Below are 164,429 nucleotides of genomic sequence, written 5' to 3'. Positions count from 1 at the left end.
CGGGACTGGAAAACCGCCAAAGGTCGCTATAACTGCAATCATGCGAAAACTTATCGTCCTCGCCAACGCGCTCCTGCGCGACAACCGAAAATGGAACCAAAAAGCCACTTGATCAAAACGGATACTCCAGGTGCAACGCCAAGCGCAAAGACAAGCGCAGTTTTCAAAACAATGTTCTTCATGGGGATCATCTCCTCAGAATGTGAGCTCTGAGAGCGGCGACACTCTCCAACTGGCCGGAGAGCGAACTGGGATCGGTACTACCTACGCTCTCCGGGTAGCCCGCTAGCCACGATGATTCACGGGACGGCAGACCTGACAGGCAAACGTCATCGGGGTTGCAGCGTTCCGGTTTTGGGCTTCGGTCCGAAAGAGCCTTGGACTTTAGACCCTCTCCAAGATCGGTCTTAAGTCTGAATGGCGCGCAGCAAAGGTCTGAAACGCTCGTGCGGGTACTCACCCCGCGGAACAAACCCTGTGTGCCACGACTTCTGGTAGCCGAAGGGAAAGATTCTACAAGGGAGAGTAAGCATGAGACGTATTCTGTTCGCCATGGCCATGATGATGGCGGCCTCAGGAAGCGCTTTCGCGCAAGACGCGGTTGTGATTGAGGTACCGCAGCCGGCCCGTGACTATGTCATCGCGCACCCCACCGATCCTGTGGTCATCGAGGGCGATGTCGCTGTGGGCACGACTGTTCCCGCGGACGTCAAGCTGGTGCCGATCCCTGACAGTCCAGACTACGGCTATGTCTATGTCGACAAGCAGCCGGTCATCGTGACGATGAAGGACCGCAAGGTGGTTTATATGTCGAAGTGATGACCTCGAATGAGCCAAACGGAATAGGCTGACAACTTTGCTGCAGCCTCGGCTTGGCCGCTAAGACGGGGGCGGCCAAGCCAAACTCTTCGACCCCTATGCGCCATGTAACGAAGCTTGCCTTCCGCGCGTCGATCTAGTCATTGCGCGGCGATCAACTGGAACGGAGCACCGTCGTGTCGAAAAAGGATGAGTTGAGAATCCTCCATGCGTTTGAAATGCCGGTCGTGAAGGACAATCGAACTCAAATGGTCATTGTCAGCTCTGAGGAACTGGGCGGCGTATATCTCCGTTTGCTGAAGAGATCGACCGATCCGCGTTACGACATTTTCCAAGTAAATATCGTAATTAAAGGCATCGAATACGAAACCGAACAGAGCACAAGAGTTGCAGCCGGGGCCTTGGCTCGTGCGATTGCTGACCTGGCAATTATCAGTCCCTATGATGACGACTAGATCATTAGCGCACATCATTGCGCTCCAGTCCTCTAAGCCGCTAGAATATGGCTTGTTCAGATCGGACCCAAGCTACGCTGCACCGGTTAGGTCCAGAGGGTCCGGAGCTCTCGCCGGTCGGCGGCTTGGCCCGCCCCAGGCTTAAATCTACAGGAGGCGCGATGCTTGCCCATGTCAAGGTGGTTCCCGTTCTTTGCAGCGCGGTCTTGGCGCTGGCCCTGGTAGCGGCGCCTTATAAAGTTACGTTCGGCCATCACTTCCTTGAACTGAACGTCCAGACGGCGTGGGGAAAAGATGGCGGCAACGGCGGAGGCGGTGCTGGCGGCAACAATGGCAGCGGTGGTGGCAATAACGGCAGCAAGGGTGGAGGCAATGCCGGCGGTAACAACGGGAACGATGGCAATGGTGGCGGCAAGAATGATGGCGGCAAGGCCGGCAGTGATAGCGGAGGCAGAGGCGGCAAAAGCAACAGTGCTGGCAACACCGGCAATGCTCAGGGCGGGAACGTCAATCAGTCTACCCCTGCCGAGAATGTCGCGATCGACGGTGCCACAATGGAGGTTCGGCACTGGAACGGAATGAGTGAAAGAATTAAAGATGGACGCTACGTTATGAAGGACGCGAAAGGCCGCACAATCATCAATCGAACCGCGACAACATCTGATCAATCAAGATTGCAATCGTTCAACCGCTAAAGCGGGCACCTTTTCCCGCCAACAGATTTCATGACCGGCGTCGCGCAATGCCATAGCAGCTTCGGTCCGGTTTGTGAGGTTGAGTTTGGCAAGGATGCGTCCCATATGGTGTTTCACCGTCTTTTCGTGCAGGTCAAGCTTCAGCGCAATGCGCTTGTTGCTTAATCCTGCCGCAACAAGGTTCAATACTTCATGCTCGCGGGCGGTCAGTCCGGCGATCGAGTGATTTTTGCCAGGCGCACCGGACATCGATGATGCGTCCGAGAGCAACCGGGCCGATAGGGAAGGAGAAACATAGCCCTCACCGGAGGCCACGGCGAGAACTATACCCGCGAGTGCCCGGGAACCGACGCCTTTCAGGACATATCCTTTCGCGCCGCTGTTCAAGGCAATGGTCACATCGTCGCTCGTCTCGGAGACAGTCAGCATAATGATCTTCTGATCGGGAACGCGGGCCAGTATCGGCGAGATCGCGTCCAGACCTCCACCGGGCATTGAAACGTCGAGCAAAATGACATCTGGAAGGTACTCGAGTGCAATCCGAATTGCGTCCTCCTTCGTGCTTCCTTCTGCCACGATTTCGAGGCCGCTGATTTCACCAAGACTGCGTTTAACGCCCTCTCTGAACAGGGGATGATCGTCGATGACTGCTATTCGGATTTCCCCCATCATGTATGCTCCATACCGTACGTACGCTGGACGGTCTGATCCCCGAAAATAACCGGCTTCTCCTAATCGCTGCCCCCGCCGGCAGAGGGTCAGGCACTGGTCTCTCTTAAATGATCTCACCATCATAATGTCCGCCGGATGATAAGGGAACGGAGAGTTGCGGCCGTGCGTTTATCGGCATGCGCGAACTACGACCAACCTCGGTAAGACGAAAGACATCGAGTCCGTTGGCGTAGCAGCGCTGTGGCTTGTTGCGCATTGGCCTGTGCAAACGGGAGACAAATACCAAGCTGCTCGGCAAGCATGTTTGGAGGCTTGGGGTGAAAAAGTCACTTGTACCGCCTGCCGGGACGCCTTCATTGAAGCTGCCAAAGAGGCAGGCATTTACGTCACCCACCAGCGACTATAGTTCTGTTTTGATTGGTAGCACTAAGACTTTGGTCCGATGGCGTTTTTCGCGGATGAGAGCTATTCTTCCAGCGCGAGCTCGCGTCGGCAAGACGGCGGGCCAGTCATGGGGCAAACAATAGAAAGGCCAGGGCAATGGCCAACAAACGCAACGATTGGGGTGACAATTCAGGCAACTATTTCGACGAGATGCAATCCCATCCGAATACGCTCAGTGAGCAACTCTTTTTAGAGGCGGTGCATGGCAGGTTCGGGCGTGTGATCTCATTCACAATGATCGCGTTCATAGCGGTGGCCACCATTCTGTTCGTTACCATTTTCAGCATTGTTGAAGCGATGGTACCTAGCTTGGCTGAACAGCGGAAGCGCAGTGAGCGCATGCGCGACGATGAGGTCTAGCGCTTTGTTTGTTCGATCTCCGCCTGCTCTAGACGCTCGAGCTTTGTTGAATCGATCGCCATGAGTATGACCTTGAAGTGACTGCGAAATGCCACCTGCATGTCGTCCTGGCGCATTCGGCCGTACGGACACTCGTAGGCCTGTGCCGGCAGAAGATCCAGTTCGACACCCAAGACGATGACTACCCGCATGGCTGTAAGCTGCGCGGGCGTATCAAGCAATATATCGTACACATGCAGTATCCATTAATGTACAGGCAAAGCAGAACTAAAAATCATCGTTCGAATAGTGGAGATCCCAGGATGAAGATTGATTTAGGCGAAGTGCTTGATCCATTTCGCAGGCACGTCATCGACATCAAAGATGCGCTTGCTCATGCCCGTTATCGCTACGATGGGCTCGATTTGATCTTGGAGACGGTCTCCAACTCCAAGGTCCGCGGTGCCTCACAGGAGATTTTCGCCGTGGCGGGTGAAAAGATGAATGTCGTTGACGATATGCTAGACGAACTCTATCGGCAGCTATCTGACGCCGATCGGATGCTCGAAGCTTACGAGTCAAAACGAGAGTGACGCCTGTTTCGGAGCTGCCCCGATGACCCGACGGAATTCCGGCGGGCCCACGGCCAAGGACTTCCCGGGGCGGCTATGATCTTGTTGCCATGTCCGATTGCCTGCTTGATATGGCGATCCCGTCGGGGCTGGTCGGCATGTAAAGGAGCATCTGGCGAAAGAAGGAACCTGGCTGATCGTCGAACCGTCGGCGCATGACACACTCAACGATAATCTCAACCCCGTCGCACGTTTGCTACGGCGCTTCCGCTATGATGTGCACACCGGCCCCTTTTCGCAGGAAGTCGTGGACTGGGAGTTAGGGCGGAGAATTACGGCTGCGTAAAGTTGCCCCCGATGCTGGATTAATCCGGTTTCGAGCGTGCTCTCGAATTCAGGTCGAGGCAATTGAGCGCAAGAGCCACATCACGCCAAGTTTAGGCTCCAATTCAGTACAGAAGCCAAGCAATGACGATTGCCACCACGACCCCAATCAGGAATACCGTGCTAAAGGTTATGGGACCGGCATTGACGCCAAGTTTCTTCAGTCGCGCGTCGCGTTTGTCCGACATGGACCTTTGTCTCCTCGCGTCGATTGCTGGCACCGTGCACGATAGCTGATCCGCTCCGCATGTGTACCGACTGCGAAGATCCACTTCGCAGGCGGCGGCGATTGCATATTCGTGGTAAAGCCGCATCACTACGGCAATTGGTGTGAGCCCTTTTTCCGTTAATGGCTGTCCGACAACGGGAATACTGTCATGTTGGGCAATGCTTCGCAACGTGTGTGGTGGCGGTCGAAGCGCGATTTTGGAGAATTGGCAGCTAGCGGCGGCCATTCGTCCTTTGCCGGACTGATCGGAGCGCCTTGGCAGCGACGAACGGGATCCCGCCGCCACCAGCGGTGTCAAAGCGTGCGAGTCAGATAAAACTCGTCCCCAGGGCTTTGCTTCGTAGAAGCCGAGTTTTTCGATCCAACTCTCGAGCGGTGGCCCGAGGCAACAACATCGAAATGCCGCCTCAGGTCCGATTGCCGCTGGCTCAACCCTGATCGATTGGCAACGCGACGAATCTTGATTGGTCCTTGGACTGCACCTGGAGGAGTACAGCCTTGCGACCCGACTTGGCCGCATCTGCAAAGGCGGTCTCGATTTCCATGCCCGTATTCACTGGCTGGTTGTTAACCGATACGATGATGTCGCCGGGCGTGAGCCCCTTGTCGGCGGCATCGCCATCCTGTTCGACGTTCGTCACCACCAGTCCCTTGCCATCATCCGATGGCATGACCGTCAGTCCAAAGTCTTCGAGCGCAGACGGCTTTGCATCGTGTGGTGAGGCGGCCGCCCCCTTGTCGTCGCCGGGCATCGCCTTGATGGCGACGTCGACCGCCTTGGCCTTGCCGTCACGCCATACCGTCAGCTCGACGTCCTCGCCAGCCTCGACCGCGGCGATCTTCTTGGCAAGGTCACGCGGATCGGCAACGGTGTTGCCGTTGACGGCGGTGATGACGTCACCAGCGGTGATGCCCGCCTTGGCGGCGGGGCCACCAGGCTGCGGTTGGGCCACGAGCGCTCCTTCGTCTTTCGCCAGGCCGAGCGAATCCGCGATCTCCTTGCTTACCGGCTGTATCTGAACGCCGATCCAGCCGCGGGATACGGAGCCCGTCTTGATCAGTTGGTCGACGACGAGCTTTGCAGTCTGCGCGGGGATCGCGAATCCGATGCCGACGCTGCCGCCAGAAGGTGAGAAGATGGCCGTGTTGACGCCGACGACGTCACCATTGAGGTTGAAGGCCGGGCCGCCCGAGTTGCCCTTGTTGACGGCTGCGTCGATCTGGATGAAATCGTCATAGGGGCCGGCACCGATGTCGCGGCCGCTGGCGGAGACGATGCCTGCGGTCACAGTGCCGCCGAGGCCGAAAGGATTGCCCACCGCAACGACCCACTCGCCTACACGGACCTTGTTGTCATCGCCGAAACCGACATAGGTGAACTTGCGGTTGTCGTCGACTTTCAGCACAGCAAGATCGGTTCGCTTGTCCTTGCCGACGAGTTTGGCGTCGAGCTCGGTGCCGTCATTGAGCACGACCGTATAGGCGCTGCCGTCTTCGACAACATGATTGTTGGTGACGAGATAGCCGTCCTGCGAGATGAAGAAGCCCGAACCTTGCGCGGTCGGACGGATGCGCTCCGGCCTGTGCTGGTTGCGGGGGGCCTTGCGCGGTTCCATGCCCCGCTGGCCGAAGAAGCGCTGCATGCCCTCGGGAAGCTGGTCTAGACCCGGCATATCCGAATTGTCGTTGTCGGCCTGTGAGGGCACGCCCTTGACGCGGACGCTGACGACTGCGGGGCTGACTTTTTCGACGATGTCCGCAAATCCGGATTCTGCAGGACCGGAAACATGGACCGCCTCAGCCTGAGCAGGCACGATGGCAGCCAGCGGGCCAGTAGCCAGCAGGCCACCGACGAGCGCCGACGACACCAACGCGGCAGCCACACGGGCCCGGTAAGTGAATGGTTTATGGTCATTTGACATACATGGTATCTCCTTGGGATGACGGCGATGTGCCGCCTTTAATATCAGACGGTTTACGCAATCCGGGGTTACGGCGACATTTCCGCGGAATGAACGATTTGTAACGGACAGCACCGGCCGTTGATTGAATTCTTCAGGGCCAGGGGCGTTTGCCGACCACCTCTTTCCTTGGCGGCGGTATGCAATCCATCCAACAGCCGGTTTCCAGCCGGCCTGTTTCGGAATGCTTGCGACCTTCCCGCGTACTCAGCTCAGGTTGGAAGCTTTGCGGGTCAGCATTCGAATTCCGAGAAACGCCGCCACGATCGTCAACATCGGGCTGGCAATGTTGAAGACAGCGTAGGGAGAATAGCTGAATGTGGAGACGCCGAGCGTGGCCGTCATATACGCGCCGCAACTGTTCCATGGTATGAGCGCGGATGTCGGTGTCGCCGATGCGCCGATGGAGCGGGAAAGCGCCACAGGTGACATGCCGCGGGCGGCAAATTCGTTCTTGAACATCCGCCCTGGCAGAACAACTGCAAGGTACTGATCAGCAGTCGCGACGTTGGTTGCGACCACGGCGGCGACGAGGGCGGCAATCAGGCTCCCGGCGGTTTTTGCCACACCGATGATCGGAGCGATCAATCTTGCCAAAATACCTGTCTTCTCGACAACCCCACCGAAGGCGAAAGCCGTAATCACCAGCCAGATCGTGTCGAGCATGCTGCTCATGCCGCCGCGCGTTGCGAGCATGTCGATGGCCGGATCGCCGGATGTCGACACATAGCCACTGGCAAGGGCGAGCCATACACCCTTGACCAGGCCAAGCCATCCCGGCACCGAATCGTCGGCGTTGGCAAAGGCGATGACCCTGTCCGGCGCAACAATCACCGCAAGCACGCCGCCAGCAAGGGCTCCAATAAAAATTGTGGTAAAGGGGGGAATTTTTAGAAGTGCCAGACCCACGACGAGGATCAGCGGCGCAAACAATGCGGGGGATATATGGAACGCTTTGTTGATCGCAGCCATTTTGGCGCTGGCGTCAAAGCTTGCTGTGCCGCTGAAAAACCAGAACACCCCAAGCGAAAGCAGAAGCGCCAGAATCGAAATCAACGAGGTTTCGCGGATGTGGTCATAGAGATCGGCGTTGGCGGCACCCGCGGCAAGGTTCGCTGAATCAGACAATGGCGATGTCGTATCTCCGAAATAAGCGCCGGAAATGATTGCGGCGGCCGTGATCGCCGGATCCAGCCCCATGTTGCTGGATATGCCCATAAGGCCGATGCCGATCGTTCCCACGACGGTCCATGAACTGCCTATCCCGAACGAAACCAGGGCGCAGATTGCCGCGGTGGTGACATAGAAATAGTTCGGATTGAGCAGCTGCAAACCGTAGTAAACCATCGCGGAAAGCGTTCCACTCAACGCCCAGGTACCAATCAGCGCTCCTACAGCAAAGAGAATGAAGATTGCACCGATGCCCGTGCTCACGCTGGCAATCGCGGCGTTGCGCAGCTCGTCAAGTGTGTACCCGTGACGCCGGGTTACCACCACGGCAACCATCGTGGCGATGACCAAAGCGACCTGATTGGGTCCTGACGTCCCCCCGTCACCAAACAGGTGGTAGGAAAGGGCGACAAGCAGGATGAGGGTTGCGACAGGTATTATCGCTTCGATCAACGCCAGGGGCGGATGGGATTGTTCCGGCATGGGTCAAAGCCTCTTACGTGGTATAGCGCGAATGACGGTTGCTACAGTAGGTGTGAAGGCGATTCCCCAGTGCGTCTCCCGCGATGGTGCGCATGTCAACGCCAGGGTACCATCCATCTTGATTGCATCTGTTGGCACCGCGAAACAACCTGCGTCAGCCATGAAGTTTGCGCAGGAGCAGGCCGAACCTCTCCTCGGGTACCGCATCGGTAAGCGCAAGAGTTGGCCTACTACGTGGCCCAGTCCAAATTCCGGTCTTAAGCTCGGTTGGAGTATACCCGAACTCGTGTTTGAACGCGCGGCTGAACTCCGACCCGTTGCCGAATCCACTCTGCTTAGCAACCTCAGTGACACGGCGATGATCATTCGGATCAGTCAGCGCCGAGTGGGCTTCAAGAAGTCGACGCCGCTGAATATAGCGTAGGACACCGCCGAACTGCTCGAAAAGGCGGTAGAGGTGCGTGCGAGAAATGCCGAGTTCATCGCGTAGTCTGTCGGCACCGAAGCTGGGGTCGGACAGATTCCTTTGCACGCAACAACGCGCCCTCTCGAGCATGATCGTGCCGGTTTGCCCCTTCGCATCCCGCAGCTGTTCGCCGGACGGCATTGCACAGGCCAATATCATTGCTCGCGTCGCCGCCGCGAGGCCTGGAACACCTGCGGCATTGACCATAGATAGTCGCTTTGCCAGAGCTAAGAGGTAGTCAGAGAATAATCGGCCCATCCCGGTATTGATTGTGGAGAACTCTGATGCGGCGAGCACCTGTGTCACCTCGGCGGAGAAATCGCGAGGGATGTACAGAGTGAGCATTTCACTTTTTGTCGACCATCCTTCAAACGGCCGGCACAGCGAGTGGATTTGCACCTCCCCCGCTTGACCTTCAAAGGACCCGTGCGGTGTAACTGTACCCATGCGCCCATAGAGCAATGATGTCATGGTCCAGTGATCGGGCGGAGCTCTTCGTGCACGGCCGCCCTCGCTCGCGAATGTCATCGCGTCGGTTTCGATTTGCGAGAAGGCTAGGCAACCGAGATCCCAGATCACCTGTTTTCCCCTGAAACCAATCGAGCTGTCATCAGGTTTGGTAAGTGTGAGTATTGGCGAGAAACTCTTGCGCCAGGCCTCAAATTGAGATTCTGCTGGTAACTCTCGCGTATCAAACGTGAAGCTGGGAACGCACCATATTCCTGGGAGGCGACCCGCGCCAACAATCTCCGGCAGCATCGCAAACCGGCTCCTTCTTTCCTGCGTCACCGGCACCCATGACAGCCGTGCCCCGAGAAGATCGCGAATTTCAGTAATCAACCGAATCGCGGACGATCGGACATGTCATGCAATGGCCGCCGCCCCGGCCACGGCCAAGCTCCGCGCCGGTGATGGTGATGACCTCGATGCCCTCCTTGCGCAACAGGGTATTGGTGTAGGTGTTGCGGTCATAGGCATAAACGACACCCGGCGCAGCACAGACGAGATTCGCACCGCTGTCCCACTGCGTGCGCTCACGCACATAATCGTTGCCGCCGGTTTCGACCACACGCATCTCCTTGAGGCCGAGTGCATCGCGGACCGTTTCGACGAATGTGCCCTTGTCCTTATGCAGTTCGACCGTACCCTCCTTGTCTCCAGGCCGATATGAGAAAGCGTCAATATTGTTGACGATGTCAGGATAGAGGAGCACGCAATCGCGGTCGGCGAAGGTGAACACCGTGTCAAGGTGCATGGCGGCACGCAACTTGGGCATAGCGGCAACGATCACGCGCTCGGCTGCTCCCCGTTCGAACAACTTCAATGCCAGCTGGCTGATTGCCTGGCGCGAGGTACGCTCACTCATGCCGATAAGGACATTGCCCTTGCCAATCGGCATGACGTCACCGCCTTCGAGCGTAGCAAGCCCCCAATCCTCAGTGGGGTCGCCCCACCAGACATTGACCTTTCCGGCAAAGCTCGGATGGAACTTGTATATGGAGGTGGTCAGGATCGTCTCCTCATGGCGCGCCGGCCAATAAAGCGGGTTCAACGTGACCCCGCCATAGATCCAGCATGTCGTATCGCGTGTATAGAGCGTATTGGGAAGCGGTGGCAGCAGGTATTCGTTGACCCCCGCAGCGTCTCTGACGAGTTTCAGCATTTCACCGCCATGCGTTTCGGGAAACTCATAGGTTGAGAGGCCGCCGATCAGCGTTTCTGCAAGCTCCCGGTTGGGCAATCCCTCCAGATAGCTGCGAATTTCATCCACCAAGCCAAGGCCGACCTGGTTGACGACAACCTGATTGTCGAGAATCCACTTCTTCCCTTCAGGAACGGCCACAGTGTCGGCAAGGAGGTTATGCATCTCCAGCACCTCGATACCGCGATCACGCATCTTGGTGATGAAGTCGAAGTGGTCACGCTTGGCATTGTCGACCCACAACACATCGTCGAAAAGCAGGTCGTCGCAATTGCTGGGTGTAAGCCGTTGATGCGCCCGGCCCGGCGCGCACACCATGACTTTCCGTAGCTGGCCAACTTCGGAATGAACGCCAAAGTCGCTGGTTTCAGTGTTTGGAGAAGCTGACATGTTGGACCTCCCGAGATGAACTAGATTGTGATGTAGCCGGTTGCGAGCCCGACGACTGCTGCGATGCAGCCGATTGCTGCCGCGGCGAAGATGATCCAGTCGACCCAGGTGTTGAAGACTGGCTTGCCCTGCTCGCGCCGCGCCCAGACGTAGAGCAAGGTGCCGGGTGCATAGAGAAGCGCGGAGAGCAGAACGAATTTCAGCCCGCCTGCCAGGATCATAAAGAGCGTGTAGATAGCGGCGACGCTGGCGATGATGAGATCGCGGTTCGGTTGCTGGGGCTCGGTGTCGTATGTCTCGGCGCGCCTGGCGAGCAGGACGCCGAAAGCCGCCACGAACAGGTAAGGGATCAGCGACATCGCGCTGGTCAGGTTCAGCATCAATGCAAATGCGTCCTGGGACCAATACGTGCTGATGACGAACAGCTGCACGATAATGTTCGTGAGCCACAGAGCTGCGGCGGGAACCTTGTTCTGGTTCTCGGTTGCGAACAATTTTGGCATGTCGTTGGTTCTGGCAGCGATAAACAGGACTTCAGCGCAGACCAGCGACCAAGCCAGGTATGCGCCGAGCACCGAAACGATCACGCCAATGCTGATGAAGACCGCACCCCAGTGACCGACGGCGGCTTCGAGCACTCCGGCCATGGAGGGCTGACTCATGGCGGCTATCTCAGCACGCGGCATGACCGCGTATGGCAGAAGGGTTACCAGGACCATCAGGGTGGTCACGCCGACAAAGCCGAGAATGGTCGCCGTGCCCACGTCGGAACGCTTCGTGGCATAGCGCGAATAATTGCTCGCACCTTCGATACCGATGAAGACGAAGACCGTAGCCAGCATGGTTGCACGAACTTGTTCGAACAGACTTGCGTCCGGCATGCCAACACCACCCCAGAAATTGGCGCTGAACATGTCCGCCTTGAAGAACAGAAACAAGATGAGGATAAAGAGAAGAATGGGGACAACCTTCGCAACAGTCACAACCGAGTTGATGAAAGCGGCCTGCTGGATACCCCTCAAGATCATGAAATGGAACAGCCAGATGCCTACTGAGGCGACGACGATGGCGACAACCGTGTTGCCGTCGCCGAACACCGGGAAAAACAATCCGAGCGTTGATTTGATCAGTACCCAGTAGGAAACGTTGCCGATGCAGCTGCCGATCCAGTAGCCGAACGCCGAAAGAAAGCCCGGATAGTCGCCGAAGCCTTCCTTCGCGTAGGCGAACACGCCGGCGTCGAGTTCAGGTTTGCGTTCGGCGAGAGACTGGAACACGCGGGCTAGCATGTACATGCCACCGCCGGCGATGCACCAGGCGATGATCGCCCCGAAAGGTCCCGTCGCGTTGCCGAAAGTGCGCGGAAGCGAAAATATACCGGCACCAACCATTGAACCCACGACCATGGCGGTGAGCGCGAACAGGGAAAATTTCTGAGTAGCACCTGAGGCCATGATACACCCCGAGAGTTGATCAGGTTGCTGACGTAGCAAAAGGTAAAATCCAGATACGAACTATAGCGCTATTGAATGTCGAGGAGATCAGCACAGAGTCCCAAATTTGGGCGCAGCATTTCTAATTGTGCGGTCCCCATGTCCGAGGCAAATATGCCTGCATCGCAAAACCGCTTTGGCGGTGGAGCGGTTTCACGCGCTTCTATGGCCGCGACAAAAACTCTACTGCTGCCGCTGCCGCACGAAATATTGTTTCAATCGTGCGATCTTCCCGATAGTCCATGCCTTCCGTTCCAAAACAACGAGCCACGCGTCAATATAGTGCTCGGGCGCGAACACATGCCCGTAGCCCACGGGCGTGCTAGTGGCGACTGCCATGTCGAAAGCAAGCTGGAGCCCTGTCACCACAGGATACCAACGAAACTCAGGCGACACGTCCGGTCCACGCGGCGCGTCCAGCCAGTCGGGGCGGCGGTAAAAATCGCGGTAATCGAAGAATGTCACCGGGTCGCTTGCATATTGGAGATAGACGATCCGCGCCGGTCCCCATGGCTGGTTAGTCTGGCTCATGTCGCCTCTCTGATTCATGAATCTGACAAAAGATCCGCTCCGGAATTGCGGAAGCCAGGCTGGCGATCCCGGGTTGCGACGTTCCATGACACTCCGCCAGAAACCGCTCTGGAATGGAGGGCCGCTCCACAGCGCGCCCTGAATTGGATCGCCGAGCATTTCATAAAGTTCGAATGAATTTTCGGAGTTCAGCGCGCCGAGACTGAGGCCATGGAGGTACAGCTTCGGCCGCGTTTCCGGCGGCAGTGTCGTCCAATACTCATAGACGGTGCGAAGCAATGCCTGCGACGTCTCCTTGCCGTATTCCGGGTCCATCAACAACGAAAGCGGGCTGGAAAGATAGGAATACTGGACCGCGACGCTCGCGACATCCCCGTCGCACAAATATTCAAGAGTGTCGATCGCGGCAGGGTCGATCCAGCCTGTGCCAGTGGGTGTGACCACAACAAGGGCGGACCGCCTGAACGCGTCGGTGCGCTTGAGTTCGTCAAGCGCCAGGTGCGCTCGTCGTTCAGGTGTTTCCGCGGCCGCGAGCCCGATATAGACCCTGATGGGCTCGAGCGCGGGGCCATCCCCAAGCGCGCTGATTTCTGAAGCTGTCGGTCCGCTGGCGACAAACGCTCGGCCCGTACGCCCGAGGTCTTCCCACCCAACCGACGAGGCGGCACTTCCGGACCTAAGCGGAGATATGGGCGGGGTCTTATCCGCCTCGAAGTACTGGTCGAACGACGCGAACGATGCGTCAGCGACATGCAGCATGTATCGAATGAGCACACCATTGGCGATGGCCCAGACGGACACTATCGTTAGGGCGTAACCGATAACCCGTGCCACCCTCCACGGAAGAAGATGCCTCATACGCATTGCGATTGCATGCGAGACAAGGCTCAAGCCTCGGGCCAGCGCAATGAGCAACAGGAAAATGATGAGCGTGATGGCGCAGACCTCGAGAGGCTGTGCGCTTGGCAGCGGTTCCATCTCCATCAGTTTTCGTATTGAATTCTGCCACCCTGCCGACAACCATAGCACCGTCGCGGCGAGGATGAGGAAAACTGCCGCCGAGATCCGTTTGATGACGCGCGACGATCGTTCGACCGGCAGGGGCAGCTCCATGTAACCCCACAACAGCCTGCACAGGACACCGATGCCGTATCCGACGGCAAAGCACCATCCGGAAATTACCCCCTGGATCAGATAGGATCTAGGCGTAAGCGTCGGCGTCATCGAGGCAACAAAAAATGCGGTGCCGACAAGCAGTCCGCTGGTGGAAAACGAGCGCCAGAACCGCGCAATCCAGCTATTCGTCAAACTGGGGGAACTCCGTTGAAGGCATCAGCGTCCGGAAAAGCAGCCAAAGACCAAGCGACAACACCAGCACTTCGACGAACGTCGTCAGGATAACGACGGCAAGGCCGAGGATGTCTCCCGCAGAGACCCAACTGGCCCTCTCGCCGGTCACCTGCACAACCGGGATACCGGCCTGCGGGGCGCGGAGAAAATACAAGAACAGCTGAGCAGTCTCGAACAGCATTATCAACATCGAGAGGATCAGGCCGATGATGGTGCAGACCACGCCGATCCAGACGACGCGCTTGACGGCGGAGATCTGAGGGCGGCGCGAAGGAACCTCGATCCGTTCCGCCAACCCGACATAGCGATACGACCACGCTGTCGTGAAGGCCAGTATCAGCAGGCTCAATATCGTAAGATATTCTGTGAGCGCCAGCCCGCCACGGGTGCCAAGGCCGCCCCCTTGCCGCCCTAACGTAAAAGCATAAATTGCCAGCGATATTGATATGACCCCGATCACAACTTGTGCCCAAAAGCCAATCTTGCCGACGCGCCGGAAGCTCCCGGCGAGACTGTTGCGGGGTGAAAATCCAACCATCTGCCCTAAACCTTTCGGTTCCGATTGTGAATTCTGAGCGCGAAGATTCGCTTGCGCCCGCGGGTGAACCTGCATGTTCGTACAATTCCGCCTCGTGGATCGAGCTCTCCGTGGAGGTATGCTTTGCGGCGGGTCAAGCCACTCGCGGCAATACCGATGACAATGAGGAACGCCCCGATGCAAGCGCTCGCAGCTCCATCACTCCTGCGGAGATCAGGTCTCTTGTGAAGTGGTCTGCGCAAGATGGCTTCACCCAGGAATTCGCCCTCCGAAGCCCGAACCGCCGCCTTAACGATGGACAGTCTACTTTGGCGGAGGAAAGACCATCGACGGTTGCTCCGACTTTTCCCCGGTGCCGGCCAACGTGTTCACAACGCCGCCGGCACATTGCAAAAATGCCTGCCTACGCGGAAACCTTCTGCAAGGCGTCGCGCAGTACCTGTTCCTTGGTTTCGTCCAATGATGTCTTGAGCACCACGCCACCGAAAGCGGAGATGTCCTTCAAGACCTTATCTGCCGTCATCGAGTGAACGAGCGTGAATAGAACCGCATTGCCAGGCTCAATGTTTGCGGTGAGATCCTTCATGAAGGAATCGTTGATTCCGACATCGGTCAGTGCCCCACCCAACGCACCCGAGGCGGCACCCACCGCCACCCCGATCAGCGGATTGAGAAAGAGAATGCCGATCAGCAAGCCCCAGAAGCTGCCCGAAACAGCACCTGCCGCGGTCGTGTTGACCATCTGGTTGAGCTTGATTTTGCCCGAGTCCGTTTTTGTGGCGATGACGACATCGCCGAGAGTGACCAAGTAATCCTTCTGCAGTTCAAAAAGGCGCTGGCGCACCTCCTCCGCCTTTTCTTCGGTGGGATAAACGATTGCAATCAGGTCAGACATGGTACCTCCTTTTGACAAGTTTTCGTGCTTGCATTGGGTCGACGGTCAACATGGCGCGATGTAGATCGTGCCATCACTGCGTCGATAGCGGCAGTGGTTTCGGTCCTGGCTGGGCGTCGACGCGGTTCCGACAACGGCCCCCAACAGCGCGCCGGCGGCCGCGCCGCCTACGGTAGCTCGCGTGCTGCGGCCGATCGCCTGACCGGCCACAGCACCCAATCCGCCGCCTACCAAAGCGCCTGTTCCGGCCCGCCGGTCCTGTTCGTTCGTTGCGCAACCGGAAATAGATATCGTCACAACAGTGATGGCAACTGCGATGTTAAAAGCCCTCATGCCATAGCTCCCTCTTCTAATTCTGGAATTCAAACAGGCCGGGTTCCGCCGCCCCTCATTTGATGCTCAGGTCGACTTTAGATCGCGAGGTTCACCACCGATAGCTCGCACTCATCGCGTAAGGAATGCCAGCAGCGTCAGCCCAGCCATTTGGGCGCGGAAGCACTGCAGCGTCACCAACATACTATAGCGCCACTGGGCTCCCCAATGATCGGCTGAGAATCCCAACAATACGCCGAGCATCCCAATCTTTGGCAAACATAGCAAAATCGGTTGAGACAGGCCCGTTCGTGGCTGTAACGTACTGTACCAGCTGTTCTGTCCGTGCTGACCTGCTTCATCGACAGACCGTTACGGCTTTCGAGATTCAATGCTCCCACCGCCAATCGTCATGGAGGAAAGCTTGAAAAAGAATTTCTTTGTCACGCTCCGGCAAGCCGACAAGCACCGGTTTGGCCCCGACCATATCGCGCAAATCTGGGCCAAGCTGATGAAGCGGCTCGGTTACACGCGCTACGTTGCGCAGGGTGGCGATTGCGGCTCCCCAGTCTCAAACGCGATGGCGCGCCAGGCACCTGAAGGTTTGCCCGGCATCCACATCAAACTGCCGGCGATCGTACCGCCCGATATTGCCGCGGTGCTAGCGGCTGCGCCAGCGGGATTGACCGAGAAGGAGCGCGCGACGTTCGATGCGCTCAGCGCTGGCGCCAAGATGGGAAACAGGTCATATGCGTTGATGACGGGAACGCGGCCGCAGACGATCGGCGATGCGCTTGCCGATTCGCCTGTCGGCCTTGCCGCGTGGATGCTCGGGCATCCCGGTTTCTCGACGTGGACGTACAATAGCGACGATCCGGAAACGTCACCTGACGAGGTGCTTGACGATGTCACGCTTTACTGGCTGACGACCAGCGGCACTTCATCGGCGCGGCTTTATTGGGAGACCGGTGGCCGCAGCGCTGCATTTGCGGGTCCGGAGATGACGTCCGAAATTTCGCTCCCGGTCGCCATCACCGTTTTTCCGGGCGAGAGCTATCGCGCGCCGGAGACCCCTTGCGCGGCGCGGCTATCGCAACCCGATCTATTCCACGAGGTCGACAGGGGTGGTCACTTTGCCGCTTGGGAACAACCGAAAATTTTCGCCCAAGAATTAAGAGCGGCGTCCGGATCGTTGCGACAACCAATCTGATGGGGAGAACAACACCCCCCTCAAGGCCCGGCGTTCCATTCGATGCTCGCATCTCGCACTCGGTGAGACGTTCGTTCAATACCAAGGAGAGAATTCATGACCAATGCAGGAGCAGACATGAAACTCGAGGTGGCCGTTATCCCTGTTTCGGATATCGATCGCGCCATGCGCTTTTACGACAGCCTGGGCTGGAGGCTTGATGCCGACTTCGTCAGAAAAGACGGGTCTCGCGCCGTCCAGTTCACGCCCCCTGGCTCACACTGTTCGATCCATTTGGGGAGCGCAACGGGCCTTTTTCTCGTCGTGCCCGACGTCGAAGCGGCGCGCGCGGAGCTCGCCGGGCGCGGTGTCGAAGTCAGCGAGGTGTTCCATAGTGGCGACGGACCCGGCCGAGTCCAGGGCGTGGATCCGGAGCGGCGCAGTTACGCCTCATTCGCCTCCTTCAGCGATCCAGACAACAACAGCTGGCTGCTGCAGGAGGTAACCGCGCGGTTGCCTGGACGCGTCGACAACGACAACACGATATTCAACTCGTCTGCGGAGCTTGCATCAGCACTGCGCCGCGCAGCGGCTGCGCACGGCGAGCACGAGAAACGCACTGGCGGTCAGCATGATGAAAATTGGCCGGATTGGTACGCCGAATACATCGTCCGGGAACAGGCCGGCGAGGAGCTGCCGTCATAACTGAAGACTCGCCGGCAAGCTTATTGCAGCATTGTCGATCGTTATGGGCACCGCACCGATCAAGGAGAGGCGGCATGAAGATATTGATGGTACTGACGTCGCACGATCAGCTTGGCAATACCGGCAAGCCAACCGGCTTCTGGCTGGAGGAGTTCGCCGCCCCTTACTACGTGTTCAAGGATTTGGACGCCACCATTACCTTGGCCTCGCCAAAGGGCGGCCAGCCACCGATCGATCCCAAGAGCGACGAACCTGGCAACCAGACCGACGCTATGGCGCGGTTCAAGAGTGATCCGGCCGCCCGGAAGGAATTGGCGAATACTGCGAGGCTTAGCAGCATTCTAGCGGAGGACTATGACACGGTCTTCTATCCGGGCGGTCATGGACCGATGTGGGACCTTGCCGATGATCCAACGTCGATCGCGTTGATCGAAGCCTTCTACAATTCCGGCAAGCCGGTCGCTGCTGTCTGTCATGCTCCGGCGGCTCTGCACAAGGTCAGCTATCAGGGACAGCCCATTGTGAAGGGCAAGCGGGTTACGGGCTTTGCCAACTCCGAGGAGGAAGCCGTGCAATTGACCAGGGTCGTGCCGTTCCTCGTGGAAGATGAGCTGAAACGATTGGGCGGCCTGTACGAAAAGGCGGACGACTGGGTGGATTTTTCCATCGTCGACGGGAGGCTGATCACCGGGCAGAATCCGGCCTCGTCCGCCTCTGCTGCAAAGAAACTGGTCACGTTATTGCGGACGTAGCGGCGCGAGTCGCCGGAAGCAACCCTCGAGACCGCAATGTTCGAAGATAAAGTTGGCAAGAGCCACATCGATATATTGAGGACCAAGAAGCAGGCGGTCACGCCCGTCCTTGCCCAGATGGTCGGCAGCAATCTCAAGATCGGAGCAACTATGCAAAGGTGGTTCTGCGTCGCGGGCGACACGGATAAATCCATCGATCCCAACAGAGTTTTCGGAAACCCAGAAAACGCTGTCCGTTCGCGATCTACTCGAAACGGGCCGTCGTGAACTCTTTCAAAGCACGACAAGCTCATCAAGGTGCGAGACATCATTCTTTTGTCGGCGCTTTACAGGGGCAAGCGACGCGCGGACCGTGCATTCAACACCATCGACGAGTGGTCTCGTAGGACACGACAATACCGCACTCAAGCAGCACTTCCTCAACGTCGCGCAGGGTCAGATTGAAGCGAAATTACAGCCAGATATGCCGATGTCACAGTCGAACCGAATAAAGCATGAAACGGGCGGGCTATGGTGGATTGTAGCACGAAGTTCTTTGCGACAGGCCCGAATCCTCACCGCGGTTTCCCGCTGGCATCATTGGCAATAAAGGCGTGCAATGCTGCCGCTACGGGTGTGCCAAAGACGGCGAGATCTCGTACCGTGCTCATGTGATCCCCATCAGCAACGTGTGATGCTCGCACTTCAAGCCCTTGGGCGGCAAGAACGTCCCTAAAGGCATTTGCCTGGATTTTGAAGGGGTTAGTTTCCAGTTCGCCCGTCATGATAGCGACGCGCGTTGCAGGGTCGTGCTCGCGACGCATCGGCGTAAACCGTCGCACCTCCTCGTCGCTCAAGGCGATCTCGTCACGCAGGAAAGACGTCTGCAAGGGTGCGAGGTCGTATAGCCCGCCAAGCAGGAAAGCAGAAATTACACCCGACGGCGCTAAGGAGCGATTAAAGAGAAAGGTCGCAAGATGTGCACCAGCCGAGTGGCCGCTGACGGAAAATCTGCTGGGCGTGGCACCAAAGCGATCGGCATGCGTCAGCAGGAAAGTCTTGGCTTTCAGGACCTGTGCGATCAGGACCTCCATCCTCGCCGTCGGCATCAACGAATAATCGACGATGGCGGCGACCGCGCCGGCGCGGGTGACGGTCTCAGCGACGCAGGAATAGTCCTCCTTGGAGAACATGCGCCAATAGCCGCCATGGATGAACATGTGGATCGGCATGCCCGAGCCGGCAGCATTTGGCAGGAAAATGTCAAGCGTCTCGCCCGTCTCACGACCGTAGGCGACGTTGGCCTCCATGGCGACGGTGCGGCGCGTGGCGATGCTGCGGGTACGGATATCGTCGACAATGTCGTCGAAACTTGCGACATGGTCACGAATGCGGAACGGATCGGCGGCCACAGGTCCCTCCTTCATAAACTTGTCGCGATGTACTTGGCTTCCATGAACTCGGCGAGACCATAACGCTGGCCTCCCTCACGTCCAAGCCCGCTCTGCTTCACACCGCCAAAGGGGGCGGCGGGATCGGAGACCAGTCCACGATTGAGCGCGATCATGCCTGCCTCCATCTTCGAGGCGACGCGCATGCCACGGCCCATGTCGCGGGTATAGATGTAAGCGGCAAGGCCATACTCCGTATCGTTGGCGGCGGCGACGACCTCTGCCTCGCTCTCAAAACGGTAGAGCGGAGCCACGGGACCGAAAATCTCCTCGCAGCCCATGTCGGAGGTCGGGGAAACATTCACAAGCACCGTCGGCGGATAGAAGAAGCCGCACCCTGCCATGGCCCGCCCGCCGCAAAGGACGCGCGCGCCCCGCGAAATGGCGTCCACAACGAGCCGGTCGAGCTTCTCCACCGCCTTGCGTGTGATCATCGGACCGCATTCCGTATCCGAATGCACACCCGGACCGACCCTGAGGGCGGCCATGCGCTGGGTGAAGTTTTCCGCGAAGGCATCGTGGATTGCGGACTGGACATAAATGCGGTTTGCGGCCGTGCATGCCTCGCCCGCATTGCGCATTTTCGCCACCATCAGGCCCTCGATCGCCGCGTCGAGGTCCGCATCATCGAAAACGATGAACGGCGCGTTGCCGCCGAGTTCCATAGAGCAGGAGATGACATTCTTCGCCGCTTGTGCCAGAAGCGTGCGGCCAACGCCCGTCGAGCCTGTGAAGGAGAGTTTTCGCACGCGCGGGTCGGCCAGCATGGCGGCGGTGACGGACCCGGGCGTCGACGTTGTCAGCACATTGACGACGCCGGGCGGCACACCAGCATCCTTGTAGAGGGCCGCAAGCGCATAGGCCGTTAACGGCGTCTCGCTCGCGGGCTTCAGGATGACGGTGCAACCTGCGGCTAGCGCTGGCGCGATCTTGCGGGTCGCCATCGCAGCCGGGAAGTTCCACGGCGTGATGAGAACGCAGATGCCGATAGGCTGGTAATCGACGACGATCCGGTTCGCACCGGACGGGGCAATGCCGAACTCGCCGGAGATGCGCACCGCCTCCTCCGCGTTCCACCGGAAGAATTCCGCCGCATAGGCCACTTCGCCGCGCGCGTCGCGCAGGGCCTTGCCGTTCTCAAGCGAAATAAGCGTGGCAAGCGTTTCGGAGCGTTCCATCATAAGTTCGAAGCAGCGGCGCAGAATCTCGGAACGCTTTCGCGGTGGCGTCTCGCGCCAGCCTTCCGCCGCACCTGCAGCAGCCTCGACGGCCGCCGCCGCATCCGCGACAGTCGCATCGGGCACGGCGGCAATGACGGCCTCGGTCGAGGGATCGATCACCTGAATGCGCCCCTCACCCGCGGCTGGCCGCCAAGCGCCGCCAATATAGAGGCCGTCGGGGACCGAGCGGAACCCGAAGCGATCGTGGTCGGGATGCGGAGGATGCTGGTTGACGTTCATGATGTTTCTCAAGGTCAGAGGGCGGAAGCGGCCAGGTCGCCGTCATAGGCGGCGCGCACGAGGCCGCGCATGGCGGCCGAATCGAAGGAACGCGGATTGTTCTTGATCAGCCGGCCGATGCCGAGCGCCTGCTCGGCGGTCCAGTCGAGCCGGTCTTCCGGCAGGCCGAGCCCGGCGAGCGTCGGCGAGATGCCGATCGCGGCGAAGAGGCGGCTCACCTCGCCGATCGCCGCATCGGCAAGGGCCTCCTCGTCCTCCACCCCGGCGGGATCGAGGCCGAGCGCCCTGCCGACAACAGCGATTTCCGCAGCGGCGGCGCGGCGATTATAGGTCATCACATAGGGCAGCATGGTCGCGACCCCGAGACCGTGCGCCGTATGGGTCACGGCACCGACCGGATATTGCACCGCATGGGCCGCGGCGGTGCCTGCCGTGCCGAAGGCGCAGCCTGCCGCGAGCGCGCCCATCATAACATCGGCACGCGCATCGATGTCCGAGCCGTCGGCAACGGCCCTTTCCAGACTCCGGCTGAGGAGCCGGATTGCATGCAGTGCGAACTGGTCGGAGAGATCGCTCTTACCGACGAAGACATGCTGCTGCGGGAGTTCCGGATCGCCGGGGCGGCGTATGGCCGTGAAGGCTTCGATCGCATGCGTCAGCGCATCCGCACCGGTAGTCGCCGTGAGACCCGGCGGGCAGGAGACCGTGAGTTCCGGGTCGCAGATCGCCGCTGCTGCAACGAGATAGGGGCTCGAAATGCCGACCTTCAGCGTGCATTCGGGATCGGAGACAACCGCGACAGGAGTGACCTCGGAGCCCGTACCCGCCGTCGTCGGCACGGCAATGACCGGCAGGACGGGTCCTGGTACCTTGAACTCCCCGTAGTAATCGCCGAGCCCGCCGCCATGGGCGAGCAGCAGCGAGGCGCATTTCGCCATGTCGAGGCAACTGCCGCCGCCGATGCCGATCACCATGTCGGACGCAAAGCCGCGCGCCGCCTCCACGCAACCCGCGACCGTATCGCGCGGCACGTCCGGCAGCGTCTGGTCATGCACCAGCACGGTGATGCCGGCGGCTTGAAGCGCGGCGATCATTTCCGCGAATACGGGTGTCGCGGCAAAGCGCGTATCCGTACAGACGAGTGCGCGCCGGCCGGTCCTGCCGGCGACACTCGCGAGCGCATGACGCTGGCCGACGCCAAAAAGGATTTCGCGCGGCAGCCTCAGGACGGCAAACAGGCTCATGATCTTTGTCCTTCGAAGGCCAGAATACGGGAGCGGGAAAGCGCGTTGAGGTCTTCCCAGAGGCGCTGGTCGATATCGAATCCGTCGCGGCCCGCCGTTTCCCTCCGCCGGCGGGCACGATCGCCCGGAACGAGCACCGGCTCGCCGGCCTTGGCGGGCGGTGAGGCGCGCACTGCATCGAGATAGGCCGACAGCCGTGCCGGCAATCCCGGCGTCAGACTGGGCTCGATCAATATGAAGACGTCACCCTTGTTGCATGGCGAGTGGCTGTCCAGTGTGCCGCGCACATCAGGTGCAAGCGCCGAGCCCGCAAGGGCTGCCACCAGCAACTCCATGGCGATGCCGAGGCCGTAGCCCTTCGCGCCGCCGAACGGCGCAATCGCGCCAGCCTTGGCACGAACCGGATCGGTCGTCGGGTGGCGCTCCGCATCGCGTGCCCATCCTTCCCGAATGGGCCTGCCGGTCGCCGCGTGATGATTTATCCTACCCATGGGCACGAGGCTGGTCGCGAGATCGAGCACGAGCGGCTCCTCGGCGGTCGGCACGGCGACCGCAACGGGGTTTGTGCCAAGCATGGCCCGCGTACCGCCGAAAGGATGGACCTGCGACTCGCTCGACGAGAGCGCAATGCCGATGAAACCCATCGCGGCGATGGCCTCCACATAATGCGCGAGCATGCCGAGATGGTTCGCATTGCGCACGGCGACGAGACCGATGCCCAGATCGGGAATGTGGGGCGCGAGCCGCTCGATCGCGGCCATGGCGACGACAGGGCCGAACCCCGACGAACCCTCCACCTCAATCACGGCATCCGCCCGCCAGCGCTGCGTGCCCTTCGTCCCGGGGTCAATGACACCGCGCTCGATCCGTTCGACCAGTTGCGCAAGGCGGCGCAGGCCGTGCGCGGGGTGCCCCTTCATCTCTGCGGTCACCAGGACGCGAGCCTGCAGGACCGCATGGTCACGCGGCGCGCCGTGCGTTTCCAGCAGGCGGGTGGCGAGCGCAAGCGCTGCTACTTCGGATATCCGCATATTTTGCCCCTATATTAATCGTATAGGATATAGGATTGTATTATCCGCAGCATCGTGCTAGCGATTGAACCTGTCAAGGGGCAATACAGCAGATGATTTTGACGAGACCTAAACAACCATCAGCGGGCACGACCCAGATACCGCGCGCCAACAGCCTGGCCGGCGACGTCTACGAAGTGATCTTCAACCAGCTCATGTCGTTGAAGATCGCGCCGGGCGCGCGCATCACGGTCGACGACCTGGTCAAGGAATTCAACGTCTCCCACACGCCGATCCGCGAAGCGCTCGGTCGGCTTGAAGGCGAAGGTCTCGTCGTCAAGCAGCATCTCGTCGGCTTTCGTGCCGCACCCCAGATCACGCGCCACCGCTTCGACGAACTCTATGAACTCCGCTTGCTGCTGGAGCCCGCCGGCGCTGCCAAGGCGGCCCAGTCGATGGACGACGAAAGGCTCGCTATCCTGACGGAGGCCGCAGGCGTGATGACGCGCAGCGACAACAGGGACGAGCGGGCGAACTATTCGGCTTTCGCCCGAAAGGACGCCATCTTCCACGACCGTATCATGGAATTTGCCGGCAACGAGCTGATCCGCGAGACGCTGACATTCCAGCACACGCATTTCCACATCTTCCGCCTGATGTTCCATCGCCGCGTGACCGAGGAGGCGCTCGGCGAACACCAGACGCTGCTCGATGCCTTCGCGGCTCACGACCCCGACGCTGCGGCGAACGCAATGCGCATCCATATCGAACATTCGCGCGACCGGCTGCTGCCGGCATTCGACGCGTTCTGAGTAACCCGGCGGGCCCAATTAAGTGCCTGCCCGACAACGAGGAGGAGAACCCATGCCAGGCAAGAAAATCCTGATGCTCACCGGCGATTTCACCGAGGAGTACGAAATCTTCGTCTACCAGCAGGCCATGGAGGCCGTCGGCCATACGGTGCACATCGTCTGCCCGGACAAGAAGGCCGGCGACATTCTCAGAACGTCGCTGCACGATTTCGAGGGTGACCAGACCTACACCGAAAAACTCGGGCACAACGTCACCATCAACAAGACGTTTTCCGAAGCCGAGGAACAGCTTGACCAGTATCACGCCGTCTACTGCGCCGGCGGGCGCGGGCCGGAATATATCCGCACCGACAAGCGGGTGCAGGCGATGGTGCGCCATTTCCACGACCAGAAGAAGCCGATCTTTACCATCTGCCACGGGGTCCAGATCCTGATCGCGGTCGAAGGCGTCGTTCGCGGCAAGAAGGTGGGCGCACTTGGGGCCTGCGAACCCGAAGTCACCCTGGCAGGCGGCACCTACATCGACCTCACTCCGACCGAGGCCTATGTCGATGGCACGATGGTTTCCGCCAAGGGCTGGACGGCGCTCGCCGCCTTCATCCGCGAATGCCTGAAGGTGCTGGGAACGGAAATCCGCCACGCCTGAACCATTGGCGCAAAAGACCCGGTTCCCGAAGGACGCCGGGTCTTCGAAAGCCGATCGACTAAGGGCTGCCGCGATTCCAGCCGCGGCCGCGGTCGCCGAACATCTCATAACCGGCATCCGTGATGGCGAGCGTATCCTCCAGCTTGATGAAACCGCGCTTCGGGTGAAGCATCGTCGTTTCGACCGAGATTACCATGCCGGCTTCCAACGGCCGGTGGGCATCGATGCCCTCATAGGCGACGGGGTGGTTCGTCATGAGGAACGGCGCTTCGTGGCTGACGAGGCCCATGCCGTGGCAGAAGAAGTCGGTGAAAGCCGCCGACGGCGAGGCCCTGAGCACGGCCTCCGCTGCCTCGATCATCTCACTGCCCGCAGGCCCTGCCCTCACCCTGGCGAAAGCCGCCTGCTGGATGGACGCCACCTCGGCCAGAAGGTCCTCAAGCTCCGCATCCGGCTCACCGAGGACGCCCATGCGGCAGAGGTCACCGATATAGCCGTGATAGTTACCCCCCGAATCGATCGACAGCACCTCGCCCTCGGCCCAGGCCTGCGGCGAGGCTGCGCGGTTGTGGCTGGATCCCAGCGTAAGCAGGCAGTACTCGAAATGCAGGCCGCGGTTCGTTTCCTCCCGCCGCAGCTGCTCGATGATCTGCGTCTTCGTCGAGCCCGCCTGGACCGCCGCGATCGTCGCCAGCATCGAGTCGGTGATCAGTTCGGAGGCGCGCCTCAGCTTTGCCAGTTCATCCGGGGTCTTTACGGCCCTCAGCCGCTCCAACGCATGCGTGGCATCGGCGAACCGCGCGCCCTCCAGCCGCGAGGCAAGAAGGTCGCGGGCATCTGAGGGCAGGAAGGCCGGCTCGATGCCGATGCGCCCGCCGGCCTTGCCGATCTTCTTCAGGTGCTCGACGGCCAGCCCGGCGGCATCCTGCGTGCCCCAAGTCGCCGTATGCACGGCGGGCGTCCAGAACGGATTGTTCTGGTGCTCTGCGCCCTCCATGCGGTTGCCCACATAGGCCGAGTGGTCCGGCGCGCCCTTTTCGTAGATCACCATTGGCAGGTATCGGCTATGGCCGATCGCATCCATGGCCGCGAAGAAGATGAACTTGTAGCCGCCCATCAGATATTGCGTGTTGTGCTTGGAGGTGGCGACGATGACGTCGATACCTGCCTCCTCCATGAGCCGGTCGAGCTTGGCCGTATCGAACGGCGGCACCGCGGGCCTTTCCCCTGGATTGATGTTCAACGTTTTTCCTCCCAGAAAATGTGTAACCCCGGCTTCACGAGCCCGGCGGCAGCAGGCGGAAGTCCGGCAGCTGGCGAAGCGCAAGCTCCGGCCCCGCCGGCGAATAGACGACGAAGAGCTGCATAGGCGCCGCGCCGGTATTCTTCGTCGAATGGAAGCGGCTTTCCGGAACATAGATCGTGCAGCCGGGCCCAACCTTCGTCGTGATCGGATTGCCGTTCTCGTCCTCAACCATCTGCTCGCCCTCGCCTGAGATGACGAAGATGATCTCCTCCGCACCCGGATGATTGTGGCGGGCATGGCCCTCGCCACTCGGCAGGTCCACGACACCACCGGAAAAGCAGCTGGCGCCGTTAACCTCTGGCGCCACCGTCAGCGTCAGCTTGCCCCAGTCAAAACCGAAGGCACTCACATCCTGTGGATAGATGAAGTACTTGTCCTTTGCCATAAAGAGGCCTCCTCCCCGTGTCCTTCCTCAGACGACCGCGCCGATGGCGAGCGCCTTGAAATCTTCCGTCTGCTTGCGAATCGCCGCCTCTGCTGGCAGGCGCTCCATCGAGCTTGCGCCGTAAAAGCCGTGGCAGCCAGGGCAACGCTCGAGGATGTAGCGCGCATCCTCCGGCATCGAGATCGGGCCGCCGTGGCAGAGCACGATGACATCGCCTCGCACGGAGCGCGCGGCCTCGGCGATCGCCGTGATCTCACCGACGCAGTCATCGAGCGACCTGCCGGAGGTGGCGCCGATCGTGCCGCCGGTCGTCACCCCCATATGCGCCACGACGATGTCGGCGCCGGCGACGGTCATGTCGATCGCCTCGCTTTCGTTGAAGACATAGGGCGTCGTCAGCAGGTCGAGCCCGTGGGCGGTGGCAATCATTTCGACCTCCAGACCGTAGCCCATGCCCGTCTCCTCAAAACTCTGCCGCATCCGGCCGTCAAAGAGGCCGATCGTGGGGAAATTCTGCACGCCGGAAAAGCCCATTGTCTTCAGGTCGGCGAGGAAGCGCGGCATCAGCACGAAAGGGTCCGTGCCGTTGACGCCGGCAAGCACCGGCGTCTTTTTCACGACGGGCAGCACCTCCAGCGCCATGTCCTTCACGATCTCGTTGGCATTGCCATAGGCGAGCAGGCCGGCCGCCGAGCCGCGGCCCGCCATGCGGTAGCGCCCCGAATTGTAGATGATAATGAGGTCGATGCCGCCAGCCTCCTCGGCCTTGGCGGATATGCCCGTGCCGGCGCCGCCGCCGACAATCGGCACGCCGGCCGCGATCATGCCGTGGAATTTTTCGAGGATGGTCTTGCGAGGTATGGCTGGCATCGATCTTGTCTCTCATGGGTTGGCGATGTCACGGTAGGCCGCGACGGCGGCCTCTGCGAATTGCGGGTCGTTGATATGGAGCGGCAGGCGGACGATGCGTCGCGCCGCCGTCGGCTTCACGGTCGCCTCCAGCGCGGCAAAGAGCGCGGCGGCGGCTTGCGGGTCGAAGAATGCACCACCTTCGATGTCGAGAGCCGAGACGCCCTTCTCGGGAATGAGGAAGCGGACGGGTCCGTGGCAAAGATTGAGCCTATCGCCGATCCAGCGCCCAATCTGCGCACATTCGGCCGGCGTCGTGCGCATCAGGGTGACGTTCGGGTTGTGGCGGTAGAAAAGCCGGCCGGCATAGCGCTCGGGCACTGTCTCCGGCGCCCAGAAATTCACCATGTCGAGCGCACCGACGGAGCCGACATAGGGCAAGCCTGTGCGAGCGATCGCGCCGAAACGGTCGGGGGTTGCAGGCAGGACGCCGCCGAGAAGCAGATCGCAGACCTCGGTGGTCGTGATGTCGAGCACGCCCGAGATGAGCCTGCTATCGGCAAGCTTCTCCATCGCGCGCCCGCCTGTGCCGGTGGCGTGAAAGACCAGGCAATCGTAGTCGGCCCTGAGGCGCTCGATCATGGCAGCTACGGCAGGTGTCGTCACCCCGAACATTGTAAGCCCGATGGCTGGTTTCGATGCCGTCACCTCAGCGGGCCGGCTGGCCATGGCCGTTATTGCCTGGGCCGCATTGTGCAAGATGACGCGGCTCAGCCGGTTCAGGCCCGCCATGTCGGTGACCGAGGGCATCATTACGATGTCGGAAACATCGACATAGGGAGCGACATCGCCGGACGCGAGCGTCGAGACCATGATCTTTGGCAAGCCGAGCCGCAATTGGCGCATGCCTGCGGTGATGATCGAGGTGCCCCCGCCTCCGCCGATACCGATGACGCCGGCAACGTCCTGGCGTTCGGCGAGGAAGCGCGAAAAGGCAATGCCCATCGCCTCGACCGCCTTGCCGCGGTCCGCGCAGGCAAGGACGGCTCCAACGCCCTCTGGATGATAGGCGGCGACCGTTTCGGCTTTTACGTCGATGGCGGTCGCCGGCTCACGTGTGCCGACATCAACACGCACAACAGCCCCGCCTGCCGTCTCAATGCAAGCGGCCAGATAGGCAAGCTCCTCGCCCTTCGTGTCCGCTGTGCCAACCACGTAGATGTGCTGCATTTGCTCTCCGCGACCGGGAGGATCCCACCCGGCCATATCCCACTTTTACGCCACTCGATCGGCCCTTGCAAATTTGTGAGACCGGAGTATCATAAAGACATGAGTGTCTCACGTCAACAGAAGGAAACCGCCAGTACCGCCGAGCGAGGCCCACGTGCCCGCACGCGGAAACTGATGCTCGAAACCGCAACCCGGCTCATGCAATCCGGCATCACTCCGTCGGTAAGCGAAGTCGCCGAGGCCGCCGAAGTGTCGCGCGCAACGGCCTACCGTTACTTTCCAAGCCAGGCCGCGTTGGTGCATGCTGTAGTGGACGAGGCTCTGGGGCCCATACTCGACTGGTCGTCCGACAGTCCGAATGCACGTACCCGCGTTGCCGACCTGCTGGCGACCGCGATGCCGCGCATCGACGAGTTCGAGGCGACCTTCAAGGCGGCACTAAAGCTTTCGTTGGACCAGTGGGCGCAGCGCCAGGCGGGCACGCTTGGCAACGAGCCGCTGTTCAAGCGCGGCCACCGCATCGATCTCCTGGAGTGCGTGACTGCACCCCTGCAGGGCACAGTGCCGCGCGAATCTAGGGAACGCCTTGCACAGGCGCTCTCCCTTGTGTTCGGCATCGAGGTGCTGATCGTGTTAAAGGATATCTGGGGACTGACCTCCGAGGGCGCGCAGTCTGTTGCCGAATGGGCGGCCAAGGCGCTCGTCGACGCCGCGATACGGCAGGCGGAGAGCAAGGCATGACATCGGCGATCCTCCGGCTTGACGCGAAAACTGGTTCGACCAGTTTAGTTCGTTTCTGTATGTCTCGTTGACCAGAATCGGCCATCGCGAATCCGAAGGTGTGACGCGAGCTGGCGTCAAGGCCCTTGTTGGAGGCGATATAGAAACTTTGACGATGAGTCCTGGCCGAAGCCCGTCAAAAGTTGCTCTTGACGATACTGGTGTTTGGTACTACCAGATTAAGCAAACACTCTGCAGGCTTGAGATCTGAGACGAAGCAAAGGTTCGGGGAAGACCCTCAGCGCGACCACACCCAGGAGGATCGGCAGGCCGGATCGAAAGACCCGCAACGAAGCGGAAGCGTGCATAAATGGGAGGAAACGTTATGCGCAAAACTCTGACCGGCTTTTTGGCCGGTGTAGGCTTGATGCTCGCCAGCGGCCAGTCCGCTCTGGCACAGGAACTGACGATCTTCTGGGCCGAGTGGGACCCGGCCAACTATCTCCAGGAACTCGTGAATGAATACGAGGCTCAAACGGGCGTGAAGGTCACTGTCGAGACCACGCCGTGGGCCGATTTTCAGACCAAGGCCTTCACCGAATTCAACGCCAAGGGTTCGGCCTATGACATGGTCGTCGGCGACAGCCAGTGGATCGGCGCTGCGTCCGAGGCCGGGCACTATGTCGATCTCACCGACTTCTTCAACAAGCACAAGCTGAACGAAGTCATGGCGCCGGCGACGGTGAAATATTACTCCGAATATCCTGCGAACTCCGGAAAGTACTGGTCGATCCCTGCTGAAGGCGACGCCGTCGGTTGGTCCTACCGGAAGGACTGGTTCGAGGACCCCAAGGAGATGGAAGCCTTCAAGGCAAAATACGGCTACGATCTTGCCCCGCCAAAGACATGGGCCGAGATGCGTGACATTGCCGAATTCTTCCACCGTCCAGACCAAAAGCGCTACGGCATCGCCATCTACACCGACAACTCCTATGATGGTCTCGTCATGGGTGTCGAAAACGCGATCTTTTCCTATGGAGGAGAACTGGGCGACTATCAGAGCTACAAGGTCGACGGCATCATCAATTCGGAGAAGAACGTCAAGGCGCTCGAAATGTATCGTGAGCTCTATGGCTTCACACCTCCTGGCTGGGCCAAAACCTTCTTCGTCGAGAACAATCAGGCGATCACCGAGAACCTGGCGGCGATGAGCATGAACTACTTCGCCTTCTTCCCGGCTCTGGTGAACGAGGCGTCCAACCCGAACGCCAAGGTTACCGGCTTTTTTGCCAACCCGGCGGGTCCGGGGGGTGAGCAGTTTGCAGCGCTCGGCGGTCAGGGTATCTCGGTTGTCTCCTACTCGGAGAACCAGGAAGAGGCGATGAAATTCCTCGAATGGTTTATCAAGGACGAGACCCAGAAGCGCTGGGCCGAACTCGGCGGCTACACGGCAAGCGCAAAGGTGCTTGAATCGCCGGAATTCCAGAATGCGACACCCTATAACAAGGCCTTCTACGAGACCATGTTCAAGGTGAAGGACTTCTGGGCGACACCTGAATATGCCGAACTGTTGATTCAGATGAACCAGCGCATCTATCCCTTCGTCACCGCCGGTGAAGGAACGGCGAAGAAAGCGCTCGACTCTCTGGCAGCCGACTGGAACGCTACCTTCGAGAAATATGGACGACACAAATAGCAGACGCGTTACGTGGAGGGGCCTGCCCCTCCCTTTTCATTTTGCATCTCCGCGCCAAAGGGGCGTGGTTCGAGCGGGCGCGGCGCCCGGCATTAACTTCGCGCATCGTGATGCTCGTTGCGGCATCCGGCGCCGAACTCTCGGAGGAGGAGAGTATTGGCCACCGCAGTCATGACATCGCTGGACACGAAATCGCGTGCCGCATCCCGCGGCATGAGCGACATCCGGATCCGCAACCTCTTCATCATTCCGACGATTCTGTTCCTGATCGTCTTCAACATCTTTCCGCTGATCTATTCGCTCGGCTATTCCTTTACCGACTTCCGCGCCTCGTCGAACGCGCCGGCCAATTTCGTCGGCCTGCAGAACTACCGCGAGCTGCTGAACGACCCCTTCATCTGGTCTAACTTTGCCATCACCGCCAAATATGTGATCGTCTCTGTGACGGGGCAGGTGATCGTCGGCTTCGGCACTGCAATGCTGCTCAACCGCGACATTCCGCTGAAGGGTCTGCTGACGACGCTGCTCCTGCTGCCGATGATGCTCTCGATGGCGGTGGTCGGCCTTTTCTGGAAGCTGCTCTACGATCCGTCCTTCGGCATCATCAACTATTCACTCGGCCTCGGTTCCTTCGAGTGGCTGTCTAATCCAGACATGGCGCTCTATGCGGTCGCAATCACGGACATCTGGATGTGGTCGCCTTTCGTGATGCTGCTATCGCTCGCGGGGCTTTCGGCCGTGCCGAAGCACCTCTACGAGGCAGCGGCAATCGACCGGGCGGGGCCGTTCTACACCTTCTTCCGCATCACGCTGCCGCTGGTGGCGCCAATCCTGATGATCGCAATCATCTTCCGGACCATGGAAGCCTTCAAGACCTTCGACCTAGCCTACATCCTGACCAGCCAACCGACGACCGAAGTGATCTCGATCCGGCTCTACAAGATGGCCTTCCAGGAGTGGCAGACGGGGCGCTCCTGTGCACTCGCCTACATCGTGCTCATCATGGTGCTTGCCATCACCAACATCTACGTCAAGTACCTCAACAAGGTGAAGGAGCGCTGAGATGGCTGCCGTTCAAACCCGCTCCGAACGCGCGCTGAACCGGGTGGCGATCGTTGCCGTGCTGGTCATCACCCTTATCTTCCTGGCGCCGATCTACTGGATCACCTCGACGGCCTTCAAGCCGCGCAACCTCGCCACCACCATTCCGCCGACTGTGCTCTTCGAGCCGGAAATCTCGCCCTTCGTGAAGCTCTTCACCAAGCGCTCCCAACTGCGCGAAGCGCCGAGTCCTGAAGAATATGCCGCCGCCCCCTGGTGGGAGCGCATGGTGTTCGACGGCGGTGAGAAGATCGTCCGCTCCGGCCGCGGCGAAATCCAGCCGTCCGGCTATCCGAACCGCTTCATGAACTCGCTGATCGTCGCTATCACGTCCACAGTGCTGGCCGTGGGCATGGGAACCTTCACGGCCTATGGCTTCTCGCGCTTCAGCGTGAAAGGGGAAGCTGACCTTCTCTTCTTCATTCTGTCGACGCGCATGCTGCCGCCGGTCGTCGTGGCGATCCCGATGTTCCTCATGTACCGCGCCGTCGGCCTCAACGACACGCACTGGGGCCTGATCATACTCTACACCGCCTTCAACCTTTCCTTCTCCGTCTGGCTGATGAAGGGCTTCATCGACGAGATCCCGAAGGAATACGAGGAGGCCGCACTCGTCGATGGCTACACCCGCATGCAGGCCTTCTTCAAGATCGTCATCCCGGAAGCCGCCACCGGCATTGCCGCCACCGCTGTCTTCTGCTTCATCACGGCCTGGAACGAATATGCCTTTGCGCTGATCATGACGAACCGGCGGGCGCAGACCGCACCGCCCTTCATTCCGAGCCAGGTCGGCTCCGGCCTGCCGGACTGGACGGTGATTGCCGCTGGCACGTTCCTGTTCCTGCTGCCGGTCGCCATCTTCACCTTCCTGCTCAGGAACCATCTCCTGCGCGGCATGAGCTTTGGAGCGATCCGCAAATGACGTTCCGCGCCCTGAACCAGAAATATCTCGAACCCGGTTCGCAGTACATGATGATCCTCGGCATCATCGCGCTCTGCCAGCCCTGGAACCCGTTTCTCCACCGTTACGGTCTGACGGTGACACTCGTCGGGCTGATTGCCTTCATGGTGACGACAAAGATCCCGCGGGACGAGCAACGAGACGAAGGCAGCCATTCATGACGCAGATCGAACTTCGTGGCATCCAGAAATATTTCGGTGCCGTCCAGGTCATCAAGGACCTTAATCTGGCCATCTTAGACAACGAATTCATCGTGCTCCTTGGCCAATCTGGCTGCGGCAAGACGACGACGCTGCGCGCCGTCGCGGGCCTGGAGACCATCGACGAAGGCGACATCCTGATCGACGGTCAGCCGGTGCAGCATATCAAGGCATCCGACCGGGACATCGCCATGGTGTTCCAGTCCTTCTCGCTCTATCCTCATATGACGGTCTACGAGAATATCGCCTTTCCGCTCCGCGCCACCCGAATGAGCCGGAATGATGTCGATACGTCGGTCCGCGAGATCGCGGACGTGCTGCGCATCACGGGCCTGCTCGGCCGCAAGCCTTCGGCGCTATCAGGCGGCGACATGCAGCGTGTTGCGATCGGCCGCGCGCTCGTGCGACGCCCGAAGGCCATGCTGATGGACGAGCCAATAGGTGCGCTGGACGCGAAGTTGCGCGAGGAGATGCGGGCGGAAATCAAGCGTTTGCATATCAAGCAGGGTTCGACGACCATCTACGTGACCCACGATCAGGTGGAGGCCATGTCGCTCGCCGACCGCATCGTCATCATGCACGAGGGCATCCTCCAGCAGATCGGCTCGCCGCAAGAGGTCTACGCCCGGCCCGCCAACATGTTCGTCGCCCAGTTTGTCGGAAGCCCCGTCATGAACATGGCGCAGGCGACCGTCAGCGAAACGGGCGGCCATGCCAGCGTGCAGGTCAGCGGTGGGGCAAGGGGCTTCGAGTTCCCCGCCGCTCTTGCCAACTGCCTTTCGGACGCGAAGGCCGAAAACGGCAAGCTGACGCTCGGCGTCCGGCCAGAGGGCGTGCTCATCTCGCGTGAGGCCCGCGAGGGCTTTATGCCGGTCGTAGCGCATATCATCGAACCGCTCGGCTCGCACGACATCGTCGATCTGAAGGTCGGCGACCAGATGATAAGGGCCCGCACCAAGAGCGGATTCGTGCCCGGACCGGGCGAAGCCGTCTGGGCACGAATCGACCCCGCCCAGGCGCATTTCTTCAACACGGCGACCGGCTCGTCGCTCGGGATCAGACTCTGATGGCGCATATCGAACTCAAGGGTATCACCAAGGTTTTCGGCAACCACGCGGCGCTGAAAAACATGAACATCGACATCGCTGACGGCGAGTTCTTCGTGCTGCTCGGCCAGACCGGCGCCGGCAAGACGACGACGCTGCGCCTGATCGCCGGTCTCGAAAAGCCGACGGCAGGGCAGATATTCATCGACGGGCAGGATGTCGCCGACTGGGGGGCCGCCGAGCGTGACGTGGCCCTGGTGCTCCAGCAATATTCGCTCTATCCGCGCTATACCGTGCGGGAGAATCTGGAATTTCCACTGAAATCCCGCATCCGCCGCGTCGAACCCGCGGAGATCAAGGAGCGCGTCGACCGGGTTGCGAAGACCCTGCGCATCGAGCACCTGCTCGACCGCAAGACCGACCGGCTATCTGGCGGCGAGATGCAGCGCGTCTCGATCGGCCGGGCCATCGTGCGCAAGCCCCGCGTCTTTCTGATGGACGAACCGCTTTCGGCACTCGACGCAAAACTGCGCGAGGCGCTGCGCACCGAGTTGAAAAACCTGCAGATGAACCTGGGCGCCACCTTCCTCTTCGTCACCCACGACCAGATTGAAGCCATGTCGATGGGCGACAAGATCGGCGTGCTGAACCACGGCCATCTCGTGCAGACGGGCACGCCGCAGGAGATCTACCAAAACCCGGTCAACACCTTCGTAGCAAGGGCAGTAGGCTCGCCGCCGATGAATCTGATCGCCGGCACCCTTGCCGGAGGCGAGGCCGTCGCCAGCGAGGGCTGCCGGCTGCCGCTCGGCAACGGACCCGCGACTGCGACCGACGGTCGCCCGCTCTTTTTCGGCATCCGCCCCGAGGACCTCTACCTCGACAGCGGCGCGCCGGGCGAAGCGCGGGTGCACGACGTGGAGAACCACGGCGTCGAGAAGATCGTGACGCTGCGCACCAGCAACAGGGAGCTGTTGCAGGCAACCGTGCCGGCCCGCACCGAGCTCGAGATTGACGAGCCCGTGCGCTTCTCTTGGAACCCTGAAAAGGTTGTGCTTTTCGACGGCAACAGCGGTATGAGCCTGCGGCACATGGGCTGACCTGACAGATCCGAAGATTCCAACGGCCTCCGTGACACCGCAGGGGCGTTAGCGTTTGGGAATGTCGCGAAGGAGCTCCAAGCTATGCCGGAAAGCGCCGGCGGTAGTGTTCGACCGCCTCGGAATTGCGCAGATTGACGGGCAGTTCGCCCTTCATGACGCGCAGCGCTTCGCTTGCCGCGCCCGTTCCCATGCGCATCATGCTCTCATCCGTAAGACCGGCGAGATGCGGAGTGACGATGACATTGTCGAAGCCGAAATAGGGATGGTCGAGCGGCAGGGGTTGGGTTGCGAAGACGTCGAGCGCGGCGCCGCCGATGCGGCCATCGCGCAGCGCCTCGATCAGCGCCGCGTCATCGATCACCGGGCCGCGCGAGACGTTGACCAGAATGGTATCGCACTTCATCCGGCCAATGCGCTCGGCATTGAGCAACCCGCTCGTCTCCGGCGTCAGCGGGCAGCAGAGCACGACGATGTCGGCCGTCGCGACCAGTTCGTCGACCGGCAGGAAGCGCGCACCAACCGGTACGCTTTCCGGCGACCGGCTCGTGGCGACCACATCCAGGCCGAAACCGAACTTCGCGATCCGGAAGATCGCCTTCCCGACATTGCCCATGCCGACGATGCCGATGATGCGGCCGCCGAGGTCCGCAGCCGCGTCCGACTGGCCGCGCCCCGCCGCCCAGCCCTTCTGCCGCAATTCCCGGTCCATCAGGCGGAAGCGCCGAAGCAGGGCCAGCGTCACGAGGAAGACGTGCTCGGCGACCGTCGGCGCATTGACGGCCGGCACGTTGGCGACAAGGACGCCGGCGCGGGTCGCCGCATCCATCGGCACCATGTCAAGCCCGGCGCCATGGCGGATCGCAGCGCGAAGCGCCGGCGCATCCTCGAAGAAGGCCGGCGGGATCGGTGCGCGCACGACGACGATGGCCGCGCCCCGCCCTTCCCGCAGCAAGGTTTCGGGATCGGGGGCGGAGGCGACTCGCAGATCGCTGGAGGCCTTAAGCATAGCCTCGGCCGCGGGATGCAGGGGGTGCGTGGAAAAGATGAAGCTCATCGGCCCTGCCCGCCGGCTACGCCTATCCGGCGGCCGTCGAAGGCCCCGCCGATGAGACCCTTCCAATAGCTTTCCGCACCTTGGAGGTGGGCGTTCATCAGCGCCTGGGCGAGATTGCCGTCGCGGGCAAGCAGCGCCTCGTAGATGCGGATATGTTCCTCATGCGAGCGCCGGCTGCGGGCGGCGTCACTAAAATAGATCGGCAGGCGCTGTTCGCCCATCATGTAGTAGACGCTGCACACGCGATAGAAGACGCTATTCTTGGTGGCCCGGACGATCTCCAGATGGAAATCCCGATCCTCGCGCGCCAGCCCCTCGCCAGCGGCAAGCTTCGCCTCGGACGCGGCGAGGATATCGCGCAGGCGCTGGTAATTCTCTTCCGTCGCCCGTATGCAGGCGAGTTCCGCGGCCCTGATCTCATGGATCTTGCGAAGCTCCACGGTCTCATAGATCAGGATCGGATCAAGCGGCACGCCGGCGCGGGCAAAAAGTGCCATGGCCTCTACGCTCGCCTCCGTGGTTGTCAGATAGATGCCCGACTTGGCGCGGCGCTCGACGATACGCATCGCCTCCAGGACGGCCAGCGCCTCGCGGATCTGGCCGCGGCTGACGCCGAAATGCTCCGCAAGCTCCCGCTCCGAAGGCGTGCGGCCGTTGCCGCTCGAATTCGAGAAAAGATATCCCGCGAGATCGGAGAGGAGGGAGTTTTCTTTCATCGTCACCGTCTTTGCGCGTGAGCCTTCAGGACCCGCTGATTGATCGTGAAGCCCAGGCCGGGTCTGTCGGGAATCTCTATCATACCGTCCTTCACCGACACAGTTTCCTCGACAAGATCATGGATCATCGGATTCGCGCCGAGCGAATATTCGATGACGAAGCTTGCCGGGGAAGCCGCGCACAGGTGCAGGCCCGAGAAGAAACAGGGCGCACCGGCCCACAAATGCGGTGAGAAACGGAGGTTGAAGGCGCTGGCGAGCGAACTGATGCGCATCGACTCCGTTATGCCGCCGCAGAAGGCCGGATCGGGCTGGAATATATCGGCGGCGTGCAGCATAGCAAGATCGCGGAAGGCAAAACGTGTCGCCTCGCTCTCGCCCGCGGCGATCGGCACGTTACCCGCCGCGCGCACCTCCGCCATGCCCGGCTTGTCGTCGGCGATCACCGGTTCCTCGAACCAGGCGAGGTCGCAATCCGCCACCATCTGGATGAAGCGCTTGGCGTCTGCGACGGTGTAGGTGCCGTGCGCATCGGCCATAAGGTCGACGTCGGGGCCGATCGCCTCGCGGGCCGCCCGCACCCGCGACGCCGAGACATGCGGCGCACGGTCCATCGCGCCGACCCGCATCTTGACCGACTTGAAGCCGCCGGCCGCTATATAGGACTGGAGCTGCTCGCCGATCCGGTCCGCGCTCTCCCAGCCGCCCGAGGCATAGGCGGGCAACCTGTCCGCCTTGCGGCCACCCAGCAGCTTCCAGACGGGGACGCCGAGTGACTTGCCAAGAATGTCCCACAGCGCCATATCGATCGCGCTGATCGCCGCGACGGACAGGCCGCGCCGCGCGATCTCGGGCATGGCGTGACCCGAAATCGCCGCCATCTCATGGCGTACGCCGTTGTAAAGCGTCTCCCATATGGCGGAGATGTCGGCGGGGTCACGGCCGACGATCTTCGGCCCCACCTCGTGGTTCAGCATATACACCAGCGTGCCGTAGGTGCCTGCACTGCCGGCGGCATTCTTCCCTTCTCCCCAGCCAACGATGCCGTCGTTCGTCTCGATACGCAGGATCGCGGCGTCGAAGGTCGTCAGCCGGCCGAAGTCGCTGCGGTGTTGGCGGGTCGTCTCGATGGGAATCTTCACCCACCAGGCTTCTACGGTCTTGATACGCATGTGTCGGATCCCCTTTCACGGCCCGCAGGCCGCAGGGCATATGCCTTTCCGTTCTTACTTGATCAGCGGCAGGATGGTCTCGGCGGTGATCCGCATCTGATCGTCGTAGAACTTCTCGGTGAGAAGGCTTGAGCCGTGGTCCTGGATGAACTTCAACTGCTCCGGCGGAATGTCAACGGGGTTGCGCTCCACCATGTCCGGATATTTGGCGGCCGGCGTGCGGTCAACAGGCGCGACAAACTCGTTCGTCACCGCGCCGTCGTAACCGATCTCCTTCAGCGCACCGATGATCTTTGGCCAGTCGAGTTGGCCGAGGCCGGCAGCGAAGCGATTGTTGTCGGCAACATGGAAGTCGAAAAGCCGCTTTCCGGCGAGACGGATCGCCTCATACATGTCTTCCTCCTCAATGTTCAGGTGGAAGGCATCGAGGCAGACGCCGCATTGGGGGCTGACGGCATCGGCGAGCGCCAGCGCCTGGGCGGCACGATTGAAGAAATAGGTTTCGAAACGGTTGAGCGGCTCGACGGCAATGCGCACGCCCTTCTTTTGGGCATGGGCAAAACACTCTTTGGTGGCATCCACCACCCACCTCCACTCTTCCTCCTCGGTCCCATCCGGAACCACCTTGCCGACTGTCGCCGGGACGAGGGTGACGATTTCGCCCTCAAGTTCGCTGACCATGGAGATGACGCTCTTGACGTAGTCCACTGACCTGGCGCGCTGGCCTTCGTCCCTGGCGGCAAGGTTGCGTTCGCCGAGCGTCAGCGTGACGGCGCCCCAGCAGCGGATGCCGTGTTCCTTCAATAGTGCGCGCGTCTCCTTGACGTCGTACTGTGTCGGCTCACCGGATATCTCGATGCTCTCGTAGCCATATTTCTTGATGCGCTTTAGCGTAACGGCGAGCGGTTCCGCCCGCATCCAGTTGTGTGTCGAAAGATGCATGGGGTCCTCCCAGACTGTTGCAGCTCACTCGACCGCCGAGGGTGGCGGCAAAACGGTGACCTTCTCGTCGGCCAGTCCCGTCGCCTTCGGCAATCTGGTTTGGCCAATCGTTGGTTAGTTAAAAGCTCTACCGGAATTTCTCACCCTCTGCAAGACGGAACGACAAATGGAGATATATCTTATTATACCTATATTTAATGTTGTATTTTGGATTTTGCGCTAAACCTGCAGACTAGCGAAGCGGAGAATTGACTTGACCGAAATTTCAGTTTTGGTATTACCAGATTACGAAACTTGATATTGAACACTGCGCGGTGACCGACGGGGGCCAGAGGGAGGGGACATGAAGATCGGCATGTGCATGTTCCTCTGGACCACGAGTGTCGCCCGCAAGCACGAAGGACTGTTGCGCGACATCAAGGACACGGGGTTTGATGGCGTCGAGATTCCAATCTTTTCGGGCACGCCCGACGACTACCGCCGGCTGGGGGCCCTGCTCGACCGGGTCGGCCTGGAACGGACCGCCGTTTCCGCCATGGGCGACCCCTCGATGAACCTGATCGCCCCCGACCCCACGACCCGCAGACGCGGCATCGACTACATGAAATGGGCAATCGATTGCAGCGATGCGCTCGGCGCCACGATTTTGAGCGGGCCGCTGCATTCGACGCTCGGCAAATTTTCCGGAAGCGGGCCGAGCGCGGCGGAACTCAAGCGCTCGGTCTCCTCGCAACGCGCGATCGGCGATCATGCGGCAAAGCACGGCGTCACGATCGGGCTTGAGGCGCTGAACCGATTCGAATGCTACCTGTTTAACACGATGGACGCCCTTGCGGCCCATGTCGACGCGGTCGGGCATCCGAATATTCGCGCCATGTACGACACGTTCCACAGCAATATCGAAGAGTCCGATCCCATCGGCGCCTTCACGCGAAACAGTAACCGCATCATCCATGTCCACATTTCGGAGAACGACCGCGGCGTGCCGGGGCGCGGAAACATTCCTTGGGCGGAGACATTCAGGGCGCTGCGCGCGAGCGGCTACGACGGCTGGCTGACGATTGAGGCCTTCGGCCGCGCGCTCAAGGATCTTGCCGCCGCGACAAAGGTCTGGCGCGATTTTTCCGAGACGCCGGAAGCGGTCTATCGCGAAGGCTACCGCCATATCCGCGATGGATGGCACGCGGCAGGGTGAACGCCACGAACCCTCACTTTAACCCAGCGGATCATGGTTGACAAACTGGGGATCTCATTCACGAGAGCACAGATGACGGAAACCATCAGGCGTTTTCCGGGACTGGCTGAAGGGGCGTCAAGGTCGACGTGGTCGCCAAGGCGCGACCAATTGCACGCTCGAACTCGACACCGGCGTGCGGCTCGCCGATCCCGACGCCAGCCCTTACGTCCGCGGATGAAGCTGCTGAAAGCCTTTGTTATCTTGCCCTGAACTTCATCGCCGAGAATCCTGCAGGATCATCTCTGCCGCCTTCTCGGCGATCATGATCACCGGAGAATTGGTATTGCCGGAGACGATGGTGGGCATGATCGAGGCGTCGACCACGCGCAAATCACCAAGTCCGTGAACGCGCAGGCGAGAATCGACGACGGCCATCGTATCGGAGCCCATTTTGCAGGTGCCGACCGGGTGGAAGATCGTGGTCGCGATGTCGCCCGCTTTCTGGATGAGTTCGCCATGACCGGCGAACTGCGGGCCCGGCAGCATCTCTTCCGGCGCGAAACGAGCGATCGCCCTGGTTTTCATCAAACGCCGAGCATGCTCGATCGACGCGACCGCGACGGAACGATCTCCCTCGGTGGAAAGATAATTTGGCCGGATTTTCGTTGCCGCGCGCGGATCCGCGGATTCCATGTGTACAGTGCCACGGCTCTGCGGACGCAGGTTGCATACCGAGACCGTTACTGCGGGAAAGCGGTGCAGTGGTTCGCCGAGTCTGTCAGTGCTCAGCGGTTGCACGTGGTATTCAAGATCCGGCGTTTCATGGCGCGGGTCGCTCCTGGCAAAGATGCCGAGCTGGCTGGGCGCCATCGACAACGGTCCGCTGCGCCGGAGCGCATATTCGACGATCATCGCTGCGCGGCTGAACGGATTGTGAAAGCGCTGGTTGAGCGTCGCGGCATTGGCGACCTTGAACACCGTTCTGATTTGCAGATGATCTTGCAGATTTTCACCCACGCCTGGCAAGGGATGGCGCATATCAATGCCAAGAGGCGAGAGCAGGTCTGCCCGCCCGACGCCAGAAAGCTCCAGAATCTTCGGCGAGTTGATTGCGCCTGCTGCGAGGATTGTCTCGCGAGCGGCCACACGATGCAAACCGTCGGCCCGACGAAAGACCACGCCCCTGACGCGGCGACCGTCAAAGTCGAGCGTTTCGGTTTCCGCGCCAGTGACAATCCGCAGGTTCTTGCGTCTCGATATCCCGCGCAGAAAAGCCTTGGACGTATTCCAGCGCACGCCCTCCTTCTGGTTGACCTCGAAATAGCCAGAGCCTTCGTTGGTACCTCCGTTGAAGTCATCGGTTCGCGGAATACCGAGTTCTTCGGCCGCTGCACGGAATGCATCGAGAATGGGCCACGACAGGCGCTGCCGTTCGACACGCCATTCACCCCCGCTGCCATGCAAGGCGTCGCTGCCGCCATGGTAATTTTCCGACTTGCGGAAGAAGGACAGCACGTCCTCCCATCCCCAACCAACATTGCCGGCCTGCCTCCAACCATCATAATCTGCGGCCTGCCCACGCATGTAGATCATGCCGTTGATCGATGAGCAGCCGCCAAGAATTTTTCCGCGTGGATAGTTGAGACTGCGCCCGTTGAGTGCAGCTTCCGGCTCGGTCTTCATCAGCCAGTCGGTGCGCGAGTTGCCCATACAGTAGAGATAGCCAATCGGTATGTTGACCCAGTGGTAACGGTCGCTGCCGCCGGCCTCAAGCAACAGCACGCGGGTGCGCGGATCGGCGGAGAGCCGGTTGGCGAGCACGCAGCCGGCCGACCCGGCGCCAACGATGACGTAGTCATATTCGCCGAATGACGCGGGATAAGCTTCAGTCACTGTGCGGCCGCCGCGCTGGCCATGCGATCCCACATCGGAATCATGGTCTGGCTGAGTTCACTAAAGAGGCGATAGCGCCGGGCATAGGAGGGAGCAATCGCGCTGTCCGGCATGTAGCGCCTTGCGGCGGAGGTCATCGCCGCAGCACCGGCGCCGAAGTCGGCGAATGCTCCGACACCTGTTGCGGCCGCGATGGCCGCACCGAGCGCTCCGGTCTCCCGGCTGCGCGCTACGGTGACAGGCACACCGAGCACGTCAGCAAAGATTTGCGGCCAGATGGAGCTGCGCGCGCCGCCACCTGAAAGGACCACCTCGTCGAACTTGGCGCCCGCCCTGTAAAGGGTCTCGACGTGACGCTTGTGTTCGAAGGCGACGCCCTCGAACAAGGCGCGCAGCATATGTGCCCGTGTGTGCCAGCCAGCAATCCCGTAAAAGCCGGCGCGCGCATGGCCGTTCTGCTGTGAACCATAAAGGAACGGGTGGTAGATCGGAATGTCTCCTTCGGGGTCGGCAGCAGCGACAAGCTCGCTGCACAACTCGAACGGCGATTTATCTGCCTCGATCGCATGCTCGACGAACTCGCGAACGATCCATTCGAGGTTGGCTGCCGAGGTGGCACTGGACTCGATCGCCAGATAACGCTGCGGATCGAAGGTCGAGAGCATGAAGATCGAAGGGTCACGGATGGGCTCATCGGTGATAACCTGGTTGATACTCCAGGTGCCAGCGATAATCGAGGCCGCCCCGGTGCGCGTCACGCCGGAGCCGATGGCGCTGGCAACCACGTCGAACAGGCCCGCCACCACGGGCGTCCCGGCGCGCAAGCCGGTCAAAGCGGCCACGTCAGAGGTGACATGCCCGGCGATCTCTGCCGCCTCCCGGACCGGCGGCAAAAGTCTCATGCAATGATCCAGACCATAGGCGGTGAGCAGATCGGGTTCGTAGCGCCGCTCCGGCAGCCGCAGCAGACCGCACCCTGACATGTCGGAGGTGTCGGTGGAACGCGCACCTGTCAGCCGGTTCACCACAAAATCCTTGCACAGCAACACCGTACCGATTTTCGCAAAAAGCGCCGGCTCGAAACGCTTGAGCCAAGCGAGCAAGGTCGGTGTTTGCGCTGCCCAGGGCTGCTGCAGGCAATACGCATACGTACGGTCGCCAACATTGTCCTTCGCCCATTCAGCAACAATAGCAGCCCCTCGGGTGTCTATCGACTGGATGCCGATGAGCGGCTCGCCATCGTCGTCCAATGCATAAAGGCCGTTGCCGTGTCCGGCGCAGCCTATGGCAATGATGTCACCAGCATCGATCCCGGCCTGGTCGAGGCACTGTCCGATGACTGCGACGGCATTGCGCCAGAGTTCGTTGAGATCGCGTTCGACATGGCCCGGCTTGGGCATGTACGAGCGGCCGTCGCGAGCCGCAAGCGCAAGTTCGCGCCCCGCCATATCGAAGATGATGGCCTTGATGACGGTATTACCCGCATCCAGACCGAGAATGTAACCCCCCATTTGATCCTCCCGAGTCCGCTGTTGTTATGCCTGCTTGTATAGGTCCCAGGCGGTGGCCCCATCCGCATTATCGTGGATGATTGCCATCAGTCCCCGCACCACGGCACTTGGATTGGCATGCTGGTAGATATTGCGCCCGTAAACCATGCCGAGAGCGCCTTGAGCCATCAGCGCGGCCGACTTATCGAACACGACGCGCAGGTCCTCCTTGCCACCGCCACGCACAAGGACCGGGCAACGCGCAGCCTCCACAACCCGATGGAAGTCCGCGGGATCGCTCGTCGGATCGGCCTTGATGATATCAGCGCCCATTTCCCGGGCCAGACGCGTCAAGGTGACGATCTTTTCTGCATCTCCGTCAACCATGTAGCCGCCATGCTCATTCACCGGAAGCATCGCCAAAGGCTCGATCATCAGCGGCAGGCCGTATTTGTCGCAGTCGGCACGAACGCGAGCAATGTTCTGGACGCATTGCCGGAACAGATCCGGTTCATCGGGCAGCATGAACAGGTTCACAACGACACAGGCGGCATCCATTTCGATAGCGCCAAGCAGCGGCTCGGTCTCATTCTGCAGCACCGCCCACATCGCGCGGTGGCGGATCTTGTTGTAGGGATTTCCCATGTCTATTCGCATGACGAGGGCCGGCTTGTCTTTGCCCGGCACGGACTGCAGCAAGTCTGCCTGGCCGTAGTTCATCTGGATGGCGTCGGGTCCGGCTTTGACCAGTTGGGTGACAACACCCGCCATGTCTTCCAACCCGGCGAGGAAGCTCGGTTCGTTGCACACGCCGTGATCGACTGCGACATCGAGACAGCGTCCTGCGCCAAACAACCGGTTCATACGCACTTTCTTGTTCACGCGCATAGGGCGCTCCTTTTATCATGAATGCGGGAGAGGTTCGAAAGGTCGATGCCGTGCCGATATTCCAGCAACGATAAGAAGTCCAAGCGCTCGGCGCTCGCCTTGGTGGCGTCCCAGCCCTTCTGGAGGGCCATGATATTGCTAACTTCGTCGATCAAATCCAGGCTGAGGCCGCCAGCGATAGCAATCGTCGTGCGGCGCAGGAAAAGATCAGCCAGACACTCAACATGCTCCCGCTCGATGATGAAACGAATTTCATTGGCCGAGTAACCGCACTGCGTTAGCATCGCCTCTGGTGTTCGGGCGCAATAGCCCGCGACATCCTCAGCCCAAGTGCCGTAACGTTCCAGGAGCGTCGATGCACGCTCTGGAGTCACTCCGTGCCGTGCGGCAAATGAGAGGCACCATTGTGTACAATCCGCAGGAAAGTCGCAGCCGCCGCCAATGGCAAGCTCTTCGGTACTGACGCTGCGTGCCAATCCGAGACGTTTCAACGCCATATCAGCCGCCAATGCCCCGAATGAGCGGAAGGTCGTCCACTTGCCACCAATCATGCAAAGGATAGGCGGCAAATGTCCGGGTCCTTCGATGAATTCACAAAAGTGGTCACGCGGTATGCGTCCGGTGAAGCTATCCTCGCTGGCGGGCAGCGGTCTGACACCGGAAAAGCGAAACATGATCTCCTCGTCGCTGATTGCTATGGATGGAAATACGAAGGAGAGCGACTGGAGGATGTAGCGGCGCTCATCGTCTTCGCAACGCACCTGTTCGGGGTCATCGACGCGGATATCGGTCGAGCCGACCAACACGTTGCCGAGATAGGGGAACAGGATGCAAATGCGGCCATCCTCGTTCTCATAGTAGATCATGTGGCCGTCAAGGGCGTTGAAAAGTTCGCCGTTGTTGATGATCAGGTGCGAACCCTTGGTGCCACCCATCATCGGCGGCGCAAATGCCCCGATTGCCGTGTTGGTCAGGTCGATCCAGCCGCCTGTGGCATTGATGACAAGGCGCGGGCGAAGCGGCAACGCGGCGTTTGACAAGGCATCGGTGAGGACAAGCCCCTCCTCGCTTGACGACACCCGCACATAGTTCAAAGCCCGCGCGGAGGATCCGGCTGCCATGGCGTCGTGCAGCATTTCGAAGCCAAGCCGCTCGGGCCGGCTCACCCAAGCGTCGTAGTAGGTGGCTGAGCTTCGGATCGCAGGGTTAATCGCCGGCCATGTCTTCAACGTCTCGGCGCGGCGCCTGAACCGGTGTTTGGGCAACAATCGCCTCGCCGCCGTGAACAGATCGTACATGATAAGCCCAGCTTTGATCACCAGCGCACCGCGGCGGCTCGGTCGACGCGTCAGTCCGAAAAAGCGCACAACGCCGTTAGCGATTCCGGAAAACGTGTCGAATACCGGAACAGTCGTCGGTAGCGGCATCACGTAATGTGGGGCATTTTTCAACAACCGGTCGCGCTCGAGGAGCGACTCCCGCACCAGCTTGAACTCGCCATTCTCCAGATAGCGTAAGCCGCCATGGACCATGCGCGAAAGCGCTGCACTCGCGCCACAGCAATAGTCGCCTTTCTCCGCCAGGACGACATCGACACCCTGCAGGGCCAGCTCGCGAAACACGCTTATACCATTGATGCCGCCCCCAATGACGAGCACCGCCACCTCGGGCTGATCGCGGAGAGCGGCAATAATTTCACTGCGATTCATCCTGGCAGTGCCTCTCCGATCAGGCATCCATTGCCACCAGAAGCGTAGCGACAGCCAAATCAATGGCGGCAACTTCGCTGGCAGCGAGCGCGATTGTCCCGGCCCGCGCATTGTCGATCGCCTGCTCCGGGTTCCGCGCACCACACAGGGCGAAGGTGATGCCTGGCTGAGCGAGGGTCCATGCGATGGCGATCTGGGCCATTGTTGCATCGTGCTGCGCGGCAATTGGTGTAATCGCTTCCTTCAGGAGTGCTACTTTCTGCCGGTTGGCCTTTGAAAAGCGGGGGTTATCCTTGCGCTGGTCGTCGCCCGCGAACTTGCGTTCGGGATCAATGGCGCCGGTAAGAAGGCCGAGGCCAAGGGAGGAATAGCTGAGCGTTGCAATTTTGTTGCGACGGGCGATTGGAAGAAGGCTTCCCTCGATCTCCCGGTCAATCATTGAGTAGCGTTCCTGGATAGCGTCGAGCTGACCCGAGCCGACGTACTGGTCGAGATCCCCAGAGCTGAGATTGCTGGCTCCAATGGCGCGGATCTTGCCGGCAGCTTGAACTCGTTCAAGCGCGGCCATAGTTTCAACGATAGGCGCGGTCGGATCTTGCCAGTGCGTGATATAAAGGTCGATATGGTCGGTGCCCAGCCGGCGCAGACTTTGCTCGATTTCGTGCGCAATTCCATCAGCGCCGAGGTAGCGATTGACGGCTTTGCCGTCCTGATCGAAGAAATGGTTGCCCTTGCCCGAGTGCCAGTTAAGCCCGCATTTGGTGGCGATCACCACCTTATCACGCTTGCCCCTGATGGCCTTGCCGACGATTTCCTCGCTGCGGCCAAGACCGTAGGCCGGGGCGGTGTCGATCAGGCTGACGCCGGCATCAATGGACGCTTCGATAGCACGCGTCGACATCTGCTCGTCGGTGCCGCCCCACATCCAACCGCCGATCGCCCAGGTACCCAGGCCCACGGCCGATGCGGAAATGCCGGACCTGCCGATCTGGCGTAGAGTTTGTGGGGAGCTCATGCTGCCTCCGGGTTGGCGAGGTCAAGTATCTGGAGGGCTGTTGCCTCATCCGTAACGATCGTGTCGAGATGGTTGCCGCGCATTGCGCTGAGGATTGGAGCTACCTTGCTTGCGCCACTCGCGATCCCGATCGAACGGGGGATGGTCGCGAATTCATCCAGCGTCAGCGAAACCAGCGAGCGGTTGAGTGTGTAGTCACAGACCCGGCCGTCACGGTCGATGAGATGCGCGAGCAACTCGCCGGCAGCGCCCGACTTTTCGATGGCGCTTCGGTCCGCGCTCGAGGATGGATGCAAGTCGTAATAGCTCGAATCATCAGTCAGAATGGAGCCGATTCCGACCACTGCAACATCAGCTTCGCGGGCCTTGCGAAAAACGTCGGCTACCGAGCGCACGCCCATCAACATCTCGCGCTGTTGCGGCGTATCAGCAAAGAGCGGTGCATGCATCTGATAGGCGCGGCCACCGAGCCTGTCGGCCATCAACGAAGCGACATGATTAACGTCAGTATAGTGTTTGCCCTGCACCAGGCCCGTGGCCGGAATGACTTCGACATCATAATTTCGGCCCGGCTTCAGCCCTGCGACGAGCGCGCTCACCCCTTTGCCGCCGGTGATCGAGATCTTGTCGCCGTTCTTTATCGTATCAAGGAGCAATCGTGCTGCTGCCTCGCCGACGCGCTGGAGGGCGGTCTGGGGATTGTCCGACACTGACGGCACAACGACGGCATTGTCGATCCCGCCAAGTGCCACCAGCCGCGCCTCGATCTCGAGTAGATGATCGATCGGAGACTTAATCTTGATTTCGACGAGACCAAGCTGATGGCCGCGCTTGATAAGCCGGTTGACGGTGGCGTGCGAGATACCGAGCTCCTTGGCGATCTCCGCCTGCGTCTTGCCTTCGACATAATGAAGAACCAGCGCCTGGTGCAACTGGCGGATGGTGGAAATATCATCGCGTGTGCTCAATGGGGCCATAATTTATCTCGTCGCCTCGAAATGGATTAAAATTTCCTGCTGTGCAGGAAATGGTCGATCGATACCGCCGCGAGCAGAATACAGCCCTTGATCATGTCCTGCCAGTAAACCGACACGTCGAGCAGGATCAGCGAACTGGTCACGACAGAAAGGAGCGCCATGCCAAGGATTGCCCCGAAAATAGTGCCAGAGCCACCATTGAGCGAAGCACCGCCGATAACCGCCGCAGCGATGATGTTAAGCTCCATACCGGCGCCAAAGGTGGGCGTGGCGGCACCAAAGCGCGCCATGTAGATGACGCCTGCCAGGCCCGCAAGGGTTGAGCAGAGAACCGTGACCCAGAACTTCACATGACTGGTCTTTATACCCGAATATTGGGCGGCTTTCTCGTTGGAGCCGGTATAGAAGACCTTGCGGAAGGCTGTTGCACGCCGCAGCAGGAAGTCGAAGATGGCCACAACCATGACGAAGATCAAAATCACATAGGGGATGTCGCGAAAGCTGCCTTGGCCCAGCGCCTTGAATTCAGGAGGCAGGGTAAAGAGCGACAGCGGCGTGCCCTTGGTGACGACCAAACACATGCCGCGGACAATCACCATGGCAGCTAACGACGTTATGAAGTGGTTCAGACCGACCACGGTGACAAAAAAGCCCATGACTGCACCGATAAGTGCGCTGGCTGCGATGCCGATGAGGCTGGCCGTCCACGGGTCGAGCCCGGAAAGAAACAGTGCACCCGAAACCACCATCGAGAAACAGACGACGGAACCCACCGAAAGATCGATGCCACCGACGATGAGAAGAATGGTCATGCCAACGACGACGATGCCTTCGATCGAGAAACTCATCATCATCGCGCGCAGATTACCCCAGGTGAGGAAATGCGGCGACGCGAAGCTCATGGCGATGCAGAGCGCCAAAATAATAGCGATCAGACCGGCTTCGCGCAGCGTGGCCATGCGGGCGATATTGCCTCTGCGCCCTGCCGGCTTGATCTCGACCGCCATAGTCGTTTCTCCCGCTTGCCTAAGCGACATTTTTGGCTTCCTCTTGCTGTGTTGACGTCTGTTGCACGCCCGAGGCAAGCAGGATGATCGCTTCCTCGCTGAGTTCGTCCGCGCCGAGTTCGCCAGCAATCTTGCCTTCACGTACAACCATCACCCGATCACACAGCCCAATGAGTTCGGGCAGTTCTGACGAGATTACGATGATGCCGACACCCTGACTTGCGAGCTGGCGCAGCAAGCGATGAATCTCCACCTTTGCCCCGACATCAATACCGCGGGTCGGCTCGTCCATGATGATGACCTTAGGGCTGATGGACAGCTGTTTGGCGATCGCCACCTTCTGCTGATTGCCGCCGCTCAGTGTCGAGACTGCCGCTTCGACCCCGGCCATGCGCACGCCGAGCCTTCTGGTTAAACAGCTGGCCTGCTGGGCCTCCGCACGTCGGTCGAGCAATCCAAGCCGGCCCGTCAGCCTGCCGAGGTCCAGTGCAGCGATATTGGCGGCGATCGGCATATCGAGAAACAAACCTGATCCCTTGCGGTCCTCAGACAGGTAGACGAGGCCAGCGTCTACCGCGTCGCGATAGTGGCGAATGTTAAGCGGCGAACCATTGAGTGCGATGGTTCCGGCCACGGCGGCCCGGATACCACAAATGGTTTGGGCGATCTCGCTGCGGCCGGCGCCTATGAGGCCGCCAACGCCGAGTATTTCGCCCTCGCGCACTTCGATATCCACATCGGCAAAACGCTTGCCGTCGGCAAGGCCCTCGACGCAGAGGATCGCGCGCCCGGGTTTCTCCTGTGGCAAGAGCTTGTCAGGATAGAGCTGGGTGATCTCGCGCCCCACCATCTTGCGGACCACATCATCGGGTGAAACCGCCTCGATCGGGTCGGTCGCAACGTAACGCCCATCGCGGAAAATGGTTATGCGGTCGCACAGCGAAAATATCTCCGCCATGCGATGACTGATATAAACAATCGATATGCCGCGCTGCTTGAGCCCGCGCACGATGGCGAACAGCCGCCGCGCCTCACTTTCGGTCAGCGCCGCCGTCGGCTCGTCGAGCATCAGGACCTTGCAATCGAGCGTCAGCGCTTTTGCGATTTCCACCAGTTGCTGATTGGAGATAGACAGATCGGCAACCCTCGTTCGCACTGGAATGGGGGCGAGCAGATCCATCACTCTTTGTGCGTCGCAGTAAAGCTTTTGGTAGTTCATCAGGGGCATGCGCCGCCGGTTGATTGCCGCCATGTAGATATTTTCTGCCACGGTGGCATCCTGGCATAGGGCAATTTCCTGATGGACGAGCGCGATCCCCAGTGACTGAGCCGCAGCCGGTGATGCAATGGAGACGCGCTGCCCATCCACAACGATTTCGCCATCATCTGGCTGCAGAAGCCCCGCGATCATATTCATAAGTGTCGACTTGCCCGCGCCATTTTCACCGCACAGCGCGTGTATCTCACCGCGAAACAGTTCGAATTTGACCTCGCTCAATGCCAGGACGGGACCGAATGTCTTTGTGAGGTTGCGGATTTCAAGGATTGGTGCTTCGGTCACGATAGCTCCTGGGATCGACCCGTGTGAGGGATGGAAAGGGGCGCTGATACCCCTTCCCGTAATCCAGACGTTGTGCTGGCCAATCGAACACAATGGGTGTTGTTATTCCTCAATGCCCTTTGTGCCGCGCCGCTGAAGATATTTGTCCCAGTAGAAATCGTCAGCGTTCTCGGCTGTCACAATGGAAAAGCCATTATCGACAAAGGGCACGCTCATGGCATTGAAGCCTGACCGCTTGGCATCGTTCATAGGATCGATCAGGTCTGGATGCTTGGCCAGCCAAAGCAGCATGAAGCCCATATAGCCCTGCATGCCCTGGTTCGGGTTCACCGAACCGAATATCTCACCGGCCTTGATCATGTCGAGAATTTTGGCATTGACGTCGGCAAGCATCACACGAACCTTGCCGCCACCCTCCTTCGCAGCTTGGGCCGCTCCAATCGCGGAATTGGCTTCCGGCATAAACACAGCGCCGAGATCAGGATGGGCTTGCGTCAGACTCAACACCGCCTGGTAAGCCTTCGTGGGATCCTGATTGGAAGCGGCTCTGCCCGCAAGCTTCATGTCGGGCCACTTTTTTTCCATCCGAGCAATGAAGGCAGCGACACGTTTGTCGTGATTATCCTGACCAGGATTCTCCAGGACGGCATATTCACCCTTGCCGCCCATGGCCTTGGCCACTGCATCTGCTGCATAAGTCCCTTCGGCCACATTGTCGGAAGTGATGTAGGAGACGCGCTTTGAATTGGGTGAATCGGCTGCGAAAGTCACCACGGCAGTGCCCTGTTCGATGGCGCGATTAATTGGCTCGATAAACGGATCGGAGTTCATCGGGTGCACCAGGACGCCAGCCGGCTTTTGCGCCAGGGCTTGGTCAAAGGTAGCGATCTGTTTGTTTACGTCATATTCGGGCGTGCCCGTATACTCGGTCTTGCAGCCAAACTGCTGCGCGGCCTGTTTGAACATCTCGTAGACCGGGAACCAATATTCTACCCCCGAGACCATGACGTTCATGACGTATTTTTCGTCCGGTTTGCACCGGAACGGATTGGCGGCCTCGGCAAGGGCATGGGCCGAACCCAAAAAGGTCGACGCCGCCGCGGCAATGGCGATTGTGCTCAGAAAATTGCGCAAGATTCCTCCCCTGGCCGAAGCCATCCTCAATAACGATCGCGAGCGCTCAAGCGCTTCACTGCATGGATTGACGCCGACCTTCCTCCCGAAGCCCGACCCTTGGATCATTTCAGTTTTGTGGCATTGTGTCAATATAATTCATATACTGAAATATATTTCACACATGCTACTCACAGCAAACCACTCGCACGCTCCAAGCGCGCCCTGGCCAAACCTTAGAAGCGCGTGGAGTTGAACTGCTGGTCGGCTGGAGACGGGTTATGACACCATCGATCTATTGTAAGGCCCGTCGCATCGCACGTGACAGGCCCCGGAATTCACGACCGTTAACCGGCAGATTTAACGTAGCTGCGCGCAGCGTAACAACAATCTCGACGTTGTTTGCCACGCGTTGCGCAACCTGACATTGTGAGGCCGCGTTTGGGCCCGCTCGGGACAAAATAAGATCGCCGGAACTGTCTCCCCGCTTCCGGCCGGGACGAGGAGCGGTCGGGAAGCAACAATTTGCATAAAACTTTCAGGATAGTTCGGCCGGAACCTTAAATCCTGTTCACTAAAACGCTCTCCAGAACAATAATATCGGAGGCTACTGACATGAAGTTTTCTATCGGGAATCGGAATTGTTTGAAATGGATAACGACAGCGGCCGTTGGAGTTGCCGTTTCCGCGGCTCTCAGCGCAAGCGCACAAGCCGGGGAAAACCGCAAACCAAAAGAAGAGATCCGAACCGTCTACCTCGTCAAATATCGGGTCAATAACGAAATTCGTTATGCCAAGAAGTCTGCTGGCAAGGTGGTGAAAGTTTCGGCCACGCAATATATGAACAGCAATTCTTATGTTTGCACGCCGAGCGGCTTTGGGCAAAAAGCGCGTTGCTTTACCCCAAGCATTTTTAAGCGGCCGAACGTATAGCGCGCAATTTCGTCGTACAAGAGCTGCCGCGCATGATCCGCCCTGGCAGCTCTTGGCGGAGTTTATCGACGAATGGCCTTGAGCTGGGCCGCTTCTTTGCTCACCCGATCGCCTTTGACCAGCTTGAGCGCTTCATCCCCTTCCTGAACGGGGTTATGCCGGAAGACATACCAGCTGCCACCCAAGCTTGGCTTTTGGTAAATGACGCCGTCCTTTTCGCGATGCAGGAAACAAGTGACTGCGCCGCCTCTTTCCATCTTGCTCGACCACAGAGCCTGCAAGCAGAGTTTTCCACCCTTGGCCGCATACCAACGCCCCTCGGCGTAAGACCAGGCTGCCCCCTTGCGCGTCCATGCGGAAAACTGGTTTCGGTCGGCGGAAAAGAACCCGCCCCCGTCCTTCCATTTCCATGTGCGACCGGCATAGAGCTTTTCAAGCGCCACGGGCTTCATCGGCGGCGCGGCGGCGGCAAGCTTTGCTGTCGCATCATCGACTTGTGCCCTGGATGCAGCGCTGGCGTTACCAGCCAGCAAGAGTGCGGACAGCGCCGTACTGACGATAATTGAACGGATCGGATACATTTTTTTCACTCCTGACTAATAAGGCAGTTCCAGCGACAATGCGTTGGGGCTCTTGCTTTGGAACAGCATAGAACAAAGGGATGGAGCGGGTCGCGAACTTGTGCAAAGTCGAACCGCTCAGTTAAAAGCCGGGGATCACTCCAGCGGATGGTTGGCGACGCGCCAATCAGGTCGGCCGACATCCCTCGGCCACGGATAGACTTCACGATCGTTGAAGTAGACAACCGCAGTCAGTGCAGGGAACTCGGTATGTGGCTTGTTTGCTTCTGCCGCCCAGTTGCGAACGTAATCGTCGTTGCCTTCATAGCCAAGCTCGGCAATAGCGATTGGTTTGCCGAAGCGGGTTACACGATCGTATCCGGGTTTTGTCCGCTCAACAAACGTCGTGTCGTGACCGACCTCCAGTTTGTCATAGGGCTGGTAGGCAAAGACGGACAGACCAATGATGTCGACATATTCATCCCCCGGATAGTAGGCTTCCAGCCCCTCCTCTCCTTTCGGCGACCACATATATTGGGCCGACGGAAATTGCTTGCGGCATACATCGATTACATGTCGATAGGCCTTCACATAACCTTCCGGCTTCCAGAAGGCCCACGTGAACTGCCCGTCATTATCTTCCATTTCCTGCGCCCAGCGGATCGTGACCGGGCTTTGCAGCTTTGCTCCGGCGGAGCAGACCGCCGACATGTTGGAATCGTACCGTCCGGCCAGGATCCCATTGAGCAGATCGTCCGGGCTGATGCGCCACTCTCGCGCCCAGGACCACGGTTCGATGGTGATCAAGAGGGATCGTCCACGCTCGCGCGCATAGGCGTCCGCAGCACTGAGTGTGGTCAGATCCACATCCTCCCACGGCAGGAACAGGTGTTCGATCTTGGAATTGGAATCGTTGGTATAATCCCCGTGCGGATCATAGGCGCCGGGTGTCACGGCGTCAGCCGTGATGATGGGCCGCTTATCCTGAAACTTGTTGCGGCCGTCAATACTCGCTCCTGACACACCGCTGGCCGCATATACGCCACCGGAAACGAATGCACCGCAAAGCAAAGCTGCGGTTAGTTTATAGAGACTTTTCATCGCCCCCTCCTTTTCTTATTGTTCGGGCAACTGGGCCGCGCCAAGCGCGGTTTTGATGCTGTCGCGTTGTTGAGAAACCAGATCGGTGAATACCAGCTTGTGGGCCTCGTCGTCTTCGCGTGCTTTGGCGTGGCGAAAGACGTACCACTCACCATCGGGCTCGCGCTTTTGATAGATGGTTCCATTGCCGATACGATGGGAGAAACAGGTCTTGGCTGGAAAAGCGCCCTGCCCGGAATGCCATGTCGCATTGAGACACAACCCGCCTGTCCCGGTGATGACCCAGCGACCTTCTGCCCAGGATTTGCCTTTCTCTCCATCGGCCCAGGCCGTGAATTGCCGCCCGGCATCCATCATATGCCCCGCGCCGTTGTCCCACTGCCAGCTCTTGTCCTTGTACAGTGCGTAGATTTCGAAAGGCGTCATGGCGCGGGTTCCTGCCGGCTGGTCAGGCGCTTTCGACGCCGCGGCGAGAGCCGGTGCGGCAATGCAGCATACGGCGCAAGCAACTGTCGTTATCATCCGGGCGCCCCGCAGGAACCCAGCCCTTTCAGATTTAGAGATTGTCATTGGAACCTCCCGCTGTCTCGAAATGAGCGCCCTGCGCTCTTGGTCCTGGCTGGACTCGCTCGGCCATGTGAGGCAGCGCGGTCGAGCTACTCCCATCATACCGAGCCGTCGTTGATCGGCCGATGGCCGAAACACGAAAGCCGATTTCTTCCGCAACACCCTGCTCAAAGGCATTTCTGAGATCGATCAACACCGCCTGGCGCATGGTCTTCTTCAGGCGCGCAAGATCGAGTTTGCGAATGCTGTCCCATTCCGTAATGACGACAGCAGCATCGGCGTTGTGCGCGCATTCATAGGGATCGTCAAAAAACTCGACACCCGAGAGGATGCGGCCGGCATTCTCCATACCCACGGGGTCATGGGCGCGGATAATGGCGCCGAAACGCTGCAGGGTTTCGATGAGGGGAACGGAAGGTGCATCGCGCATGTCATCAGTATCAGGTTTGAAAGTGAGACCCAGAACGGCAATCGTCCGGCCCTCCACATCACCTTCTAAGGCATCCATGACTTTCAAAGCCATGCGGCGCTTGCGCGCTTCATTGGCGGTCACAGTTTCTTCGACGATCCGCACCGACACGCCGTAGTCCTGGGCTGTGCGCAACAGCGCCATCGTATCTTTCGGGAAGCACGAGCCGCCGTAACCGGGACCAGCATTGAGGAAACTCGTGCCGATGCGCTTGTCGAGACCCATTCCCAGGGCCAGTTCACTTACATTGCTGCCAACCTGCTCGCAAAGATCGGCCAATTCATTGATGAAGGTAATCTTGGTCGCCAGAAATGCGTTGGCGGCATATTTGATCAGTTCCGACGTCCGGCGCTGGGTGACCACGATGGGCGTCTTGTGCGCTTGCAAAGCCACACCGTAGAGTTCCATGAGAACCTTGCGCGCGCGCTCATCCTCGACGCCGATCACAACGCGATCAGGCTCCAGGAAATCGCGTATAGCAACGCCTTCCCGCAGGAATTCGGGGTTGGACGCAACCGAGAAAGCGCCGGTTTTACGCACCGATCCGATGATCTTCTGCACGATATCGCCTGTGCCCACCGGAACCGTGGACTTCACCACCACAATGGCATCGTCTTCAAGCAGCGGCGCCAGTTCCCGGGCGGCCATGTAAACGAACGACAGATCAGCATCCCCTTGACCGGCACGCGGCGGGGTTCCAACCGCGATGAACACGACCAATGCGCCCTTCACTGCTTCGGTCAGATTGCAGGTAAAGCGCAAGCGGCCTGCCGCTGAATTGCGTTCCACCAGTTCATCCAGACCGGGCTCGTAAATCGGCACAACGCCGCGTTTGAGGCCATCTATTTTCTGAGCGTTCTTGTCGACGCATATAACCTCGTGGCCCCAGGCGGCGAAACAGGTCCCGCTGACCAATCCGACATAGCCCGTTCCTATGACTGCGATCTTCATGTGTTTGATTGCCTTTTACTACTGCGTTGAAATGGTGGGGGCGTTTGTGCGCCAGCGCGGATTGAATATGGTTTTGTGAACATCGCGACCTCCGACGCCTGCGCCAGCAACCGAAAAGCGGTCCTCGAACAAGGAAAAGCTTTGGGTTCCCCATGCGAGCGCCTCAATGCCGTCGCGGCCCCGTTCGGCGGTTGCAAAGGTCGGCAGAGCCACAAGAGCAAGCAAGCTGGCGGCAAGCGCTGGGCGATAAACCCGCGTGCGGTAGCGAACCGTGTTTTCACGAGCGTGCTGGAGAACGATAACGAACAGGAGGAGCGCATAAATCACGGCGTTGACGATGGCAAAGACATAGAAGCCACGGCTGTTGTCACTGGCGTCCGGGATAAGCAGCACCGGCAGGATCGAGAGAATCGCCAGGAAACCGTAGGGTGCGAGCACACGGAACGGCAGGGGATCCACTTCTGACGCCCCCTTCGGCGTGACGCGGAAATCCACGAAGGAACCCGTTGCCCAATCGCGCAGCGCAGCCAGCGTCCCAGCCATCGCCCATGGCCAGCGCGCGAACAGAAACAGGGTCATTTCGACGCTCAGTATTTTCGCATCATGCGAGCGGAATGTGCCGGAAGCGCGCCAGCGATAGGCCAACACAATCAACATGATCGCCTGGGGCAGAAAATGGCTCAGGAAATCGGGATAGGTAACGGCAACGAAGTTTTCTCCCAACACGAGCGCAAAGATCGGCAAGACAAACATCAGCGCCATGAAGAGAGAAAAAAGCGGATACCAGAACTGCGAGAACAGAAACTGGAATTTCAGTCGCAGCGGCAAATGACCAACAAGCCTGGGCGAATACTGCAGCAGGATCATCACCAGACTGCGCGACCATTGAAACTCCTGCGTGATAAGATCGGCAAATGTCCGCGGTCCGTCGCCATGTGCGATGGCGTCGAGCGCATGAACGCCGCGCCAGCCATGGGCATTCATCATCAAAGTGGTGGAATGATCTTCCGCCAATTCCGGTCCAAGGCCGCCGATTTCCTTCAATGCCGCGGTGCGAACCGCATAGTGCGACCCGATGCAAAGCGGGGCGAGACCGTTGTTGTAACCGGCCTGCAAAGATCCATGCATACTCGCTTCGGCATAGAGACGTCCGCGCGCGGACCAGCTTTCTTGTGCATTGCGGTCGCAAATGCTGGGTGCGGAGACATACCCCACAGCCGGATCAGCGAAGGGACGCAGCATCTGAAACAAATAGTCTGAATCCGGTACATGGTCCGCATCAAGCTGCACCACAAAATCGTAGGCGTCGTAGCCGTAATGGTCATAGAAAAAGGCGAGATTGCCTTCCTTGCAGCGCGTGCGTCGTGGCCACGTCTTGCGGTGATAGTCCGCGCGTCCCTTGCGCGTGGAGACGAAGACGCCATGTTTCTCGCACCAGGCGAGCGTTGCCGCAGAAGGGTCCTCATCGGCAAGCCATGTGTCGTGCGCCACATCCTGGGTCAGCATGGCACGCAATGTCTCGGCCACCACCTCGAAAGGTTCAGACGGCGCCTTTGTCACCACCATAGCGATGCGGCTTCCTGCCGGAAGTCTCAACGTGCCACTTGGACGGCGCGCACGGAAAAACAGGACAATGAAATAGGCCGGCAACAACGTCACCCAAGCCAGGATAGCCGTAACCAGAATCGAGCCCGCAAGATTCACATGGTTGGCAGGTTCAAGCCACCAGCGCCAAAAGTAGACAAGCGCCGCGGCCCACAACGCTGCGCCGAGCAGATATTCCACGCGCCGCCAGCCGGTAAAAACCGGAATCAACAAGGGTTCGTCTTGGGCAGATTCCCCTATGACACGGCGTGTGTTCATGTCCGCACCTCCAGCCCAAAGAAGGGAGCCGCCGTGCGAATGATCGTATCGAGATCGGAATAAAGTGCCTGAAAGCCAAGCTTTTCCGCTGCAAGCGCCGGATCAGCATAAAGCACCGGAGGGTCGCCGGCACGGCGATCGCGCATTTCAACCGGCACGTTACGGCCTGTCAGGCGCCCGATCGCATCGAGAATTTCTTTGATTGAGGTGCCACGCCCGGTACCCAGGTTGACGGCCATATTGTCCCCGCCGTTGACGAGATGTTCGACTGCCAGCACATGCGCGCGTGCCAGATCGGCGACATGGATGTAATCGCGGATGCAGGTGCCGTCCGGCGTATCGTAATCGTTGCCGTAGATTTCGAGAAAGTCGATGCTGCCTGCGGCAGCCATCATGGCCCGCGGAATGAGATGCGTTTCAGGATCGTGGGCTTCGCCGATTTCGCCGTCGATATCCGCTCCGGATGCATTGAAATAACGCAGCGCCACATAGCCCAGATCATAAGCAACCGAATAATCGGCAAGCATCTGCTCCGCGATCAGCTTGGTGCGACCGTATGGGTTTATCGGGCGCTGCGCCTCGCCTTCGCGGATCGGCAGTTGATCCGGAACGCCATAGGTTGCACAGCTTGACGAAAAGATGACATTGCGTGCGCCGGCGAGCCGGCAAGCTTCCAACAGCGACTGCGTCCCACTGACATTGTTGCGGTAATACTTAGCCGGGTGCTCGACAGATTCACCGACATAGGCCGAGGCGGCGAAATGGATCACCGCGATCGGATCGTGATCCTCGACCACCGCAATGAGCCGCTGCGTGTCGAGAATGTCGCCTTCAACGAAAGTTCCCCAACGCACGGATGCGCGATGCCCCGTCGAGAGATTGTCATAGACGACAGGCTTGTAACCCTGTCTCGACAAGAGCTTGGCGGTATGACTTCCAATAAAGCCCGCGCCGCCGACAACCAGTACGTTCTGCCCACTCATCATGCCACCTCTGCGAGTTCCCCATTGGGCCTGACCAGCTGGCGTTCGAAATAGGCTATCGTCGACTTCAGGCCGTCTGTCAGCGCAATGCTCGGTGCCCAACCGAGCTCCCGCTCTGCGAGCGCAATATCGGGCCGGCGTTGGCGCGGATCATCTGTAGGCAGAGGGTGATAGACGATTTTCGATGGCGAGCCGGTCATGGCGACAATCTGCTCGGCCAGTTCACGCACGGTGAATTCACTCGGATTGCCGATATTGACCGGCGTGTGAATGGCCCGAGGACTGTACATGAGCCGGTGAAAACCTTCGATCAGATCATCGACATAACAGAAGGAGCGAGTCTGCGATCCGTCGCCGTAAACGGTGATATCCTCGCCCTTGAGTGCCTGTACGATGAAGTTGGAGACGACCCTGCCGTCGTCTGGACGCATGCGCGGACCATAGGTGTTGAATATGCGCACGATACGAATGTCGACGCCGTATTGCTTGTGGAAGTCATAGAAAAGTGTTTCGGCGGAACGCTTGCCTTCGTCATAGCAGGACCGCGGACCGAACGAATTGACATTGCCCCAATAGCTTTCAGGCTGAGGATGCACGTGCGGATCGCCGTAGACCTCCGAGGTGGAAGCCTGGAAAATGCGCGCCTGATAATGTGCGGCCAGCTCGAGAAGATTAAGTGAACCGATGACGTTGGTCTTCATCGTATGGATCGGATCGGCCTGATAGTGCGGCGGCGACGCCGGGCAGGCGAGATTGTAGATCTCGTCCACAGGCAGATCGATCGGATCAACGATGTCGTGACGTACATAGCTGAACGTGTCAAAGCGCAGCAGGTGGCGCAAATTTTCCATCCGTCCCGTAGAAAAATTGTCGACGCACACGACGGTCCGGCCTTCGCGCAAAAGAAATTCACAAAGATGAGATCCTAGAAACCCCGCGCCACCCGCAACAAGAACGCGTCGTTTCGAGGCGCGATCAGAACGAAAGTTAGACGAATTGAAGACAATGCTCACAGAACTCTCCCAACTATAACAACGATATTTGCGTTAATGCTTGCGAAGGAAGAAGACATGTGAAAATCACTGAAAACTAACAGAGCTTTTCCGGTTTTTTCCTGAAGCGAATTTCGTCATTTCTAATATCGTCCCCCTTACTGAGTTGCGATATCAGGGAATCCGGAAACTATTCAATTCGTCCATTTTTGGATATCAGCAGGCCTGAATGGTCCGCCTTGGCGCAGAACGCTGTGAATTGGTCGAACCTGTCCGCACCGAACAGCACTTCTTTGCCGCAGCATCATCACACACTGGCTGGACGGGTGTTCGTTTCGAGATGTGTGGCGAACTGGGACCATCGCAAGCCCGCGACGGTCAGCCCTCACAATCCGCCCGCAACTCTTAAAATGTAAAGTCCTGAGGGCGGCGCGCCGCAGCCAGTTATTCGGGCCGCCGCGGACACAAGCACTCACGCGCCTAAGTCCGGAAACGAATGGAACTGGAGGACCTCCTCCAGGACGCTCATTCACGTGTGGTTCAGGATCGCGTAGATAACTGGAAAGCACACCGTTGATTTGGGGCGACACCTTGAATCGTTATGAAGGAGAGAGTTTTCGGTGCCTATCGCTCGGATCTGGGCCTAGTAATAAATGAGAACTTCAAAGTAAAACGGGGTGGACATGCTACTGCTAGATTTCCTGGCCCTTGACATCGTATTATTTTTGAACTCCTTAACTATCTGCGAGACAGGTTCGGCGGTTGGCGCGATCCATGGCGATTGCGTACCTTCGTACATTCGGCAAGCGAGCAGAGACGGCTATACGATGCTAACAATGCACGACGTTTTCGTCATTCCGGATTTTGGCTGGGGGCAATGATGTCGGATGATCGTGAGGATGAGCCGCATCTAGAGCCGGTATCCATAGAACGTCGTCGCTGGCCGCGCGTCTCACAAGATCCCCTTGGTGACGATGAGGTGAAAAACACCCTCTTGAATCCGCTGCGTTTTGAGACGGAAAGCCTTGCCCCACACAAGCAGTTTCTTGCCTGGCAGGAGCATATGGCGGTGTTGTCAGACACGCGTTTGCCGGACAATGTTGGTCCCGAGGATGGATTCGTCGTCCGGCAAGCTGTCTGGAATTTGGGCGGCATGCTGTTGCTGCAACAAACCGCTCCGGCTTTCCGTTATGAACGCTCGCCAGACCAGGTGCGGTTCAGTCCAATTGACCATTGGCAGATAACGTTCCTCCGTGTCGGTCGCACTTGGACCGGCATTGATGGACGGGTTGCGCAAAATGAACCAGGTATGATTGAAGTTCGCTCACTCGGTCATCCGTTCAGCGGGCGGGCATTGGCAACGGATTCGGTCAGCTTGATCGTTCCGGTTGACCTGTATGCCGATCGAGGTGGCTTGACGACCGCAAGCAAAAACGTCGTTTTAGGTGGATACCGAGCGAAATTGCTTATCGATTTTCTGTCGAGCATTGAAGGAAATCTCAATCGACTAACGCACGACGATCTTCCGGGCGTCAAGGACCGCTTGCGGGAAATGATTTTTGACACGATTACGCCCTTGGTGGACCGTGAAGGCAGTAATGATCAGATTTCGCAGATAGGATTGATGACGCGGGCGAGACGCTTCATACTGAGCAACCTTGCCTCGCCCGACCTGACACCGGATGCTCTCGGCCGGGAACTGGCGATCTCGAGGACGCGCCTCTACGAACTCTTCGAAACCTCCGGCGGCGTTGCGAACTATATTCGCCGACGGCGCCTGTCCGCAGCGCATGCGATGTTGGCCGATCCTTCAGACCCCCGAAAGATAGCCCAAGTTGGTTTGGCAATCGGTTTCGATTCAGCAGCCAACTTTAGTCGCGCTTTCACGCAACAGTTCGGATATAGCCCCAGCAACATACACAAGCGCGGGGACGATACGCGCCCGGACTGGCAGACCGATAACACGAAGGTTACATTTGAAAGCCTCCTGCGAACACTCTTGCTCTTCTGAAGCGCACATTCCAGGACCTGGTTCCGGCACATTTGTTATAAATGGAGGACGATGATTTTGCAGGACGGAAGTGGAAAAACTCGACTCCAAACTCGAATGCCCGCGTTGCAGACCATCCATCTAACTCTTTCCCAAAGCATGACGAGCACAACTGCAGACTGAGCTTAATTAGCGTTAGATCGCAACCCTAAAATGTCAATGATGAGAATTGCTTAGCGAAATTGGAGTATTCTTCTGTAATTTTAGAGTCATGCCAAACCCGGCGCTGTACAAAAATATATATCGACCGCTCATATCTTGTTCAACCCATCCAAAAAGCGGACAGCAACGGTGCGGCCTAGGTCCTGTTGACAAAATGTGGCAGCCAAATCCTTGCCGCGGCTAAAGCTAGGAAGGCTTCGAAGGATTTTCGGGTCTTGTCGTAACGTGTAGCAATGCGTCGGAATTGTTTAAGTCTATTGAACATCCGCTCGATACGATTGCGATCCTTGTAGGCTTTGAAATCGCACGATGGCGGGTTTTTGCGGTTCGCTTTGGGTGGAATGACTGGCTTTATGCCGTGAATTAAAAGCTCTTCGCGAATGGCGTCACCATCATAGCCTTTATCGGCCAGAAACAGTCTTGGTTTGCCGACTGGCATTGCCAGCAAGTCAGGCGCAGCGGCGAAATCTGAGGTTTCGCCGCCCGTCAGGACGAAGCCAAGAGGGCGTCCTTGACCGTCCGCGCGGGCATGGATTTTTGTCGTAAAGCCGCCGCGTGATCGACCAAAAGCCTCCCTATAAGTCCCCCTTTAGCGCCCGCTGCCTGTGAATGGCCTCGAACCGTCGTGCTGTCGATCATATGCTGCCAGTCATCGGTCAGCCCCAATTCCACGAGCGTCTCCAGCAGGGCGTCCCACACGCCTTGCTCAGCCCAGCGACGGAAACGCACATAGATCGAGTTCCACTTGCCGTACCGCTCATGCATGTCGCGCCATGGACAACCGACGCGCAAGACATAAAGCATCCCGTTCAAAAAGCGGCGGTTATCGTGGGATGGACGCGACTTACGCCCGCGTTCTGTCGGTAAGAGCGGCTCGACGATCCGCCATTCTGGGTCGCTCAAATCGCCTCGTGCCAAAACCGCCTCCTAAAAAGCAGTCTTGAATCATTTCCCGCCTGATTTGGGAAGGTACTTTGTTAACATAACCTAGCTCGGACGTGTTCGGCACGATACATCGCCTCGATGTACTGATTGCACCACGGCCATTTCCAGAATGCCCTTCGGCGCGCGGCGGGCGTACTGTCGGGAGCAAACAATACCTGCCACGATTGCGCCGTGTCGATTATTCTACCCGACAGTGACCGATAGGGATGTACCAGCGGCCGACCGGTTCCGACGACCTTGGCCATGCGCTGCCTTGCCGCCGGGCTGATATGGAGCGTCTGCAATGAGGTAAGGTCGCTTTTCTTCCATCCACGCCGCATTCGGTAAGCTGCGAGAAGTTGAGCCCGATGGTTCGCGATCGTGCGGCAGCTTCTGTTGAAGATCAGCGCCGCCTTCGACTTGAATCGGGGATAAAAGCCCCATTATTCGGCCCCGCTTCGCTCACGATGCCGGCGAGTTCCGTGGCGGCAATGCCGTCGGCTCGGAACTTCTGCGCTGCAATCCCCACCATGCCGCATCTGTAGCTGTCCTTTCGGCCCTTTTCGTAATGCATCCTCACTCTTTGCAATTTTCGCCATTGCATTATGACTGTAATGTGTCTAAGTGATCGTACTGCAATGGTGCGCCACTGGTAAAAACTCAGCGGTTTGGAGACAGTAATGACCTTAAATTCCAAAAAGACCGCGCTTGTAACGGGAGCCTCATCCGGTATCGGTCGCGCGAGTGCCGAGGCCTTGGCACGAGCCGGCTTCACAGTCTTCGGCACGAGCCGCAAGCCGAGTAGCGAGAGCTCGGGCCAGATCTCGATGCTGGCTTGTGACGTGACCGATGAAGACTCTGTGGCGTCGCTCGTTTCGACGGTGCTCTCAAGCACCGGACGTATCGACGTTCTCGTCAACAACGCCGGCCTGGGGATGTTTGGTGGGGCTGAAGAGTCCTCCATCGCTCAGGTTCAGAGCCTGTTCGACGTCAACCTGTTCGGTGTCATGCGGATGACCAACGCCGTGCTGCCTTCAATGCGGCGTCGCGGAGAGGGGCGCATCGTCAACCTCAGTTCGGCGCTGGGGTTCGTACCGGCACCGTACTCGGCGCATTACGCCGCGAGCAAGTATGCCCTCGAAGGCTATTCGGAGTCGCTCGACCACGAAATCCGCGGTTTCAACGTCCGCGTTTCGTTGATCGAGCCGGGCACCGTCCAGGGCAGTTTCGACCACAGCTCGCCGGAACCGGATGCCAAGATGGCGGAGTATGACGCCGGGCGCGCCTGGGTGCATGACTTTTACGAGAAGTCGAAGCTCACGGCTGATACGCCCGAGGACGTGGCGAGCGCAGTGGTTCTGGCGGCCGCGGCCAAGCGCCATCGCCAACGTTATACCGTCGGCAAGGTCGCGTGGCAGGTCAGCCTGCTGCGACGCCTCTTGCCCGCGACGGTGTTCGACAAGGCCTTGCGGCAGCAGTTCGGCATGCCGGGAAAATAATCATCATGTTTACAACCGTTGATCAAAGCGAGGTAATTACTGTGTCCGACCGTCCATCTGTTCTCATCACCGGCGCATCGACCGGTATCGGCGAAGTCTATGCGGAGCGGTTTGCGCGCCGCGGACATGATCTCGTTCTCGTGGCCCGTAACAAGACCCGCCTCGATGCCGTTGCGACGCGTCTTCGCCAAGAAACCGGCGTCGCGATCGACATCATTCAGGCCGACCTCACCGAGATCGCCGACCTCGAGACGGTGGAGACCCGCCTGCGCGAGGATCACACTATTGGCGTTCTCATCAACAACGCTGGCGGCAATCTACGCGGCGGCTTCCTCGATCAGAAAACCGAAGACGTAGCCCGTCTCGTGGCGCTGAATACCACCGCTGTCGTTCGCCTCGCAAATGCGGTCGCACCGCGGTTTGCGGAGGCAGGGACGGGCTCCATCATCAACATCTCGTCGGTCGTCGGTATCGCGCCCGAGTTCGCCATGTCCGTTTATGGCGCGACCAAAGCCTTCGTCACCTTCCTGTCGCAGGGCCTCGGCCTCGAACTCGGTCCAAAGGGCGTCTACGTCCAGGCCGTTCTTCCCGCCGCGACGCGGACAGAAATCTGGGAGCACTCCGGCATCGACGTTAACACGATGACGGGCGTCATGGAGGTCGGCGACCTCGTGGATGCGGCCCTCGTCGGCTATGATCGCCGCGAGGCGGTGACGATCCCGCCGCTTCCCGACCCAACGCAGTGGGATGCGTATCAGGCGGCCCGGCAGGCCATGCTTCCCAACACCCGTCAGCAGCATGCCGCCGAACGCTATCGCGTCGCCAGATAATCTGCATCGCCACACCCTCAATTCGATAGGAAGAAGACAATGACGTTCAAAGCTTTGCTCGCCTCCAAGGATGGCGATACGCTCTCCACGACGATCGTAGACCTGACCGAGGCCGATCTGATGGACGGCGACGTGACAGTCGCCGTGGATTACTCGACCGTGAACTACAAGGACGGGATAGCCGTAACCGGACGACTGCCGGTGATCCAGACGTTTCCGCTCGTTCCTGGCATCGACCTCGCCGGAACGGTGGAAGCGTCCTCCCATCCTGATTTCAAGGTTGGCGACCGGGTGGTTGCCAACGGATGGGGGCTGAGCCAGACCCATCACGGCGGATATGCGCAGAAGGCCCGGCTGAGCGGCGACTGGCTCGTCAAGCTCCCCGAATCGCTCTCCACGAAGGATGCGATGGCCATCGGCACTGCTGGCTACACGGCCATGCTGTCCGTGCTGGCACTTGAGCATGGCGGGATCACGCCCGATCAGGGCGACATCCTCGTGACGGGAGCCAATGGCGGCGTCGGATCCATCGCCATCGCGCTGCTCTCGGGGCTCGGATACCGCGTCATAGCCTCCACGGGCCGACTTGAGGAAACAGCCTATCTGCGGGAGCTCGGAGCGGCAGAGATCATCGATCGGAACACACTGTCGGAACCGGGAGCTCCCGTTGCGGCCGAACGCTGGGCAGGCGCAATCGACAGCGTCGGCAGTCATACGCTGGCAAACGTCCTGGCACAGACTAAGTATCGTGGCGTCGTGACCAGCTGCGGCCTTGCCCAGGGCCGCGACCTTCCTGCCACGGTGCTCCCTTTCATCCTGCGCAATATTACCCTTGCCGGCATAGACTCGGTCAATGCCCCGCAGGCGGTGCGTTTGGAGGCCTGGGCGCGCCTCGCCCGCGATCTGGATCTCGCGAAGCTCGCGCGCACGACGACAGCCATCGGTCTGGCGCAGGTCGCCGGCGTCGCGGAGAGCATTCTGGGAGGGCACATCCAGGGCCGCACGGTCGTCGATGTCAATCTTTAGGGTTGTCAGGGGAAAGCGGAGCTTCGTTTTCCCGAAATGACACGCGATCACTAAAGAAGCAGGAGTCTGCCCGGCTAAACGCCAACCGGGCAGACTCCAAGCGGTTTTGCAGCCGCTCCGCGCGCGACGTGTGCACCCGCAGCTGTGCCAGGAGAGCAGTTGCATTATGCCCACCTCATGATGTTATGGTCATAATTCAATAGAAATTTGAAGGGCACCTCATGCGATACGAAAAAGGCCGAAAAGACACGTCACGCCGGAAGATCATCGATGTCGCTATCGAGCGGTTTCGCACGGATGGAATTGCGGGCTCGGGTCTTGCGACGATCATGAAGGATGCCGGCCTAACCAATGGCGCCTTCTATCCCCACTTTCCCTCGAAAGCCGATCTCGTCCGGGAAACGTTGTCTGATGCCCTGAGCAAACAAGCAGTATGGCTGCGCGCGGTGTTGGACGAAGGGGGGCTCGACGGCGTGATCGACTTCTACCTCTCGCCAGAACACCGGGACAATCCGGGACTGGGCTGCACCTCCGCAGCTCTGCTGCCGGAGCTCGCGCGGCAGCCGGAGGAGACGCGCGGCATGTATGCCGAACAGTCCCGCATCCTTGTGCTCCTGCTTGCCGAAGCGCTTCCAGCAGATGTCGAAGCGAGGGAGGACGTGGCATACGCATTTTTTGCGACACTGATCGGGACGCTCCAACTGGCACGGGCGGTCAATAATGAAGTGTCGGACCGCATTCTGCAGGCTGGAAAGAACGCCTTACGCGCCTTGGCGGGTCTTACGCACTCACAGGCCTCTTGAGCCTGAAATCCATACAAGAGCGCGCGCTCTATAAGTGTTCGGACGGGGTCACACTTGGCATCATTGCCTCCGACAATACCTGAACTTTGCCGCTGCGCGGCGAATCAAAACCTTGCCAGCAACGAACCAACAGACCGGAGATTTCCAGTGAAAGCTTATGTCGTCGACAAGTACAAGAAGAAGGGCGCGCTGCGCCTTGCCGAACTGCCGGATCCGCAGGTTCAAAATGGCGACGTCCTCGTTCGCGTCCATGCCACATCCGTCAACCCGCTCGATTCCAAGGTCAGGGACGGCGCTTTCAAGATCTTCCTGCCTTACCGTCCGCCCTTCGTGCTTGGCCATGATGTCGCTGGGACTGTCGTCAAGGTCGGCTCCGGTGTCAACCGCTTCAAGGTCGGCGACGAGATCTATGCGCGGCCGAGGGACCACCGCGTCGGCACGTTTGCGGAATTGATCGCCATCCACGAAGATGATGCAGCACTGAAACCCCGTACGCTGGATATGGAAGAAGCGTCGTCCATCCCACTGGTCGCGCTGACGGCGTGGCAGGCCCTCGTCGATATCGCGAAGGTGAAGCCGGGCCAGAAAGTCTTCATTCAGGCGGGTTCGGGCGGCGTCGGTACGATCGCGATCCAACTCGCCAAGCATCTGGGCGCAACGGTCGCGACGACGACGAGTGCGAAAAATGCCGCTCTTGTCAAAAGCCTCGGCGCCGATGTGGTGATTGACTACAAGAGCCAGGACTTCGAGAAAGTTCTCTCCGGCTATGACGTGGTCCTGAACAGCCAGGATCCGAAGACGCTTGCGAAGTCACTCAACGTCCTGAAGCCGGGCGGCCATTTAGTCTCCATTTCGGGCCCGCCGGACCCGGCGTTCGCCAAAGATCTTGGTCTGAACGCGCTCTTGAAGCTTGTCGTCCGGCTGTTGAGCCGCAGCGTGCGCAAGAAGGCGAAGAGCCGTAGTGTTCAGTATTCTTTCCTGTTCATGCGGGCCAATGGTCGGCAACTCGAACAGATCGCCGAGTTGATCGACAGTGGGGCCTTGCGCCCCGTCGTGGACAAGATTTTCCCCTTCAACCAAACGCCCGAGGCTTTGGCCTATGTCGAGACGGGTCGTGTGAAGGGCAAGGTTGTGATCAAGGTCCAGTAGTGTCGCTTTGACGGTAGTACAGAGGCAGCAATCCTGCCGCGGGTACGCGGGTCGGGATTTCCTTCCACGCTCCGCAGATAACGGCGTCTCAATTATGCGCCACTCTGAATCGTAAGCACCCGATTGGCGCCGCCTGCCGGATAGCGCCTTGATGGCCTAAGACACGTCATTAACGACGTCGTTAGCGACGTATCTTAGGCGAGGTATGGGATGCGTGTCGAAATTCTTGGTCAGGAACGTCGTCGGCGTTGGGGTGCGTCTTCACTTTCAATTCGCCAACTCCACTCGATCATGACTGTGCAGTCGCCCCGTGAATTTCCGACAGACCCGTCGCGCCTCACTCAGGGAGACAAGTGGCCAAACTCCAAGAAGATCGCCGAGCCGTGACCTCGCCAGATCGCTGACAACGGTTGCGATATGAGCGCGGATCGGTATTTCTCGAAAATTGCTGAAGACGGTGGCAACGCATCCCCCAAATGCTTGGGGCTCAAAACTTCTTCATGATGGAAAACTTTGTCAACAGGGCCTAGTTGACGCGCTTGCTCTAGCGGCGTCGCATATTCATCAATACGGGTGCGGGTGGATAAATCTGGCCCGTGATAAATGAGAATCTTCAGCCCTTCTTATCCTCGAAATTCGCTGCCATATGTGCCGGCGTCCAATCATTGATGCCGGGGGCATTTACTGGTGCACCATGACCAGGGAGGATCGTGAATACGTCATACTTGTCCGGTTGCTTCCTCTCGAGCGGGCATGCAGAACTGTGTATCCCTCATTGTCTCTACACGCGAGATCGACATTGCGATCCAACATCCGCACGATCGCACTTCGTGACCCACTGTCAATGGCATTCCTTATCCAATGGCGTTCAAATATCCGTCGATTTTGTTGGGAAATTCCTCGACAAGTTGTTGCGCACATGAGTTTCGTTTGCTCCGATTGGGTCGAGCCACGTTTGCGCGTTATTTTGGCTGATTGCTCGGATCGGTTGTTTGAATGGGGGGCCTGAAACAAACAGGATCGCCTTTGTCCACGGGTAAACACGTCCAGTCAGGAGCAAAACCATGGTTGGTCTTTTCTGCCAGTCCCGGATGCATTGTTCCAATATACAGAATGCCGACAAGCAGAACGACGATAATGAGGATCCCAAATATATCACCGCGTGTTATCACATAGCGCCAGTACATCATCTCCCCTAACTCTCACTCTTTAATGAACCGACGAAACTGGAATCTCGGCTAAGCGCTGCGAACTTACTCGCGCGCCTGAAATCCGCAACACCGCAACTGACATAAACAGTTTTGCGGACCCTTTGCAGATCCGTAGGTTGCCGAACCATAACGGTGGATCGTCCCCAAATTTTGTACAATTAGTTTAGGCCAGAGGGTGTTAGCTTTGGGTGCTATTCGTCTTCGCTTCCATCGCCCTCGATCGCGACCGGCTGCCACGAATGGGGCGAGATCTTCGTCTGCTTATTCGAAGTGGGGTACCAGCCAGCATCGCTTTTGCGCGGTTCGGACAAATGCATGGCGCTGGGCGCCTGCGTGCGAATTTGCCTGGATAGATCGCTGCCACTGTGAAGGATATGCCTCCCCATCGGACTTTCGCACCAGATCCTGATGGTTTGGGCAGTGCCGCCCTCCTGTCGGGTATGTTATGCCGTCTGCAGGGCTACAAGGCCGATGCACGACTTCGGGCACTGCATGACCGTGTATTATTCCTGCAGGCGCAAAAGCTTGGCCTTACGATTCTCACCAGGAATGTCAGTGATTTCGATTATATCCTGCAGCTCGTCCCAGCCGGTCGCGTGATGCTATATCGACCGATATGAGATTCAACGACCCTTTTGTCCTCCGCAGAATTGCGAAGCGCATTCCAAAACGCGCAGGATTGGCGACGTGGCCCTCGATTATCCCGCGGCTCGGTGATTCCCAGCAACGAGCCTGGATAGCCTTTCCTTCCATGTTCGTCCATTCGCAGGCCGAACGTTGTATCCACGCGGAAAGCGTGGCGTTATGAACAGCGCCGCCGTGTCTGCGGACAAGAAGTCCACGCTGCTCGAGCAAGTCCAAATCCCGGCGGATTGTATCGCGCGATTTATCGAACAGCGCCACGAGTTCGGCAACCGCGACCTGTCCATGCTCCTGAATAAGTTCGATCAAGCGGTTCTGACGCATGGCTGGCAATGTGCTGCTGTTCGTCTCGCAAGGGTACGGGAACCACTGTATGCGATGGCAAATAGTTTACAGCTTTGGCTTGATAACGCCACCCACCGGGCGTTCTCGCTGGCGTTTGCGGTCATGATGTCCAGGAAGGGAAGTGCGCTATTGTTACGCTATAATTCAGCATCTGTGATGGCGAGAACATGCGCAAATTCGGTATTCTGCTGCATGGCTTGAGCAACATGATCAAGAACGCAACATGGAGACCAGGCTCTCTTTCGAAGTATCCATCGAGAACATCGGGGGCTGTTTACGCGATGACCGGCGAGGCCAAGCATTCGTTTCAAGATGCTAATGAGGGCCGTCGCTCTGAGCCTATGGTTTTGTCGCCACAGGCGTGGTGTGCGGCTTAAGCAGGGTGACAAAAAGCAGGCCAACAACGATGAGCGCCGCGCCTTTGAAATGATAGGATTGCAGGTGCTCGCCAAGGAAAAAATAGGCGAGTACGGCGACAAAGATTGTCTGGAGATAGAGGAGCATGCCCGCCCGCGCTGCACCGAGCGCTTCGACGCTCCAATTGAAAAGATAATACATCAGCGCTCCGCCGGGGATCGCCACATAGGCCAGCGCGATGAGCCCGCTGCCATCGAGCGTTGAGCGTTCGTCTAAAGCAAGCTCCCCGAGATAGAAGGGCAGTGCAGTCAGCGCTGCAGCGCCGAGCAGCACTACCAGGAGCGGGAGACGCTCCAGCTCGAATTTCGCGCGGCGGAGCAAAACAGCATAGAGACCGAAGCAGACAGCGCCGGCGACGACCCAAAGTTCCCCGGAATTCACGTCGAGACGCATCAACGCCGCCGGGCTGCCCTTGATAATGATGACGACGATCCCGAGGAAGGCAATGACCGATCCAATCACCTGCCAGGTTCCCATCGGCTCGCCCAGGATGAAACGGGCGAGGATCATGGTGATGATCGGGATCAGGGCCACAATGATGCCGGCCGTGGTGGCGTCGGCATATTCAAGCCCGATGAACACCATGCCCTGACAGATCGCGAGCCCGATGCCGCCGACGAGGAGCAGTTCGAGGGGCCGTGCCCGCATCAGCGCGGCAATAGAACCGAAATGGCCACGCACCAGCGGCAGCAGGATTGCCCAGGCGATCAGCACGCGCCAGAAGCAGAGTGCCCAGGGTGGCATCTCGGAGGAGACCCATTTTGCGGCGATATAGACGCCGGCCGACAAGAGCCAGCAGAGCACCGCCACGGAATAGCCGACTGCAGCCGAACTGCCCGCCGCCTGTTCCGTCCTGACCGCGCCGCTGTCGACTGCCAAGACATGTATCGCCATCACTTAGTTATGCCATAGTTCCAGCAACCTGCACAGATGATGGTGCCAGCCCGCCCCCGCCCTCCAAGCATGGATCATTGCTTTGCCAGCGACACCGGCATGATTGGCGCTGGTTCTGGCCTTTCATGTCGTTCTTCGCAAAGACGGGTCAACGTCCCCCGACCGTCACGGCGGATTGGTTGCTCAGATTTTGATAGCGTTTGCAAATTTGCCGTAAGCCTCGCGACGACCTCACGGCTGGCACGGCTCTGTGGTCGTTGATGGGCCTGTCATCAAGTTGACATGGCGCGTGACGTAGGGCTTGCGGATAATGCTGAAGCTGGTAGAGCGGGAAGAAGCCTTATCGGCTCCGCGAATATCACGAGGGCCAGCATGCAGGATGTAAACATTGGGTTGTGGGATTTTGCGCGGCGCCTCTACAAGGCTCCGGGCGTCGCCGATGCATGTCTTGTTTTGCAGGAGCGGCACGGTGTGGATGTGCCGGTTTTGCTTTTCGCCGCCTGGCTCAACCAAGGATCGATTGCTCTTTCACCGGCAAAGACACAGCATATCATTGAGCTGGTGAGAGAATGGCGCGAGGAAGTCGTCGCACCTTTGCGCACCGTTCGCAAGCGGCTGAAAACCGGACCGAGACCCGCGCCTGACAATCAATCCGAGGTCCTGCGTGACGCTGTTAAGGCCGCAGAACTGTCGGCCGAGCGGATCGAACTCGCCGTGCTGGAAACCGAAGGGCTGTTGCTGGCGATGATTTCAGATGACGGCAACCATGGTAACGGCCAGAACCTGGCACTCGTCGTGCGACACTATCATGGCTCAGATCTGGACGAAGCCGCGCGTCGTGACATTGCCGTCATTGAGCAGGCATTGGCCGGCCTATGAGGCCGGTTGACCCGGTTCATCTTCCTTCCAGCGTTTGACAACCGGCAGATCGATGTCGAACAGATCAAGCGCGCGGCCAACTGTCTGGTTGACCATGTCATCGATCGTTTGCGGTTTGCTGTAAAAGGCTGGAACCGGCGGCATGACGATCGCGCCGTTTCGCGTGGCCTGATCCATCAAGGCGATATGACCGGCGTGCAGCGGCGTTTCGCGAAACAGCAACACCACACGGCGGCGTTCTTTAAGGCTGACGTCCGCGGCGCGGACGATCAGCTCGTCATTGTATGAGTTGGCGATCCCGCTGAGCGTCTTTACCGAACATGGCGCAATCAGCATGCCGGCCGTGCGGAAGGAACCGGAAGAAATGGCAGCACCAATGTCCCGGTAATTATAAAGTTTGTCGCCGAGGCCGCGGATCTCCTCGGCGCTCATATCGATTTCGTCAGTTGCAGTGCGCAGCGCTGCCGGCGAAATTATCGCGTGGGTCTCGACATCGGCAATGTCACGTAGAAGTTGCAATGCGCGCACGCCATAGATGACTCCGGAGGCCCCCGTTATCGCGATAATGATGCGACGCATGGCTAGTTGGCCGGTTCGTCAGCATGAAGCGCCGAGCGGGCGGAATGAGCGACATGCTCCTCGGCAGCCGCTTTGGCAGCGGCCTTGTCACGTTTATCGATGGCGCTGACAATCTTCTCGATCTCGGCAATGCTTTGACTTCGCCGTTGCGTGCGCACCACTGACCGGCGGCGCAACGGCGACGTCAGCACAGTCAGCTTGCTGAGAACGCCGAACGCGATGGGATTGCGGGCGCCGGTGCAAATGCGGTCGTAGAAATCGCGTTTGTTGGCGACGATTTCTTCGGCATTTCCATGCAGATAGGCTTCCCGCAATTGGGCAAAATGGGCTTTGAGCGCCTGAACCTCCGCTTCGGACGCATTCTCGATAAACTGCTCAACAATCAGCTGCTCCAGCACACCGCGGATACGATAGATATTCTCTGCGTCCTCGGTTGTGACGGTGACCACCGCCAGGCCGCGATTGTTGAAATCGGTAAGGATGCCTTCCGACTGCAGTTGACGCAATGCTTCGCGCAGCGACGTGCGGCTGACATTGAGCTGTTGGCACAGGTCCTTTTCCACCAGCCGGGTTCCTGGCTCCAGCACACCGGTCTCAATTGCCCGCCGCAGCGACCTCATGATTTTGTTTCTCAGCGGCGCAGATTCATGTGTAATCGGACCGAATGGTTCAGTCACTGGATTGTTCATTTTGCTCCTCGCAATGCTTCTGCTTGCGTTGTTGACATGGGCGGGGTACCGGATTTCCAGGATGCCTCCATATCCATGAATCGGGCGATAGTCGCCTGATTATGCTTTCTTTTCAATATCTCGCGCCGGCCGCACCGAGCATGTTGCACGTTGCGATATAGGCGTCGATTTCATTGGCGAGGAAGGTGGCTACGGCGGCATCGACGATCTCAGGCTTTGCCTCGCGGAAGCTGTCGCTGAACCAGCGGGTATTTTGAAACCCAACGAGTGCCTTCAACCCCTCATTTCTGGCCCTATCGGCGCGTTCAGCCCAAGCTTAGCGTGCGTTTTCACCATACCATGCCGAACTTCTGCGGCACCGGCAAGCGCGGCGACCGTCGGCTCCCAAAAATGCTTGTCCATGGCCAGCGAGTGAATGAGGATGCAGCGGCCCGCCCCCTGTCCGGCAAAATACGATAGGACAGCCGGATCCCGTCCCCGGTCTGCGCAAAGCCTGTCGTTTGAGTGGATTTCAATTCACTCATGGCATCCCTTCCCTGATCAAGGCGTGGAAGTGCAGCAAGGCTGCCACAAGCCTGTCGTATTGTATGACGGTCTTAACACATCCGTCAAGCGTTGCTCAGTGGCTCGGCAAAGCGGTGCGGACCGCACGCCCAATATGTTTGGGCGACGTCGAGCGCGGCAGCTACCGCTGCAAGGCCTGCGTCAGCCAGGCGGCCGTCAGATCTGAGTTCGCCGAGCGTTTGGCATTGAGCGGGACCAGAATATTGTGTCGGCCTTCTGCTTCCAGTTCCATGTCGCCAACTTTGACCAGGCTTCCGTCTGAAAGGAATGTCGCAATCAGGGTATCCCACCCCAATGCGACTCCTTGACCGGATCGAGCTGCGGAGATTGTTTCTGTGTAATGACTAAGTCGAAGCGTGGATCGCACAGCACCTTTCTTCCTTCCCACGCGCGCAAACCAATCGGCCCACCTGTACCAGCTTCTGTTCGGGACGTCCGTCTCAATGAGCTCGTACTCGCCGTCAGGAAAGGTCATGAGATCGTGGCTCCGTGCGTATTCGGGGGAGCACACTGGAAAGATCCTGTCGCCACATGATGCGATGACCGTCCCGTCATTGAATGGCGGAATGCCGTATCGTACGCCAATGTCCATGCCGCCGCTTTCAAGGTCGAGCTTGGCGTCCTGAGAAACCACACGAATTTGGATGCTGGGATTAAGCTCCCGCAGTTCCGCTATTTTTGGCAAAAGCCAGAAGGACGAGAAGGCGATCGTTGCGCCGATGGTGACAACGTCCGTCGAGCTGGCCCGCACTGCTTCCACGCTGTCGGCAATATTCGCGAAGCTTTCCGCCAGGGTACTGCCAAGAATGAGACAAGCTGGCGTTGGCTCTATCGAGCGATGCCGGCGATCAAACAGGGGTCTGCCGATATTCTCTTCGAGCGAAGCGATCTGACGGCTCACGGCTGCCTGAGTGACACCGAGTTCCTTTGCTGCAGCTGTAAAGCTTCGATGGCGGATAGACGCCTCAAGCGCCACCAGTGCCGTCAGCGAGGGCAATCTCTTTCGTAAATGCATGTCGCCTCGTCCTCATACATAATATTTTATTATGCATTCCAAAACTATTTGTGCCGTTGAAAACTAAAGCTTTTCGCCCCATTCTGGCAATATATAATCATAAGAGGATGTCATGCTGAGCACGTTTTCGTCTTCCATCTCCGCACTCCTCGACGCGCGTGCCGAGGGCTACACCCTTCCCGCGGGCCTCTATACGCGCGAGGACGTCTTTGGGGCAGATCTCGACGTCTTCTACCGCAATCACTGGATCTATATCGGACTTGAGTGCGATGTCCCGGAACCGGGTGACGCAACAGTCATCGACATTGGATCAACAAGTCTTATTGTGCTGCGTGACGATGATGACAACATCCAAGTGGTGCACAACGTCTGTCGCCACCGCGGATCGCGTTTGCTCGATGCTGGGCCAACGGTGATCTCCAAGCTCGTTTGTCCCTATCACCAATGGACGTATGAGTTGTCCGGAGAACTCGTCTATGCGCCTCACATGGGCACGAACTTTGACAAATCGTGCCGCAACCTGAAGACCGTCAATTTCAAGTCGATTGGCGGGCTCATCTATGTCTGTCTCTCGGACACGCCACCGCAGGATATCGCCAATCTTGAGGCGGTGATGGAAGAGCGCCTTGCTCCCTACGATATTCGCAATGCCAAGGTCGCCTATCAAACGGATGTCATTGAAAAGGGCAATTGGAAGCTCACGATCGAAAACAATCGTGAATGCTATCATTGCGCTGCAAACCATCCGGAACTTTGCGTATCCTTCGTTGAGCAGGATTTTGGATATGATGCTGACACGCTCAGCCAGGAGGATCGCGCTGAGGCAGAGGAATATCAACGGCTTTACGAACAACGAATCAAAGCTTGGGAAGCGGGCGGATATCCTTCGGCGCCGGTCGAACAGCTTGCTGGCCATGCGACGAACTTCCGCACCCAGCGCTTGATCATTTCGGGTAAGGGCGAGTCACAGACTGCGGACACTACGGCAGCCTCAGCAAAGCTGCTCGGCAAAATGAGCCGGAAAGATCTCGGGGACACGCATCTGTGGGGTCACAATAGCTGGAACCACTTCATGGGAGACCATGCGGTAACGTCCATGGTAATCCCTCTGTCGGCAAATCGTACCCTGGTTCGTACAAAATGGCTTGTGCACAAAGACGCCATTGAAGGGGTCGACTATGAGTTGGCCAAGCTGACGAGCGTGTGGATCGCGACAACCGACCAGGATGGCGAACTCGTTGGCCGGTCCCACCTGGGCGTGGAAGATCCCGCCTACGAGCCCGGCCCGTACTCACCTTTCACAGAGGGTCAGCTCGACAACTTCGCCACCTGGTATGTCGAAAGGATGCGCGCCCATGGGTATTAATATCACCCGCCCGGCGCACGACGCCCGAACAGTTGAATACTGGGATCCGCAGGTGGACAATGAGCTTGTATGCATTGATGTGCACGCGGAAACGCACGATGTAAAAACATTTACTTTCGCCGCGTGCGACGGAAAGCATGTTCGTTTTTCGGCCGGCCAGTACTTTGCTTTCGAAACCGACCTGGAAGGTGAAACGGAGACGCGATGCTACAGCATCTCCTCCTCACCCTTGCGGACAAACGCGTTCTCCATCACGGTCAAGCGCGTAGCGGGCGGAAGGATCTCAAACTGGCTTCATGACAACCTGATCCCGGGCACTATTGTCCGGACGAACGGCCCACTCGGCCAGTTTATCCGTCCGGCCGGCAAAGACAGAAAGTTCCTATTTCTTAGCGGCGGCTCTGGTATAACGCCGGTCATGTCGATGGTGCGAGAACTCGCGGATGCAACAACGCCGGTGGATGTTGTTTTCCTGCACGCAGCACGTACGCCGGCCGATTTCGTTTTTCGATCCGAGCTCACCAACATTGCCAATCGTCTGAAGGGGTTGCGACTGTACCTTTTGCCGGAGGATCTGTCTGGAGAACAGTCGTGGCCGGGACTTAGTGGTCGCATCTCCAAAGAGCTTTTGCAGCTGACCGTCCCAGACATCGCGGCGCGCACCGTTATGTGCTGCGGTCCAGCGCCATTCATGGCAGCTGCACGAAAAATTACCGCCCAACTCGGCGTGCCACCCGAACGGTACATTGAAGAGAGTTTCGACGCGGTGGTCGAGGACGTCCGGGCCACTTTGCCGGACACTGTAGAAGACAAGGTTTTCAAGGTCGCGTTCTCAAAACAGGGCAAGTCGATCCAGGTTTCGACGCAGCAGACCGTGCTTTCCGCCGCGAAAAAATCGGGCGTTAGAATTCCTTCGTCCTGTTCAAACGGGCTCTGCGGTACCTGCAAGTCGAAGCTTACCAGCGGCTTCGTCGATATGAAGCCCAACGGAGGAAAGGTTTCTTCCTGCCGTGTTGTTCCAAACCGTTGAGTGATCTCGTCATCGACCGCTGAGACCTTATCTGGCGGTGACCCCAAATAGCGGTGAGCCGTCCAGTGGCGCTGGTTCCTCCTTCGGCGCAGTCGTTAGCGGCCGACCGAACCGACATAGCGCCATCTCTTGCTAAATTTAGACGATGATGCATCGTCTGGTGGTCTTTGCTGACCAATACCGCAAATTTTTGAGGGGAGCACCCGGCCGCGACGGCATCCGTTGTTCGGCAGGAGCGGCCAGGATCCCGGCGCGTGTTTTGACGCTTCCCTCGTCATTGAACGCGCGACGCGATTAGCCGCCCGTGACGTGCTGCCCGTGCAGTTATCGCTTAACTCACTGTTGTTGGCGGCCGGCCGCTTCACCTTTCATGGGTGGCAATGGCGCACAAGATTGCCTTGGAGCGGAAAGGATTTCACTTGATAATTGGCTGACACCGAGCAACCCTTGAGAGGAACAAGTTACCTCGCTTTCGATCCAGGCGCGGCACTTCTTCAGTCGCAAAAATAGTGCCAGACAATGGAGGCGAACCACCATGGATGCTGCCGAATTGCGTGCCATTCAAGCGCCGCTCAAGGAGCGTTACAAGGCCAACCCGGCGGATGCTTGTATCACGCTGAAGGCGCGCGGAACGCTCGACGATCAAGCCATCGCTTGCAAAGTGGAGACTGGACACCTTCTCGCCATCGCAGGCCTGCATCCAGCGACGGGGGGAACCGGCATCGAACTTTGTTCCGGCGACATGCTGCTCGACGCGCTTGTCGCCTGCGCTGGCGTTACCTTGAAGGCGGTGGCGACGGCACTGGAGATCCCGGTCAAGTCCGCTGCCGTGTCGGCCGAGGGTGACCTCGATTTCCGAGGCACCCTCGGTGTCGCCAAGGATGCGCCTGTCGGCTTTGCGCAGATCCGCTTATTCTTCGCTGTTGAAACGGACGCACCACAAGACAAGCTTGATCAGCTCCTCAAGCTCACCGAGCGCTACTGCGTCGTCTACCAAACCATTCGCAGTGGCCCGCCCGTAACGGTGACGCTGCAACGTTCGTGATGCCCAAAGGCACTTGTCGGAAAGACCCGATTGAGGTCGAGCGCCAGACAGCGGCGTAGCGAGGCCGATTCACTTTGTACAATGTTGAGATACAGGCGAGCAGGAGCTCCACAACAAGCACGTTGTCGACCGTTGAGTGAATATCCTTCACGATTCTGTGCAAACCAAGAACAGGCGCCAAAGCTGTGCGGTGGCAGTAAGTTGCAATCACCCGCACGATGCAGTTCTGCTGCGACTGGGCGACCGTATAGGCCGATTGGTCGCTTCGCCTCGGCGCTCGCGCGGCACGGGGCAAGTGCCTCGATCAGACGCCGTCTTTCCGCCATCAGAAAACCGGCACTACACAGCACAGCAGGTTGCGGGCCGATGGCAGCCCAGGTGTCCTATCTGTTGCATTGCCAGCCAGGCGAACAGAGCCCTATCAGATGAAACTCGGAGCGTGTGGGTGGCTCGCGCAGCCACAAAGGTTCGCACCATCAACAGGCTCGCATTCACAAATACGCCTGCGTCCGCTCGCGCCAGGTAACTTTGCGCCCCAGTTGCATGGTCCCCTGCGGTGACGGCGGACCTTGGCTGAGAATCTCATCACAAGATTTCGATTTTACTCCGATCCTTGCCCGCCATACGCTCATCTGGTGGTTAGATCTGCACCAGGGAGAGACGCTATGAAACACTGGCCTGCACTTGTCGCGGCCGCTTTGGCCTGTTCGGTCGTGGTGGCCAACGCCCAGGAAACCACCATGAGCTTCTTCGTCACCAGCGCAAATCCTGGAAAGGGCGGAGATCTTGGCGGCCTTGCGAGCGCGGACGCGTATTGCAGCACGCTCGCCACGGCCAGCGGCTCGACGGGCAAGACGTGGAAGGCCTACCTTTCCACTGACGCCGAAAATGCCAAAGACCGCATCGGCCAGGGACCTTGGTACAACGCCAAGGGCGAAAGGATAGCCGACGATGTCGCCTCGCTCCATGGCGACAAAAACAACCTGACCAAGCAGACGGCCCTCAACGAAAAAGGCGAAGTCATCAACGGCCGCGGTGACACACCGAACCGCCACGACATTCTGACCGGGTCAAAGGCCGATGGCACCGCAGCACCCGAAACATGCGGCAACTGGACGATGGGAGGCGCGGAGGGGGCGGCGATTGTCGGCCACAGTGACCGCACGGGCCTGGATGACTCTGCCGAGGCCAAATCCTGGAATTCCTCCCATCCCACGCGCGGCGGCTGCACGCAGGAGGCTTTCAAGGGTACCGGTGGGGATGGTCTTTTCTACTGCTTCGCAGCAAACTGATCGAAAGGCGATGCAGGATCACGCAGCGCCGCCCCGTCTCTGAATCCATTTTGCCGCTTGCCTGCGGGAATCGACATGCCGATGCCGCCGATAGACACGAGCCAGTTAGGGCTATGGCAATTTCGGCACGAACCGCTGCTCGCAACAAATCGCGTCGCGTTGCAGTTGAGAACGTGCCTTTTATTTGAGATTTTCGATCCTGAGCTCTGCCGGGGAATTGAGAGACCAACAAAGTTGATGGCACTCACAATGATTTCGGTGGAACGTAAAGGCAAATCGATTGTCTCGCCGTGGGAACTGCGGCAGCTGTGCAGCGATGAAAGAATTGATCCTTCGATCGCTTGATGCGCTTGTCACCGTAGGCGATCAATTCACCGGTGAGGACAACACGGTAGCCGGTGCGCGTTTCTTCGATGGCGCCATCTTTCTCCTGCCAGCAGTCTCTCATGCTGCAACATTCGGCACCGTAGGCCCAGCCAAACGGAGCGTCATGCGCAAATGCCGGCGCCGCAAAGAGCAAGGCGATGAGAAGGATCTTGTGTCGCATGGCTCACGTCTCCTAGCCCGTGTCGCTCACGGAAACCTCCATCGTTTGGAAAGTACGGGTGAGCTTCGATGATACACCTCTTTGCATTTACGCACATCAACACGGTGGCAATCGGCGCCAAATCCCCACAAGCAACGCCCCGGTGGTGGCGTTGCTTGCGTTCGAAAGGAGGGGCAAATCAGCGCGATCCGGCCGGGCCAGGCAGATGAATCTGGGTCTGTTCTCCTCGACTTGCGAGGGATGCGTTGGAGCCATCTTAAAAATCCAGGCAGCCTGCAACAAAAGGTCATCTATCAGTCGTGGCTGATCAACAGGGCAATTTCCTGCGCAAATACGCTTCTATTGCACTGTTATTTGGCTTGGGTTGCCGCCGCTGCCTTGAAGAACTCGCCAATTTCCATCGGAAAGGGAAATACGATCGTCGAGGTTTTCTCATTGGCAATAACATTCAGCGTACTGAGGTAACGTAGCTGCATCGCTTCTGGCCGTTGCCCCAGAATATGAGCAGCCTCCAGTAGCTTTTGCGCAGCCTGCTGCTCGCCCTCGGCATTGATGACTTTGGCTCGCCGTTCGCGTTCGGCCTCGGCTTGACGGGCAATGGCGCGTATCATGGTTTCGTTGAGATCGACATGCTTTATCTCGACATTCGCGACCTTGATGCCCCAGGCGTCAGTCTGTGCGTCAAGAATTTCCTGAATATCAATGTTAAGCCTGTCGCGCTCGGCCAGCATCTCGTCGAGATCGTGTTTGCCAAGGACGGAGCGTAATGTCGTCTGGGCCAGTTGACTCGTTGCCATCAAGAAGTCCTCGACCTGGATCATCGCCCGCTCGGGGTCGATGACACGAAAATAAAGCACCGCGTTGACACGTACCGAGACATTGTCCTTCGAGATCACGTCCTGGCTCGGCACATCGTGCACCACAGTCCGCAGATCCACACGCATCATTTGCTGGACAAAGGGGATGAGGATGATCAGCCCCGGCCCCTTAACGCCGGTAAAACGGCCGAGTGTGAACACCACGCCGCGCTGATATTCTCGCAATATTTTGATGGCGGCGGCCAAGAGCATCAGTAGGATGATGATCGGGACAATAATGGTGATAAGCATTGAAATATCCTCCATTTAGAGCCCTTTCAGTCCATATTGGCCCTGTTCTGTCACGCGCCAAGCGAGACATTCCATGCACAAACGCGTGGGGCTGATGTGCTCCACCGAACCAAGCTGCCTGACAATTGGGCATTCACCGGCCGGAAATGCCACGGCGCGGGACCGGTGTCTTATATCGGCGGACAGTGTTCTTGATCTTGTCACAATGTGCTCCGTCAAAATCATCCTATGGTCGAAAGCGGCTCCTAGCTGCTCTCAGGCTGATCGAGTTCAACCTTGAGGACAACACCATTGATATCGGCTATACGGACCTGCTGTCCCTTTGTCAGCGGTGCCTCAGATACTGCTGCCCACCGTTCGCCATGGGCAAGGACGTGCCCGCGGCCTCCACACCAGTCCAAGACCTCGCCATGGGCCCTCACCATCTCCTCGCTGCCCGTCACGACCGGACGCTTTTGCGAAGAAAAGACCAGGCGCATCACGATCAACGAAAGCGCCAGACTGGCAAGGGCAACCGCGCCGGTTACCGGCCAGGAAATGCGCAAGGCCGGGATGTCGGTGTCAATCAATATCGTGGCGCCCGATATGAAAGCTATGACACCGCCAATACCCAGAACGCCGAAGGATGTTATGAAGGCTTCCGACGCCATCAACGCAAGGCCAAGAACGATAAGTCCGAGGCCGGCAAAATTCACGGGAAGCACAGCGAGTGCGTACAAGCCGATCAGCAGGCAGATCGCGCCGATGGTTGCTGGAAAATACGAACCCGGCGCCATGAACTCGAAGATAAGTCCGTAGATGCCGATCATCATCAGGACCAGAGCAACATTCGGGTTTGTGATCACCATCAGCAGTTGAGTGCGCCAGTCCTGCTGGATCCGCTCAAGCGTGATAGCGCTAGTATCAAGCGTGATATTGTTTCCACCCGCTTTGACGCTGCGGCCATTGATCTGCACGAGAAGTTCATCAACATTCGTTGCGAGGATATCGATCACATTTCCCTTCAGTGCTGCGCTGGCGGAAAGGCTTGCTGCCTCGCGCACGGCTTTTTCAGCCCAGTCCACATTGCGTCCGCGCAATTCGGCGAGCGAGCGGATATAGGCACTAGCGTCGTTGATCGCCTTCGCCTCCATCGGCGTGTGCGGCGTCGGCGGAGCAGTGGCGTTGTCGCCTTGTTTCTTGGCCTTGGTGTCCTCTTCCTTGTCCTTTTTTGCCTCGTCACCACCTGGAAAAGGCAAATCGCTGATCTGGATGGGTGTCGCAGCGCCAAGATTTGTGCCCGGTGCCATCGCCGCTATGTGGCTGGCGTAGAGAATATAGGTGCCGGCGCTTGCTGCGCGCGCGCCGCTCGGACTGACATACGTGGCCACGGGCACCGGCGAGGCGAGAATGCCGCGAATGATTTCGCGCATCGACGTATCCAGACCGCCCGGGGTGTCCATTTGCACAATAACAAGAGAAGCATTGCGCTCACCCGCCGTTCGCAAGCCGCGCAATATATAATCAGACAGGGCCGGACCAACGATCCCCTCGAGCTGTAATACAAGCGCGCTTTTGACGGCCTGAGGTTCCTGTGCATGGTTCGGCAGAGCAGACAACAGGATGCCGAGCAATGCTATGGAAACGGAAACTGCAGCACGACTGTATCCGAACCATTTCCCGATGATTTTCCTCATCAGTTCCATGGTTTAGCTTACATCAGAGCAATTGTTTCTACCATGTGTATCTTGCCCATGGATGGAAGGGAAAGGGGTGGGGTGGATGCGATCATATGAAACGCCTCGCCCATCAACGACAAACGCCCGACGCTTGGTGGCGCGCGAGATCGGAGCATCTGGGGAAACTGCAGCTGTCGCCATGGCCCGATCTTCACCACCATCTGGGGCTGGGGCTCGATCCCGTTTTGATTGGCGCCGATGAATGCCTGGGTTGACCGCCGCGGTTTCGATAGGATCGACACCACCCATGCCGTCGCGTGAGCACCACCTATCATGAACCTAACGACGTCCAACCGCGACGGCGGCCTCCCAGCGAACATCGTGGCAGCACCTTTGTCATATATAGATGACATTATCTTACATAAGGTTACTTTTAAATGACAGTCATTGACAGCCAAGCGATCATAGTTTATGTCACTTATAAATGACACAAGGAGGACTTGCGTCGTCTATAGGTGACAAAATGAGTAAAAACGCCCTTATTATGCCCGGAGAAGTCCATGATGCTGCAGTGACACTGGGCCGGCAGCTCCGTACAGCCAGACTGCGCCGCAACTTCAAGCTGGAAGACGTCGCTTCGCGCATTGGCGTTCACCGAGTAACAGTCTCGCGGCTCGAAAAGGGCGATCCGACAGTCTCGGTCGGCGTGCTCATTACGGCCTTGTGGGTTTACGGACTGTTGCCGGACCTGGTGTTGATCGCCGATCCGTTGAACGACAGGGTGGGTATCGCGCTTGAAGCGTCAGCATCGAGACAGCGCGCCAAGACAGGCACCGGAGGTATGGACGATGACTTCTAGGGCCGATCCACGAGCCAACACCACATTCGTGTACATCACTTTACCCGGCACAACTGAAATGGTCGTCGCTGGACGCCTGGAGACGGTTGTTGAGACATCTGGTATCGAGGTCGGCCGTTTCGTCTACGGCCGTTCGTACCTCGATCGCCGGAACGCCGTGCCGCTCGATCCGGTCGAAATCAACGTCGTGGCGCGTCAGCGGTTTGATCACGTCGGCGACAAGGGCATGTTTGGTGCGATCCGCGATGCCTCCCCCGATTATTGGGGCAGGTTCATCATTGACCGGGCACTCGGCGCAGGGCCGACTGAAATCGGCTATCTGTTGAATTCACCTGACGACCGGATTGGCGCGCTGGGCTTTGGATTGAGTCCAACGCCGCCAGCGCCGTTGCGCAAGTTCAACAGGACACTGGATCTTGGACTGCTGATGGCAACCGCCGATGCCGTCCAGGCTGGCCGCGATCTTCCCGACCATGCCGATACCGCTCAAGCCGCCCACCTCTTGCAACATGGAACTTCAATGGGCGGTGCGCGCCCGAAAGCAGTGGTGGAAGATGGCGGCGCGCTATGGCTGGCAAAATTCACCAGGCCCGACGATAATTATGATCTTGTCCACATTGAACACGCGACGCTGAAATTGGCCGCCGAGTGCGGCATAGAAACCGCCTTCACCCGTACCATATCGATAGCTGGCCGCCCGGTGCTGCTGGTGAAAAGGTTCGACCGTGATCTGACGGACGGCGGCTGGCTGCGTCATCGAATGGTCAGCGCACTTACTGTGCTTCAAGGGTCGGAGAACGACAGGTCAAACTGGAGCTATTTGCGTCTGGCTGACCGCATCCGCCAGTTTGGGAAAGTCGAAGGCGAAGATCGGATTCAGCTGTTCCGTCGCATAGCCTTCAACATCCTGGTCAACAATGATGATGATCATCCGCGCAACACCGCGCTCACCTCGAATGCGGGTGGCTGGCGGCTGTCCCCGGCCTACGACCTCGTGCCAAAACCTGTCCTTTCTCAACAGCGCTTTCTCGCCATGGAAATTGGCACGGGCGGACGCAGTGCGACGCGCGAGAACTTATTGTCCCAAAGCCCGCGTTTCGCTCTTGATGTCCAAAGGGCCGCGGCGATCATTAATGAGATCCAATCGACCATCGCTCAAAGATGGTACCCGGTATTTCGGGAGGCAGGGGTAACAGCTGCCGATTGCGAGAGCGTGAGAGCAGCGATGCTCAATCCGGGATTTGAGTGGCGGAGCTGAGATAGCCGATGGCCTCTATTGTCATATCAGCAGGCAAGACGCATTGCAGCCTCAGCGTCCAAACTTTCGTTTCTGGTGGGTTTGGCAGCGCAACATTGGGACGTGGTGCAAGGTCTCCCCTGGACCATGAGGCGATAACTTGCCTGGTATTCGAGGATCGGATGCAACGAAACTGCGTTACATCCCTTGGCTCGCAAGAACAAGGGGAGCGGCTTTCGTCACTCGGCCCCGCCCGAAATGGTCAGTCGATGCTGCTGTGCGCGGCAGCAATGGCCCGCTTCAGATCTTCAATGGCAGACGCAGCGGGCAGTTTCTCGCCTTCAAGCTCCGGCGGCATTTTCCAGCCGGGGTCAATCCCCTGCATATTGGGAAGTTCATGGGCGATGCCTTTATGGCAATCGATGCAGGTTGCCGAGCCTGATAGGAGATAACGCGTATGGATTTCGGCGGCTCGCTGTGTCTGCTTGGAAAGGTCCATTGCCACTGACGAATGACAATTGCGGCATTCCAGACTGTCATTGGCCTTCAAGCGTGCCCACTCATGCTGCGCCAGCTCAAGTCTGTGATCCAGAAATTTTTTGCGGGTGTTGATTGTGCCAAATATCTTTCCCCACACCTCTTTCGAGGCCTGCATCTTGCGGGCAATCTTGACTGTCCATTCGTGCGGCACGTGGCAATCGGGACAGGTTGCTCGAACGCCCGAGCGGTTTGAGAAATGGATGGTGCGTGTCAGCTCTTGATAAACATTGTCCCTCATTTCATGGCAGGACGTACAGAAAGCTTCAGTGTTTGTCAGTTCCAAAGCGGTATTGAAAGCCCCCCAGAACATGACACCGCCGACGAAACCTCCCAATGTCAGGAATGCGAGGCTCAGTGTCGCCGCAGGGGTGCTGAGGACTTTCCAAACCCAGGCCAAGATTTTTTTCACCCGCTCCATCACGCGCTACTCGCTCCCGGCCGGTTTAAAGCCCAACTCGCTCATATCCTTGAACTTGTTGTCGACGAGGGGCCGCACGTCTGCCTGTGGCACATGACATGCAGTGCAGAAATACCGGCGAGGCGACACGTCGGCCAGCATCTGGCCTTCGCGGGTCATGTAGTGGGTAACGCTGATCATCGGAGCGCCGGACCCTTGCGTGAACTCCCGCTTGTGGCACGACAGGCAGCGGTTGGTGTTCACGGACAGCTGATAACCTTCGATCGAATGCGGGATGACAGGCGGCTGATCCGGATAAGCGCGCATTTTGCGGATATCATCGACGATCCATTTTGGCATCGGCGCTGCGGGAATCTCTCCCATCGCCTGGTTAGGGCCGGACAGAGCGGGAACCATCTGGGCGATGGCAGCGGGTGCCACGAACAGAGCCAGTGTAAAAATTATCAGCACCGACCGTGGTCGAAGGGCTATGCGACCGAGACAATCTTGACAGCGCATTTCTTGAAATCCGTCTGTTTGGAAATGGGATCCGTTGCATCCAGGGTGACCTTGTTGATGAGCTGGCTGGCATCGAACCACGGCACGAAGATCACGCCCGCCGGCATGCGATCACGTCCCCGGGTTTCGACACGGGAGCGGATTTCTCCGCGCCTGGAGATGATTCTGACCTCGCCCCCCTGGTTGATGCCGCGCTTGCGGGCGTCATCCGCGTTCATGAAACATAGAGCGCCGGGGAATGCCTTGTAGAGTTCCGGTACGCGCATGGTCATCGAGCCGGAGTGCCAGTGCTCAAGCACGCGCCCCGTCACCAGCCAGATATCGAATTCGTCGTCGGGAGATTCGGCCGGAGGCTCGTAGGGGACGGCGAGAATGACAGCCCTGCCATCCGGCCGGCCGTAGAATTTGACGCCCTCACCTTGCTTGACGTAAGGATCATAACCCTCGCGATAACGCCATCTTGTCTCTTGCCCGTTGACAACAGGCCAGCGCAGTCCGCGTTCTTCGTGGTAGCGATCATAGGGCGCAAGGTCGTGCCCGTGCCCGCGCCCGAAGGTTGCATACTCCTCGAACAGTCCCTTTTGAATGTAAAAGCCGAATGCCTTCGCCTCGTTGTTGTCGTAATCCGGATTGATTTCACGCGCGGCGAAACTGTCGACCACACCATTGCTGAAAAGCACGTCGTAAAGCGTCTTGCCGCGGTAATTCGCATTGGCATCCAGGATCTCCGCAGGCCAGACCTCATCCGTCGTGAATCGTTTTGAGAACTCGACCAGTTGCCATAGATCCGAGCGTGCCTCGCCGGGTGCCTGCACCAGCTGGTGCCAGACATGGGTACGCCGCTCGGCATTGCCATAGGCCCCCTCTTTCTCCACCCACATGGCCGCCGGCAGGATGAGATCCGCGCTCATCGCCGTGATGGTCGGATAGGCGTCTGAGACCACGATGAAGTTATCAGGGTTGCGGTAACCCAGATAGGTTTCATTGCTGGTATTGGGGGCGGCCTGCACGTTGTTGTTGACCTGCACCCAATAGAAATTGAGCTTGCCGTCCTTAAGCATCCGGTCCTGCTCGACGGCGTGATAGCCGGGCTTATCCGGGATGATGCCGTGGGGCACATGCCAGATCTCCTCGGCATGCTTGCGGTGCTCCGGATTGGTGACCACCATATCCGCGGGCAAGCGGTGAGCGAAAGTGCCCACTTCACGTGCCGTGCCGCAGGCCGAAGGCTGGCCGGTCAAGGAGAAGGGGCTGTTGCCCGGCTCGGAAATTTTGCCCGTCAGCAGGTGGATGTTGTAGACCATTTGGTTCGCCCACACGCCGCGCACATGCTGATTGAAGCCCATGGTCCAAAGCGACATCACCTTGCGCCCGGGGTCAGCATAGAGCTCGGCAAGCTCTTCCAGGAACGCTGAATCAGCGCCGGTCAGATCCGCCACCATCTCGAGCGTATACTTCGAGACGAAAGTCTTGAACTCCGCAAAGTCCATTGCCTCCATTTTTGCCGGATCGGCGGCATTGGTGGCCTTAACCTCGAGAGGATTGTCGGCGCGCAAGCCGTAACCAATATCGGTCACGCCGCGCATGAACGTCGTATGCTGCTTGACGAACTCTTCGTTTACCCGTCCGGTCTGGATAATGTGATTGGCAATGTAGTTAAGGATCGCAAGATCTGTTCCCGGTTTGAACAGGATCGGCACATCGGCAAGATCCATGCTGCGGTGGGTGAAGGTGGAAAGAACCGCGACCTTGACGTGTTCATGGCCGAGCCGCCGGTCGGCGATCCGCGTCCAGAGGATCGGATGCATCTCCGCCATGTTCGAGCCCCACAGCACGAAGGCGTCGGCGTGCTCGAAATCATCGTAACAGCCCATCGGCTCATCCATGCCGAACGTGCGCATGAAGGCATAGGCTGCAGAGGCCATGCAGTGCCGCGCGTTCGGGTCGAGGTTATTGGAGCGGAAGCCGGCCCGCATCAGCTTGGTGGCCGCGTATCCTTCAAAGATGGTCCATTGTCCGGAGCCAAACATTCCCACAGCTGTGGGGCCTTTTTCGTTCAGCACCTTCTTGCACTGCTGTGCCATGACGTCGAAGGCTTCGTCCCAGCTAACGGGCTCGAACTCACCATCCTTGCTATAGACGCCACCGCTCTTGCGTAACAGCGGCGTCGTGAGGCGATCCGCGCCATACATGATCTTCGAGAGGAAATAGCCCTTGATACAGTTCAGACCGCGATTGACCTCCGCCTGCATGTCGCCATGCGTTGCAACTACCTGGCCCTCCTTGACCCCCACCATGACGCCACAGCCTGTTCCGCAGAAGCGACAGGGTGCCTTCGACCACTTGATTTCGAGTGCACTCACTCCGCCCGGCACCGGCTGCGCCAACGCAGGCAATGTGATACCGGCGGTGGCGGCCGCGACTGCAGCCGCATGCGCCCTGAGAACTTCACGCCGCGTCAGTTTGGTCATTGCTTGGCGTCTCCTCCGTTTCGACGTGCTCGAAAACCATGTTCGCCGCCATGACCCCGTCAAGGGCGGAGATCTGCGACAGACAGTTGCCGAGAATGCCCGTGCTTGTGCCCTCGATCACGGCGACGATCTTGTTGCCCTGGTGCGCATGGACCTCGACATTCGCCATTGCGTGGAGCCGTGCGAGCACGGTTTCGTGCATGGCAGGGAGCGTCATGATGATGGCGCTGGAAATGTGGTACGTGCCCGCCCTGTCACGCATGTGCCGCCTCCTGCGATAGCTCGCGAACCTTTATTGCAGCCACGGGACAGACGTTGATGCAGGCGCCGCATCCGTTGCAAACCTGGTTGTCGAGCACAGGAAAAAAAGGTCCCCCGGCTTGAGGGCGAAAATGGATCGCCTGCTCGGGACAGGCGTCGCGGCATGACTGGCACTCGACCCTGTTTTGGGCCAGACAGATGTCGGTTATCAGGGCAATATGCGCGAAGCGATGCTGGAGTGCGCTCTGGAAAACCTGCTCTGGACAGGCGTTCGCGCACTCACCGCAGAAGGTGCATTGGCCAGCGGAAAAGTCGAGGGACGGCAAATTGCCGACAAGGCTGACGATATGGGTCGGACAGGCATCCACGCAATTGCCGCAGCTGCTGCAGGCGAGCAGACTTTCCTTCGTCGCACCGGGCGGAAGGATGCGGGTCAACCCGGGTACTTGTCCTGCACCAAAGAAAGCTCGTCGGGAAATGTTCCTTGCCATTATGCTGCCTCTCAATGAGAGGGAGGGCCCGGCGGCCCGAAAATGAGTTGCAGCATCCAGACAAGGAAGCCGTAGCCGCCGACCACACCCACGGCAACCACCGGCCAAATGCCGAACGCGAGCACCAGAAACGTAAGGATTTCCGCCCGCCGCCGCGACCGGCGCGTCTCTTTGGATACGGGGGATCCGGAAAATTTGGACATCAACGCCTCTTACACAACGCGCCGAACCTTTCGATTCCCGCTGAAGTCAGCGTGATCCGATGTGAGGATCAATGCCGCTTTAGCTTCGTTTATGCGGCGCGAGACGCAACGGTGAAAGTACGTTACAGTAACGAAACAGCGTAAATTGCCGGTCGCGTGCCGCATACCGAGCTCCGCGATTGCGTAACATCGAGGATTGGCCCCAAGTCGATTGAGGCATCAGCCCCATTTCAACGTACTACAGATCAGAAAGCATCGACTGGCTGCTCTGCGCAAACGATTGCGTGGCGATCCGTTCTATTCAAGAACCGCGTTTTCGAAGGTCCATGATTCTGCGGTCTTACGAGCTTGGCCTGTCGATCGGGAAGAAATGGCGGCAGAACGCGGATTGAGCTTTGACCCTTCCATTGGTGCATCGCCGGGCTATCGACTTCTTTCCAAGGTTGTTGGAGCACTTTGATCTGCGCAAGCGCTGCGCTTCTGCAAAGTGGCATCCGGATGAGAGCTACATCAAGGTTTCGCGGCACTTGGATAGCGGTCGTTGGGGCCAACGCGCCGCTGTGAGTGTGGTAGCAACGAATGGTTGGCGTTTTTGCTGAGGAATTGCCGATGGGGTAGCGGTGACATCGAAGGATCTCCGGCAATTGTCCTCCAATGGACATTTAATTTGACACACTCGGACATCGGGCGCATCGTTGCGGGGTCGCCGGCAAAATTCGGCTGCTGGTGCTTGAGAGATGGAACGTGCTCCCGCCAAACATGAGTGGAAGGAGCACTCTATGTTTGTTTCCAGCTTTGATCGCATGTATTCCCCGGCTGAGTGGCGCATTTTGGAGCTGGCCCATCGCAGGGCCTGCACCATGCTTGACCGCGATCCGCAATTTCATCCCCTTGCCGAACGGGTTGCCTGCGCCATCATATTCTTCTTTGAGCGCGGCGAGCGAGACTTTGGCCGGCTCGCCAGCATGGCTGTAAGGCGCGAACAAAGCTTGCTGAAAACCAACAGCGGTTCGACGGCAATCATCCAACCATCAAGCGTTCGCCTCGGATGTGACCCGCCGCGATACCTGCATTGAATGGCGATGAACAGGTGCTGATCTCCCCTCCGGATCAGCAGAGGCTCGGCCTCCCCCTGCACAATGTGCCCTGCACGGGGAAGGCCGAGCCTCACAATGGGTCTTTCTCTTTGGTCTGGGAATACGCGGCCGAGCCGGCAATGGAAACTGAACCGCGCCGAATACTAAAAGGCGGCAATCCGGTGAGCTTATTAGAACATGAGACCACGAACGCGCAGCGATGTGATCCGGCTGACTGGGTTGAGGGAATGGTCATATCAAATTACGACATCGGGCCAATGGTGCTATTTGCCGATGACACCCGAGAAGTCATTGCCTGGGCATCAGGCAGGATTTGCCGTGCTAAAAAATCCCTCGTATGAAGGGGTTGTGCGCGCGGCCATGACCTTGCTCCTTGTAATTAACGCGCTGTCTGCCTCCGCCGCTCGGCCCGGAGCGTTACATTTTGTAAGCTTCTACGAGCGCCTGCTCAATCAGGGCCAAAGGATGCTGCATCTGCATTTTGAGTATCTGAACGAACCCACGATGGGTACCTGTTGACCGATGAGCACCAGTTGATGTTTGAAGCCATCAAGTCGAAGGACGTTGAGCGCATATGAGTTGGCTCATGCCCATACGCGGCAGTTCCGTGACAATTTCATCGACTTCATGCGGGAGCACTATACGACCGATGTCGCATTGGGTTGACACAGGCTGCTGAATAAGTCGCCTTTATGCTGCTGGGACCGGGCGCGCATCAAAACATGGCCTGCATGCGATCCAGTCTACGAGCTTCACGATACCACTAAGGGTCGCTCAAAGTCGGCTCTTCACCGCCCAAACCAATCCTCATTGTTGAGACGAACATGCCAGGGCCGTCTAACCGGCCCCTCGTTAGACACGCCAATTCGCCGGTTGTTCAAAACCGGCAGGTGAGGATACCCGTTTGAAAATGCCAAATGATTCCGCGGTGTGTGCTATGGACGTTCGGTTCTGCCCTCCGGAATTGTTGGTTGTGGCATCTCCTCTTTTTCATCGCGATTCCATGGCGGCATTAAGAGAAGCCGACGTGCCTCGTCTCACATCGCTGGTGGCTGTGCATTCATTTCGGGGAAAAACCTCATCATACCGTGCTGTGCGCCGAACATCATGTCGTATTGCAGCAGGCGAAAATTTCCAATCCACGGGTTTATATGCGGGGCTGCCGCCCAATTTTCCTTGGCCTCGTCGTTGGACGACCAAAGAATGTGCCGGTCGATGACTTTGTAGTGGTCGCGCACTGAACCGAGAAAACCCGTGTAATAGGGGTGAACAATGCCGGCAAGCTCGAGCACATGCAGGGGAAGGAATACGGGGCTGACCGTGCCGACACCAAAATCCGTCCCGGTGCGGTTCGACCAGATGACCAGAGGCGTCTCATGCTGTTTGAGCATGTCTGAAAGTGGCGCCCGCCGATCAGCGACGTGCATTCTCATATAGCCGGTTGCGACGTAAGCCTCTCCAAGCGGAGGCAGATGATCGCCAAAGAAAACGAGAATCGTGGGACGGCTGCGCCTATTGGCCCAATTCATCAAATACCTGAGGCTGCTATCGGCATCCGATACACCTTCGGCGAAGGTGCGAATTGTCGCGCGTGCGGCTTCGCCGGCCGGTGTCGACACATCGATCGACGGATCCTTGTACCGGTTCGCTTCGTAGGGGCCATGGCCTTGCAACGTGACGGCGAAGAAGAAAAACGGCTGTTCTATCTGGTCGGCTTGCCTGATGATCTCTTCAGTCAGGGCCTGATCGGAAACAAGCGGGCCGCGTTCGGCAAGCTTTGGCAGATTTTCCTCAGACATGAAGGTGTCGAAACCCAGGGCCGCATAAACGTTGCGGCGATTCCAGAACCATTGGCGAAAAGGATGGATTGCCTTGGTCACATAGCCAGCGCTTTTCAAGAATGCCGCGAGCGAGGGCAATGGCCGTCGCACATATTGCTGGTATGGAATGCTGCCATAGGGCAGGAACGCATTGGAGAAGCCCGTAAGCGCCTCGAATTCCACATTGGCGGTCATTCCGCCAAATTCCGGCGAAAAGATCGCACCAGTCTGGTTGGCGCGCACAGCAGGAATGGGATCGCGGTTGAAATTCACTTCGGGCAACCGGGTCGGATCCCAGAACGATTCGCTCATGATCATGATGATGTCGGGCTGATCCGAGGCGGTCAAATGCGCAGGTGACGGCGCTCCAATCGCCTCGATTACCTGCTGCGAATAACCTTCTGGTGCCGTAACATTGGCCATTGGAACGTTGAGCGCGAAAGCCATCGTAAAGCCGTTATATGCATAGTTTTCTTTTTGGTCCCACATGATGGGCAGGACGCGCAGACGGTCCCGCGTCCAGGAAAACATGGAATGATCCATCGCAGCAACAAAAACGGCCAGCAAGGGCATGGTGATCCCAAGTCGCCAGAGCCTTGCCTTGACGTTCAAAGGCAGTGCGCGGCAGCGTAAGCTGCGCCAGAGGACGACAAGCAGAAGCGGGGTGATGACAGCAGCCATGACGATACAAACTGCCGTCCAAGGCCGCTCGCGGGCAAGAAGGGGAAACAGGTCAACGAGCTGACGCGAATAGAGAAAATCAGACGGATAAATCGGGTCGCCAAGATAGAGCACTTTCTGCCGCCCGATCCATGCGAACAGCAAGGCAAGGGGGGCGATCAAAAGCAGCCCGTGGTACGAGCGTCCCAAAACCGCATCAAGAGCAATGACGATGCTCGCATAGATGCCGACAGTCGTCCATGCCGGTCGATTTGTCTGCTCAAAGAACGCAATTGTGTCCACAAGAGAAGCGCGCGCGATGATTTCAATCAGGAAGACCAGGATCGTTGACAGCACGCATGTTGCGATAAGATAGTCGGCAACATGCAATGATCGCGTGAGCGCGCGCGACAGGACGGAGATTTTTTCCGGTCGCTCAATGCCCTCCGTTTCCAGTTTGATCTGCCGTACTCTCTCGGCCAATAGCTGTCTCCCGCTGCTGGCGACGAAGGTCGTTACTCAATCGTTATCAAATGGTCATATAACAGCGTGGCCAATGTTAAAACGAGGAATGCCATCACTTCGGCAAGAACCCGATCACGAATGCACAGACGCTGTCACATAGGCTTTCAATAGCGTGACCCGTTGTTCGGCTGGGTCAAGCGAAGGCCAAATGTCATGAGACGTGCAATTCTTTGCCGCGTGGCAGTTCCCAGGGCTACCGATACAGCACAAGGCAAGCCGGATCCGCCGCAATCCAAGGCATCTGAAGACCCCGCTGCCGGGGATTTGCGCTAGCGAGCTTAATGTGTGCCGGTTTATAGCGCCTCCACAAAGGCGATGACATCGGCAACCATGCGCTCGTCCCAAATATCATTGTGACCAGAATCGTCGTAGATCAGCATCTGCTTTGGCTCCGAAGCGGTCCGATATAATGCCTCGCCCGAGGACAGCGGGATGATGTCGTCACGCCGGCCGTGGATGAAAAGTTTCGGTTGCCTCACCTTCGCAATTTTGAGATCCGAGTGAAAAGGGTCCTTGATCAGCAGCGCAACCGGAAAGAACGGGTAATGCGTCTGGGCGAGCGACAGAACCGACAGATAGGCCGACACAAGGATGACAGCGACAGCCGGCCTTTGTCCTGCCGTGTTGACGGCGACGCCGCTGCCCAGCGACTGGCCGAGCACGACGATCTCGCCTTGGGAGCGAACCGAAAGCCAGTCGAACGCAGCAATGCCGTCGGTCAGTAGTCCGATCTCGCTCGGCGAGCCGGTCGATCCCGGATAGCCGCGATAGGAGATCGCCAGCAGGCCAATGCCGCGCTCGGCCAGCCCCTTTGCGAGGAAGCCGTAGTTGCTGACGCGGTCAGCATTGCCGAGAAAGAACAGCACCGAAGGCCTGCTAGGTTCGCCCTGGGCGTGGAGTGCATGAAGCGTCTCTCCGTCGGGCGTCCTGATGGAAACGTTTTCACCCCAGCTCGCGTGCTGTGGAGCAGGTGTGGGGCTGGCGCCGGGATAAAGGAGGCTGCGCTGTGAAAAATACACCAGGCCGACTAGCAACGCATAGGCAAAAGCCACCAGCAGCGGCAAGCTCAGCAGGAGTTTTGTAGTGCTCACGACAACCTATCCACCCGCAGGTCAGTCAAATGTCAAGAACCTTGTCAGCCGCAACTCGATCCGGCCCGAGTACGGCGGGCTTGGCGCCTGAAAACTGGAACGGCTCAGATATACGGCGTTTCAATAAAAGCAGCCAGAACTTCACCGCACGAAAGTTCAACGATGGCTATCCATTCGCCTGTTTGGTGCCTCGCGAAAAATTCAGAACGACCGCAATCAAGACCGTGCCGACAATGAAAACGAAGGCTGCGGCCGCGATTGCAGGGCTGATGTTTTCCCGAATTGTCGAGAACATTTGCCGTGCGAGCGTGCGCTGGTTTGGGCCGGCCACAAACAGTGTGAGCACGACTTCGTCCAACGACGTTGCAAAGGCGAAAACAGCTCCCGAGACGATGCCAGGCAGCGCCAGCGGCAAGGTGACTTGTTTGAGCACCGTGACGGGTGCTGCGCCGAGGCTGGCTGCGGCCTGCTCCAGTCGGCGATCGATCCCCTGCAGGACGGCCAGGACGTTGACGACGACAAAGGGCACGGCCACCACGGTGTGGGCGATGATCACCCCAAGATAGGTGTTGGTCAGACCGTAGCGCGCAAACATGAGCTGCATGCCGACGCCGAGCACCACCGCCGGCACCACCATTGGCAGCAGAAAAATCGTCTTGATGGTCGCGAGCGCCAGCGAAAGCTGCCTGTCGCGAAGTCCGAGGGCACCCACGGTCCCCAGAACCGTGGCGAGCACGGTGGTGCCGCAGCCGATGATGAGGCTGTTGATGATCGAGCGCTGCCACACGCCAGCGGTGAACAGCTCTTCGAACCAGCGGGTCGAATAACCCGGAATGGGGTAATTGAGAAAGACGCTGTCGGTGAAGGCGAGCGGCAGGATCGCAATCAGCGGTGCTATGAGAAAGAACACGGTCGCAGAACCGAAGACGAGTTTGGAAAAACGCAACACGTTCACGCCCGCGCCTCCCGTTCTGACGAGAGCCGCAGATAGACCGCGTAGAGGATCAACGTGGCCGAAAGAAGAACCAGTCCAAGCGCCCCAGCCATGCCCCAGTTGGCGGCGCCCGTCGCATAGTAGGCAATCACCGAACTGATCATCTGGTCCTTGGCACCACCAATCAGCGCGGGCGTTATGTAGTATCCGAGGGCGCTCATGAATACCAAAAGCGAACCGGACACGACGCCGCGCAGTGACAGAGGCAGCAAGACAGCCCAGAATGCCCGCACGGGATGGGCTCCCAAGGAGGCCGCGGCCGGCATCAGATTCTTCGGGATGCCGATCAGCACACTGAAGATGGGAAGCACCATGAAGGGAAGCAGGACGTGAGTCATGGCAATGATGACGCCGGTCCGGTTGAAGATCAGCGGCACGGGGCCGGACGTTAAGCCCAATTGCATCAGGGCCGAATTGATCAGGCCCGTGTCCTGCAACAGGATGAACCAGGCGGCGGTCCGCACCAGGAGTGACGTCCACAAAGGCAACAGCACTGCACCCAGCAACAACTGCCGCTTCCAGCCGTCGAGCGAAGCTGCGATCATGGCAAAGGGAAGTCCGATGAGGACGCACGCCACTGTCACCGTCAAAGCCATCACAAACGTCCGCAGCATGATGGTCTTGTTCGCCGAAGCATCGGCCGCAAGAGCGGTTATTGCACCGGACGCGTCCCGTTGCAGGTCAACCGCTGCCAGAAGGTTGCGGTCTGTAATGCTTGACGACGCTGCAACGCTAACGGCCTGCCAATAGGAAGGATCAGCCCATCGTTTGTCCAGAGCGATCAGATCAATGGTTCCAGCGGCGTTTGAAGCGGCCGCACGTGTTTTCGTCATTAACGTGCGAAAGCCGGATTTTGCGCTGTTCAATCGCCGTACAAGGTCCCCAAACAATTGGTCGTCATTGATCTGGCGTATGTCGGCAACAAAGGCAGTCTTCATGGCTTCGGTTGGAGGGCTGACGCGATCCCATCCCGCAACCGCACGGGCGGTGGCAGGAAGCGCGCGCGCGGCCACCGGATCGGATACCGCGGACTTCATCATCGTAACGAGGGGAAAGGCGAAAAAGACAACAAGAAACAGCAACAGCGGCGCGACGAGCACCAGGGAAATCACCTGTTTGCTCAGTCTTGGCGCATTCATGGGCGCACCACCCAGCAATCGGACGGCAGGAAGGAAAGTTGCACTTCCTCGCCAATCGAAAGCGTCGGCTGGCTGCGGTCGGTTTTGACGACAAGCCCCTGGCCGTCGCTCCGGGCAAGCAGCCGCAAATGATCCCCGTGATAGACGACATCAAAGATGGCCGCGGTAATATTGTTGCCCGCAGCCTCACGTCGTCCCACCTTTATTCGCTCGGGCCTTATCGACAGGCAAACGCTGCCGTTTGGGCGAAGGTCCGTTGCTGCTGCAACGAAAACCACCTGCCCGCCGGGCAATTGGACACGGGCGGTACCGCCTTCGATCGTTTGTACGCAGCCTCGTACCAGGTTTGTCTCACCGATAAACTCCGCCACGAATTGCGTGCTTGGATGGTCATAGATGTCGGAGGGTTTGCCGATCTGTTCAATTTTTCCGCGATTGAAGATCGCGATGCGATCCGACATCGTCAGCGCCTCCGACTGGTCGTGGGTCACAAAGACGATTGTCAGCTCGAGCCGTCGATGCAGATCGCGGATGTCCAATTGCATCTGTTCGCGCAGCTGCTTGTCCAGCGCGCCGAGCGGTTCGTCCATCAAGACCACTTCTGGCTCGAAGATCAGGGCACGCGCCAGGGCAACCCGTTGCTGTTGACCACCCGAGAGCTGCGAGGGACGCCGCTCGGCGAGTGAACCAAGCTGCACCATATCGAGCGCCTTTTCGACACGCTCCTTTATGAGCGCACGCGGGAGGCCGCGCATTTTCAAGGGGAAGGCAACGTTCTCCGACACCGTCATGTGCGGAAAGAGGGCATAATTCTGGAAGACGACACCCATGTTGCGTCTGTGCGGCGGCAAACTGTCAATGCGTTTGCCGCCCGCCCAGATTGCGCCGCTTGTCGGATTCTCGAACCCTGCAAGCATCATGAGTATCGTGGTCTTGCCCGAGCCGGACGGGCCCAGCAGGCTGATGAACTCCCCCTTGCCGATCTCGAGATTCAATCCCTCAACAACGGTGAGGAGACCGAAGGATTTGCTGACCTCCTCCAAGCGAATGAATGGATTGCTCAATGTCGATCACCTCGGCTCTCATGAAACAATGCGCAACGGTGACGGGTCCGACAAGCCGCGAACCTGTCCGTCACGACGGCGAATGCAAGGGCGCTGATGTCTCAGCGCCCTTGCAGACCAACGTCACTGCGCGAGCCAGGCATTGAAACGCTGCGTCAGAGCCTCGGAATTGTCGGTCCAGAAATCGACATCCAGGGCAATCGCTCCCTTGAGGTTTTCCGGCGAGGTCGGAAGCTCGGCCTGGAATTTTGCAGGCACGAGCTTGCCCGCCTCGGTGTTGGTCAGTCCGTAGGCGATGTATTCGGGCAATTTGGACTGGTTGTCCGCTTTGCTGGCATAAGCGAGGAAATCCATCGCCGCGTCCTTGTTCGGACTGTCCTTCAGGATCACCCAACTGTCGATCGCATAGACGCTGCCGGGAAACACAAAGCCGAAGTGCTTGCCTTCGGACCTGTTCAGACCGCTTATGCGTCCGTTATAGGCCGTCGTCATGACCACTTCTCCTGAAGAGAGCAATTGCAGCGGCTGGGCTCCGGCCTCCCACCAGACAATGTTCGGCTTCAGCTCATCGAGTTTTTTGAAGGCCCTGTCGACGCCTTCCGGCGTGGCAAGAACCGCGTAAACTTCATCGGCGGCCACGCCGTCTGCCATCAAGGCGAATTCAAGCGCGTATTTGGCTCCTTTACGCAGGCCGCGCTTGCCGGGAATCTTCGTCGTGTCCCAAAAGTCGGCCCAAGAGGCCGGCGCTTGCTTGAGCTTGTCGCCGTCGTAGGAAATTCCGGTTGACCAAACGATCGCGCCGACGCCGCAATCGCTGACGGCAGCGGGCAGGAACGCGGACTTGCCGCCGAACTTGTCCCAGTCGATCTTTTCGTAAATGCCATCCGCGCAGCCAAGCGCAAGTTCCTCCGCCTCGACCTGGACCGCGTCCCAGTTTGGAATGCCCGCTTTCACCTTGGCTTGGAGGACACCGTAGCCGCCGTCCCAACTCTCATCCAGCACCGGCTTTCCGCTCTGCTTTGCAAAGGGTTCGAAGTAGATTTTGCGCTGCGCGTCCTGGTAGTTGCCTCCCCAGGACACGACCGTCAGATCACGGGCTTCAGCGGTCATTGTTCCGATGGTGGCCAGCGCGCATGCCATCAACGCTGCGTTCAGAATTTTCATCGTCATTCCCCTTGTTTTTCTATGACAAAGGCTAACAAATCACAGTTTCACTTGATTGAAAGCCCGATTAAGCAAAGCGGTGATTAAATTCACCGATTGCAACCCCTCTCGTCAATATGTCGGTGGGGTTATTGCGCTCAAGATCTCGCTTTTCTCCTCGCTGGCATTGCGAAAGCGATGGGGAAGCCGGCTGTCGAAATAATACCCATCGCCCTTTTTGAGGATTTTTTTCTGCCCCCCGACCGTCACTTCAACTGCGCCGCTAATGACCATTCCCGCCTCCTGGGCAGCATGGGCGAACGCTTCCCCCGTATCAGCACCAACCGCATAGGTTTCGTGCAGCATGAGAAGTTGCCTGTTGGGGTGATTGAGGCCAATGACACGGTAGGATATCGTTTCGACCTTGCCGATCTCCACCAATTCGTCTGATCCATAAAACGGCGTGTATGGCAGGCTCGACTGAAGATCGCTGAAGAACCCCGGCAGCGTCGTTCCAAGAGCATCAAGGACCGCACTCAACGTGTCGATCGACGGACTCATCCTGTCGCGTTCTATCAAGGAAATGGTGGAATGGGAGATGCCGGACCGTGCCGCCAGTTCACGCACGCCCAAATCGCGCCTGCGCCGCATTTCCCGCAATTTGACGCCGATCTTTGGCATGGAATCCTTCCCCGTGGAGTGCCGTGTCGCGATCAAGCTGCCCCCAAGGTTAGACCGCTCATCTGTGGTGAATATACTGAACGGCTGCCCCGGGAGCAATTGCAGTCAACCCGCAGGTGCACGATTGTGACGACAGACCTCGCGAAGCAAGCAAATTAGAGATTAGAGATGCCAAACCGCTTCAACCCACTCGACGACAAAATCAAACATCTCAAGACGCCAAACCGTTCTTCGGGATCGGATACGGCCGCAATCGAGGCCACCGTCAAGCACATCATTGCAAATGTGCGCGCACAAGGGGACGCTGCCCTGCGGCAATACTCCCGCACGTACGACAGCGTGGATATTGAGGCTTTCGAAGTGAGCCTGGATGACCGCCTGGAAGCGGTTGCCAGCCTCGATCCTCAAACCCGCAAAGACACGGAGTTCGCCATTGAGCGGGTCAAGGCGTTCGCCGAGGCGCAACTTCGAACCATACTTCCCCTCGAATTCGATGCGCTTCCCGGATTGCACCTGGGACACCGGATCATTCCGGTCGAGTTTGTTGGAGCCTACGTGCCCGGGGGCCGATATCCGATCCTGTCTGCCCCCGTCATGACAATCGTTCCTGCGAAGGTCGCCGGCTGCGATCAGGTGATCGCCTGCCTGCCACCCAATGCCCATCCGGCCATGATTGCCGGTTGCCATTTGTCCGGTGCTGACAGGATTTTCAAGGTGGGCGGCGCGCAGGCCATTGCCGCGATGGCGTTCGGCACCGAAACCATTCCCGCCGTCGACAAGATCGTCGGGCCGGGCAACGCCTACGTCAATGAAGCCAAGCGGCAGGTGTTCGGCCAGGTGGGCATCGACCAATTGGCCGGCCCAAGCGAAATTTACATCGTTGCCGACGAAACCGGCGAAGCGAAGATGATCGCCACCGATCTTCTTGCGCAAGCCGAGCACGATGTCAGGACCCGTGTCGGCCTCATCACCACCGACCAAAAACTGGCCGAGGAAACACTGGTGGAGGTCGAGCGGCAACTTGAAACGTTGCCCACAGCCGATGTCGCCGGCCTCGCGTGGCGTGACTATGGTGAAATCACGGTTTGTGCTGATGAAACCGCGATGATCGCCTATTCGGACCATATCGCGGCGGAACACCTTGAGGTTCACACGCGCGATGCCCATTCCACTGCAGGAAAATTGCGCAATTATGGTTCTCTGTTCATCGGGAAACTTGCAAGCGTCGTGTACTCCGACAAGTGCTGCGGGACAAACCACACGCTTCCGACCATGGCTGCAGGACGCTACACCGGAGGTCTGTGGGTGGGATCCTACGTGAAGGTGTGCACCCACCAATGGCTCGACGAGCGCGGTGTGGCCGCAGTCGCTCCCCCGTCGGTACGGCAAAGTCGAACGGAGGGGATGGAGGGCCATCGCCGAGCCGCAGCGCTTCGACTGGATCAGCAGTAACTGCCATTCTTGAGGAACCGCCAGAGGGAATGGCCCATCAATGCCCTGCGCACGAAAGGTCAATGCGACCGTCGGGGGACCTTTCATCACTGTAACCGGTCTGTGTCAGCTTTTGCGCAGGCATAACCGAAGCCGCTTGCGAGGTTCAAATTCACGTTTCTGTCACGGGCCGGTTGTACACCTTGTGAAAAGATTTGACGGTTACGGAGCCCAGGATGTTCGAAAGCCTCAGCAAATTGCCAACCATCATGACGATCTTGATGATGGTTGTTATCTCCCCCGCCCTCGCGCAAACTGCTGATACCGGTCGCACGATCAGTGAAACGATCAAGACCTTGGACAGGGGAACGGTCTGGAAACGGGTCGGACAAATCCCATTATCGTTTCCAGCGTTTCATCCGCAGGGAATGGTGAAGATTGGCGATTTTTTCTACATCACGTCGGTGGAGATCACCACGCCCACCAAGAAATACGACAAGCCGCAGGACGGTTACGATCGTGATAAGGGCAAAGGCGTGGGGCATCTTTTCAAGGTCGATTCAAAGGGCAATCTCGTTGAGGACGTCATCCTCGGCGACGGCTCGATCTATCATCCGGGCGGTATTGACTTCGACGGCGAAGCGATTTTCGTGCCGGTTGCTGAATACAGGCCGAACAGCGCATCCATCATCTATAAAGTCGATCCTCAGACAATGAGGCCGCAGGAAGTTTTTCGCTACCACGATCATCTTGGCGGCGTCATCCATGACCGCGAGAAACGGACGTTGAATGCAGTCAGTTGGGGATCGCGGCGCTTCTACGCATTTACACTTGGCGACAATGGGCAAGTGACCAACGCCGGCGTTGACCCTGGGCAATTGGCCAAGCTCAATCCATCCCACTACATCGATTATCAGGATTGCAAATATCTTGGCCACAGCGAAATGCTCTGCGGTGGCCTGACCAGCTACCAGATCAAAAAGGATGGCCCGAAATTCGCCCTTGGCGGTCTCGAGATCGTCAATCTTGCCTCGGGTCTGCCTGTCTACCAAATGCCGGTTCAGCTCTGGACGCAGTCCGGGCTTCCAATGACGCAAAACCCGTTCTGGATTGAAACGACGGATAACGGTCTCATGGCCTATTTCGCACCTGAAGACGATCAATCGACCATCTATATTTACGAAGTGCAGGGAAAATAGCGCGCGCCCTCGCCCAACGTCGTCAGCATCTTGCTCGATAGGCCACGCCGGAACTGTCTTCATGCACGTGCGATTCTCCGGACCCGGCGACGGAATGTCATCGCCGCTTGGGTGGTGCGCGGTTGCTATCACACGCGTCCGACAACGGCCGGACCAGGCTCCAAGAGCGGTGGGGGATGGGCCGGGCGCACCGGCCTTCGGGCATAAGTCCCTATCCGGAAACCGCGATTCATGAGAAAATAAACAGGATGGGTCATTTGTTGGGAGGAACGCGCAGATGACAACAAGCACTCTAAAGACCCTGGCGTCCGCAATTGCTGCAATCGGTCTTCTGGTCGGATCAGCCGCAGCGCTGGAGGTGGCCAGTTCTGCAACCGTCGCGGGCAATCCGGATGCGGTGTGGAAGAAGATCGGCGACTTCTGCGCCATTGGGACCTGGCATCCCGCTGTATCGAAGTGCGTGCAGAGTGATGAAGGCGGTGCAACCTATCGCACGCTCACGACCACAGACGGCGGCACAATCAAGGAGAAACTCGTCGAGCAAACGGATACCAGCTACACCTATGCCATCATCGACTCTCCGCTTCCCGTTGCGAATTATCGCGCCACGATCAGCGTCTCGGCACAAGGAGATGGGACCCGGGTGGACTGGAAAAGCAGCTTTGATGCCAAGGGCAAATCCGATGACGAGGCCAAGGGCGTGATCAGCAGTATTTATAAGGCCGGCCTCGACAAGATCGCCGAAATGAGCGGAAACTGATCCGTCGGGCAGGCAAAGCGGGAAGGATCGGATTGAGCAAGGCGCGGCTGCCGTTGCCGGCTTTGAAACCAATTGGTGGGCCGGTCCGTGGGCCGAACCCCTATATCGAGGCGTGGCGTCGCCTCGCCAAGGCGGGATTCATTGCGCTTGCTTCCTTCGCGACACCCTTGCGCGGAGCAGGCCCTGTTTTATCGCTTGGCGTCCCTGTCAGTCTTCTCGACCTCTGCGCCGTCCATGCCTTGCGGGACCTTATCAGATAGCGAGTCTGGCCTGCGTGCTAACGAGCCAACCGCGAATGCCTCCCTCCTGGATCTTACAATATCCATCCGCATATATTCGGCAGCGCATGATCGCCGATAAACCTTTGGATAGCCAGAGATGCCGAACGCCTGATCGGAATGCGAGAGCACTGTCGAATTACCGGCGTGTTCTACCCGATTTTACCGTGACGTGGTTTGCCGTTGAGGTGGTTATAGTCGCCGCGCCTGATGCGATTAATCGCCGACTGATCGTCAGCAGGATTGTAACCAAGCAACAACCGGATACCGGTCTCGTCCTCAGCCAATCACATTTGCAGCCAATGCGCGCAAGTTCCAGCTGGATGCGGGGCGGGTGTTAGAATGCGACTATCGTAGTTTGGCAAGAAGACTACGGGCCCGCAAAAGATCGGGCGTATCAAACCCCCGTCTGAACCAGTCATAGATCGGCGCGAGAATATCAAAAGCCTCCTTCATGCGATTGTGCTCGGCCCAGAGCTGGGCCAGCGCAGCGCTGGCCCGCAGTTGAAGCATTTTCGCGCCCTGATCGGCGGCAATATCGATCGCCCGCTTGAAGGCGGCTTCGGCCGCCTTGCTGGCGTCGTTGGAAGGATCGAGCAGCAGCAGTTCGCCGCGCTCGCGTTCGAGTTCGGCATTGCACCAGGTCTCCAACGTTGTTTCAGCGATCTCAGTCGCTTCAGCGACGATTTTGAGCCCGGCGGCACGCCGTCCTGCCTTACGCTGGATGGCGGCGAGCAGGCAAAGGTAGTGGGGCATCCGCAGCCCGGCGCCAGTTTCTGCGAATTCCTTCAGCGCTGCATCATAGGCTGCGAGCCCCTGCTGGAGCGGGCCTTGTTCTGCAATGGCCCAGGCCCGCACCAGCGCGCTCCATGCTCCGTAATAATCGAACCGATATTCCCGGCAAAGGCTCCGGGCTTCCTCAGCGATCGTGAGTGCTGCCTCGGGATCACGTCGAAACTGATGCAGCATCGCGAGGTAATCGAGCGCGAGCGCAATACTAAAGGGGCGCGCGCTTTCCCGCGCGAGCGCAAGCCCGTCCTCGGCGGTCTGCAGAGCACGGTCGGGTTGACCAAGATGCCAATCGCAGTGGGCGATATAGACGCGGGAAAATGCGCCCATATTGATACCGTAGACCTCTGAATGGAAATGGCGGTGATTGGCGCCGGCCTCCAGGCTTTGCTGATGCCAATCGCGGGCGGCCCGGAATTTGCCGAGATGGAACGTCAGTGCCCCGGCAAAATGGTAGGCCTCGGCGAGAAACGCCGGGGCGCCAATCCGATGCGCGAGCTCGACCGTTTCGTCAGTGAGCGGCGTCGCTTCACGAAGGTTGGCACGCACATGATAAACATATCCAAGTCCTCTTATCGCTGTGAAAAGATCCGCATCGTTGCCAAGCTCCCGGCACAGCTCCCGGGCGCGCTTGTAGACCGCTTCCGCCTCGCGCGACGCGTATCCCTTGGTGAACAGGAGCGGAGCGCCAAGCGCCAGCAGCAGGGACAACTCCAACCGCGAACGAGCTTCGCCGGGGGAACACGCTGCGAGGCTGGCGAGCCCCGATCGAAGATGCGCAATTGCTTCAACATTGGCCGAGCGGCCGGCGGCCAACAGGCCGGCCTGTAGCCAGTATCCAACCGCTTTGTCGAAGTGCCCGGCCTCGTCGAAATGCGAGGCAACCAGTTCAGGCTGCGCTTCGAGCGTTTGGGGAAAGTCTGTCTCAAGGGCTGTGGCGATCTTCGCATGCAACTCCTGACGACGCTTTCGCAGCAGGCTCTGATAGGCCGCATCACGCACCAATGCATGCTTGAACATGTATGTGGCCGCCGGCGGCGTGCCACGACGAAAGACAAGCTCCGCGGCGACCAGTCGTTCTAGCGCCGCCGCAAGATCGCTGTCGGGCAACGGAACGACGGCCGCAAGCAGCGCGTGGTCGAACTCGCGGCCGATGCATGCGCCGATCTGTGCGACCTCCTTTACCGGGGAGAGCCGATCGAGGCGGGCCATGAGCGAGTCATGCAGGGTCGCAGGTATTGCCAGCGGCGGGAGTGGCGCATCGAGCACGTAACGGTCGCCGTCTTGACCGAGCAATCCGGATTCGAGCACGGCCTTGGTCAGTTCCTCGGTAAAGAGGGGCACGCCCTCCGTTCGCGCCAGGATTTGCTCCAGGACTTCCGGGGGCAGCGCCTTGCCGCCGGTCACCCGCTCGACCAGGGACCGGATCTGGGCCTGCGCCAGGCGGTTCAACGTGACCAGCGTGACATGCGCAAAGCCGATCCAAGGCGGCGACAGCTCGGGCCGAAACGTTGCGATGAGCAGTACAGGCAGATGTCGAAGCTGCGCGACCATCTGATCGAAGAGTTCACGTGACGTCGGATCGAGCCAATGCACGTCCTCGAGCACCACCAGCACCGGGCCGCGCACCGCGAGCGCTTCAAGCTGCGCAAGAAAGGCCCGGAAGAGGAGCCCCTTCTTTTGCAGCGATGACATCGAAGCCAGCTGATAGCGCGGGCCGATCGGGATGCCGAGCAGGTCGGCAAAGAGCGCCACCGCGTTGTTGGGCCCCACCGATGTGTCGTGCAGCAGGGCTTCCAGCTTGTCGAGGCGCTCGTCCCAATCGTCACCTGAGGCAAATCCTGCCGCCCGCTCCAGCTGCGTGACAAAGGGGAAGAGCGCGCTGTTGGTGTGGTGCGGAGAGCAGGCGTAGCTGAGCGATGCCTTTGACTCTTCCTGCAGCCGTTCGCGCAGGGCCAGCACCAACCTCGACTTGCCAATGCCGGGTTCCCCTGAGATGAGCACAACGTGCCCGCGCCCCGCCTTTATCTGGTGCCAGCGCGACAAGACGAGGTCGAGTTCCTCCTCACGGCCGACAATGGGTGTGACCCGCGTGCCATGGAGCGCTTCAAATCGGCTTTCGGCCTTTCCCTCGCCGATCACGCGCCAGGCCTGCACTGGTTCGGCGAAACCTTTAAGCGCGGACGGCGCCAGTGGGGAAAGCTCGAAGAGGTCGCCGACAAGGCGCCGTGTATTGCTGGCGATGACCACCGCACCGGCCTCGGCCAGTTCCTGCAGCCGGGCGGCAAGGTTGGGCGTCTCGCCAGCTATCGCGCGCTCTTGCGCCTCGCCAACCCCAAGCAGCTCGCCGACCACCACAAGCCCGGTGGCAATGCCAACGCGGGCCTTGAGGTGATCGCCGTGCGCCGTCAATTGGGAAACGCCATCGACGAGGGCGAGCCCCGCCCGCACCGCCCGTTCAGCGTCGTCCTCATGCGCATGGGGGTACCCGAAGTAGATAAGGGCACCATCGCCCATATACTTGGCAACAAAGCCGCCATGTTTGCTGGCGAGATCGCCGACGCGTGTATGATAGACCTGCAGCAGTTCTTGCATATCTTCCGGGTCGAGGCTGGCCGATAACGCCGTCGAGCCGACAAGGTCACAGAACATGACCGTGAGCTGTCGCCGCTCGGCTCGATCGGGAGCCTTGTGACCTGCCGCCTGCGGGCGCGCCGTCATCAGTTCGCCGACCGCATCAAGTATCTTCCGCCGGTGGCCGACCGCTGAAACGCCGATCTCCTTTAGGTCGTCTGTCGTCAAGAGGGGCAAGACGTCAAGGTCGACCCCGTTGTCGCGGAACGCCTGCTCGTAGGACTGCAGGCCGAGGCCGCGCAGCCATTGCCCAATGTCCAAGTTACCTCCGCGCGGGCTCTCGTTGTTACTGAACGCCTTCCCGCTGTCCTGGCGCGCTACGTCGTCGGCTGAATGTTCTGGTTCAGCCGGAACAGGTTATCCGGGTCAAATTTGGCTTTGAGCGCCATCAGCCGTGCATAGTTGCTGCCATAAGCCCCCGCCACTCGGTCCGTCTCATCTTCCGGCATGAAATTGACGTAGACACCGCCGGTCGCGTGCACCGCGGTCGCCGCAAAAAGCCCCCGAGCCCATTTGATTGAGGCCTCCTGGTCTTCGCGTTCGCGCCACCTTGTGTGCACGTTCATCACGAAATTGGCATCGCGATGCGGAAAGGCGGTTGCGTCAGCGGCTATGCGGCCACTGGCACCGCCGAGTTGCGCGATGAACACCTCGCATTCCGCCGTTGGCAGCGTGCCAATAGAATCGACCAGCGTGTCGACCAGTCCGTCGCTGAGCGCAGTGAAATTGTGTGATTTCCAGTAGTTATACGCCCCCGGCGTCAGCAGCGGATCGAACGCGGTCTGCCAGGCCGCGTAGGGCTGTGGGCCGATGACGTCGGCGATCGGCTCGCCGAGCGCGCGAAGCGGCGCCAGTGCCTCCTGCGCCTTCCCCGGTTCGCCGGTATAGCACACCGCGAACACCACAATTTCCTTGCCGTGCGTCTCGGCCGGCAGGAACGGCAACGGGGGCGCCTTGCGCAGCACCACCCAGATGGTCAGCTCATCAGGCGCCTGGGCCGCGACCTGGCGGTAGCCGGCGAGGAGTTCGCGGGCGCGCGCAAACGGGTGGACGATCAACCCCGATACCACTTCGGGACCGATCGGATGCAATTTGAACTCGAACGACGTCACCACGCCGAAATTGCCGCCACCACCGCGAATACCCCAGAAAAGATCGGGGTTGTCCGTTGCGTTTGCCTGAAGGAGCGTGCCGTCGGCGGTCACCACATCAGCCGAGGTGAGATTGTCAACCGTGAATCCGAACTTGCGGCTGAGCCACCCGAAGCCGCCGCCAAGCGTGAGCCCGGCGACCCCTGTGGTTGAGTTGATGCCGAGCGGCGTGGCAAGAGCGAACGCTTGCGCCTCCTTGTCAAACTCGCCGAGCGTTACGCCGGGTTCTACCCGCGCGCTGCGCGTCTTCGGATCGATACGAACCGAGCGCATCGGCGACAGGTCGATCAAGAGCCCACCCTCGCAAACTGCGTTTCCGGAGATGTTGTGGCCACCGCCGCGCACCGCCAGGAGCAGTCCGTTGTCGCGGGCCAGGCGCACGGCGCGCATCACGTCACTGGCACCGTGGCAGCGCACCACAGCGGCTGGCCGCCGGTCGATCATCGCGTTCCAGACCGTCCGCGCTTCGTCATATCCGGCTTCGTCGGCCAGACATAGACTGCCGCGAAGCTGTAATTGCAACGTCGTCAAAATTTCATGTGATAGGGCGGTACTTGCGCCCTTGAGCCCTTTGAACTGAATTTCGGTCACGGAAATCGCCTCCCTCGTTCTTCGACGGGCGGGTGGCCGGGAAGGCACTTGGTGTCGGGATTCTTGTCCCCCAGCGACTCGGTCCTTCCCCCCTCAATTCCGGTGTCTTTGCAGCGATGGCACTCGGAACCTCGTCGACTTTCTTGGCGATTTTATCCTAGCATCAAATGAGCGTTGTGGCGACCTTGCACACTGGAGTTCATCAGGTTCTGCCTGAGGGCAACGCCCCCACGGTATCGATGTTTAAAGGATGGAAACGTTGATCTCGGCCATGCGCTTTGATTGAGCGCCATACTTAAGTGAAGTCATTCGTGCGTAAGAACGATGCGGCCGACGAGGAAACGCTCTGTGAGGCGGCGGTACGTCCGGCCATGCGTTTTGTCGCCAGGTGCGCCAGGCAGCGGCCATTGTGTAACGGAGACGCGATTTGATTTGTGCAGGTTTCAATGCGCTGCGCACAATGTGGTCAATCCGACGCTTCGAACCCAGGCCAATGATGGTAAAGTTAGCCCAATATAGTACATTTTGCATTGAGGGTTCGTCTGATACAATGGCTTGAAAATCGCAACAATACGAGGACTATTGATGCATCGCGGTCTGAGATGCGGAGCCTTGTTGGCAGGATTTGCTTTGTGCTTTCTTGCGGGCTTTGTTGCGGCAGATGACAATGGCGACGTTGCGACTGGGGAACGACTTGCTGCTTTTTTGCGTGCTGGTCGCACTGTCATCTCAAGTCATCAATCCCTCATCAACGACGCATCGATAGGAAAGAAGAACCTTACCGGCCAACGCGTTGCCGACGAAGCGCTTGAAATTTTCTCAAAAGGAAAACCGGTACCGGACGATCAATTCAGCCAACAGGACAAGCAGCTGTTCGACGCTCAGCTCGCGGCATTGCGAGAGGTTGTCGATGAGAATCAGAAAATGATCGATGCCAAGGGGGTCGGGTTTAAAGGATTTATCCCGGCCACCTTTGCCCGCCTGGTCAACGAGCGCTTTGAGGAAAAAGTCGGCGATCATGCAAAGATGAAAGTCACGGCTCCCACGGATCTGGTGCGAAACCGCAAGGCGCTTCCCGACAAATGGGAACAGCAGGTCATCGAAGGCAAATTCCTGTCTGCCGATTGGCCAAAGGGCCAGTCTTTCGTCGAGGAGGTCGAAACGGACGGCCGCAAGTCGTTCCGCATGCTCATTCCCGAATATTATTCCGCATCCTGCCTGACATGTCATGGCCAGCCCAAAGGTGAGATTGACATTTCCGGCTATCCAAAAGAGGGGGGAAGCGAGGGCGAACTGGGGGGTGCGATCAGCATCACACTGTTCAAATGAGCGCCTTGGTCGACGCCATCTGGACACAGATCGGTCGTTTGGCCGCCCGAAAGATCCCCCTCCGCCTTGTTTGTCTTTCAGCTGCCTTGCTTGGCGCTTTATTGGTGAGCGTTGCCTTTATGGCGCACGATTTGCTAGAGAACCAGCGGCGCGTCGAGGAAGCAAATGCCCGCTTTCACATGTTCAGCGAAGCCGCAAAGGCGCACCGGCATTTTGGTGAGGTGCGCTATTGGCTCACCGATCTTTCTGTCAGCCTGCTTACACTGTCCGAAAGACGGGCTGAGGCAGCGCGCACGGCATTGGAGGAAGATCTGGCACAGCTGAAGGTTTTTGCACCGGATGCTGCCAATACGATCGAGAAAGGTTACAAGTCCTACTACGACAAGATGATGCAGGCGGTTGATGCCTATACGGCAGACAACCGTGTCATCGGAAACACCCAGCTGGCCGCTGCCAGGAGTTTTAGCGACGAGGTCGACGGCGTACTGACGACCCTTGAAAACCGCCTTGAGGCCGAAGCGGATCGTGCGCGTGACATGGCTGCCGTGTCAGCGCGCAATACGTATATTCGCTCCGTGATCGCGGTGGGTTTGATTACGATAGCCGGCGCGATAATGACCTGGCTGGTGCTTCGATCGATATTGGTCCCACTCGGGCGCGTCGACAAAGCCATGATCCAACTGACGCAGGGACAAGAGGACGTCGATCTGCCGCCGGAGGGTCAAGATGAATTCGGCAGGCTTTCGACGACCTTGCGACTGTTGCGCGACGGCCAGGCGGAGCGGCGAATGCTCGAAATGGCAGCCGAACGCCAGAGAAACACCGTCATGACCGCAATCGAGACGATCCCGGACGGCTTTGCGTTCTTTGACGCGCAGGATCGGCTTGTCCTTGTCAATCAGCGGTATCTGGAAATATTCCCGGAGATTGCAGATCTCATGATACCAGGAACCACCTTCGAGGATATCATGCGCGCGCAGGCGGAACGCGGCACCGCTGAAATCGGCAGCATGGGCATAGACAATTGGGTGAATGAGGCTCTGCGGCGTCACCAGGAACCACACGGCACCATCGAACGGCAATTTGCCAACGGCATGTGGCTTCGTATCGCCAAGCGCAAGACCCCCGAAGGCGGCACTGTTGCGGTTTACACCGACATTACTGATTTGAAGCATCGCCATACGGAACTGGAGGCGGCGCGGCGCGGCGCGGAAGTTGCCAGTCAAGAAAAGAGTCGCTTCCTCGCTTCAATGAGCCATGAATTACGCACGCCCTTGAATGCGATTATTGGCTATAGCGAGATGCTCATTGAAGATGCCAATGATCTGGACAAGCCCGGTTTTGTCGCCGACCTCGGCAAGATCATGGGGTCTGGGCGGCACCTGTTGGCATTGATCAATGATGTTCTGGATCTTTCGAAGATCGAGGCGGGCAAGATGGAGCTTTATATCGAGCCTGTCAGTGTGAAACAGCTGCTCGTGGACGTTGAAAGCACCGTTGCGCCGCTGATCGCGAAGAAGGGCAACAGGCTGACAGTAACCGCCTCCGTCGAGCCGGACGAAATTGAGACCGACAAGACCAAGCTGCGACAGAACCTTTTCAACCTTCTCTCGAACGCTGCCAAATTTACCGAAAACGATGAAATCCGCCTTTCGGTCAACCGCTCGCTTGAGAGCGGTGGTGACTGGCTGGAGTTTTCTGTCAGCGACAACGGGATCGGCATGACGCACGAGCAGCAGGCAAAGCTCTTCCAGGCGTTCGTTCAGGTCGATTCTTCAACCACGCGAAATTACGGCGGAACCGGGCTTGGTCTCGCCATTACCCGACATTTCATCAAGATGATGGGCGGAACCATTGATGTGGAGAGCGAGTTCGGCAAGGGTTCGACCTTTCGCTTCAGGATTCCTGCAAGCTGCAAAACCAACGTTGCACAGGACATTTCACCACCACCTGATCGGCCCGCGGCAGAGCGAACCCGTGGAACGGTTCTGGTAATCGACGACGAGGCCCGGGCGCGCAAATTCATGTCGGACACGATCCGCGGCGCCGGCTATAAGGTTATCGAGGCGGCAGGCGGTGAAGAAGGCATGGCAAAAATGCGCAAATTGCGTCCCGATGCCATTATCCTGGACGTGATCATGCCAGGTCAGGACGGCTGGTCGGTGTTACGCGAAATCAAGTCCGACAAGGCGCTCAGCGATATCCCCGTCATCCTCGCAACCGTTGTGGGGGACCGCGAGATGGGCCTGGCCTTCGGCGCTGCAGACCATTTGATCAAGCCGATCGATCCGCGCCAACTCATTGAGACATTAAACGCCGTGGCCGGCCCCGGGCGGCACGACGTGCTCATCGTCGACGACGATCCGGCGACACGTGAACTCTTTCGCAGAGTGCTTGTTCGCGAGGGCTGGCGCGTTCGTGAGGCCGCGGACGGTCAGCGGGGCCTCGCAGAGCTTGATGCGGGACGTCCTACCGTGATGGTGCTGGATTTGATGATGCCGAATATGGACGGCTTCGCCTTGCTTCGCGCCATACAGGAAAGGCAGGACCTGGCCGATATTCCGGTCGTTGTCGTCACATCCAAGGATCTGACCCGCGACGAACTGGATTGGCTGAAGCTGCGTGCGAGCGAAGTTGTGAAAAAAGGGACCAGAGGCCGCGCCGACCTGATCGCAGCCTTAAAGCGGCATGTGCCGGTGAGCGAAGATGCGTGAGGAGCCCGAATAGGATGACCAAGATTCTTCTTGTCGAAGACAATGAGATGAACCGGGACATGCTTTCCCGCCGGCTGGAACGGCGGGGATACGAGGTGATCATCGCAACCAACGGCCTTGCCGGCGTGGAAGCGGCGGTGACTGCAATGCCCGATCTGGTGTTGATGGACATGAGCCTGCCGGTGATCGATGGCTGGGAAGCGACAAGGCGGATCAAGGACAACCCCGCAACCGCTGGCATTCCGGTTATCGCCCTTACTGCCCATGCCATGGCTGGCGATCGAGAAAAGGCGATGGAAGCCGGTTGTGATGACTACGATACCAAGCCGATCGAATTGCCGGCACTTCTCGACAAAATCGCCCGTTTGACCGGAGGATGAGCTGGTGGCCCAATCTCTTGACATCGGCCATCGCGCATATGTCGCCAGAATCGTGCAGAAAATCGTCGATCCAGCACAGGCAATCCTGAGCTATCAGGAACTGGTCATTGAGGAGGTGCGCGAGGCTGGACCCACCGACGCGCTGCCAGACCTGGAAAGGGTGCTGTGCGCGGCCCGCGATTTGAACGCATTGATCAGGCGGTTCCTCGACGAGGAAGTGCCTGGCGGCAACGGCTTTACAGGCCATGCCCTGTTGCGCCACGACCTGCGAACCCCAATGAATGCGATTCTTGGCTACTCCGAGATGATCATTGAGGACTTTGCAGACACCTTATCGCCGCGCACCACTGGGGATATATCGAGGATCATTCACGAAAGCCGAACTCTCCTTCAGCAGATGGATGCAGGGACTGATATTTCGCCTTTCGATCTTGGCGAAAAGTCTGAAAATGGGCTCGATGCAACGATCGCTGCCAACCTTGCCCGAACGATAGCCGCTCGGCCGTCGGGGCTGGTTGAAGAGACAGCGCGCATCCTCGTCGTTGACGACTCCGCATCAAACCGCGATCTCCTGGCAAGGCGCCTTGGTCGCGAGGGCCACGCCGTTGTTGTGGCAAGTTCGGGCAAGGAGGCGCTCAGAATTCTAGGGACGCAAGAATTCGATCTTGCATTGGCTGACGTCCTGATGCCCGACATGAATGGCATTGAGCTTCTTGGCCGGCTCAAGTCGGACGCGCATTTGCGGGAAATTCGCGTCATCATGATTTCGGGCCTGAAAGATGATGAGGCAGTCATCCGCTGCATCGAAGCAGGCGCTGAAGACTATCTACAAAAACCGATCGATCCGATCCTGTTGCGAGCGCGTATTACCGCCTGTCTTGAGCGCAGCCGTTGGCGCGAACGGGAAAAGCGATATCTCGCCCAAATCGAGTTCGAAAAAGACAGGGCCGATGCGCTGCTTCATGCCATTCTTCCAAGGCAGGTCGTAAACCGGCTGGCTGATGGCGAGGAGGTCATCGCTGACCGAATTGACATGGCCACAATCGTGTTCGCTGATATCGTCAATTTTACCGGGTTTGCGGCGCGCACGCCGGCAGCGGCGGTGGTACGAAGGCTGGGGGATCTGTTTTCGCGTTTTGACGAACTTGCCGATCAATATGGTGTTGAAAAGATCAAGACCATTGGAGATGCGTATATGGCAGCAGCGGGATTGCCCGACCCTCGCCCTGATCATGCTTTGGCGGCAGTTGCCTTTAGCAAGGCGTTGTTGGCGGAAATGGCCAAAGACATCGGGCCGGAGCCTCCCCTTAGCCTGCGCATCGGGATAAACACCGGGCCGGTGATTGCCGGCCTGATCGGCCGAAAGCGATTTGTCTATGATGTGTGGGGCCATACGGTTAACGTTGCGAGCCGGATGGAATCCTACGGTATCCCAGGACGAATCCAGGTATCGCAAAGCACGTTCGAAGCGCTCGGAGCGCGTTTCGCGGATGCTCAACAGGAAGTTATGGAAATCAGAGGGATCGGCAAATACACAACTTATGTGCTTTCGTAAAAGGATGGCTAAAGACCTGCCACGCTCCACTGCGAGCCACATTGGTAAGTTTAGGCCGAGCCCCATTTCGATTAACAAATCAGTTTCTATCGTCGAGGAGTTGAAAGATGATCGTCAATCGCCGTCAATTGATCGCAGCATCCGGTGTAGCGCTTGCCGGCACAATTCTTTCTCCTGCAATCTCAACATCCGCTGCCACAGTTTTCGCCCAGAAGAAACTTCCCTACGATGAAAATGCACTTTCGCCGACGATTTCCGCAAGAACGGTAGGACTGCACTATGGCAAGCACCATGCGGGCTATTTCAGGAAGCTGAACCAGTTGGTCCAGAATACCGCCTATGCCGATCTATCGCTTGACGAAGTTGTCTCAGAGTCGACCGCGAAGAACGACCAAGCCATTTTCAATCAGGCCGCACAGGCGTGGAATCATGATTTCTACTGGGCGCAGTTCAGGGGCAGGCCGGAGGCGCCAACCGGCAGTTTCAAGGAAGCCGTCGAGCGTGAATTTGGTGGAATGGATGGCCTGAAGAAGAAGGTCGTTGAGACAGCGGACACGGTGTTTGGCACCGGTTGGGTATGGCTCGTGAACGACAATGGAAAACTGGCCGTTCTTGGATTGCCGGATGCAGGTACGCCCATCGCCGCGGGCAAGGTTGCTATTGTCGGAATTGATGTATGGGAACACGCCTATTATCTCGACTACGAAAACCGTCGCACTGAACATGTGAGCGCTGTTTTCGACAATCTTGTCAACTGGCGCCACGCCAGCGACCAATTCCAGCCATGAGACGCGTGCGCTCGTGGGGCGGCTTGGGCAGTGGCAGTGGCAACGGTTGATACGTCCCTTCATCGATGAAGGGACCCGCGCATTTTTTTGCCGCAATGACCCCATCACACAAGCGCTGCCCAATGGGGTGCATCTCTGCTACTTTTTGCCTGTCGAACCCAGACTATTTCGTGCCGCCGCTGCGCCGACGCGATTGTTCCGCCGGCAGGACCCCGCCGGCATCAAAGAAGGGCCCCTTAGACAGAATTTGCATCGGTTCCTTCTGGCCTACGCGGCCTCCACGAGCCGGTGACGCTCATAGAGGAACTTCAGCACTGCCGATCGGCAGCGGATGTAGGTCGCATCAGATGCCAGCTCGATGCGCCGGCGCGGACGAAGGAGCGGAACATGCAAAATCTCTCCGATCCTGGCCGAAGGACCGTTGGTCATCATGACGATACGATCTGAAAGGAGCACGGCCTCATCCACATCGTGGGTGATCATCAACACCGTATTGGCGAGTTCAGCGTGAATCTGCATGACCTGATCCTGAAGATGCGCCCGCGTCAGCGCGTCAAGTGCCCCGAACGGTTCATCGAGCAACAGAACTTTCGGCTCCATCGCCAGCGCCCGCGCAATGCCGACGCGCTGCTTCATGCCGCCGGAGACTTCCGCTGGGTGCTTGTCCTTGGCGTGGACCATCTGTACCAATTCGAGATTGCGCATGGTCCACTCGTGACGCTCTGCCCGGCTTTTTGTCGCCGAGAATACCTTGTCGACAGCCAGCTTGACGTTTTCGTAGACTGTCAGCCAGGGTAGCAGGGAATGGTTCTGAAATACGACTGCCCGGTCTGGTCCCGGTGCATCGACAACTGCGCCATCCAGAAAAACCACGCCGCGTGTGGCCGTGGTCAGGCCTGCCACAATATTGAGCAGCGTCGATTTTCCACAACCAGAATGGCCGATTATCGAAATGAAATCACCCTTTTCGACGGTCAGGGAAACCTGGTTTAGGACCGGTGTGGTGGTGCCGCCGCGGCTGAACACCATGTCGATCTGTTCAAGCGAGAGATAGGGCTTTGACATGTTGGTCTCCTCCTTAGGCGCTTGCCGTGTTGCGGGTTACCGTTTTGGCGAGGAAGGCGATGGCGCGATCAAGCAGATAACCGACAATGCCGACATAGATGAGAGCCAGAATGATGTCGCTGATGCGTGAGGAATTCCAGGCATCCCAGATGAAAAAACCGATGCCGACACCGCCAATCAGCATTTCAGCAGCAACGATGGCGAGCCACGACAGGCCGATGCCGATGCGCAGGCCCGTGAAAATATAAGGGGCTGCTGCCGGGATCATGATCTTGGTGAAATATTCGAACTGGTTAAGGCGAAGTACTTTGGCGACGTTCTGGTAGTCCTGCGGAATATTGCGGATGCCGACGGCGGTATTGATGATGATCGGCCATATGGCTGTAATGAAGATCACGAAGATTGCAGAGGGATTGCCGTCTTTGAACGCGGCGAGTGAAAGTGGCAGCCAGGCAAGCGGCGGCACGGTACGCAAAACCTGGAAGATCGGATCGAGACCCCGCATGGCCCAATCGCTCTGCCCAACCAGCGTACCAAGGGCAATCCCGGCGATCGCAGCAAGGCAATAACCGAAAGCCACACGCTTGAGGCTGGCCAAGATATGCCAGAACAGACCCTGGTCAACGCCCTGCCCCACATAGAACGGATGAATAATCAGTTCCCAGGTTTCGGAGACAACACGTGAGGGTGGTGGAACGCTTGCGGTTGGTGACGAACAAATGATCTCCCAAAACACCATCAGGAATGCCAAGGTAATGAGCGGTGGCAGAACATGTCCTGCCAAAGAAGAGAGCCACTGCGCAAGCGACCGCCGAGCAACAGCTTTTGGGGAAACCGCAAGGGTCATGATCTTGACCGCATATGGCTTCTTGTTCACAGGAATGGGGCTGACGGCCATACCGGTTTCCTTCAAGCAAAACGTTTGATGTCGAGGCTGGCAAGGTAGGTCTGCGGATTGTCCGGATCGAAAATCTTGCCGTCGAAGAAAGTTTCCGAACCTCTCGAAGTCGAGGCGGGGATATCGGAAGCGGCAACGCCGAGTTCCTTTGCTGCCTCGCGCCACAGATCCTCGCGGTTGACCTTGCCGACCAATGCCTTGATGTCCGTGTCCGGCGCAAATTTGCCCCAACGGATATTCTCGGTCAGAAACCACTTTTCATGGCTTTGAAACGGATAGGAGGCATGATCACGCCAGAATTTCATTAAATGCGGGCTGGCCGTTTCGACACGCCCCGAGCCATAGTCGTAATCGCCTTTCAGCCGTCCGACGATATCGGTGGCAGGGACATTGAACCAGGCGCGTTTGCCGACAATTGCTGCCAGCTCGTCCTTGTTCGCCAAGTCGTCAGCCCATTGCTGGGCCTCCATCACTGCCATCAGCAGCGCCTTGGTGGCGTTGGGGTTTTTCTCAACCCAATCGGCGCGCATGGCAAACGATTTTTCCGGATGCTTGGCCCAGATTTCCGCCGTATTTACTGCCGTATAGCCGATGCCCTGATTGACGAGCTGGGCATTCCACGGCTCACCGACGCAAAAGCAATCCATCGTGCCGACTTTCATGTTGGCAACCATCTGTGGTGGCGGAACGACGATGGTTTCGAGGTCCTTGTCGGGGTCTATGCCACCGGCGGCGAGCCAATAGCGTATCCACATATCATGCGTGCCGCCAGGAAACGTCATCGCAGCTTTGGCCGGGCTACCCTCTGCCTTCTTCTTGGCAAACGCCTCTTTCAAGACACCGGAATTGGCTCCAACCTTCAAATCGGCATAGGCCGACCCGATGGAAATCGCCTGGGCGTCGAGATTGAGGCGCGCGAGGATGACCATGGGCAAAGGCTGGTTGTTCTGGGTCACCTTGCCGGCGCTGATGAGGTAGGGCATCGGGGTGAGAATATGTGCGCCGTCGATACCATTGCCAGTTGAACCCAGCACCAAGTTGTCGCGTGTTGTGCCCCACGAGGCCTGCTTGACGACTTCGACATCCGGCATGCCATATTTGGCAAACAGGCCCTTCTCCTTGGCAACGATCAATGGCGCGGAATCGGTCAGTGCAATGAAGCCCAAGGTTGCCTTCGTGGTCTCTGGACTTGCAGCTGCTGCATAGGCGCCAGCAGGAAAGGCGGATTTGGCAGCGGCAAGCAGAGCAAGCACTCCGCCTGCTTTCAAAAGTTTTCGTCTTTGTATGCCAGTCGACAGTTTCTGTTTCATCGTTTGTTCCCTTTAAATGCTTCGGCCTTATTGAGCCGTTCGAGCCATAAAAAAACGCCGCTGGATGGGTGCATTCCCCGGGGTGGACCGGTGAAATGTACTTGCCCGAGCGACGTCGATGTCTTTGAGGCCCCCTGCGGCGCCCTACGGGTTCCTGTCGTCATTGACGGAACAACCTATACAAGCAAACCCCATGCCACTTTCCGATAGATCAGGTAGTTTGTTGAAAACAATAAACAATTTTCGCTGGCCGCTCACATGGAGTACCGAGGTTCCCCGGCCCAAGCGTGAAATTTGTGCTGCGGCGGGAAGCTTCTGCCTATTTATTATGCCTGCACAAAATTTGCTCATATTTCAGTGGCATTCAGAGAACGGAACGCCCTGCAACCGCTGGCTGTTTGGACGGCGACGATTTCGAAAGCTTCCATGCGCTGCGGCCGACGCGTCCACGCTCAAATCCGAGAGCTTGCGCACCCCTTGGGAACCTGCGCATTGCTGCCGCGTTAGAGCGGCAGGACGAAAACAGAATGATCGAGGGCGGGTGTCCTACCAGCCGCAATGTGGTCGTCATGGATACGTTTGATCTTCGGGAAGGCGAAACAGCCAATGTCGGCTCGTTGCGCGAACTCAAAGCACAGGCCGAACATTGCAAGCGCTGTGATCTCTACAAACATGCTACACAGACCGTCTTTGGCGAGGGGCCGATGCAGGCAGAGATCGTTCTTATCGGTGAGCAACCGGGTGACAAGGAGGACCTGGCAGGTAGGCCCTTTGTCGGGCCTGCGGGCGCCGTTTTGAATGAATCCCTGTCAAGGGCCGGCATTGACCGGGAGCGCTGCTACATCACCAACACAGTCAAACACTTCAAATTCACGCAGCGCGGCAAACGGCGGCTGCATTCAAAGCCCAATGCTGGCGAAATACGAACGTGTGCCTGGTGGTTGCGCAGCGAACTCAAACTGATCGAGCCGAAAATCATCGTCGCCCTTGGAACCACGGCCGCAGGTTATTTAGTCGGCAAAGCGATTCGTATTACAAAGGATCGTGGCACGATCTTTCGTCCGCAAAACCTGCCGCCTGTGCTTGTCACCATTCATCCGTCATACATTCTCAGAATCCGTGATCGGCACGCAGCGAATGCGGAGCAAATCAAATTCGTCCATGATCTGAACCGGCTGAAAGAGGTTTTGGGCGATGGGCGATCGTGACCGTGGCATGGCATTGCTTTCGGGGGTTGTTGCATTCGGCCGCGTGGTAATTCGACAGAACGAAGAGCATTAGCGATGCCCGGTTGAAATCGGTGTCACCTGCCCTGGTGATCCCAGTCAAGTCACAAATGGCGCGTGCTGACCGCCGATAATCAATTACAGCGCTGCCAATTGTCGATTGGACACCGAGGCCGGATACGCCTCACGGATCGTCAGCTTGTTTTCAAGCGCCAAGATCACGCTCTCGGCAAAATCGGTTTGGTACATCTCCGACATGCTCGAAAGCCCGCCCGGGGTGAAGACGTTGATCTCAAGGATCTTGTCGGCGACGATATCAAGGCCAACAAGGAACATCCCGTCCTGTACCAGTTTTGGTCGCACCATTTCGGCGACTGCTAAAATCTTATCGTTAATCTCCACGATCTCGGCGGTGCCTGCGACATGGATATTGGAGCGCACTTCACCTTTTGCCGGCACCCGGCGAAAGGCGGCATATTTTCCGTCTCGTTTCAGCGGCTTTCCGTTCATCACGAAGAGGCGAATATCACCTGCCTTGGCCTCGGGCAGATAGCCTTGAGCGATGAGGTAGCCTTCGCCGCTGACCGCTTCGAATATCTGGTTAAGATTGGCATCCTTTGGCGAATCGATTTTGAAAACGTTCTTGCCACCGGACCCCTGCAAAGGTTTGACGATGGCGCCCATCGGCTGTTTTTCGATGAAAGCGCGGATTTCTTCGATACTTTTGGAAATCAACGTGATCGGTCGCACGGATTCAGGAAAGTCCTGAAAATAAAGTTTGTTTTGAGCGAGCGCGAGGCCAGTGGGATCGTTGACGACCAGCACCCCGCGTTCGGATGCGAGTCGACCAAACATCGCGCCGACATGTGTAGCCCATGGCCGCTCCGCGGCGTCCTGTGCCGGGTCATTGCGCAGGAAGATCACGTCGATTTCGCGCACGTCGATCGTTTCGATCTTGGTCTTGTCGCTCTGCAAGTCTTTATGAAAGGTTTCCAATTTTTTATAGGTGGTACCGGGCAGTACGGTGGCGCGCACCATGAGACTATTATCGGCACGCAGCACGAAATCGCCAGGCGTTAGATAGTAGATCTCATGTCCACGGCTGAGCGCGGCGAGCGCCAGCAGAGTGGTCGTGTAACGCGGCGTTTCGCCTTCGATGGAGTTGACAAAGAATGCTATGCGCATGGAGTGATCCTACACCAGGTTACGAACTTGCGATCATTTCGACGGGCAGGAGGCCAGAACGAGCTTTCTCCAGTCGCTTCTGAGCCTGCGGATGCAAAAGAAAAACCGGCCTTATTTCCGGTGCTTTCAGCAGACCGCGGGAATTCAATTCCTGCATGACACCGAAATGCGACGCAGCGATTTTCCCCATCCAGAACGGATCGAGTGCGCCGCCGCTGCCCAGATGCTTGAGCACCTCCAGGAGGCCGCGCAGATAGATCGCGTCCTTTGCCAGACCTCCTCCTCGATATAGTCTAAGCGTCATATGGAAGGCGCTGATTTCGCTGAAGCCATAGTCGCGAACCAGTGCATGGAATGTCTCTTGGAACGATGCGCCTTCCAGCATCGCCGCGCATGCGACAACGCGGGCTGCAATGAGGCGCAGGCGTTCAGTGGTCATGCCGCCAACGAGATATTCAGCCAAGACTGCAAGCCCTTCCTGCACGCCCTCATACCCCGCAAGGCCCGTCCGGAACAACCGCAGCCCTTGAGCCGACCCATTGAAATAGGTCAATAGGTGAACACCGATCTCATGACTGAGGAGAGCGGTCAGTCTGCGCCGCGTCATGCTGGTGCTGCGAGAAATCAGAAGGCGGCCCCCCGAAACCAAAAGACCCGCTGGCAGGTCGTCGCGCAGCTCGACCGTCGCCTCAAAACCGGAATATTGCCTGCGATACATTTCGATCATGGTACGCGCCGCCTGCTCGATGACGTAGCAATCGACGCTTCCGGCCCGACCGCCGCCGCCTGCAATTTCGCCCCCGGGACCCGCCGTTTTGGCCAGGATGTCTTTTGCCGCATGCAGCAGGCCAGGTTCGACGCGTCCGTAAAGGACGCGGCTGAACTCCATAAAGCGAGGCGTTTCCCGGGCGAAGAGCATCGACAATTGCAAATCGAGTTCCTGTTGCTTTTCGCGGTAGAGATTGAAAAGAACGGGATCTTCAAAGCGGTCGAAGGCAATAGAGAAGAGCTTTTTCTTTTCGACATTTACCTGGACGGTTAGCGGCCGGTAGAGGAATTGGGGCGGACGCTGAAATCCGTTCGCCTTAAAATCGTGCCAGGCCGCATCGGCGTTGATGGGCGTGACCGCCAGCAGAAAGTCGAATGTCGCGGCGATTTCGTCGATACAGCGATCGGCACGTTCGACAGCGTCGACAAAGGCGCGCCGCCCGAGCGCGCGATGCGTCGGCAACTTGAAAATGCCGGCCGCCTTCAGGAATGCGGCGATCGCCTGCAACCCGGCATCGAAAATGTTGGCCACCACCCTTTCGCGCAGGTCGGGATAGGTGTTCTCGGACCCAGGCACCCGGTAGATTGGTGCAAAACGAACGGTCACGCAGGGAAAGCCGCGCAAGCGCGCGGCAAGAAGGGCGTGCGGATCGTCTACTGCACGACGTCTATCGACACGGGGCGAACGGAATTTCGCCTCGATGCTCCCAACCGCTGAGGCAAAACCGTCTAACGCAGCATGGGTTTCCGGTTGATCGGTGCCGGAAAGGGTGATTTCGAAAGGCAGGAGATAGGGGGCATCATCACTTAAAAGCCTATCCTGCGCGAGTTCGCCGACGTCGAGCACCACGAAGGCGGTAAAGCGCTCCGTCATGGCGCCGGCAATTACTTCGACAGCCGCCACGGCGAAATCCAGATCAGGGGCGATCAGATAGGACGCATTTGCCGACGTAATATCCAGCGCTGCGTCACCGCCGCGCCCATCGCTCACATGGACGCAAAGAAAAGGGAGAGCACGATCGATGTGAATCCGCCCCCCATTGTCGAGGTCGCATCGCACTGACTTTCCGGCATTGATTGATGCAAGTGCCTCCTCGACCGCTGTTATGTCGACGGCCGTCGCCGATCTCTTGCTGGTTTGTGCCTTGCTCATCGCATCGCCCGCAGGCTTTCCTCCAGGACGGGTAGGGTCGAGCGGACCATAGCACGCATGGCCGCCAGCGCTGACTTGTCCGGCAAGCCTGTCCATTCATCCATGAAGAATTTTTTAAATTCGATGGCGATGGCGCAGCCGGTCCTGGGGAACGCTTCATGAATGAATCGCGTCTGCTCGCCTTTACCTTCAAACGCCACATTCTCGCGCACGTCCATGCGGTGCCCGCGAAACGTGAACCCGCGCAGTTTTTCCATGAAGGGATCGATAACATGCGCCCATCGGTCTCGATCCATGGAGTAGGTACCGATATTGATATCGGGCGCGGTTTTCGGATCAGAAGGCGCTGCGTGCGGGCCGCCGCGGCGGTGATTATAACTATGAATGTCGAGTACGACGAAACGCCCATGATGTTTCTCGAGCTGTCGCAAGACATGCCTCAGCATCGAGTAGTAGGCATCATAGACGCTGAGCGTATCCCTTATCGACTTTGGGTCGGGTTTCGCATTCCATATGTCCATGCCCCAAGCCTGCTCGGGCGAAAGGTAGATTGCCCCATCACGCGCTCGGTTAAGGTCGACCTCGAAGCGCGAACGATGGAAGATGATACGATTGGGAACGTCGCAAACGGCGAAAGCGGTGAACGGATCTTCTTCGCGCAATCGCTCGGCTTCTGAGATCGCCATCAAGGTCGCAATGGCTGGACGGACCGCGTGGCCGTTGTGAATTGCCGTAGCCAAGATCGGGGACAAACCGCAATGCACTGTCCACCAATCGGCAGCACTATTTTCCGATTCATCCTGCGACCCCAAGTTTGTTCTCCCAATTGATGGACTAAAATCCTTCTCGCCACAATTTTCTATCGGGCCAAGCCGGTCGGTACGAAGACAACGTCTCATGCCATCAGGCGGTTCCATCAAGGCACATCGCGGAATATTTAATATGAAGTCAGTTGACCTTGAACATCATAGATCACATCAACATTCACGCTTATCGCCATGGCGCAAAACTTGTCCGCACAAGAATAGCTAACGTTTGGACTCCGATTTCAGTTACGCGTTAGTGCCGTGGTCCCATGCAGCGCTGCTGGGCCGATGCCACTATGGTCTATCCTTTAAAACTAGGAAATCCAGCAAAAAAATAAGGTGTTGTCCGGGAAACGCCTCTGATAAATTTCCCCCATCGATTACCAATGGAACAACGTGCCCTGATGATCAGCGCATGGTTGCTGATGCATCACAACCCAATTAAAGAAACCCAATCCAACGACCGGCGATGATGGCACTGATCCAGACCGTTATCGACAAAAACGCCGATACCTTAACTCCTCGGTGTATTTTGCCGCCCGACAATGCAATCGGCCAATGGCGACTGCGATGGAGAAGAACGGCATTGATGATGCCAAAACCGACGAGCCCGACCTTGACGAGGAAGGCGGTATTTTGGGCGTAGGCAATCGGCCGCACCGAGAAAAGCATCAATCCTGTGGCGATCGCGAGTACCACACCGATCGCCGCGATACGCGATAGCGGCGGCCCAAGGACACTGATCGGATACCCTTTGAACGCTCCGAGTATTCGAAGATCCAGCGACACGATCGCGCCGACCACAAGTCCGATCGAGACTATATGCGCCGCGTTGACAAGCAGGTAGACAAGCTGAACCCGCCGCAATACGACTGCGCCTGGCCACTCAGAGAACGCCTGCAGAAGCTCCACCAGCGCGTCAATCAATTCGTCTTGATGCGCTCAGGGTAGATATCAAAGGTTTTCCCGCCTACAGTAATCCTTACCGCCTTCATGCGCTTTTCCTTTGGATCGCTGGAGCGATTTCCAAGTGCGGTGATCTCATCGCCAACCTTTGCAACACCTTGGACAAAGCCCGACCTTTCGGTTTGACGCGGGTTTGCAAGTTCTATGCGCCACAGACCGTCATTGGCTGTCTCAACATCCAGCGTTGGATGCGGTGGTCCTATATAAATATCCCGAACTACCCCTTTGAGCTCCAGCTGATCCGCCTCGGCCCAGGACCAGCCGTGATGCGCTGCGGCTCCCGAGATGACCAGTATTGTCAGCATAGCGCCGCTCAGCAATCGGCAGAACAAGTTCATCGTCATGTTTGCCTCCCTTTAGGTTCGCGGAAAGCATTGAGTGTCGCACCAATTGTCCCCAAGTCAAACAATCTGACTGCAGCATGGTGACGATCGGCTGCAATCAGCGATCGTTCGACACCTCCGTTTCAATCGGCGTAAGCAATCCTTGTTGCTTGTCCAAGGGAGCAAAGACATGGATCGCCTTTTCCCGGATGCGGAAATAGGCCGGTGTCCACGTTGTCAGATCTCCATCCGTATTTACCGCACGCGGCCTGCTCGTCTTGATCGTGACTTCGGTGGTCTGGAAGGCTCGCACATCATCCCATTTGCCCTGCGTGCCCTTGCGCAGGCTTGGCAACAGGGTCAGCAATCGCCACCAGTGATCAACCTCAAGACTGTAGAAATCCAGGCGCCCGTCATCGGCGGTCGCGGTTTCCTCGACCGTCATTCCTCCACCATAGTGCCGGCCATTGCCAACCGATACCTGCATCGTCCTTATTTCTTCCACCGACCCGTCATGTTCGACGTATGCCGTGAACAGACGTGAACGGGCCAAGAGCCGCGCAGCAACAATGGCATAGCCGAGCTTGCCCCATCGCTTTTTGGCTTTTTCGCTCAGTTCGCTTGCAAGTTCCGCGCTGAACCCGATGCTGGCCACATTGAAAAACAGGTGACCATTGACCTCGCCCAGATCGATCGGCCGGGGCGTGGCGGAAAGGATTAACTTGGCGGCTTCGTGCGCGTCCGGCGGAATGCCGATCGTCCGTGCGAAATCATTGGCCGTGCCCAGCGGCAGGACCCCCAGCGGCAGCGCTGTCTCTACGAGACCGGCCGCTGCCGAATTCAGCGTCCCGTCGCCGCCGCCAACAATCACGAGATCGCAGGCTTTGCTCATGCGGCGGATGACATCAGATAGATTTTCGCCTTGTGCAGGTGCTGCATCGACAAGCGTCAGGCCCCCATCTTCAAGGACCTGACGGACTGTAGCGACGGACTTTCTGCCGTTGCGCGCATTGGGATTAACGATGAATAGCGCGCGCCTTAGCGACTTTGCTGCCATATACCTACCTGAGTTTCGCTGGTGTGCCGATGTCATCAACGCAGGTGGGCGTTTAATTGTGGCGATACAAGGATCAAGGCTTCAAGATCGAAGTGCCCTAGTCCCAGCTCAGGACCACCTTGCCGGAACTGCCGGAGCGCATTGCGTCAAATCCCGCCTGGAAATCATCAATCGGCAAACGGTGCGTGATGATCGGCGACAGATCAAGTCCGCCCTGGACAAAGGCAATCATCTTGTACCAGGTCTCGAACATCTCGCGGCCATAGATGCCTTTCAGGTTAAGCATCTTGAAAATGACCTTGTTCCAATCGATTTCGAAGCCGGTTGGTGCAATACCGAGGATGGCGATCTTACCGCCATTGTTCATCTTGTCGATCATGTCGCGGAAGGCCGGAGCCGCGCCCGACATTTCCAGACCGACATCAAAACCTTCGGTCATGCCAATTTCCCGCATGACATCGGCGAGGTTTTGCGACGAAGCATCGACGACATAGTCAATGCCGAGCTTGCGGGCGAGTGAAAGACGTGCCGGATTGATATCCGTGATCACCACCTTGCGGGCGCCGGAGCGCTTTGCGACCAGCGCTCCCATGATACCGATGGGGCCAGCGCCGGTGACAAGCACATCCTCGCCAACAAGATCGAAGCTCAGCGCCGTGTGCACGGCATTGCCGAACGGATCGAAGATCGCGGCAATTTCATCGGCGATGTCATCGGGGATAGGCACGACATTGGCTTCCGGAATGCAGACATATTCGCCGAAGGACCCGGGCCGGTGCACGCCGACGCCCAGCGTGTTGCGGCACAGATGCCCCCTGCCCGCCCGGCAATTGCGGCAGGTTCCGCACACGATATGGCCCTCGCCCGAAACGCGCTGACCGACCTTGTATTTGGTTACGGCCGAACCGATCTCGGCGATCTCGCCGCAAAATTCATGGCCCACCACCATCGGCACGGGGATCGTCGCCTTTGCCCACTGGTCCCAATTGTAGATATGCACATCGGTTCCGCAGATGGCGGATTTCTTGACGCGGATCAGAACGTCGTTGGGGCCAGGTTCGGGAACCGGAACCCGTTCCATCCAGATCCCCGGTTGCGCCTTGGCCTTGACCAGTGCCTTCATCATGTTCGACATGGATCTATCCTATTTGATGATACCGAGATCACGCCCTACTTCCGCAAAGACATCAATCGCCCGGGCGACATCTTGCGTGGTGTGGGCGGCAGACATCTGTGTGCGAATGCGCGCCTGGCCCTTCGGTACCACCGGAAATGCGAAGCCGATGACGTATACGCCCTTCTCCAGCATGCGCGATGCCATCTCCTGGGCCAACGTCGCTTCGCCGAGCATCACCGGTATGATCGGGTGGTCGGCGCCAGCCAGGGTGAAACCAAGCTTTGTCATGTCCCGGCGGAAATGCGCAGCATTGGCATTGAGGCGCGCCCGCAGGTCCGCGCCCTGGTCGATCAGGTCAAAAACCTTCAATGAAGCTGCGGCAATGACCGGGGCCAGCGTATTGGAAAACAGGTAGGGTCGCGAGCGCTGGCGCAGCCAGTCGATCACTTCGCCCTTGGCGGATGTATAGCCGCCCGATGCGCCGCCCAGCGCCTTGCCAAGGGTACCGGTGATGATATCGACGCGCCCTTCGGCACCGCAATGTTCGGCGGAGCCGCGGCCATGGCTGCCCACGAAACCGACGGCATGACTGTCATCGACCATGACCATCGCATCATATTTCTCTGCAAGATCACACACGCCCTGAAGATTGGCGATAATGCCATCCATTGAGAACACGCCGTCTGTAGCGATCATCTTGAAGCGGCTGCCTTCGGCCTTCTTCAGTTCTTCTTCCAAAGCGGCCATGTCGTTGTTGGCATAGCGGAAGCGCTTGGCCTTGGAAAGGCGCACACCATCGATGATCGATGCATGGTTGAGCGCATCCGAGATGATGGCATCTTCATCACCAAGGAGCGTTTCGAACAGGCCGCCATTGGCGTCGAAACAGCTGGAGTACAGGATCGTATCTTCAAGTCCAAGAAAACTGGAGATGCGCGCTTCAAGCTGCTTATGCTCTTCCTGTGTGCCACAGATGAAACGCACCGAGGCCATGCCGTAACCGTAACGGTCGAGTGCGGCCTTGCCGGCTGCCGCCAGCTCTTCATTGTTGGCAAGGCCGAGATAGTTGTTGGCGCAGAAATTCAGCACCTTTGCGCCTGTCGAAATCTCGATCTGCCCGGCCTGTTTCGAGGTGATGACACGTTCGGACTTGTATAGTCCGGTCTCCTTCAGTCCGGCCAGTTCGCGGGACAAATGGTCGATGAATTGCTGGGTCATGGTGCCGCTCTGTCGTGCGTTTCCGATGGCGCAGGAATGCCACGGCGCCAAGGCGAATGATAGAGAAATTTTTCAGCGCGCGCCATCGCCCCCTTGTGTCAGCGGTTGCATTCGATAACGAAGGTCACTGCAGCTGGACCAGGTGCCCTGTCGAGATTTCCGCATACTGGCGCACGGGAACGACAAAGTCCGGTGTACGCACGGGACTCTTGATCTCCTCATTTGAGACCGGTCGTTTCATCCCGCGCCGCGCCGGATCGGGAACAGGCACTGCCGAGATCAGCTTTTTGGTATAGGGATGTTGCGGATTTTCGAAAATCGCCGCGCGCGGTCCGATTTCGACGATTTCGCCCAGATACATGACGGCGATGCGATGACTGACCCGTTCGACGACTGCGATATCATGCGAAATGAAAAGGTATGCCAGGTTCAGACTGGCCTGCAGATCAAGGAGAAGATTGATGACCTGCGCCTTGATCGACACATCGAGCGCCGAGACGGATTCGTCGGCGACGATAATCTTGGGATCAAGAGCAAGCGCGCGCGCAATGCACACGCGCTGGCGCTGACCGCCGGAGAATTCGTGCGGGTAGCGCGCTGCCATGTCCGCGCTGAGGCCGACGCGTTGCAGAAGATCCGCCACCCGCTCGCGTGCCTGGGCGCGGGTTCCAAGCTTATGTTCCAGATACGGTTCGGCGATTGCAGCACCCACAGTCATGCGCGGGTTGAGGCTGGCAAACGGATCCTGGAAGATCATTTGCATGGTCCGGCGCATGTCACGCAGCTGCTTTTGATCCATGGTCAGCACATCCTGGCCGTTGAGCAGAACTTCGCCGCCTTGCGCCTGGACAAGGCGCATGATCGAGCGTCCGGTCGTCGACTTGCCGCAGCCGGATTCACCGACCAGTGACAGCGTTTCGCCGGGCTGTAGGGTAAAGGACAGGTTCTCGACCGCGTGCACCCGCCCCTCAAGCTGGCCGAACATCCCGGAATGGATATTGAACCGTGTCGTCAAATTGCGCACATCGAGAAGCGGCTCGGCTTCCCGCTGGACCGTATCGGCAGCTTCGACGGGGGTATCGGAGCTCCCCGTGGCGCGATCCACGACGGGAAACCGCAAGGGCCGGCTATGTCCCTTCATCGAGCCAAGGATAGGAACGGCAGACAACAGCGACCGGGTATAGGGATGCTGTGGCCGGGCGAAAATGTCTTCGGTCTTGCCTGTTTCGACGGCCTCGCCGCCATACATGACCACGGTCCGGTCGGCAATTTCCGCCACCACGCCCATATCGTGGGTGATGAACAGAACCGAAGCCCCCTCCTCATCCTGCAACAATTTGATGAGATCGAGGATCTGACCCTGGATGGTTACATCCAGAGCGGTTGTCGGCTCATCAGCGATAAGCAGTTTGGGTTTGCTGGCAAGGGCCATGGCAATCATCACGCGCTGGCGCATGCCTCCGGAAAACCGGTGCGGATATTCGTCAAATCGCGATTTGGCTGCCGGTATGCGGACTTTTTCCAAAAGGCGAACGGTCTCCGCCTTCGCCTCTGCCCGCGAGATAGGGTGGTGGCAAAGCAGCGCCTCGCTGATCTGCTGGCCAACCGTGAACAGCGGGTTGAGGCTGGTCATCGGTTCCTGAAAGATCATGGCCACATCATTGCCACGCACGGCGCGCATCTGGTTTTCCGGCAATGCCAGAATATCCTTCCCGCCCAGCATGATCTTGCCTTCGATGCGGCTCTTGTCCTGCTGCAAAAGCCGCATGATCGAAAGTGACGTAACGCTCTTGCCCGAACCGGACTCGCCAACGATTGCCACCGTTTCACCGGGCGCAACATCAAATGATACATTGCGCACGACCGGCCGCCACTGACCGTCCGCGAGGAAGGACGTGGTCAGGTTGGAAACCGACAAAACCGGGGCGATGGGCTTTTCCATAGGCTATCCTTTTACCGTTCCGCTCAATCGGGCCAGCGCATCAGGCCGGCGATACGACGCGCATAGCGTTCTTCAAATGGCGTCGAGATGATTTCGTTCGACGCCGTGGCCTTGCCAAGTTCCTCATGAAGGCGCCTTGCCACAATTTTCTCTTCGCCCGGATGCAGGTTGCATGGATCCATATAGAAGTACCCGTGTTCGGCTTCGTGATCGCGCACGATGACAGGATGGGCACCGCGCGCCAGCGCATCGGCGAGATCCCAGGCCGTTATATGCGACTCTTGCGCATTGACGCTCACGCGCAAACGATCAAGCGGGTTGTTGGTCGGATCCGGCTCGATCTCGGCGGTGACACCTGGTTTGCCGGTCAGTGTCTGCTTCCACAAATTGAGGTAGCCGGTTTCCTTCTCACGAATGCCGGCATGGTCACGCTTCTCCCAGGCTTCCAATGCGGCAATGGTGCCAAGGATGCTTTCCTTGCCAAGCTTCATGCCGCGGCCGATCCCCATGTTTTGCAGGAAGGCACTGCGCACCAGCTCCTTGCGCCCGGCAACAATGCCGCCGGTCGGACCGCCAAGAAATTTGTGCGACGAATAGAGGGCTATATCGGCGCCCTGTGCGAGGAAGATCTTCAGATCATATTCCGACGCGGCATCAACGATGACCGGCACGCCGCGCGCATGGCAGACCTCGGCAAATTTCTTCAGGGCGATGAGCCCATACTGAACGGTGTGATGCGAAACGACGAAGACCGCCGCTGCCGTGCGCTCATTGATAGCGCCTTCGAGGTGATAGGGATAGCATGACGTCGCCTGGCCGATGAGCACGGCCCTGGCGCCAGAAAGCCGGATGCCCTGATCCACCGGTGCCCCATAGCTGACAACATGCCCTGTCTGGATAATGACCTCGTCCTTTAACCCTGCCGTGTCGGGCAGACGCTCGATGGCCGCCAGATCGTTTCCGGTCATCGTTGCGGCAACGGCGAGGCTGATGCCCGCCGAGCAGGACGCCGTGACAAAGCCTGCCTCGCCGCCGGTCAGGCGTGCGATCACGGGGCTTGCCATTTTGTGCAGATCATTGATTTCCACGAATTGCGGGAGTATGGCACTCATGGCTGCGACAGCTTCCGGCACGACGATCGACGCGCCGAGCGATGTCATCGTCCCCGACACATTGATAACGGGTCGAAGGCCGAGGGACTGGCGCAAATCGGGCGGCGTGTGAGAGTCGGTCATGCTATTCTCCTTGAAGTGATGCTGCCGAGCAAAACATTCCCTTTGCTTGGCATATATGCCGTTATAATGTAATAAAGAGTCGCAAGACTGAATGATCCTGCCAGGAGCCTGAACGTGGACGCAAAGACATCAGACATCGACGCCACCCGCGGTTTTGACAAAACCGAAAAGGCCGGCGCGAAGATCAAGCGATCGCGTGTCAGCGGCATTGACCGCGCGCTGCAGATTCTCGACTATTTGTACGAGACAGGAAGCCCGGCCGGTGTCTATGCCATCGCAAAGGCGATCGGTGCGCCGCTTTCCACCGTCTATGTGATTATCGACGATCTGGTCGAAAAGAACCTGCTTTCGCGCAACAGTGACAGCTCGGTCTGGCTGGGTGCGCGGCTTTACCATTACGGCCTTGCCTATGCGCGTTCGCTGGATTTCCTCAACGTCGCCAATCACGAAATGCACAATCTCAGCCGCGTTTCGGGCGAGACGGTTCAGGTTTGTGGCCGCGACGGCGACCATATGATGGTGCTCGCCATGGCTGATGGTCCGGGACATTTCCAGGTAACGTCTCGTGTCGGCACCCGGGTGCCTCTCAACTGGACCGCGTCCGGGCGCCTGCTGGTTGGCCATCTGCCGGAACAAGAGCGGCTGGACCTGTTCGAACATTGCGCCAAATCCTCGCCGACAGGACGGGCGGTGATCGATCCGGCGGTGCTGTCGGAATCGGCCAGGCAGGCCTTGCAGGCCCGCATTTCCATCCAGGCGGGCGAATCGGACTATGCCGTTGCCTGCGTTGCCTCGCCCATTTGCGACGACAAGGGGACATGCATTGCGACCATATCCATCGTTCTTCCCGAACAAAAGATCACCGATCATCCCGAGCGTTATACGACCGAGGTCAAGGCTTCGGCGGAACGGATTGAAACGGTGATGGGTTGGCGCAGCCACTCTTAAGCCCTTAGTCTTTCAAGGCGATGATCGCCTCGATCTCCACGGTGATATTTCCTGGCAGTGAGCCGAAGCCAACCGCCGAACGCGCATGGTTCCCGGCTTCGCCGAACACGTCGATGAGAAGATCCGAACAGCCATTGATGACCGAGGGATGATCGGCAAAATCGGGCACGGCGTTGACCATGCCGAGAAGTTTTACGACGCGCTTGACGCGGCCCAAATCCCCCAGGGCCGACTGCATGACCGCAAGCAGGTTGATGCCTGTCAGACGCGCGTGCTTGTAGGCTTCTTCGACAGTCACATTGCCACCGACCTTACCGGTATGCATGAAGCCATCTACTTCGCGCGGCCCCTGCCCCGAGAGGTAGAGCATATTGCCTTCCTGGATATGGGTAACAAAGTTGGCAATCGGGCTCGGCGCTGGCGGCAGCGAGACGCCAAGCGCCTTCAGGCGGTCGTAGGGAGAAATGTCAGCATCGATTGCCGGACTTGATATATGGCTCAAGGCTTATTCCTTAGCGGTATGAATAGGGTGCGATGGCACCGGATGTTTCAGGCTCTGCCGGCTGATAGCGGCTGGCAGTGATGAGCTCGTTGCCAAGCACTGCCCAGCGTGGCTCGAACAGTTTGTCGAGCCGGGCTTCGTAGCCCATCGAATCGATAACCGTAAGATCGGAAGCGGCCAGCTCGAAGATGGTGAAATCTGCGCGTGCCCCGACGGAAAGCAGATTGTCCGTCGGCAGATTGATGGCGGATGCCGGTGAGATCGTCACTGCTTCCACCACCTTGTCGAACGGCATGCCGACACTCAGCAGTTTCGACATGGTGGTGCCAAGATCCCATACGGCAAAATTCAAACTGCGCAGGTGGATGTCGGTCGAGATTGAGAAGGGCAGGAGACCACGCTTAATCGCGACTTCCGCCACGCGGAAGGAGAACGAGGCACCGCCGTGACCGATGTCGAGGCGGATGCCCTCGCCTGCACAGCGCGCCGCCAGTTCGAACAGGTCGTCGTCCTCGATAATGCTGCTGCCCACCTTGCCATTGAAGCAATGGGTGATGATATCGCCGGGCCCGAGAATCTCCAGGACTTCGTCATAGAGAGCCGGCGGCTCGCCGACGTGCACCATCATCGGGATTTTGAGAATCTTGGCGAGCTTTTTGCCCACTTTTACCGGTGTCACGCCCCATGACCCGGTTATGACGTGGCTGGCGCGCACTTTCAGACCGACAATATGATCGCGGTTTTCGTTGACGCAGGCCACCGTACGGTCAATATCGATCGAGCGGATGTCGCTGAGTTCGCTTACGCGGTTGCAGGCGACCAGCCCTATCGAGCCGAGGTTCAAAAACGCCTTGATGCGCTCGCGCGCCGGCTCGATGATGTATTCGCGAAATCCGTGAAAGTTGGCTTCGCCGGCCGACCCCGCATCGACGATGGTCGTTACACCGCGCTGCGCGCCGCACACTTGCGGACGAACGGAAATGTCGGTGCCGCCGTGCCAGATATGGGTATGCAGATCAACCCAGCCCGGTGAAATCCACGCGCCGTTGGCATCGACACGGCGAATGTCGGCCTGAACGTTCAGCGACCGGCCGAATTCGGCGATCTTTCCGTCGGCATCGATCAGAATGTCGATCGTCGAAGATGGTGTGTCAGGTCCGAAGGCAACCGGTTTGACGTTGGTCAGCAACAAACGACCATCGGTTGCAAAAGAGGCAGGCATGATCAGAGATCCTTTCTGAGGCGGGGGTCGAGAAGGTCGCGGAACCCGTCGCCGACCATCTGCAGGGAAAGAACGGCAAGCACGATGGCGATGCCGGGAAACAGCGTCATCCAGTCGGCCTTGCCGATATATTGTCGCCCTGAAGCGATCATCGTGCCCCAGGTTGGCACTTCGGGGCTGACACCGAGCCCAAGAAAGGACAACCCCGCTTCCGCCAGCATCGCATTGGCAAAGAGGAAGGTTCCCTGGACGAGAATGGGCGAGAGCAGGTTGCGCAGGATGTGCCGCGTCATGATATGGCGCGTCGAGATGCCGAGCGATGTTGCCGCCTCCACATAGGGCAGCTCGCGGATGACCAGCGTCGAAGCGCGCACGATACGGGCAAGCCGCGGCGCGTAGACGATGCTGAGCGCGACGATGACCGTGGTCAGCGACGGCCCGAGCGCGGCGACAAGCGCAATGGCCAGCAAAATGTCAGGAAAAGCCATCATCGCATCGATCAGCCGGGTAATCGGCGCATCGAGCTTTTGGAAGAAGCCGGCAAGAATGCCGAGCGTGACGCCAATCAGCGATGCCAGCACGACGACTGCAAAGCCGACCATCAGCGACAGGCGGGCCGAGAAGATCGTGCGCGAGAACACGTCGCGGCCAAATTCATCGGTGCCGAAAAACCATCTCATGTCGGGCGGCTTTAGTCTGTTGACGATGGACAATTTGTTTGGCGCATAGGGCGTGATCAACGGCGCAAACACCGCTAGCACCACGAAGATGGCCAGCACCATCAATCCGAAGAGCACAGTTTTGCGCCGGATGAGGACGCGGAAGAATTTGGAGCGCTCGCTCATGGGTGCGTTTGTCATGATTTCAGTCATCAGTAGCGCACCCTTGGATCAACGACGAGGTAGAGCATGTCGATGGCGAAATTGATGAGAACATAGAGCGCCGCAATGATGAGGAGCGCACCCTGGATAACGGGATAATCGCGGCGCAGCACCGCGGACACAACGAGGCTGCCGACCCCGGGCAGACCAAAGACGGTCTCAGTGACCACCGCACCGGAAATCAACACTGCGGCGGTGAGGCCAACGACCGTGAGGATGGGGATCAGGGCATTCTTGAAAGCGTGTTTCAGTACCACGCGCCGCTCATCCACACCCTTGGCACGGGCCGTGCGGATATAGTCATCGCCCAGCACATCGAGCATCGAAGCCCGGGTGAAACGCATGATGAGGGCGGAAGAGACAATGCCAAGCGCAAATGCGGGGAGAACCAGGTAACCGAGCCGCTCCGTCAGCGATGTGCCGGGGCCGCCATAGCCCGATACGGGGAAAAGGCCGAACCGCACAGCAAATATCTGCATCAAAATGAGTCCGAGCCAGAAACTTGGAATGCTTGCGGCGAGCATTGCCAGCGCTGTTGCCGCCTGATCGAAGAACGATCCGCGGCGATAGGCGGCGTAGATGCCGATCGGAATGGCGATGACGCTGGCAATCAGCAGCGAAAATATGGTGAGAAAAAAGGTGGGCTCGGCGCGCTGCGCCAGTGCCTGCAATACAGGCTGGTCGAGGAAGATGGACTGTCCAAGATCACCTTGCACAAGGTTGCCGATGAAATACACATATTGCACCGGGATCGACTGATCGAGCCCAAGCTGCTGGCGCAAGGCGGCGATGTCTGCAGCGGTCGCTTCCGGTCCAAGCATGACGGCAGCCGGATCACCGGGCGTGACGCGAACGATGATGAAGACAATCGTCACCACCAGGAACATCACGATGATCATGCCGATAAAGCGTTGAAGTATGTAACGGAGCATCTGGGCGGATTGATCCTGTTTGCAATTCAGTCAGGCATGGGCGCGGACGGATGGGTCTCATCCGCGCCAATTGCAATTGCGTCACTGCTTGAGCGACACGTTCCAAAAGTAGGGCCACGGTGCCGGCGTGAAGCCTTCGAGCTTGGGTGACTTGGCCGACAGCGCGTTGAAATCGCCGATCTTGATGATCGGCACTTCGGCATAGATCACCTTCTGAACTTCGGCCCACAAAGCCACACGCTTTTGCGGGTCAACTTCCGCATTGAAAGCATCGACGGCCACCTTGCGCGCCGGCGTATCCCAATTGCCCGGAGCGCTGGTCGACATGGCACCGATCAAGGCGGGTTCTGGCAGGAACGGGCTGTGGCTGATATAAATGTCCCACAGCTTCGGGTCAGCACGGCGCTGCGTCAGCGTTGCCCAGTCGACGACCTGCATGTCGACGGTAAAGCCCGCGGCCTTCAAATATTCGGCTGCAACCTGCGCCATCTTATAATGGAACTCATACTGGCGGCTTGTCAGGATGCGCAGCGGCTCACCATTATAGCCGGCTTTCTTCAGCTCCTCGGCGGCCTTTTCAGGGTCCGCCACATTATAGGCGCCTTGTGTACCTGCATCGGTCTTCCAGCTGTAGCCGTCGGGATACATGGACGGATTGAGCGTATAGAAGTCTGTGCTGCCGAAGGCCGCGGCCATCATGTCTTCCATGCTTAGGGCATCGCGGACAGCCAGGCGCAGATCCTGGCTCTTGGTGATGCCCTGACTGGTGTTCATGACGAAGACCGGCCAGCCGAATGGCTTGAGCAGAACGGCTTCGGTCGCCTTTTGATCCTTCAGCCGATCAAAGGCCTCGACCGGCAGGCTGTCGACATAATCGAACTGGCCGGAAAGGGCGCCTTCGACACGGGTATTGGGGTCGGGAACGGGAACGAAGCGGATTTCGTCCAGATATTGATGGCGCGCACCGCCGTAACCATTTTCGTCGCCTTCGGCAGATTTGTAATCGGCAAAACGGGTGAGCTGGATATACTGGTCGGCCTTGCGCTCTTTCAGCATATACGGCCCGGTCCCGATGGGATCGGTCATCGGGTTTTGCTGTTTTTCGCTTGGGAGGATGATCGCAGCGGCATTGTTGAATGCCAGCAGCGACACCAGTGGTGCGTAAGGTGCGGTGAGGGTGATTTTAACCGTTGCGGGATCGGCGGCCTCGATTGAGCTGATCATTGGAGCCGTCTGCTTGCCGCGCGAGGCAATCTCGGTCCAGCGCTTGAGTGAGGCGACGACGTCTGCCGCATCCATATCCGTGCCATCATGGAACTTGACGCCGGTATGCAGCTTTATGGTGTAGACTTTGCCATCAGCCGATACATCCGGAAGGCTGGCGGCGAGCAGCGGCGTAACGTTCCAGCTCTTGTCAAATGTATAGAGCGTCTCGAAGATGTGCTGCGAGACGATGCCGACAAGATCGGCGGTCGAAGCCATCGCGTCGAGCGTCGGCGGCTCGCCGATCGTGGCGACATTGATGACGCCGCCCTTTGACTGGGCGAAAGCAGCGGGGCTAACAGCAATCAGCGCTGAACCAAGAAGGAGTGCGAGCTTCAGTGATTTCATGACGGTTCCCTTTGTTATTCCACTATTATGGATTATAATGCTTTATAGTAGAATAGATCAAATGCTGGCGCTGCTGTCAATGCACAAAAAGAAAAGGGCAGCACGGTTAAGCGCTGCCCCGGATCCCATGAATGTTGAATGTCTTAAATGATGCCGCCACCTCCGGCCATGGCGAGCGGACGCTCCTTGCCGATCAACCGGCGGTAGCCGCTGCTGCGATAGGTGGCGATGGGATCGATCGCACCGCCTGAACGGCGGCGGGCTTCGGCCAGGATGGGTTCGACGTCGGTACGGTAAGCCCGCTTCAACGCATCTGAAGCCATCAGCGCATCGTTTTCGTCCTGATAGGCGCTCAGTGCGCTGCGCTCGACAAGCAGGGCCTGGGCATAGGCACGGCGAATTTCATTGGCACTGGAGATCAGGCTTTCAATCGGATCGGTGACGTTGTGCGACTGATCGATCATGTGGGCGGGATTAAAATCTTCCACGCCGCGATCTTGCGCATCGACCAGTTCGTTGAACACCAGGAACAGCCGGTAGGGATCGATCGAGCCCGCGTCCAGATCGTCATCGCCATATTTGGAATCGTTGAAGTGAAAGCCACCCAGTTTCTTGAACTGAATCAGCCGCGAAACGATCATTTCGATATTGGTATTGGGGGCATGGTGGCCAAGATCGACGAGACACAAGGCCTTTGGCCCCAGTGTCTGCGCAATCAGGTAATTGGTCCCCCAGTCCTGCACGACCGTCGAATAGAATGCCGGCTCGTACATTTTGTGCTCGGAGAATATGCGCCAATCGTCCGGCAATGCCTTGTAGATTTCGGCCATGGAAGCAAGGTAGCGCTCGAAGGATCTGGCGAAATTGCTCTGCCCCGGAAAATTCGAGCCGTCGCCGATCCACACGGTCAGGGCTTTCGAACCGATCGCCCGGCCGATTTCAATACATTCAAGATTGTGCTCGATGGCCTGCGCCCGCGTTGCCGCGTCCACATGACTGAGCGAGCCAAATTTGTAGGAATGTGCCTGATCCGGCGCGTCGGAAAAAGTATTCGAATTCATCGCATCAAAGCCAAGGCCGAGGGCTTGCGCATGGGTTTTCAGACGCTTTGGGTCAGCCTTGTCCCAGGGAATGTGCAGCGAGACAGTTGGCGTCGTGCGCGTCAGCTGCTGGATCACCGCGCAATCGTCGAGCTTGTCGAAGATGCCACGCGGTTCACCCAGGCCGGGGAAACGCGCAAAGCGGGTTCCGCCCGTGCCGACACCCCACGAGGGTAAGGCGACGAAAAAGCCGGCGACCTTCTCCGTGATGGCATCGATATCGATGTTGCGCCGCGCAAGCTGGGCCCCAAGCGCCTCGTAATCGCTTTTGTGCGCGCCAAGCAGTGTGTCGTTGTGCGACGCAATCAGCTCGCCGGAAATGTGCAGTTCAGCCATAATGTCCTCCCGAGACCCATATTACCGGGTAAAGCTCTGCGCGTTACCCGCATCGACATTGATAATGTTACCGGTTGATTTTGCAGATGCATCCGAGGCGAGGAAGTATACCGCTTCTGCAATGTCTTCGGGTAACACATTGAGCTTCAAAAGCGAGCGCTTGCGATAGTGTTCTTCGAGCTCGTCGACCTGCAAATTGGAGGAGGCGGCGCGCTGTTCGCGCCATTCGCCGTTCCAGATCTTCGAGCCACGCAGGACGGCGTCGGGATTGACCGTATTGACCCTTATACCACCTTCCGCGCCTTCCAGCGCAAGGCAGCGGGCAAGGTGGATTTCCGCTGCCTTGGCGGCACAATAGGCGCTGGCATTGGGCGATGCTGCAAGGCCATTCTTGGAGGCGACAAATACCACATTGCCGCCGATCTTCTGCCGCCGGAACAGGCGGAAAGCTTCGCGCGAAACGAGGAAATAGCCGGTTGCCAGAATGTCGATATTGCGCGTCCACATCGAAAGTTCTGTCGTCTCAATCGGTGCGGAGGAGGCGATACCCGCATTGGAAACGAGAATGTCGACACCGCCAAATTCGACGGCGGCCTCGGTAAAGCTGGCGATGACGCCAGCCTCGTTTGTCACGTTCAACGGGATGCTGCGCACGGTATCGGCCGTATAGCGCTTGGCAAAATCCTCATGTGCCAGCTTTAGTGCTTCAGCATCAATATCGGCAAGTACGACACAGGCGCCCTCGCCCAGCAGCCGCTCGGCTGTGGCACGACCGATGCCGCCAGCACCACCCGTGACGAAGGCAACGCGCCCAGCCAATGATTTTGGCTTGGGCATGCGCTGTAATTTGGCTTCTTCAAGCAGCCAGTATTCGATATCGAAAGCCTCTTGTTCCAGGAGCCCCTGATATTGGGAAACTGACGAAGCGCCGCGCATGACGTTGATGGCGTTGACGTAGAACTCGGCGGCGATGCGCGCCGTTGCCTTGTCCTTGGCGAACGACAACATGCCAACGCCGGGGATCAGGAAAATCACCGGATTGGGGTCGCGCATGGCAGGCGAGTTGGCATGTCTGCAGTCGTTATAATAGCGGGCATAGTCGGCGCGGTAGGCCTCCAGCGCGCCTTCAAGCGAAGCGACGACAGCCTCGGCATCGGGCTGTGCGGGATTGAAGTCGAGCACCAATGGCCGGATTTTCGTGCGCAGGAAATGATCCGGGCAACTGGTGCCGAGTGCTGCCAGCGGGTGCAACTCGTTCGAGTTGACGAACTCAAGCACAGCAGGCTGATCGTCGAAATGCCCAAGCTTGCGCTCCGATAAACCGATCTTGCCGCGAATTTCCGGCATCAGCCTTGCAGCAATCGCACGGCGTTGCGAAGGTTCAAGCGACTGGGTGGCCTGCCCGCCGAAAGCCGATTTACCCGCTGACTTTTGGTCGAACCAGACAATCGCCTTATTGATAATTTCCAGCGTCAGTTCGTAACATGCCTTGGCCTCGTTGGCCCAGGTGAAGAGACCGTGGCTTTCGAGGACGACGCCCCTGGCGTTTGGATGGGCAGCCACGTAAGCGCCGAGATCCAACCCAAGCTGGAAACCGGGACGGCGCCACGGCAGCCAGCCAATGTCCTCGCCAAATATTTCCCTGGTCAGTTCGCGGGAATTCTTCGACGCAGCGATGGCGATGATAGCGTCGGGATGCATGTGGTCGACGTGTTTGAACGGGACGAAACCATGCAATGGTGTATCAATGGAGGCGGCGCGGCTGTTAAGATTGAAGGTGCAGTGCGGCAGAAAGCCGACCATGCGGTCCTCGTCGTCGACACCCTTGTAAATGGACTTTAGCGATTGAAGCTTTTCCATATAGAGCGTGGCAAAACCATCCAGCTTGATCGTGCCGACATCGCCGCCCGATCCCTTGACCCACAGCACCTCGACCGGCTGACCGGTCAGCGGATCGCTCTGACTTACTTTTGCAGAGGTATTGCCACCGCCATAATTGGTGATGCGCTTATCGGCGCCCAGCAGATTGGAACGATAAAGCAGCTTGCCCGGCTCATCCAGTCCTGCCGCTTTTTGATCGTCCCAACGATTATCCAGAAGTTGGACCTTGTCTGCCATATTTGCCTCCCGATAGGTCAATTGCCGGCCGGACACGTGTCGCCAAGCCGCCGTCATTTGCGTTAGCTATGGAGCAATTTACGTTTTCATGTCAATCACAAACGATCAATTTCGATCATAAACTTGCATTGTGCAGTGCGGTATGAAACTTTTTGACTGAAGTTGATTGACACTGATCATGGATTTGCGCAATAGATTGTCACAAGAGGAGGAAGTGCAATGCACGAGCGTGAGCGTCACCGCATCATTCTGAGCGCTGTTCAGGAAAAGCCGGTCATCACCATTCAGGACATAGCGGAACTGACGGAAGCGTCGGAGGCAACCATCCGTCGTGATATTGCCTCGCTCCACGTGAAGGGAAAGCTGCGCCGTGTGCGTGGCGGTGCTGAGGCGGTTCATCCGCCGCAGTTGACGCCGCTTGCTGGCCGTCACTTTCATGTTTCCGAATCCGAAAACGCCGACAAGAAGCGCGCCATCGCCCGCGAGGCGGTCGCCTTATGCGAAGAGGGTGATGCGATCATTATCAATGGCGGCACGACCACCTTTCAGATGGTACACTTTCTATCCGCACGGCGCCTGCAGGTGATGACCAATTCCTTTGCCATTGCCGAGCATCTCGTCAAGAATTCCAAAAGCTCGGTCACGGTGCCCGGTGGTGCGATTTACCGCGAGCAAAGCATCATTTTGTCGCCGTTCGACAATGACGTGACGCGCAATTTCTATGGCAAGCGCATGTTCATGGGCTCGCAAGGGGTTGGACCATTCGGCGTCATGGAATCCGATGCGCTGATCATTCAGGGCGAGCAGAAACTGATCAACCAGGCCGAAGAGTTGGTGCTGCTGGTTGACTCGAGCAAGTTCGCCCGCCGGTCGAGCTTGATCCTCTGCCCGTTGCAGCGCGTTGCGACCATTATCACCGATGACGGCATTTCAGATGCGGACCGCAAGATGGTCGAGGACGCCGGCGTTCAACTCATCATCGCACAGGTCAATCAATCAAGAAATTCCGTATCGGTCGCTTGAGGCCGGAACGGTGTCGACGAACCATTCGTTTAATCTCTGGGAGGACAGACAATGAAACTTTTAAAGAAACTCGCACTGGGATCGGCGCTCGCCCTTGCCATGTTGGCATCGCACGCTCAGGCCGAAACCATCAAGATCGGCCTGGTCGTCAAATCCCTTGGCAATGGCTTTTTCGAAGCGGCCAATAAGGGGGCACAGGAAGCCGCCAAGGAACTTGGCGATGTGGAGGTCATCTATACTGGCCCGACATCGACGACGGCCGAAGGACAGATCGAGGTCATCAATGCGCTGATTGCGCAGAACGTCAACGCCATCGCAATTTCCGCCAATGATCCCGACGCGGTTGTGCCCGCGCTGAAAAAAGCTGCAGCCCGCGGCATCAAGGTTATTTCCTGGGATTCCGCTGTCGCCAAGGATGGCCGCATCATGCATCTCAATCCCTCGTCAAACGAGCTGATCGGCAAGATGTGCCTGCAGTTGGCCGCCAATCATCTGAAGGACGGCAAGGGTGACTTTGCCATTCTTTCGGCGACGACGACCTCGACCAACCAGAACACCTGGATCGAGGAAATGAAGAAGCAGCTGCCGAATTTCCCTGGCCTCAATCTGGTGACCACCGTCTACGGAGATGACCTGTCTGACAAAAGCTATCGCGAAGCGCAGGGCCTTTTGACCTCACAGCCGAATGTCAAGGTCATTGTCGCTCCGACAACCGTTGGCGTGCTTGCCGCATCACAGGCTGTGGCCGATGCCAAGAAGATCGGCGACGTCTATGTGACAGGACTTGGTCTTCCCTCGGAAATGGCTGGCGCTATCAAGTCGGGTGCAACGAAGGAATTTGCTATCTGGAATCCGATCGACCTTGGCTATTCGGCAACGCAGATTGCCTATCGCCTGGTCAAGGGTGAAACGGATGGTGCTGCGGGCAGCGAAATTGCCGCCGGACGCATGGGCAAGATCAAGATTGGCGACAATGGCGAGGCTGCCATGGCCGATCCTTTCGTCTATGACGCCAAGAACATCGACGAGTTTTCCAAGATCTTCTGATCCTGCACAACCGCCGTCAGGCCCGGCAGGTTATCTGCCGGGCACTTTTTCTCTTTCGGTATGATCGATGAACAAGATTGCCCTTTCCGAGCCATTGTCCGAAACGCCGCTGCTTGAGATGCGCGGCATCTCCAAATCGTTTCCCGGCGTCAAAGCGCTCAATGATGTCAATATCGCCCTGTTTCCCGGCATGGTGACGGCGCTCATCGGCGAAAACGGTGCGGGGAAGTCGACGCTCGTCAAAATTCTCACCGGGATCTACCAGTCGGACGAAGGAGAAATCCACGTTGACGGCGAGCCGGTGGCCTTTGCCAATGCGCAGGACGCAATCGATTTCGGCGTAACCGCAATCCACCAGGAGACCGTGCTTTTCGACGAGTTGTCGGTCGCCGAAAATATCTTTCTCGGCCATGCGCCGAAAACCCGGCTTGGTTTTGTCAACTGGAAGGCCGTGAACGCACGGGCACTTGCACTGCTGCATTCGCTGGAAAGCAATATCGATCCGCGCACGCGGCTGAAGGATCTTTCCATCGCCCAGCGCCACCTCGTGGCCATTGCCCGGGCGCTGTCTGTTGATGCGCGCATTGTCATCATGGATGAGCCGACCGCTGCGCTTTCGCGCAAGGAAGTCGATGACCTGTTCCAGATCGTCAAGCGGCTCAAAGCGCAGGGCAAGGCGGTGCTGTTCATCAGTCACAAGTTCGATGAAGTCTACGAGATCGCCGACCATTATGCCGTCTTCCGTGACGGCAAGGCCGTCGGCAGTGGCGTACTTGCCGGTGTTGGTCAGGACGAGATCGTCAAGCTCATGGTTGGCCGGTCGATCGAACACGCTTTTCCCAAAGTCGAGATACCGCTCGGCGAGACCGTGCTTTCGGTCGACAATTACAGCCACCCGACCGAGTTCCGCCATATTTCCTTTGCCTTGAAAAAGGGGGAAATTTTCGGGATTTATGGTCTGGTCGGTGCGGGCCGCTCGGAGATTTGCCAGTCGCTGTTCGGCGTCACAAGACCCTCTAGCGGCTCGCTCAAACTAAACGGCAAGGAGCTCGTGATCCACTCGCCTGCCGACGCGATCAAAGCCGGTATCGTCTACGTGCCGGAAGAACGCGGCCGCCATGGCGCAGTGTTGCAGTTGCCAATCTACCAGAACATCTCGCTGCCGTCATTGACCCGCACTTCCCGCTCCGGTTTCCTGCGCGCGGCCGAGGAATTCGCCCTGGCGCGCAAATATGCCGAGCGTTTTGATCTGCGTGCCGCCGCCCTCTCGATTCCGGTGGGAAATCTGTCCGGCGGCAATCAACAGAAAGTGGTCATCGGCAAATGGCTGGCCACGCACCCGAAAATTCTCATTCTCGATGAACCGACCAAGGGCATCGACATCGGCTCGAAAGCTGCGGTCCATGCCTTCATCAGCGAGCTTGCCGGCGAAGGTCTCAGCATCATCATGGTCTCCTCGGAACTGCCGGAAATCCTCGGCATGTCTGACCGGGTTCTTGTCATGCGCGAGGGCCTGTCGGCCGGTGTCTATGAGCGCGATCACCTGAGCGCAGAGACGTTAGTCCGCGCCGCAACAGGCAATGCCTGAGGACCAGAAATGATCAAGCAATTGTTCAAATTCCGCGAAATGCTGCTGGTGGTCATTATCGCCATGCTGCTTGCCGTCTTTTCGGCGCGTTCGCCCGGCTTTGCCAAGCCCGGCAACCTTGCCAACATTTTCAATGACACATCGATCCTGATCATTCTTGCGCTTGGCCAGATGACGGTGATCCTGACCAAATCCATTGACCTTTCGGTCGCGGCCAATGTCGCCTTTACGGGCATGGCAATCGGCATGCTGAATGCTGCCTATCCGGCAATGCCGCTTGCACTGATCATCCTCATTGCGCTGGGGACTGGCGCTGTTCTTGGGGCGATCAATGGCCTGTTCGTGTGGAAGCTCAACATTCCTTCCATCGTCGTCACACTTGGCACGCTCACGATCTACCGCGGCATGGCGTTTGTGCTTTCCGGTGGTGCCTGGGTGAATGCGCATCAAATGACGGCGCCGTTCCTCCAGACACCACGCCAGCTCTTTTTCGGTCTGCCCCTCCTCGGCTGGACAGCCATCGTCATCGTCGCCATCATGTATGTGGTCATGTCGCGCACCTTCCTTGGCCGCGCCATCTATGCCTCTGGGGGCAATCCGACAGCCGCTGTTTATGCCGGTATTGATGTTGGACGCACCCGCTTTTATGCCTTCGTCATATCCGGAACGCTGGCGGGGTTGTGCGGTTATCTTTGGGTATCGCGCTATGCGGTTGCCTATGTCGATATCGCGGCGGGCTTTGAACTGGATACCGTCGCCGCCTGTGTCATTGGTGGCATATCAACGCTGGGAGGCATCGGTTCCGTCGCGGGCGCAGTGCTCGGCTCACTGTTCCTCGGCGTCATCAAGAACGCGCTTCCCGTCATCAATATTTCGCCGTTCTCACAAATGGCAATCTCCGGCTCGGTGATCATTGCTGCTGTCATTTTCAACGCGCGCCAGGAACGGCGCCGGGGCCGGATCATCCTGCGTGATCGCGGTGCATCCGAACAGATCGAGGTGACGGCATGAGCGCAGTTCCTGAAAAACGCCATATTCCGGATCGACTGGGCACATCGGTCACCCGGCTGTTCGCCAGCTGGGAAGCCCTGCTCGTAGCGGTGGCCGCGGTTATCTTCATCGCCAACGCATTGGCCTCGCCCTACTTCCTCAACGCCTGGAATCTTTCCGACGCCACGTTCAACTTTACCGAAAAAGCCATGGTTGCTTTCGCCATGGCGCTGCTGATCATCGCCGGAGAGATTGATCTTTCGGTTGCAGCGATCATTGCGCTCGCCTCAACCGCCATGGGCGCCGCAGCGCAGGCGGGTGTCGGCACGCCGGGCCTCGTTGCCATCGGAATCGGCGTTGGTGCCGGGTGCGGCATGATCAATGGTATCCTTGTCGCCGGCCTGCGCCTGCCATCCATCGTTGTTACCATTGGTACGATGAGCTTGTTTCGCGGCATCGCCTATATCGTTCTGGGTGACAAGGCCTATGGCGGCTATCCAGCTTCCTTTGCCTATTTTGGTCAGGGTTATGTGTTGTGGGTCTTTTCCTTCGAGTTCGTGCTGTTTGCGGCCCTTGCCGTCCTCTTCGCGGTTTTGCTGCATGCGACGAATTTCGGCCGCCGGGTTTATGCCATCGGGAACAATGAGTTCGCCGCACGATTCTCCGGCATTCATGTTGAGCGTATCAAATTTACTTTGTTCCTGTTGACTGGCCTGATGGCCGGCATCGCCGCCGTGTGCCTAACCTCGCGTCTTGGCTCAACGCGCCCATCGATCGCGCAGGGCTGGGAACTTGAGATCGTCACCATGGTCGTTCTGGGCGGCATATCCATCCTTGGCGGTTCTGGCACGATTGGCGGCGTCGTCATCGCAGCATTCGTCATGGGGCTTGTAACCTTCGGGCTTGGCCTACTCAACGTGCCGGGTATCGTCATGTCGATTTTCATTGGCCTGCTCTTGATCACCACCATCACGCTGCCAATCATCATCCGGCAGTTCGGACACAGGAAATCCGCATGAGCACGACAGAAAAACATGCGTTCACCATGACGCTCAGTCCCGGCATGGAACCGGAATATCTGAAGCGCCATGATGCGATCTGGCCCGAGCTCGTCGAGCTTTTGCACGCGGCGGGAGTGAGCGACTATTCGATCCATCTTGACCGCACCACCAACACGCTCTTCGGCGTGTTGACCCGCCCGGTTGACCACACGATGCAGAGCCTCCCCGACCATCCGGTGATGAAGAAATGGTGGGCGCATATGGCCGATATAATGGTCACCAATGCGGACAATTCGCCGGTCCAGCGTGACCTCGTGTGCCTGTTTCACATGCCATGAACAACGTTCGCCGCATAGCCGTCATCGATGTGGGCAAGACCAATGCCAAACTCGTTGTGGTCGATGCTGCGACCGGGGCGGAAGTTGCCGCACGCAGCATCCACAACCGCGTGGTCAAAGGCGGGATCTATCCGCATTACGATGTAGAAGCGCTGTGGGCATTTTTTGTCGAAACACTCATCGCGTTCGTCAGATCGCCAGGCTTCGATGCGATTTCGGTCACAGCCCATGGTGCGTCGGCGGCATTGCTTGGGCATGATGGTCTTGCCATGCCGGTGATCGATTATGAACATGTCTATTCGGATGACGTGCGTGCGGCCTATGCGGACCTGCGGCCGAGTTTCGCCGAGACATGTTCACCGCTTCTTTCGGGCGGACTGAATGTCGGAGCACAGATCCACTACCAGAAGACGCAATTCCCTGCCCAGTTCGCGTCGGTCAAATGCATCCTGACCTATGCACAATACTGGGTCTGGCGTCTGACCGGTATCGCCGTGAATGAAGTCACTTCACTTGGCTGTCATACCGATTTGTGGAACCCGCAAAATGGCAGCTACTCCAGCCTCGTCGATACACTTGAAATTCGCTCACTGATGGCTCCGATCCGCCCGGCTTTCGATACGATCGGTGATTTGCGCGAACCTTTGGCCAAGCAGATCGGCGTCGACAAGGCAATTGCGGTTCATTGCGGTATCCACGATTCCAATGCTTCGCTGTTGCCGCACCTTATCACCCGCACGTCACCCTTCTCCGTGGTATCGACGGGTACCTGGGTGGTCTCCTTTGCCGTCGGCGGCAGGCCGGACCGGCTCGATCCTGCACGCGACACACTTGCCAATGTCGATGCCTTCGGCAAGGCCGTGCCGTCGGCGCGGTTCATGGGCGGACGTGAATTCGACATGCTCACCGAAGGCCTGGCCGCCGAGCCGGATGCAGAAGTATTGGCCCGTGTCATTCGCGATCAACGCATGATATTGCCGAGCGTCGTGCAGGGTTCCGGCCCCTATCCGGCGCACGCGGCAAACTGGCTGAATGGCAAGCCGCGCTTGTCCGGCGAGCTGAATGCGGTGGCATCACTCTATACGGCATTAATGACGGCGACCTGCCTCGAACTGATTGGCGCACGTGGCCCGACAATCGTTGAAGGCCCCTTTTCCCGCAATCACACTTTTCTGTCGGCATTGCGCTCCCTGACGGGGCGCGAAATCATCGCTTTGCCCGGCTCCACCGGAACCAGCCTTGGCGCAGCGCTCCTTGCCGGTGCGCAATGCTCCCTCAAGCCGGCACCCGATGCGGTCGTGCCGCTGACCAGGAGTTTCGACGCTTATGCGCAAAGCTGGCGCGAAAGCCTTTGTCACAAATAAAAAAGGCGGACCGTAAGGTCCGCCTTTGCTGCAAGTGGGTATCATCCTAGCTGGCGAGAGCCAGTGCATCCTCGTCGGCGAATTCACCGTTAAGCGCTTGTGCCAGCTTGTTGGTGTCCAGCTCGCCTTCCCAGCGCGCGACAACAATGGTTGCGACCGCATTGCCGACGAGATTGGTCAGGGCGCGGCATTCCGACATGAAACGGTCGATGCCAAGGATCAGTGCCATACCGGCGACCGGAACGGCGGGAACAACCGACAGCGTGGCGGCCAGAGTGATAAAGCCTGCACCGGTGATGCCTGCAGCACCCTTGGAACTGAGCATTGCCACGAGCAGGAGCAACACCTGATCCATCAATGTCAGCGGCGTGTTGGTTGCCTGCGCAATAAACAGGGCAGCAAGGGTCATGTAGATATTGGTGCCGTCAAGATTGAACGAATAGCCGGTTGGAATAACCAGACCAACCACGGACTTCTTACAACCTGCCTTCTCCATCTTTGCCATCAGCGTTGGCAAAGCGGCTTCCGACGAGCTCGTGCCAAGCACCAGCAGCAACTCTTCCTTGATGTAGCGGATCAGCGCCAGGATGGAAAAGCCGTTGTACCACGCGACTGCGCCAAGAATGACCAGCACGAAAAGCAGGGACGTCAGATAGAACGTGCCGATCAGGAAGATCAGATTGGCCACCGAGCCAATGCCGTACTTGCCGATCGTGAAGGCCATTGCGCCAAAGGCGCCGATTGGTGCAGCTTTCATCAGGATTGCGACCAGCTTGAAGACCGGAGCTGCGAGGGTCTGCAAGAAATTGGTGACCGGTTCGGCTTTCTCGCCGACCATGGCGAGCGAAAGACCGAACAGCACCGAAAAGAACAGGACCTGCAGGATATCGCCCGAAGCGAAGGCACCGACGATTGTCGTGGGAATGATGTTCGTCAGGAAGCCGACGATGCTTTGCTCATGCGCCTGCTGCGTGTAGGTTGCGACCGCTTTGGGATCGAGCGAGGATGCGTCGATATTCATGCCAGCACCCGGCTGGATCACATTGGCAACGATCAACCCGACAATCAGGGCCAGGGTCGAGAAGGTCAGGAAGTAGACCATCGCCTTCCCGGCCACCCGTCCGACCTTTTTCAGGTCGCTCATTCCGGCAATACCGGTGGAGACGGTAAGGAAAATGACAGGGGCAATGATCATCTTCACCAGTTTGATGAAGGCGTCGCCGAGCGGCTTCATGCTGGTGCCGATTTCAGGATAGAAGTGACCAAGCACAATACCGATGGTAATGGCAACGATCACCTGAAAATACAGGTGGGCGTAAATGGGTGTTTTGCCGCGCGGCTGCGGGGCTGCGTTAATCGTCACAGGACTCATGACTTCCTCCATGATATGAGCCGCGTCTGGCAGAATTGCCTGTCAGCCTCCCGGGCTCGGTTAAAGACCGGATAGACCGGCCGCTGCCATTGCTTTTGCAAGGAGTGTGCCAGTTTGCTGAAACTTGCTAAGTAATTGAAAATATGTAATTTAATTTTTTGCTGTATGTGTTGCCGCGCAGATGTTGTGCGAATCTCCGCACGCTCTTCTTGCGGTTTGTGCGGATATCTGCACAATACAGGAATGGCAGAGCTAGCGGCGCTTCGATCGAAATATGAGCCTGTCGGTGGCATGGCCGGACGTGTTGCGAAACTCGTTTACGGCCTCCTTGCAGCAATCCTCATAATAGGGTCTCTCATCGTTGCGAACGATTATGGTCGCCAGCGCGCCTATGAAGCGCTGCAAACGCGAGCCCAGAACACCGCAGATCTCAATGCCGTGCTTCTGCGCACGGTGCTCGAAAAGCAGCGATCCTTGCCATTTGTCCTGTCGCAGGATCGCGATGTCCTCAGTGCGCTTTCCTCGCGCAGCGGCAGCATCCTGCAACTCGTCAACCGCAAGTTCGAAAGCCTGATACCGGGAACGCGCTCGGCGGTCATTTATCTCCTCGATGCCGATGGTGTGGCGATTGCCTCCAGTAACTGGCGTGAACCCACCAGTTTCGTCGGCACCAATTACAGTTTCCGCCCCTATTACACCCGTGCTGTCATTGCCGGTGATGCCGAACACTTTGCGCTCGGCACCGTCAGCAAACGTCCTGGCCTGTATATTTCGAGGCGCATCGATGGCCCGCTCGGCTTGCTTGGAGTCATCGTCGTCAAGCTTGAATTTGATGCGCTCGAAGCAGACTGGCGCCGCAATAGTGATCCGACCTATGTCGTCGATCAGCGCGGCATTGTCTTGGTTGCAAGTTTTCCCCAATGGCGGTTCATGACGCAGGGACCCGTATCGGCCGATCAGATGGGGCCCATCCGCGAAAGCCTGCAATTTGGCGATGCGCCGCTCGAACCCCTGAGCATCCTGCCGGCTCTGCCGCTATCGCAACCCGATATTGTCAAGGCGCGTTTGCCCGATGCGGCGAAAGATCAGGAATTCGTGCGTGTACGGACCATGGTGCCCACGACAAGCTGGACCTTGCAATCGCTAACGCCTGCAGCAGCAGTCGTTGCAGAGGCAACGCGCACCGCTCAGTTGCTTGCGCTGGCTGTTCTTGCGCCGTTGCTTGGTCTGACAGCCTTCTTGCTTCTGCGTCGCGGACGGGCCCTGCGCCGCGCCCGTGAACAGGAGGAGGCGCGGCTGGAGCTCGAACGCCGCGTCGCCGAGCGTACCGCGGACCTCAGCACTGCCCATGCGGAATTGGTGATGCAGGCCGAGGAGCGCCAGAAGACCGAAGCCAAGCTGCAAACGGTGCAGCAGGAGCTGGTACAGGCAAACCGTCTTGCCATTTTGGGTCAGGTGACGGCGGGCGTTGCCCACGAAATAAACCAGCCCGTCGCTGCCATTCGCTCCTATGCCGACAATGCCGGGACCCTTCTTGGCCGCAACCTGGTGGAATCGGCAAAGGACAATCTGAAAGCAATCGCCGGTCTGACCGAACGCATCGGCAGCATCACCGATGAGCTGCGCACCTTCTCGCGCAAGGGCACAAGCGATGCAGCTCCAATCAGCGTCGGCGACGTTATCGAGGGCGCCATGCTGTTACTTGGCAGCCGTTTCCGGCAAAGGGCGGGACAAATTTTCACGCAAACACCCCCACCTGACATCAAGGTGCACGGCAACCGCATCCGCCTTGAACAGGTGCTGATCAATCTGATGCAAAATGCGCTGGAGGCGACCGAGGGCGGTCCGGCAAGCAAGATCAGTGTGCGTTATGCGCTGACGAAGGATGAGGTTCAGCTGATTGTTTCCGACAACGGGCCGGGCATTCCCGCAGCGATCATGCAGGCGCTGTTTACGCCGTTCAACACCTCCAAGGAACGCGGCCTTGGGCTGGGCCTCGTCATCTGCCACGACATCGTCGCTGAATATGGAGGCCGCATTGAAGTGGAAAGCAGCAGGGCGGGCACGCAGTTCACCGTGCATCTGCGGAGGGTCGTTTGACGATGGAATTCCAGCCTAGTGTCGCTTTTGTCGATGACGATGACGATTTGCGCAATGCCAACCGGCAGACACTGGAGCTTGCCGGCTTCGCCGTCACGCCCTTTGCTGACGCTTTGGGTGCGTTAAGGTTTCTGACAGCAGATTTTGCTGGCGTGGTCGTTACCGATGTGCGCATGCCGCATATTGATGGCCTGGAATTGTTTCGCCGTTTGCGGGCGCTGGATCCGGACTTGCCGGTCATCCTGATCACCGGGCACGGCGATATTGATATGGCCGTCGCAGCGATGCAGGAAGGCGCCTATGATTTCATCGCCAAACCCTACGCTGCAGACCGGCTTGTGCAAAGCATCGTGCGGGCAGCAGAAAAGCGGCGGCTGATCATGGAGAACCGGCACTTGCGGCTGGCGCTGGAATCGTCCGACGAGACATTGCCACTGATCGGACAGACACCAGCCATGCAGCATTTGCGCCAGATGTTACGACATGTCGCCAATGCCGACGTCGATGTGCTGATTGCTGGTGAAACCGGCACTGGCAAAGATGTGGCGGCCGGGCTTCTGCATGAATGGAGCCGGCGCAAACAGGGCAATTTCGTTGCGCTCAACTGCGGCGCATTGCCTGAGACGGTCATCGAGAGTGAGCTTTTCGGCCATGAGGCCGGTGCGTTTACCGGCGCGCAAAAACGGCGGGTCGGCCGAATCGAACACGCAAGCGGCGGTACGCTGTTTCTGGATGAGATCGAAAGCATGCCACTGTCGACGCAGGTCAAGTTGTTGCGGGTCCTCGAAACACGCGAAATCACTCCCCTGGGCACCAATGAACACCGCCCGGTGGATTTGCGGGTGGTTGCTGCCGCCAAGGTTGATCTGGGCAGTGCGCAACAACGGGCGAATTTCCGCGAGGACTTGTTCTATCGGCTCAACGTTGTCACCGTTTCCATTCCACCTTTGCGCGAGCGCAAGGACGATATTCCCTTGCTGTTCACGCACTTCCTGCAGCGTGCGGCAGCGCGGTTTAAGACGGAGCCACCGCGTATGTCCGCATCGCTGCGCTTGCGGCTTATGGAGCATGATTGGCCCGGCAATGTGCGAGAACTGTCGCATTTCGCCGAACGGGTTGCGCTCGGTCTTGGCGATATGGACACAGCGCAAGTCAGTCAACCGACCAACAAAAGCCTGCCCGAGGCAATGGAGCAGCACGAAGCCAGACTCATTCGCGATGCCTTAAGTGCAAACCATGGCGACGTGCGCGCGACCATTGAAGTGCTCGGCATTGCGCGCAAGACTTTCTACGACAAGCTGCAACGTCACGGCATTGATCGCGCGGACTATGCACGATCAAAGCCGGCAGCCTTGCTCTAAAGCGAGATGGTTTGGCCCACACCCAGGCGTTTGGCCTCGCGGTAGGCGAGGTCGGCTGCCACCATATCCTCCATGGCGACGCCCATGGCCTTGTAGATCGTGATCTGCTGATCGGACGTGCGACCCGGTTGCAATCCCAGCAACATCGCACCAAGATCGGTGCCTGTCTGCGGATCGATATGTGCAAGTTCGCAACAACCCACCGGTGGTGGCGAGAAGGCGTCGCGGCTCTCAACGAAGAGCCTGCCGCGGGCGATCAAATCGATCGGCAGTTCGCCGCCGGGTGGCGCGACACCAACCGAGGACACGTGCGTTCCTGGTTGAACCCATTTCGCGGATATCGCCGGGACGTAGGCGTGCGTCGCGAGGCACACTACATCTGAAGAGCGTATGGCGGCTTCGAGATCCTTGACTGCAATTACACCCGCATGGCGTGAAGCCAGCGCCTGCGCATCAGCAAAATCCTTCGAGCAAACGCGGATTTCCCGGAAATCTCGAACGAGTGGCAACAGGTGAAGGTGCTGGCTGGCTTGAACGCCAGCGCCCACGACGGTCGCGACCTTGGCATTGCGCCTGGCCAGCTCCCGCACGGAGAGGACGGCCGAGCCAGACGTGCGCACGGCCGTGATGTAGGTGCCATCCATCGTACAAACAGGCATTCCCGTTTCCGGATCGAAGAGGTGTATTGTTGCCAGGTGACTTGGGATGCCCCGGGCGATATTGCCTTCGAACACGTTGACCAGTTTCACGGTCAAATGCATGCCCTTCATCCAGGCCGGCATCGCCAGCAAATAGCCTGCATTCGGAATATCGAGTTGTGGCCGCGCTGGATTGGCGACACGACCGTCGCAAAGCGCTTTGAACCCGTCCGCCAGCGCGTCGAGCAGCTTGTGCAGGTCGATACATTTTTTGATCTCCGCTTCGCTCAGCGAAAGAATCTGGATCTCACCTTTGGTGTGATTGCTTGAAGAAGGTTGTGTGCTGTCCATGATGTTGCTTGCCTTCGTTCCGGTTAGTCGTTGAGTGCCTTTTCAACCGTATTGCATTTTGATCATTTTGCGTGATTATCGCGCATTCAGCCCGAGGAAAGTGTGAATCCGAAATGAACGATCTTGACCGTGTCGACCGGATGCTGCTGGGGCTATTGCAAGAAGATGGTCGGCGGACCGTACTTGACCTCGCCCAACGTGTTGGCCTGTCACCGACCGGCGCATCACAGCGCATCAAGCGCCTTTTCAGTGAAGGCTTTATCCGCGCCGTGCGGGCTGTGCTGGAGCCCTCAAAGATCGGACGCGGCACGCTCGTCTTTGTCGAGGTAAGGCTCGATCACACCGCGCCGCACGTCTTCGACCGCTTTGCAGAGGCTGTTGTGAAGGCGCCCGAGATCATCGAATGCCATATGGTGATTGGTGGTTTCGACTACCTGGTCAAAGCACGAATTGCTGACATGGCGACGTTTCAGGAATTCCTGCAACGGGTCATTCTGCCGCTTCCTGGTGTCAGGGAAACGCACAGTTACGCCTCAATCGGTGATGTGAAGCCTGACGCATTGTTGCCGCTTTGACACTTCCGGTTTTCTGGACGGTTGAGGCTGGAAAATGCCCGTCCAGAGAGTTTCGGCATGAAAAAATCGAAGTTCACGCTGGCGCAGGTCGCCTTGGCTCTGCGACCAACGGGGAGCGAGTGGTGCGTCATCTTATCGCTCAGACAAGTGCCACACCCCCTGGAGGCTGTTCGATAATGCGCCGGTCCGTCAAACGGCCGCGGTTCGAGAAGCTGAGCGGAGCGTCCTTCTCGTGGGGCAGGCCAGCGGAAGAAGCGGCCATTTGCAAGCCGGCATCACCTGAATATCAACACGCCCTAGGTCAGCAGGGATATCTCCTGCGCGCACGCTGCAACTGACAGGCGCTCTACCAGCGGACATTCAAGCTTGGTGATCGGATAGCGCATGCCTGATGAGAGCGTAACAGCGTCCAGTTGTTCGATCGCCCAGCGGCCCATGGCCCGGTGCGGCAGGACCGAGGTCGTCAACTGCGGGTGGAGATGGCGCGAGATCTCTTCATCATCATAGCCAATAACCGAAATATCTTCAGGAATGCGCATCCCGGCTTCCTTTAATGCCTCGTAACAGCCGATTGCGGTGCGATCGTTCTGGCAGAAGATTGCCGTTGGACGGTCCTTCAGCGCCAGCAACTCCTTGGTTGCGGCGTAGCCGGCGCTAGCCGACCAGTCGCCCTCGATCACAAGTTCAGCATCAAAGGGGATATCCCCCGTCGCCAACGCCCGGCGATAGCCCTTCAGACGGTCTTTCGCCGCCTCCATCCATGGTTCTCCCGTGATCGTTCCAATCCGGCGGTGACCATGCTGGATGAGATGGCGGGTCGAATGCTGGCCACCTGCAATCTCGCTGGGAACAACAGCGGGAAAAGCATGATCGGCCGTATAGCAGTTGAGCAGGATCACCGGTATGTCCAGTTCGTAGACCACTGCAGGCAAGGTCACTTCACGCGTAAAAATTGCCATATAGATGAGCGCCGAAATCCCCTGTTCGTGCAGAGCTCTGATCGTGCGCGGCTCCATATCCGGGTCGTTGAGCGTTTGGGCGACCAGGATGATGTTGCCGGCACTCCATGACGCCTGACGCGCGCCCTCGATAGCGACCACCGCTTCGGGACTGGTGGCAAGCTGATCCACGACAAAGCCGATCTTGCCGTCAACCGCCGGTGTTAAAGCATCACCCGTATCGAGATGAGCGAAGCTTGGAGCGGCATAGCCCAGCGAACGCGCCGCTTCGATAACCCGCTCTCGTGTCTCGGCCGCAAGTTTGATCCCGGGTGTCTTGTTCAGCACGAATGATACGGTTGCCTGTGAACAGCCGGCAACACGGGCAATATCAGTCATGGTAACACGCTTGCCAACACGTTTGCGCCGGGATGCAATACGAGCGGTCCTTGAATTCTCAGTGGGCTTGTCTTCCACTGTATCGCTCATCTGCAGCTATGCCTCTCGCCGCCCGCCAGCGGGCCGGAATCAATGAAGATGCCGGCAATATTACGAGCAGTTTGCGCGACTAATCAATATAAATAATTATTGACTAATTTTTATAAGTAGAGATGATTACCGGGTGGGATCGCCACGGCTTGAATTTCTGGGAGGAAATTTTCAATGACAATCACCCGTCGCAGTCTGCTGTTCACGTCAGCCGTTGGACTGGCTGCCATTATGGCCGCTGGCAGTGCATTGGCTGACGCGCCGCCGCTCAAGAAGAAAGACACCTACAAGGTCGGCTTTGCCCAGACCGAAAGCAACAATCCATGGCGACTTGCCCAGACTGCCAGCATGCAGGAAGAAGCCAAGAAGCGCGGGTGGCAACTCGTCTATACGGATGCCGCCAGTTCCGCGGCCAAGCAGGTGGCTGATGTCAATTCGATGATTGCGCAGGGGGTCGACCTGATCTTTTTAGCGCCACGCGAAGAAAAACCGCTGATTCCGGCAATCAAGGCTGCGAAGAATGCCGGCATCCCGGTGATTCTGCTCGATCGCAATGTCGATGCGTCGCTGGCGAAAGCCGGCGAGGACTATGTGACATTCATTGGCTCGAACTTCATCGAGGAAGGCCAGCGTGTCGCTGATTGGCTCGTCAAAAACGCCAATGGCAAGACCACGATTATCGAGCTTGAGGGCACGACTGGCTCATCTCCGGCCAATGACCGCAAAAAGGGCTTTGATGAGGTGATCGCCAAAAACCCCGGCTTCAAGGTCGTCGCTTCGCAAACCGGTGACTTCGCCCGCGACAAGGGGCGTCAGGTTGCCGAGACGCTGCTTCAGGCCCATCCGGACGCCAATGTCATCTATGCCCATAATGACGAGATGGCAATTGGCGCAATCTCTGCCATTGAAGCCGCCGGGAAGGTACCGGGCAAGGACATTCTCGTTCTGTCGATCGACGGCGGCAAGGAAGCCGTACAGGCGGTGGTCGATGGCAAGATTGCCGCGGTTGTGGAATGCAATCCACGGTTTGGTCCCAAGGCATTTGACACGGCTGTTGCCTATGCCAATGGCGAGAAGATCCCAGACAAGCTCATCAACCCCGATCAGTTCTACGATGCCAGCAATGCCAAAGAACTGCTGAGCACCGCCTATTGATTTGTCATGGCGCCAGCGCTCTTATAGGGCGCTGGCTTTTCTTTTGGCGGTTGCCTTGCGGCGTCGGCTCCTTTGCGATGCGTTCAGAAATGGCTTTGTAATGAACACTGACGTTCTCCTGTCGATGACGGGTATCGACAAACGATTTGCCGGAATTCCTGCCCTGGCCGGTGCGTCTTTCGCGGTCGGACGCGGCGAAGTCCACGCGCTGATCGGACAGAACGGCGCGGGTAAATCGACGCTTATCAAGGTGCTGACCGGCTATTACAAGCGCGATGGCGGTGAAATCATGTTCGATGGCAGGCCCTTCGAGGTGTTCTCGCCGCAGCAGGCGCAGGCCAGCGGCATCAGCACAATCTATCAGGAGATCAATCTCGTCCCCTATCGCTCCATCACCGAAAACATCTGCCTTGGCCGTGAGGCTCGCCGCTACGGCCTGCTTGACTGGAAGCGCATGCACAAGGAGGCCGAAGCGTTGCTGCAGCGTTTCAATGTGCGTGCCGATGTGCGACGGCCATTGATGGAGTTCAATACTGCCACGCAACAGATGGTCGCCATTGCCCGCGCCATCGGTTTTTCGGCGCAGCTGGTGATCATGGATGAGCCTACCTCCTCGCTCGACGAGCGCGAGGTTTCCATTCTCTTTGATGTCATTCGCCAGCTGAAGCGGGAGGGCGTTTCGGTCGTCTTCGTCAGCCACAAGCTCGACGAGCTCTATGAGGTTTGCGACCGTGTCACCATTATGCGCGATGGGCGCACGGTAAAAACAGCAGCCATGAAAGACATCGACAAGATCGGTCTCGTCTCCTCGATGCTCGGGCGCGCGATCGAGCGCGCCCAAGGTCATGCGACCGCCTTTAGCGATCGCGACGAAAAGAAGATCGGCAAGGTGCTCCTGTCGGCTGAAAACCTCGCCATCAACCAGACGGTGCAGGACGTGTCTTTTGCCGTGCGCAGTGGTGAGATTGCCGGATTTGCCGGCCTGCTCGGCGCCGGCCGCACCGAAACAGCCAGGCTCGTATTTGGCATTGATCGGCCGCGCGCCGGCACCATGCAATTTGACGGGAGAAGGTTTGATCCGCACAGGCCTTCCGATGCAATTGCCGCAGGCATGGGTTTTTGTACCGAAGACCGCAAAAGCGAAGGCATTGTTCCCGACATGAGTGTTGCGGAAAACATGATGCTGGCGCTCATGCCCAAGCTCAGCAAATCCGGCATCATCGACGAGAAGGCTCAACGCAACATCGTCGAGCGGTTCATCAGGCAACTCGGGATCAAATGTTCCGGACCGGACCAGAAGGTGCGCGAGCTTTCCGGCGGCAACCAGCAGAAAGTGTTACTTGGCCGCTGGCTGGCAATGAATCCGCGCCTGCTCATTCTCGATGAACCAACCCGCGGCATCGATGTTGGCGCCAAGGGCGAAATCCAGTCACTGATCAAATCGCTTGCCGATCAAGGGCTTGCTGTTTTGATGATTTCCTCGGAACTGGAAGAGGTGATCGAGGGCGCAGACCGTGTCTTTGTCTTGCGCGAAGGCATCAGCGTTGCTGAATTCAATCGCCATCAGGCGACCGAAGATGCGCTGATGTCGGCTATGGCCCACGGCAATGCACCTGTCATGGAGGGGGCTGCACTGTGACAGACACTGCCCGGCAACAACGCCTGTCGCGACCTTTCGATCCGTTTGACTTCATGGCGCGCTATGGCACATTGATCGCGCTCGTCCTGCTGATCCTGTTTAATCTTGTCTTCACGCGCAACTTCGCCACGACGCAGACTTTGAATGTCAATCTCACCCAGGTCTGTACCATCGTTATCGTTGCCGTCGGTATGACGCTGGTGATCGCCACAGGTGGCATTGATCTTTCCGTCGGCTCGTTGATGGCGATTTCAGGTGCGCTCGCGCCCATGATTTTCCTCGGCAAGATCGTTCCGATCGAGAATATCTACCTGGCCGTCACGGCGGCCATGATCATATCAATTGGCGTTGCCGGCCTTTTTGGCCTGTTCAACGGCTGGTTGATCGCCAAATTCCGCATCCAGCCCATCGTCGCTACGCTGGTGTTGTTCATCGCCGGGCGCGGCATTGCCCAGGTCATGACCAATGGCAATCTCCAGACATTCCGCGTGCCGCAATTCCAGTGGATTGGCCTTGGCCGCATCCTCGGCATTCCCGTGCAGGTCGTCCTCATGGCCTTGCTGGTCATTGCCGCTGCCTGGATACTGAAGCGCACCGTTTTCGGTCGCCAGATAATTGCAATCGGTGGCAATGAGCGCGCTGCGGCGCTCTCCGGCATCGCCGTTTCCAAAGTGAAACTTGTGGTCTATGCAATCAGTGGTCTGTGCGCTGGTATCGCGGGTCTGATCGTCATCGCTATCAATTCCTCCAGCGATGCCAACCTGGTTGGCATGGGCATGGAGCTCGACGCCATCGCTGCTGTTGCCGTTGGCGGGACACTGCTCAGTGGCGGTAAGGCAACGATCATTGGCACCCTTTTGGGTGCAATGACGATCCAGCTTGTGCGTTATACCTTGCTTGCCAACGGCGTTCCCGATGCGGCGGCGCTGGTGGTCAAGGCGGGGATCATCGTGCTCGCCGTCTGGATCCAGCAACAGGGTCGACGCGCATGACAAGGGCAAGGTTGATTTCCCTGCTCGGCAGTTATGGCGTTGTTCTGGCCTTGCTGTTGCTGATCCTGTTTGGCTGGGCGCGCTACGATTATTTCCTCGGCTTTTTCAACATTTCCAGCGTGCTGCGTTACAACGCCATGTTCGCCCTGGTGGCACTTGGCATGTGCTTTGTCATCATGACTGGCGGTATCGACCTGTCGGTTGGCTCCACTGCAGCCCTTGGCAGCGTCGTTGCGGCGCTGGCCAGCCCGCAAGGGGCATGGACCGGCCTTGGCGCAGGCGTCGGCGCTGGTCTGTGCGTCGGCTTTATCAACGCGATTCTGGTGACGCGCCTGAAGATCATGCCCTTCGTCGCGACCTTGGCGATGATGCTGGCAGCAAGCGGCACGGCGCTTTTGCTGGCCGACAATCAGTCGGTTTCAGTCTCCTATGAAAGCGGCTTTACCTCGATCGGGCAGGATAATTTTCTCGGCTTTCCCATTCCCGCGTGGATCGCAATTGTCGCTTATGTCATCGGCTGGCTGATCCTCAACTTCACCAGCACCGGCCGCGGTGTGCTGGCCGTCGGCGGCAATGAGGATGCGACGCGCCTCATGGGCCTGCCCGCCGATCGCATAAAGTTTCTGGTCTATCTTGCCAGCGGTGGATTGGCCGGATTGGCCGGTGTCATCCTCGCGTCACAGTTCGGCGCCGGGCAACCGATCGAGGGCGTTGGCTGGGAACTCTTCGCAATCGCGGCGGTCGTCGTTGGTGGGACACTGCTGACGGGGGGTGTTGGTTCGGTCGGCGCGACGCTTGCGGGCGTGCTGCTTCTCGGCATCCTCTTCAATGTGCTGAATTTCGAAAACGGCAAGGGCTGGATTTCGCTCTCTGCCTATTGGCAATCGGTCATTCGCGGGCTGTTTCTGCTCGTCGTTGTGATCCTGCAGGCCAAACTCTCCTCGCGCGGCAGCGTCGCTGCCAGGGATTACTGATTTGGGCCCGCTGCCAATCTTCGGTACTTTTGATGCAGAGCCGGTCTATGAGGCGACGATCCAATCGCCTGCCGGCGCGGTTGCCAAGATTTTAAGCTGGGGCGCCGTCATCAGGGATTTGCAGATTCCGTTAAGGGATGGAAGCCTTCAGGGCGTTGTCCTGGGTTTCGAGACGTTTGCTCCCTACCCGAGCCGGTCGCCCTATTTCGGCGCTCTTGTTGGCCGCTATGCCAACAGGATCGCCAATGGACGGTTTGTCCTTGACGGGAACGATATTCAACTCGATCGAAACGAGAACGTTCAAACCTTGCACGGCGGCAGCAACGGCGTCTCGCAACGCCGCTGGACCATGACGACATGGAGCCGGTCTTCGGTTACCCTTGCCCTGCATTTGCCCGATGGCGATCAGGGTTTCCCCGGCAACATGGATATTCGCTGCACCTATGGTTTTGTCGGTGACACCACACTCGCCGTTGACATCCACGCCGTGAGCGATGCAGCCACGGTCGTCAATTTCGCCCAGCACAGCTATTTCAATCTCGATGGTGCGAGCGATATTCGCAACCATAGGCTGCGGATTCTCGCCGATGCCTATACACCGGTCGGCGATAATCTCATTCCAACGGGCGAGGTCGCGGCCGTTGATACGACCGCCTATGATTTCCGCCTGCCGCGACGGATCGGAACCCATGGTTCAACGCCTTATGATCACAATTTCGTCCTCAGTGAACCGGTCAGCGACGGTATGCGTTTCGCCGCCTCGCTTGTGGGTGGCAATGGTCTTGCCCTGCACGTTCATACCAACGAGCCGGGCCTGCAATTTTATGACGGAGCGATGATCCCTCCCCTCACCGGCCTTGGCGGGCGGCGCTATGGTCCGCATGCCGGTCTGTGCCTCGAAGCCCAGCATTTCCCCGATAGTCCCAATCAGCCACACTTTCCAACCACGGTCTTGCGCCCCGGCCGGACCTATCACCAGCGCACGGAATTCCGTTTCCACAACGTCTAGCTTGCCAATGACACTTTCCCGTCCTATGCCGGTCTGAAACGGACTGGAGGGCATTATGGCTACGAATGTTGCATTGACGGGATTGGCGCGGGACATGCAGGCGCGGGCGGAGACGGGCCGTCCGATCCGCATCGGCCTGATCGGTTCGGGCGAGATGGGCACCGACATCGTC

General features: G+C 58.4%; 148 protein-coding genes and 6 pseudogenes. 66 read left to right on the top strand and 88 right to left on the bottom strand.

What is annotated here, in order from left to right; translation table 11 throughout:
• The 4 genes and pseudogenes from CU103_RS27375 to CU103_RS27360 form a co-directional block, all read left to right on the top strand.
• Positions 1-112, top strand: a pseudogene (locus CU103_RS27375) (IS110 family transposase); the annotation flags it as partial.
• Positions 113-531: 419 nt separating this feature from the next.
• Positions 532-819, top strand: a complete 288-nt coding sequence (locus CU103_RS27370; RefSeq protein WP_106667184.1) for a DUF1236 domain-containing protein — start codon at positions 532-534, stop codon at positions 817-819.
• Positions 820-995: 176 nt separating this feature from the next.
• Positions 996-1,274, top strand: coding sequence for a hypothetical protein (locus CU103_RS27365; RefSeq protein WP_106667183.1), 279 nt, complete (start codon positions 996-998; stop codon positions 1,272-1,274).
• A 206-nt stretch (positions 1,275-1,480) separates the two neighbouring features.
• Positions 1,481-1,969, top strand: coding sequence for a hypothetical protein (locus CU103_RS27360; RefSeq protein ID WP_245449028.1), 489 nt, complete (start codon positions 1,481-1,483; stop codon positions 1,967-1,969).
• Here the strand turns inward: CU103_RS27360 and CU103_RS27355 are convergent.
• Positions 1,943-2,641 carry a LuxR C-terminal-related transcriptional regulator gene (locus CU103_RS27355; RefSeq protein ID WP_106667181.1) on the bottom strand — a complete coding sequence of 233 codons (699 nt, stop codon included), beginning with the start codon at positions 2,639-2,641 and terminating at the stop codon, positions 1,943-1,945. The two genes, CU103_RS27360 and CU103_RS27355, sit on opposite strands and share 27 nt — an antisense overlap.
• A gap of 154 nt (positions 2,642-2,795) precedes the next feature.
• Here CU103_RS27355 and CU103_RS32930 point away from each other — a divergent pair, with 154 nt between their 5' ends.
• Entirely contained in the window at positions 2,796-3,047 is a 252-nt protein-coding gene (locus CU103_RS32930) for a DUF982 domain-containing protein (RefSeq protein ID WP_106667180.1), read from the top strand.
• 134 nt (positions 3,048-3,181) lie between these two features.
• On the top strand, positions 3,182-3,445 hold the full coding sequence (locus tag CU103_RS27345; protein ID WP_106667179.1) for a hypothetical protein: 264 nt from the start codon (positions 3,182-3,184) through the stop codon (positions 3,443-3,445).
• Here the strand turns inward: CU103_RS27345 and CU103_RS27340 are convergent.
• Positions 3,442-3,678 (bottom strand): hypothetical protein, encoded by a 237-nt coding sequence (locus CU103_RS27340; protein WP_106667178.1) that lies wholly within the window; start codon positions 3,676-3,678, stop codon positions 3,442-3,444. The two genes, CU103_RS27345 and CU103_RS27340, sit on opposite strands and share 4 nt — an antisense overlap.
• Positions 3,679-3,747: 69 nt before the next feature.
• Between CU103_RS27340 and CU103_RS27335 the strand changes: the two genes are divergently transcribed.
• Both CU103_RS27335 and CU103_RS32330 read left to right on the top strand, forming a co-directional pair.
• Positions 3,748-4,017: a hypothetical protein gene (locus tag CU103_RS27335; protein ID WP_106667177.1), complete on the top strand. Its 270-nt coding sequence runs from the start codon at positions 3,748-3,750 to the stop codon at positions 4,015-4,017.
• A 49-nt stretch (positions 4,018-4,066) separates the two neighbouring features.
• Positions 4,067-4,316, top strand: a pseudogene (locus CU103_RS32330) (SAM-dependent methyltransferase); the annotation flags it as partial.
• Between the two features lie 129 nt (positions 4,317-4,445).
• On the opposite strand, the gene CU103_RS32600 reads toward CU103_RS32330, so the two are convergent.
• The 10 genes from CU103_RS32600 to CU103_RS27285 form a co-directional block, all read right to left on the bottom strand.
• Positions 4,446-4,568: a hypothetical protein gene (locus CU103_RS32600; RefSeq protein ID WP_280954632.1), complete on the bottom strand. Its 123-nt coding sequence runs from the start codon at positions 4,566-4,568 to the stop codon at positions 4,446-4,448.
• A gap of 469 nt (positions 4,569-5,037) precedes the next feature.
• On the bottom strand, positions 5,038-6,531 hold the full coding sequence (locus CU103_RS27325; RefSeq protein WP_106667175.1) for a Do family serine endopeptidase: 1,494 nt from the start codon (positions 6,529-6,531) through the stop codon (positions 5,038-5,040).
• 246 nt (positions 6,532-6,777) lie between these two features.
• Positions 6,778-8,223: a Na+/H+ antiporter NhaC family protein gene (locus CU103_RS27320; protein WP_106667174.1), complete on the bottom strand. Its 1,446-nt coding sequence runs from the start codon at positions 8,221-8,223 to the stop codon at positions 6,778-6,780.
• Positions 8,224-8,377: 154 nt separating this feature from the next.
• Positions 8,378-9,529: a helix-turn-helix domain-containing protein gene (locus CU103_RS27315; protein ID WP_146147875.1), complete on the bottom strand. Its 1,152-nt coding sequence runs from the start codon at positions 9,527-9,529 to the stop codon at positions 8,378-8,380.
• Positions 9,519-10,781 carry an arginine deiminase gene (arcA, locus tag CU103_RS27310; protein WP_106667172.1) on the bottom strand — a complete coding sequence of 421 codons (1,263 nt, stop codon included), beginning with the start codon at positions 10,779-10,781 and terminating at the stop codon, positions 9,519-9,521. The genes CU103_RS27315 and arcA overlap by 11 nt, the downstream gene beginning before the upstream one ends.
• A gap of 20 nt (positions 10,782-10,801) precedes the next feature.
• A complete protein-coding gene (locus CU103_RS27305) occupies positions 10,802-12,235 on the bottom strand; it encodes a basic amino acid/polyamine antiporter (protein ID WP_106667171.1) in 1,434 nt (477 codons plus the stop codon).
• A 222-nt stretch (positions 12,236-12,457) separates the two neighbouring features.
• A complete protein-coding gene (locus tag CU103_RS27300) occupies positions 12,458-14,113 on the bottom strand; it encodes an alpha/beta hydrolase (RefSeq protein ID WP_245449027.1) in 1,656 nt (551 codons plus the stop codon).
• Positions 14,103-14,693, bottom strand: coding sequence for a DUF3611 family protein (locus CU103_RS27295; protein ID WP_106667203.1), 591 nt, complete (start codon positions 14,691-14,693; stop codon positions 14,103-14,105). The genes CU103_RS27300 and CU103_RS27295 overlap by 11 nt, the downstream gene beginning before the upstream one ends.
• A gap of 403 nt (positions 14,694-15,096) precedes the next feature.
• The gene (locus tag CU103_RS27290) at positions 15,097-15,588 is read right to left on the bottom strand and encodes a DUF1269 domain-containing protein (protein ID WP_106667170.1); all 492 of its coding nucleotides are present in this window, start codon (positions 15,586-15,588) and stop codon (positions 15,097-15,099) included.
• 45 nt (positions 15,589-15,633) lie between these two features.
• Positions 15,634-15,921, bottom strand: coding sequence for a glycine zipper 2TM domain-containing protein (locus tag CU103_RS27285; RefSeq protein WP_106667169.1), 288 nt, complete (start codon positions 15,919-15,921; stop codon positions 15,634-15,636).
• A 428-nt stretch (positions 15,922-16,349) separates the two neighbouring features.
• Between CU103_RS27285 and CU103_RS27280 the strand changes: the two are divergent.
• From CU103_RS27280 to CU103_RS27270, 3 genes and pseudogenes are all read left to right on the top strand, one after another.
• Positions 16,350-17,110 (top strand): annotated as a pseudogene (locus CU103_RS27280) (epoxide hydrolase); the annotation flags it as partial.
• A gap of 96 nt (positions 17,111-17,206) precedes the next feature.
• The gene (locus CU103_RS27275) at positions 17,207-17,794 is read left to right on the top strand and encodes a VOC family protein (RefSeq protein WP_106667168.1); all 588 of its coding nucleotides are present in this window, start codon (positions 17,207-17,209) and stop codon (positions 17,792-17,794) included.
• 74 nt (positions 17,795-17,868) lie between these two features.
• On the top strand, positions 17,869-18,546 hold the full coding sequence (locus tag CU103_RS27270) for a type 1 glutamine amidotransferase domain-containing protein (protein ID WP_106667167.1): 678 nt from the start codon (positions 17,869-17,871) through the stop codon (positions 18,544-18,546).
• A gap of 554 nt (positions 18,547-19,100) precedes the next feature.
• Here CU103_RS27270 and CU103_RS27255 read toward each other — a convergent pair.
• Genes CU103_RS27255 through CU103_RS27240 form a run of 4 tightly spaced genes read right to left on the bottom strand, consistent with a single transcriptional unit; the run spans position 19,101 to position 23,711 of the window.
• Positions 19,101-19,937 carry an alpha/beta hydrolase gene (locus CU103_RS27255; protein WP_106667202.1) on the bottom strand — a complete coding sequence of 279 codons (837 nt, stop codon included), beginning with the start codon at positions 19,935-19,937 and terminating at the stop codon, positions 19,101-19,103.
• A gap of 11 nt (positions 19,938-19,948) precedes the next feature.
• Positions 19,949-21,436: an NAD-dependent succinate-semialdehyde dehydrogenase gene (locus tag CU103_RS27250; protein ID WP_106667165.1), complete on the bottom strand. Its 1,488-nt coding sequence runs from the start codon at positions 21,434-21,436 to the stop codon at positions 19,949-19,951.
• A 14-nt stretch (positions 21,437-21,450) separates the two neighbouring features.
• Entirely contained in the window at positions 21,451-22,680 is a 1,230-nt protein-coding gene (locus CU103_RS27245) for an iron-containing alcohol dehydrogenase (protein ID WP_106667164.1), read from the bottom strand.
• The gene (locus CU103_RS27240) at positions 22,677-23,711 is read right to left on the bottom strand and encodes an Ldh family oxidoreductase (RefSeq protein ID WP_106667163.1); all 1,035 of its coding nucleotides are present in this window, start codon (positions 23,709-23,711) and stop codon (positions 22,677-22,679) included. The genes CU103_RS27245 and CU103_RS27240 overlap by 4 nt, the downstream gene beginning before the upstream one ends.
• A gap of 92 nt (positions 23,712-23,803) precedes the next feature.
• On the opposite strand from CU103_RS27240, the gene CU103_RS27235 reads away from it, so the two are divergent.
• Complete coding sequence (locus tag CU103_RS27235; RefSeq protein WP_106667162.1) at positions 23,804-24,502, top strand: GntR family transcriptional regulator; 699 nt, start codon at positions 23,804-23,806, stop codon at positions 24,500-24,502.
• A 52-nt stretch (positions 24,503-24,554) separates the two neighbouring features.
• A complete protein-coding gene (locus CU103_RS27230) occupies positions 24,555-25,148 on the top strand; it encodes a DJ-1/PfpI family protein (protein ID WP_106667161.1) in 594 nt (197 codons plus the stop codon).
• Between the two features lie 58 nt (positions 25,149-25,206).
• Here CU103_RS27230 and CU103_RS27225 read toward each other — a convergent pair whose 3' ends face one another.
• From CU103_RS27225 to CU103_RS27210, 4 genes are read right to left on the bottom strand one after another with little or no spacing between them, the layout of a single operon-like run.
• Positions 25,207-26,391: a M24 family metallopeptidase gene (locus CU103_RS27225; protein ID WP_106667160.1), complete on the bottom strand. Its 1,185-nt coding sequence runs from the start codon at positions 26,389-26,391 to the stop codon at positions 25,207-25,209.
• 34 nt (positions 26,392-26,425) lie between these two features.
• Entirely contained in the window at positions 26,426-26,839 is a 414-nt protein-coding gene (locus CU103_RS27220; RefSeq protein WP_106667159.1) for a cupin domain-containing protein, read from the bottom strand.
• Between the two features lie 27 nt (positions 26,840-26,866).
• On the bottom strand, positions 26,867-27,709 hold the full coding sequence (locus CU103_RS27215; protein ID WP_106667158.1) for a phosphoenolpyruvate hydrolase family protein: 843 nt from the start codon (positions 27,707-27,709) through the stop codon (positions 26,867-26,869).
• A 12-nt stretch (positions 27,710-27,721) separates the two neighbouring features.
• On the bottom strand, positions 27,722-28,918 hold the full coding sequence (locus tag CU103_RS27210; protein ID WP_106667157.1) for a Tm-1-like ATP-binding domain-containing protein: 1,197 nt from the start codon (positions 28,916-28,918) through the stop codon (positions 27,722-27,724).
• A gap of 99 nt (positions 28,919-29,017) precedes the next feature.
• On the opposite strand from CU103_RS27210, the gene CU103_RS27205 reads away from it, so the two are divergent.
• The 7 genes from CU103_RS27205 to CU103_RS27175 all read left to right on the top strand — a co-directional run bounded on the left by CU103_RS27205 (position 29,018) and on the right by CU103_RS27175 (position 35,742).
• Positions 29,018-29,659: a TetR/AcrR family transcriptional regulator gene (locus CU103_RS27205; protein ID WP_162707295.1), complete on the top strand. Its 642-nt coding sequence runs from the start codon at positions 29,018-29,020 to the stop codon at positions 29,657-29,659.
• Between the two features lie 364 nt (positions 29,660-30,023).
• Complete coding sequence (locus tag CU103_RS27200; protein ID WP_106667155.1) at positions 30,024-31,334, top strand: ABC transporter substrate-binding protein; 1,311 nt, start codon at positions 30,024-30,026, stop codon at positions 31,332-31,334.
• 156 nt (positions 31,335-31,490) lie between these two features.
• Positions 31,491-32,396 carry a carbohydrate ABC transporter permease gene (locus tag CU103_RS27195; protein ID WP_106667154.1) on the top strand — a complete coding sequence of 302 codons (906 nt, stop codon included), beginning with the start codon at positions 31,491-31,493 and terminating at the stop codon, positions 32,394-32,396.
• Position 32,397: 1 nt separating this feature from the next.
• Positions 32,398-33,357: a carbohydrate ABC transporter permease gene (locus CU103_RS27190; RefSeq protein WP_106667153.1), complete on the top strand. Its 960-nt coding sequence runs from the start codon at positions 32,398-32,400 to the stop codon at positions 33,355-33,357.
• Positions 33,354-33,557: a hypothetical protein gene (locus CU103_RS27185; protein ID WP_106667152.1), complete on the top strand. Its 204-nt coding sequence runs from the start codon at positions 33,354-33,356 to the stop codon at positions 33,555-33,557. The genes CU103_RS27190 and CU103_RS27185 overlap by 4 nt, the downstream gene beginning before the upstream one ends.
• The gene (locus CU103_RS27180) at positions 33,554-34,663 is read left to right on the top strand and encodes an ABC transporter ATP-binding protein (RefSeq protein ID WP_106667151.1); all 1,110 of its coding nucleotides are present in this window, start codon (positions 33,554-33,556) and stop codon (positions 34,661-34,663) included. Before CU103_RS27185 ends, CU103_RS27180 begins: the two co-directional genes overlap by 4 nt.
• The gene (locus tag CU103_RS27175; RefSeq protein WP_106667150.1) at positions 34,663-35,742 is read left to right on the top strand and encodes an ABC transporter ATP-binding protein; all 1,080 of its coding nucleotides are present in this window, start codon (positions 34,663-34,665) and stop codon (positions 35,740-35,742) included. Before CU103_RS27180 ends, CU103_RS27175 begins: the two co-directional genes overlap by 1 nt.
• 82 nt (positions 35,743-35,824) lie before the next feature.
• Here the strand turns inward: CU103_RS27175 and CU103_RS27170 are convergent, their stop codons facing one another.
• The 4 genes and pseudogenes from CU103_RS27170 to CU103_RS27155 form a co-directional block, all read right to left on the bottom strand.
• Positions 35,825-36,799, bottom strand: coding sequence for a 2-hydroxyacid dehydrogenase (locus CU103_RS27170; RefSeq protein ID WP_106667149.1), 975 nt, complete (start codon positions 36,797-36,799; stop codon positions 35,825-35,827).
• A gap of 22 nt (positions 36,800-36,821) precedes the next feature.
• Positions 36,822-37,515 (bottom strand): annotated as a pseudogene (locus CU103_RS27165) (FadR/GntR family transcriptional regulator).
• Positions 37,516-37,517: 2 nt separating this feature from the next.
• Entirely contained in the window at positions 37,518-38,687 is a 1,170-nt protein-coding gene (locus CU103_RS27160; RefSeq protein WP_106667147.1) for a mandelate racemase/muconate lactonizing enzyme family protein, read from the bottom strand.
• 54 nt (positions 38,688-38,741) lie between these two features.
• Positions 38,742-39,629, bottom strand: a complete 888-nt coding sequence (locus CU103_RS27155; RefSeq protein ID WP_106667146.1) for a sugar phosphate isomerase/epimerase family protein — start codon at positions 39,627-39,629, stop codon at positions 38,742-38,744.
• A gap of 343 nt (positions 39,630-39,972) precedes the next feature.
• On the opposite strand from CU103_RS27155, the gene CU103_RS27150 reads away from it, so the two are divergent.
• Positions 39,973-40,824, top strand: coding sequence for a sugar phosphate isomerase/epimerase family protein (locus CU103_RS27150; protein ID WP_106667145.1), 852 nt, complete (start codon positions 39,973-39,975; stop codon positions 40,822-40,824).
• 255 nt (positions 40,825-41,079) lie between these two features.
• Here the strand turns inward: CU103_RS27150 and CU103_RS27145 are convergent, their stop codons facing one another.
• From CU103_RS27145 to CU103_RS27105, 9 genes are all read right to left on the bottom strand, one after another.
• Complete coding sequence (locus CU103_RS27145) at positions 41,080-42,699, bottom strand: GMC family oxidoreductase (protein WP_106667201.1); 1,620 nt, start codon at positions 42,697-42,699, stop codon at positions 41,080-41,082.
• A complete protein-coding gene (locus CU103_RS27140) occupies positions 42,696-44,210 on the bottom strand; it encodes an FGGY-family carbohydrate kinase (RefSeq protein WP_106667144.1) in 1,515 nt (504 codons plus the stop codon). Before CU103_RS27140 ends, CU103_RS27145 begins: the two co-directional genes overlap by 4 nt.
• A 24-nt stretch (positions 44,211-44,234) precedes the next feature.
• Positions 44,235-45,077, bottom strand: a complete 843-nt coding sequence (locus CU103_RS27135) for a class I fructose-bisphosphate aldolase (protein WP_106667143.1) — start codon at positions 45,075-45,077, stop codon at positions 44,235-44,237.
• Positions 45,068-46,786, bottom strand: coding sequence for a glycerol-3-phosphate dehydrogenase/oxidase (locus tag CU103_RS27130; protein ID WP_106667142.1), 1,719 nt, complete (start codon positions 46,784-46,786; stop codon positions 45,068-45,070). The genes CU103_RS27135 and CU103_RS27130 overlap by 10 nt, the downstream gene beginning before the upstream one ends.
• A 19-nt stretch (positions 46,787-46,805) precedes the next feature.
• Complete coding sequence (locus CU103_RS27125; protein WP_106667141.1) at positions 46,806-47,801, bottom strand: aldo/keto reductase; 996 nt, start codon at positions 47,799-47,801, stop codon at positions 46,806-46,808.
• Positions 47,798-48,778, bottom strand: a complete 981-nt coding sequence (locus CU103_RS27120; protein ID WP_106667140.1) for a sugar-binding transcriptional regulator — start codon at positions 48,776-48,778, stop codon at positions 47,798-47,800. Before CU103_RS27120 ends, CU103_RS27125 begins: the two co-directional genes overlap by 4 nt.
• Positions 48,779-48,804: 26 nt before the next feature.
• The gene (locus tag CU103_RS27115) at positions 48,805-49,785 is read right to left on the bottom strand and encodes an ABC transporter permease (protein ID WP_106667139.1); all 981 of its coding nucleotides are present in this window, start codon (positions 49,783-49,785) and stop codon (positions 48,805-48,807) included.
• Between the two features lie 19 nt (positions 49,786-49,804).
• On the bottom strand, positions 49,805-51,346 hold the full coding sequence (locus CU103_RS27110) for a sugar ABC transporter ATP-binding protein (protein WP_106667138.1): 1,542 nt from the start codon (positions 51,344-51,346) through the stop codon (positions 49,805-49,807).
• 102 nt (positions 51,347-51,448) lie between these two features.
• Positions 51,449-52,480 (bottom strand): substrate-binding domain-containing protein, encoded by a 1,032-nt coding sequence (locus CU103_RS27105; RefSeq protein WP_106667137.1) that lies wholly within the window; start codon positions 52,478-52,480, stop codon positions 51,449-51,451.
• Positions 52,481-53,074: 594 nt separating this feature from the next.
• On the opposite strand from CU103_RS27105, the gene CU103_RS27100 reads away from it, so the two are divergent.
• Entirely contained in the window at positions 53,075-53,392 is a 318-nt protein-coding gene (locus CU103_RS27100; protein WP_106667136.1) for a hypothetical protein, read from the top strand.
• Positions 53,393-53,454: 62 nt separating this feature from the next.
• Here CU103_RS27100 and CU103_RS27095 read toward each other — a convergent pair whose 3' ends face one another.
• From CU103_RS27095 to CU103_RS27065, 7 genes are all read right to left on the bottom strand, one after another.
• On the bottom strand, positions 53,455-53,973 hold the full coding sequence (locus CU103_RS27095; RefSeq protein WP_106667135.1) for a DUF995 domain-containing protein: 519 nt from the start codon (positions 53,971-53,973) through the stop codon (positions 53,455-53,457).
• A 135-nt stretch (positions 53,974-54,108) separates the two neighbouring features.
• A complete protein-coding gene (locus tag CU103_RS27090; protein ID WP_106667134.1) occupies positions 54,109-55,053 on the bottom strand; it encodes a glycoside hydrolase family 26 protein in 945 nt (314 codons plus the stop codon).
• A 15-nt stretch (positions 55,054-55,068) separates the two neighbouring features.
• Positions 55,069-55,623 carry a DUF995 domain-containing protein gene (locus CU103_RS27085; RefSeq protein ID WP_245449026.1) on the bottom strand — a complete coding sequence of 185 codons (555 nt, stop codon included), beginning with the start codon at positions 55,621-55,623 and terminating at the stop codon, positions 55,069-55,071.
• On the bottom strand, positions 55,610-57,040 hold the full coding sequence (locus CU103_RS27080) for a UDP-glucose dehydrogenase family protein (protein ID WP_106667132.1): 1,431 nt from the start codon (positions 57,038-57,040) through the stop codon (positions 55,610-55,612). Before CU103_RS27080 ends, CU103_RS27085 begins: the two co-directional genes overlap by 14 nt.
• An 18-nt stretch (positions 57,041-57,058) precedes the next feature.
• Positions 57,059-58,903, bottom strand: a complete 1,845-nt coding sequence (locus tag CU103_RS27075) for a glycosyltransferase family 2 protein (protein ID WP_106667131.1) — start codon at positions 58,901-58,903, stop codon at positions 57,059-57,061.
• On the bottom strand, positions 58,900-59,886 hold the full coding sequence (galE, locus tag CU103_RS27070) for a UDP-glucose 4-epimerase GalE (RefSeq protein WP_106667200.1): 987 nt from the start codon (positions 59,884-59,886) through the stop codon (positions 58,900-58,902). Before galE ends, CU103_RS27075 begins: the two co-directional genes overlap by 4 nt.
• Positions 59,886-60,899, bottom strand: coding sequence for a UDP-glucuronic acid decarboxylase family protein (locus CU103_RS27065; RefSeq protein WP_245449025.1), 1,014 nt, complete (start codon positions 60,897-60,899; stop codon positions 59,886-59,888). The genes galE and CU103_RS27065 overlap by 1 nt, the downstream gene beginning before the upstream one ends.
• 856 nt (positions 60,900-61,755) lie before the next feature.
• On the opposite strand from CU103_RS27065, the gene CU103_RS27055 reads away from it, so the two are divergent.
• On the top strand, positions 61,756-62,889 hold the full coding sequence (locus CU103_RS27055; RefSeq protein ID WP_106667129.1) for a helix-turn-helix domain-containing protein: 1,134 nt from the start codon (positions 61,756-61,758) through the stop codon (positions 62,887-62,889).
• 337 nt (positions 62,890-63,226) lie between these two features.
• Here the strand turns inward: CU103_RS27055 and CU103_RS27050 are convergent.
• Positions 63,227-64,008, bottom strand: a protein-coding gene (locus tag CU103_RS27050) for an IS5 family transposase (RefSeq protein WP_245449024.1) whose coding sequence is annotated in 2 segments (ribosomal slippage) — positions 63,227-63,678 and positions 63,678-64,008 — 783 coding nt in all. Because the reading frame shifts where the segments join, the coding sequence is not laid out codon by codon here.
• Between the two features lie 686 nt (positions 64,009-64,694).
• On the opposite strand from CU103_RS27050, the gene CU103_RS27045 reads away from it, so the two are divergent.
• From CU103_RS27045 to CU103_RS27025, 5 genes are all read left to right on the top strand, one after another.
• A complete protein-coding gene (locus CU103_RS27045) occupies positions 64,695-65,513 on the top strand; it encodes an oxidoreductase (RefSeq protein ID WP_106667128.1) in 819 nt (272 codons plus the stop codon).
• A 41-nt stretch (positions 65,514-65,554) separates the two neighbouring features.
• Complete coding sequence (locus tag CU103_RS27040) at positions 65,555-66,343, top strand: SDR family NAD(P)-dependent oxidoreductase (RefSeq protein ID WP_170117135.1); 789 nt, start codon at positions 65,555-65,557, stop codon at positions 66,341-66,343.
• A 39-nt stretch (positions 66,344-66,382) separates the two neighbouring features.
• Positions 66,383-67,369 (top strand): acrylyl-CoA reductase (NADPH), encoded by a 987-nt coding sequence (gene acuI, locus CU103_RS27035; RefSeq protein ID WP_106667126.1) that lies wholly within the window; start codon positions 66,383-66,385, stop codon positions 67,367-67,369.
• A gap of 221 nt (positions 67,370-67,590) precedes the next feature.
• A complete protein-coding gene (locus CU103_RS27030) occupies positions 67,591-68,172 on the top strand; it encodes a TetR/AcrR family transcriptional regulator (protein ID WP_106667125.1) in 582 nt (193 codons plus the stop codon).
• Between the two features lie 147 nt (positions 68,173-68,319).
• Positions 68,320-69,321 (top strand): NADP-dependent oxidoreductase, encoded by a 1,002-nt coding sequence (locus CU103_RS27025; RefSeq protein ID WP_106667124.1) that lies wholly within the window; start codon positions 68,320-68,322, stop codon positions 69,319-69,321.
• 1,763 nt (positions 69,322-71,084) lie between these two features.
• Here the strand turns inward: CU103_RS27025 and CU103_RS32685 are convergent.
• The gene (locus CU103_RS32685; RefSeq protein WP_342588917.1) at positions 71,085-71,435 is read right to left on the bottom strand and encodes a DeoR family transcriptional regulator; all 351 of its coding nucleotides are present in this window, start codon (positions 71,433-71,435) and stop codon (positions 71,085-71,087) included.
• On the opposite strand from CU103_RS32685, the gene CU103_RS32320 reads away from it, so the two are divergent.
• Entirely contained in the window at positions 71,337-71,720 is a 384-nt protein-coding gene (locus CU103_RS32320) for a hypothetical protein (RefSeq protein ID WP_245449023.1), read from the top strand. The two genes, CU103_RS32685 and CU103_RS32320, sit on opposite strands and share 99 nt — an antisense overlap.
• Before the next feature lie 138 nt (positions 71,721-71,858).
• Here CU103_RS32320 and CU103_RS27005 read toward each other — a convergent pair whose 3' ends face one another.
• The gene (locus tag CU103_RS27005; RefSeq protein WP_106667121.1) at positions 71,859-72,830 is read right to left on the bottom strand and encodes a DMT family transporter; all 972 of its coding nucleotides are present in this window, start codon (positions 72,828-72,830) and stop codon (positions 71,859-71,861) included.
• A gap of 372 nt (positions 72,831-73,202) precedes the next feature.
• Here CU103_RS27005 and CU103_RS27000 point away from each other — a divergent pair, with 372 nt between their 5' ends.
• Entirely contained in the window at positions 73,203-73,709 is a 507-nt protein-coding gene (locus CU103_RS27000) for a TIGR02444 family protein (RefSeq protein WP_106667120.1), read from the top strand.
• Here CU103_RS27000 and CU103_RS26995 read toward each other — a convergent pair.
• From CU103_RS26995 to CU103_RS26985, 4 genes are all read right to left on the bottom strand, one after another.
• Positions 73,704-74,288 carry a UbiX family flavin prenyltransferase gene (locus tag CU103_RS26995; RefSeq protein WP_106667119.1) on the bottom strand — a complete coding sequence of 195 codons (585 nt, stop codon included), beginning with the start codon at positions 74,286-74,288 and terminating at the stop codon, positions 73,704-73,706. The genes CU103_RS27000 and CU103_RS26995 overlap by 6 nt on opposite strands.
• 2 nt (positions 74,289-74,290) lie before the next feature.
• Positions 74,291-74,908 (bottom strand): GntR family transcriptional regulator, encoded by a 618-nt coding sequence (locus tag CU103_RS26990; RefSeq protein ID WP_245449022.1) that lies wholly within the window; start codon positions 74,906-74,908, stop codon positions 74,291-74,293.
• Between the two features lie 181 nt (positions 74,909-75,089).
• Positions 75,090-75,254 (bottom strand): hypothetical protein, encoded by a 165-nt coding sequence (locus CU103_RS31620; protein WP_170117134.1) that lies wholly within the window; start codon positions 75,252-75,254, stop codon positions 75,090-75,092.
• A 408-nt stretch (positions 75,255-75,662) separates the two neighbouring features.
• Positions 75,663-76,556 (bottom strand): LysR family transcriptional regulator, encoded by an 894-nt coding sequence (locus CU103_RS26985; protein WP_106667117.1) that lies wholly within the window; start codon positions 76,554-76,556, stop codon positions 75,663-75,665.
• A 112-nt stretch (positions 76,557-76,668) separates the two neighbouring features.
• Between CU103_RS26985 and CU103_RS26980 the strand changes: the two genes are divergently transcribed.
• The 4 genes and pseudogenes from CU103_RS26980 to CU103_RS26965 all read left to right on the top strand — a co-directional run bounded on the left by CU103_RS26980 (position 76,669) and on the right by CU103_RS26965 (position 81,289).
• Positions 76,669-77,922, top strand: a complete 1,254-nt coding sequence (locus tag CU103_RS26980; RefSeq protein ID WP_106667116.1) for an aromatic ring-hydroxylating oxygenase subunit alpha — start codon at positions 76,669-76,671, stop codon at positions 77,920-77,922.
• Positions 77,912-78,975, top strand: a pseudogene (locus tag CU103_RS26975) (FAD-binding oxidoreductase). The gene CU103_RS26980 and the pseudogene CU103_RS26975 overlap by 11 nt, the downstream one beginning before the upstream one ends.
• Before the next feature lie 512 nt (positions 78,976-79,487).
• Positions 79,488-79,997, top strand: a complete 510-nt coding sequence (locus tag CU103_RS26970) for an OsmC family protein (protein ID WP_106667115.1) — start codon at positions 79,488-79,490, stop codon at positions 79,995-79,997.
• 665 nt (positions 79,998-80,662) lie between these two features.
• A complete protein-coding gene (locus tag CU103_RS26965) occupies positions 80,663-81,289 on the top strand; it encodes a hypothetical protein (protein WP_106667114.1) in 627 nt (208 codons plus the stop codon).
• Between the two features lie 244 nt (positions 81,290-81,533).
• Here the strand turns inward: CU103_RS26965 and CU103_RS26960 are convergent, their stop codons facing one another.
• The 3 genes from CU103_RS26960 to CU103_RS26950 all read right to left on the bottom strand — a co-directional run bounded on the left by CU103_RS26960 (position 81,534) and on the right by CU103_RS26950 (position 84,621).
• Complete coding sequence (locus CU103_RS26960; protein ID WP_106667113.1) at positions 81,534-81,836, bottom strand: hypothetical protein; 303 nt, start codon at positions 81,834-81,836, stop codon at positions 81,534-81,536.
• A 350-nt stretch (positions 81,837-82,186) separates the two neighbouring features.
• Complete coding sequence (locus tag CU103_RS26955; protein ID WP_113171621.1) at positions 82,187-82,945, bottom strand: slipin family protein; 759 nt, start codon at positions 82,943-82,945, stop codon at positions 82,187-82,189.
• 245 nt (positions 82,946-83,190) lie between these two features.
• Positions 83,191-84,621: an NfeD family protein gene (locus CU103_RS26950; RefSeq protein ID WP_245449021.1), complete on the bottom strand. Its 1,431-nt coding sequence runs from the start codon at positions 84,619-84,621 to the stop codon at positions 83,191-83,193.
• Between the two features lie 95 nt (positions 84,622-84,716).
• On the opposite strand from CU103_RS26950, the gene CU103_RS31835 reads away from it, so the two are divergent.
• The 3 genes from CU103_RS31835 (at position 84,717) to CU103_RS26935 (ending at position 86,720) form a co-directional block, all read left to right on the top strand.
• The gene (locus CU103_RS31835) at positions 84,717-84,878 is read left to right on the top strand and encodes a hypothetical protein (RefSeq protein WP_210203846.1); all 162 of its coding nucleotides are present in this window, start codon (positions 84,717-84,719) and stop codon (positions 84,876-84,878) included.
• A gap of 248 nt (positions 84,879-85,126) precedes the next feature.
• On the top strand, positions 85,127-85,462 hold the full coding sequence (locus CU103_RS26940) for a helix-turn-helix domain-containing protein (RefSeq protein WP_170117133.1): 336 nt from the start codon (positions 85,127-85,129) through the stop codon (positions 85,460-85,462).
• Entirely contained in the window at positions 85,452-86,720 is a 1,269-nt protein-coding gene (locus CU103_RS26935; RefSeq protein WP_106667108.1) for a type II toxin-antitoxin system HipA family toxin, read from the top strand. The genes CU103_RS26940 and CU103_RS26935 overlap by 11 nt, the downstream gene beginning before the upstream one ends.
• 241 nt (positions 86,721-86,961) lie before the next feature.
• On the opposite strand, the gene CU103_RS26930 is transcribed toward CU103_RS26935, so the two are convergent.
• Genes CU103_RS26930 through napE form a run of 6 tightly spaced genes read right to left on the bottom strand, consistent with a single transcriptional unit; the run spans position 86,962 to position 91,581 of the window.
• Entirely contained in the window at positions 86,962-87,657 is a 696-nt protein-coding gene (locus tag CU103_RS26930) for a cytochrome c3 family protein (RefSeq protein ID WP_106667107.1), read from the bottom strand.
• Between the two features lie 6 nt (positions 87,658-87,663).
• Complete coding sequence (locus CU103_RS26925) at positions 87,664-88,155, bottom strand: nitrate reductase cytochrome c-type subunit (protein ID WP_106667106.1); 492 nt, start codon at positions 88,153-88,155, stop codon at positions 87,664-87,666.
• Entirely contained in the window at positions 88,125-90,626 is a 2,502-nt protein-coding gene (napA, locus tag CU103_RS26920) for a periplasmic nitrate reductase subunit alpha (RefSeq protein WP_106667105.1), read from the bottom strand. Before napA ends, CU103_RS26925 begins: the two co-directional genes overlap by 31 nt.
• Positions 90,604-90,888 carry a chaperone NapD gene (locus tag CU103_RS26915; RefSeq protein WP_106667104.1) on the bottom strand — a complete coding sequence of 95 codons (285 nt, stop codon included), beginning with the start codon at positions 90,886-90,888 and terminating at the stop codon, positions 90,604-90,606. Before CU103_RS26915 ends, napA begins: the two co-directional genes overlap by 23 nt.
• Positions 90,881-91,378 carry a ferredoxin-type protein NapF gene (napF, locus tag CU103_RS26910; RefSeq protein ID WP_106667103.1) on the bottom strand — a complete coding sequence of 166 codons (498 nt, stop codon included), beginning with the start codon at positions 91,376-91,378 and terminating at the stop codon, positions 90,881-90,883. Before napF ends, CU103_RS26915 begins: the two co-directional genes overlap by 8 nt.
• Before the next feature lie 11 nt (positions 91,379-91,389).
• The gene (gene napE / locus CU103_RS26905) at positions 91,390-91,581 is read right to left on the bottom strand and encodes a periplasmic nitrate reductase, NapE protein (RefSeq protein ID WP_106667102.1); all 192 of its coding nucleotides are present in this window, start codon (positions 91,579-91,581) and stop codon (positions 91,390-91,392) included.
• A gap of 779 nt (positions 91,582-92,360) precedes the next feature.
• On the opposite strand from napE, the gene CU103_RS26900 reads away from it, so the two are divergent.
• The 3 genes and pseudogenes from CU103_RS26900 to CU103_RS32315 form a co-directional block, all read left to right on the top strand.
• Complete coding sequence (locus tag CU103_RS26900; protein ID WP_106667101.1) at positions 92,361-92,657, top strand: hypothetical protein; 297 nt, start codon at positions 92,361-92,363, stop codon at positions 92,655-92,657.
• Entirely contained in the window at positions 92,654-93,019 is a 366-nt protein-coding gene (locus tag CU103_RS26895) for a hypothetical protein (protein ID WP_106667100.1), read from the top strand. The genes CU103_RS26900 and CU103_RS26895 overlap by 4 nt, the downstream gene beginning before the upstream one ends.
• Before the next feature lie 79 nt (positions 93,020-93,098).
• A pseudogene (locus tag CU103_RS32315) lies at positions 93,099-93,344 on the top strand (FCD domain-containing protein); the annotation flags it as partial.
• 371 nt (positions 93,345-93,715) lie between these two features.
• On the opposite strand, the gene CU103_RS26885 reads toward CU103_RS32315, so the two are convergent.
• The 7 genes from CU103_RS26885 to CU103_RS26855 all read right to left on the bottom strand — a co-directional run bounded on the left by CU103_RS26885 (position 93,716) and on the right by CU103_RS26855 (position 101,795).
• On the bottom strand, positions 93,716-95,641 hold the full coding sequence (locus CU103_RS26885; protein ID WP_245449020.1) for an LTA synthase family protein: 1,926 nt from the start codon (positions 95,639-95,641) through the stop codon (positions 93,716-93,718).
• Between the two features lie 335 nt (positions 95,642-95,976).
• Positions 95,977-96,774 (bottom strand): alpha/beta hydrolase, encoded by a 798-nt coding sequence (locus CU103_RS26880; RefSeq protein WP_170117132.1) that lies wholly within the window; start codon positions 96,772-96,774, stop codon positions 95,977-95,979.
• A 166-nt stretch (positions 96,775-96,940) separates the two neighbouring features.
• The gene (locus CU103_RS26875) at positions 96,941-97,729 is read right to left on the bottom strand and encodes an ABC transporter permease (protein WP_106667099.1); all 789 of its coding nucleotides are present in this window, start codon (positions 97,727-97,729) and stop codon (positions 96,941-96,943) included.
• Positions 97,726-98,907 carry an ABC transporter permease gene (locus tag CU103_RS26870; protein WP_106667196.1) on the bottom strand — a complete coding sequence of 394 codons (1,182 nt, stop codon included), beginning with the start codon at positions 98,905-98,907 and terminating at the stop codon, positions 97,726-97,728. Before CU103_RS26870 ends, CU103_RS26875 begins: the two co-directional genes overlap by 4 nt.
• Positions 98,904-99,971 (bottom strand): ABC transporter ATP-binding protein, encoded by a 1,068-nt coding sequence (locus tag CU103_RS26865; protein ID WP_106667098.1) that lies wholly within the window; start codon positions 99,969-99,971, stop codon positions 98,904-98,906. Before CU103_RS26865 ends, CU103_RS26870 begins: the two co-directional genes overlap by 4 nt.
• Positions 99,972-100,094: 123 nt before the next feature.
• Positions 100,095-101,135 carry an ABC transporter substrate-binding protein gene (locus CU103_RS26860; RefSeq protein ID WP_106667097.1) on the bottom strand — a complete coding sequence of 347 codons (1,041 nt, stop codon included), beginning with the start codon at positions 101,133-101,135 and terminating at the stop codon, positions 100,095-100,097.
• Positions 101,136-101,246: 111 nt separating this feature from the next.
• Positions 101,247-101,795 carry a cupin domain-containing protein gene (locus tag CU103_RS26855; protein ID WP_106667096.1) on the bottom strand — a complete coding sequence of 183 codons (549 nt, stop codon included), beginning with the start codon at positions 101,793-101,795 and terminating at the stop codon, positions 101,247-101,249.
• Positions 101,796-101,963: 168 nt separating this feature from the next.
• Between CU103_RS26855 and hisD the strand changes: the two genes are divergently transcribed.
• The 4 genes from hisD to CU103_RS26835 all read left to right on the top strand — a co-directional run bounded on the left by hisD (position 101,964) and on the right by CU103_RS26835 (position 105,445).
• The gene (gene hisD / locus CU103_RS26850; protein ID WP_106667095.1) at positions 101,964-103,247 is read left to right on the top strand and encodes a histidinol dehydrogenase; all 1,284 of its coding nucleotides are present in this window, start codon (positions 101,964-101,966) and stop codon (positions 103,245-103,247) included.
• Between the two features lie 215 nt (positions 103,248-103,462).
• The gene (locus tag CU103_RS26845) at positions 103,463-104,425 is read left to right on the top strand and encodes a DUF6454 family protein (RefSeq protein WP_106667094.1); all 963 of its coding nucleotides are present in this window, start codon (positions 103,463-103,465) and stop codon (positions 104,423-104,425) included.
• A gap of 277 nt (positions 104,426-104,702) precedes the next feature.
• Complete coding sequence (locus CU103_RS26840; RefSeq protein WP_106667093.1) at positions 104,703-105,185, top strand: SRPBCC family protein; 483 nt, start codon at positions 104,703-104,705, stop codon at positions 105,183-105,185.
• Between the two features lie 32 nt (positions 105,186-105,217).
• Positions 105,218-105,445, top strand: a complete 228-nt coding sequence (locus tag CU103_RS26835) for a hypothetical protein (protein ID WP_106667092.1) — start codon at positions 105,218-105,220, stop codon at positions 105,443-105,445.
• Between the two features lie 366 nt (positions 105,446-105,811).
• Here the strand turns inward: CU103_RS26835 and CU103_RS26830 are convergent, their stop codons facing one another.
• Together CU103_RS26830 and CU103_RS26825 are read right to left on the bottom strand one after the other, a co-directional pair.
• On the bottom strand, positions 105,812-109,147 hold the full coding sequence (locus CU103_RS26830) for an adenylate/guanylate cyclase domain-containing protein (RefSeq protein WP_106667091.1): 3,336 nt from the start codon (positions 109,145-109,147) through the stop codon (positions 105,812-105,814).
• Positions 109,148-109,203: 56 nt separating this feature from the next.
• A complete protein-coding gene (locus CU103_RS26825) occupies positions 109,204-110,628 on the bottom strand; it encodes an FAD-binding oxidoreductase (RefSeq protein WP_425350664.1) in 1,425 nt (474 codons plus the stop codon).
• Positions 110,629-111,243: 615 nt separating this feature from the next.
• On the opposite strand from CU103_RS26825, the gene CU103_RS26815 reads away from it, so the two are divergent.
• The 5 genes from CU103_RS26815 (at position 111,244) to CU103_RS26795 (ending at position 117,394) form a co-directional block, all read left to right on the top strand.
• Entirely contained in the window at positions 111,244-111,957 is a 714-nt protein-coding gene (locus CU103_RS26815) for a Tll0287-like domain-containing protein (protein WP_245449019.1), read from the top strand.
• Positions 111,958-112,061: 104 nt separating this feature from the next.
• Positions 112,062-114,671, top strand: a complete 2,610-nt coding sequence (locus tag CU103_RS26810) for a response regulator (protein WP_245449018.1) — start codon at positions 112,062-112,064, stop codon at positions 114,669-114,671.
• A gap of 14 nt (positions 114,672-114,685) precedes the next feature.
• Positions 114,686-115,051, top strand: coding sequence for a response regulator (locus CU103_RS26805; RefSeq protein WP_106667088.1), 366 nt, complete (start codon positions 114,686-114,688; stop codon positions 115,049-115,051).
• Positions 115,052-115,055: 4 nt separating this feature from the next.
• Positions 115,056-116,606, top strand: coding sequence for an adenylate/guanylate cyclase domain-containing protein (locus tag CU103_RS26800; protein WP_106667087.1), 1,551 nt, complete (start codon positions 115,056-115,058; stop codon positions 116,604-116,606).
• Positions 116,607-116,713: 107 nt separating this feature from the next.
• Positions 116,714-117,394 carry a superoxide dismutase gene (locus tag CU103_RS26795; protein WP_106667086.1) on the top strand — a complete coding sequence of 227 codons (681 nt, stop codon included), beginning with the start codon at positions 116,714-116,716 and terminating at the stop codon, positions 117,392-117,394.
• Between the two features lie 267 nt (positions 117,395-117,661).
• Here CU103_RS26795 and CU103_RS26790 read toward each other — a convergent pair whose 3' ends face one another.
• The 3 genes from CU103_RS26790 to CU103_RS26780 are packed head-to-tail and all read right to left on the bottom strand — an operon-like array spanning position 117,662 to position 120,667.
• Positions 117,662-118,459, bottom strand: coding sequence for an ABC transporter ATP-binding protein (locus CU103_RS26790; protein WP_106667085.1), 798 nt, complete (start codon positions 118,457-118,459; stop codon positions 117,662-117,664).
• 13 nt (positions 118,460-118,472) lie between these two features.
• Positions 118,473-119,357, bottom strand: a complete 885-nt coding sequence (gene ntrB, locus CU103_RS26785) for a nitrate ABC transporter permease (RefSeq protein ID WP_106667084.1) — start codon at positions 119,355-119,357, stop codon at positions 118,473-118,475.
• An 11-nt stretch (positions 119,358-119,368) separates the two neighbouring features.
• Entirely contained in the window at positions 119,369-120,667 is a 1,299-nt protein-coding gene (locus CU103_RS26780; RefSeq protein ID WP_106667083.1) for a CmpA/NrtA family ABC transporter substrate-binding protein, read from the bottom strand.
• Positions 120,668-121,236: 569 nt separating this feature from the next.
• Here CU103_RS26780 and CU103_RS26775 point away from each other — a divergent pair.
• Positions 121,237-121,875 carry a UdgX family uracil-DNA binding protein gene (locus CU103_RS26775; RefSeq protein WP_106667194.1) on the top strand — a complete coding sequence of 213 codons (639 nt, stop codon included), beginning with the start codon at positions 121,237-121,239 and terminating at the stop codon, positions 121,873-121,875.
• 156 nt (positions 121,876-122,031) lie between these two features.
• Here CU103_RS26775 and CU103_RS26770 read toward each other — a convergent pair whose 3' ends face one another.
• The 10 genes from CU103_RS26770 to CU103_RS26725 form a co-directional block, all read right to left on the bottom strand.
• Positions 122,032-123,078, bottom strand: coding sequence for a glutathione synthetase (locus CU103_RS26770; protein ID WP_106667082.1), 1,047 nt, complete (start codon positions 123,076-123,078; stop codon positions 122,032-122,034).
• 19 nt (positions 123,079-123,097) lie between these two features.
• Complete coding sequence (locus CU103_RS26765) at positions 123,098-124,999, bottom strand: flavohemoglobin expression-modulating QEGLA motif protein (RefSeq protein ID WP_106667081.1); 1,902 nt, start codon at positions 124,997-124,999, stop codon at positions 123,098-123,100.
• Positions 124,996-125,826: an N-formylglutamate amidohydrolase gene (locus tag CU103_RS26760; RefSeq protein WP_245449031.1), complete on the bottom strand. Its 831-nt coding sequence runs from the start codon at positions 125,824-125,826 to the stop codon at positions 124,996-124,998. The genes CU103_RS26765 and CU103_RS26760 overlap by 4 nt, the downstream gene beginning before the upstream one ends.
• 420 nt (positions 125,827-126,246) lie before the next feature.
• Positions 126,247-126,732, bottom strand: a complete 486-nt coding sequence (locus tag CU103_RS26755) for a DUF2214 domain-containing protein (protein ID WP_245449017.1) — start codon at positions 126,730-126,732, stop codon at positions 126,247-126,249.
• The gene (locus tag CU103_RS26750) at positions 126,729-127,115 is read right to left on the bottom strand and encodes a DUF6152 family protein (protein ID WP_106667079.1); all 387 of its coding nucleotides are present in this window, start codon (positions 127,113-127,115) and stop codon (positions 126,729-126,731) included. The genes CU103_RS26755 and CU103_RS26750 overlap by 4 nt, the downstream gene beginning before the upstream one ends.
• Positions 127,116-127,212: 97 nt before the next feature.
• Positions 127,213-128,151 (bottom strand): lipid kinase, encoded by a 939-nt coding sequence (locus CU103_RS26745; RefSeq protein ID WP_106667078.1) that lies wholly within the window; start codon positions 128,149-128,151, stop codon positions 127,213-127,215.
• Between the two features lie 97 nt (positions 128,152-128,248).
• Positions 128,249-129,286, bottom strand: a complete 1,038-nt coding sequence (gene tdh, locus CU103_RS26740) for an L-threonine 3-dehydrogenase (protein WP_106667077.1) — start codon at positions 129,284-129,286, stop codon at positions 128,249-128,251.
• A 9-nt stretch (positions 129,287-129,295) separates the two neighbouring features.
• Entirely contained in the window at positions 129,296-130,486 is a 1,191-nt protein-coding gene (locus CU103_RS26735) for a glycine C-acetyltransferase (protein WP_106667076.1), read from the bottom strand.
• A gap of 124 nt (positions 130,487-130,610) precedes the next feature.
• Positions 130,611-132,428, bottom strand: coding sequence for an ABC transporter ATP-binding protein (locus CU103_RS26730; protein ID WP_106667075.1), 1,818 nt, complete (start codon positions 132,426-132,428; stop codon positions 130,611-130,613).
• 23 nt (positions 132,429-132,451) lie between these two features.
• Positions 132,452-133,663 (bottom strand): aminotransferase class V-fold PLP-dependent enzyme, encoded by a 1,212-nt coding sequence (locus CU103_RS26725; RefSeq protein ID WP_106667074.1) that lies wholly within the window; start codon positions 133,661-133,663, stop codon positions 132,452-132,454.
• Positions 133,664-133,771: 108 nt separating this feature from the next.
• Here CU103_RS26725 and CU103_RS26720 point away from each other — a divergent pair, with 108 nt between their 5' ends.
• Complete coding sequence (locus CU103_RS26720; protein WP_425350666.1) at positions 133,772-134,611, top strand: IclR family transcriptional regulator; 840 nt, start codon at positions 133,772-133,774, stop codon at positions 134,609-134,611.
• A gap of 4 nt (positions 134,612-134,615) precedes the next feature.
• On the opposite strand, the gene CU103_RS26715 is transcribed toward CU103_RS26720, so the two are convergent.
• The 7 genes from CU103_RS26715 to CU103_RS26685 all read right to left on the bottom strand — a co-directional run bounded on the left by CU103_RS26715 (position 134,616) and on the right by CU103_RS26685 (position 143,313).
• Complete coding sequence (locus tag CU103_RS26715; protein ID WP_425350663.1) at positions 134,616-135,113, bottom strand: RidA family protein; 498 nt, start codon at positions 135,111-135,113, stop codon at positions 134,616-134,618.
• Between the two features lie 10 nt (positions 135,114-135,123).
• Positions 135,124-136,335, bottom strand: coding sequence for an amidohydrolase/deacetylase family metallohydrolase (locus CU103_RS26710; protein WP_106667072.1), 1,212 nt, complete (start codon positions 136,333-136,335; stop codon positions 135,124-135,126).
• Positions 136,336-136,337: 2 nt separating this feature from the next.
• The gene (locus tag CU103_RS26705; RefSeq protein WP_106667071.1) at positions 136,338-137,207 is read right to left on the bottom strand and encodes an ABC transporter permease; all 870 of its coding nucleotides are present in this window, start codon (positions 137,205-137,207) and stop codon (positions 136,338-136,340) included.
• The gene (locus CU103_RS26700) at positions 137,207-138,148 is read right to left on the bottom strand and encodes an ABC transporter permease (protein ID WP_162707292.1); all 942 of its coding nucleotides are present in this window, start codon (positions 138,146-138,148) and stop codon (positions 137,207-137,209) included. The genes CU103_RS26705 and CU103_RS26700 overlap by 1 nt, the downstream gene beginning before the upstream one ends.
• Positions 138,149-138,229: 81 nt before the next feature.
• Entirely contained in the window at positions 138,230-139,759 is a 1,530-nt protein-coding gene (locus CU103_RS26695; protein ID WP_106667070.1) for an ABC transporter substrate-binding protein, read from the bottom strand.
• 143 nt (positions 139,760-139,902) lie between these two features.
• A complete protein-coding gene (gene rhaI / locus CU103_RS26690; protein WP_106667069.1) occupies positions 139,903-141,195 on the bottom strand; it encodes an L-rhamnose catabolism isomerase in 1,293 nt (430 codons plus the stop codon).
• Between the two features lie 21 nt (positions 141,196-141,216).
• Positions 141,217-143,313 carry a bifunctional rhamnulose-1-phosphate aldolase/short-chain dehydrogenase gene (locus CU103_RS26685; protein WP_106667190.1) on the bottom strand — a complete coding sequence of 699 codons (2,097 nt, stop codon included), beginning with the start codon at positions 143,311-143,313 and terminating at the stop codon, positions 141,217-141,219.
• A gap of 219 nt (positions 143,314-143,532) precedes the next feature.
• On the opposite strand from CU103_RS26685, the gene CU103_RS26680 reads away from it, so the two are divergent.
• The 7 genes from CU103_RS26680 (at position 143,533) to CU103_RS26650 (ending at position 150,664) form a co-directional block, all read left to right on the top strand.
• Positions 143,533-144,336 (top strand): DeoR/GlpR family DNA-binding transcription regulator, encoded by an 804-nt coding sequence (locus CU103_RS26680; RefSeq protein ID WP_106667068.1) that lies wholly within the window; start codon positions 143,533-143,535, stop codon positions 144,334-144,336.
• A gap of 51 nt (positions 144,337-144,387) precedes the next feature.
• Entirely contained in the window at positions 144,388-145,383 is a 996-nt protein-coding gene (rhaS, locus tag CU103_RS26675) for a rhamnose ABC transporter substrate-binding protein (protein WP_106667067.1), read from the top strand.
• Positions 145,384-145,450: 67 nt separating this feature from the next.
• Positions 145,451-146,971 (top strand): sugar ABC transporter ATP-binding protein, encoded by a 1,521-nt coding sequence (locus CU103_RS26670; protein WP_106667066.1) that lies wholly within the window; start codon positions 145,451-145,453, stop codon positions 146,969-146,971.
• A 12-nt stretch (positions 146,972-146,983) separates the two neighbouring features.
• On the top strand, positions 146,984-147,982 hold the full coding sequence (locus CU103_RS26665) for an ABC transporter permease (RefSeq protein WP_106667189.1): 999 nt from the start codon (positions 146,984-146,986) through the stop codon (positions 147,980-147,982).
• Entirely contained in the window at positions 147,979-148,980 is a 1,002-nt protein-coding gene (locus CU103_RS26660; RefSeq protein WP_106667065.1) for an ABC transporter permease, read from the top strand. The genes CU103_RS26665 and CU103_RS26660 overlap by 4 nt, the downstream gene beginning before the upstream one ends.
• Positions 148,977-149,300: an L-rhamnose mutarotase gene (gene rhaM, locus CU103_RS26655; protein ID WP_106667064.1), complete on the top strand. Its 324-nt coding sequence runs from the start codon at positions 148,977-148,979 to the stop codon at positions 149,298-149,300. The genes CU103_RS26660 and rhaM overlap by 4 nt, the downstream gene beginning before the upstream one ends.
• A complete protein-coding gene (locus CU103_RS26650; protein ID WP_106667063.1) occupies positions 149,297-150,664 on the top strand; it encodes an FGGY-family carbohydrate kinase in 1,368 nt (455 codons plus the stop codon). The genes rhaM and CU103_RS26650 overlap by 4 nt, the downstream gene beginning before the upstream one ends.
• Positions 150,665-150,710: 46 nt before the next feature.
• On the opposite strand, the gene CU103_RS26645 is transcribed toward CU103_RS26650, so the two are convergent.
• Positions 150,711-152,036 carry a dicarboxylate/amino acid:cation symporter gene (locus tag CU103_RS26645; protein ID WP_162707291.1) on the bottom strand — a complete coding sequence of 442 codons (1,326 nt, stop codon included), beginning with the start codon at positions 152,034-152,036 and terminating at the stop codon, positions 150,711-150,713.
• A gap of 243 nt (positions 152,037-152,279) precedes the next feature.
• On the opposite strand from CU103_RS26645, the gene CU103_RS26640 reads away from it, so the two are divergent.
• Positions 152,280-154,136, top strand: coding sequence for a sensor histidine kinase (locus CU103_RS26640; RefSeq protein ID WP_106667061.1), 1,857 nt, complete (start codon positions 152,280-152,282; stop codon positions 154,134-154,136).
• A gap of 2 nt (positions 154,137-154,138) precedes the next feature.
• Positions 154,139-155,497, top strand: coding sequence for a sigma-54-dependent transcriptional regulator (locus CU103_RS26635; RefSeq protein WP_106667060.1), 1,359 nt, complete (start codon positions 154,139-154,141; stop codon positions 155,495-155,497).
• Here the strand turns inward: CU103_RS26635 and CU103_RS26630 are convergent.
• Positions 155,494-156,486: an ornithine cyclodeaminase family protein gene (locus CU103_RS26630; protein WP_106667059.1), complete on the bottom strand. Its 993-nt coding sequence runs from the start codon at positions 156,484-156,486 to the stop codon at positions 155,494-155,496. The two genes, CU103_RS26635 and CU103_RS26630, sit on opposite strands and share 4 nt — an antisense overlap.
• Positions 156,487-156,599: 113 nt before the next feature.
• Here CU103_RS26630 and CU103_RS26625 point away from each other — a divergent pair, with 113 nt between their 5' ends.
• A complete protein-coding gene (locus tag CU103_RS26625; protein ID WP_106667058.1) occupies positions 156,600-157,061 on the top strand; it encodes an Lrp/AsnC ligand binding domain-containing protein in 462 nt (153 codons plus the stop codon).
• Positions 157,062-157,357: 296 nt separating this feature from the next.
• On the opposite strand, the gene CU103_RS26620 is transcribed toward CU103_RS26625, so the two are convergent.
• Complete coding sequence (locus CU103_RS26620) at positions 157,358-158,488, bottom strand: LacI family DNA-binding transcriptional regulator (protein WP_245449016.1); 1,131 nt, start codon at positions 158,486-158,488, stop codon at positions 157,358-157,360.
• Positions 158,489-158,662: 174 nt separating this feature from the next.
• Between CU103_RS26620 and CU103_RS26615 the strand changes: the two genes are divergently transcribed.
• The 5 genes from CU103_RS26615 (at position 158,663) to CU103_RS26595 (ending at position 164,257) form a co-directional block, all read left to right on the top strand.
• Positions 158,663-159,643, top strand: coding sequence for an ABC transporter substrate-binding protein (locus CU103_RS26615; RefSeq protein ID WP_106667057.1), 981 nt, complete (start codon positions 158,663-158,665; stop codon positions 159,641-159,643).
• 100 nt (positions 159,644-159,743) lie between these two features.
• Positions 159,744-161,282: a sugar ABC transporter ATP-binding protein gene (locus CU103_RS26610; protein ID WP_245449015.1), complete on the top strand. Its 1,539-nt coding sequence runs from the start codon at positions 159,744-159,746 to the stop codon at positions 161,280-161,282.
• 53 nt (positions 161,283-161,335) lie between these two features.
• Entirely contained in the window at positions 161,336-162,274 is a 939-nt protein-coding gene (locus CU103_RS26605) for an ABC transporter permease (RefSeq protein ID WP_106667186.1), read from the top strand.
• Positions 162,271-163,248, top strand: coding sequence for an ABC transporter permease (locus CU103_RS26600; protein WP_106667056.1), 978 nt, complete (start codon positions 162,271-162,273; stop codon positions 163,246-163,248). The genes CU103_RS26605 and CU103_RS26600 overlap by 4 nt, the downstream gene beginning before the upstream one ends.
• Before the next feature lies 1 nt (position 163,249).
• Entirely contained in the window at positions 163,250-164,257 is a 1,008-nt protein-coding gene (locus CU103_RS26595; protein ID WP_245449014.1) for an aldose epimerase family protein, read from the top strand.
• Positions 164,258-164,429: the final 172 nt, after the last annotated feature.

It is taken from the genome of Phyllobacterium sophorae, from assembly GCF_003010965.1.
Lineage (GTDB): Bacteria > Pseudomonadota > Alphaproteobacteria > Rhizobiales > Rhizobiaceae > Phyllobacterium > Phyllobacterium sophorae.
Note: the sequence above shows the minus strand (reverse complement) of the source record. Positions and strands in the feature narration are given on the sequence as shown.

Excerpts from the sequence above, each read along its gene's own strand:
- CU103_RS27370 (WP_106667184.1), top strand. The coding sequence starts at position 532 with ATGAGACGTATTCTGTTCGCCATGGCCATGATGATGGCGGCCTCAGGA.
- CU103_RS27355 (WP_106667181.1), bottom strand. The coding sequence starts at position 2,641 with ATGATGGGGGAAATCCGAATAGCAGTCATCGACGATCATCCCCTGTTC.
- CU103_RS27345 (WP_106667179.1), top strand. The coding sequence starts at position 3,182 with ATGGCCAACAAACGCAACGATTGGGGTGACAATTCAGGCAACTATTTC.
- CU103_RS27335 (WP_106667177.1), top strand. The coding sequence starts at position 3,748 with ATGAAGATTGATTTAGGCGAAGTGCTTGATCCATTTCGCAGGCACGTC.
- CU103_RS32600 (WP_280954632.1), bottom strand. The coding sequence starts at position 4,568 with ATGTCGGACAAACGCGACGCGCGACTGAAGAAACTTGGCGTCAATGCC.
- CU103_RS27325 (WP_106667175.1), bottom strand. The coding sequence starts at position 6,531 with ATGTCAAATGACCATAAACCATTCACTTACCGGGCCCGTGTGGCTGCC.
- CU103_RS27320 (WP_106667174.1), bottom strand. The coding sequence starts at position 8,223 with ATGCCGGAACAATCCCATCCGCCCCTGGCGTTGATCGAAGCGATAATA.
- arcA (WP_106667172.1), bottom strand. The coding sequence starts at position 10,781 with ATGTCAGCTTCTCCAAACACTGAAACCAGCGACTTTGGCGTTCATTCC.
- CU103_RS27305 (WP_106667171.1), bottom strand. The coding sequence starts at position 12,235 with ATGGCCTCAGGTGCTACTCAGAAATTTTCCCTGTTCGCGCTCACCGCC.
- CU103_RS27295 (WP_106667203.1), bottom strand. The coding sequence starts at position 14,693 with ATGGTTGGATTTTCACCCCGCAACAGTCTCGCCGGGAGCTTCCGGCGC.
- CU103_RS27290 (WP_106667170.1), bottom strand. The coding sequence starts at position 15,588 with ATGTCTGACCTGATTGCAATCGTTTATCCCACCGAAGAAAAGGCGGAG.
- CU103_RS27285 (WP_106667169.1), bottom strand. The coding sequence starts at position 15,921 with ATGAGGGCTTTTAACATCGCAGTTGCCATCACTGTTGTGACGATATCT.
- CU103_RS27275 (WP_106667168.1), top strand. The coding sequence starts at position 17,207 with ATGACCAATGCAGGAGCAGACATGAAACTCGAGGTGGCCGTTATCCCT.
- CU103_RS27270 (WP_106667167.1), top strand. The coding sequence starts at position 17,869 with ATGAAGATATTGATGGTACTGACGTCGCACGATCAGCTTGGCAATACC.
- CU103_RS27250 (WP_106667165.1), bottom strand. The coding sequence starts at position 21,436 with ATGAACGTCAACCAGCATCCTCCGCATCCCGACCACGATCGCTTCGGG.
- CU103_RS27245 (WP_106667164.1), bottom strand. The coding sequence starts at position 22,680 with ATGAGCCTGTTTGCCGTCCTGAGGCTGCCGCGCGAAATCCTTTTTGGC.
- CU103_RS27240 (WP_106667163.1), bottom strand. The coding sequence starts at position 23,711 with ATGCGGATATCCGAAGTAGCAGCGCTTGCGCTCGCCACCCGCCTGCTG.
- CU103_RS27235 (WP_106667162.1), top strand. The coding sequence starts at position 23,804 with ATGATTTTGACGAGACCTAAACAACCATCAGCGGGCACGACCCAGATA.
- CU103_RS27230 (WP_106667161.1), top strand. The coding sequence starts at position 24,555 with ATGCCAGGCAAGAAAATCCTGATGCTCACCGGCGATTTCACCGAGGAG.
- CU103_RS27220 (WP_106667159.1), bottom strand. The coding sequence starts at position 26,839 with ATGGCAAAGGACAAGTACTTCATCTATCCACAGGATGTGAGTGCCTTC.
- CU103_RS27215 (WP_106667158.1), bottom strand. The coding sequence starts at position 27,709 with ATGCCAGCCATACCTCGCAAGACCATCCTCGAAAAATTCCACGGCATG.
- CU103_RS27210 (WP_106667157.1), bottom strand. The coding sequence starts at position 28,918 with ATGCAGCACATCTACGTGGTTGGCACAGCGGACACGAAGGGCGAGGAG.
- CU103_RS27205 (WP_162707295.1), top strand. The coding sequence starts at position 29,018 with ATGAGTGTCTCACGTCAACAGAAGGAAACCGCCAGTACCGCCGAGCGA.
- CU103_RS27200 (WP_106667155.1), top strand. The coding sequence starts at position 30,024 with ATGCGCAAAACTCTGACCGGCTTTTTGGCCGGTGTAGGCTTGATGCTC.
- CU103_RS27190 (WP_106667153.1), top strand. The coding sequence starts at position 32,398 with ATGGCTGCCGTTCAAACCCGCTCCGAACGCGCGCTGAACCGGGTGGCG.
- CU103_RS27185 (WP_106667152.1), top strand. The coding sequence starts at position 33,354 with ATGACGTTCCGCGCCCTGAACCAGAAATATCTCGAACCCGGTTCGCAG.
- CU103_RS27180 (WP_106667151.1), top strand. The coding sequence starts at position 33,554 with ATGACGCAGATCGAACTTCGTGGCATCCAGAAATATTTCGGTGCCGTC.
- CU103_RS27175 (WP_106667150.1), top strand. The coding sequence starts at position 34,663 with ATGGCGCATATCGAACTCAAGGGTATCACCAAGGTTTTCGGCAACCAC.
- CU103_RS27170 (WP_106667149.1), bottom strand. The coding sequence starts at position 36,799 with ATGAGCTTCATCTTTTCCACGCACCCCCTGCATCCCGCGGCCGAGGCT.
- CU103_RS27160 (WP_106667147.1), bottom strand. The coding sequence starts at position 38,687 with ATGCGTATCAAGACCGTAGAAGCCTGGTGGGTGAAGATTCCCATCGAG.
- CU103_RS27155 (WP_106667146.1), bottom strand. The coding sequence starts at position 39,629 with ATGCATCTTTCGACACACAACTGGATGCGGGCGGAACCGCTCGCCGTT.
- CU103_RS27150 (WP_106667145.1), top strand. The coding sequence starts at position 39,973 with ATGAAGATCGGCATGTGCATGTTCCTCTGGACCACGAGTGTCGCCCGC.
- CU103_RS27140 (WP_106667144.1), bottom strand. The coding sequence starts at position 44,210 with ATGGGGGGTTACATTCTCGGTCTGGATGCGGGTAATACCGTCATCAAG.
- CU103_RS27135 (WP_106667143.1), bottom strand. The coding sequence starts at position 45,077 with ATGCGCGTGAACAAGAAAGTGCGTATGAACCGGTTGTTTGGCGCAGGA.
- CU103_RS27130 (WP_106667142.1), bottom strand. The coding sequence starts at position 46,786 with ATGAATCGCAGTGAAATTATTGCCGCTCTCCGCGATCAGCCCGAGGTG.
- CU103_RS27125 (WP_106667141.1), bottom strand. The coding sequence starts at position 47,801 with ATGAGCTCCCCACAAACTCTACGCCAGATCGGCAGGTCCGGCATTTCC.
- CU103_RS27120 (WP_106667140.1), bottom strand. The coding sequence starts at position 48,778 with ATGGCCCCATTGAGCACACGCGATGATATTTCCACCATCCGCCAGTTG.
- CU103_RS27115 (WP_106667139.1), bottom strand. The coding sequence starts at position 49,785 with ATGGCGGTCGAGATCAAGCCGGCAGGGCGCAGAGGCAATATCGCCCGC.
- CU103_RS27100 (WP_106667136.1), top strand. The coding sequence starts at position 53,075 with ATGAAGTTTTCTATCGGGAATCGGAATTGTTTGAAATGGATAACGACA.
- CU103_RS27095 (WP_106667135.1), bottom strand. The coding sequence starts at position 53,973 with ATGTATCCGATCCGTTCAATTATCGTCAGTACGGCGCTGTCCGCACTC.
- CU103_RS27090 (WP_106667134.1), bottom strand. The coding sequence starts at position 55,053 with ATGAAAAGTCTCTATAAACTAACCGCAGCTTTGCTTTGCGGTGCATTC.
- CU103_RS27085 (WP_245449026.1), bottom strand. The coding sequence starts at position 55,623 with ATGACAATCTCTAAATCTGAAAGGGCTGGGTTCCTGCGGGGCGCCCGG.
- CU103_RS27080 (WP_106667132.1), bottom strand. The coding sequence starts at position 57,040 with ATGAAGATCGCAGTCATAGGAACGGGCTATGTCGGATTGGTCAGCGGG.
- CU103_RS27075 (WP_106667131.1), bottom strand. The coding sequence starts at position 58,903 with ATGAACACACGCCGTGTCATAGGGGAATCTGCCCAAGACGAACCCTTG.
- galE (WP_106667200.1), bottom strand. The coding sequence starts at position 59,886 with ATGAGTGGGCAGAACGTACTGGTTGTCGGCGGCGCGGGCTTTATTGGA.
- CU103_RS27055 (WP_106667129.1), top strand. The coding sequence starts at position 61,756 with ATGATGTCGGATGATCGTGAGGATGAGCCGCATCTAGAGCCGGTATCC.
- CU103_RS27045 (WP_106667128.1), top strand. The coding sequence starts at position 64,695 with ATGACCTTAAATTCCAAAAAGACCGCGCTTGTAACGGGAGCCTCATCC.
- acuI (WP_106667126.1), top strand. The coding sequence starts at position 66,383 with ATGACGTTCAAAGCTTTGCTCGCCTCCAAGGATGGCGATACGCTCTCC.
- CU103_RS27030 (WP_106667125.1), top strand. The coding sequence starts at position 67,591 with ATGCGATACGAAAAAGGCCGAAAAGACACGTCACGCCGGAAGATCATC.
- CU103_RS32320 (WP_245449023.1), top strand. The coding sequence starts at position 71,337 with ATGAACAGCGCCGCCGTGTCTGCGGACAAGAAGTCCACGCTGCTCGAG.
- CU103_RS27005 (WP_106667121.1), bottom strand. The coding sequence starts at position 72,830 with ATGGCGATACATGTCTTGGCAGTCGACAGCGGCGCGGTCAGGACGGAA.
- CU103_RS27000 (WP_106667120.1), top strand. The coding sequence starts at position 73,203 with ATGCAGGATGTAAACATTGGGTTGTGGGATTTTGCGCGGCGCCTCTAC.
- CU103_RS26995 (WP_106667119.1), bottom strand. The coding sequence starts at position 74,288 with ATGCGTCGCATCATTATCGCGATAACGGGGGCCTCCGGAGTCATCTAT.
- CU103_RS26990 (WP_245449022.1), bottom strand. The coding sequence starts at position 74,908 with ATGAGGTCGCTGCGGCGGGCAATTGAGACCGGTGTGCTGGAGCCAGGA.
- CU103_RS26985 (WP_106667117.1), bottom strand. The coding sequence starts at position 76,556 with ATGCATTTACGAAAGAGATTGCCCTCGCTGACGGCACTGGTGGCGCTT.
- CU103_RS26980 (WP_106667116.1), top strand. The coding sequence starts at position 76,669 with ATGCTGAGCACGTTTTCGTCTTCCATCTCCGCACTCCTCGACGCGCGT.
- CU103_RS26970 (WP_106667115.1), top strand. The coding sequence starts at position 79,488 with ATGGATGCTGCCGAATTGCGTGCCATTCAAGCGCCGCTCAAGGAGCGT.
- CU103_RS26965 (WP_106667114.1), top strand. The coding sequence starts at position 80,663 with ATGAAACACTGGCCTGCACTTGTCGCGGCCGCTTTGGCCTGTTCGGTC.
- CU103_RS26960 (WP_106667113.1), bottom strand. The coding sequence starts at position 81,836 with ATGCGACACAAGATCCTTCTCATCGCCTTGCTCTTTGCGGCGCCGGCA.
- CU103_RS26955 (WP_113171621.1), bottom strand. The coding sequence starts at position 82,945 with ATGCTTATCACCATTATTGTCCCGATCATCATCCTACTGATGCTCTTG.
- CU103_RS26950 (WP_245449021.1), bottom strand. The coding sequence starts at position 84,621 with ATGAGGAAAATCATCGGGAAATGGTTCGGATACAGTCGTGCTGCAGTT.
- CU103_RS31835 (WP_210203846.1), top strand. The coding sequence starts at position 84,717 with ATGAAACGCCTCGCCCATCAACGACAAACGCCCGACGCTTGGTGGCGC.
- CU103_RS26940 (WP_170117133.1), top strand. The coding sequence starts at position 85,127 with ATGAGTAAAAACGCCCTTATTATGCCCGGAGAAGTCCATGATGCTGCA.
- CU103_RS26935 (WP_106667108.1), top strand. The coding sequence starts at position 85,452 with ATGACTTCTAGGGCCGATCCACGAGCCAACACCACATTCGTGTACATC.
- CU103_RS26930 (WP_106667107.1), bottom strand. The coding sequence starts at position 87,657 with ATGGAGCGGGTGAAAAAAATCTTGGCCTGGGTTTGGAAAGTCCTCAGC.
- CU103_RS26925 (WP_106667106.1), bottom strand. The coding sequence starts at position 88,155 with ATGCGCTGTCAAGATTGTCTCGGTCGCATAGCCCTTCGACCACGGTCG.
- napA (WP_106667105.1), bottom strand. The coding sequence starts at position 90,626 with ATGACCAAACTGACGCGGCGTGAAGTTCTCAGGGCGCATGCGGCTGCA.
- CU103_RS26915 (WP_106667104.1), bottom strand. The coding sequence starts at position 90,888 with ATGCGTGACAGGGCGGGCACGTACCACATTTCCAGCGCCATCATCATG.
- napF (WP_106667103.1), bottom strand. The coding sequence starts at position 91,378 with ATGGCAAGGAACATTTCCCGACGAGCTTTCTTTGGTGCAGGACAAGTA.
- napE (WP_106667102.1), bottom strand. The coding sequence starts at position 91,581 with ATGTCCAAATTTTCCGGATCCCCCGTATCCAAAGAGACGCGCCGGTCG.
- CU103_RS26900 (WP_106667101.1), top strand. The coding sequence starts at position 92,361 with ATGTTTGTTTCCAGCTTTGATCGCATGTATTCCCCGGCTGAGTGGCGC.
- CU103_RS26870 (WP_106667196.1), bottom strand. The coding sequence starts at position 98,907 with ATGAATGCGCCAAGACTGAGCAAACAGGTGATTTCCCTGGTGCTCGTC.
- CU103_RS26860 (WP_106667097.1), bottom strand. The coding sequence starts at position 101,135 with ATGAAAATTCTGAACGCAGCGTTGATGGCATGCGCGCTGGCCACCATC.
- CU103_RS26855 (WP_106667096.1), bottom strand. The coding sequence starts at position 101,795 with ATGCCAAAGATCGGCGTCAAATTGCGGGAAATGCGGCGCAGGCGCGAT.
- hisD (WP_106667095.1), top strand. The coding sequence starts at position 101,964 with ATGCCAAACCGCTTCAACCCACTCGACGACAAAATCAAACATCTCAAG.
- CU103_RS26845 (WP_106667094.1), top strand. The coding sequence starts at position 103,463 with ATGTTCGAAAGCCTCAGCAAATTGCCAACCATCATGACGATCTTGATG.
- CU103_RS26840 (WP_106667093.1), top strand. The coding sequence starts at position 104,703 with ATGACAACAAGCACTCTAAAGACCCTGGCGTCCGCAATTGCTGCAATC.
- CU103_RS26805 (WP_106667088.1), top strand. The coding sequence starts at position 114,686 with ATGACCAAGATTCTTCTTGTCGAAGACAATGAGATGAACCGGGACATG.
- CU103_RS26795 (WP_106667086.1), top strand. The coding sequence starts at position 116,714 with ATGATCGTCAATCGCCGTCAATTGATCGCAGCATCCGGTGTAGCGCTT.
- CU103_RS26790 (WP_106667085.1), bottom strand. The coding sequence starts at position 118,459 with ATGTCAAAGCCCTATCTCTCGCTTGAACAGATCGACATGGTGTTCAGC.
- ntrB (WP_106667084.1), bottom strand. The coding sequence starts at position 119,357 with ATGGCCGTCAGCCCCATTCCTGTGAACAAGAAGCCATATGCGGTCAAG.
- CU103_RS26780 (WP_106667083.1), bottom strand. The coding sequence starts at position 120,667 with ATGAAACAGAAACTGTCGACTGGCATACAAAGACGAAAACTTTTGAAA.
- CU103_RS26775 (WP_106667194.1), top strand. The coding sequence starts at position 121,237 with ATGGATACGTTTGATCTTCGGGAAGGCGAAACAGCCAATGTCGGCTCG.
- CU103_RS26770 (WP_106667082.1), bottom strand. The coding sequence starts at position 123,078 with ATGCGCATAGCATTCTTTGTCAACTCCATCGAAGGCGAAACGCCGCGT.
- CU103_RS26765 (WP_106667081.1), bottom strand. The coding sequence starts at position 124,999 with ATGAGCAAGGCACAAACCAGCAAGAGATCGGCGACGGCCGTCGACATA.
- CU103_RS26750 (WP_106667079.1), bottom strand. The coding sequence starts at position 127,115 with ATGACGATGAACTTGTTCTGCCGATTGCTGAGCGGCGCTATGCTGACA.
- CU103_RS26745 (WP_106667078.1), bottom strand. The coding sequence starts at position 128,151 with ATGGCAGCAAAGTCGCTAAGGCGCGCGCTATTCATCGTTAATCCCAAT.
- tdh (WP_106667077.1), bottom strand. The coding sequence starts at position 129,286 with ATGTCGAACATGATGAAGGCACTGGTCAAGGCCAAGGCGCAACCGGGG.
- CU103_RS26735 (WP_106667076.1), bottom strand. The coding sequence starts at position 130,486 with ATGACCCAGCAATTCATCGACCATTTGTCCCGCGAACTGGCCGGACTG.
- CU103_RS26730 (WP_106667075.1), bottom strand. The coding sequence starts at position 132,428 with ATGGAAAAGCCCATCGCCCCGGTTTTGTCGGTTTCCAACCTGACCACG.
- CU103_RS26725 (WP_106667074.1), bottom strand. The coding sequence starts at position 133,663 with ATGACCGACTCTCACACGCCGCCCGATTTGCGCCAGTCCCTCGGCCTT.
- CU103_RS26710 (WP_106667072.1), bottom strand. The coding sequence starts at position 136,335 with ATGCCTGCCTCTTTTGCAACCGATGGTCGTTTGTTGCTGACCAACGTC.
- CU103_RS26705 (WP_106667071.1), bottom strand. The coding sequence starts at position 137,207 with ATGACTGAAATCATGACAAACGCACCCATGAGCGAGCGCTCCAAATTC.
- CU103_RS26700 (WP_162707292.1), bottom strand. The coding sequence starts at position 138,148 with ATGCTCCGTTACATACTTCAACGCTTTATCGGCATGATCATCGTGATG.
- CU103_RS26695 (WP_106667070.1), bottom strand. The coding sequence starts at position 139,759 with ATGAAATCACTGAAGCTCGCACTCCTTCTTGGTTCAGCGCTGATTGCT.
- rhaI (WP_106667069.1), bottom strand. The coding sequence starts at position 141,195 with ATGGCTGAACTGCACATTTCCGGCGAGCTGATTGCGTCGCACAACGAC.
- CU103_RS26685 (WP_106667190.1), bottom strand. The coding sequence starts at position 143,313 with ATGGCAGACAAGGTCCAACTTCTGGATAATCGTTGGGACGATCAAAAA.
- CU103_RS26680 (WP_106667068.1), top strand. The coding sequence starts at position 143,533 with ATGCACGAGCGTGAGCGTCACCGCATCATTCTGAGCGCTGTTCAGGAA.
- rhaS (WP_106667067.1), top strand. The coding sequence starts at position 144,388 with ATGAAACTTTTAAAGAAACTCGCACTGGGATCGGCGCTCGCCCTTGCC.
- CU103_RS26670 (WP_106667066.1), top strand. The coding sequence starts at position 145,451 with ATGAACAAGATTGCCCTTTCCGAGCCATTGTCCGAAACGCCGCTGCTT.
- CU103_RS26660 (WP_106667065.1), top strand. The coding sequence starts at position 147,979 with ATGAGCGCAGTTCCTGAAAAACGCCATATTCCGGATCGACTGGGCACA.
- rhaM (WP_106667064.1), top strand. The coding sequence starts at position 148,977 with ATGAGCACGACAGAAAAACATGCGTTCACCATGACGCTCAGTCCCGGC.
- CU103_RS26650 (WP_106667063.1), top strand. The coding sequence starts at position 149,297 with ATGAACAACGTTCGCCGCATAGCCGTCATCGATGTGGGCAAGACCAAT.
- CU103_RS26645 (WP_162707291.1), bottom strand. The coding sequence starts at position 152,036 with ATGAGTCCTGTGACGATTAACGCAGCCCCGCAGCCGCGCGGCAAAACA.
- CU103_RS26640 (WP_106667061.1), top strand. The coding sequence starts at position 152,280 with ATGGCAGAGCTAGCGGCGCTTCGATCGAAATATGAGCCTGTCGGTGGC.
- CU103_RS26635 (WP_106667060.1), top strand. The coding sequence starts at position 154,139 with ATGGAATTCCAGCCTAGTGTCGCTTTTGTCGATGACGATGACGATTTG.
- CU103_RS26630 (WP_106667059.1), bottom strand. The coding sequence starts at position 156,486 with ATGGACAGCACACAACCTTCTTCAAGCAATCACACCAAAGGTGAGATC.
- CU103_RS26625 (WP_106667058.1), top strand. The coding sequence starts at position 156,600 with ATGAACGATCTTGACCGTGTCGACCGGATGCTGCTGGGGCTATTGCAA.
- CU103_RS26620 (WP_245449016.1), bottom strand. The coding sequence starts at position 158,488 with ATGAGCGATACAGTGGAAGACAAGCCCACTGAGAATTCAAGGACCGCT.
- CU103_RS26615 (WP_106667057.1), top strand. The coding sequence starts at position 158,663 with ATGACAATCACCCGTCGCAGTCTGCTGTTCACGTCAGCCGTTGGACTG.
- CU103_RS26610 (WP_245449015.1), top strand. The coding sequence starts at position 159,744 with ATGAACACTGACGTTCTCCTGTCGATGACGGGTATCGACAAACGATTT.
- CU103_RS26605 (WP_106667186.1), top strand. The coding sequence starts at position 161,336 with ATGGCGCGCTATGGCACATTGATCGCGCTCGTCCTGCTGATCCTGTTT.
- CU103_RS26600 (WP_106667056.1), top strand. The coding sequence starts at position 162,271 with ATGACAAGGGCAAGGTTGATTTCCCTGCTCGGCAGTTATGGCGTTGTT.